The sequence below is a fragment of the Sphingomonas sp. BE123 genome, from assembly GCF_031456015.1.
In the GTDB taxonomy this organism is placed as follows: domain Bacteria; phylum Pseudomonadota; class Alphaproteobacteria; order Sphingomonadales; family Sphingomonadaceae; genus Sphingomonas.
The window spans coordinates 1,115,800-1,343,389 of record NZ_JAVDTW010000001.1; the positions used below are offsets into that span (position 1 = coordinate 1,115,800).

General features: G+C 65.1%; 209 protein-coding genes, 3 tRNA genes and 3 pseudogenes (2 of these 215 running past the window's edge). 103 read left to right on the forward strand and 112 right to left on the reverse strand.

Annotated elements, in window-relative coordinates:
* The 3 genes from J2Y54_RS05650 to J2Y54_RS05660 form a co-directional block, all read right to left on the reverse strand.
* Positions 1–305, reverse strand: partial view of a hypothetical protein gene (locus J2Y54_RS05650; protein WP_310037648.1) — the 5' portion only. The gene continues 232 nt to the left of window position 1, outside the view; 305 of the gene's 537 nt are visible here — the first part of the coding sequence; its start codon is at positions 303–305; the stop codon falls past the left edge of the window.
* 141 nt (positions 306–446) lie between these two features.
* Entirely contained in the window at positions 447–1,187 is a 741-nt protein-coding gene (locus J2Y54_RS05655) for a hypothetical protein (protein WP_310037649.1), read from the reverse strand.
* 229 nt (positions 1,188–1,416) lie between these two features.
* The gene (locus J2Y54_RS05660) at positions 1,417–3,183 is read right to left on the reverse strand and encodes a DUF885 domain-containing protein (RefSeq protein ID WP_310037652.1); all 1,767 of its coding nucleotides are present in this window, start codon (positions 3,181–3,183) and stop codon (positions 1,417–1,419) included.
* A 165-nt stretch (positions 3,184–3,348) separates the two neighbouring features.
* On the opposite strand from J2Y54_RS05660, the gene J2Y54_RS05665 reads away from it, so the two are divergent.
* The 7 genes from J2Y54_RS05665 to J2Y54_RS05695 all read left to right on the forward strand — a co-directional run bounded on the left by J2Y54_RS05665 (position 3,349) and on the right by J2Y54_RS05695 (position 9,310).
* Entirely contained in the window at positions 3,349–4,707 is a 1,359-nt protein-coding gene (locus tag J2Y54_RS05665; RefSeq protein ID WP_310037654.1) for an APC family permease, read from the forward strand.
* A gap of 54 nt (positions 4,708–4,761) precedes the next feature.
* The gene (crcB, locus tag J2Y54_RS05670) at positions 4,762–5,142 is read left to right on the forward strand and encodes a fluoride efflux transporter CrcB (RefSeq protein WP_310037656.1); all 381 of its coding nucleotides are present in this window, start codon (positions 4,762–4,764) and stop codon (positions 5,140–5,142) included.
* Positions 5,139–6,287, forward strand: a complete 1,149-nt coding sequence (locus J2Y54_RS05675) for an RluA family pseudouridine synthase (RefSeq protein WP_310037658.1) — start codon at positions 5,139–5,141, stop codon at positions 6,285–6,287. The genes crcB and J2Y54_RS05675 overlap by 4 nt, the downstream gene beginning before the upstream one ends.
* A complete protein-coding gene (locus J2Y54_RS05680) occupies positions 6,284–6,943 on the forward strand; it encodes an HAD-IA family hydrolase (protein ID WP_310037659.1) in 660 nt (219 codons plus the stop codon). The genes J2Y54_RS05675 and J2Y54_RS05680 overlap by 4 nt, the downstream gene beginning before the upstream one ends.
* On the forward strand, positions 6,940–7,155 hold the full coding sequence (locus tag J2Y54_RS05685; RefSeq protein WP_066660146.1) for a hypothetical protein: 216 nt from the start codon (positions 6,940–6,942) through the stop codon (positions 7,153–7,155). Before J2Y54_RS05680 ends, J2Y54_RS05685 begins: the two co-directional genes overlap by 4 nt.
* 4 nt (positions 7,156–7,159) lie before the next feature.
* A complete protein-coding gene (locus J2Y54_RS05690) occupies positions 7,160–7,849 on the forward strand; it encodes an ATP12 family protein (protein ID WP_310037660.1) in 690 nt (229 codons plus the stop codon).
* 111 nt (positions 7,850–7,960) lie between these two features.
* A complete protein-coding gene (locus J2Y54_RS05695; RefSeq protein ID WP_310038480.1) occupies positions 7,961–9,310 on the forward strand; it encodes a cation:proton antiporter in 1,350 nt (449 codons plus the stop codon).
* Here J2Y54_RS05695 and J2Y54_RS05700 read toward each other — a convergent pair.
* The 7 genes from J2Y54_RS05700 to J2Y54_RS05730 all read right to left on the reverse strand — a co-directional run bounded on the left by J2Y54_RS05700 (position 9,307) and on the right by J2Y54_RS05730 (position 13,448).
* Entirely contained in the window at positions 9,307–9,867 is a 561-nt protein-coding gene (locus J2Y54_RS05700) for a hypothetical protein (protein WP_310037661.1), read from the reverse strand. The two genes, J2Y54_RS05695 and J2Y54_RS05700, sit on opposite strands and share 4 nt — an antisense overlap.
* Before the next feature lie 188 nt (positions 9,868–10,055).
* The gene (gene gmk, locus J2Y54_RS05705) at positions 10,056–10,730 is read right to left on the reverse strand and encodes a guanylate kinase (RefSeq protein WP_405052879.1); all 675 of its coding nucleotides are present in this window, start codon (positions 10,728–10,730) and stop codon (positions 10,056–10,058) included.
* A gap of 48 nt (positions 10,731–10,778) precedes the next feature.
* Positions 10,779–10,970, reverse strand: a complete 192-nt coding sequence (locus tag J2Y54_RS05710) for a hypothetical protein (protein WP_310037664.1) — start codon at positions 10,968–10,970, stop codon at positions 10,779–10,781.
* Complete coding sequence (locus tag J2Y54_RS05715; protein ID WP_310037666.1) at positions 10,967–11,164, reverse strand: hypothetical protein; 198 nt, start codon at positions 11,162–11,164, stop codon at positions 10,967–10,969. Before J2Y54_RS05715 ends, J2Y54_RS05710 begins: the two co-directional genes overlap by 4 nt.
* On the reverse strand, positions 11,161–11,295 hold the full coding sequence (locus tag J2Y54_RS05720; protein ID WP_300498095.1) for a hypothetical protein: 135 nt from the start codon (positions 11,293–11,295) through the stop codon (positions 11,161–11,163). The genes J2Y54_RS05715 and J2Y54_RS05720 overlap by 4 nt, the downstream gene beginning before the upstream one ends.
* A 228-nt stretch (positions 11,296–11,523) precedes the next feature.
* Positions 11,524–12,909 carry a class II fumarate hydratase gene (gene fumC, locus J2Y54_RS05725; protein WP_310037667.1) on the reverse strand — a complete coding sequence of 462 codons (1,386 nt, stop codon included), beginning with the start codon at positions 12,907–12,909 and terminating at the stop codon, positions 11,524–11,526.
* 53 nt (positions 12,910–12,962) lie between these two features.
* A complete protein-coding gene (locus J2Y54_RS05730) occupies positions 12,963–13,448 on the reverse strand; it encodes a ClpXP protease specificity-enhancing factor SspB (protein ID WP_310037669.1) in 486 nt (161 codons plus the stop codon).
* Positions 13,449–13,550: 102 nt separating this feature from the next.
* Here J2Y54_RS05730 and hisB point away from each other — a divergent pair, with 102 nt between their 5' ends.
* From hisB to J2Y54_RS05780, 10 genes are all read left to right on the forward strand, one after another.
* Positions 13,551–14,138, forward strand: coding sequence for an imidazoleglycerol-phosphate dehydratase HisB (gene hisB / locus J2Y54_RS05735; protein ID WP_310037671.1), 588 nt, complete (start codon positions 13,551–13,553; stop codon positions 14,136–14,138).
* Positions 14,135–14,737 (forward strand): imidazole glycerol phosphate synthase subunit HisH, encoded by a 603-nt coding sequence (gene hisH / locus J2Y54_RS05740; protein ID WP_310037672.1) that lies wholly within the window; start codon positions 14,135–14,137, stop codon positions 14,735–14,737. The genes hisB and hisH overlap by 4 nt, the downstream gene beginning before the upstream one ends.
* Positions 14,725–15,450, forward strand: a complete 726-nt coding sequence (gene hisA / locus J2Y54_RS05745; RefSeq protein WP_310037673.1) for a 1-(5-phosphoribosyl)-5-[(5-phosphoribosylamino)methylideneamino]imidazole-4-carboxamide isomerase — start codon at positions 14,725–14,727, stop codon at positions 15,448–15,450. The genes hisH and hisA overlap by 13 nt, the downstream gene beginning before the upstream one ends.
* The gene (hisF, locus tag J2Y54_RS05750; protein WP_310037674.1) at positions 15,447–16,214 is read left to right on the forward strand and encodes an imidazole glycerol phosphate synthase subunit HisF; all 768 of its coding nucleotides are present in this window, start codon (positions 15,447–15,449) and stop codon (positions 16,212–16,214) included. Before hisA ends, hisF begins: the two co-directional genes overlap by 4 nt.
* Before the next feature lie 124 nt (positions 16,215–16,338).
* Entirely contained in the window at positions 16,339–16,590 is a 252-nt protein-coding gene (locus J2Y54_RS05755) for a PEP-CTERM sorting domain-containing protein (RefSeq protein ID WP_310037675.1), read from the forward strand.
* Positions 16,591–16,690: 100 nt separating this feature from the next.
* Positions 16,691–16,888 carry a hypothetical protein gene (locus J2Y54_RS05760; RefSeq protein WP_310037677.1) on the forward strand — a complete coding sequence of 66 codons (198 nt, stop codon included), beginning with the start codon at positions 16,691–16,693 and terminating at the stop codon, positions 16,886–16,888.
* Between the two features lie 31 nt (positions 16,889–16,919).
* Positions 16,920–17,243: a phosphoribosyl-ATP diphosphatase gene (locus J2Y54_RS05765; protein ID WP_310037679.1), complete on the forward strand. Its 324-nt coding sequence runs from the start codon at positions 16,920–16,922 to the stop codon at positions 17,241–17,243.
* Between the two features lies 1 nt (position 17,244).
* Complete coding sequence (locus tag J2Y54_RS05770) at positions 17,245–17,667, forward strand: histidine triad nucleotide-binding protein (RefSeq protein WP_310037680.1); 423 nt, start codon at positions 17,245–17,247, stop codon at positions 17,665–17,667.
* A gap of 113 nt (positions 17,668–17,780) precedes the next feature.
* Positions 17,781–19,361, forward strand: coding sequence for an amino acid permease (locus J2Y54_RS05775; RefSeq protein ID WP_310037681.1), 1,581 nt, complete (start codon positions 17,781–17,783; stop codon positions 19,359–19,361).
* A 127-nt stretch (positions 19,362–19,488) separates the two neighbouring features.
* Positions 19,489–21,024: an amino acid carrier protein gene (locus J2Y54_RS05780; protein WP_310037682.1), complete on the forward strand. Its 1,536-nt coding sequence runs from the start codon at positions 19,489–19,491 to the stop codon at positions 21,022–21,024.
* Positions 21,025–21,091: 67 nt separating this feature from the next.
* Here the strand turns inward: J2Y54_RS05780 and J2Y54_RS05785 are convergent, their stop codons facing one another.
* Positions 21,092–22,087: an adenosine kinase gene (locus J2Y54_RS05785; RefSeq protein WP_310037683.1), complete on the reverse strand. Its 996-nt coding sequence runs from the start codon at positions 22,085–22,087 to the stop codon at positions 21,092–21,094.
* A 97-nt stretch (positions 22,088–22,184) separates the two neighbouring features.
* Here J2Y54_RS05785 and J2Y54_RS05790 point away from each other — a divergent pair, with 97 nt between their 5' ends.
* Entirely contained in the window at positions 22,185–22,862 is a 678-nt protein-coding gene (locus J2Y54_RS05790) for an EI24 domain-containing protein (RefSeq protein ID WP_310037684.1), read from the forward strand.
* 2 nt (positions 22,863–22,864) lie between these two features.
* Positions 22,865–23,242, forward strand: a complete 378-nt coding sequence (locus tag J2Y54_RS05795) for a hypothetical protein (protein ID WP_310037685.1) — start codon at positions 22,865–22,867, stop codon at positions 23,240–23,242.
* On the opposite strand, the gene J2Y54_RS05800 is transcribed toward J2Y54_RS05795, so the two are convergent.
* Both J2Y54_RS05800 and queG read right to left on the reverse strand, forming a co-directional pair.
* Complete coding sequence (locus J2Y54_RS05800) at positions 23,239–23,574, reverse strand: hypothetical protein (RefSeq protein ID WP_310037686.1); 336 nt, start codon at positions 23,572–23,574, stop codon at positions 23,239–23,241. The genes J2Y54_RS05795 and J2Y54_RS05800 overlap by 4 nt on opposite strands.
* 10 nt (positions 23,575–23,584) lie before the next feature.
* Entirely contained in the window at positions 23,585–24,628 is a 1,044-nt protein-coding gene (gene queG, locus J2Y54_RS05805) for a tRNA epoxyqueuosine(34) reductase QueG (protein ID WP_310037687.1), read from the reverse strand.
* A 41-nt stretch (positions 24,629–24,669) separates the two neighbouring features.
* Between queG and J2Y54_RS05810 the strand changes: the two genes are divergently transcribed.
* The 4 genes from J2Y54_RS05810 (at position 24,670) to msrB (ending at position 28,737) form a co-directional block, all read left to right on the forward strand.
* Positions 24,670–25,596: an ATP-binding cassette domain-containing protein gene (locus J2Y54_RS05810; RefSeq protein ID WP_310037689.1), complete on the forward strand. Its 927-nt coding sequence runs from the start codon at positions 24,670–24,672 to the stop codon at positions 25,594–25,596.
* Positions 25,593–26,837 carry an ABC transporter permease gene (locus tag J2Y54_RS05815; protein ID WP_310037691.1) on the forward strand — a complete coding sequence of 415 codons (1,245 nt, stop codon included), beginning with the start codon at positions 25,593–25,595 and terminating at the stop codon, positions 26,835–26,837. Before J2Y54_RS05810 ends, J2Y54_RS05815 begins: the two co-directional genes overlap by 4 nt.
* A gap of 102 nt (positions 26,838–26,939) precedes the next feature.
* The gene (locus J2Y54_RS05820) at positions 26,940–28,169 is read left to right on the forward strand and encodes a cytochrome P450 (protein ID WP_310037693.1); all 1,230 of its coding nucleotides are present in this window, start codon (positions 26,940–26,942) and stop codon (positions 28,167–28,169) included.
* A 79-nt stretch (positions 28,170–28,248) separates the two neighbouring features.
* The gene (gene msrB, locus J2Y54_RS05825) at positions 28,249–28,737 is read left to right on the forward strand and encodes a peptide-methionine (R)-S-oxide reductase MsrB (protein ID WP_310037694.1); all 489 of its coding nucleotides are present in this window, start codon (positions 28,249–28,251) and stop codon (positions 28,735–28,737) included.
* A 13-nt stretch (positions 28,738–28,750) separates the two neighbouring features.
* Here msrB and J2Y54_RS05830 read toward each other — a convergent pair whose 3' ends face one another.
* A complete protein-coding gene (locus J2Y54_RS05830; RefSeq protein ID WP_310037696.1) occupies positions 28,751–29,296 on the reverse strand; it encodes a CHAP domain-containing protein in 546 nt (181 codons plus the stop codon).
* 464 nt (positions 29,297–29,760) lie between these two features.
* Between J2Y54_RS05830 and J2Y54_RS05835 the strand changes: the two genes are divergently transcribed.
* Positions 29,761–30,312, forward strand: coding sequence for a hypothetical protein (locus tag J2Y54_RS05835; RefSeq protein WP_310037698.1), 552 nt, complete (start codon positions 29,761–29,763; stop codon positions 30,310–30,312).
* Positions 30,313–30,463: 151 nt separating this feature from the next.
* Here the strand turns inward: J2Y54_RS05835 and J2Y54_RS05840 are convergent, their stop codons facing one another.
* From J2Y54_RS05840 to J2Y54_RS05875, 8 genes are all read right to left on the reverse strand, one after another.
* Entirely contained in the window at positions 30,464–31,195 is a 732-nt protein-coding gene (locus J2Y54_RS05840) for an extensin family protein (RefSeq protein WP_310037700.1), read from the reverse strand.
* On the reverse strand, positions 31,192–31,935 hold the full coding sequence (locus J2Y54_RS05845; protein ID WP_310037702.1) for an NUDIX domain-containing protein: 744 nt from the start codon (positions 31,933–31,935) through the stop codon (positions 31,192–31,194). Before J2Y54_RS05845 ends, J2Y54_RS05840 begins: the two co-directional genes overlap by 4 nt.
* Positions 31,936–32,736: 801 nt before the next feature.
* On the reverse strand, positions 32,737–33,783 hold the full coding sequence (locus J2Y54_RS05850; RefSeq protein ID WP_310037705.1) for a substrate-binding domain-containing protein: 1,047 nt from the start codon (positions 33,781–33,783) through the stop codon (positions 32,737–32,739).
* The gene (locus J2Y54_RS05855; protein WP_310037707.1) at positions 33,783–35,270 is read right to left on the reverse strand and encodes a tryptophan 7-halogenase; all 1,488 of its coding nucleotides are present in this window, start codon (positions 35,268–35,270) and stop codon (positions 33,783–33,785) included. The genes J2Y54_RS05850 and J2Y54_RS05855 overlap by 1 nt, the downstream gene beginning before the upstream one ends.
* An 8-nt stretch (positions 35,271–35,278) precedes the next feature.
* Positions 35,279–36,310: a cupin-like domain-containing protein gene (locus J2Y54_RS05860; protein WP_310037709.1), complete on the reverse strand. Its 1,032-nt coding sequence runs from the start codon at positions 36,308–36,310 to the stop codon at positions 35,279–35,281.
* On the reverse strand, positions 36,303–37,031 hold the full coding sequence (locus J2Y54_RS05865; protein WP_310037712.1) for a SapC family protein: 729 nt from the start codon (positions 37,029–37,031) through the stop codon (positions 36,303–36,305). Before J2Y54_RS05865 ends, J2Y54_RS05860 begins: the two co-directional genes overlap by 8 nt.
* A complete protein-coding gene (locus J2Y54_RS05870) occupies positions 37,028–38,557 on the reverse strand; it encodes a tryptophan halogenase family protein (protein WP_405052901.1) in 1,530 nt (509 codons plus the stop codon). Before J2Y54_RS05870 ends, J2Y54_RS05865 begins: the two co-directional genes overlap by 4 nt.
* 113 nt (positions 38,558–38,670) lie before the next feature.
* Positions 38,671–41,637 (reverse strand): TonB-dependent receptor, encoded by a 2,967-nt coding sequence (locus J2Y54_RS05875; protein WP_310037716.1) that lies wholly within the window; start codon positions 41,635–41,637, stop codon positions 38,671–38,673.
* A 219-nt stretch (positions 41,638–41,856) separates the two neighbouring features.
* On the opposite strand from J2Y54_RS05875, the gene J2Y54_RS05880 reads away from it, so the two are divergent.
* From J2Y54_RS05880 to J2Y54_RS05895, 4 genes are all read left to right on the forward strand, one after another.
* Positions 41,857–44,118, forward strand: a complete 2,262-nt coding sequence (locus J2Y54_RS05880) for a beta-glucosidase (RefSeq protein WP_310037718.1) — start codon at positions 41,857–41,859, stop codon at positions 44,116–44,118.
* Between the two features lie 38 nt (positions 44,119–44,156).
* Positions 44,157–45,371, forward strand: coding sequence for an MFS transporter (locus J2Y54_RS05885; protein WP_310037720.1), 1,215 nt, complete (start codon positions 44,157–44,159; stop codon positions 45,369–45,371).
* A 96-nt stretch (positions 45,372–45,467) separates the two neighbouring features.
* Positions 45,468–45,554, forward strand: a tRNA-Leu gene (locus J2Y54_RS05890).
* Positions 45,555–45,727: 173 nt separating this feature from the next.
* Positions 45,728–46,960, forward strand: a complete 1,233-nt coding sequence (locus J2Y54_RS05895; RefSeq protein ID WP_310038482.1) for a phage integrase central domain-containing protein — start codon at positions 45,728–45,730, stop codon at positions 46,958–46,960.
* A gap of 1 nt (position 46,961) precedes the next feature.
* Here J2Y54_RS05895 and J2Y54_RS05900 read toward each other — a convergent pair whose 3' ends face one another.
* The 14 genes from J2Y54_RS05900 to J2Y54_RS05965 all read right to left on the reverse strand — a co-directional run bounded on the left by J2Y54_RS05900 (position 46,962) and on the right by J2Y54_RS05965 (position 60,004).
* Positions 46,962–47,174: a helix-turn-helix domain-containing protein gene (locus J2Y54_RS05900; protein ID WP_310037721.1), complete on the reverse strand. Its 213-nt coding sequence runs from the start codon at positions 47,172–47,174 to the stop codon at positions 46,962–46,964.
* Entirely contained in the window at positions 47,171–47,386 is a 216-nt protein-coding gene (locus tag J2Y54_RS05905) for a DUF2274 domain-containing protein (RefSeq protein WP_310037722.1), read from the reverse strand. The genes J2Y54_RS05900 and J2Y54_RS05905 overlap by 4 nt, the downstream gene beginning before the upstream one ends.
* Before the next feature lie 9 nt (positions 47,387–47,395).
* Complete coding sequence (locus J2Y54_RS05910; RefSeq protein ID WP_310037723.1) at positions 47,396–48,613, reverse strand: TrbI/VirB10 family protein; 1,218 nt, start codon at positions 48,611–48,613, stop codon at positions 47,396–47,398.
* Positions 48,610–49,464 carry a P-type conjugative transfer protein TrbG gene (gene trbG, locus J2Y54_RS05915; protein ID WP_310037724.1) on the reverse strand — a complete coding sequence of 285 codons (855 nt, stop codon included), beginning with the start codon at positions 49,462–49,464 and terminating at the stop codon, positions 48,610–48,612. Before trbG ends, J2Y54_RS05910 begins: the two co-directional genes overlap by 4 nt.
* Positions 49,461–50,267: a conjugal transfer protein TrbF gene (trbF, locus tag J2Y54_RS05920; RefSeq protein ID WP_310037725.1), complete on the reverse strand. Its 807-nt coding sequence runs from the start codon at positions 50,265–50,267 to the stop codon at positions 49,461–49,463. Before trbF ends, trbG begins: the two co-directional genes overlap by 4 nt.
* Positions 50,267–51,571, reverse strand: a complete 1,305-nt coding sequence (gene trbL / locus J2Y54_RS05925; protein ID WP_310038485.1) for a P-type conjugative transfer protein TrbL — start codon at positions 51,569–51,571, stop codon at positions 50,267–50,269. Before trbL ends, trbF begins: the two co-directional genes overlap by 1 nt.
* Before the next feature lie 129 nt (positions 51,572–51,700).
* A complete protein-coding gene (gene trbJ, locus J2Y54_RS05930) occupies positions 51,701–52,447 on the reverse strand; it encodes a P-type conjugative transfer protein TrbJ (protein ID WP_310037726.1) in 747 nt (248 codons plus the stop codon).
* The gene (trbE, locus tag J2Y54_RS05935) at positions 52,447–54,897 is read right to left on the reverse strand and encodes a conjugal transfer protein TrbE (RefSeq protein WP_310037727.1); all 2,451 of its coding nucleotides are present in this window, start codon (positions 54,895–54,897) and stop codon (positions 52,447–52,449) included. The genes trbJ and trbE overlap by 1 nt, the downstream gene beginning before the upstream one ends.
* Positions 54,891–55,166 (reverse strand): VirB3 family type IV secretion system protein, encoded by a 276-nt coding sequence (locus J2Y54_RS05940; RefSeq protein WP_310037728.1) that lies wholly within the window; start codon positions 55,164–55,166, stop codon positions 54,891–54,893. The genes trbE and J2Y54_RS05940 overlap by 7 nt, the downstream gene beginning before the upstream one ends.
* Entirely contained in the window at positions 55,163–55,498 is a 336-nt protein-coding gene (locus tag J2Y54_RS05945) for a TrbC/VirB2 family protein (RefSeq protein WP_310037729.1), read from the reverse strand. The genes J2Y54_RS05940 and J2Y54_RS05945 overlap by 4 nt, the downstream gene beginning before the upstream one ends.
* A 1-nt stretch (position 55,499) precedes the next feature.
* The gene (gene trbB / locus J2Y54_RS05950; protein ID WP_310037731.1) at positions 55,500–56,498 is read right to left on the reverse strand and encodes a P-type conjugative transfer ATPase TrbB; all 999 of its coding nucleotides are present in this window, start codon (positions 56,496–56,498) and stop codon (positions 55,500–55,502) included.
* Positions 56,498–56,902 (reverse strand): CopG family transcriptional regulator, encoded by a 405-nt coding sequence (locus J2Y54_RS05955; RefSeq protein WP_310037732.1) that lies wholly within the window; start codon positions 56,900–56,902, stop codon positions 56,498–56,500. The genes trbB and J2Y54_RS05955 overlap by 1 nt, the downstream gene beginning before the upstream one ends.
* A gap of 7 nt (positions 56,903–56,909) precedes the next feature.
* Positions 56,910–58,934, reverse strand: a complete 2,025-nt coding sequence (locus tag J2Y54_RS05960) for a conjugal transfer protein TraG (protein ID WP_310037736.1) — start codon at positions 58,932–58,934, stop codon at positions 56,910–56,912.
* A gap of 161 nt (positions 58,935–59,095) precedes the next feature.
* A complete protein-coding gene (locus J2Y54_RS05965; RefSeq protein WP_310037739.1) occupies positions 59,096–60,004 on the reverse strand; it encodes a HEPN domain-containing protein in 909 nt (302 codons plus the stop codon).
* Between the two features lie 262 nt (positions 60,005–60,266).
* Between J2Y54_RS05965 and J2Y54_RS05970 the strand changes: the two genes are divergently transcribed.
* Genes J2Y54_RS05970 through J2Y54_RS05980 form a run of 3 tightly spaced genes read left to right on the forward strand, consistent with a single transcriptional unit; the run spans position 60,267 to position 64,515 of the window.
* The gene (locus J2Y54_RS05970) at positions 60,267–60,731 is read left to right on the forward strand and encodes a hypothetical protein (RefSeq protein WP_310037742.1); all 465 of its coding nucleotides are present in this window, start codon (positions 60,267–60,269) and stop codon (positions 60,729–60,731) included.
* Positions 60,728–63,868 carry an N-6 DNA methylase gene (locus J2Y54_RS05975; protein WP_310037744.1) on the forward strand — a complete coding sequence of 1,047 codons (3,141 nt, stop codon included), beginning with the start codon at positions 60,728–60,730 and terminating at the stop codon, positions 63,866–63,868. The genes J2Y54_RS05970 and J2Y54_RS05975 overlap by 4 nt, the downstream gene beginning before the upstream one ends.
* Positions 63,868–64,515, forward strand: a complete 648-nt coding sequence (locus J2Y54_RS05980; protein WP_310037746.1) for a hypothetical protein — start codon at positions 63,868–63,870, stop codon at positions 64,513–64,515. The genes J2Y54_RS05975 and J2Y54_RS05980 overlap by 1 nt, the downstream gene beginning before the upstream one ends.
* Positions 64,516–64,664: 149 nt before the next feature.
* Here J2Y54_RS05980 and J2Y54_RS05985 read toward each other — a convergent pair whose 3' ends face one another.
* The 3 genes from J2Y54_RS05985 to J2Y54_RS05995 form a co-directional block, all read right to left on the reverse strand.
* On the reverse strand, positions 64,665–66,323 hold the full coding sequence (locus tag J2Y54_RS05985) for an ATP-dependent helicase (protein ID WP_310037748.1): 1,659 nt from the start codon (positions 66,321–66,323) through the stop codon (positions 64,665–64,667).
* The gene (locus J2Y54_RS05990; RefSeq protein WP_310037750.1) at positions 66,320–68,257 is read right to left on the reverse strand and encodes an AAA family ATPase; all 1,938 of its coding nucleotides are present in this window, start codon (positions 68,255–68,257) and stop codon (positions 66,320–66,322) included. The genes J2Y54_RS05985 and J2Y54_RS05990 overlap by 4 nt, the downstream gene beginning before the upstream one ends.
* Before the next feature lie 211 nt (positions 68,258–68,468).
* Complete coding sequence (locus J2Y54_RS05995) at positions 68,469–68,858, reverse strand: helix-turn-helix domain-containing protein (protein WP_310037752.1); 390 nt, start codon at positions 68,856–68,858, stop codon at positions 68,469–68,471.
* A 65-nt stretch (positions 68,859–68,923) separates the two neighbouring features.
* On the opposite strand from J2Y54_RS05995, the gene J2Y54_RS06000 reads away from it, so the two are divergent.
* From J2Y54_RS06000 to J2Y54_RS06030, 7 genes are all read left to right on the forward strand, one after another.
* Positions 68,924–69,571 (forward strand): cation transporter, encoded by a 648-nt coding sequence (locus tag J2Y54_RS06000; RefSeq protein WP_310037754.1) that lies wholly within the window; start codon positions 68,924–68,926, stop codon positions 69,569–69,571.
* A 199-nt stretch (positions 69,572–69,770) separates the two neighbouring features.
* Complete coding sequence (locus J2Y54_RS06005; RefSeq protein WP_310037757.1) at positions 69,771–70,106, forward strand: hypothetical protein; 336 nt, start codon at positions 69,771–69,773, stop codon at positions 70,104–70,106.
* Positions 70,107–70,166: 60 nt separating this feature from the next.
* The gene (locus J2Y54_RS06010; RefSeq protein WP_310037758.1) at positions 70,167–71,444 is read left to right on the forward strand and encodes a TolC family protein; all 1,278 of its coding nucleotides are present in this window, start codon (positions 70,167–70,169) and stop codon (positions 71,442–71,444) included.
* A 2-nt stretch (positions 71,445–71,446) separates the two neighbouring features.
* Positions 71,447–72,637, forward strand: coding sequence for an efflux RND transporter periplasmic adaptor subunit (locus J2Y54_RS06015; RefSeq protein ID WP_310037761.1), 1,191 nt, complete (start codon positions 71,447–71,449; stop codon positions 72,635–72,637).
* Positions 72,638–72,640: 3 nt separating this feature from the next.
* Positions 72,641–75,865, forward strand: a complete 3,225-nt coding sequence (locus tag J2Y54_RS06020) for a CusA/CzcA family heavy metal efflux RND transporter (RefSeq protein WP_310037764.1) — start codon at positions 72,641–72,643, stop codon at positions 75,863–75,865.
* The gene (locus tag J2Y54_RS06025) at positions 75,862–77,844 is read left to right on the forward strand and encodes a heavy metal translocating P-type ATPase (protein WP_310037767.1); all 1,983 of its coding nucleotides are present in this window, start codon (positions 75,862–75,864) and stop codon (positions 77,842–77,844) included. Before J2Y54_RS06020 ends, J2Y54_RS06025 begins: the two co-directional genes overlap by 4 nt.
* Complete coding sequence (locus J2Y54_RS06030; protein WP_224921311.1) at positions 77,841–78,080, forward strand: hypothetical protein; 240 nt, start codon at positions 77,841–77,843, stop codon at positions 78,078–78,080. The genes J2Y54_RS06025 and J2Y54_RS06030 overlap by 4 nt, the downstream gene beginning before the upstream one ends.
* A 628-nt stretch (positions 78,081–78,708) precedes the next feature.
* Here the strand turns inward: J2Y54_RS06030 and rlxS are convergent.
* From rlxS to J2Y54_RS06060, 6 genes are all read right to left on the reverse strand, one after another.
* Positions 78,709–80,721 (reverse strand): relaxase/mobilization nuclease RlxS, encoded by a 2,013-nt coding sequence (gene rlxS / locus J2Y54_RS06035; protein ID WP_310037769.1) that lies wholly within the window; start codon positions 80,719–80,721, stop codon positions 78,709–78,711.
* Positions 80,722–81,065: 344 nt separating this feature from the next.
* Positions 81,066–81,425, reverse strand: a complete 360-nt coding sequence (locus J2Y54_RS06040; protein ID WP_310037771.1) for a hypothetical protein — start codon at positions 81,423–81,425, stop codon at positions 81,066–81,068.
* Positions 81,426–81,745: 320 nt separating this feature from the next.
* The gene (locus J2Y54_RS06045; RefSeq protein WP_310037772.1) at positions 81,746–82,375 is read right to left on the reverse strand and encodes a lytic transglycosylase domain-containing protein; all 630 of its coding nucleotides are present in this window, start codon (positions 82,373–82,375) and stop codon (positions 81,746–81,748) included.
* Entirely contained in the window at positions 82,363–82,959 is a 597-nt protein-coding gene (locus J2Y54_RS06050; RefSeq protein WP_310037774.1) for a S26 family signal peptidase, read from the reverse strand. The genes J2Y54_RS06045 and J2Y54_RS06050 overlap by 13 nt, the downstream gene beginning before the upstream one ends.
* On the reverse strand, positions 82,952–83,173 hold the full coding sequence (locus J2Y54_RS06055) for an AlpA family transcriptional regulator (protein ID WP_310037777.1): 222 nt from the start codon (positions 83,171–83,173) through the stop codon (positions 82,952–82,954). Before J2Y54_RS06055 ends, J2Y54_RS06050 begins: the two co-directional genes overlap by 8 nt.
* Positions 83,174–83,352: 179 nt before the next feature.
* A complete protein-coding gene (locus tag J2Y54_RS06060; RefSeq protein ID WP_179510978.1) occupies positions 83,353–83,673 on the reverse strand; it encodes a DUF736 domain-containing protein in 321 nt (106 codons plus the stop codon).
* Positions 83,674–84,157: 484 nt separating this feature from the next.
* Here J2Y54_RS06060 and J2Y54_RS06065 point away from each other — a divergent pair, with 484 nt between their 5' ends.
* Positions 84,158–84,568 (forward strand): thermonuclease family protein, encoded by a 411-nt coding sequence (locus J2Y54_RS06065; protein ID WP_310037779.1) that lies wholly within the window; start codon positions 84,158–84,160, stop codon positions 84,566–84,568.
* 57 nt (positions 84,569–84,625) lie between these two features.
* Here J2Y54_RS06065 and J2Y54_RS06070 read toward each other — a convergent pair whose 3' ends face one another.
* From J2Y54_RS06070 to J2Y54_RS16165, 6 genes and pseudogenes are all read right to left on the reverse strand, one after another.
* On the reverse strand, positions 84,626–85,069 hold the full coding sequence (locus tag J2Y54_RS06070) for a hypothetical protein (RefSeq protein ID WP_310037782.1): 444 nt from the start codon (positions 85,067–85,069) through the stop codon (positions 84,626–84,628).
* A 170-nt stretch (positions 85,070–85,239) separates the two neighbouring features.
* A complete protein-coding gene (locus J2Y54_RS06075; protein ID WP_310037784.1) occupies positions 85,240–87,093 on the reverse strand; it encodes a ParB N-terminal domain-containing protein in 1,854 nt (617 codons plus the stop codon).
* A gap of 84 nt (positions 87,094–87,177) precedes the next feature.
* Positions 87,178–87,594: a DUF2958 domain-containing protein gene (locus J2Y54_RS06080; protein WP_310037786.1), complete on the reverse strand. Its 417-nt coding sequence runs from the start codon at positions 87,592–87,594 to the stop codon at positions 87,178–87,180.
* Positions 87,591–88,715, reverse strand: a complete 1,125-nt coding sequence (locus J2Y54_RS06085) for an ArdC family protein (RefSeq protein ID WP_310037789.1) — start codon at positions 88,713–88,715, stop codon at positions 87,591–87,593. Before J2Y54_RS06085 ends, J2Y54_RS06080 begins: the two co-directional genes overlap by 4 nt.
* A gap of 713 nt (positions 88,716–89,428) precedes the next feature.
* Positions 89,429–90,046: a DNA -binding domain-containing protein gene (locus J2Y54_RS06090; protein WP_310037792.1), complete on the reverse strand. Its 618-nt coding sequence runs from the start codon at positions 90,044–90,046 to the stop codon at positions 89,429–89,431.
* 31 nt (positions 90,047–90,077) lie between these two features.
* Positions 90,078–90,125, reverse strand: a pseudogene (locus J2Y54_RS16165) (hypothetical protein); the annotation flags it as partial.
* Positions 90,126–90,475: 350 nt separating this feature from the next.
* Between J2Y54_RS16165 and J2Y54_RS06095 the strand changes: the two are divergent.
* The 7 genes from J2Y54_RS06095 to J2Y54_RS06125 all read left to right on the forward strand — a co-directional run bounded on the left by J2Y54_RS06095 (position 90,476) and on the right by J2Y54_RS06125 (position 96,139).
* A complete protein-coding gene (locus tag J2Y54_RS06095; protein WP_310037794.1) occupies positions 90,476–91,228 on the forward strand; it encodes a LuxR family transcriptional regulator in 753 nt (250 codons plus the stop codon).
* 79 nt (positions 91,229–91,307) lie between these two features.
* Positions 91,308–91,925, forward strand: coding sequence for an acyl-homoserine-lactone synthase (locus J2Y54_RS06100; RefSeq protein WP_310037795.1), 618 nt, complete (start codon positions 91,308–91,310; stop codon positions 91,923–91,925).
* 14 nt (positions 91,926–91,939) lie between these two features.
* The gene (locus J2Y54_RS06105; protein WP_310037796.1) at positions 91,940–92,821 is read left to right on the forward strand and encodes a phytanoyl-CoA dioxygenase family protein; all 882 of its coding nucleotides are present in this window, start codon (positions 91,940–91,942) and stop codon (positions 92,819–92,821) included.
* Complete coding sequence (locus tag J2Y54_RS06110) at positions 92,818–93,429, forward strand: GntR family transcriptional regulator (RefSeq protein ID WP_310037797.1); 612 nt, start codon at positions 92,818–92,820, stop codon at positions 93,427–93,429. Before J2Y54_RS06105 ends, J2Y54_RS06110 begins: the two co-directional genes overlap by 4 nt.
* A 122-nt stretch (positions 93,430–93,551) precedes the next feature.
* Entirely contained in the window at positions 93,552–93,671 is a 120-nt protein-coding gene (locus tag J2Y54_RS06115) for a benenodin family lasso peptide (protein ID WP_257844696.1), read from the forward strand.
* Between the two features lie 48 nt (positions 93,672–93,719).
* Positions 93,720–94,370 carry a lasso peptide biosynthesis B2 protein gene (locus J2Y54_RS06120; RefSeq protein WP_310037798.1) on the forward strand — a complete coding sequence of 217 codons (651 nt, stop codon included), beginning with the start codon at positions 93,720–93,722 and terminating at the stop codon, positions 94,368–94,370.
* Complete coding sequence (locus J2Y54_RS06125; RefSeq protein WP_310037801.1) at positions 94,370–96,139, forward strand: asparagine synthase-related protein; 1,770 nt, start codon at positions 94,370–94,372, stop codon at positions 96,137–96,139. Before J2Y54_RS06120 ends, J2Y54_RS06125 begins: the two co-directional genes overlap by 1 nt.
* On the opposite strand, the gene J2Y54_RS06130 is transcribed toward J2Y54_RS06125, so the two are convergent.
* The 4 genes from J2Y54_RS06130 to J2Y54_RS06145 form a co-directional block, all read right to left on the reverse strand.
* Positions 96,129–98,219 (reverse strand): Atxe2 family lasso peptide isopeptidase, encoded by a 2,091-nt coding sequence (locus J2Y54_RS06130; protein ID WP_310037804.1) that lies wholly within the window; start codon positions 98,217–98,219, stop codon positions 96,129–96,131. The genes J2Y54_RS06125 and J2Y54_RS06130 overlap by 11 nt on opposite strands.
* Before the next feature lie 26 nt (positions 98,220–98,245).
* Complete coding sequence (locus J2Y54_RS06135; RefSeq protein WP_310037806.1) at positions 98,246–100,816, reverse strand: TonB-dependent receptor; 2,571 nt, start codon at positions 100,814–100,816, stop codon at positions 98,246–98,248.
* 87 nt (positions 100,817–100,903) lie between these two features.
* Complete coding sequence (locus J2Y54_RS06140; protein WP_310037807.1) at positions 100,904–101,965, reverse strand: FecR domain-containing protein; 1,062 nt, start codon at positions 101,963–101,965, stop codon at positions 100,904–100,906.
* On the reverse strand, positions 101,911–102,498 hold the full coding sequence (locus J2Y54_RS06145; protein WP_310037809.1) for an RNA polymerase sigma factor: 588 nt from the start codon (positions 102,496–102,498) through the stop codon (positions 101,911–101,913). Before J2Y54_RS06145 ends, J2Y54_RS06140 begins: the two co-directional genes overlap by 55 nt.
* A gap of 504 nt (positions 102,499–103,002) precedes the next feature.
* Here J2Y54_RS06145 and J2Y54_RS06150 point away from each other — a divergent pair.
* Both J2Y54_RS06150 and J2Y54_RS06155 read left to right on the forward strand, forming a co-directional pair.
* Complete coding sequence (locus tag J2Y54_RS06150; protein WP_310037811.1) at positions 103,003–103,356, forward strand: hypothetical protein; 354 nt, start codon at positions 103,003–103,005, stop codon at positions 103,354–103,356.
* Between the two features lie 26 nt (positions 103,357–103,382).
* The gene (locus tag J2Y54_RS06155; RefSeq protein ID WP_310037813.1) at positions 103,383–103,562 is read left to right on the forward strand and encodes a hypothetical protein; all 180 of its coding nucleotides are present in this window, start codon (positions 103,383–103,385) and stop codon (positions 103,560–103,562) included.
* Between the two features lie 38 nt (positions 103,563–103,600).
* On the opposite strand, the gene J2Y54_RS06160 is transcribed toward J2Y54_RS06155, so the two are convergent.
* From J2Y54_RS06160 to J2Y54_RS06195, 8 genes are all read right to left on the reverse strand, one after another.
* A complete protein-coding gene (locus J2Y54_RS06160; RefSeq protein WP_405052902.1) occupies positions 103,601–104,035 on the reverse strand; it encodes a DUF411 domain-containing protein in 435 nt (144 codons plus the stop codon).
* A gap of 12 nt (positions 104,036–104,047) precedes the next feature.
* Positions 104,048–104,485, reverse strand: coding sequence for a DUF305 domain-containing protein (locus J2Y54_RS06165; protein ID WP_310037817.1), 438 nt, complete (start codon positions 104,483–104,485; stop codon positions 104,048–104,050).
* Positions 104,486–104,521: 36 nt separating this feature from the next.
* Positions 104,522–105,637, reverse strand: coding sequence for a copper resistance protein B (locus tag J2Y54_RS06170; protein ID WP_310037819.1), 1,116 nt, complete (start codon positions 105,635–105,637; stop codon positions 104,522–104,524).
* A complete protein-coding gene (locus J2Y54_RS06175; protein WP_310037821.1) occupies positions 105,634–107,445 on the reverse strand; it encodes a copper resistance system multicopper oxidase in 1,812 nt (603 codons plus the stop codon). Before J2Y54_RS06175 ends, J2Y54_RS06170 begins: the two co-directional genes overlap by 4 nt.
* 96 nt (positions 107,446–107,541) lie before the next feature.
* Positions 107,542–108,705, reverse strand: coding sequence for an acyltransferase (locus J2Y54_RS06180; RefSeq protein ID WP_310037823.1), 1,164 nt, complete (start codon positions 108,703–108,705; stop codon positions 107,542–107,544).
* A 64-nt stretch (positions 108,706–108,769) separates the two neighbouring features.
* Positions 108,770–109,330, reverse strand: coding sequence for an RNA polymerase sigma factor (locus tag J2Y54_RS06185; RefSeq protein ID WP_310037826.1), 561 nt, complete (start codon positions 109,328–109,330; stop codon positions 108,770–108,772).
* Complete coding sequence (locus J2Y54_RS06190; protein WP_310037829.1) at positions 109,327–109,764, reverse strand: periplasmic heavy metal sensor; 438 nt, start codon at positions 109,762–109,764, stop codon at positions 109,327–109,329. Before J2Y54_RS06190 ends, J2Y54_RS06185 begins: the two co-directional genes overlap by 4 nt.
* Positions 109,761–110,039, reverse strand: coding sequence for a hypothetical protein (locus tag J2Y54_RS06195; protein WP_310037831.1), 279 nt, complete (start codon positions 110,037–110,039; stop codon positions 109,761–109,763). Before J2Y54_RS06195 ends, J2Y54_RS06190 begins: the two co-directional genes overlap by 4 nt.
* Before the next feature lie 117 nt (positions 110,040–110,156).
* Between J2Y54_RS06195 and copC the strand changes: the two genes are divergently transcribed.
* The 6 genes from copC to J2Y54_RS06225 all read left to right on the forward strand — a co-directional run bounded on the left by copC (position 110,157) and on the right by J2Y54_RS06225 (position 114,945).
* Positions 110,157–110,543, forward strand: a complete 387-nt coding sequence (gene copC, locus J2Y54_RS06200; protein ID WP_310037833.1) for a copper homeostasis periplasmic binding protein CopC — start codon at positions 110,157–110,159, stop codon at positions 110,541–110,543.
* Positions 110,544–110,545: 2 nt separating this feature from the next.
* Entirely contained in the window at positions 110,546–111,433 is an 888-nt protein-coding gene (gene copD / locus J2Y54_RS06205; protein WP_310037834.1) for a copper homeostasis membrane protein CopD, read from the forward strand.
* 50 nt (positions 111,434–111,483) lie between these two features.
* The gene (locus tag J2Y54_RS06210; RefSeq protein WP_310037836.1) at positions 111,484–111,888 is read left to right on the forward strand and encodes a DUF305 domain-containing protein; all 405 of its coding nucleotides are present in this window, start codon (positions 111,484–111,486) and stop codon (positions 111,886–111,888) included.
* Positions 111,889–112,035: 147 nt separating this feature from the next.
* Positions 112,036–114,297 carry a heavy metal translocating P-type ATPase gene (locus J2Y54_RS06215; protein WP_405052903.1) on the forward strand — a complete coding sequence of 754 codons (2,262 nt, stop codon included), beginning with the start codon at positions 112,036–112,038 and terminating at the stop codon, positions 114,295–114,297.
* Positions 114,294–114,686 (forward strand): Cu(I)-responsive transcriptional regulator, encoded by a 393-nt coding sequence (gene cueR, locus J2Y54_RS06220; protein ID WP_257844671.1) that lies wholly within the window; start codon positions 114,294–114,296, stop codon positions 114,684–114,686. Before J2Y54_RS06215 ends, cueR begins: the two co-directional genes overlap by 4 nt.
* A 43-nt stretch (positions 114,687–114,729) precedes the next feature.
* Positions 114,730–114,945, forward strand: coding sequence for a hypothetical protein (locus J2Y54_RS06225; protein ID WP_310037838.1), 216 nt, complete (start codon positions 114,730–114,732; stop codon positions 114,943–114,945).
* 201 nt (positions 114,946–115,146) lie between these two features.
* Here the strand turns inward: J2Y54_RS06225 and J2Y54_RS06230 are convergent, their stop codons facing one another.
* The 11 genes from J2Y54_RS06230 to hsdR all read right to left on the reverse strand — a co-directional run bounded on the left by J2Y54_RS06230 (position 115,147) and on the right by hsdR (position 131,972).
* Positions 115,147–116,349 carry an integrase arm-type DNA-binding domain-containing protein gene (locus tag J2Y54_RS06230; RefSeq protein WP_310037839.1) on the reverse strand — a complete coding sequence of 401 codons (1,203 nt, stop codon included), beginning with the start codon at positions 116,347–116,349 and terminating at the stop codon, positions 115,147–115,149.
* A gap of 11 nt (positions 116,350–116,360) precedes the next feature.
* Positions 116,361–116,531, reverse strand: coding sequence for a helix-turn-helix domain-containing protein (locus J2Y54_RS06235; RefSeq protein ID WP_310037843.1), 171 nt, complete (start codon positions 116,529–116,531; stop codon positions 116,361–116,363).
* An 82-nt stretch (positions 116,532–116,613) separates the two neighbouring features.
* Complete coding sequence (locus tag J2Y54_RS06240) at positions 116,614–117,024, reverse strand: hypothetical protein (protein ID WP_310037845.1); 411 nt, start codon at positions 117,022–117,024, stop codon at positions 116,614–116,616.
* Positions 117,025–117,119: 95 nt separating this feature from the next.
* Entirely contained in the window at positions 117,120–117,416 is a 297-nt protein-coding gene (locus J2Y54_RS06245; RefSeq protein WP_310037847.1) for a hypothetical protein, read from the reverse strand.
* A 656-nt stretch (positions 117,417–118,072) separates the two neighbouring features.
* The gene (locus J2Y54_RS06250) at positions 118,073–120,493 is read right to left on the reverse strand and encodes a phage/plasmid primase, P4 family (RefSeq protein ID WP_310037849.1); all 2,421 of its coding nucleotides are present in this window, start codon (positions 120,491–120,493) and stop codon (positions 118,073–118,075) included.
* A 427-nt stretch (positions 120,494–120,920) separates the two neighbouring features.
* Positions 120,921–122,231, reverse strand: coding sequence for a 5-methylcytosine restriction system specificity protein McrC (locus J2Y54_RS06255; protein ID WP_310037850.1), 1,311 nt, complete (start codon positions 122,229–122,231; stop codon positions 120,921–120,923).
* Positions 122,228–125,107, reverse strand: a complete 2,880-nt coding sequence (locus tag J2Y54_RS06260) for an AAA family ATPase (RefSeq protein ID WP_310037851.1) — start codon at positions 125,105–125,107, stop codon at positions 122,228–122,230. Before J2Y54_RS06260 ends, J2Y54_RS06255 begins: the two co-directional genes overlap by 4 nt.
* A gap of 2 nt (positions 125,108–125,109) precedes the next feature.
* On the reverse strand, positions 125,110–125,799 hold the full coding sequence (locus J2Y54_RS06265; RefSeq protein ID WP_310037854.1) for a hypothetical protein: 690 nt from the start codon (positions 125,797–125,799) through the stop codon (positions 125,110–125,112).
* 2 nt (positions 125,800–125,801) lie between these two features.
* Positions 125,802–127,124: a restriction endonuclease subunit S gene (locus J2Y54_RS06270; RefSeq protein WP_310037856.1), complete on the reverse strand. Its 1,323-nt coding sequence runs from the start codon at positions 127,122–127,124 to the stop codon at positions 125,802–125,804.
* Positions 127,121–128,602 (reverse strand): N-6 DNA methylase, encoded by a 1,482-nt coding sequence (locus J2Y54_RS06275; protein WP_310037858.1) that lies wholly within the window; start codon positions 128,600–128,602, stop codon positions 127,121–127,123. Before J2Y54_RS06275 ends, J2Y54_RS06270 begins: the two co-directional genes overlap by 4 nt.
* 13 nt (positions 128,603–128,615) lie before the next feature.
* Positions 128,616–131,972 (reverse strand): type I restriction-modification system endonuclease, encoded by a 3,357-nt coding sequence (gene hsdR, locus J2Y54_RS06280; protein WP_310037860.1) that lies wholly within the window; start codon positions 131,970–131,972, stop codon positions 128,616–128,618.
* Between the two features lie 256 nt (positions 131,973–132,228).
* Between hsdR and J2Y54_RS06285 the strand changes: the two genes are divergently transcribed.
* The 3 genes and pseudogenes from J2Y54_RS06285 (at position 132,229) to J2Y54_RS06290 (ending at position 135,505) form a co-directional block, all read left to right on the forward strand.
* Complete coding sequence (locus tag J2Y54_RS06285) at positions 132,229–133,329, forward strand: hypothetical protein (RefSeq protein ID WP_310037863.1); 1,101 nt, start codon at positions 132,229–132,231, stop codon at positions 133,327–133,329.
* A gap of 330 nt (positions 133,330–133,659) precedes the next feature.
* Positions 133,660–133,875 (forward strand): annotated as a pseudogene (locus J2Y54_RS16170) (GIY-YIG nuclease family protein); the annotation flags it as partial.
* 388 nt (positions 133,876–134,263) lie between these two features.
* A complete protein-coding gene (locus tag J2Y54_RS06290; protein ID WP_310037866.1) occupies positions 134,264–135,505 on the forward strand; it encodes a DNA cytosine methyltransferase in 1,242 nt (413 codons plus the stop codon).
* Here the strand turns inward: J2Y54_RS06290 and J2Y54_RS06295 are convergent.
* The gene (locus J2Y54_RS06295; protein WP_310037868.1) at positions 135,440–136,372 is read right to left on the reverse strand and encodes a response regulator; all 933 of its coding nucleotides are present in this window, start codon (positions 136,370–136,372) and stop codon (positions 135,440–135,442) included. The genes J2Y54_RS06290 and J2Y54_RS06295 overlap by 66 nt on opposite strands.
* 15 nt (positions 136,373–136,387) lie before the next feature.
* Positions 136,388–138,721, reverse strand: coding sequence for an ATP-binding protein (locus J2Y54_RS06300; protein WP_310037871.1), 2,334 nt, complete (start codon positions 138,719–138,721; stop codon positions 136,388–136,390).
* Positions 138,722–138,772: 51 nt separating this feature from the next.
* On the opposite strand from J2Y54_RS06300, the gene J2Y54_RS16175 reads away from it, so the two are divergent.
* Both J2Y54_RS16175 and J2Y54_RS06305 read left to right on the forward strand, forming a co-directional pair.
* Positions 138,773–139,153, forward strand: a complete 381-nt coding sequence (locus J2Y54_RS16175; RefSeq protein ID WP_405052880.1) for a hypothetical protein — start codon at positions 138,773–138,775, stop codon at positions 139,151–139,153.
* Between the two features lie 70 nt (positions 139,154–139,223).
* Positions 139,224–139,484, forward strand: coding sequence for a hypothetical protein (locus J2Y54_RS06305; protein ID WP_310037873.1), 261 nt, complete (start codon positions 139,224–139,226; stop codon positions 139,482–139,484).
* 36 nt (positions 139,485–139,520) lie between these two features.
* Here J2Y54_RS06305 and J2Y54_RS06310 read toward each other — a convergent pair whose 3' ends face one another.
* From J2Y54_RS06310 to J2Y54_RS06325, 4 genes are all read right to left on the reverse strand, one after another.
* A complete protein-coding gene (locus tag J2Y54_RS06310) occupies positions 139,521–141,158 on the reverse strand; it encodes a hypothetical protein (RefSeq protein ID WP_310037874.1) in 1,638 nt (545 codons plus the stop codon).
* Positions 141,159–142,014: 856 nt separating this feature from the next.
* The gene (locus J2Y54_RS06315) at positions 142,015–143,286 is read right to left on the reverse strand and encodes a DUF3526 domain-containing protein (protein ID WP_310037876.1); all 1,272 of its coding nucleotides are present in this window, start codon (positions 143,284–143,286) and stop codon (positions 142,015–142,017) included.
* Entirely contained in the window at positions 143,286–144,722 is a 1,437-nt protein-coding gene (locus tag J2Y54_RS06320) for a DUF3526 domain-containing protein (RefSeq protein ID WP_310037877.1), read from the reverse strand. Before J2Y54_RS06320 ends, J2Y54_RS06315 begins: the two co-directional genes overlap by 1 nt.
* Entirely contained in the window at positions 144,719–145,456 is a 738-nt protein-coding gene (locus J2Y54_RS06325; protein WP_310037878.1) for an ATP-binding cassette domain-containing protein, read from the reverse strand. Before J2Y54_RS06325 ends, J2Y54_RS06320 begins: the two co-directional genes overlap by 4 nt.
* Positions 145,457–145,628: 172 nt before the next feature.
* Here J2Y54_RS06325 and J2Y54_RS06330 point away from each other — a divergent pair, with 172 nt between their 5' ends.
* Together J2Y54_RS06330 and J2Y54_RS06335 are read left to right on the forward strand one after the other, a co-directional pair.
* Positions 145,629–147,716 carry a TonB-dependent siderophore receptor gene (locus tag J2Y54_RS06330; RefSeq protein WP_310037879.1) on the forward strand — a complete coding sequence of 696 codons (2,088 nt, stop codon included), beginning with the start codon at positions 145,629–145,631 and terminating at the stop codon, positions 147,714–147,716.
* 23 nt (positions 147,717–147,739) lie between these two features.
* Positions 147,740–149,629: a TonB-dependent receptor domain-containing protein gene (locus J2Y54_RS06335; RefSeq protein ID WP_310038488.1), complete on the forward strand. Its 1,890-nt coding sequence runs from the start codon at positions 147,740–147,742 to the stop codon at positions 149,627–149,629.
* A gap of 322 nt (positions 149,630–149,951) precedes the next feature.
* Here the strand turns inward: J2Y54_RS06335 and J2Y54_RS06340 are convergent, their stop codons facing one another.
* A complete protein-coding gene (locus tag J2Y54_RS06340; RefSeq protein ID WP_310037880.1) occupies positions 149,952–151,310 on the reverse strand; it encodes a glycosyltransferase family 1 protein in 1,359 nt (452 codons plus the stop codon).
* Between the two features lie 3 nt (positions 151,311–151,313).
* Entirely contained in the window at positions 151,314–153,101 is a 1,788-nt protein-coding gene (locus tag J2Y54_RS06345; protein WP_310037882.1) for an ABC transporter ATP-binding protein, read from the reverse strand.
* 194 nt (positions 153,102–153,295) lie between these two features.
* Between J2Y54_RS06345 and J2Y54_RS06350 the strand changes: the two genes are divergently transcribed.
* Entirely contained in the window at positions 153,296–155,602 is a 2,307-nt protein-coding gene (locus J2Y54_RS06350) for a sulfatase-like hydrolase/transferase (RefSeq protein ID WP_310037884.1), read from the forward strand.
* A gap of 122 nt (positions 155,603–155,724) precedes the next feature.
* Here J2Y54_RS06350 and J2Y54_RS06355 read toward each other — a convergent pair.
* Positions 155,725–155,794 (reverse strand) — tRNA-Thr (locus tag J2Y54_RS06355).
* A gap of 142 nt (positions 155,795–155,936) precedes the next feature.
* A complete protein-coding gene (locus tag J2Y54_RS06360) occupies positions 155,937–158,354 on the reverse strand; it encodes a membrane-bound PQQ-dependent dehydrogenase, glucose/quinate/shikimate family (RefSeq protein WP_310037886.1) in 2,418 nt (805 codons plus the stop codon).
* 91 nt (positions 158,355–158,445) lie between these two features.
* Here J2Y54_RS06360 and J2Y54_RS06365 point away from each other — a divergent pair, with 91 nt between their 5' ends.
* Complete coding sequence (locus J2Y54_RS06365; RefSeq protein ID WP_310037887.1) at positions 158,446–159,177, forward strand: cytochrome c oxidase assembly protein; 732 nt, start codon at positions 158,446–158,448, stop codon at positions 159,175–159,177.
* Positions 159,174–159,851, forward strand: a complete 678-nt coding sequence (locus J2Y54_RS06370) for a cytochrome b (RefSeq protein WP_310037889.1) — start codon at positions 159,174–159,176, stop codon at positions 159,849–159,851. The genes J2Y54_RS06365 and J2Y54_RS06370 overlap by 4 nt, the downstream gene beginning before the upstream one ends.
* On the opposite strand, the pseudogene J2Y54_RS16180 reads toward J2Y54_RS06370, so the two are convergent.
* Positions 159,820–160,593 (reverse strand): annotated as a pseudogene (locus J2Y54_RS16180) (c-type cytochrome); the annotation flags it as partial. The gene J2Y54_RS06370 and the pseudogene J2Y54_RS16180 sit on opposite strands and share 32 nt — an antisense overlap.
* Between J2Y54_RS16180 and J2Y54_RS06380 the strand changes: the two are divergent.
* Genes J2Y54_RS06380 through J2Y54_RS06405 form a run of 6 tightly spaced genes read left to right on the forward strand, consistent with a single transcriptional unit; the run spans position 160,507 to position 165,577 of the window.
* Positions 160,507–160,893, forward strand: coding sequence for a c-type cytochrome (locus tag J2Y54_RS06380; RefSeq protein ID WP_310037895.1), 387 nt, complete (start codon positions 160,507–160,509; stop codon positions 160,891–160,893). The pseudogene J2Y54_RS16180 and the gene J2Y54_RS06380 sit on opposite strands and share 87 nt — an antisense overlap.
* Positions 160,890–161,819, forward strand: a complete 930-nt coding sequence (coxB, locus tag J2Y54_RS06385) for a cytochrome c oxidase subunit II (RefSeq protein WP_310037897.1) — start codon at positions 160,890–160,892, stop codon at positions 161,817–161,819. The genes J2Y54_RS06380 and coxB overlap by 4 nt, the downstream gene beginning before the upstream one ends.
* Positions 161,816–164,347 (forward strand): cbb3-type cytochrome c oxidase subunit I, encoded by a 2,532-nt coding sequence (locus J2Y54_RS06390; RefSeq protein WP_310037899.1) that lies wholly within the window; start codon positions 161,816–161,818, stop codon positions 164,345–164,347. Before coxB ends, J2Y54_RS06390 begins: the two co-directional genes overlap by 4 nt.
* A 2-nt stretch (positions 164,348–164,349) precedes the next feature.
* Positions 164,350–164,634 carry a hypothetical protein gene (locus J2Y54_RS06395; RefSeq protein ID WP_310037901.1) on the forward strand — a complete coding sequence of 95 codons (285 nt, stop codon included), beginning with the start codon at positions 164,350–164,352 and terminating at the stop codon, positions 164,632–164,634.
* Positions 164,635–164,693: 59 nt separating this feature from the next.
* Positions 164,694–165,209 carry a YetF domain-containing protein gene (locus tag J2Y54_RS06400; protein WP_310037903.1) on the forward strand — a complete coding sequence of 172 codons (516 nt, stop codon included), beginning with the start codon at positions 164,694–164,696 and terminating at the stop codon, positions 165,207–165,209.
* Complete coding sequence (locus tag J2Y54_RS06405) at positions 165,206–165,577, forward strand: DUF202 domain-containing protein (protein ID WP_310037906.1); 372 nt, start codon at positions 165,206–165,208, stop codon at positions 165,575–165,577. The genes J2Y54_RS06400 and J2Y54_RS06405 overlap by 4 nt, the downstream gene beginning before the upstream one ends.
* 3 nt (positions 165,578–165,580) lie before the next feature.
* On the opposite strand, the gene J2Y54_RS06410 is transcribed toward J2Y54_RS06405, so the two are convergent.
* Positions 165,581–165,877 (reverse strand): plasmid stabilization protein, encoded by a 297-nt coding sequence (locus J2Y54_RS06410; RefSeq protein ID WP_310037908.1) that lies wholly within the window; start codon positions 165,875–165,877, stop codon positions 165,581–165,583.
* Between the two features lie 171 nt (positions 165,878–166,048).
* On the opposite strand from J2Y54_RS06410, the gene J2Y54_RS06415 reads away from it, so the two are divergent.
* From J2Y54_RS06415 to J2Y54_RS06435, 5 genes are read left to right on the forward strand one after another with little or no spacing between them, the layout of a single operon-like run.
* Positions 166,049–166,654, forward strand: coding sequence for an SRPBCC family protein (locus J2Y54_RS06415; protein WP_310037911.1), 606 nt, complete (start codon positions 166,049–166,051; stop codon positions 166,652–166,654).
* The gene (locus J2Y54_RS06420; RefSeq protein WP_310037913.1) at positions 166,654–167,850 is read left to right on the forward strand and encodes a zinc-dependent alcohol dehydrogenase; all 1,197 of its coding nucleotides are present in this window, start codon (positions 166,654–166,656) and stop codon (positions 167,848–167,850) included. The genes J2Y54_RS06415 and J2Y54_RS06420 overlap by 1 nt, the downstream gene beginning before the upstream one ends.
* A gap of 5 nt (positions 167,851–167,855) precedes the next feature.
* A complete protein-coding gene (locus J2Y54_RS06425; RefSeq protein ID WP_310037915.1) occupies positions 167,856–168,641 on the forward strand; it encodes an SDR family NAD(P)-dependent oxidoreductase in 786 nt (261 codons plus the stop codon).
* A gap of 11 nt (positions 168,642–168,652) precedes the next feature.
* A complete protein-coding gene (locus tag J2Y54_RS06430) occupies positions 168,653–168,856 on the forward strand; it encodes a hypothetical protein (protein WP_310037917.1) in 204 nt (67 codons plus the stop codon).
* A 30-nt stretch (positions 168,857–168,886) separates the two neighbouring features.
* Positions 168,887–169,369 carry a DUF892 family protein gene (locus J2Y54_RS06435; RefSeq protein ID WP_310037918.1) on the forward strand — a complete coding sequence of 161 codons (483 nt, stop codon included), beginning with the start codon at positions 168,887–168,889 and terminating at the stop codon, positions 169,367–169,369.
* A gap of 12 nt (positions 169,370–169,381) precedes the next feature.
* On the opposite strand, the gene J2Y54_RS06440 is transcribed toward J2Y54_RS06435, so the two are convergent.
* Positions 169,382–169,924, reverse strand: a complete 543-nt coding sequence (locus J2Y54_RS06440) for an isochorismatase family cysteine hydrolase (RefSeq protein ID WP_310037920.1) — start codon at positions 169,922–169,924, stop codon at positions 169,382–169,384.
* Between the two features lie 707 nt (positions 169,925–170,631).
* Between J2Y54_RS06440 and J2Y54_RS06445 the strand changes: the two genes are divergently transcribed.
* Positions 170,632–171,132: a DUF305 domain-containing protein gene (locus tag J2Y54_RS06445; RefSeq protein ID WP_310037921.1), complete on the forward strand. Its 501-nt coding sequence runs from the start codon at positions 170,632–170,634 to the stop codon at positions 171,130–171,132.
* Between the two features lie 37 nt (positions 171,133–171,169).
* Here the strand turns inward: J2Y54_RS06445 and J2Y54_RS06450 are convergent, their stop codons facing one another.
* Positions 171,170–171,334, reverse strand: a complete 165-nt coding sequence (locus tag J2Y54_RS06450) for a hypothetical protein (RefSeq protein ID WP_310037923.1) — start codon at positions 171,332–171,334, stop codon at positions 171,170–171,172.
* A gap of 80 nt (positions 171,335–171,414) precedes the next feature.
* Between J2Y54_RS06450 and J2Y54_RS06455 the strand changes: the two genes are divergently transcribed.
* From J2Y54_RS06455 to J2Y54_RS06480, 6 genes are all read left to right on the forward strand, one after another.
* Entirely contained in the window at positions 171,415–173,046 is a 1,632-nt protein-coding gene (locus J2Y54_RS06455; RefSeq protein ID WP_310037925.1) for a DUF5906 domain-containing protein, read from the forward strand.
* Between the two features lie 315 nt (positions 173,047–173,361).
* Positions 173,362–173,658, forward strand: coding sequence for a hypothetical protein (locus J2Y54_RS06460; RefSeq protein WP_310037928.1), 297 nt, complete (start codon positions 173,362–173,364; stop codon positions 173,656–173,658).
* 95 nt (positions 173,659–173,753) lie between these two features.
* Positions 173,754–174,164 (forward strand): hypothetical protein, encoded by a 411-nt coding sequence (locus J2Y54_RS06465; protein WP_310037930.1) that lies wholly within the window; start codon positions 173,754–173,756, stop codon positions 174,162–174,164.
* Positions 174,165–174,343: 179 nt separating this feature from the next.
* Positions 174,344–174,712: a hypothetical protein gene (locus J2Y54_RS06470; protein WP_310037932.1), complete on the forward strand. Its 369-nt coding sequence runs from the start codon at positions 174,344–174,346 to the stop codon at positions 174,710–174,712.
* A gap of 68 nt (positions 174,713–174,780) precedes the next feature.
* Positions 174,781–175,017 (forward strand): hypothetical protein, encoded by a 237-nt coding sequence (locus J2Y54_RS06475; RefSeq protein ID WP_310037933.1) that lies wholly within the window; start codon positions 174,781–174,783, stop codon positions 175,015–175,017.
* Positions 175,018–175,044: 27 nt separating this feature from the next.
* Positions 175,045–175,845: a hypothetical protein gene (locus tag J2Y54_RS06480; RefSeq protein WP_310037934.1), complete on the forward strand. Its 801-nt coding sequence runs from the start codon at positions 175,045–175,047 to the stop codon at positions 175,843–175,845.
* Between the two features lie 29 nt (positions 175,846–175,874).
* Here the strand turns inward: J2Y54_RS06480 and J2Y54_RS06485 are convergent.
* Positions 175,875–175,950: transfer RNA gene (locus J2Y54_RS06485), tRNA-Thr, on the reverse strand.
* A 181-nt stretch (positions 175,951–176,131) separates the two neighbouring features.
* Between J2Y54_RS06485 and J2Y54_RS06490 the strand changes: the two genes are divergently transcribed.
* The 6 genes from J2Y54_RS06490 (at position 176,132) to J2Y54_RS06515 (ending at position 185,535) form a co-directional block, all read left to right on the forward strand.
* Positions 176,132–177,412 (forward strand): hypothetical protein, encoded by a 1,281-nt coding sequence (locus J2Y54_RS06490; protein ID WP_310037936.1) that lies wholly within the window; start codon positions 176,132–176,134, stop codon positions 177,410–177,412.
* A 177-nt stretch (positions 177,413–177,589) separates the two neighbouring features.
* Positions 177,590–182,221: an NAD-glutamate dehydrogenase domain-containing protein gene (locus J2Y54_RS06495; protein ID WP_310037937.1), complete on the forward strand. Its 4,632-nt coding sequence runs from the start codon at positions 177,590–177,592 to the stop codon at positions 182,219–182,221.
* 230 nt (positions 182,222–182,451) lie between these two features.
* A complete protein-coding gene (locus J2Y54_RS06500) occupies positions 182,452–183,099 on the forward strand; it encodes a PepSY-associated TM helix domain-containing protein (protein ID WP_310037940.1) in 648 nt (215 codons plus the stop codon).
* A gap of 15 nt (positions 183,100–183,114) precedes the next feature.
* Positions 183,115–183,618, forward strand: coding sequence for a DUF2271 domain-containing protein (locus J2Y54_RS06505; protein WP_310037941.1), 504 nt, complete (start codon positions 183,115–183,117; stop codon positions 183,616–183,618).
* 112 nt (positions 183,619–183,730) lie between these two features.
* Positions 183,731–184,561 carry a DUF4198 domain-containing protein gene (locus J2Y54_RS06510; RefSeq protein ID WP_310037942.1) on the forward strand — a complete coding sequence of 277 codons (831 nt, stop codon included), beginning with the start codon at positions 183,731–183,733 and terminating at the stop codon, positions 184,559–184,561.
* A gap of 98 nt (positions 184,562–184,659) precedes the next feature.
* Positions 184,660–185,535, forward strand: a complete 876-nt coding sequence (locus tag J2Y54_RS06515) for an FAD:protein FMN transferase (RefSeq protein WP_310037944.1) — start codon at positions 184,660–184,662, stop codon at positions 185,533–185,535.
* Positions 185,536–185,704: 169 nt separating this feature from the next.
* Here J2Y54_RS06515 and J2Y54_RS06520 read toward each other — a convergent pair whose 3' ends face one another.
* The 4 genes from J2Y54_RS06520 to cobT form a co-directional block, all read right to left on the reverse strand.
* Complete coding sequence (locus J2Y54_RS06520) at positions 185,705–186,388, reverse strand: Fe2+-dependent dioxygenase (protein WP_310037946.1); 684 nt, start codon at positions 186,386–186,388, stop codon at positions 185,705–185,707.
* An 80-nt stretch (positions 186,389–186,468) separates the two neighbouring features.
* On the reverse strand, positions 186,469–188,793 hold the full coding sequence (locus J2Y54_RS06525) for a TonB-dependent siderophore receptor (RefSeq protein ID WP_310037948.1): 2,325 nt from the start codon (positions 188,791–188,793) through the stop codon (positions 186,469–186,471).
* 76 nt (positions 188,794–188,869) lie between these two features.
* On the reverse strand, positions 188,870–189,145 hold the full coding sequence (locus J2Y54_RS06530; RefSeq protein ID WP_310037949.1) for a ribbon-helix-helix domain-containing protein: 276 nt from the start codon (positions 189,143–189,145) through the stop codon (positions 188,870–188,872).
* The gene (gene cobT, locus J2Y54_RS06535) at positions 189,138–190,973 is read right to left on the reverse strand and encodes a cobaltochelatase subunit CobT (protein WP_310037951.1); all 1,836 of its coding nucleotides are present in this window, start codon (positions 190,971–190,973) and stop codon (positions 189,138–189,140) included. The genes J2Y54_RS06530 and cobT overlap by 8 nt, the downstream gene beginning before the upstream one ends.
* Positions 190,974–191,134: 161 nt before the next feature.
* Between cobT and J2Y54_RS06540 the strand changes: the two genes are divergently transcribed.
* Positions 191,135–193,321, forward strand: coding sequence for a methyl-accepting chemotaxis protein (locus tag J2Y54_RS06540; RefSeq protein ID WP_310037954.1), 2,187 nt, complete (start codon positions 191,135–191,137; stop codon positions 193,319–193,321).
* A 116-nt stretch (positions 193,322–193,437) separates the two neighbouring features.
* Here J2Y54_RS06540 and cobS read toward each other — a convergent pair whose 3' ends face one another.
* Positions 193,438–194,442 carry a cobaltochelatase subunit CobS gene (cobS, locus tag J2Y54_RS06545; RefSeq protein WP_310037956.1) on the reverse strand — a complete coding sequence of 335 codons (1,005 nt, stop codon included), beginning with the start codon at positions 194,440–194,442 and terminating at the stop codon, positions 193,438–193,440.
* 139 nt (positions 194,443–194,581) lie between these two features.
* Positions 194,582–195,250 carry a helix-turn-helix domain-containing protein gene (locus tag J2Y54_RS06550; protein ID WP_310037958.1) on the reverse strand — a complete coding sequence of 223 codons (669 nt, stop codon included), beginning with the start codon at positions 195,248–195,250 and terminating at the stop codon, positions 194,582–194,584.
* A 144-nt stretch (positions 195,251–195,394) separates the two neighbouring features.
* On the opposite strand from J2Y54_RS06550, the gene J2Y54_RS06555 reads away from it, so the two are divergent.
* The 3 genes from J2Y54_RS06555 (at position 195,395) to J2Y54_RS06565 (ending at position 197,814) form a co-directional block, all read left to right on the forward strand.
* Positions 195,395–196,120, forward strand: coding sequence for a DUF1428 domain-containing protein (locus J2Y54_RS06555; RefSeq protein WP_310037960.1), 726 nt, complete (start codon positions 195,395–195,397; stop codon positions 196,118–196,120).
* A 115-nt stretch (positions 196,121–196,235) separates the two neighbouring features.
* Positions 196,236–197,027 (forward strand): VOC family protein, encoded by a 792-nt coding sequence (locus tag J2Y54_RS06560; protein ID WP_310037962.1) that lies wholly within the window; start codon positions 196,236–196,238, stop codon positions 197,025–197,027.
* 118 nt (positions 197,028–197,145) lie between these two features.
* The gene (locus tag J2Y54_RS06565) at positions 197,146–197,814 is read left to right on the forward strand and encodes a dihydrofolate reductase family protein (protein WP_310037963.1); all 669 of its coding nucleotides are present in this window, start codon (positions 197,146–197,148) and stop codon (positions 197,812–197,814) included.
* A gap of 1 nt (position 197,815) precedes the next feature.
* On the opposite strand, the gene J2Y54_RS06570 is transcribed toward J2Y54_RS06565, so the two are convergent.
* Complete coding sequence (locus J2Y54_RS06570) at positions 197,816–198,421, reverse strand: J domain-containing protein (RefSeq protein WP_310037965.1); 606 nt, start codon at positions 198,419–198,421, stop codon at positions 197,816–197,818.
* Between the two features lie 35 nt (positions 198,422–198,456).
* Here J2Y54_RS06570 and J2Y54_RS06575 point away from each other — a divergent pair, with 35 nt between their 5' ends.
* Genes J2Y54_RS06575 through J2Y54_RS06590 form a run of 4 tightly spaced genes read left to right on the forward strand, consistent with a single transcriptional unit; the run spans position 198,457 to position 201,031 of the window.
* Positions 198,457–198,744, forward strand: a complete 288-nt coding sequence (locus J2Y54_RS06575; RefSeq protein ID WP_310037966.1) for a BolA family protein — start codon at positions 198,457–198,459, stop codon at positions 198,742–198,744.
* A complete protein-coding gene (locus J2Y54_RS06580) occupies positions 198,741–199,184 on the forward strand; it encodes an NUDIX domain-containing protein (protein ID WP_310037968.1) in 444 nt (147 codons plus the stop codon). The genes J2Y54_RS06575 and J2Y54_RS06580 overlap by 4 nt, the downstream gene beginning before the upstream one ends.
* The gene (locus J2Y54_RS06585) at positions 199,181–200,083 is read left to right on the forward strand and encodes a pirin family protein (protein WP_310037969.1); all 903 of its coding nucleotides are present in this window, start codon (positions 199,181–199,183) and stop codon (positions 200,081–200,083) included. The genes J2Y54_RS06580 and J2Y54_RS06585 overlap by 4 nt, the downstream gene beginning before the upstream one ends.
* Positions 200,084–200,143: 60 nt before the next feature.
* The gene (locus J2Y54_RS06590) at positions 200,144–201,031 is read left to right on the forward strand and encodes an alpha/beta hydrolase (protein ID WP_310037971.1); all 888 of its coding nucleotides are present in this window, start codon (positions 200,144–200,146) and stop codon (positions 201,029–201,031) included.
* Here J2Y54_RS06590 and J2Y54_RS06595 read toward each other — a convergent pair.
* Positions 201,021–201,995: a peptidase M48 family protein gene (locus J2Y54_RS06595; protein ID WP_310037972.1), complete on the reverse strand. Its 975-nt coding sequence runs from the start codon at positions 201,993–201,995 to the stop codon at positions 201,021–201,023. The genes J2Y54_RS06590 and J2Y54_RS06595 overlap by 11 nt on opposite strands.
* A gap of 424 nt (positions 201,996–202,419) precedes the next feature.
* On the opposite strand from J2Y54_RS06595, the gene J2Y54_RS06600 reads away from it, so the two are divergent.
* Entirely contained in the window at positions 202,420–202,659 is a 240-nt protein-coding gene (locus tag J2Y54_RS06600) for a hypothetical protein (protein ID WP_310037974.1), read from the forward strand.
* A 360-nt stretch (positions 202,660–203,019) separates the two neighbouring features.
* On the opposite strand, the gene galU is transcribed toward J2Y54_RS06600, so the two are convergent.
* Entirely contained in the window at positions 203,020–203,889 is an 870-nt protein-coding gene (gene galU, locus J2Y54_RS06605) for a UTP--glucose-1-phosphate uridylyltransferase GalU (RefSeq protein WP_310037976.1), read from the reverse strand.
* Positions 203,890–203,989: 100 nt separating this feature from the next.
* On the opposite strand from galU, the gene J2Y54_RS06610 reads away from it, so the two are divergent.
* Positions 203,990–205,015: an NAD-dependent epimerase/dehydratase family protein gene (locus tag J2Y54_RS06610; RefSeq protein WP_310037978.1), complete on the forward strand. Its 1,026-nt coding sequence runs from the start codon at positions 203,990–203,992 to the stop codon at positions 205,013–205,015.
* A 166-nt stretch (positions 205,016–205,181) separates the two neighbouring features.
* Here the strand turns inward: J2Y54_RS06610 and J2Y54_RS06615 are convergent, their stop codons facing one another.
* The 3 genes from J2Y54_RS06615 to cysD all read right to left on the reverse strand — a co-directional run bounded on the left by J2Y54_RS06615 (position 205,182) and on the right by cysD (position 208,844).
* Positions 205,182–205,907 carry a 3'(2'),5'-bisphosphate nucleotidase CysQ gene (locus tag J2Y54_RS06615; protein ID WP_405052904.1) on the reverse strand — a complete coding sequence of 242 codons (726 nt, stop codon included), beginning with the start codon at positions 205,905–205,907 and terminating at the stop codon, positions 205,182–205,184.
* Between the two features lie 5 nt (positions 205,908–205,912).
* On the reverse strand, positions 205,913–207,826 hold the full coding sequence (cysN, locus tag J2Y54_RS06620; RefSeq protein ID WP_310037980.1) for a sulfate adenylyltransferase subunit CysN: 1,914 nt from the start codon (positions 207,824–207,826) through the stop codon (positions 205,913–205,915).
* 121 nt (positions 207,827–207,947) lie between these two features.
* Positions 207,948–208,844: a sulfate adenylyltransferase subunit CysD gene (cysD, locus tag J2Y54_RS06625; RefSeq protein WP_310037981.1), complete on the reverse strand. Its 897-nt coding sequence runs from the start codon at positions 208,842–208,844 to the stop codon at positions 207,948–207,950.
* Positions 208,845–209,016: 172 nt separating this feature from the next.
* Between cysD and J2Y54_RS06630 the strand changes: the two genes are divergently transcribed.
* Positions 209,017–210,336, forward strand: coding sequence for a UDP-glucose/GDP-mannose dehydrogenase family protein (locus tag J2Y54_RS06630; protein ID WP_310037982.1), 1,320 nt, complete (start codon positions 209,017–209,019; stop codon positions 210,334–210,336).
* A gap of 53 nt (positions 210,337–210,389) precedes the next feature.
* Here the strand turns inward: J2Y54_RS06630 and wecC are convergent, their stop codons facing one another.
* The 6 genes from wecC to J2Y54_RS06660 all read right to left on the reverse strand — a co-directional run bounded on the left by wecC (position 210,390) and on the right by J2Y54_RS06660 (position 218,384).
* Positions 210,390–211,643, reverse strand: coding sequence for a UDP-N-acetyl-D-mannosamine dehydrogenase (gene wecC / locus J2Y54_RS06635; protein WP_310037984.1), 1,254 nt, complete (start codon positions 211,641–211,643; stop codon positions 210,390–210,392).
* Positions 211,633–212,766: a non-hydrolyzing UDP-N-acetylglucosamine 2-epimerase gene (gene wecB, locus J2Y54_RS06640; RefSeq protein ID WP_310037986.1), complete on the reverse strand. Its 1,134-nt coding sequence runs from the start codon at positions 212,764–212,766 to the stop codon at positions 211,633–211,635. Before wecB ends, wecC begins: the two co-directional genes overlap by 11 nt.
* Before the next feature lie 58 nt (positions 212,767–212,824).
* Positions 212,825–214,051: a hypothetical protein gene (locus J2Y54_RS06645; protein ID WP_310037988.1), complete on the reverse strand. Its 1,227-nt coding sequence runs from the start codon at positions 214,049–214,051 to the stop codon at positions 212,825–212,827.
* A gap of 2 nt (positions 214,052–214,053) precedes the next feature.
* Positions 214,054–216,198 carry a polysaccharide biosynthesis tyrosine autokinase gene (locus tag J2Y54_RS06650; RefSeq protein ID WP_310037990.1) on the reverse strand — a complete coding sequence of 715 codons (2,145 nt, stop codon included), beginning with the start codon at positions 216,196–216,198 and terminating at the stop codon, positions 214,054–214,056.
* A 71-nt stretch (positions 216,199–216,269) separates the two neighbouring features.
* The gene (locus J2Y54_RS06655) at positions 216,270–216,971 is read right to left on the reverse strand and encodes a polysaccharide biosynthesis/export family protein (protein ID WP_310037992.1); all 702 of its coding nucleotides are present in this window, start codon (positions 216,969–216,971) and stop codon (positions 216,270–216,272) included.
* Between the two features lie 87 nt (positions 216,972–217,058).
* The gene (locus J2Y54_RS06660; RefSeq protein WP_310037994.1) at positions 217,059–218,384 is read right to left on the reverse strand and encodes an O-antigen ligase family protein; all 1,326 of its coding nucleotides are present in this window, start codon (positions 218,382–218,384) and stop codon (positions 217,059–217,061) included.
* A 184-nt stretch (positions 218,385–218,568) separates the two neighbouring features.
* Between J2Y54_RS06660 and J2Y54_RS06665 the strand changes: the two genes are divergently transcribed.
* The 4 genes from J2Y54_RS06665 (at position 218,569) to J2Y54_RS06680 (ending at position 222,986) form a co-directional block, all read left to right on the forward strand.
* Positions 218,569–219,414 (forward strand): FkbM family methyltransferase, encoded by an 846-nt coding sequence (locus J2Y54_RS06665; RefSeq protein ID WP_310037996.1) that lies wholly within the window; start codon positions 218,569–218,571, stop codon positions 219,412–219,414.
* A gap of 63 nt (positions 219,415–219,477) precedes the next feature.
* Complete coding sequence (locus tag J2Y54_RS06670; protein ID WP_310037997.1) at positions 219,478–220,608, forward strand: glycosyltransferase family 4 protein; 1,131 nt, start codon at positions 219,478–219,480, stop codon at positions 220,606–220,608.
* A gap of 126 nt (positions 220,609–220,734) precedes the next feature.
* The gene (locus J2Y54_RS06675) at positions 220,735–222,204 is read left to right on the forward strand and encodes a hypothetical protein (RefSeq protein WP_310037998.1); all 1,470 of its coding nucleotides are present in this window, start codon (positions 220,735–220,737) and stop codon (positions 222,202–222,204) included.
* On the forward strand, positions 222,201–222,986 hold the full coding sequence (locus J2Y54_RS06680) for a glycosyltransferase family 2 protein (RefSeq protein ID WP_310038001.1): 786 nt from the start codon (positions 222,201–222,203) through the stop codon (positions 222,984–222,986). The genes J2Y54_RS06675 and J2Y54_RS06680 overlap by 4 nt, the downstream gene beginning before the upstream one ends.
* Here J2Y54_RS06680 and J2Y54_RS06685 read toward each other — a convergent pair.
* The 5 genes in view from J2Y54_RS06685 to J2Y54_RS06705 are tightly spaced (each overlapping or abutting the next) and all read right to left on the reverse strand, a layout consistent with a single transcriptional unit that may run on beyond the window.
* The gene (locus J2Y54_RS06685) at positions 222,972–224,024 is read right to left on the reverse strand and encodes a glycosyltransferase (RefSeq protein WP_310038002.1); all 1,053 of its coding nucleotides are present in this window, start codon (positions 224,022–224,024) and stop codon (positions 222,972–222,974) included. The genes J2Y54_RS06680 and J2Y54_RS06685 overlap by 15 nt on opposite strands.
* Positions 224,021–225,238, reverse strand: a complete 1,218-nt coding sequence (locus J2Y54_RS06690; protein WP_310038003.1) for a glycosyltransferase family 4 protein — start codon at positions 225,236–225,238, stop codon at positions 224,021–224,023. Before J2Y54_RS06690 ends, J2Y54_RS06685 begins: the two co-directional genes overlap by 4 nt.
* Positions 225,235–225,882 (reverse strand): methyltransferase domain-containing protein, encoded by a 648-nt coding sequence (locus J2Y54_RS06695; RefSeq protein ID WP_310038004.1) that lies wholly within the window; start codon positions 225,880–225,882, stop codon positions 225,235–225,237. Before J2Y54_RS06695 ends, J2Y54_RS06690 begins: the two co-directional genes overlap by 4 nt.
* Entirely contained in the window at positions 225,879–226,601 is a 723-nt protein-coding gene (locus tag J2Y54_RS06700) for a class I SAM-dependent methyltransferase (protein WP_310038005.1), read from the reverse strand. The genes J2Y54_RS06695 and J2Y54_RS06700 overlap by 4 nt, the downstream gene beginning before the upstream one ends.
* Positions 226,598–227,590: the 3' portion of a glycosyltransferase gene (locus tag J2Y54_RS06705; RefSeq protein ID WP_310038006.1), read on the reverse strand. It continues 165 nt past the right edge of the window; 993 of the gene's 1,158 nt are visible here — the last part of the coding sequence; its start codon lies beyond the right edge, outside the window; it ends in the stop codon at positions 226,598–226,600. The genes J2Y54_RS06700 and J2Y54_RS06705 overlap by 4 nt, the downstream gene beginning before the upstream one ends.

Here is a 227,590-nt window from a genome sequence, read left to right on the forward strand (position 1 = left end):
GGCTCGTTTCCTCCCGCAAGGTTTTTAATGGTCAGCCTGACATGGCCGGAGTGGTCCGGTCCGAAATAAGGTATTGTCGAGATCGCGCCCGCCCGTCGTTCCGTCCATCCGCACCATGGATTGGCGATATTATCGTCCGGATCACCGTTAACTGCAGCAAGCAGAGGCAAGGGACCGCTTGGCACGTGCCAGATCATGCAGCGTCTGTCCCTGAAGGCTTCGATTGTCTCGACCGCCTTCCACTTGCCGGGCCCATCACCAATTATGAAGGCCACCTCCGGATCATCGTTGAGCAGCGACAGCAACGTGCCGGGATCATCGCCGAAAGCGTAAAAGGGTAGCCAAGGCAAATTCGATTCTCCGCTGCGCCTCCAATGCTTTAGGCAGCAGTCAGTACTTCCGCACAGGGGTCATTTCCCTACAGACCGATTTGACTAGACTCCGGTCTAATTCCCCCGGTTCGCGACCAGGTCGATCTCGGTCCCGCCGTCGCTGCGCGCCGACAGGAACACGACATAGGCGGCATCGTCCTTCGCGCGCATGCCGCCCAGAACATGCTGGCCGTCCTTCAGCTGATGCTCGGCCGAATAGCCGCCGCGGACGGCGCGGGTGTAGTACCAGTCGATCATCGTCTGCAGCGGCTGGGGGGTCGAGAAGCTGACGACGCGCAGGTCGCATTGGCCACCCTCGGCACCCGCTGCTTCGGTCACCCGGGCCTGGGGATGCAGCGGCATGTCGGCGGGGAGGCGGGCGGCCCAGCCGGCAGAGTAGTTCAATTTCGCCGCGCAGTCGGCGGTGCGGCGGTCCTTTTGCCCGGCGGCGAGGCCGGCCAGCGTCACCGACTTGTCCTGCGCATCGCAGGCGTCGCATTTGCCCTCGACCGGAGCCGGGGCTTTGAGCAGTTCGCCTTCGGCCGGCATCGCGGCCTTGGCGGCGGCGACGGTGTCCGACGGGATCGGCGCCGAATAGGGCTGACCCGGCGGGCGGATCGCGTCCTTGTTCGATTGCTGGGCGAGCTGCGGATCGACCATGATCTGATCCTGCAGCGCGCCCATCAGCGCCGGATCGGTCGCATTGCCGCCGATCGAATCGTCCAGCGCATCGACATTGTCCGCCGCGCCACCGCCACAGGCGGCGAGCGCCAGCGGCATCAGCAGGACGGCAAAACCAGTGGCCCGACGGCTCATCATCACGCTCCGCACCCCCGCAAAAACTGCGGGATTTGGGGCAAAGGGATGACAGGCCAGGGTTAAGGAAGCGTTTGCCGGACTTCCCCAAATCCTCCCCCGCCAGGGGGAGGTGGCGCCGAAGGCGACGGAGGGGGAGGATGGGAGTGACCTCGACCGTCGTGCTTCCTCCCCCTCCGTCACGCTGCGCGTGCCACCTCCCCCTTGCGGGGGAGGATTGAAGACTACTTCACCCCGCCATGCCGACCCGCGCCTTCTCCGCCGCGATGAACGCGTAAATCTGCGCGTCGAGCACGTCCAGCGGCACCGCGCCCTGTTCCAGCACCGCGTCGTGGAAGCGCTTGACGTCGAACTCGACCCCCAGCGCCTTTTCCGCCCGCGCGCGCAGTTCGCGGATCTTGATCTCACCCAGCTTGTAGCCCAGCGCCTGGCCCGGCCAGCTGATATAGCGGTTCACCTCAGCATCGATGTTCGCCGCCGACAGCGCGGTGTTGTCGAGCATGAACTGGACCGCCTGTTCCTTGCTCCAGCCCTTGGCATGGATGCCGGTATCGACCACCAGACGGCACGCGCGCCACATCTCGTAGGACAGCCGCCCCATTTCCTTTTCGGGGGTGTCGTAAATGCCCATCTCGATCCCGATCCGCTCGGAATACAGCCCCCAACCTTCGGTAAAGGCGGTGAAATTGGCGAGGTAGCGGCGGAACTTCGCCGTCTCCAGCTCCTGCTGCAGCGCGATCTGATGGTGATGCCCCGGCACCGCTTCATGCGCGGTCAGCGCGGGCAGCTCATAGAGCGGGCGCTGGTCGAGCTTCGAGGTGTTGACGTAATAATGGCCGGCCAGCCCCAGCTCGGGATTGCCCGGGCCGTAATAGGCGGTGGTCGTCCCTTCCGCCGTCTCCGCCGGGATGCGCTTGAGGCCATAGGGCAGCCGCGCCATGCGGTTGAAGAAGCCCGGCATCTTGCCGTCGATCTCCTTCGCCTGCACCGCGGCGGCGGCCATCAGCTCCTCGGGCGTCCTGGCGTAATATTTCGGGTTGGTGCGCAGCTCGGCGACGAACGCCTCGCGCGTCGCGAAGCCGGCTTTCTTCGCAACCTCGACCATTTCGGCGCGGATCCGCGCGACCTCGTCCAGCCCGATCTTGTGGATCTGCTCGGCCGACAGGTCGGTCGTGGTCAGCTGACGGATGCGGAAAGCATAGTAGCGCGCGCCGTCGGGCTGCGCCGACACCCCAACCGCCTTGGCGCATTTGGGGGCATAGCTGGTGCGATAGAACGCCGCCGCCTTGGCATAGGCGGGGTTGATCACGTCGGTGACGGTCTTCTTCGCCCGCGCCTGCAGCGCGGCCCATTCGGCGTCGGTCGCATCGACCGGCTTGTTGCGGTTGAACGGGGCATAGAAGCGCGATTTGGTCGCGTCCTGCTGGATCACGCCGGTGATCGTCTGTTCGAACCCGACCAGGCTGACGCAAGGCTGGATATAGCCGCCCTTCACTGCCTGTGCGGTGATCGCGATCAGCGTGTCGTTGGTCTTGGGAAACTGATCGAGCCGGTCGAGATAATGGCCATAATCGGCCTTGCGCCGGAAGGCGGTGCGCTCCCCCTGCCCCGCCGCGCCCTGCCACGGGTTCGAGTAGCTGGTGAACAGGATCGTGCGCTGGCCGAAGCTGTTCGCCTCGATGCTTTCCGCCAACAATCGCCGCAGGATCGCCTTGTCCGTCCGCTGCGCCGGGGTCAGTCCGGAATCGGGAATGACATCGAGCCGCTTGAGGAACGCCGCTTCCGCCGCAGCGCGTCGATCTTCGGCGGCGAGGCTGACATCGCCGACCGCGATCGGATCGATGTCGACCCCGACCGACCGGGCAAACCCCGGATTTTCCTTGAGAACCCAAGCGAAATGTTCGTCGAGCAATGCCCTGAAATCATCCGATGGCGACGCCTGAGCCGGGGCAGCGGCCAGCGCCAATGCACCAGCACCGGCAGACAAAACGGACAAAACTGACAAAATTGCGCGTGTGTAAGGCACCGAGATCGGCGTGCGGCGGGCGAGGCAGGGCTGGATTTTCATGCGGTCAAGCAAGCAAATGAAATCCAACATTGCAAGCGCCACGGCCCCCACCCGCCCTTGTCCCGCCCCGTCACATGCCGCAGGAAGATGGCGATGGGCGATCGACTGCCCCGGTTGAGTGAGGATGCCCGTCGCGTGACCCCTGCCGCAGCCCCGCGCCGCACCCTGCGCGCGAGCGATGTGTTCGCGCTGACCGTTGGCATCGTCATCGGCGCCGGAATTTTCCGCACCCCGGCATTGGTCGCAGGGGTTGCGGGCGATGCGACCACCATGATCCTTGCCTGGATCGCCGGCGGCGTGCTCTCGATCATCGGCGCGCTCTGCTATGCCGAGATGGCGGCGGCGTGGCCGCATATGGGTGGCGACTATCACTTCATCGGGCGCGCCTTTGGCCAGCGGATCGCGTTCCTCTACGCCTGGGCGCGGCTGGCGGTGATCCAGACCGGATCGCTGGCGTTGCTGTCCTTCATCGTCGGCGATTATCTGCAGGTGCTGTTGCCGCTTGGCGCCGCCGGTCCCGCAATCTGGGCCGGAATCGCCGTCGTCGCGGTGAGCGCGGTCAACTGGCTCGGCGTGCGCTGGGGGACGGAGGCGCAGCGCTGGCTGACGCTGGCGGAGGTGATCGGATTGATCGCGATCATCGTCGCGGGCTTCGCGCTCGCCCCTGCCGACGCGGCGCCGGCTGCGCCGGGGGGCGGCGCGCTGGGGCTGGTGATGGTGTTCGTCCTGCTGTCCTATGGCGGGTGGAGCGAGGCGGTCTATGTCTCGGCCGAGATGAAGGACCCACCGCGCCGCATCGCCGCGATCCTGTGCGCGGCGCTGGCGCTGGTCACGGCGCTGTATGTGCTGGTCAATCTGGCGCTGCTCAACGGCCTCGGCATCGCCGGGATGGCCGGCACGGACGCAGTGGCGGCGGAAGTGATGCGCCGCGCGTTCGGCCCGACCGGCGCGGCGGCGATCAGCGCGGTAGTGGCAGTGGCGGCGCTGACCAGTGCCAATGCGACCGCGATCGTCGGCGGGCGCACCGCCTGTGCGCTGGGCCAGCGGGTGCGGCCGCTGCGCTGGCTCGGCCGCTGGGACCATCGCCGCGATACGCCCGGCAACGGGCTGATCGCACAGGGCGCCATCGCGCTGCTGCTGGTCGTGCTGGGCGGGTTTGCGCGCGACGGGTTTCGCGTCGCGGTCGAATATACCGCGCCGGTGTTCTGGCTGTTCCTGCTGCTCGCGGGCCTATCGCTGTTCGTGCTGCGCCGGACCGAGCCCGCGCGGCCGCGCCCGTTCCGGGTGCCGCTTTATCCCGTGCTGCCCGCGATCTTCTGCACCACCACCGCCTATCTGCTGTGGTCGAGCCTTGCCTATACCGGCTGGGGCGCGCTGGCCGGCGTGGCGGTGCTGGGCGTCGGGGCATTGCTGCTGCTGGTGGTCACCCCCGGCGACGCGCAGGCCGACTGAGCCCCGACTGCCTCGGGAATCGACCGCGCGCGCATTCCGCGCTAGGGCGACGAAATGCATCATCTGTTTCTTGTCATGCTGGGCGGCGCGGTCGGCGCCGGCGCGCGGCATCTGGTCGGGCGCGCGGCGCTCGCACTCTGGGGGCCGGGCTTTCCGGTCGGTACCCTTGCAGTCAATGTCTTTGGCGGGCTGGCCATGGGACTGCTCGCCGGCTGGCTGGCGACGCGGGCGAGCGGGGACGAGGCGCTGCGCTACCTGCTCGGCGTCGGCGTGCTTGGCGGCTTCACCACCTTTTCGGCCTTCTCGCTCGAAACCGCGCTGATGATCGAGCGCGGCGAGCTGATGACCGCCCTGTTCTACATCCTCGCCTCGGTCGCCCTCTCGATCGGCGCGCTGTTCGCCGGGCTGCAGGTCAGCCGGATGGTGGCGGCATGAGCGCCGACGCGAATGTCCGCCAGTTCACCGTCGCGCTCGACGATGATGGCATCCGGCTGGACCGCTGGTTCAAGCGGCATCTGCCCGACACCAGCTTCAACATCGTGTCGCGCTGGGCGCGCACCGGGCAGCTGCGCGTCGATGGCGCGCGCGCCACGCCGGGCGACCGCATTCAGGCGGGACAGGTGATTCGCGTACCCCCGGCCGACGCCACTCCGGTCGCGACCGCCAAGCCGAAAAAGGCGCGCCCTGTCCTCTCGCCCGAGCAGATGGAGTTTGCCGAGTCGATGGTGATCCATCGCGACGCGCAGGCGCTGGTGCTCAACAAGCCGCCGGGTCTGGCGACGCAGGGCGGGACCAAGACCCACGACCATGTCGATATGCTGCTCGACGGGCTGTATTTCGACCTCGATACGCGGCCCAAGCTCGTCCATCGGCTCGACAAGGATACGTCGGGCGCGCTGGTGCTGGCGCGCACGGCGCGTGCCGCGGCCTATTTCTCCAAGAGCTTTTCGGGGCGGACGGCGCGCAAGACCTATTGGGCGATCGTCGTCGGCGTACCGAGCATCGAGGACGGGTTCATCGACCTGCCGCTGGGCAAGCAGCCCGGCACCGGCGGCGAGAAGATGCAGGTCGACGAGAAGGAAGGCCAGCCCGCGCGCACCCGCTATCGCGTGATCGACCGCGCCGGCAACCGCGCCGCGTGGGTCGAGCTGCAGCCGCATACCGGGCGCACGCACCAGCTGCGCGTGCACATGGCGGCGATCGGCCACCCGATCGTCGGCGACGGGAAGTACGGCATGGCCGAGGCGTTCCTGTCGGGCAGCATCAGCCGCAAGATGCACCTGCATGCGCGGCGTATCCGCATCGACCATCCCGATGGCGGCAAGCTCGACGTGACCGCGGACCTGCCGACGCATTTTGCGGAGACTCTGGTCCAGCTCGGCTTCACCCTCGAGGATGGCGACAAGCTGCCGCCTGACGAGAAGGTGCCGTTCACCAAGGAGCAGGAAAAGGCCAAGGCCAAGGCGCACGCCAAGACCTATCGCAAGGAGCGGCGCGGCGAGCGGCAGGGACGGCGGGATACGACGGCTGCCAAGAAACCGGCGAAGAAGCCCGCTCGAAAGCCGACCAAGAAGCCATGACGCGCCTTGCCGTGTTCGACTGCGACGGCACTCTGGTCGATTCGCAGGCCAATATCTGTCGCGCGATGGAGGCGTGTTTTGTCGCGCACCGGCTGGAGCCGCCGACGCGCGAGGACATCAGGCGGATCGTGGGGCTGAGCCTGGTCCCGGCAATCGCGCAGCTGCTGCCCGACGGCGACGATGCGCTGCATGTCGAGATGGCGGAGGCGTACAAGCGCGCGTTCCACGCGATGCGGATGGATGCGGCGCTGGATCCCGAGCCGCTGTTCGACGGCGTGGCCGAGGCGATCGCGGCGCTGCGCGACAGCGGCTGGTTGCTGGGCGTTGCGACCGGCAAGTCGGATCGCGGGTTGGCGCTGATCCTGGAGCATCATGGGCTGACCGACCGCTTCGTGACGCTGCAGACCGCCGACCGGCATCCGTCCAAGCCGCATCCGGCGATGCTGCAGGCCGCGATTGCCGAGGCGGGCGGCGATCCGCTGCGCACCGCGATGATCGGCGATACCAGCTATGACATCGCGATGGCGGTGAATGCGGGGACGCACGCGGTCGGGGTTGCGTGGGGCTATCACGCGGCGCATGAACTGCATGCCGCCGGGGCGCATCATGTGACGACGCATGCGCGCGACCTGCCGGCGCTGTTGGAGGCGTTATGACCGAGGATCCGGCCCGCAACCGCTATTTCGCGATGGTGTTCGCGCAGATGATCGCGGTCGCCGGAGCGGTGTTCGGGCTGATCATCATGGGCCGCGCCGAGGATATGGTGATGCGCCTGCTGGGCGCCGCAATCCTGTTGTCGGGCCTCTATTGCATCGCGGTCGTGCCGCGCGCGCTCGCCCGGCGCTGGCGCACCCCACCGACGGAATAGAATCATGCGACGGTTCTGGAAGGAGGTCGCGCTGGTCGCGGCCGATGGCGGGCATGACGTGCAGCTCGACGGCAAGCCGGTGCGGACGCCCGGCCGCGCGTCGCTGACATTGCCCAATCCCGCGCTCGCCGAAGCGGTGGCGGAGGAGTGGCGCGGCGTCGGCGAGACGATCGACCCGCGCGCGATGCCGCTCACGGGACTTGCCAATGCGGCGATCGACCGGATTGCGCCCGCCCCCGCCGCCTTTGCCGCCGGCCTTGCCAAATATGGCGAGAGCGACCTGCTCTGTTATCGCGCCGAGCATCCGCTGGAACTGCAACTGCGGCAGGCGGCGAGCTGGGACCCGCTGCTTGGCTGGGTGCAGGAGCGCTATGGCGCGGGGCTGACTCCGACCACCGGAATCGTCCACGTCGCGCAGCCACCCGAGGCAGTCGCTGCCTTGGCTGCGGCGGTCGCGGCGCGGTCGCCGTTCGAGCTCGCCGGGCTGTCGCCGATCGTCACCGTCACTGGGTCTTTGGTCGCCGCCCTCGCACTGATCGAGCGTGCTGCCGAGCCGGAGGATATCTGGTCCGCCGCCAATCTGGACGAGGATTGGCAGGTCGAACATTGGGGTGAGGACGAGCTGGCCCGCAAGGCGCGCGATGCGCGGCGGGCCGATTATGCGGCGGCGGTGAGGTTTCTGCAGTTGCTCTGATCGAACGGGCTGGTAGCGATACCAGCGCGTCAGGGGCGCCGTCGGTTGCGAAGGGATGGTAAGGTGTTCGAAGCGTTGTTCGCCGATACGTTGCGGGCATTGAGCGACGTCATGGGTGCGCATGGCCCGGCGGTGAATGCCGCCGCGAGCTTTACCCCGAACGATCACAGCATCCATTTCTTCCTGCAGCTTGCGCTGATCATCCTTGCCGCGCGCGTGGTCGGCTGGCTGGGGCAGAAATTCCTCGGCCAGCCGCAGGTGGTGGGGGAGATGATCGCAGGCGTCGTGCTCGGCCCGTCGCTGTTCGGGCTGTTCTTCCCCGAGTTGCAGGCGGCGATCTTCCCCAAGGAAACCAAAAACGTCCTGTATGTCGGCGCGCAGTTCGGCGTCGGCCTGTACATGTTCCTGGTCGGCTGCACGCTGCATCTCGACCATTTCAAGACCAAGGCGAAGAGCGCTGCCACCGTATCGGTCGCCGGCATCGCCACCCCGTTCCTGTGCGCGGTGCTGCTGACGCCCTGGCTGCTGGGCATGCCGGGCTTGTTCGCGGACGGCGTCAGCCAGTGGAGCGCGACGCTGTTCATGGGTGCGTGCATCGCACTCACCGCCTTTCCGATGCTGGCGCGGATCATCAATGAGCGCGGCCTCGCCAAGACCTCGCTCGGCACCCTGTCGCTGACCGCAGGTGCATTCGACGACGCCGTGTCATGGTGCGTTCTGGCGATCGTGCTCGCGACCTTTGGCGGTGGACCGGGCATTGCGGTCATCGCGATTGTCGGCGGCATCGCCTTCACGCTGTTCATGCTGGTGTTCGGCAAGCGCCTGCTCGCCCCGCTGGGTCGCGCGGTCGAAACGCGCGGCGAGATGACCAATCTGGTGCTCGCGATCACGCTGATCCTGTTCTGCCTGTCGGCATTTCTGATGGACGCGATCGGCATCCATGCCGTGTTCGGCGGCTTCCTGCTCGGCGTATGCATGCCGCGCGGGCTGTTCGTCGCGGAGCTGAAGCGCAAGGTCGAGCCGCTCGCGGTCGTCATGCTGCTGCCGATGTTCTTCACCTATTCGGGGCTGAACACGCGGATGGACATGGTCAACAGCCTGTCGCTGCTCGCGATCGCGCTCGGCATTCTCGCGGTGTCGATCCTCGCCAAGCTTGGCGCGTGCTGGGCGGCAGCGCGGCTGTCGGGCGAGGATAACCGCACCGCGCTCGGCATCGGTGCGCTGATGAACTCGCGCGGGCTGATGGAGCTGATCATCATCAATATCGGCCTGCAAAAGGGGATTATCGGGCCGACGCTGTTTTCGATGATGGTGCTGATGGCGATTGTCACGACGATGATGGCCGGACCGCTGTTCGAAGCGGTCTATGGCAAGCGCGCGCGGGCGAGCGGCGAGCTGGATACGCTGCGCGGCGAGGATGGCGACGCACCGGGCGCCGCCATCGCCTCGCGTCCGGTCTAGACCATCGGGGCTGCGGGCTTGGGCAGCAGCCAGGCGATCACTGCTCCGGCGGCGAGCCAGCCGGCGACTTCGCTGATCCACAGATAGATGAAATAACCCCACGGCGCGTGGTTGAATACCGGCTGTCCCAGCTGGCTATAGGCGGTGAAGGCGACGGCAAACAGGCCGACAGCGGTCAGCCGCTGGGCAAAGCCCATGCCGGTCGTGAGCCGCGCCAGCGCGAAGGCAAGCAGCAATGCGCAGAGGATGCCGAGGATCAGCCCGCCGACGAGCGCGGCGGTATCGGGCAGCGCGAACCCGTTGGTGTTGAACAGCACGAGCGCGGTCGGCCCCTCGCCATAGGCCTGGGTGCCGAGCGGCGTGCCCGGCCACGGAATCGGATAAGCGCCGGTTCCATTGGGACCAAGATGCTGCGCGAGCGCGGCCTGGACCGCGACGCTGGCGCTGTCGCCCGCGTTGCTGGTCGCCAGCATCGACAGCGGCGTACCCCAGAAGATGAACCCCACGATCCACATCGCGACCCCGCCCAGCAGGCCGCCCAGCAAAACTCTTGGCATATGCGCTCTCCCCATTGTCTCGGCGCAGGTTAGTGCAGCCGTAACAATCGGGCGATGCGAAAGTTCAGTTGTTGGTCGGCTGCGCCGAGACGGCACCGGCCCGCTCCCCCACCCGGCCACCCAACGACAGTGTATTCTATGGGTGGCCGGGTGGGGGAGCGGGCCGGTGCCGCGTTGCTGCAAGCAACCTAACGGGTAGCGAGGCCCATTTCGATCGCCTCTTCCGCACGCTCACGGATGAAGCCGATCAGGCCGGGTTTGCGCGAGCGCTTCTCGCGCTCCGCCTTCAGGATCGTGTGAACCTTCTCGAAGCACGCATCGAGATCGTCGTTGACGACCACATAGTCATAGCCGTCCCAGTGGCTCAGCTCACGCTCGGCGCGCTTCATGCGATACTGGATCACATCCTCGCTGTCGGTCGCGCGCGCGCGGAGGCGCTTTTCGAGTTCGGTCAGCGAGGGCGGAACGATGAACACGCGGACGACATCGCCGCCCTCCAGCTGGAACAGCTGCTGTGCGCCCTGCCAGTCGACATCGAACAGCACATCCTGCCCGGCGGCGAGCATCCGCTTCACCGGTTCGCGCGGGGTGCCATAGCGATAGGCGAAGACGTGCGCCCATTCGAGGAATTCGTGCCGGGCTGCACGCGCCTTGAACTCGTCGGTCGACAGGAAATGATATTCGCGTCCGTCCTGCTCGCCTTCGCGCATCGGGCGGGTCGTTGCCGACACCGACACACCCATGCCGGGTTCGCGCTCAAGCAGCTTGCGCGCGATGGTCGACTTGCCCGCGCCCGAAGGGGAGGACAGGACGAACAGCACGCCCCTGCGGTCAAATTCGAATTTGGAATCGCGATGCGCCATGCGCGCCATTGGCGCGGGCGGAGCGGCTACGTCAAGGCTGGGAGGCGGTTAATAGCGGCGGCGGCGGCCGGTCATCAGCGACCACAGCAGGATCAGCCCGCCGATTACCCAGCCGAACGGCCCCATCCGCGTCAACGCACGCTGACCGACCGCGCCGATGATCGCACCCTTCATCCCGCCGCGACCGTCGCGGCGATCGATCGCGCGCCCGAGCAGCGCAGCGAAGATGGTGCGGATCATGCCGAGCGCGCCTGCCACCTGCGGCGGAGATAGCGCGCGCCGAGCGCGGCCGCACCGAGCACGATCGCGGCCGGGACGACTGTCTTGCCGACGCGCCATGCCGCAATGCCGGCGATGGTGCCGAGCGTCCCCCCCTCGCCGTCGCTCTCATCGATACGCTTGCCGATATAGCCTGCCACCAGATCGCCGATCATCGTCCAAACTCCTTGTTTCCCGTGGCGAGGTCGAACACCTCACCCATCCCGCGCAAGCCGGTCCAGAAGGCCGCGCCCGCAAACGCGACCGCAACTCCGCCAAGCAGCGCACCGATGATCGATCCGTCCATTAACCACGCCTCCGCTTTCGGGGAGAAAAAGCGCGAAACCGCAACCGGTTCCGCAGCGGCAATGCGAATGGGTCAATCCTCCCCCGCCAGGGGGAGGTGGCGCCGCAGGCGACGGAGGGGGAGGACGGCGATGTCCTCTCGACCGTGGAGCATCCTCCCCCTCCGTCACGCTACGCGTGCCACCTCCCCCTGGCGGGGGAGGATTATGGAAACATCTAAAACGCGTGCTCAGACCATCGTTTCGGGGCGGACCAGCCGGTCGAAGGTTGCGGCATCGACCAGCCCCAGCGCCAGCCCCGCCTCGCGCAGCGTCGTCCCCTGCTCATGCGCGGTCTTGGCGATCCTGGCGGCATTGTCGTAGCCGATTGCGGGCGCGAGCGCGGTGACGAGCATCAGCGAGCGGTCGACGAGTTCCGCGATGCGCCCTTCGTTGGCGACCAGCCCTTCGACGCAGCGTTCGGCGAAACTCTCCATCCCGACGCTGAGCAGATGGATCGAGCGCAGCACCGCCGCGCCGATCAGCGGCTTGTACACGTTGAGTTCGAGATGGCCCTGCATGCCACCGACGGTCACCGCCATGTGGTTGCCGATGACCTGCCCCGCGACCATCGTCAGCATCTCGCACTGGGTCGGGTTGACCTTGCCCGGCATGATCGAACTGCCCGGCTCGTTGGCGGGAAGTTCGAGTTCGCCCAGCCCCGAGCGCGGACCGGAGCCGAGCAGACGGATGTCATTGGCGATTTTCGTCAGCGCGACCGCGAGCGTGTTGAGGGTGCCGGAGAGGTGGACAAGGGGGTCGTTCGAGGCGAGCGCCTCAAACGCATTTTCCGCCGGCATGAAGGGGTGCCCGGTGATTTCGCCGAGCGCCGCGCAGAATTCGCCGGCAAAACCGGCTGGCGCATTGAGCCCAGTGCCGACGGCGGTGCCGCCCTGCGCCAGCCGGTTGGTCCCCGCAATCACCCCCGGCTCGATCCGACGCAGCGCGCGATAGATCTGATTCGCCCAGCCCGAGGCTTCCTGTCCCAGGGTCAGCGGGGTCGCGTCCTGCAGATGCGTGCGGCCGATCTTGACGATCTCCGCCCACGCCGCCGCCTTTGCCTCCAGCGCCCGCTGCAATTGCAGCCCGGCAGGGAGAAGGTGACGGGTCACGGCGATGCTCGCCGCAATGTGCAGCGCGGTCGGAAAGCTGTCGTTCGACGACTGGCTCATATTGACGTGATCATTGGGGTGGACCGGCGATTTGCCGCCGCGCGTGCCGGTCAGCAGTTCGTTGGCGCGGCCAGCGATCACCTCGTTCACGTTCATGTTCGACTGGGTGCCGCTGCCGGTCTGCCAGATCACCAGCGGGAACTGGTCGTCATGCTGCCCCGCAGCGACCTCCGCCGCCGCCGCCTCGATCGCGTCGGCCAGCGGCGCGTCGAGGCCGTGGCGCCGGTTCACCCGCGCCGCCGCCTGCTTCACCAGCGCCAGGGCGTGAATGATCCCGATCGGCATCCGCTCGGTCGGGCCGAACGGGAAATTCGCGATGCTCCGCTGCGTCTGCGCGCCCCAATAGGCGCTGGCGGGGACTTCGATCGCGCCAATCGAGTCGGTTTCGGTGCGGGTATCGGTCATTTGGCCTCCATCGTCCCGATCAAGCTGGGACGTGGTGGCGCAGACGCAACCCCTTATTTCTTGCGCTTGAAATCCACCGCCACGACGTTCGACCCGTCCTCGACCGGGGTCGCAACCGGCGGCTCGTCATTTTCCGCCGAATCGTGCGGCTCGGGACCGTCGGGATCCTCCGCCGCCTGGAAGCGCAGTTCGAAATTCACGGCCGGATCGTGGAAACCGGTGATCGCAGCAAAGGGGATCACCAGTGTCGACGGGATCTGGTTGAAGCTGAGCCCGACCGAGAAGCGCGTTTCATCGACGGTGAGGTCCCAGAAGCGATGCTGCAGCACGATCGTCATTTCGTCCGGGAAGCGTTCCAGCAACCGGGCCGGAATGTCGACGCCGGGCGCGCGCGTCTTGAACGTGATGTAGAAATGGTGCGCGCCGGGCAGCGCGCCGGTGGCGGCGACCTGGTCCAGCACCCGGCCGACGACTGCGCGCAGAGCCTCCTGCACGATTTCGTCATAGGGAATCAGGCTGTCTGGTACGGTACCGCTCATGCCCCTGACCTAGCGGCGCCAGCGGAGTGGTCAAGATTTGTTGCCATTCCCCAAAGTGCAGGAGTGATTGCACCCTACGGCGCAACCGCTATTGGGTCGCGCATGCGTACCGCCACGATCAGCCGCAAGACCAGCGAAACCTCTGTCGACGTGACCGTCAATCTCGACGGCACCGGCAGCTATGCGATCGCCACCGGGATCGGCTTTTTCGACCATATGCTCGAGCAGCTGTCGCGCCACTCGCTGATCGATCTCGACGTGAAGACGGTCGGCGACCTGCATATCGACCAGCACCATACGGTCGAGGATACGGGGCTGGCGATCGGCGCGGCGATTGCCCAGGCGCTGGGCGACAAGCGCGGCATTCGCCGTTACGCCGATGCGCTGAGCCCGATGGACGAGACGCTGACCCGCGTCGCGCTCGACATTTCGGGGCGGCCCTATCTCGTGTGGAAGACCGAGTTCAGCCAGAAGCGGCTCGGCGAGATGGATACCGAGATGTTCGAACACTGGTTCCACAGCTTCGCCCAGACCGCCGGACTGACGCTGCATGTCGAGACGCTGTACGGCAGCAACAACCACCATATCGCCGAAGCCGCGTTCAAGGGGCTGGCGCGCGCGCTGCGCGAGGCGGTCGAGATCGACCCGCGCAAGGCCGATGCGATTCCGAGCACCAAGGGGACGCTGTGACCGCGATCGCGCTGATCGATTATGGCGCCGGCAACCTTCATTCGGTCCATAACGCGCTGAAAGCCGCCGGCGCGCACGCCGTCGCGGTCACTGCCGACCCCGATGTGGTGGCGAGGGCCGATCGCGTCGTCCTGCCCGGCGTCGGCGCATTCGGCGCGTGCGCGGCGGGGTTGCGCGCGATTCCCGGGATGGTCGAGGCAATGGAGCGCCGCGTGCTCGAACAGGGCGCGCCGTTCCTGGGCGTGTGCGTCGGCATGCAGTTGCTGGCAACGCGCGGCGAGGAACATGGCAGCCATGACGGCCTGGGCTGGATGGACGGCGTGGTACGCGAACTCCCCGCATCGCAGGTCCATATCCCCCACATGGGCTGGAACGACGTCACCCCGCTCGCGCCGCATGCGCTGATCGAACCGGGCGAGGCCTATTTCCTGCACAGCTTTGCCTATTCGGGCAGCGGCGTGCTGGCGGTCACCGACCATGGCGGTCCGGTCACCGCGGCGATCGGGCGCGACAATATCCTCGGGGTGCAGTTCCACCCCGAAAAGAGCCAGCATTACGGGCTGGCACTTCTCCAGCGTTTTCTAGGATGGAAGCCGTGATCGTTTTTCCTGCCATCGACCTCAAATCCGGGCAGGTCGTCCGCCTTGCAGAAGGCGATATGGCCCGCGCCACCGTCTATGGCGACGACCCCGCCGCGCAGGCGAGCCTGTTCGCGCAGGCGGGGGCCGAGTGGCTGCATGTCGTCGATCTCGACGGGGCGTTCGCGGGCGAATCCGTCAACGGCGTCGCAGTCGCGGCAATCGTCGATCGCTTCCCGGGCAAGGTCCAGCTGGGCGGCGGCATCCGCAACCGCGCGTCGGTGGAACGCTGGCTCGAACTGGGCGTGACCCGCGTGGTGATCGGCACCGCAGCGCTGGAAGACCCCGATTTCGTGCGCGAGACCGCAGCCGCGCATCCGGGCCGCGTCGTCGTCGCCGTGGACGCGCGCGACGGCTTTGTCGCGACCAAGGGCTGGGCGGACGTGTCGAGCGTGTCGGTCGCCGAACTCGGTCGCCGGTTCGAGGATGCCGGGGTCGCGGCACTGTTGTTCACCGATGTCGGGCGCGACGGGCTGCTCAAGGGCTGCAATGTCGATGCGACGGTGGCGCTCGCCGCCGAAGTGACGATTCCCGTGATCGCCAGCGGCGGCGTGGCGGGGATTGAAGACATCCATGCGCTGGTCGGCAAGCCCGGCATCGAAGGCGTGATTACCGGGCGGGCGCTGTATGACGGACGGCTCGACCTGGCCGAGGCGATCAGGGCCGCGGCATGACCGTCCGCGCGCGCGTCATCCCCTGTCTCGACGTGGCCGGTGGCCGCGTGGTCAAGGGCGTGAATTTCGTCGATCTGGTCGATGCCGGCGATCCGGTCGAACAGGCGCGCGCCTATGACGCCGCCGGCGCTGACGAACTCTGCTTTCTCGACATCACGGCGAGCCATGAGGCGCGCGGCACGATCCTCGATGTGGTGCGCCGCACCGCCGAAGTATGCTTCATGCCGCTGACCGTTGGCGGCGGCGTACGCAGCGTCGCGGACGCGCGCGCACTGCTGCTCGCCGGAGCGGACAAGGTCGCGGTGAACAGCGCGGCGGTCGCACGGCCCGAGCTGGTCGCCGACATTGCCGAGAAGATGGGCAGCCAGTGCGTCGTCGCATCGGTCGATGCGCGGCAGGTGGAACCGGGTCGCTGGGAAGTCTTCACCCATGGCGGGCGCAAGCCCACGGGCATCGATGCGGTCGAACACGCGCTCAACCTTGCGCGGCTAGGCGCGGGCGAGCTGCTCGTTACCTCGATGGACCGCGACGGGACGCGCGACGGATACGACCTGCCGCTCATCCGCACCATCGCCGATCAGGTGCGCGTGCCGGTGGTGGCATCGGGCGGAGTCGGCGGGCTCGCCGATCTGGTCGCCGGCATTGTCGAGGGCCATGCCAGCGCGGTGCTCGCGGCGTCGATCTTTCATTTTGGGCAGGCGAGCATCGCCGATGCCCATGCCGCGCTGGCAGGCGCGGGCATCCCGGTGCGCAGCGTCGGTTAATTTGACAGTTACCGGGTGCGCGCACCGCGCGTTAACCCTTGCAACGCAGCATCCATCGCGATTTGCGCCAGCTGGCAAGAGTCTTGCGTCCCGACGGGCAGACCACCGGGAACGGGAGAAACCCATGATTCGCACCAGCCTTCGCGCCGCGGCCGTCGCCGCCATCATCGCCGCCGCTCCGGCGCTGGCCTATGACAAGCCGCCGAGCGGCTCGACGCCGCCGTCCTCGTCCTCGGGCGGGAGCACCGGATCGTCGGGCGGCGGATCGGGCAGCGGCAGCCCGACCTCGATCCCCGAACCGGCAGCGATCGGCCTGTTCGCGCTCGGCATTGCCGGCGCCGCGATCATGCGCCGCCGCCGCAAGCGCGAGGACTGAGCTTTCGCGCAAGCGGCGCCGGGTGGAGGAGCGGGCCGGTGCCGCCAGAGTGGAGTCGCGCCTCAACCTTTTGGCAGGGGTCGTGGATTAGGGTCGAATCATGTTCCGCGCCCTGCCCTTGCTGCTGCTGACCACCGCCCCGGCGCTCGCCGCGCATAGCGGCGAGATCAGCCGGCGCACCATGCCCGAGCTGTCGGACCTCGCGCTCGCCGCGATGGCCGCAGCCGGGCTGTGGCTTGCCCAGCGCGCGATGCGCCGCCGCGCCCGCGCGCGGCGTGAGGCAAGCGCTCAGGATTGACACCGGCCCCGCGCTGACCGACTGCGCGCCCATGGCCGACGATATTCTCGCCACGCTCGAAACCGTGATCCGTGCCCGCCGTACGGGTGATCCGGGGTCATCCTATGTCGCCAAGCTGACCGCGCGGGGCCGCGCCAAGATCGCACAGAAGCTGGGCGAGGAAGCGGTCGAGGCCGCGATCGCCGCCGTGCAGGACGACCGCGCCGGGGTTACCGGTGAAGCGGCGGACCTGATCTTCCATTTGCTCGTGCTGCTCGCCGACATGGATCTTAGCCTCGACGACGTGCGCGCCGAACTGGCGCGGCGCGAAGGCGTGTCGGGGATCGAGGAAAAGGCGAGCCGCAAGGAGAGTTGAAATGCCCGTCGACGCGACCCAGCCCTATGACGACCAGAATGTCTTCGCCAAGATCCTGCGCGGAGAGATTCCGGCCAAGCGCATTTATGAAGACGATCATGCCATCGCCTTCCCGGACATCGCGCCGGTTGCGCCAACGCATATCCTGGTGATCCCCAAGGGCGCCTATGTCAGCTGGGACGATTTCAGCGCGCGGGCGAGCGACGCGGAGATTGCCGGGTTCGTCCGCGCGGTGGGCAAGGTGGCGCGCGATGCCGGGCTGGTCGCGCCGGGCTATCGCCTGCTCGCCAATGCCGGCGCCGATGCGCACCAGACGGTCGGGCATCTGCACGTACACATCTTTGCCGGGCGCATGCTGGGGCCGATGCTGGTCGATCCCGGCACCGTCGACGCGATGCTCGCCCAAGGCGCGACCATCGGCTGAATACACGACGCTGCGCCTTAGGGATTGCGCGGCGCATATTTGCGACTAGGCTCGCGCCGGTTCGTATCATCGGCGACCAGGCAACAAGCCGCGCCGACCAAGGGGATGATTGCATGATTTTTGGGCGCGTAAAGCCTCTCGACGCCATTTTGGCGACGGCGGAGAGCAAGTCTCTTCACCGGTCGCTGGGGGCGTTCCAGTTGATGCTGTTCGGCATCGGCTGCATCATCGGCACGGGCATCTTCGTGCTGACCGCCGCCGGCGCGCAGAAGGCCGGTCCCGGCCTGATGCTGGCCTTTGCCATTGCCGGACTGATCTGCATCGTCGCGGCGCTCTGCTACGCCGAAATCGCGGCGATGATCCCGGTCGCGGGATCAGCTTACACCTATACCTATTCGGTGATGGGTGAGTTGCTGGCGTGGACCGTGGGCTGGGCATTGGTGCTCGAATATGCCGTTGCGGCGAGCGCGGTGTCGGTCGGCTGGTCAGGCTATCTCAATGGTCTGATTACCGAATTTACCGGGGTCGGGTTGCCCGCCTATCTGTCGGGTGCACCGCTGGCGCTGGGCGGGGTCGAGGGTGGCCTGATCAACCTGCCCGCCGTGTTCATCGCGCTGCTGGTCACCGGCCTGCTGATGATCGGCACGTCGGAAAGCGCCAAGGTCAACGCGGTGCTGGTCGCGATCAAGGTAACCGCGCTCACCGCCTTCATCGTGCTGACGCTGCCCGAAGTGGAGATGGACAAGTTCAACCCGTTCCTGCCGGCAGGCGTGTTCGGCGGCCTGGGCACCGGCCTGGGCGCAGTCGGCGCGGCAGCAACGATCTTCTTTGCCTATGTCGGCTTTGACGCGGTTTCGACTGCGGCTGAGGAAACCAAGAACCCGCAGCGCAACGTGCCGATCGGCCTGATCGGGTCGCTGCTGTTCTGCACCGTGTTCTACATCCTCGTCGCCGCCGGCGCGATCGGCACGATCGGCGGCCAGCCACTGATGGGTCCGAACGGCGTGCCCTTCCCCGCCGGTTCGGAAGAACTGGCGCGCCAGTGCGCGACCTTCTCCGCCAATGCGCTGCCGCTCGTCTGCTCGGACGAGGCGCTGGCGCATGTGCTGCGTCAGATCGGCTTCTCCGGCATCGGCAACATGCTCGGCATCGCCGCGTTCGTGGCGCTGCCGTCGGTGATCCTCGTCCTGCTGTTCGCCCAGACGCGCATCTTCTTCGTGATGTCGCGCGACGGCCTGCTGCCGGAGGGGCTGTCGAAGATCCACCCGAAGTGGAAGACCCCGTACATCGTCACCGCGATCACCGGCGTCGTCGTCGCCTTTGCCGCTGCGCTGCTGCCGGTCGGCAAGCTGGCGGACATCGCCAATGCCGGCACGCTGTTCGCGTTCATGATGGTCGCGATCGCGGTGATGTTGCTGCGCAAGACCGAACCGAACCGCAAGCGGGTGTTCCGCACCCCGGCCCTGTGGTTCGTCGGCCCGGCGACGGTTGCAGGCTGCGTCTTCCTGTTCGTCAACCTGCCGCTCGAAGCGATGCTGGTGCTGCCGATCTGGGGCGCCATCGGCCTGGTGATCTATTTCCTCTATGGCTATCGCAAGAGCCATCTGGGCCGCGGCATCGTCGTGGTGCACGAGAGCGAGGTGCAGGACATCGCGCCCGGCATCCCGGGCGTGGACGACGAAGACCGCCGCTGATCGGCAAGACCGAACGCACTGGGGGGCCGGAAGCACATGCTTCCGGCCCCCTTTTCATGCGCAAAGCGCTTGCACCCGCCCCGCACTGCGCTAGCGTTCGCGCTTTCGGGGATATCAGGGGACTCTGATGAGCGCAGCGACAGGCGAGACGACCGCAACGGTCGGTCTGATCGATCACGTCACCAACGTGTCGGACTTCATCTGGGGCGGGAGCTGGAATGGCGAGGCCATCCTGCCATTGCCGCCGATGGTGGTGATCCTGTTCGGCATCGGCCTGTATCTGATGATCGGGCTGCGTTTCTATCCGATCGTCAAGCTGGGGTCGGCCTTTACCGGCCTGTTCCGCAAGTCGGCCGACAAGAGCGCGGGCGAGATTTCACCCTTTGCCGCGCTGTCGACCGCGCTGTCGGGCCAGGTCGGTACCGGCAACCTGGCCGGCGTCGCGACCGCGATCACCCTGGGCGGCCCGGGCGCGATCTTCTGGATGTGGATCACCGCGCTGATCGGCATGGCGCTTGCCTTTGCCGAGGGTGCGCTGTCGATCCGTTTTCGCGAGCGGACCCCGGAGGGAACCTATCGCGGCGGCCCGATGAGCTACATCACCTATGGCCTCGGCCCGAAATGGAAGTGGCTGGCGATCGTCTTCTGCCTCGGCACGCTGTTCTCGGCGCTGGTGACGGGTAACGGCATTCAGGCGAACAGCTTCGCCGATTCGGTCACCGAACTGACCGGGGCGAGCGAATGGGTCGGCGGCACGATTGCCGCGGTTGCGGTGTTCGTAGTGATCATCGGCGGGATCAAGTCGATCGGCGCCGTCGCGGAAAAGGTCGTGCCGGTCATGGCGCTGGCCTATCTCACGCTCGCCGTCATCGCGCTGATCCTCAATTTCGGCGACCTGCCCGAGACGTTCGGACGTATTTTCGACGGCGCGTTCAACGCACAGGCGGCGTCGGGCGGATTTCTCGGCGCGGCGGTGATCATGGCGGTCCGCGCGGGCGTTGCACGCGGGCTGTTCTCGAACGAGGCAGGGCAGGGATCGACCCCGATCGCCCATGCCGTTGCGCAGACCAGCGACCCCGCGCTGCAGGGCCGCTTCGCGATGATGGGCACGTTCATCGACACGGTCGTGATCTGCACCATGACCGCGCTGGTCCTGCTGACCGTTCAGGGCGACTTCACCCATGCCGGTGCGGCGGTCGAGCATGCCTGGCAGTCCGACCTGACCGGCTTTGCCATGACCTCGGGCGCCTTTGCGGCGGCATTCCCCTATCTGATCGCGGGCATCCCGCTCGGCACACTGATTGCGTCGGTTGCCCTGCTGCTGTTCGTGTTCACCACGTTGCTCACCTGGAGCTATTATGGCGAGCGGGCGATCACCTTCATCTACGACCAGTTCCCCGGCGCGTCGCGCACGGGGGAAAAGGCGCTGCACATCCTGTGGCGGGTGCTGTGGTGCGTGGTGATCTTTGTCGCCAGCACGGTCGACCTCGAGCTGATCTGGCGGATGGGCGACATTTCGAACGCGGCAATGGCGCTTCCCAACCTGCTCGCGCTCGCGCTGTTGTCGGGGGTCGTGTTCAAGCTGGCAAAGGGGCATCGCGCCGCGGGCAAGGATCACGGTCGCGAAACTCCGGCGGAGTTGCTCGACGAACTGCCGGACTGATCGGCGGCTTCAAGCAAAAGGGCCGGGGTTTCCCCCGGCCCTTTTTTTGTGCGCTGCTATCGAACGCTCAGCCGAGCTTCGCGGCAACCGCCTTGAGGTCCGCCTCGGGCCGCGCGCCATAGTGCGAGATGATCTCGGCCGCGCACGCCGCGCCCAGCTTCAGCGACTTCTCGACATCCCAGCCCTGCGCCTGACCGTGCAGGAAGCCGGCGGCGAACAGGTCGCCCGCGCCGGTGGTGTCGACCACCTTTTCGATCGGCTCGGCCGGTACCGCGACGCGCGCGCCGCCCTGGACCGCGATCGCGCCCTTTTCGCTGCGGGTGACGACCAGCGTCGGCACCTGCGCCGCGACCTGCTCCACCGCCGCGTCGAAATCCTCGACCTGCGCCAGCGCGAGCAGTTCATTCTCGTTCGCGAACAGGATGTCGACGAGTCCTTCGGCGATCAGCGCGCGGAAATCGTCGCCGTGGCGGCTGATGCAGAACACGTCGGACAGGGTGAAGGCGACCTTGCGCCCCGCGCCGCGGGCGATGTCGATTGCAGCGCGCATCGCCTGACGCGGCTCTTCCGGATCCCACAGATAGCCTTCGAGATACAGGATCGCGCCGCCCGCGATCAGGTCGCGGTCGAGCGCGGCTTCGGGCAGGAACTGCGACGCGCCGAGAAAGGTGTTCATCGTGCGCTGGCCATCCGGCGTCACGAAGATCAGGCAGCGCGCGGTGGTCGGCTGGCCCGGACGGACGGCGGTTGCGAAATCGACGCCGGTCGCGCGCAGGTCATGACCGAACACCTGACCGAGCTGATCGTCGGCGACCTGGCCGATGAACGCGGTGCGGCTGCCCAGCGCGGCCATGCCGGCCACGGTGTTCGCCGCCGAACCGCCCGAAACCTCTCGTCCCGGGCCCATCTTGGCGTAGAGCGCGTCGGCTTCCTCGGGCGAGAACATGAGCTGCATCGAGCCCTTGGCGACGCCGATTTCCTCGATGAAACTGTCCTCAGCCTGGGCGAGAATGTCGACGATGGCGTTGCCGATCGCGACGACGTCATGGGTGGGTGCGGTCACTTTTGTCTCCGGAGAATAGATGTCGCGCGCCTATAGTGCAGCGCGGCGTGGCGCAACTGCGTTGACTTGGCGGACATCGCCCCGCATCGCTGTCCACATGGTCCAGGCGCTGCTTCTTTCGATCGGCCAGCTCGGCGACAAGCGAATCGTTGCCGTCTTCCTCAAATCGATGCTGCTGACGCTGGCGGTGTTCGCCGCACTGGGCGCCGGGCTGTGGTTCGGGATCGAGCAGCTGCTCACCCGCTATTTCTCGGCCAGCCAAAGCTTGGCGAGCCTTGCCGCCGCGACCGCGATCCTGCTGGCGCTGCTCGGTGCATGGCTGTTGTTCCGCGTCGTCGCCATCGCGGTGATCGGGATCTTCGCCGACGAGGTCGTCCATGCGGTCGAAGCGCGCCATTATCCCGACCGCTTCGCCAGCGCCCGCGACGTCAGCTTCGCGCGATCGGTGGCGATGGGACTGGGGTCGGCCGGCCGGGCGTTGCTGGTCAACCTGATCCTGTCGCCGCTCTATCTGGTGCTGATGGTCACCGGGATCGGTACCGCGGTGGCGTTTTTCGTGGTCAACAGCTGGCTGCTCGGCCGCGATCTGGGCGACATGGTCGCCGCGCGGCACATGGCCGCGCCCGAGCTGACGCGCTGGCGCGGGACCACGCGGCTGTGGCGCTTTGCGACCGGAGCGGCGGGAACCGCGCTGTTCTTCATCCCCTTTGCCAATCTGGTCGCGCCGATCGTCGGCGCGGCAATGGCAACCCATTTGTTTCACCGGAGACGCTGATCGTGCGTAGCTTTGCAGCGCTGGCCGCCCTTGCCCTTCTGACCGCCTGTGGCGCGGGCGGCAACACGCCGCCGCCCGGACGCGCGGCGCCGGTCCCCGTGCCCCAGCCCGGCATGGCCGCGCTGACCAGCGTGATGGGGGCGAGCGCGTCCGCGCTGATCGCCCAATTCGGCCGCCCTCAGCTCGACGTGACCGAGGGCACCGCGCGCAAGCTGCAATTTGGCGGGCCGATCTGTGTGCTCGACGCCTATCTCTACCCGCCCAAATCGGGGCGCGGCGACCCGGTGGTCACCTTTGCCGAGACGCGCCAGCGCGACGGCGCGCCGATCGATCAGGCAAGCTGCGCCGCGGCGATCCGCGCGAGCCGGGCGCGCCGCTAGACCCGCACGCCGAGCAGCACGCCGCGCATGTCGCCCCGCTCGGCCAGCGTCAGCCAGAGCAGATAGGGCAGCAGGAACCCCGCGCCGCCGAAGAATGCGACCAGCGCGAGCGCCAGCCCGCCGGCCGAAAAGCCATTGCGCCACGCGGTCCACAGCGCCGACAGCAGCAGGAAGCACAGGAAGTCGAGATTGAACGGCCCCGGCCAGGCGAGCTTTGCCATATCGCCGAAGAACACCGGCAGCAGGTCGATGCCATGCCGCGCGATCACCACGCCGGTATAGCCCGCCAGCACCAGCCACAATGCAATCAGCAACAGTTGAAATGCGCGCATGGCCCCTCCCTTATCCGCCGAGCTTGTTGAGTGCCCAGCCTGCTGCCTCGCTTACCACCGGATCGGGGTCGGTCACCAGCGCCGCGACCGCGGGGCGTAGCGCCGCATCGCCGCTGTTCCCCGCCGCGATCAGGCAGTTGCGGACCATGCGGTCGCGCCCGATGCGCTTGATCGGCGAGCCGGAAAAGACTTCGCGAAACCCGGCATCGTCGAGCGCGAGCAGGTCGGCGAGCCGTGGCGCGGCCAGTTCCGCGCGCGGGGCGAAGGCGATGTTACGCGCGGCTGCCTGTGCGAACTTGTTCCACGGGCACACCGCGAGGCAATCGTCGCAGCCATAGATGCGGTTGCCGATTCCTTCGCGGAGCTCGTCCGGGATCGGCCCCTTATGCTCGATCGTGAGGTACGAAATGCAGCGTCGCGCATCGAGCGTGTAGGGCGCTGGAAAGGCGTCGGTCGGACAAGCGCGCTGGCACGCATCGCACGATCCGCAGCGGTCGCGGCCCGGCGTGTCGGGGACCAGATCGAGCGTGGTGTAGATCGCGCCGAGGAACAGCCAGCTGCCATGGCTGCGGCTGACCAGATTGGTATGCTTGCCCTGCCAGCCCAGCCCCGCAGCCTCCGACAGCGGCTTTTCCATCACCGGGGCGGTGTCGACGAATACCTTGAGGTCGCACCCGGCCTCCTGCGCCAGCCAGCGGCCGAGCGCCTTCAGCGCCTTTTTGACCACGTCATGATAGTCCGCGCCCTGCGCATAAACCGAGATGCGACCCCGGTCCCCGTCCCCCGCCAGCGCGAGCGGATCCTGCGCAGGGGCGTAGCTCATGCCGAGCGCGATGACGCTGCGCACTTCGGGCCATAGGCCGGCCGGGCTTTCGCGGTGGTGCGCGCGCTCCTCCATCCAGATCATGTCGCCATGGCGGCCCTGGTCCAGCCATTCGCGCAGCCGCTTCCCGGCGAGCGGCGCGGCGTCAGCCGACGCGAAGCCGCAGGCGGCAAAGCCCAGCTCCGCCGCCTTTTCGCGGATTAGAGATTCGAGTGCCTTGCGCTCCTGCATCACCCCCCGCTACCACGGGAATCCAAGCGAGGGGATTCCAGTTGCAGCACGAATTGGCGGTTACCGCCCACGGTCTCGTCAAGCGCTTCGGCGATCGCCGCGTTGTCGACGGGGTCCATATCGCGGTGCCCAAGGGCATGATCTATGGCGTGCTCGGCCCCAATGGCGCGGGCAAGACGACGACGTTGCGCATGCTGCTCGGCATCATCGAGCCGGATGAGGGCGAGCGCACCATGCTGGGCAGCGACCGCCCGCGCGAGATGAGCGACCGCGTCGGGTATCTGCCCGAGGAGCGCGGCCTGTATCCCAGCATGAAGGCGACGCATGCCATCGCCTTCATGGGCGCGCTGCGCGGGCTGGACTGGAAGACCGGGCGCAAGCGCGCGGTGGAGCTGATGGAAGCGGCGGGGCTCGGCCACGCGACCGACCAGAAGATCCGCAAATTGTCCAAGGGCATGGCGCAGCTGGTCCAGCTGTTGGGATCGGTGGTGCATCAGCCCGATCTGCTGGTGCTCGACGAGCCGTTCTCCGGCCTCGACCCGGTCAATCAGGAGCGGCTGGAGAAGTTGATCCTGGCCGAGCGCGATCGCGGCGCGACGATCCTGTTTTCCACCCACGTCATGGCGCATGCCGAACGGCTGTGCGACCGGCTGACGATCATCGCCGGCGGCAAGGTGCGGTTCGAGGGCAGCATGGCCGATGCGCGCGGGACATTGCCGCACAAGGCGCATTATGTGCCGCACAAGTCCGATGCCGGCATCGCCGCGTTGTTGCCCGCCGATGCGGTCGCGGATGGCCAGGGCGGCTGGCGCTTCACCCTGCCGGATGAAGGGATCGAGGCGTTGCTGGTGCGGCTGATCGACGCGGGATACGGCATTTCGGGCCTGTCGATCGAGCGCCCGTCGCTGCACGATGTGTTCGTCAAGATCGTCGGCGCACAGGCACTGGAAGAGGCAGCAGCGGCATGAACGGCTTTTCCCGACTGGTGCGCCAGACGATGACGATCGCGCGCCGCGATTTCGTGGCAACGGTGTTCACACCCACCTTCCTGCTGTTCCTGCTTGCGCCGCTGATGATGCTGGCGTTCGGCACGGTGGGTGGGCTGGGTGCTCAGAAGATGGCGATGAGCGGCGATTCGAAATCGCGGATCGTGTTCATCGCCGGCGGCGAACAGGCGCGCACCGTGATCGCGATGGACAAGCAGTTGCGCCGCATGTTTTCGCTCGCAACCCAGCCCGCCGACCTGATCGTCGAAGCGCCGAGCGCCAATCCGCGCGAACAGGCCAAGGCGCTGATCGATCGCAAGGGCGTCGATACCTATGCGGTGCTGTACGGCCCGCTGGAGCGGCCACAGATCCTGCATGTCGAGAATGGCCCGCGCTCGGCCGAATATCTGGCCGAACTGGCAAACCAGGTTCTGCGCGCCCAGCGTGCCGGGACCGATGCGCCGCTGAGCGAGGCGACCAAGACAGTGGTGTCGCGGACCACCGCATCGGAGAGCGGACAGGGTCAGGCGGCGTTCTTCACCGTGTTCGCGCTGTTCATCGTCTCGCTGATGCTGGCGGGACAGGTGGTCGGCACGATGGCGGAGGAGCGGTCGAACAAGGTGATCGAAATCCTCGCGGCTGCGGTCCCGCTGGAAAGCGTGTTCTTCGGCAAGCTGCTTGGCATGTTCGGGGTCGCGGTGCTGTTCCTTGTCTTTTGGGGCACGGTGGTCATCGGGCTGGGGTCCAATGCCGCCAGCGTGATGCCCGCGCGGCTGGCCAGCGAACTGGCGACGGTCGGGCCGGCCGTCGGCTTCATCCCCTATGCGCTGCTGTTCTTCGCCTATTTCGTGATGGCCTATATGCTGCTGGGCGCGGTGTTCCTGGGTCTGGGCGCGCAGGCGGGGACGCAACGCGAGCTGCAGATGATGTCGCTGCCGATCACCATTTTCCAGGTCGCGATGTTCGGCCTTGCCGCGGTTGCGGCCGGCAGCCCGGACAGCTGGCTCGCCACCGCAGCGGAATTGTTCCCGTTCAGCTCGCCCTTTGCCATGGCGGCGCGCGCGGCCAATTCCCCCGAGCTCTGGCGGCATTTCGCGGCGCTGGCGTGGCAGGCGCTGTGGGTGGTGATCACGGTGAGCATCGCGGCACGGCTGTTCCGGCGCGGGGTGCTGCAATCGGGCAGCCCGAAGCTGTGGCGGCGCAAGGCGGCTGCGGCAGCCTGAGCCGCTCCCGGCCATTGGGGATGCCCCCACAGAACGCGCTATTGACAATCCTGTAAGTTGCGGCACTCTCCGGGAAACAAATCTGTCCGGGAGAGTATCGCCATGGCCACCCTTGCGCTCGAAACCATGCCGGACGTCGATCCGCTCGACGTCACCCGCCCCGAACTCTACCGCGACGACACCTGGCACGAACCGTTCCGCCGTCTGCGGGCCGAAGCCCCGGTGTACAAATGCGAGCAGAGCGAGTTCGGCCCCTATTGGTCGATTTCGAGCTACAAGCCGATCGTCGAGGTCGAATCGCTGCCCGAGCTGTATTCGTCCGAAGCGGGCGGGATCGTCGTCGCCGACCTGCAGGAAGGCGATATCCGCATGCCGATGTTCATCGCGATGGACCGGCCCAAACATACCGGCCAGCGGCGCACCGTCGCCCCCGCCTTCACGCCGAGCGAGATGGTCCGCATGACCGGCGACATCCGCCAGCGCACCGCCGAAATCCTCGATTCGCTGCCGGTCGGCGAGACGTTCGACTGGGTCGATCGCGTGTCGATCGAACTGACCACGCAGATGCTGGCGCTGCTGTTCGACTTTCCGTGGGAGGAGCGGCGCAAGCTGACCTATTGGTCCGACTGGGCCGGCGATATCGAGATCGCCAAGGACCCGGTGAAGAAGGAAGAGCGCCGCGAGATCCTGTTCCAGTGCGCGGCGGAGTTCGGTGCACTGTGGAACAGCAAGGTCGGCAAGGATCCGACGCCGGACCTGATTTCGATGATGATCCATTCCGACGCGATGAAGGAGATGGATCAGTTCGAGTTCCTGGGCAACCTGATCCTGCTGATCGTCGGGGGCAACGACACGACGCGCAATTCGATGAGCGCCTATGCCTGGGCGCTGGAGCAGTTTCCGGAGCAGCGCGCCAAGCTGGAGGCCGACCCGTCGCTGATCGCCAACGCGACGCAGGAGATCATCCGCTGGCAGACGCCGCTGGCGCATATGCGGCGCACCGCGACGGCGGACGCCGAGCTGATGGGGCAGCAGATCAAGGCGGGCGACAAGCTGGTGTTGTGGTACCTGTCGGCCAATCGCGACGAGAGCGTGTTCGAGCGCCCGGACGAGATCATCGTCGACCGCGCCAATGCGCGGCGGCACCTGTCGTTCGGCCATGGCATTCACCGCTGTGTCGGCGCGCGGCTGGCGGAGCTGCAGATCGGCGTGCTGATGGAAGAAATGGCCAAGCGCCGCCTGCGCCCGAACGTGATCGCGGAGCCCGAGCGGGTCTCGGCCTGTTTTGTCCATGGCTACAAGGCGATGCCGGTCGAGCTCAGCCGTTACTGAACGGTCCCAACCCCTTGCGCTGCGCGCGTTCGTCGCCACATGGATATGATCCATTGGCGGTCACAGGGGCGGATGCACGATGCTGATCAGTCGGCGGCAGGCTCTCAGTCTGGCAGGCGCAGGCAGCGCGGCCATCATCATCGGCTGCACCTCGCAGGAAAGCGAAGCGGCCGGCGAGCAGTTCGAGGTCATGCGCAGCGACGCCGAATGGCGCCGGCGCCTGACCCCGGCGCAATATCGCGTGCTGCGCGAAGACGGGACGGAACGGCCCTATTCCAGCCCGCTCAACGGCGAGAAGCGCAGCGGCATCTATAGCTGTGCCGGCTGCGGGCTGCCGCTGTACAGTTCGCGGACCAAATATGAGAGCGGGACCGGCTGGCCGAGCTTCTACGCGCCGCTGCGCAACGCTGTTGCCACGCGGCTCGATCGCAGCCTGGCGATGATCCGGACCGAAGTGATCTGCCGGCGCTGCGGCAGCCATCTGGGCCATGTCTTCAACGACGGGCCCGCACCGACCGGCAAACGCTATTGCATGAACGGGGTGGCGCTGACCTTTACCCCGCGGTGAACCGCGAAGGGGGTTACTTCTGCAGCGAGGTCTCGATGCCGAACATCGAGAGGTCGACCTGTGCGATGGTGACGTTGTCGAACGGGGTCGCGTCCTTGCGCGGTGCGCCCTTGGCGTAGATGAAGCCGTTGACCGGATAGGTCGAGGTGCCAAGACCGTTGTTCGAGGCGAACCACACCTTGACCCGGCTCCAGTCGCCCGCTTCCGACACGTCGACCGCGATCACGTCCTTCTCGACGCCGCCGCGCCGCGACCAGTTGGCGTGGGTGAGCAGCACTTCGCGGTCGCTCAGCACCTTCGACACCATCGCGACATGGCCGAGGCGCATCTTGGCGGTGGGAGCGAACGACATCACCGCGCCCTCGACCGGGGCGTCGCCACGGGCGTAGCGACCTTCGGCCTGCGCCCACCAGGTGTGCGCATTGCCATAGATTTCGACGCCGGAGATCATGCGCGCATAGGGGGCGCACTGCCAGAACTGGGCCTGGGCCGGCGTGGCGATGGTCGCCAGGCAAAGCGCGGCCATCAGCGCGAAACGCGCTTTCAGCGTCTGAAACATGGTGGAAAATCCCTTCCCCGAACTCTTAGGATGGGGATTGGCAGGGCGGTCGCGGGCTGACCACCCCCCGGACCTGTATATCCGATGAATCGTTTCGTCGGGGCGATGACCTGCGGAGAAGGCCGTGTTGCGACGCAGCAGGTGCCTAGGGATGATTACGGAGCCCCCCCCGAAAAGCCCCCCGCCGCCGACCGCCGCGCGCGCCCGGCGCCTATGGTAACCATAGCGGCGCAATGCCGTCAGTTCCGACGCACAGCCAGGCCAGAATGGCCTTATCTTACGTAGAATGCACGGTTTGCGACGGATCCGGAAAGCCTGCATTCCACTCGTCGCAGCGATGTTGCGTTGCAGCGCATGCTGTGGTCGAGTGTGAATGCGGAGCGACCGGAACGTTATCGCGCCGTTAACCATGTGGGGTGCATGGTCGGGGTGCTGGGCCATCAGTTGGGGTGGGAGTGTAGACGATGAGTGCACGGAGCAAGCCGGCGGAAGGGGCGATGACCCTGGCCGAGATGAAGGAATTTGCGGGATTTGCCGCAGCGACGCAGCGGTACATCCGCCGCGCGCTGGACATCGGCCTCGACCGCAACGACGCGCTCGAGCGCTGGTCGCGCGACGTGGTCGAAGCCGCGAGCATCCGGGCACAGGCACATCTCTATGACCGGCTTCCCGAAATCCGCGCGCTGATCCCCGACGATAGCGGGCTCGACGCGATGGAACCGTTCATGGCGCCGCTGATCACCGTGTCGGCGTTCGACCTGTCGCAGGGCCGGCTGACCAGCTTTTCGGCCTATCGCTTCCTGTACGAGCGACTGGTCGGCGCCGAGGTCCGCCCGTGGCTGCCCGCGGCCTTTTGCGCGTCGGCCGCGCTGCCGCATCTGCATCCCGACCTGCGCCGCAAGCTGCTCCAGTCGATCAGCGAAGCCGCCGCGACCGCGTCGGGCTGGTCGAACCGCCAGCCGGCGTTCTTCCCGCAATGGGTGGAAAAGGTCGAAACCGGCGCGCTGCCGAACTGAAATCCGATTGATCCTCCCCCGCAAGGGGGAGGTGTCAGCGCAGCTGACGGAGGGGGAGGACGGCGACGTCCTCCCCCTTCATGCTTCAACCTTTCCTCCCCCTCCGTCGCCTTCGGCGCCACCTCCCCCTGGCGGGGGAGGATTGGAAGCCCTAGCGGCAGGCCCGCCACCCCATCGCGCCGCGTTCGGCCTGGTCGAAGTGAAAATGGTCGCGATGCGCTTCATTGTAATCGGGTGACAGCACGGTCGCGAACAGGTCGCACCCGCCGTCGCGCACCGCGCGCAGGAATTGCGCTTTCGGCCCCTCCCCCGCCCAGTCGCCGATCAGCGTGATGCGCGTGCCATCGGCGAGGCGGAAGGCAGCAATGTCGACCGCGTCGGCGGTGGCGTGCTCGCTCCAGCTGGCGCCTTCGCGATTGTACATGCGGCGGCAATTATAGCTGCCGAAATGCTCGATCTCCGCGACGCGCTGACCGAAGATGCGCTGGGCGGCGGGCTGGACGACTTCCCATTCCCACACCGCCAGCCCCGCCGCGACCGGGCAGGACACGCCGAGATCGGCGGGCGCAAAGCCGATGCGGCGCGGCCCGCCCTTGGTGAAGCGCACCGCGTCGGTATAGCCGCACCCCTCCCATTCGATGCGCGCAGGCAGCGCGGTGTAACGGATGCCGGCCTTGTCGAGCACGGCGCGGCAAGCGGGGAAATCACCGGTCAGGGCAGTGAGCTTGCGTCCGGTGAACATGCCGATGGGCTGGGACAGGTCGAGCTTGGTCCAGGGCAGATCCTGGGGCCGGTTGCGCAGCATCGCATAGACGAGCAGCGCCAGCGTCAGCAGCAGCGCGGCGATGATGACCGCGCCGACGGTGGTGCGCAGCGCCTTCATGCGCGCAGTGCGGCGGTGAGCGGCTGGGACGTGACCGGATAGCCCAGCCCGTCGGGAATGCAGAGATGGTCCACGCCGTCGCGCACCTCGATCCAGGGGGTTATCGTCTCGATCGGATGCGCCCGCGCATCGGCGACCGCATCGTCGAAGCTGTTGAACAATGCCAGCCGCTCAAGGTTGCGGCGCGTGGGGAAAATCATCCGCACCTTGCCCGCATCGGCGGCGGCGAGCGTGTCCCGCGCGCTCGACCAGAAGAGCTGGCTGTTTTCATTGCCGTCCACCGCCGGATCGGGCGCGCCGTCGGGCCAGCGCGCGAGGTAGAAGCGCGTGTCGAAGATGCGATGCGCGACGCCCTGATGCGGCAGCCAGCGCGCGAAGGGGGTGAGCGCGGCGGGGTTGAAGGTGCCGCCCGCGATCACCTCCCCGAACGGGATGCCGTCATAGAGCGCGCGCCGTGCGGCGGGCAGGTCGGGCAGATCGACGCCGATCGCCACCCCGGCCTCCTCGATGGTTTCGCGCACCGCCGCGACCCGCGCGGCAAGGTCGTCGGGGTCGCCGTCGAGCGTCGCGGCAAAGGCGTGGTCGCCCGCATCCACCCGCCCGCCGGGAAACACCACCGCCCCACCCGCGAACCGCATCGCCGCCGAGCGTTCGAGCATCAGCAACTCGGGCGGGCCGTCGCTACGCTCGCGGAAGACGACGAGGGTTGCGGCGGGGATGGGGGTGAGGTCTTCGGGCATTGGGGAGAGGTGTATGGGGTGGGGGGCGGATGGGCAATGTGTGTGGTGACGCGGCGACTAAGCCCGTTTCGTCACCCCCGCGAAGGCGGGGGCCCATCTCCTGCAGGATCGGCACATCGAACCGGTGCGTTTCGAGCATTGTCCGGGAGATGGGCCCCCGCTTTCGCGGGGGTGACGGGTTGGTTGCGTGACTACATTTGTCTGCGAGCCTGAACGCTATGGCAGCGCCCTTGCGGAAAGTCGCCGGATCATCGCATATTGCACAGATGGCTCAACCCCCCGTCTAAAGAAGAGCGAATGGAGCTTCGTCGCGCGACGGGGAACAGAGCGCTGCCTGTGATGACAGGCGTTCCCTACCACCGAGGGCCGATCTGCCTTTGGCCCCACGCCTGCTTCGACTGTCAGAAGTCGTGGAAGTTGCCGGACGAGGCGATTGGCAAGTGCCCCGAATGTGGCGTCACGCTTCATTCAATGGGGCGTGCGTTCAAGGTGCCCAAGAAATCCGACAACGAGCAATGGGCCAAGGTTCGCGCCCTTTGGTTTGCGGGATTTCGCTTTGTGAATCACACGCGCTGGCGAGAGGTAGAGCCGTTCCCAGAGCGCTTGCGGGAGGTTGACGAGTTCGTCCGCCGGAACTCGCAGCACCCATTCCGGGTGACAGCGCCGAACGGCAGCTAACGACCCAAGCCCCCCTAAAACAACACCGCCTGCTCCCCGCCCACCCGCTCCCTCGGCGCAGTCCGAAACACCGCCGCCGCTGCACGCAGCATCTGGGCGGTGAGGACGAGCGGTCTGGGGCCGTCAGGACCGCGGCGGTGCGGTCGATTCGCGGACGGTCAGCGACGGGGTGACGACCACCGGCGTGTCCAGCGCGGCGCGGCAGGCGCGTGCGCCGATGATCAGCTCCACTGCACGCGCGGTCACCGCCGCAATCGGCTGTTCGACCGCGGTGAACGGTGGATGCGCGAAGCGGACCACCGGCGTGTCGTCGAAGCTGACGATCGACAGGTCGTGGGGAACGGACAGACCGCGTGCGCGCGCGACTTCCAGCGTGGCCAGCGCCATCTGGTCGTTGCTGGCGATGATCGCGGTGGCACCGGCGTCGATCAGCTGCGGGGCGCAGAGGCGACCGGATTCGATGCTGAAATCGCCCTGCGCCAGCATCCCTTCGGTGGAGAGGCCCGCTTCGGCCATCGCCGCGCGCCAGCCATCGACGCGCCAGCCGCTGAGTTCATATTCGAGCGACCCGGCGATGAAGCCGATCCGCGTATGGCCCAGCTCGATCAGGTGCCGCGTCGCCATCGCTGCGGCAAGATCGTCGCCCATGGTCAGCCGGAAGCCCGGCCCCGGCGCGAGCGAGCCGATCCGCGCCAGATCGATCCCCGCCGCGTCGAGCAGCGCGATGATCTCAGGGTTCGCCGAGTGCGGCGGGGTCAGCAGCACGCCGTCGGGCTGAAGCGCGGCGATGGCGGCGGACAGCTCACGCTCGATATGGTCGCTGTGCGTGTCGACCAGCTCGACGATCAGGCGATAGCCATGTTCGGCGCAAGTGAGCATGCCGCCGAGCAGCATCTGATCGACCCAGTCGGTGCCCTCGCGCGATTTCCAGCCCTCAATCGTGCGTTCGCGATCGTTGAGCGCCATGATGAGATAGGAGCGCGACCCGCTCATCCGCTGCGCGGCGATCGACGGAACATAGCCGAGCTTGGCGATCGAGGCCTGCACGCGTTCCATCATCTCGGGCCGAACGTTCGGCTCCTTGTTGATTACGCGGCTCACCGTCTGCAGCGAGACCCCGGCGTCCGCTGCAACATGCTTGATCGTGACCGCCTGCTTGCGACGCGCCATCAGGCCGCTGCGGGCTCGGATGCGCCGCAATAGCGGGCGACATAGGCGGCATGGGCGGGAAGCCCGGCGACGGTGCGCGCGACGTCCTGGCGGATCATGCCAAGCAGCCGGTCGAGCTCATCATCGTTGAGCCGGCCCGCGATCGGGTGCCAAGCCTTTGGCTCAATCCCCTGCCCCAGCATCACCTGAACCCAGCTGTTTTCGGCGAACAGCTCTTCATTGCGGCGGAACACGCGCGCGGTTTCGCGGAACAGCTCGATCTTTTGCGCGAGGCTGTCGGGCACGTCCATCGCGGCACACTGGCGCCAGAAGGGGGAGTCGCGGCGGTCGGTGACCTTGTAATGCAGGATCAGGAAGTCACGGATCTGCTCCATGTCCTGAAACTGCTGGTCGTTGAATTCGGCGATGTCGCGCGGGCTGATCGCGCCCTGTGGCATCATCCGGATGAGGCGCAGGATCGCGCGCTGGATCAGGTGGATCGAGGTCGATTCAAGCGGCTCCATGAACCCGCCCGACAGGCCGATGGCGATGCAGTTGCGGTGCCACTGCTTGCGCCGCGCGCCGGTCTGAAACCGGATCCTGTTGGGCGGGGTGAGCGGCTCACCCTCGATATTGCCGAGCAGCCGTTCGAGCGCGGCGTCATGGTCGAGATAGCGGCTGCAATAGACGATGCCGTTGCCGGTGCGGTGCTGGAGCGGGATGCGCCACTGCCAGCCGGCATCATGCGCCATCGCCCGGGTATAGGGAACCGGCGGGCGGACATTGGGCGTCTGCAACGCGATCGCGCTGTCGCACGGGAGCCAATGGGTCCAGTCGTCATACCCGGCGTGCAGCGCGCCCTCGATCAGCAGCGCGCGAAAGCCGGTGCAGTCGAGGAACAGGTCACCCTCGACCCGGCGGCCGCCGTCGAGCTCCAGCGCGGCGATGTCGCCGGTCTCGCCGTTCAGTTCGACGCGGGCGATCTTGCCCTCGATCCGGGTGACGCCGTCGGCCTCCGCCATCTGGCGCAGGAAGCGGGCGTAGAGGCCGGAATCGAGCTGATAGGCGTAGTTGACCTTGTTGTCGGGGAGCTGCGCGAACTTGCTCTGCAGCGCGGCAACGAGTTCGAGGCAGTAATCGTCATAGGACTGAGTGTGCCCGCGCGCGCGGCCCTCCAGCCAGTAATGCTGGAAGCCGGCGGCCCAGTGATCCTTTCCGGTGTAGCCGAAGCTGTGGAAATAGCGGTCGCCGGGCTGTTTCCAATTGTCGAACAGGATGCCGAGCTTGAACGTCGCCTGGGTGGCGCGCATGAACTCGGCCTCGTTGATCCCGAGCAGACGGTTGTAGACGACGAGCGGGGGAATCGTGGACTCGCCGACACCAACGGTGCCGATCGCTTCGGATTCGACCAGGGTCACATCAACGGTGGGGCCCATCGTCCGCGCCAGTGCGGCGGCGGCCATCCATCCGGCGGTGCCGCCACCGGCGACGACGATACGCTTGATCATGGGGTTCCTCATCGGCTGAGCTGCCGCAGCAGATAGGTGCGGATGCGCGACGCGGTGTCGGGAGTCAGCGGGTCGAGAATGCTGCGCCCACCCTCCGGGATATGCGCGGTGACCGCATCGTCATTGTCGAACACATAATGGTCGAACAGGTCGCGCCAATGCGCCTTTTGCGCCGGCGGCAGGTCGCGGATCGCGAGCAGCGCGTGGTTGAGTGCGTCCTGCGGCGTGCCGAGCCAGGCCGGGGTGTCGCGCCACCAATAGTTGAGCAGGATGTTGAACGGCTCCAGCCCCTCGACATGGTGATACCACATCGACGGGATGTGCAGCGCGTCGCCGGGCTCCAGCTCGACGACCTGCGCATGCGCCAGCGCTTCGCGGAACTTGGGATGCGCGGCGAAATCGGGATTGCTGAAATCGACCATGCTGACCGTGCGCCCGGCGGGGGTATTGTCGAGCGGACCGAGATAGAGGTTGCGGAACTGTTCGGGCGGGAACAGCGTGAAGCGGCGGCGTCCGGCGGCAACGCAGGCGAGGTTCGCCGGCATGTCGTTATGCGCCGCGATACGCGTGCGCGTGCCGATCCAGATGCTGGCGAGGCATTGCCGGTCGCCCAGATCGACCTGGTTTTCGGCGTGCAGCCCCTGAAAGAAATCATGCACGTCGATCGAGGCAAGGTAGATTGGCGGCGCGGCGGGATCGCCCTCGGTCGCGTCGATCTTGGCGAAAATCTCGGGCAGCTTGGCGCGCACGACCTGAAAATTCATGCCCATCGCCGCGTCGTAGAACAGCCGCCCGTCGCTGCCCGGCTGTCCCACCGAAACGGTGAAGCGCGTGTCGCGGCGGCGGCGCAGCAGATAGTCGCGCGCGGCGCGGCCCGATTCCAGCCCGGCCTGGACCAGCGGCCAGTCGCGCACCAGCCCGCGCACCACAAAGGGCGCGGTCGCGACGCGCAGCTGCGCGTCGAGCGCGGCAGCGTCCGCCACCGCGACCTCCGGCACCGCGGCCAGGCCGCTGAACAGGCCGGGATCGGCCTCAGCCATCGGCCATCCGCCGGTTCTTGCGCCCGACCAGCGCCGCGATCTTGCCAATCGACGCGACCGCCATGAACAGCGGCATCAGATGCCCGTCGCGATGAAGCTCACCCAGCGCGTCGCCGTCGAGTGCGCGCAGGCGGTCTTCGTTCACGGCATGGAATCCGACCAGCCGATGCGTGGAACCGGTGTCGAGCGTGATCTCGAAGGTGAGCGGTTCTAGCAGGTCGTGCCGGCGGAGCGCCGCAAAGAAATCGGCCGCGCCCTGCCACCCCGCGTCAAGCGCGCCAAGCTGTTCGGCCACGGTTTCGAGATAGGGGGTCGGGCGGCCATGTTCGTCGAACACGCGCACCCCTTCATCGGCGGCGCCAGCGCCGGCGATCCGCGCGCTGGCCATGTCGACATGCACCTGCTTGGCACCGCTCGCACCAGGCGCGCCGCCGATCAGGAACGGCTGGATATCGATCGCCAGCGGGACGTAATCGGCATCCCAGTGCGCACCGTCGAGGAACAGATTCTCGCCCTCCTCAAACCCGAACAGCGCAACCGCGACGATCTCGTCACGCTCGATATTGCGGCGGAACAGGATCGGGTAATGCGCCTGAACCTGGCGAAATTCGTCGGGCACGGTGACGCACGACATCACGGCATCGCCGCGATCCGCGCCGCGATCGCGACGAATGCGCAGCCCGGCATGGGCTTCGGCAGTGAGGACTTGGTGATCGGTCATAGGGTCTCCATCGCCGTGCGTGGCGCGGCGGCGCGCAGGGCGTCAAGATAGGCACGGTTGGTCGGCAGGCTGGCGGCAAGCGCGCGGGCGCGCTGGCTCGCCTGCGCCATGGCACGGATCGCACCATCGGCATCGACGCCGACCGGCCCCGCCGGCGGCGCGGCATGGCCCATGCCGTACAGGACATATTGATAGCTGGCCGCGGGGAAAATCTCGTCGACCGCATCGAAATCCGTCGCTGCCGGCGGCTGGTGCCGCCACAGCGTCAGCAGCTCGGCCAGCCGGTCCGGGATCGAGGCCGGGTCGCGGTGCGCGCGCCAATAAGGGTCATCGCGCTGGCTGAGCACATAATGAAGCTTCAGAAACTCGACGATGCGGTCCCAGCGATAGCGGAACAGCGCGTTGAAGCGACGCGCCTGGATATCCATCACCCCGCGCTGGGCCGGAAAATTGGCGACCAGCGCGTCCAGCGCGAGTTCGATGAGCACGATCGCCGATGCCTCGAGCGGCTCGAGGAACCCGGCCGACAGGCCAATGGCCACGCAGTTGCGCTCCCAGAAGCGCGCGCGGTGCCCCGACCGGAAGGTCAGCCGGCGCGCGCCGAGTTCAGCCGGATCGCGTCCGAGATAGGCGGCGAGCGCTTCCGCCGCCGCATCATCGTCCATGAAGGCCGAGGCATAGACGCACCCGACCCCGCGCCGGGTGGGCAGGCCGATGTCCCAGATCCAGCCGGCGCGATGCGCGGTGGCGTCGGTCTGCGACGCGATCGGCGAACCGGGCGCCACCGGAACCTGCACGGCAAGCGCGCGATCGTTGAACAGGACATCGCTGCGATCGATCAGCGGCACGTCGAACTGCCCGCCGATCAGCAGCGCGGCATGGCCGGTGCAGTCGAGAAACAGGTCGCCGGGGATCGCCCCGTGATCGCGGGTGCGCAGCGCGCGCAGATCGCCATCGGGCGCCGCATCGACCCCGGTGATGTGATCGCGGACATGGCGGACCCCAAGCCGGTCGACCCCATGGCGCGCGAGCAATGCAGCCAGCTTGGCCGCGTCGAGATGATAGGCGTAGTTGAGCGCACCGCCATAGCCCGCCATCGCGCGCTGGCGCGGGGCGAGGTTGAGGTCGCAGATGCGCGGTTGAACCGAGACGGCCGACGCGAATGGCTGATCCGGCAGCGCCTGCTGCCAGCCGCGCACCAGTGCGCGCGCGTCGCTGTCGGCGGGTGGGGTGAAGGGGTGGTAATAGGAATCGCCGGGCAGTCCGGTGGTCCAGCCGACAAAGCGCGACCCCTGTTTGAACGCGGCGTCGCACGCGGTGAGGAACGCCGCTTCGTCGATGCCGATCCGCTGCAGCGTGCGCCGCATGGTCGGCCAGGTCCCCTCCCCCACGCCGATCGTCGGCACATCGGGCGATTCGACCAGGGTAATCGTCGCGCCGGGGACGCGCGCGGCGAGCAGGCAGGCCGCGAGCCATCCGGCGGTGCCCCCGCCGGCGATGACGATCCGTGTCGCGCCCTCACCCACCTGTGCCTGTCCCGTCCGCAATAGTCCTGCCGCTTCAGTCCGGCCGATCCGCGTTATGGCACCCCCGAAAAAAAGGGCCACCCTCGCTGGAGGGTGGCCCGGGGGGGAACGGGTCAGAAGTTGAAGCGAATGCCGCCCATGTAGCGGGCAAAGCCCGGCTGAGCGAAGGTCACCATATTCTCGTTCCGGCGGTGGCCGCGGCGGCCTTCACCGGTCAGGTTGATGCCCTCGGCATAAGCGGTGAGGCCCGGCAGGAACTCGTAGCTGATGCTGGCATCGAACTGGCCATAGGCTTCGACATAGGTCGGGTTCGGATTGCCGCCGGCGTAGAATTTGTCGCGCCAGTTATACGCGACGCGCGCCTGCAGCCCGGCCTTGTCGTAGTAGAGCACCGCGTTCGCACTGTCGCTCAACCCCGCCAGCGCGAACTGGCCGATATTGGGGTTGGCGGCGTTGTCGAACTCGGCGTCGCCACGCACGATCGTGTAGTTGAGCTGCGTACCGAAGCCGGTGTCCCAGAAAGCATGCTGGATCGCGAACTCGAAGCCGTACAGCGTTGCCGTCTGGTCCGAGTTGAACGGCGTGCCGACCCGGAAGTCGACCAGCCCGTCCTCGGGCAGACCGAAGATGCGGCCTTGGTAATAGCCGTTCACGTCGAGGATCGGTTGCCCCATCGCATCGCGTGTGACTTCAACCCCGCTGAAGTTGCGCAGGATATAGTCGCGGATGCGCGAAACGTCGGTGGTGCCGCCCAGCGCCGCCTGTGCCGCGCGGAAGCGCGGACCATCGGCCGGATTGCGCAGATCGAATGCCGACCGCTCCACTTCCTGCGAGTTGATGAAGTTCTTCACCGTCTTGCGGAAATAGCCGGCCGAAACGTAGCTGGCCGGGGCGTAATACCATTCCAGCGACACATCGATGTTGCGCGACAGGAACGGCACCAGGTTCGGGTTGCCCTGAAGCCCGCCGCCGCCGGCGATGCCGAACTGACGGTTGAGCGTCAGACCGCCCTGCAGACTGTTATAGTCGGCGCGGGTGATGGTGTGGCTGTACGACGCACGGAACTTGACGTTCTCGATCGGCTCGATGTCGAAATCGATCGCCGGGAGCCAGTTGTCGTAGCTGCCCTTGGTGGTCAGGAAGTCGCTGGCGGTGCCATAGTTGATGTTGAACTCGCCCGCCGCGTTCCACGAGGTCCCGACCGGGATCGGCGTCAGCGATGCCGACGCGACCGTGGTCTGGTCGTAGCGGACACCGGCGATGATGTGCGCATCACCCGCGCCGACCTGGAACTTCGTGTTGATCTGGACGAACGGCGAGATCGTCTTTTCCTGGATCCGGCGATCGGTTTCATAGGGAGCGAGGCAGTTGCCGTCGCCGCCGCAGACGCCGAAGCGGTTGTTCAGGATTTCGACCATCCGCTCGAAATCGAACCGGTAATAGGCCGGAATGATGCCCGCGTCGGACCCGCTCAGGCCCGGGAACTTGTCGGGCAGCGAGACCAGGGTGAACAGATCGTCGGGAAGATCCGCCGCGGTACCCAGGCCGCCCCAGGTATCGTTCTGGACGAAGCCATAGGCCGAACGCACCTTGTTCTCGACATAGGAGAAGCCGAAGTCGATCGAATCGAGGAAATCGCCGTCATGGTCATAGCGACCATTGAGCTGGACCTGATTGATCTCGTCCTTGAAATAGGCGTTGCGGAACGAGTTGCCGGTCGCGGTGATCAGCGCCGGGTTCAGCGCGTCGATCCCCGGCTGCATCGTGTAGGACAGGACCGGCAGCTGCTGGGTGAAGTCGACCGTCTGCGATGCAACACCGAACACGGCCGAACCGACCGAGGTGCTGGTGCCATACTGGTTGGTCGGCTTCGATTCCGCGGTCGAATGATGCGCGTCGAGCGTGATCGTGACGCCGCCGGGCGCTTCCCACTTCAGGTTGCCGCCGAACGACTTGTTCTCGGACTCGTTTGCGGTCAGCGATCCGCTGTACGACAGGTCCTTACCCGGGCCGAACCGCTCGGTGTAGAAGACCGGACCGGCGGCGGGGCCGTCGGTCCATTCGGACGAAGTGTCGCCGAAGTTGAACCAGATGCCGACGCTACTGTCGCGTGCCTCGACGCGGTTGCGCGAATAGGTGAAGTCGAACGTCGCGGTGAGCGAGTCGATCGGGCGGACCTGCAGCACGACCTGACCGTTGATGCGCTCACGCTCGATATCGGTGAGGTTGTAGGCCGCGCTCTGCGGCACTTCATAGACTTCGGTCGGACCCGGGCGATTGACGACATTCGGCCCCTCCGGCCCGAGCGTACCCCAGTCATTCTCGTTGCCTAGGAAGGAGTTGCCAAAGCCGACCGAGCCAGTGTTCACGCTGGCGTTGCGCTTCTGATAGACGCCCGAGACGAGGATGCCGATCTGGTCCTCGACGCCGAAGGTCGTGCTGAACACGCCCGACACTTCCGGGGTGATCTTGTCGCCTTCGTTGAGCGAGGTGTCGAGCACCCCCTTCACCGACACCGACCCGCGCATGCCCGGACGATCGAGCGGACGCGGCGTCTTGATGTTGATGGTCGAACCGATACCGCCCGAGGCGACAGCGGCGCGGCCGGTCTTGTAGACCTCGACGCCGGCAATGCCTTCCGAAGCGAGGTTGGCGAAATCGAACGAGCGCGACGCGGGCGCGCTGGCGCCATCGCCCAGCGTCGAGGTCGGCATCTGGCGACCGTTCAGCGTGACGAGGTTATATTCGGGGCCGAAGCCGCGCACGGTGACGGTCGAACCTTCGCCGTTCGAGCGGTCGATCGACACGCCGGTGATGCGCTGCAGCGATTCGGCAAGGTTGGTGTCGGGGAACTTGCCGATATCCTCGGCCGAGATCGCATCCACGACGCCCTGTGCGTCGCGCTTGATGTCGACCGCAGCCTGAAGGCTGGCACGAATACCGGTGACGACGATTTCCTCGCCCTCATCCGCCGGCGCTGCCGCGTCCACATCCTGTGCAAATGCCGGCGCGGTCGCGATTGCCAGCGTCGAAACGCCGATCACCAGTCGCGAAAGCGCGCGCGCCTTAAGGTCACGCATCCCCAATCCTCCCCATCCAGCCGCGCGCCATTCGCGCTTGCTTTGAGAACGTTCACTTGAACCTGTTGTACAACGTTGTCAAGCGACGACATTCGTGGCAGGCCAATAGGGAAAGCGCCGAAATCCGCTATTGTGAACGTTCTCAATTCATGCTGTCTGGTGCGCAAGCGGCGCCCGACAGAGCAAAGCGCGGCGCAGCACAGACCGGGAGAGTGATGGATGACGAGGATGATTGCGGCATTGTTGTCGGCGGCCGCGCTGAGTGCGCTGACCTCAACCTCGGTCGCCCAGGAGGCGCGCAGCACCGCCGCCAAGCCGGCGGTACCGGCCAAGCAGGCGCGGGCCCGGGCCGACGCGATCGTCGCGAAGCTGACGCTCGATGAAAAGATCCTGCTGGTCCATGGCCTGTTCCCGCCGATGGCCGGCGGCAAGACGCGCGAAGACCTGATCCCGTCGGCGGGGCATATCGACGGCGTGCCGCGCGTCGGCATTCCGGTGGTGCGCGAAAGCGATGCCTCGCTCGGCGTCGCCAACCAGGTCGAACAGCGCAAGGGCGATGTCGCCACCGCCCTCCCCTCCAGCCTCGCCACCGCCGCGACCTTCGACCCCGAGATCGCGCGCGCGGGCGGCGCGGTGATCGGCGCAGAGGCGCGCGCCAAGCGCTTCAACGTGCTTCTCGCGGGCGGCGTCAACCTGACGCGCGACCCATGGGGCGGGCGCAATTTCGAGTATCTGGGCGAAGACCCGCTGCTCGCCGGCGAGCTGGGCGGCGCGCATATCGCGGGCGTCCAGTCGAATCGCATCGTGTCCACGATCAAGCATTTCGCGCTCAACGCGCAGGAGACGGGCCGCATGGTGCTCGATGCGCAGATCGACGAGGCGGCATTGCGCGAGAGCGACCTGCTCGCGTTCCAGATCGCGATCGAGAAGGGCAAGCCCGGATCGGTGATGGCCGCGTACAACAAGGTCAACGGCCATTGGGCGTCGGAGAATGATTTCCTGCTGAACCGGGTGCTCAAGCGCGACTGGAACTATCCCGGCTGGGTGATGAGCGATTGGGGCGGTGTGCACACCACGGTGAAGGCCGCGATGGCGGGGCTCGACCAGCAATCGGGCCAGGAACTGGACAAGGCGATGTTCTTCGACGCGCCATTGAAGGCCGCGGTCGAAAAGGGCGAGGTGCCGATGGCGCGGCTCGACGACATGGTCGCACGCTATCTGACGGGGCTGATCCAGACCGGCGTGTTCGACACGCCCGCCCCCGCCACCGCCCAGCCGATCGATTATGCCGCCAATGCCGACGTGGCGCAGCGCGCGGCCGAAGCCGGGATCGTCCTGCTCAAGAATGACGGGGGCATCCTGCCGCTGGCGGCGAGCGCGAAGAGGATCCTCGTCATCGGCGGCGGCGCGGATGTCGGCGTGCTGTCGGGCGGTGGCTCCAGCCAAGTGCGATCGGTCGGCGGCGCGCCGATCGAAATCCCGCTCGCTTATGGTGGCTCGGCCTCGTTCGCGCGGATCACCTACCATGCCTCCTCGCCCGTGGCCGCGCTGCGCAAGGCGGCGCCGGGCGCCCAGGTCGAGTTCACCGATGGCCGCAACCTGAACGCGACGCTCGACGCCGCAGCCAAGGCCGACATCGTCATCATGTTCGCCACGCAATGGACCACCGAAGCCGACGACGTCCCCAATCTGCGCCTGCCCGATCATCAGGATGCGCTGATCGGTGCGGTGTCGCGGGCGCAGCCCAAAACCGTCGTCGTGCTCACCACCGGCGGTCCCGTGACGATGCCGTGGATCGAACAGGTCCCGGCCGTGCTGCAGGCCTGGTACCCCGGCCAGCGCGGCGGCGAGGCGATCGCCAATATCTTGACCGGCAAGGTCAACCCGTCGGGCCGCCTGCCGATCACCTTCCCCGCGCGCGAGGCACAGGCGCCGCGTCCCACCCCCGTCGGCCTCGACCTGCTCAGCGGGCTTGAGCGCGCGGCTGCGGCCAATCCGGCGGCGGGCGGCGATTTCAGCCTCAAGACCTTTCCGGTCACATATCAGGAGGGGAGCGACGTGGGCTATCGCTGGTATGAAAAGCAGGGCAACACGCCGCTCTTCGCCTTCGGCCATGGGCTAAGCTACACCAGTTTCGCCTATGCCCAGCCGCAGGTAAGCGGGGGCAAGACGCTGACCGTCAGCTTCACCGTCACCAACACCGGCCAGCGCGCCGGTGCGGACGTACCGCAGCTCTATGTGACCCGCGACGGATCGGGCAAGCCGATGCGGCTCGCCGGGTTCCAGCGCGTGACGCTGAACCCGGGCGAATCGCGTCGCGTAACGCTGACGGCCGAGCCGCGCATCCTTGCCGACTACGACACCAGCCTGCCCGGCTGGCGGATCGCAGGGGGCAGCTATCGCGTCGCCATCGCCCGCGATGCGACGGACCGATCGATGACGCTCACCACCACGCTCGACGCGGCGACGATGAAGCCCTAGCCATCGGAAAACGGGTAGCCTCCGACGCGCCCGATCTGGTGGAGCGGGTGACGGGCGAACAGATGACAGGCAGCGCGACGTGGCGCGGGACGGGTTTCATCCTGCTCGTCGCGCTCGCCAATGCGGGCGGCGTCATCGCGTTCCTGCCGCTGCTCAGCCTGTTGCTGCCGGTCCGGATCGCCGAGATTGCGGGCGAGGCGCGGATTGGCCTGTTCACCGCCACCGTCATCGCCGGCGCGCTGGCGGCGAGCATCGCCAACATCGCCTTTGGCTGGGCCAGCGACCGGTCCCGCGCGCGCGGTGGCGGACGCCGCCGCTGGGCAGCGCTCGGGCTCGTGCTGCTCGCCCTGTCCTTCGTCGCAGTCGCCGTGGCGGCGACGCCGGCCGCGATCATCGTTGCGATTATCCTGTTCCAGGTCGCGGTCAACGCCCTGCTCGCCCCGCTGTTCGCGATCATGGCGGACGAGGTGCCCGGCGCTCAGATGGGCGTGGCCGGGGGGCTGATCGCGCTCGGTTCCCCTCTCGCATCGGCGGTCGGGGCAGCGATGATCGCCCTCGCCCTGCCCGGCGACGGCGCCAAGCTGGCCTTCATTCTCGCAATGGTGCTGATCTGCGTCGTGCCGCTGCTGCGCCTGCCGCCGGTCCCGGCCGCTGTCATCCCTGCCGCCACCGCGCCGCGCCTTGCCGGGCGCGATCTGGCGGTGGCGTGGCTGTCGCGCCTGCTGGTCCAGATCGCGGGGAACGTCCTGTCGCTTTATCTCGTCTATTATTTCGTGAGCATCGATCCCGGCCTGTCCGCCGCCAGACAGGTCGGCCCGATCGGTCAGCTGATGACGATCGCCTATCTCCTCCCGCTGCCGGTCGCGGTGCTGCTCGGCCGCTGGTCGGACCGGGTCGGGCGCCGCAAGCCATTTCTGGTCGCCGCAGCGGCGCTGGCGGCGCTGGGCCTGCTCGGCCTTGCGCTGGCACGCGACTGGGCAATGGCGGCCGCTGCCTTCGCGCTCTATGCGATGGGATCTTCGGTGTTCCTGTCGATCCATTCGGGCTTCGCGATGCAGCTGCTGCCCAGCCCGGCGCATCGCGGCCGCGATCTCGGACTCATCAACCTCACCAACACCCTGCCCGCGCTGATCGGCCCGGCGCTGGCCTGGGCCCTGTCGACTCCCAGCGATTTCGGCCCGGTGATGCTGCTGCTCGCCGGGCTAACGGCAGCTGGCGGGGCGCTGGTCATCGCCATCCGCCACCAGCGCTGACCCCGCCCGCTAAAAAAACGAAGGCGTGTACGAATTTACGGCGCCAGCCGGTTGACAGCCCGAAGACGCCCCCGTAGAGGCGCTCGCCTACCCCGTGCCCAGATGGCGGAATTGGTAGACGCACCAGCTTCAGGTGCTGGCGATCGCAAGGTCGTGGAGGTTCGAGTCCTCTTCTGGGCACCAGAGGCCTTTCCGGCAACGTCCGGGAAGGTCCAGTAAGCAGCTGGTTTTACAGCATATTTTCAGTGAAAATCGCCGAATGGAATCCGGGCTCATCCACCCGAATCCATCGGCAGCACCATCAAAATGATGGTGTTTTTGATGGTGCCGGCGAGCCCTTTGGAGCTAGCACCATCATGGCACTGAACCACATCCAGATCACCAACGCTAAGCCCAGGGACAAAGCCTACAAGGTAGCCGACTCCGAGGGGCTTTACCTTCTCGTACAGCCGAACGGCGCGAAGCTCTGGCGCATGAATTACCGTCACCTCGGTCGGCAGAAGACCCTCTATTTCGGCGCCTGGCCCGAGGTGGGAATTGCAGCGGCACGCCAGCGACGGATCGAAGCGAAAGAGCAGATCGCCGCGGGACTCGATCCGTGCGCGGAAAGGAGACACGCCCGAATCGCGGAGAAGATCGCAGCCGACAATACGTTCAAGTCAGTAGCCGAGGAATGGCTCGACAAGATCGAACGGGAAGGTCGGGCGCCTGTCACGCTGGAGAAGATTCGCTGGCTGCTGGGCATGGCCTATCCCACGATCGGCAACCTGCCGATCTCAAAGGTCGTTGCACAGGACGTTCTATCCGTGTTGCGCAAGGTGGAGGCAACGGGCCGCTACGAGAGCGCCCGCCGGATGCGCAGCGTACTCAGCCGCGTTCTTCGCTATGGCATCGCAACCGCCCGAGCAGATCGCGACGTAGCGGCCGACCTTCGCGGTGCCCTCATCACGCCCAAGGTCACGCACCTTGCAGCCATCACGACACCGAAGGAAGCTGGTGCGCTGATGCGCGCGATCGACGGCTACACTGGCCACGAGATTACCGCGGTCGCACTTCAGCTATCGCCGTACTTGTTTGTCCGGCCAGGAGAGTTGCGCAAGGCCGAATGGGCCGAAATTGACGCGCAGAATGCGATCTGGTCGATCCCGGCGGAGAAAATGAAAATGCGCCGCCCGCATCGGGTGTCGCTGTCCCGACAGGTCATGGCGCATCTCGATCACCTACATACGCTCACCGGGCATGGAAAATACCTGTTTCCGTCCTTCAGGTCAGCGGACAAGCCGATGTCGGAGAACACGATCAATGCAGCGCTTCGCCGGCTTGGCTACAGTCAACAGGAGATGACCGCGCACGGCTTTCGCGCAATGGCAGCAACGCTGCTCAACGAGATGGGCATCTGGAACCCCGATGCGATTGAAAAGCAGCTCGCTCACCTCGACGGCAGCGCGGTGCGCCGCGCTTACACGCGGGGAGAATATTGGGAGGAGCGAGTCCGAATGATGCAGCACTGGTCGGACCATCTTGACCAGCTGCGTGACGGCGCAGCAATTTTTCGTCCGATCTTCGGGAGCGGAGGCGGTCGACGATAGGCTAGCCGCCGACGAGCTCCTTGAGGCTGCGATAGGGTATGAGCGTCGACCGACCGACCTTCACAGTCTCAAGATCGCCGGACTGGATAAGCTCATAAATGCGGGACCGGCTGATCCCCGTGATCTGGACCGCTGTCGCGATCCGCACCGACAATGGCTCGATCGCGACACCGCCATGCTCATGGTTCCGCGTTGGCAGGGAGGGTGAAGTCATGATTTCGCCTTCCCGCGGCTGAAACCGCGATCGCTCTCAAGAAAGGAGCGGAGCATGTAGGGGATCAGGTCAGCCACCTGCTCCGACTGACCATAGGCATCCCGATAGGCTTCCGCGTAGTCCGTCAGCAACTGGTTCAGGTCCGGCGTGATGGTGATGGTGAGCTTGATCGGCGTGCGATCAGGCAGCTTGGTGAGCTTAAGGGTTGGCATCCTTGTCTCCTAACCGCGCCAGGGCGCGAGAATCAGGTCGCGATGGACGACCAGCCGAACAGGGGCGCCGGGTCGGATTGTGATGGTCGGCTGAACTTGCAGGTTGCGCGACGTGATCTGGTCTCCTGCGCGGGAGACATTCTGCTGGGTCGATTCCCGAATTGCTTGGACGAGATCGCTCTCACCGGAGAAGGAGAGGTTGGCACCAACTCCCAACAGCGTTGAAATCGCGACGCCCTTGAGCAGCGTCCAAGTGTGGAAATCGACCTTGTCGGCTAGTCCCGCATAGCCCGACGGGTCGGTCGCGGGGACATTATCGAGCCGGATCGAGCGGCCGTCGGGCAATATGATCCGCTGCCACACGATCAGCGCGCGCTTCTGCCCGTACGCTACGACGCTATCATAGCTGCCGATCAGCCGAGCGCCCTGCGGAATGAGCAGGATGGAGCCGGTTGCGCTGTCATAGACCCGTTCGGTGACCTGGGCGGTGACAAGGCCGGGGAGATCTGACCTAAGCCCGGTGATCAGACCCGCGGCGATCACGCTGCCGGCGGAAAGCATATTTGGTGATGCAGGTGGGATCAGCCGATCACCGTTGACGTCGCCGCTGGAATCGCGCGTGGCCACAAAATCGACCTTGCGCTGCTGGGCGTTGGGATCGCGGTCCGGGTTGACCACAGGCCGCGGCGCATCGGCGCTTTCCACCGGTGCCAGAGGCAATGCTGCCTGAGCCTCAGCGGTCGGGATTGGACGGCTGCCCGACTGCACGAGCAACCCGGATTCTCGCGCAGCCCTCACTTCAGCAACGCGCCGCTCACGTTCGGTTGCTGCCGCCTGATCGGCCCGGGCTGCCTCTTCCGCCACCGGCTCGATTCCCATTGCGCGCCGATGCTCGAGAATGGGTCGGCCGAGATCACCAGGCAGCGGCGGTCCGAGCTTGGGTACGTCGCCATAGCCGCCCGGAAGTGCGCTGAGCGCGTCGGTAGGGGGCTTCGCAATAATTGTCCGATCGTCAGTCTGGCCTACGAGCTGCAGATTGGATGGCCTGAGCGCAACCCAGACGGTTGCGACAAGGCTGACGGAGCCGAGCGCCGCGATCGCCACGATGGCACCGCGCTTGAAACGGATCGCCCGCGCAGGCTGGGCGCGAAGTGCCAGTGTTTCCGGATCAACCTTGCCGGGCGCTGCCGGGACATCAATCGCGGGCCGATCATTCCCGTCGGTCATGATCCCCTCCGTGTCTTGGCGCCAGCCGCCAGCCGGCTGATGCGGACGACTTGCTGATTCTTCGTGCCGAGCCGAAGCTCCGCAGCATCGAAGATCCGATCGACCACGTAGAAACGGCCCTTCACCCGATAGTTGACCAACTGGGCCTCTCCCTTTGCGTCCATCAGAAAGATCGGGGGAGCCTCCCCGACAGCGAGCGACGCGGGAAACTCGATGAATGTCTGCCTGCCATCGTCGAACGCGCGTAGCGGTCGCCAGGAGGGACGATCGCCCGATACGGCGTAGTTGAAATGAAGAGTTTCTACCTCGATGCCGGCGGCCACCGGGGCCATTGCCTCGGCGGCCGTGGCCGCGCGTTTGAGGGCGATCAGCGCATCCTGCGGATAGGTCCATGAGAGCGCAGCCATCGCCGCCTTCGCGACGCTGGTGAGCGCAATATGATAGCTGCGGCGGTCTGTGGTGATCACAAGGTTGGTCGACAGCCCAGCGCTGAATGGTTTGACCAACACATGCGTACGCTTCGCGGTGCCCGATCCGCTGGTCGTATCGCCGATAACCCAGCGAGCCGTGTCGCCGCTGGCTACCGCCACGAGCGTTTCGCCTGGCTGGAGCGCGATGTCGGTTACCCGCCCGGGCGCGGTCATCACGCGATAGATTGCCCCTTCCGCAAAGGGATAGACCTGAACGGCATGCAGGAAACCATTCGCAGCGGGCTCGATGGTTGCAAGGCGATTGGCGGATGCGACCGTCCGTTGCGTCGGGCCACTTTGAGATGGTGAAGCCCCGGCCGCATGCGCTGCTGGCGGAAGGGCAAGCACCAGCAGGGATGGCACTGCAAGGTAGCGGATCATGGCTGTGTCTCCGGATTGGGGGTCGGTTGTGCGGCAAGGTTGGGATCGAGCGGCGAGCCCAGCGGCTGGTTGTCTGAGGACGGAGGCAGCGGCGTGCGCGCCGGGGCGGTGGCCGTTGCCGGCTCGATTTCGCGACTCCAGTCGATCGCATCGACGTAGATGCCGAGCGGATTCTTGCGAAGCGTGTCCGCCGATACGGGTGGCTTGGTCACGATCGTCAGAATTCCCGTCCAGGTCGACGATCCCCCCGCACTCCCGCGCTCGTAGGGCGTTTCGGTCCATTTCACCTGAAACGATCGCTCCGAGGCACGGACGACACTAGTCACCTGCACCGCCACGGTTCGCTCGCCGATCCGGGCGAACGGGTCCGCAGCCCTTGCATAGTCGTCGAGGGATCGCGCGCCGCGCTCGGTCGCGAAGGCATAGGCCGATAGCCAGTCGCGGCGCATCAGCACCGGGTCGAGCGAAACAGCGCGAACGTTCTCGATGAACTTCGCCAGATGCCAGGCGATCTGTGGGTCTGTGGGCTTGTATCCGGCCTCGGCCTCGGTGACCGCCCGTGCGTCGCCAAGACGATCGACCTCGACCACATAGGGCGTGACCCTGCTCTGGAGTGACTGCCAGATGAGTGCGGCAGACATGGCGCAGGTGAGCGTCAACGTCCCGAACGCCATCAGCCGCCAGTTTCGGGCCTGAACCCGGGCCGAGCCAATCCGCTCGTCCCAAAGCTGACTGGCACGTTGGTATGGCGTTTCGGGCTGGGGTGTCCGTCCGTAGCGCTGGACGGCGCGCTTGAAGATCATCAGTCGTCCCTTTCCTTGATGTCGGGGTGAGCGGAGGCACCGCCACGATCGCCCTGCTGAATCGAGTGCAGCGCGATCTGACGGTGATGACGAGCGTTTTGCTGCGCGCGCATCGATTGAGCCCATTTGGGCGCTCCTTCGCCGACAGCCGCTGAGGAGGCAGGCTCACCTGCGCCGGACCGATTGAGCGCGTTCCAGGCAGCCGTGCGGCCGCTCGATGCGGCTTCGCCAAGCCTGAGCGCGCTCGACGCGCGATCGCGGGCGGCGTTGCCTGCCGCGCGGGCGACACCGCCAAGACCGGCGGACATCGTCGGTGCCGGGCCAGCCTCTTTCCCGAGCGTGTAAGCGGTCGATGCAGCCGATCCCATCGACGTCCCGGCGCGGACCGCGCCTAGCACACCGCCCCCGATCGCGCTGGCCGCGCCCATCGTCGCACCGCCGGCAAGCATGGTCACCCCCGCCGCGCCGGCGGCCGTACCGAGCGCAGCGCCTGCACCCAGCTGCGGCGCGCCCGCTACCAAACCGGAAGCGATGCCGGGGCCGAAGATGCCGAGGCCGAAAAGCGAAAGCGCGCCGAGCGCGAGGCTCATCGCGGCACCGAGATCGGGCTCTTGTCCTTGCATCGAGGTGGTAAACTCGGCGAAGAAGTTCGAGCCGATGCCGACGATGACCGCGAGCACCATCACCTTGATGCCCGAGCTGACCACATTGCCAAGCACGCGCTCGGCAAGGAAGCTGGTTCGGTTCCACAGCGCGAACGGCACGAGGATGAAGCCAGCGAGGCTCGTCAGCTTGAACTCGATGATGGTCACGAACATTTGCACGGCAAGGATGAAGAAGGCGAGGATGACGATCGCCCAGGCAAACAGCAGGACCATGATCGTCAGGAAGTTCTCGAAGAAGCTGATAAAGCCCATCATGCTCGAGGCCTGCTCAAGCAGGGGCCAGGCGGCGCTGAAGCCGGTCGATGCAACTTGTCCGGGGCGAAGCAGGTCGTCAGCCGACAGCGTGCCGCCGCCAGCAGTTAGTCCGGCCTGGGCGAACGACTTGAAGATGATGTCGGCAAGCGTCGAGAAGCTGTTCAGGATGAACGCGAACGCACCGATGTAGAGGATTTTCTTGAGGAACCGGCCAAGGACGTTGTCGTCGCCACCCATTGCCCAGAACAGGCCGGCGAGCGTGATGTCGATCCCGATCAGCGTCGCGGTGAGAAATCCGACGTCATTACCGAGCAGCCCGAATCCGCTGTCGATATAGCGGATAAAGGCCTGCATGAAGCGGTCGATGACATTGAGATCTTGCACGGTTCGGCAGCTTTCGACTTGAGTAAGAGGTGTCGCGGAGTCCGCCACCCGGGGGCGAGGCAAACGGACTCCGCGACGAGGCGGCGCGATCAGGGAGCTGGACTGCGCCGCCTCAGCTCGTCGCCGCGCCTATTCGCGCGTGTAGGCCTGACCGGTGCCCAGGAACTTCCGGGTACGTTCCCGCCCTTCGGCCTCGGCCTGCGCGCGGCGCGCGGCTTCGGTCGCTTCGGCGCGGTATTGCGCCGCCATCATCTTCTGGATCTGGAACTGCTGCTTGGCGGTGAGCGCCAGTAGCTGGTTCGTGGCCTGTTGGGCCTGCAAGCCGCCCTCCGCGCCCTGGCTCCTCGCAACGATCTCGCTGAGCGTCCCGGCATCAGCCTGCACGTTGGTGACGATTTGGGATTGCACGCCCATCGCCTGCCGGAAGCCCGACATTGCGGCATCGAGCCGCGCTTTGGCAGCGACCACCTGTTTGTTGGTGGTCAGTGCCTGATTGAAGTCCCTGGGAAACAACCGGCTGAACTGCTGGTCCAGGCCATCGACCCTGAAATCGATCCCTTGCGCCTGTCCCATCAGCCGGTCGATCGCAGCCAAGTTCTGGTTGAGCTGCTGGAGTTGCGGGAAGTCGATCCGGCTGAGGTTCTTCGCTTGATTGATCAACATCGTCGCCTCGTTCTGGAGGGACTGAATCTGATTGTTGATCTGGGTGAGCGTGCGCGCCGCGGTGAGCAGGTTCTGGCTGTAGTTGGTCGGGTCGAATACGCTGATTTGCGCGCGTGCCGGGGTGCTCGCAGTGACGAGCCCCATGGCCAGCGAACCGGCGGTTCCGATGCTGAGCGCGGACGCGATCAGGACTTTGCGGGTGACAATACGCATTACACTTCTCCTTCTTGGGTAGGCGTGAAATTCGGAAAATCGGCGAGGAGATCGCCGGCCCATTCGAGACCGGCTTGCTCAAGGAAGCGGGCCGCGAAATTCTCGGGACCATGCTCCGCCAGCAGCGCGTCGATGCGCGCCTGGGTTACGGGATCGGACGCACCGCACAGCGCGAGCGCGATTGGCCCGAGGCCGAGCTCGAACAACCGATTGCCGCGCGCCGATTGAAGGTAATATTGCCGCTTCGGGGTCGCGCGGCTGACCAGCTCGATTTGCCGGTCATTGAGTCCGAAACGTTCATAGGCGGCCCGCGATTGCGGCTCGATCGCGCGGTCGTTGGGCAGCAAGATGCGCTGCGGGCAGCTCTCGATGATCGCTGGTGCAATGCTGCTGTCGGCGATATCGGCGAGGCTCTGCGTTGCGAACAGCACCGCGACATTTTTCTTGCGCAGGGTCTTCAGCCATTCGCGGATGCGCGCGGCGAAAAGCGGATGATCGAGAAAAATCCAGGCCTCGTCGAGAACGAGCAGCGTTGGCCGACCGTCGAAGCGTTCTTCGAGGCGGTGGAAGAGATAGGTCAGCACCGGGGCGACCACCCCGGCCTGTCCCATCAGCGCCTCGGTCTCGAAGCACTGGATGTCCGCGAAGGCGAGATGCTGTTCAGCCGCGTCGAGAAGACGCCCGTAGGGGCCGTCGAGCGTATAGGCGGTCAGCGCGATGCGCAGCGCATTGGACTGGAGTAGCATGGCCAGTCCGGTCAGCGTGCGCTCCTGAGGTGGTGCCGATGCGAGGCTGCAAAGTGCGGACCACACAGCGTCCTTCACCTCGGGGGTGACAATAACCTTTTCGTGGGCCAGCAGCGCCGCTATCCATTCTGCCGCCCAGCTCCGTTCGTTGGGATCATCAATGCGGCGAAGCGGCTGGAACGCCAAGGTGTCGCCGCTATCCGCGCCGAGACCCAACGCATGATGCGCGCCGCCCATCGCCAGCACCGCCGCGCGTGCCGAATAGCCCTTGTCGAAGATATAGAGTTGCGAGCCGGCATAGCGCCGGAACTGCAATGCAATCAGGGCCAGCAGCACCGACTTGCCAGCACCGGTAGGACCAACGACGAGCATATGACCGACATCGCCGATATGGGTCGACAGGCGAAAAGGAGTTGATCCACTGGTCTGCGCATAGAGCAATGGCGGGCCGTCGAGATGGCGGTTGCCAGCAGGTCCTGCCCACACCGACGACAGTGGCATGAGGTGGGCGAGATTGAGGGTATGGATCAGCGGCTGGCGCACGTTCGCGTAAGCCTGACCGGGCAGCGATGACAGCCACGCTTCGACCGCGTTGACGCCTTCGCGCAGGCATGTGAAGCCGAGGCCGTTGACGATCCGCTCGACCGCGCGAACCTTGTCCTCGGCGCGAGCGCGATCGGTGTCCGACACCGTGATCGTCGTAGTCAGATATCCGAAAGCAACGTGATCGCCGCCGAGCGTCTGGAGCGCAAGGTCGGCATCGACCACCTTGTTATCGGCGTCGCTGTCGAGAAGCTGGGCTGGCTGGTTGTACACTACCTCGCGCAGCAGCGCGGCGATCGACTTGCGCTTGTTGAACCATTGCCGCCGGATCTTCGTCAGCGCCTTAGTCGCGTCGGTCTTGTCGAGCGCAATGAAGCGCGTGACCCAGCGGTATCCGAAATCCTGATGGTTGAGCGCATCGAGAATGCCGGGTCGACTGAGGTTCGGAAAACCGAGAATGGTTAGGGTGCGCAGGTGCAGATCGCCGAGCCTGGGCTCAAGCCCGCCGGTCAGCGGCGTGTCAACGAGCAGCGCATCGAGATAGATCGGCGTCTCCGGTACGATGACGGGGTGACGACGGCTGGAAACGGTGCCGTGGAGATACGTCAGCGTCTCGGCGTCGTTTAAAGGGCGCACCTCCGGCATGAAGCTGGACAGAAGGTCGAGCACGCGATCGCTTTCGGCAATGAAGCCGGAGAGGCTGGCATGCCAGTCTCGCCCTTTGGCGTCGTCGGGTCGCTCGACCAGTGTCCGTCCTGCTGCATCGCTACTGTCGGCATCCGGCAGCCAGACCAGCGTGCCGTGAAAGCGGCTCTCGAAGTGCTGACCCTGGGCCTCGAAACTGGCACGCCGCTCCTGCTCGATCAGCCATGACGCAGGATCGGGAAAGACGCTTTCGGGATAGCCCAGTGCTTCGCGCCGTTCGGCATCGAAGAATAGCGCCCAACCCGAGCCGAGCCGCTTGAGTACATTGTTGGCGCGCGCGCAGGCGGAGACGAGCTCCGCCTCGGTCGCGCTTTCAAGGTCGGGACCGCGAAACGCGAAACTGCGCTGGAGGCTGCCATCCTTGTTGAGGACGATTCCGGGTGCGACCAGCGCGGCCCAGGGCAGGTGATCGGCGAGCCGGTCGGCATGGCTGCGATATTCGGCGAGGTTCAGCACGCCAGATATCCCTTCTGACGCAGGTGGCGGAGCAAAACGGCTGCGAAATCAGGATCGCGGCGCGCGGCAAAGACCGCGATGCTGTGCCCGACTGCCCATAGCGCGATCCCGACCGGCCATTGCTGGAGGCCCAGGCCGACGGCCGCTGCAACCGTACCGTTGACGATGGCGATCCCGCGCGGCGCGCCGCCAAGCAGGATCGCTTGCCCCAGGCTGGCGTGGATCGGCGCCTCGAAGCCCGCAACATGAGCGGTGTCCACGGGGCTCATGCGACGAGCGCCCCGCCGCCAAAGCTGAAGAAGGACAGGAAGAAGGACGAAGCCGCGAACGCAATCGAAAGACCGAACACGATCTGGATCAGCCGGCGAAAGCCGCCCGAGGACTCGCCGAAGGCGAGCGTCAGGCCGGTGGTGATGATGATGATCACCGCGACGATCTTGGCGACCGGTCCCTGGACAGACTCGAGAACCTGCTGGAGCGGCTGCTCCCAAGGCATGCCGGACCCGCCGGCCTGTGCTGCACTCGCCAAGGTGAGCGAAAGACCCAGCGCCAGGCCGGTCAGCAAAATGCGGTCGCGGTTAGGGATATGAAGCATACGCATGTCAGTCTCCTTGAAGGTCAGGGGTCAGGACGGGTGTGAGATCGACGACGGCGTAATCGCCCTGCGGGTCGAGCCCCGCGACGCGCGCGATCGTTTCGATGCGCCACGCGGTGCCGCGGCCGGCAATGAAGACGATCATGTCGATCGCATCGGCGACGAGGCGGCGCGGGACGGTGACGACAGCTTCCTGGATGAGCTGTTCGATCCGGTAGAGCGCGGACGCGGCGCTGTTGGCGTGGACTGTCGCGATTCCGCCGGGGTGACCGGTGTTCCACGCCTTGAGCATGTCCAGCGCTTCGGACCCACGTACCTCGCCGACGATGATGCGGTCGGGTCGAAGGCGCAGCGTCGAGCGCACGAGATCGCCCATGGTGACGGTGCCAGCCCGGGTCCTGAGCGCGATCGTGTCCCGCGCGGGCGATTGCAGCTCGCGGGTGTCCTCGATCAGGATTACCCGTTCGTCCAAATGCGCCATCTCAGCGAGCAGCGCGTTGGCGAGCGTGGTCTTGCCCGAACTGGTTCCGCCAGCGACAAGGATGTTGCTGCGCTCGACGACGGAAAGCGACAAGAGGCGCGCGGCCTCCGCCGACATGATGCCGTCGGTCACATAGTCCATCAGCGTGTAGATGCGGGCCGCAGGTTTCCGGATCGAGAAGCACGGCGCAGTGGAAACTGGCGGCAGAATTCCTTCGAACCGCTCCCCGGCACCTGAGTCAAGCGGCGGCAGCTCAGCCGACACAATAGGCCTGTCGCCATGCACTTCGGACCGGACATGCGACGCCACCAGCCGGATGATCCGCTCGACCTGGGCGGGATCGAGCTTCACGCCGGTATCGACGCGGCCTTCGCCCAGAATGTCGATGCCGAGCGCACCGTCGGGATTGACCATGATCTCGATGACGCGCGGGTCGGCGAGCGCGGCGGCGATCGCCGGCCCCATCGCGGTGCGCAGCATGGCGCGGCGGCGTTCTGCGGAGACGCTTTCAGGCTGGGCGGACATCACGATGATGCTCCGTCGGATTGGAAAGGCGCCAGCGTGCGGGTGCCGCCCGCGATCTGACGGCCGACCTGTGAGACGAACGCCTCGAAGCGGTCGCGACCGGTGGCGCGAGCTGCGGCGTCGGCTTCGGGCAAAGGTGCCGTCACCATCAACTGGTAGCGGACGAACAGCGCCAGGCTTTCCAGCAGCACGTCGATGTCGCGCCGTGCGCCGGCGAGTTCGCGCGATATCCGGTCGAGGCGAACCTTTAGGAGGTCATCGACCTCCTTGGTCCCTTGGCGCGCGAGCCAGTCCTTCAGCGCATCGTTGACGAGATGGCTCTTGTTGCCGCGCGGTCCGGCGGCGAGCGCTTCCAGCGCGTCGCTGAGTTCGCGGTCGATATAGAGGTTCTGACGGATCTTCATCGCAGCCTCAGAAATCGGGTATGAGGTCGCGCTTCGCGCCCTCGTTGATCGCATGGCTCCGGACGACGGCGTTCTGCCCTTGCGCCTGGTCCATGGCGCGCTTGTCGGCGGCGACATCGTCGTCGTCGGGCACGATCTGGGGATCGCGTGTTTCGGCGGCGTCGGCTGCCCTGGAGACTTGTTCCGGAAGTCCGGGATGACGCTGCTGCTGCATACCGCCATCGTCCTCGCCGCCCGCAGCATTCTCTGCCTGGTGCAGTCGCGCATCGATGCCGCGCACCTGATCGGACCAGTCATTGCCGCGCGGCTTAGGGCGATCGGAATATTCACCCGATGCCAGCACCGGCGCGGGTGTCACGCGCGCGACAAAGTTGCGGTCGCGAAAGTAGCGCAGTTTACGCGCCCGGATCGGCGCGAGCCCGGACACGAGCACGAGTTCCTCGTCGGGCGATAGCTGCATGACCTCGCCGGGGGTCAGCAGCTGCCGGGCGGTTTCCTGGCGGCTGACCATGACGTGCGCGAGCCACGGCGCGAGGCGATGGCCTGCATAGTTGCGCATGGCGCGCTGCTCGGTCGCGGTGCCGAGCGCGTCGGAAATGCGTTTGGCGGTGCGTTCGTCGTTAGTCGCGAATGCAACCCGGACATGGCAATTGTCGAGGATGGCGTTGTGATCGCCATATGCCTTTTCGATCTGGTTCAGACTCTGCGCAATGAGGAAAGCGCGGATGCCATAGCCAGCCATGAATGCGAGACTGGTCTCGAAGAAGTCGAGACGACCCAATGCCGGGAACTCGTCCAGCATCATCAGGAGCTGGTGCCGACGTGCGGATGTGCCGGGTTGATCGAGCCGCTCGGTGAGCCGACGCCCGATCTGGTTGAGCACAAGACGGATCAGCGGTTTGGTGCGGCTGATGTCCGACGGCGGAATGACGAGATAAAGCGACAGGGGGCGCTCGGCCTCGATCAGGTCGGCGATCCGCCAGTCGCATCGCGAGGTGACTTCGGCAACAGTCGGATCGCGATAAAGGCCAAGGAAGGACATGGCGGTCGAGAGCACGCCAGAACGCTCGTTCTCGCTCTTGTTGAGCAGTTCGCGTGCGGCGGACGCGATTACGGGATGGACCCTGGGGCTTTTGTCGTCGCCGAGATGATTGGTGGTCATCATCCGGCGCAGCGTGGCGACGAAGCTGCGCTGCGGGTCGGACAGGAATGTCGCGACACGCGCGAGCGTCTTTTCCTCCTCGGCGTAGAGGATATGGAGAATCGCGCCGACGAGCAGCGAATGGCTCGTCTTTTCCCAATGGTTGCGGCGTTCCAGCGCACCCTCGGGATCAACCAGGATATCTGCGATGTTCTGGACGTCGCGCACTTCGTCGATACCGCGCCGCACTTCGAGCAGCGGATTGTAATGCGCTGACGCGACATCGGTGGGGTTGAACAGCAGACAGTGCGAGAAGCGTGCGCGCCAGCCGGCGGTCAGCGTCCAGTTCTCACCCTTAATGTCGTGGACCACGGTCGAACCGGTCCAGGACAGCAAGGTGGGCACGACAAGGCCCACGCCCTTGCCCGATCGGGTTGGCGCGAACGCCATGATATGCTCGGGGCCGTCATGGCGCAGATAGCGGCCACCGAGCGTGCCGAGCATGACCCCCGCGTCGCAATGCAGACCAGCGCGTTCGATCTCGCGGCGGCTGGCCCAGCGCGCCGAGCCATAGGTAGTGACATTGCTCGACTGGCGCGCGCGCCATATCGATCCGAAAATCGCCGCCGCGCAGCCGATAAACCCGCTGGCGCCGGCGAGCATACCCGCCTTGTCAAAGACGATCGGGGCATAGGCATCATAGTGATACCACCAGCCGAACAGCGCCCATGGATGGTAGATTGGCATGGTGCCGAGCCTGAACCACGGCAGCCCCAGTTCGGGCTGATAAGCGAGCATCGCCGCCGCCCACTGCGTTGCGGCCCACACGCCCGCGATGACGATCGCGAAGACGATAAGGATCTGGCCGATGAGCAATTTGGTGGGTGTCACGTCGAGGCTCCCGCCCGCCGGACAGGATCGGCTCGGGCGGATTCAGACTCGTTGACGGACGCCAAAAACGGAACGGCGCTGATGGGCGCAGATGGGCTTGCCTTGGTGCGTTCCGGTCAGGTGCCGGAGCCGGAAGCTCTCCGGCAGCCATCGCTCGGCAGTTAGAGACCGGCGTCTATCCGGAGCGTTTCGATACGTTCGCGCGAAACCATTTCGACGATATCGCGAAGGGTGCGGACCGATCGGGACAGGACATTGAGGTCGTCATTGGTGATCTCGAAGCTCGCCAAGTAGCGAGCCTCGACATAGGCGCGCTTGAGCAATTCGAAGCGACGGCGGTCAATCCGGGTGGCGCGCGGCCATGCGTCGATCAGCCGTGTCTCGCTGTCCTCGGCCAGCGACCGCAGGAATTTGATGTTGTGCGAGCGGGGGAAGTACAGGGTTCGGACAAGCAGGAAGCAGATATAGGCGCGCTCCGTCGCCTGATGCAGCGAGAACACGGCCTCCTTGCGCCATCCGAGATCGTCAGCGCCCTTAAGCGCCTGCTCGTGTGCCGTCGTCAGCGCTCTATCTGTGCTGGGCAGCCATTCGGAAAGGTACTTGCTCGCCATCTCATACGCATCAGCGATCGTTAGCGGTTGCGGTGTGGCAAACGCACTGCCAGGCCGTTCGTATAGGACGATGCCGTCGCGGACGATATCGACCCAGAAATACTCGCCCCGGCTTAGCGCTTGGTTCACCTCATCCAGCGTGTGGACGATGATGTTCACTGGCCGGGCGATTTCGGCGTCGCGCAGTATCTTGTCCTCGGCGACATACCAGTAGTCGGCAATGTCAGTGAGATCAGGATGACTGACGATGATCAGCAGGTCATAGTCGGACTGGTAGCCATTCTGGGGTTCATCGACCCAATCCTCTCGGGCATAACTGCCGAACAACACGACCTTGAGGATGCTCCCGTTTCTCTTCCAGGGCTGAGTTGCGCGCGCCGTCGCTTGGGCGAACTCGCCCATCAGCAATTGCTTCACTCGGTCCAGCTCGCCTTGCTGGACCAAGGGCAGATGATCCACGCCGTGCCTCACGGTCACGATTCTCGCGGCGAACCGCCTTGGCAGCAACATAATTCGTCCATTGCCTCTTCCAAAGCCCAACGGCTTTCGGAGCGGGCCGATCGGAGCATGTAGGAAAGCCACAAGTTATGCACATTTGCCTTTGCATTTTCGCCAATTCGCGCTGCGGCTAGTTCGCCAGGAACACAGAGAGAACATGGTTGACGGCGCCTAGCGCGCCCATTACATGGGGCTGGCCCCACCTCAGGCCGTTGTGAGCCCCATGTATTATACGATTGGCCAATTGCGTGACACCGTCGGCCTCTCGCTAGAAACCTATCGCCACTGGAAACGCGCGTTGCCGTCCTATGCGGGGCGCACTGGACGGGCGCCATGCTTCACAATTGGTGATCTGGTCGCGGCGAGCATCATCCGGCGACTGACCGAAACGGCTGGCATTCGAGTAAGCGCGCTGAAGGACGTTGTCCCGGACATCATCACCATCTGCGATGCGTCCCCTTGGAGCGTCATGGAAGGCGGCGTTTTCGCAATCGACCTGCTGGAACGCAAATGCCGAATCGTCCGGGATCCATCGCCGTGGAAAGCCGGCGAGCTGACGATCTTCTGTCCGCTCGATCCGCTGCTCGCGGAGCTGCGTGGTGCCCTGCTTCGCGAGCAGGGCGAGAGTGATCAAAGTCAATTGCTGTTCCCGCCACTTGCACTGACGCGCACTGTAGCGACCCGATGACCCTCGCGCTTAGCCCGGAATGGAAGGAGCGGCTTGGCCTCGCTAACCGGCAGGCGCCGGAACTCTACGACGCGTCAGCGTCTGTTGTTGATGCGCCACACGCCTCGGCGATCCGGGTGGCACTGGATGACCTTCAGGTGTCGGCGGTGTTCTGCGTCCAGACAGTGCCAACGATCGCCATTCTGGTCACTGACACTTACGACCGCAAAGCGGTCGTCGACCTCCATGGCGCATTGTGGAATCAGGGACTGATCAGTCTGCTTCTGGTCATCAGTGGCGAGGTTATGCGCGCATTCTCGCTCGCGCGCACGCCGCTGAAAGACGCCGACGAGGCGTTCGAGAATCGCTGTTTGGTCGACACATTGACACTGACGGCGGATGCCCTGCGGCTTCGAAATATCGTCGATGGTGCCGAATCGGGCCGACTGTGGTCCGAGCACGCGGAATACTTCAAGCCCAAGGAACGCATCGACCAGGTTTTGCTCGACAACCTTAAGGTCTCGCACACGCTGCTTCGCAAGGAGGGGCTCGATCCAGACCCCGCTCAGGCGCTTCTGATCCAGGCGATGTTCATCGCTTATCTCGAAGACCGTGACATCATTTCCGCCGAATATTTCCGCACGGTATCCTCAGGAACCGCGAACAGCTTCCTTGAAATGCTAGGCCAGCGGGACGTGTCGCTTCTTCAGGCGCTATTCGCGACGCTCAAGGCCGACTTCAACGGCGATATCTTTGTCGCGCCCTGCTCGTTCGAGCCGCAGGTACAAGCGCCGGAGATCAGGGGAAGCCATCTTGATATCCTCGCCTCGTTCCGCTTGGGTCGCGAAGAGATGGCTTACGGGCAGCACCGGTTCTGGGGCTATGATTTCCGATATATCCCCGTCGAACTCGTCAGTGCGGTTTATGATCGCTTTCTAGGAGAAAAAGAGGCGGAGCGTCGGGCGACCGGCGCCTTTTATACCCCCATGTTCCTGGCCGATACCGTAGTATCGCAGGTCTGGGACATGCTGAGCCCCGCAGTGCGCGACGAAGGCCGCTTCCTCGATCCCGCATGCGGGTCGGGAGTTTTTCTGGTCCGGTCCTTCCAGCGGCTCTGCGAACACTGGAGAAGCCGTTCGAACGATGGCGAGATCGCCTGGGACCAGCTCCTCGGGATACTGCGCCGTGTCCATGGCTGGGATATCAATGGCAGCGCGGTGCGCGTGGCGGTGTTCTCCCTCTATGTCGCATTGCTCGAGGAAGTATCGCCCCGTGACATCCGACGGCTGATCAGCCGGGGGAAGGTCTTACCGGAGCTGTGGGGCCACAGCCTAATCTGTCGGGACTTTTTCGCGGTGCCCGAAACCGAACAGGGATTCGATCTCATCATCGGCAATCCGCCGTGGACGAGTCGGCGGGGACCCGACCGGTCGTCGGTTCGGTGGAGTAAAGATGCAGCGCTCCCAATGCCCGGCAAGGAGGACGCCTGGGCCTTCACCTGGAAGGCTGGTCGACATCTCGCCGCAGGCGGCGTCGTTGCTTTTCTTCTTCCGTCGATGGGCTTCCTGCATAACCATTCGGCGAAGACCGTCGCCGCGCGAAACCAATTTATGCGCGCGTGCCACATCCGGCGGATTATTAACTTCGCCGACCTGCGCTTCCAGCTCTTCGAACATGCCCATCGTCCCGCAGCACTTGTCATTTATGGTGCCGGTTCAGTGGAGCATTTTCCCTACACGTTCGATTATTGGGCACCGAAAGCCGATCTGAACCTGCGGATCAAACGGGTGATCACACTCAGCAGCGCCGACAAGATGGCGATGTCCGTGGAGGCCGTTCTCGATAACCCGTTAGCATTCAAGCAACGCCTCTGGATGCGGGAACCGGACGCCAAACTGTTCGGCTATCTCGCGAGGTTGTCAAAAATCGGCGACCTTGTCGCTGACTTTGGGTCGTTCAGCCGGCGGCGGCAGGACCCGACTGGGCACTGGGTCATCGGGCAAGGCTACCAGCCATTCGCAAGCAATGACGATGACGATGCTGAAACTGCTGGCTACGCCGGTGCCGAGGAGGACGAAACGGGGAGCAAACCGGTCAAGCCTCAGGTTAGCCAGTATGTCGGCACATACCCCGACCTCCCGATCGGTGCTTTTCGCAGACTGGCACAAGCCGATGATGGCCTGCACCCTGCTATCAGCAACCTTGTGCGCAGAAGGGGTTTCGAGCCGGGCTTTGCGGGGGTTCGCATCCTTGTCCCGCGCGGGGTCGAAACCTCCCAAACCAGGTTGCGCGCCGCCTATTGTCAAAGTCCGTTGACGTTCCAGGACATTCTACAGGCGATCATTGTTCCGTCCGGCGAGGAGCGGCGGGCAAAATTGCTCACTGCTATCCTGAACAGCCGACTTTCCGTCTGGTACGCATTCCATGGCACGGCATCGTTCGGATCGGACCGGCCGGAAGTGAAGCAGGCCGAGCTGCGACGCCTGCCCTTCCCGAAACTCGCGGAGCTGCCGGATCCCGATCGAGCGGCCCGCGCCTCGGACGCGCTGGTCGCGGTGATCGACGCGGCGATGGATGCCTCGCGCCAACCTTTCACGCTCGGTGGCGGAGACGATGCGTATCTCGGCGCGATCGACCGCTTAACCTATGATTATTTCTGCCTTTCGGACGACGAGATCGTTCTGATCGACGATGCGGTCGATACAATCATTCCCGCGATCCAGCCGCACGAAGGTGCAAGTCCGGGTCTTTGGAAGCCGCCGCTCGAAGATCAGCGGCGGGCATATGCCGAAACCTTGGCCGAGAGTCTGCGGGGATGGCTCCTTGATGGCGGATCGGTAGGCACGAAGTTGGTCGCCAGGAGCGTCGACCTCGCAATATTGCGGATCACGCTCGAGCATGAGAGCAGCTATTCCGAGGATGACAGCGCTTCTCTGAACGATGTGCTGGGTTATCTGGCGGAGCACATCAATCAGCCGCTGGACGGTAATTTCCAGTTGATCCCCGATCTCCGGGTCTTCGTCGGCGACAGTCTCTATCTGATCAAGCCGATGCAAATGCGGTTCTGGCTTCGGGCTGCCGCACTTGCCGACGCGGATTCCATCGCGATGGATCTTCAGGACGCGATCACCATCCAAAGACAGACTGCCGGCGCCTGATGCTGCTGGGCGACTCTGAGAAATGGGCAGCGCGTTTTGCCTCGCTCGATGATCGCATTCTCGACCGTATCGCGGCGGTATGGCCCACGCTCCTCGATCTTCTGCCCGGACAACCGGACGAAGACACAATCACAATCAATCTCGTCTCTTTGCTGGGCAAGGATCCTGTGGTTCGTCGGCTTTGTCACTGGATAGAATTTCAGTTCGAACCGACCGGCACCCATCCGACAGGCGCCCAATACAGCAAAGGTCAGATCGACCTCGCTGTCATTCTCGACTGGGATCGCACGCGCTACCTCGCCTACGAATGCAAACGCCTAAATGTGATCTACAGCGGTGGCAGACAATCACTGGCCGGCCCTTACGTCACCGACGGAATGATGCGCTTCATCACCGAGCAATATGCCGAAGGGTTGGAGGTCGGTTGCATGCTCGGTTATGTGTTGGACGGCGATCTCGGTTTCTCAATGGAGCGATTGGCAAATGCGATCGCGTCTCACGCTGCGCTAAATATTCTAGGTGGTCCGGTTCCTATGGTCCCGGTGCATCGAATCAACCGGTTCAGTACGACCCATAGCCGCGCCGGAACGAAGAACATCGAAGTGCGTCACGCTTTGCTTTCGCACGCGCTTGATCCCTTTGGTTGATCGTACATGCGCGCCAGCACGGCTGCCCGACTGGTTTAAAAACTGGCACAGCGGGGTCTCGTCAGGTACCTGCGAGAACTCCAAGAGCTCACCGAGCTTGACACAATCACGCCGATGTCGAGTTTTGCTGATTGCTGCATAAGTTCGGCTCAATCGCCATCAAGCGCGTAGCCAAGAAATTCGTCGTGCTCCCGACGCTCGACATCCCAGCGCTTAGCGCCATCCGGGCGATGGCGACAGTGACACGTGGTTAGCCAAAGCCTTTGTTTAGCGCGGGAAATCCCGACAAAATAGGCAGCGCGTTCCGCCGATGATTCGCCCCAGAAAGTCTCTTTCTCGACCCCAAGAATGACAACTGTATCAAACTCCAAACCCTTACTCTTATGTACCGACATGATGCGGACCGCGCTGTCGCCAGAAAAGGACGCCAAGGCCGTCGCGGGGTCCGCGTTGCTTTGCAGCAACAGATGCGCGCGTTCGAGTGCCTGTTCTATCAGTTGATCGAGGCGGCCCCCATGCCCGTAGTCAGGCGAAAGCGCGATGAGATTGTCCCGCCCAACTGCGCCTACCAGCGCCGTGGCAACGGCTTGCAGGTCGTTGATATGGCCTAGATTGATCTCTGCCGACGCGATCTGCCGCCTAGTTTCTGTAACGAAGCGATCCCAGCGTGAGCGCAGCTGATATTCGCGTTCCTCGTCATAGCCATGGTTGAACACGACGATGTCCAACAATCGACGATAGGCAGCGGGTTGCCGCGAACCGCTGGCGACTAGAAGAAAGTCGATGAGGAGGCAGGCGACCGGCTCGGAGGCCAGATCCTGTTCCTTGTCTTCCTCACGAAACGGGATTTCGGCGGCCTCGAATGCGGCCGTAAGGCGCTGGCAATAGAGGTTCTGCTGCTTGCTGACGAGAATAGCGATTTCAGAGGGTCGGACGCCATCGTCGATCAGGTCGCGGATTTGCCCCGTCAGGCTGGCAGCTTCTTCTTCATCATCGTCGAAACGAAGAATAGCGATCTCGCCCTCCTCGCCGAGGATATCCGCATCGTCGAGCGCGGCGGGTGGATCCATCACTTTGACCATCGCATTCTGCATGCGGCGTAGCCGCGGTGCGGATCGGAAATTTTGGTAGAGATTGCGCGGCAGCGCATCGAACTCATCGGCAAAGGTCTGGAAGATACCCTCAAGCGCGCCGGCCCAGCCCATGATGCTTTGCTTGGTATCGCCCACCGCTGTCAGAATCGCCGAGGTGCCCCCGAAGCAAGCGAGAATCAGGCGATATTGCTCGGCCGTGCAGTCTTGGAATTCATCGAGAAAGATATGGGTGTAGGTCTGACGCACTGCGTTGCGCGCAATGAGGCTGGCTTCGATGATCGTATGGGCGAGCGGCACCATGTCGGCGAAGGTGATGGACTGGCGCTGCACCCGACGTGTACCGATCGAATAGTCCGGGCCCAGGGCATCCCGTCCGGTGAGCACGGGGCGAAAGCGATCGATGATCCGCTTCGCAAATGCATGAAAGGTGTGGCTGTCGAAGCGCGCCGCCAGTTCGGGTCCACAGCGTTTGCGGACGCGCGCCTTTAAGTTCTGGCTGGCATCGGTCTTGAAGGAGATGGCGAGGATCCGCCGCGGATAGCGGCAAGTGCCGGTCCGAAGCAGGAAGTCCGCACGTTGCGCGAGCATTTCGGTCTTGCCGGCACCCGGACCTGCGGTCAGCGCCAGATTGCGTGCGATCTCCGTAGCGGCAGCCATCGCATTCGGCTCGAGCGTCAAGCCGTCGGCAGGAGACCATCGCTCGGCCGAGATCATTCTGGCAGGCCTTCCAGTGCGGTTTCAACATAGTCGATCAGCGCTGTCATAACTGCTGGCATGTCGGCCGCTAGTTCCGCATCATCGAGCGCCGCCATCGCCCGGATGTGCCAAGCCGGCTTGCTGCCGATCTTGAACCTGCGGTGATAGGCATCGAACAGCTCCAGCTGCTCGTCGGAGTACTGGCCATCAACTGTGTCGTGCTTCTTGCCAAGAACCGCCTTGAGCGTGCTTTCGTCCGGTTCCTCGCGCTCGTCGTCGTCAATCTTGTACACTTCGCCAATCGCTTCGATCATCATGAAGTCGAGATCAAGCGGAGAAGAGAAGAAGATTCCCCGATCTGCGAAATACTCGATCCAGTCATCGTCATCGTCCAGCAATCCCAGATCGCTGTCCCAGGCCGGAATGCCCGCGATATCGTCGTCGTCGATGCCGGCGTTTTCGATATCGCCGTATTTGAGGCGTTGCTTCGCGGCATATTTGATCCGGCCCCAGCCCCCTTGATAGCGAGCAAGGTCAAGGTCGAGCAGTGTCGCGTGCGGAATGCCGAGCGCGTGCAGCAACCGCCAGAAATGATTGACGTGCCGACCGCCCAGGGGAACGATCGAAATCGACGCGTCATCGGTAAGAATCCCGCGCGCGCCGAGCAGCCGCGGCAGAACGACCTCCTCGCTGTCGCCTTCACCCAGGATCACGAACCGCGAGAAATACAGCTCCGGAAAGGCTTGTACGCCTTCGCGCACATATTTGGCGGCGTCCGCATTTTGAGGAAGCACGACACGCGTAACGACCGTGCGGCGGTTGCCGTCGAGCCGCAGATAACGAATGGTCTCGGGCGCAACCCGCCGCAGAAGCGACGGCGCGTGCGTTGCCACGAGCGCTTGGGTATTTTGACCTTTGGCGAATTCGGAAACGGCACGCACGATGCGTCCCAGATAATGTGGCGACAGGCTGTTCTCCGGCTCTTCGACCGCAATCAGAGTGAAGATTGCAGGCCGGAGCTTATCGATATCGAACGCGCTCAGCTCGCCTGCTAGCACCTTGTCGCTGATCTCGCGCATGGCGAGTACCAGCGAGATGTAGAGCAGCGACTGCTGACCGTCGCTCAACCGCGAAAAATCAACGAGAGGTTCACCGTGTCCGGGCGTGAACGTCAGGCTCAAATGGCGAAGCAGCGTATCGATCTCGCTCTGCTCGAAGGAAACCCCGGGGTCGGCGAAGAACTGGCCTTTGTGCAGTTGGCTCCAGATCGTGGTCAGGGATTCGCCAATGCTTTCGATGGCGGCGTTGCCGGTCAGCGCTGCGGTGATCTGCGCGGTGAGATCGCCGATTGCCGCACGTTCACTGCTCCAGTCCGCCGCCCGCAATGCCCGGCCCAACAGCGCATTGGACGAGTAGGAGATATGATCGGAAGGATCGCGCCGAGCGGGCAGATAGTGCACCTGAATGGCATTGCGATCTTGCTTGGATGCGCGGCTTTCCTCGGTCGGCACCCCTGCATCGTCGGTTTTGGTCACATAGGTGAAGGTTTCCTCAATATCGCCATCCTGATCGAGCGTCGCAGCCAGACGGAAACGGACGCGCACGGCCTCATCATCGTCCACCATCAGCATGTGCGCGAAATTGCCCGGCACGGCGGGCATGGCGTCTTCGTCGTCCAGTTCGAGTTCGGGAAAGTCGAAATCGGCTTCGATCCAGAGCCTGCGCTCTTCCGGCGCGGCATCGGGTGCTTCATCGGTTGCAATGTGAAAATCCGAATGCCTGATCTTGCGCAGCGCAGGATCGAGACTGAACATTCTTGCCAGCGCCTGCAGGACCGCAGTTTTGCCGGTGCCGTTAGGTCCGAGGATGAACGTCGTGTCGTCCAACCCGATCTCAGTAGCGACATTTCCAAAGCACCTGAAGTTACAGATGCGCAAATGCGCGAGCTTCATCGGTCCATCCCCCGGAGGTTAGCAGTCTTAGCACTGACTCATACTGCGCTGTGCGATCAATTATTGCCGGCAATAACCTTGCGCGGACGTTCTGGGAACGGTCGCTTTTCGGAGTCAGCTTCTACAAGCTAACGCCCAGGGTCGGGTATCTCCGCGAGCGCTTGGAGCGACCGAATCGGTCGTTCGTCACTTCGCTCAACGAGACGCCAAGTCAGCGTGGCGCCAAAGACTCAATGATCCGGCATGTTGAGACCGTCTCCTGGCTGCATTGATCGAGCATCTCTTGCAGTTCGCGGCGGAGCGCCCGCAAATCGGTGATCTTGCGGTCGATTTCGGACACGTGCTGACGAGCCACGGTATCGACTGCACTGCAAGACTGGTCCCGATCATCTGACAAAGCGAGCAAACCGCGTATCTGATCTAGCGTAAATCCAAGGTCGCGAGCGCGGCGCACGAAGGACAGACGGGCCAGTTGATTTTGATTGTAGGCGCGATAATTCGCTCCAGTCCGAGCGGGCGCGGGAAGCAAGCCGATTTTCTCGTAAAAGCGGATTGTTTCGACCTTGGTGCTGGTCGCTCGCGCAAGTTCACCGATCTTCATGCCATTGACCCTGGAGTTACTACAGGGTCCATATAGCCAGTCATGTCGAGTCGTGCGAGGTGGCAATGGCGTGTAACAGCTGTGCGTCGGACAAGTCCGACGCGAACAATGACCCCAAATGGCGGCGCGCGCTGTGGATCGCGCTGGTGGTCAACGCGACGATGTTCGTGGCCGAGATGGTCGCCGGTGTCGCGGGCGGATCGAAAGCGCTTCAGGCCGATGCACTCGATTTCCTGGGCGACGCGGCCAACTATGCGATCAGCCTCGGCGTTGCCGGCATGGCGCTCGGCTGGCGGGCGCGTGCCGCACTGTTCAAGGGCGTAACGCTCCTTCTGCTTGGTGCCTATGTTCTCGGCGCAACCTTATGGGCAGTGTGGGACGGACAGACGCCCGAGGCCGAGGTGATGGGCGTTATTGGCTTCGTGGCGCTGATCGCAAATGCCGGGGTTGCACTGATGCTCTACCGCTACCGCGCGGGCGACGCGAACATGCGGTCGGTGTGGATCTGCTCGCGCAACGATGCGATCGGCAACATCGCCGTGGTCATGGCTGCTGTCGGGGTGTTCGGCACCGGGACGGCCTGGCCTGATCTGATCGTGGCAGCGATCATGGCCGGCCTGGGGATCACCGGCGGTGTTCAGATTATCCGTCAGGCTAAGCGTGAAATTTCCGCGTCCGGGCAGCACGGCATCTTCCGTCTGCAAGTCAAATGAAAGATGAAGATGAAATACATCGGACATCGATACGGAATGAGTTCAGACTTTTGGCGAGGATCTTTATGGTCTCAAGCGTTAACTCGAAATGACGGTGGCCCAATTCACTTCCGTCGGCGATATGATACGCTATATCAACTTCATTGGCGCACACTTTGCAGATGACAACCCGGCCTCGACAGGATAACGCGGCATCGCGATGATCCGTCTGCTCACCTTGATGCTTTGTGCGTTTGCGCTGCTGTCGATCGGCACTGCGCCGGTCGCGCATGCCGTGGAGCGGTCGATCTGCGTCGAGATGGCTCCCTCGCTGCCGGGCGTGGATCACGCCGATCAGAACGCGCCGGAGACCGGCAAGAGCGACCAGAACATCGCGCATCAGCACGGCGGCTGCCACGGCCACCATTTCGCGTCGCTCGACGATGCCGCTGTGACAGCGACGCTAACCTCACATGAGAATATTCGTGATCGCGGCCCGGCGAGTGTGCTGGTCGCGGCCGCGCCCGACCCCGCGTTGAGACCTCCGCAAGCCTGACGCCCCTCCGCCGCGGGCCGATGCCCGGCGGCTGTTTGTGGCTGTCAGGAGTGTTCCATCATGAAGTCCATCTACGCGGCGCTTCTCGCCGCGGCGTCGTGCGCAGGGATTGCGCAGGCGCAAAGTTCGACATCGTCCGCGCCGGTCTCAGCTGGCGAGACGCTAACGCTTGACGAAGCGTTGGCTCAGGCGGGCGCGATCGCGCCAGCCAACGAAGTGGCGGCGCTCGGCATCGAAGCCGCCGAAGCGGGTCGTGTAGTCGCTGCGTTGCGACCGAACCCGACGCTCAGCGCCGATGTCGAGAATGTAATCGGCACCGGCCCGTACAAGGGCATCAACGAAGCCGAGACAACGATTGCGTTCGCGCTTCCGCTCGAACTCGGCGGTAAGCGACCCGCACGCATCGCAGTAGCCGACGCGCAGACGGCGCGCGCTAGGATTGACGCGGTGATCACGCGAGCCGACCTCAGGCTACTAGTCACACAAGCGTATATTGAGGCGGTCGCCGCCGAACGAAGGCTGACGATCGCGCAGGACCAGCTTGGGGTCACGCGCGAAAATTTGCGTATCGCGCGCGACCGGGTCGAAGCCGGTGCGAATTCGCCCATCGATCAGCAGCGCGCTGCCTTGCTGGCGGCAAACGCGGAAGCCGAGCTGGAGCGTGCGCAGCGCAGCGTCGAGGCGAACCGGCTGGCGCTCGCCCAGTTCGTCGGCGCCAGCCTGCCCGGTGCCCTCGACCAGCCGTGGTTCGATCGTATCGACAACGTTCGGGCGGGCCCTGCGACACCGGCAAATGCGGATGGCACGTTGGCGCTCGCGGCCGCGGGTGCCGACGTCGCCACCGCCGATGCACAACTTCGCCTCGCGCGAAGCCAGCGCATCCCCGACCTGACGGTAAGCGCGGGTACGCGCCGTCTTCAGGCCAGCGGCGACATGGCGATGGTCTTGGGCGTCTCGGTGCCGCTGCCGGTGTTCAACAACGGCCGGGCTGCCGTGGGGCAGGCCACGGCGCTGCGCAACCAGAGTGAAGCCAAGCGGCGAGTGGCTCGCTTCGAGGCTGAACGTGCGATCACTGCGGCGCGCGCCGACCGCGATCGGGCGGCGGCAAGCGTGCGGGCGTCTGGTCCGGCACTCAGTGCCGCACAGGAAGCCGCGCGCATCGCACGCATTGGCTATGGCGAGGGCAAGTTCGACCAGCTGGTCCTGCTCGAAGCCGAACAGGCACTGCTCGATGCCCGCACCGCCGCGGTCGATGCGCTCGAACAATATCATGATGCCGAGGCGCGTCTCGCCCGGCTGACCACACCGGCTCCCACGCCGGTGCAAACGGGGAATTGACGATGAAAAAGCTCGTAAGCGGGGCTGCGGCACCGCTCGTCCTGGCGATGCTGCTTGCAGGTTGCTCAGGTGGCGAGGATGCCGCCAACAACAGCGAGGCCACGGAAGCCGGTGCGGAGGCCGGGGATGATCATGGCGGCAACGAAGCCGCCCATGGAGAAGGCGAAGGCGAGGAAGGCGTCATCACGCTGACCGCACCGCAGATCAAGGCTGCGGGCATCGAGGTTGTCCGGGTCTTGTCCTCCGGCGGCGGCGCGCTGACGCTCCCGGCGACGATCGAGGGCGATCCGCAGGGGACACAAGTGGTCTCCGCAGCGATTGGCGGTCGCGTCGTCGCACTCAACCGCAATCTGGGCGACGCCGTCGCGCGCGGCCAGGTGGTCGCCGTGATCGAAAGCCGTGAAGCCGCGTCGCTCAGGGCCGAGGTCGAAGCGGCGCGGGCACGTTCGGCGCTCGCCCAATCCAATCTGCGGCGCGAAGACCGGCTGTTCAAGCTGCGTGTCTCGCCGGAACGCGATCTTATCGCGGCTCGCACCGCGGCGACTGAGGCCGGTATCGCACTGCGCCTTGCCCAACAGCAGGTCTCTGCGGCTGGCGTCGGCGGTGGCGCACTCAACCGCATCGGTGTCGTCGCGCCGCTTGGCGGGCGCATCACCGCACGACCGGTTGTGCTCGGCCAAACGGTTGCGGCAGATGCCGAACTGTTTCGCGTCTCCAACCTGTCGCGCGTCGCGGTAACGATTTCGCTTTCACCGTCCGATGCCGCGCGCGTGCGGGTTGGCACGCCGGTCGAGATCAGCGCGGGTGGCCGCCGCTCGGCTGCGGTGCTCAGCTTCGTCTCGCCAGTGCTCGACGAAACGACGCGCCTGGTTGCCGCCATCGCGCTGATCGACAACCGTGCCGGCCAGTGGCGTGTCGGCGAACCGGTGTCCGCGATATTGGGTTTGCCCGGCGAAGGGGGCGGCGCGGTCAGCGTGCCGGCTGCCGCAGTCCAGACCGTCGAAAACCGTAACACCGTGTTCGTCCGCACTGCGACCGGATTTCGCGCCCAGGCGGTCACACTCGGCGCTCGCGGCGCCGGTACGGTCACAGTCACGTCCGGCCTAACCGGTCGCGAAGAAGTCGCCGGTAATGGCAGCTTCACGCTCAAGGCCGAGCTCGCCAAGGGCGAAGCCGAGCACGGAGGGCATTGATCCGTGATCGAACGCATTGTCAATTTCGCGGTCGAGCGGCGCTGGTTCGTGCTGCTCCTGACCCTCATCGCCGCGGTTATCGGCGCGGTCTCCTTGTCGAGGCTGCCAATCGATGCCGTTCCCGACATCACCAACAACCAGGTGCAGATTAACGTCCGCGCCTCGGCGCTTTCGCCCGAACTGGTCGAGAAGCAAGTCGCATTCCCGATCGAGACCGCGCTCGCGGGCATTCCCGGTCTCGAATATACCCGATCACTCAGCCGCAACGGCTTCGCGCAGGTCACTGCGGTGTTCACCGACGCCACCGACATCTATTTCGCGCGCCAGCAGGTTGCTGAACGACTGCGCACCGCCGAGGAAAACCTGCCCGAGGGTGTCGCGCCGGAAATGGGACCGATCGCGACCGGCCTTGGCGAGGTCTATATGTGGACCGTCCACATGGCTCATCGCCCCGAGGACAAGCACAAGGCCGGCGAGCCGGGCATCCAGCCCGACGGCAGCTACATCACGCCGGAAGGCGACCGGCTGGTCAGCGACGCTGACAAGGCGACCTATCTGCGCACTGCGCAGGACTGGATCGTCGCGCCGTTGCTCAAGTCGGTTCCCGGCCTGGCAGGCGTGGACTCGATCGGTGGCTATGTGAAGCAGTATCAGGTCGTGCCGGACGTTCAGCGGCTGACCGCGCTCAAACTCAGCCTTAGCGACCTTGCCGAAGCGCTTGAGGCGAACAACAGCGCGGTCGGCGCAGGTGTCGTCGATCGCAACGGTGAAGGTCTCGCGGTTCGTTCCGACGCGCGCATCGCCAATGCCGACCAGCTTGCCCGCACCGTGATCGCGACGCGCGAAGGCGTGCCCATCCTGCTCAATCAGGTCGCAACGGTAAAGCTCGGCCAGGCAACACGGATGGGATCGGCATCCGAAAATGGTCGGGAAGTCGTCGTCGGCACAGCCGTTATGCGGATCGGCGAGAACAGCCGAAATGTTGCATCGGCGGTCGCCGACCGGCTCGACGAGGTCAACGCCTCGTTGCCGACCGATATCATCATCCAGCCGGTGCTCGACCGCACGGGATTGGTCAATTCGACAATCAAGACCGTCGCCAAGAATCTGTCGGAGGGCGCACTGCTCGTCGTGGTCGTGCTGTTTCTGCTGCTCGGCAATTTCCGGGCCGCGCTCATCGCGGCGCTGGTCATACCGATCACCATGCTGATGACCAGCTTTGGTATGCTGCGTGGCGGCGTGTCGGCGAATTTGATGAGCCTCGGAGCACTCGACTTTGGCCTGATCGTCGATGGTGCCGTCATCATCGTCGAGAATGCGCTGCGACGGATCGCCGAACGCCAGCATCACCTTGGCCGCACCCTCGACAAGGGCGAACGACTGCACGCGGTGGCGAGCGCCACGCGCGAAATGATCCGCCCCTCGGTCTATGGCCAGGCGATCATCATCCTCGTCTATGTTCCGCTGCTCACGCTCACCGGGGTCGAGGGCAAGACGTTCACGCCGATGGCGCTGACCGTAATCCTGGCGCTGGTCTGCGCATTCATCCTCTCGCTTACCTTCGTGCCGGCGATGCTGGCGATCTGGCAGTCGAAGCCGGTCGAGGAGAAGGAGGGCCGGATCATGACCTGGCTCAAACGGCGCTACGAGCCGGGTCTCAACAAGGCAATGAAGCGGCCACGCGCGACGATTGCCGCCGCCGTCGGTGCTTTCGTGCTGGCGATCGGTGCGTTCATGACGCTGGGCCAGGAGTTTCTGCCGCAGTTGGATGAAGGGGATGCGACCGCGCAGATGCTCCGCGTGCCGGGCACGTCGGTCGAGCAGAGCCAGACGATGCAGTTTCGCGTTGAAAAGGCCATCTCGGCGATTCCCGAGGTCAAGTTCGTCTTTTCCAAGACAGGCACCGCCGAACTCGCGTCGGATCCGATGCCGCCGAACATCTCCGACACCTTCATCATCATGAAGGACCGCAACGAGTGGGCCGATCCGAAGCTGCCAAAGGCGGAACTGGTTGCGAAGATCGAGAAGGCACTGGAAAGTTTGCCAGGCAACGCATTCGAGATCAGCCAGCCGATCCAGATGCGCTTCAACGAGTTGATCGCGGGCGTGCGCGGCGACATCGCGGTCAAGGTGTTCGGCGACGACACCGACACGATGAACGCAACGGCCAACCAGATCGCGGGCATTTTGCGTAACGTTGAGGGCGCGACCGATGTGCGGGTCGAACAGACCGAAGGTCTGCCCATGCTCGACGTCCGGCCCAACCGCGATGCGATGGCGCGGCTGGGGATCACTGCGCAGGTCATGCAGGACACGCTTGCCGCCGCGATCGGCGGGCGCGACGCCGGGATGATCTTCGAGGGTGATCGGCGTTTCGCGGTGACGATCCGGCTGACCGACGCCGCGCGCGCCGATCTGCAAACGCTCGGGCAGGTTCCCGTCCCCACGCCCGATGGCGCATTCGTTCCGCTCGAAAGCATCGCCGACATCGCGGTGACCGCTGGTCCCAATCAGATCAGCCGCGAAAATGGCAAGCGCCGTGTCGTCGTGCAGGCCAATGTCCGGGGCCGCGACGTCGCTGGGGTGGTCGAAGACGCCCGCGCGGCCATCGCCAGAGAGGTGCGTCTTCCGGCCGGCGAGTATCTCGAATGGGGCGGGCAGTTCGAGAATCTGCAATCGGCCAGCCAGCGACTGATGCTGGTCGTGCCGGCCTGCTTCGCGCTGATTATCCTGCTGCTCTACGGGGCATTGGGCAGCGTGCGCGACGCAGCGATCGTCTTCACCGGCGTGCCGCTCGCGCTGGTCGGCGGGGTGCTCGCGCTGTTCCTGCGCGGGATGCCATTCTCGATCTCGGCAGCGGTCGGGTTCATCGCCTTGTCCGGCATCGCGGTGCTCAACGGGCTCGTCATGGTCACCTCGATCCAGGACTTGATGGCGCGCGGCGTCGCGAGGGCCGATGCGGCCTGGCAGGGCGCGCTCGCCCGGCTGCGGCCGGTTGTGATGACCGCGCTGGTGGCCTCGCTCGGCTTCGTGCCGATGGCGATCGCGACCGGGTCGGGCGCCGAAGTGCAGAAGCCGCTGGCAACAGTCGTCATCGGCGGCCTGATCTCGGCGACGCTTCTGACCCTGTTCGTCCTGCCCACGCTCTACGCCCGTTACGGCCGGCGTGAGACCGACGTGGCCGAGGTTGAACGGGATGACGTCGGTCCAACGGAGGCCATCGCATGACCGATCAAGCCCGACCCGAGCCAAATGGCCGGCACGATCATGCGCACGGTGGGATTTTTGGCGCAAATACCGAACTGATCTTCGCGCTGCTGTGCGGGGCGCTGCTCGCGATCGGCTTTGCGCTCGAGAAGCTGACCAATACGCCAGGCTGGATACCGCTTGCCTGCTACGTCGCCGCGTATCTGTTCGGTGGCTTCTTCACGTTGCGCGAAGCGATCGACAACCTGCGGCACAAGCGGTTCGAGATCGACACGCTGATGCTGGTCGCCGCAGTGGGTGCGGCGGCGCTTGGCGCGTGGGCCGAAGGCGCGCTGCTGCTGTTCCTGTTCAGCCTTGGGCATTCGCTCGAAAACTACGCCATGGGGCGCGCCAAACGGGCGATCGAGGCGTTGGCTGAGTTGGCACCGCAGACAGCTTTGGTGCGCCGTGATGGCGAGCTGGTCGAGTTGCCGGTCGAGCAACTCGTGGTTGGCGACACGGTGGTTGTCAAACCCGACGAGCGGCTGCCAGCAGATGGTTTCATCGTCAAAGGGACGACCAGCATCGATCAGGCGCCGGTGACGGGTGAGAGCATGCCGGTCGACAAGCGGCCCGTGCCCGACGAAACCGCGGCGCGCACCAGATCGGACACGATCGAAGCGCCCTATCGTGTGTTCGCCGGCACGATCAACGGCAGCGGTCTGATCGAGGTCGAGGTCACGCGCAAGTCGAATGAGACGACGCTGGCGCGCGTCGTCGAACTGGTCAGCGAGGCCGAAACGCGCCAGTCGCCGACCCAGCGTTTCACCGATCGGTTTGAGCGCGTGTTCGTGCCGTCGGTACTACTTCTCACGGTCGTGCTGCTGTTCGCCTGGGTCGTGATCGACGAGCCGTTCCGCGACAGCTTCTATCGCGCAATGGCAGTGCTGGTAGCGGCAAGCCCCTGCGCGCTGGCAATCGCCACGCCGAGCGCGGTGCTATCCGGTGTCGCTCGCGCTGCCCGAGGCGGCGTGCTGGTGAAGGGTGGTGGTCCGCTCGAGGATCTGGGATCGCTCAAGGCCATCGCCTTTGACAAGACCGGCACGTTGACCGAAGGGCGTCCGCGCATCACTGACATCCTCCCGGCGGACGGTGTGGATGAGCGCGATCTGCTTGCGGTCGCGGTGGCGGTCGAGCGGCTCAGCGACCATCCGCTCGCGCGTGCGATCGCCAAGGACGGCGAGGAACGGCTCGGCGAGATCAAGCTTCCCGCCGCGACCGATCTCACCAGTCTGACCGGACGCGGGATCACCGCGAAGATCGATGGCGAGCCGGTGCTGATCGGTAAGGCGGAGATGTTCGGCACTGATGGCATTGCGCCGCTTTCGGATGCCATGCGCGATGCCATCGCCCGGCTGCGGGACGGCGGGCGAACGACGATGGTGGTGCGTCACGGCGAACGCGATCTCGGCGCCATCGGGCTGATGGACACGCCGCGCGCGGCTGCGAAAGACACGATCGCGCGTCTTCATGCGCTCGGCATCACGCGGATGATCATGATCTCGGGCGACAACCAGAAGGTTGCCGAGGCAATTGCGCGCGACGTCGGCCTCGACGAGGCATGGGGCGATTTGCTGCCCGAAGACAAGGTCGAGGCGATCCGCAAGCTGCGTGGCGAAGCGAAGGTCGCGATGGTGGGCGATGGCGTAAACGACGCGCCGGCGATGGCCAATGCGACGGTCGGCATCGCGATGGGCGCCGCCGGTTCGGACGTGGCGCTGGAAACCGCCGATGTCGCGCTCATGGCGGATGACCTCGCCCATCTGCCCTTCGCGGTCGGTCTAAGCCGCAAAACGCGCGGCATCATCCGGCAGAATTTGGTGGTTAGCCTTGGCATCGTCGGGTTTCTCGTGCCCGCTACGATCCTGGGCCTGGGCATCGGACCGGCGGTGATGATCCACGAGGGATCGACACTGCTGGTCGTGTTCAATGCCCTTCGTCTGTTGGCGTATCGCCAATGAGCAGCGATCCGACCGACACCTCCGCGCGCCGCAAGCCGCGCCCATGGACCGAGGCCGACGATGCCGCGCTGATACAGATGATCGAGGCGCGACACCCTCCGGGCGAGATCGCGCGAAGGTTACACCGGACGGTTGATGCCATCCGCGGACGGGCGGCGCAGCTACGCCTTGTACTGCCCTCCCCGCTGCGCCCTTGGCGAATGGGCGTCCGCCGCAACAATAATCAGGAGAAGTAGGATGGTTGATTGTCCGCGACCGCATCTGGCGCTTGCAGCGCTGGCGCTGTCGATTGTGCTTTCAGGGTGTGCGACGTTGCAGCCGATCCCGTTGCAGCCTTTGGCGATCAACGTGCCCAACGACCCGATTAGGATTTACTGGCTCCACGCCTATCAGGTCGGAAGCGGCATAAGGGTGGTCGGCACCGTTCGACCGAGCCGCGGAGTGTACAGGGCTGGCCGTGGCCATATCGACGTAACTGCCATGTTTTCCGATCGGCGCGACCCGCAGACGATTGCAACCCGGCCTGGACCATCTTCGCGCCGAGGCCGGGGTAGTCGATCATTCAGTGCCTACATGGCCGAGACCAACTATCAAGATGTGGAACGGATTTCGGTTAGATATCATGAGGACTGGCCGCACGTTCCGGACCGACCGTCGCGCTGACCGAAGGAGTGCTTTCGGAGGTCGCCGCAAGCTGTTTGAGCTACGACAAGGCGAGCGCGTTGCCGAATGTCTGTTTGGGTCGCCCTATCGGCCTGTTTCTCAAGGGCGGACGTCACGATGATCGCCGGGTACGGTTGATTTTGACCGACTGCGGTCGGTTGCAGCCTTCTCCCTAACTTGACCGTCACGAAAGCGGCCTGTTCATGAAATCCCCGGCCCGCTTCGACCACGCCCAATCGACCAGCTAATCCCGTCGCCGCGTATCAACCCTGAAACCGATTTGCCAACCTGCCGCTCAAGCACCGGGCGCCACGGCACCAACGTAAAATCCCGCGACCGTTCGATGAGCGCGAAGCGCCCGCTGACAAGGTCGACCGGGCGGCGATAACGGCCCTCGACACGGTCGCCTTCGGCAGCTTCGCGGAACGGCACTTTGAGTTCGTCGGAGAGCTGGCCCGCGACACGCAGCAGCTCGCGCCGCTGAAGCACCGCAACCATGCTTTTTGGGAACGGCGTGCCGCCGCCCGCCTCTTCTGCGAAACCCTGCGCCACCAGCCACTGCCGACGCCGCGCCTGAGCCTCGCGCACCTCGCGTCCGAACCCGGCATCTCGAACCGCCTCAGGCGCGGCCGAAATCAGCTCGCGATCGATCCAGGTCGCGGCGTCGGCATCGACCAGCCGGTCAAGCGGCTGCGACGACAGCAAGGTAATCGCGACCGGACGGTCCCGTAGCCTCGCTGTTTCATGGGCCGAGACACGTGCCAGATGGTCCGGCGCGATGATCCAGCGGCCCGTGGGTTCGCGCTCGACGATGCCCGACGTCCGCCGCATCGCCTCCAGCCGCCGGACATGGGTTTCGGCAAAGACCTGAGTCGCGGCCGGATCGTAGCGAAGATGGGCATCCACATCATAGCGTCCGCCATTCGCGGCGGCGACCGCGGCGATGGTCCGATCCACCTCCCGCACGGTCGGGCTTACCGGATCGATCCGCACGATCGCACCGCGCGGCAAGCTGGCATCGGTTTCTTTGCCACCATCGACGAAGCTCAGGGCAGGCTTGCCGATCGCTACATAGTGGCTGCGCCCATCGACCCCGTCGACGATCAGATAATGGCGATCGGCATGTTCGTCGGCGAGCCCGCGCGCCAGCACGCGGCCAACCAGCGGGCGGGCACCGGACGCGGCGGGATCGTAGATCGCCCGATCTGCCGGCGCCCGCACGGTCGCGGCACGGGAAAAGTCGCGCTGCATCGTGCGGATGATGTCGCCGCGCTCACCCAACGCACGGAGCGTATCGGCAAGGTCGTGCACAAGCCGGAAGCGTCCCGCGCCGAGCGGCTCGGCCAGGCCCAGGCGCGACAGTTTCGCCAGCCGGGCGGCGCGCAGCGCCTGGTCGGCGGCATCGCGACCGTTGGTCGCTACTATCCGCGCGGCGTCCATCCCCTTGAGCAAGGCCCGGTCGATCGAGGTCAGGCGCTCCTGCTCGACTTCTACGCGCAGCGTCTGCGCGATTTCGCGGTGGGTGCGCGGGCCAAGGTCGAGATCGACCAGCTCGGCGGCACGCTCGCGGATGCCGGTCGTCATATAGTCGCGGGCGATGACGAGATCGGCACCACGATCGTCCTTCCCACGCACCACGATATGGGTGTGCGGGTGACCGGTGTTGAAATGGTCGACCGCGACCCAGTCGAGCTTCGTTCCAAGATCCTCTTCCATGCGCGCCACCAGCCGCCGGGTGAGCGGTTTCAGATCGTCATATTGATCGCCGTCCTCGGGCGAGACGATGAAGCGGAACTGGTGGCGATCGTTAGCTCCCCGTCCGCCGAACGCCTTGCCGTCGACAGCGTCGGCATCGCGCCCGTAGAGCGCACCCCGCTCGCCCTCGCGCGTCGTGCCGTCGCGCTGGAGGTAACGCAGATGCGCGGCAGCGGTCGATGCGCCCTTGCCGGCGAGCTTGACGATGCTCGCCTTGACGATGACGCGGCGGCCGTTCGCGGCGGCATGTTTGCCGCGGCTGGCGAGCAGGCGTCCGACACCCGCACCGCGTCCGATCCGGACGCCTGAGAACGCCCCACGCGCGAGACCGGAAGCCACCGCGCCGCCGCGCGCAAGGTTGGCGGCGGCAAGGACGCGGCCGAGATAGCGCCGGGCGCGTTTGGCACCCTGCTGACGCTGGCGCCCGAGGCGCGGTTCAAAGCTGTCGTCGTCGGCCATTGTGGTGATTCCAAGGGGTGCGGAGCGGCAAGCATGACCCTGTGCGGTTCCCCTGAAAACCGGTGCCGCCGAATGTGGTGCAATACCGCCATGTCCGGGCCGAACGGCACGGGTGCCGAGAGAGCAGTGCCGGTGGCGGTTCCAAAAAACGATGTGCAGACAAAGGCTTATGGAACACCAGTGCCATAGCTTTATCTTGCCTTACGCCACCCTCCCGTCGGAACCGCTCCTGTCGCCAATTTCCGCCGACCTGATGCCTGCCCATCTGGCCTGAGCCGAGGCAAAAATGAGCCGGGACACGATGCCTGTCCGGCACCTGTGTCCCGGCGTTTGCGATGCTGCGATCAATGCGTCGCTGCGAACGCTTCGCGTGCCTGGCGTTCGCTTCTGAAGTTGCGCCGACCCATCAATCCCTGCGCCATCCCATCGCCATCGACGATGCTCACCGCGACGAACCAGCGGCCATCCAACCGTCCCGTGATCGCCACCCGATCGAGCTCGATATCCTCTTCGTCATGTGCCGGATACGCACCGAGCCAGCGTTCTGAGGCCCTCGCTTCCCACAGGAAATCGCTCTCCTCAGCCTCTAGAAACCGTGTCGCTAGCGCCTCGCCTGCGCCCCGCCCAAACTCGATTTCGAGCCCTGCCACCAGCGTCGCCACTACGCGGTCCGACGTTACACCGATGGGTTGAAACATGGTCATGATCGCCTCCTTTGCTTGAAATCCTCCTCATCGAGGACAGACATCCGAAGACGGGTGGCGAGGCGGCTGTCAGGGCCGCTGGAGGCGAAGCCGGAAGCGCCGCGCAGCGGCGGCGGAGGAACCGATTTTGTTGCGCTGCAAACAAACAACGCGGCTGCGCAGCAGCCTCCGGTTCGCGGCAAAATTGGAGGGGCCGCCGGCCTTGCACAGCCGCTTCGCCGCCCGTCATGCTGGGCCTTGCCGAGACGAGCCCCTCCAACATCCAAGGTGGCGCGATGCCCGCGCAGTCCGCACCCTTCGACGCAGCAACACATGCAGGCTCAACGGGGTGCGCGGATCGCAAACAGCGTATCTGGCGGCGCGTCCGGCGTGCGCGATCGCGATGGATCAGCCGACAGATTGCTGGGCCGAAGCACGACAAACAAGGTCGATGGCGGCTGCGACGCGCGCGATGGGGATGGCATCAAAGGCCCGCCCGACACCTGTTTGATATAGGCGCGCGTCTCGGCTGGCAGCGCACGGCCGGTGGCGAGATGGGCGGCGTAGCGACCGGGACCCGCGTTATATGCAGCGAACAACCCAGGATAGCCGAACCGGTCATACATCGCGCGCAGATAAGCCGTCCCTGCGAGAATATTGTCGCGTGGATCATGGGGATCGCGCCCCAGGCCGTGCGCGGCCCGCATCGCCAGCCATGTCCTCGGCATCAACTGCATCAGCCCCATCGCGCCGGCATGGGAGGTGATCGGTCGTCCGCCAAGCATGGTCCGGCCCCCGCTTTCGGCGCGCATCACCCGCTCGATCCAGGCGACCGGCACGCCGAACCGGGCGGACGCCTCGGCGATCTCGGCGCGCCAGCGGGAGACCGGATCGGTTCCCGACGGATTGGCGGCGGCGGGGGTCGCGACGAGCAGCGCGAGGCCGAGCGCGAGCGTCCTCAGCGCAGCCACAACGGGGTCGCCTTGCCAATGACATCCTGCGCCAGCGTCGGTCCGAAATAGCGCCCGTCGAACGAGTCCGGGGTCTCGGTCAGGAGCAGGAAGTGCATGCCACGTCCAAGCCGGATGCACCCCCGCCACGCGGGTAGATTACGGCGCGCTGCGTCGGCGGCACGGCGCGTTGCGACTGGCCTGCCATTGACCGTCACGACGCGATCCACTGCGCAGATTGTGTCTCCCGCAACGCCAGCAACCCGCTTCACCAGTGGCACGTTGCTCGGAAGATAGTGGCGGCGTGCGGCGAGTTGCCGTGCTTGGATTGGCGGCCAGGCAATCGCCATGTCACCGCGTTCGAGCGGCGCGCCGGGCGACACGGCATAGAGGCCGACAGGTGCGCTCGCACTCGCGTTCCACACCAGCCGGGGCAGCGGCGGGACGGCGATCGTGACGCCAAGGCAAGCGACGCCGATACCGAGCAGCGCCGCGCGTCGCCCCAGGCGCAGGCGGCGTGCGCGGATGCGCTGACGTTCCGCGCGGCGAACCTCAAACCAGGCGAGAAGCGGGAGCGGGCGGTCGCGTATCCGGCGCTCAACCACGGTCGCCTCCGCGCGCGCGGGCTGCCGACCAGGTCTCGATATCGTCGATATGATAGCGCCAGGTTCGGCCATGCAGGCGGCATTTCGGCCCCTTGCCGGTGTGGCGCAGGCGCTTCAGCGTCGAGTAGGCGAGGCCGAGATGAAAAGCCGCTTGCTTGGCGGTGAGGAAGGGACAGGTCTCGCGCGCGGCCTGCGCCCGTTCGGCGGTATCCATGATGAAGCTCCATCTGCGCCCACGCACCCGGCGTCGGCTGATGAGCGCGGATTGGATCGATCCGGTCGTCTTCGGCAGGGTCGCAAATCGACCCCTGCGATTCCGACCCCCCGAATTGGCACCGGCGTTTCGGGCCGGTGGCGATGCCCCGCGTCCTTTCGGGACGCGGGGCGCTTCGCTCAGTCGGCGGGATTCCAGATGATCGCGAAGGCGTCATCGTCGTCCTGGCCGGCGGCGCGGCCGAGGTTGGCGTAGAGCCGGCGCGGACCGAATTCGGGGGCGGCGAGCGACAGCGACACATAGTCCTTGCCGCTCATTTCGCCGCGCCGGACCCACCCGGCCCCGACCTCGACGCCGGCTGCCGACACCCGGTAGTCGGGCTGGGTGTCGCCGGACTTACGGGTGTTGGGAATGATCTCGATGTCGGTGCGGATCGAGAGCGTCTTGAGCTGGCCCTTGAAGCCATTTCCGTCGCGGGTGACATAACCGATGGCTGGCATTGTTCGTCTCCTTAGAAAGTCGCCCCGAACCGTTTCCGGGCGATGGGCGGACCGAAGGGACGGTCAAAGCAGGCCCGCGAACCGACAGGCCGGAGCGAAGCGGAGGACCGGAGCCGAAGGCTTATTTGAAGCGCAGCGAGCGGGAGGAGGCCGCAAGCTCGGGGTCCCGCGCGGCGTGCCGCGTGGGGTGGGCGCGGGCGGGGAAATAAGCCGCGCGGCGATGGTTTCGCGGGACTGCGGCCGTCCCAGGTCATGCGCCCGAGGAGCCGAAAACGGTGCGGGAGATGGCAGTGGCGATCCCGATCATGCCGTCGGTTCACCCACGCGATGGATCGGACAGCGGGTTGCGCGGACATTACCGGAGCCTCATCGGATCGATCCTCCGCCGCACGCAGCGCGACGCTGCCGCGACTGCCGTCAGCATGGCCGATGACGACAGATCGGGGGTTCGGGTCCGGCGTGGAAGGCGATTGCGGCCCGCACCATGTCGGGGATCGTCCTCCATACTTCGGCCGTCTGCGCGGCGTTGTTGCTGATCGCCGCCGCGCCGCCTGACCAGGGGCGTGTCGGCCTTGTGATCGACGGCGATACCTTCCGGCTGGAGAGCGGCGAACGCATCCGCATTGCCGGAATCGACGCCCCGGAGACGCAAGCGGGACAGGCCAGATGTAGAGCGGAGATCGTACTTGGCCGGGCCGCGACCGCGCGTGCCCGAACGCTGCTCGATGGCCGGACTGTCACCGTCATGCGGGTCGGGCGCAGCTACAACCGCACGGTCGCCCAAGTGACGCTGGCCGGTCGCGATGTCGGGTCCGAACTGGCGGCGAGCGGCATCGCACGCTGGTGGCCGCGCTGGCAGCGGAAGCCCGACTGGTGCGCGCGCGCGCTGCGATGAAAATAAGGAACCAGCCGCGCCCCGGCCCGCGCCAGCAGGCCGGGGTGCGGCCGATATTCACGGCATCAGCCGCAACGGCGGCACGGCGAAATCGCCCGCCGCGAAGTGGCCGAGGATCGCTGCGTAGCTGCCGAGACGCTCGACGGTGCAGCGACCGATCAGGAGATAGTCGTCCTCGTCGGCGGCATAGCATTGCACCTCACCCGCGCCGGTGAACACGGCGCGCTCGGCACCCCATTGGCCGCAATAACCGCCCGACCAACGCGCGAAGGGCAGATCATGCTCGACGCACCAGCTTTCGAGGCGCTCGAACCGGCCCCAGGCCACTTCATGCGCCATGAGTTCAAGGGACATGCCCTCGCGGACCATCGCGGGGGTGAAGGGTTCGCCGTCCCATTCGGTGGACAGTCCCTGCTCCTGAATGAGCGCGAAAAAATCGGGCAACAAGGATCGCGGCAAGGTGCCGCCGATGGTGATGCTCGCGGATACACGGTCGGTCATGATGATCTCCTTTGCCGCGCGCCCGCGCCCGAGCAACGGGTGAACAGCGCCCCGCGCTGTTCAGGTCATACCGGGGGTATGACCGACCCGATTGCTGGCGCGGGCGCGCGGCCGAATTTTTTCAGAAATGGAAGGATGCGGGCGGCGGGTTTGCCGCCGCCCGCGAGCAATCAGGCGGCGAGGCGGTCGGCCTCGTCGTCGGAGTCCGGCACGGCCATCACCGCGCCCGGTGCGCCCGGATCTGGCTCCTCGTCGCCCGGGCTGCGCCGCTCGACCGCGCGGGCGGCTTGCGCCTTGGCATGGGCCGCGACCGTGCCGACGCCGCCGCGCGCCGTATAGGCGGTGGGCGGGAACGCCATCCAGCGTGGCACCCAGTTTTCGCGCCGGTCGCGCCCATTGGTGCCGTCAAGTTGGTCGCGCACAATCCGTTTCAGGGTCTTGGTCTTCTCCTGCCGGTTGGCGCTGGCGACGGTTTCGCCCGCCACCTCGGCGACGATCCGCGTGAGCACTTCCCGGTCGCGGACGACCGCGAAAAAGGCGTCGTCGGGCTGCCAGTATCGGGCCATATCGACGCCGATCTCGATACCCACCGCCTCGACAGCGGCGCTGCCCGCAGCCAGCGTTTCGCCGATGACGATGGCGAGCACCTCCATGACGACTGCATAGGGAAGGTCGAGCAGCCGGTGGAAGATGCCGACGACGCCATAGTCGTCGCCCTCCGTTTCGATGCTACCCCCGGTCACGGTCGGCTCCTCGGGCGAGAAACCGAGAACCGCCAGCACTGCGCGGCGGCGTTCGTCGAAATCCGCCTCGGCCTTGCTGTTGTCGAGGCTGTCGCGCACCTCGTCGTTGCGGGTGGATTGCGGCTCGACCTTCACCGTCCACAGGTGAGAGCCGCCGATGGCGTGGGCGACCATCAAGCGCAGCGCGATGGCCGGATGGCCGGTCAATGCAGCGCGGACGGCGGCATGACGATGCAGGTCGATATAGGTCTGCATCGTCGACGTGACCTCGGGTCGCGCCGGTTTCTGACCGGTCCCGTTCTGCGATCCCTCGGCCTTGGCGATGCGGCGGGCTTCCTTGCCGGAAACATAGCCTTCGTGGACAATCACTTCGCCACTCGCGCGCACGTCGAAATAGACGCGCCCGCCCTTGCGCTTGCCCGCTTTCTCATATTCCCATGTCGAGAAATGATCGGACGGCGGGACGATGATCGCGTCGGCCCAGCCCGCCTCGATATAGGCGGCGCGGCGTGCCTCGATTGCGGCATTCTGCGCAGTCCAGAAGGCTTGCGGATCGGCGGCATAACGGTCCTCGCCGAACAGGTCGGCGATCGTCGCAAGGCCGCTCGCCTCGACGTCGAACAGCGCATGTTTGACCGGGATCGACTGCCCGCCGAACAGCCAAGCCTTTAACTGGTGGCCGGTCGGCAGATAGGCATTCTCGTCGCCGGCAAGCGCGAGCCATGATTTTTGCTGGCTCTTCGACGCCATCGTCAGGTGGCGCACGGTCGCCGCGTCGATCCGTTGCTTGCGATAGAGATCGCGGATCGCAGGGAGCAGGTTGCCGAGTGCCAGCACGCGCTTGACGGTGAGGTCGGGCAATCCGAAGGTCGCGGCGATGTCCTCGACCGTGCGGCCCTCGCGGACGAGGCGGGTGAAATTCTCCCACTGCGTCACTTCATCGGGGTCGAGCCGCGCCATATTCTCGATCATCGACGCCTCGATGGCGGCGGCATCGTCGCCCTCGTCGAGGATCGCACAGGGGAGTAATGCCGCATCGGGATCGGCATCGCCCGTCGCGCGCCGTTCCTCGGCGACGATCTTGGCGGCGTGGAAGCGACGGCTTCCGGCGACGATCTCATAGCCATCGGGCGCGCAGTTCGGGCGGACGATGACCGGCTGGATGACGCCACGGCTGCGCACGGTCGGCAGGATATCGGACACGTCCGGAGCCTTTTTGCCGTAGCGCATATTGGCCTTGCTCACGACCAGCTTGTCGAGCGGGATAAAATCGAGTTTCATTGTCGTCACTCCTTGTGAGTGCCGGTCCGTCGCTCTTTCCGGGGTTGGCGGACCGGCTTACAAAGCGGCGTTACGCGCCGCACGTCATCCGCCTCTCCCGTGCTCGGGGTCGGTCGAAAGCTCGGGGACCGGCGCGGACTCGATGCGCCAGATGATTGATTGGGCTTGGCTGATCGAACCGGCGCGGCGCGCGATGTCGGCCCAGACCGACAGGCTGGCGGTGGTCGAAAAGTCGATATCGCGCTCGATGCCGAGGCCAAACGACAGACGAATGCCCGCCAGTTCCGACAGGCTGAAATGCCCGAGTTCGGGACAGCCGAACCCAAGGTCGGCCAATCCGAACAGCGTGTCGCCATCGTCGTAAAGTTCGGTTGCCAGCCATGTCGCCGCACCGAGCGGGTTGAAGAATTTGACGACCGGCGCGGGATCATGATCGCACTCGGCGGAGCGTTCGGCGTTCACGCGCAGCACGGCGCGAAGTTCGGGGGTGAGCAGGATCATGCCCCCTCCTCCGTCGTTCCAGCGATGCTGCGCATCGCCGGAACCTTGGGCCTCGTCGCCCTCCGTTCGGCAGAGTCATCATGGGAAGTGTCGCCTTGGACAGCCTCGGCCTGGGCGGCGGCGTGCCGCGCCAGCAGCCAGTCGGCAGCCTTGCTTGCGGCGCTGGCGGCGCGGAAGATCGCGCGGTTATCCTCGCGCAGCACCTCGAGCCACGATGCCAGATAGTCGGCGTGGCGGACGGTCGGCACGATGCCGAGCGCCGCGCAGAGGAAAGCCGAACCCATTTCGGCGACCAGTTCCTCGCGGGCATAGTCCTTTGACCCGAAGCCGGTGGTCAGGTTGCGCGCGAGCCGCGACGGATGACCGGTGGCATGGGTCAGCTCATGCAGGCAGGTCCGATAATAATTGATCTGCTCGAAAAAGGCCGGTTGCGGCGGCACCTGCACATAATCCTGCGCCGGGACGTAAAAGGCGCGATTGCCGCCGACGCGGAAGTCGATGCCGCTCGCCGCGATGACCTGCTCGGCAACCGGCACGATCTGGCGTTCGGGCAAGGGGGCCGGGTCCGGGTCGAGGCCGGGACGCAGCCCGTCGCACTGGGCGACGTTGAACACGGTGAAGCGTTTGAGGAAGGGAATGGCCTTGGCGTCGCCGCCAGTTTCGACGGCGCGCGCCTTTTCGGCCTCGGGTATGAAGCGGTCAGCGTAAACGACCGTGGTGCCGCGCTCGCCCTTGCGCACGCAGCCGCCCGCCTCAAGCGCCTGTTTGAACGTGAGCCAGCCCTGCGAAGGATAGCCATGTTCGATCACCGCGCCCCACAGGATCAGCACATTGACGCCAGAGTAACGCCGGGCCGTAAGCGCGTTGCGCGGGAGACCGGGGCTGGCCGCGCTGCCGTCGCCATCGGGACGTCCAGGGGCACCGGCTGTCGCCCAAGGCTGAACCCACGGGAAACGACCTGCCTCAAGCTCGGCGATGATCCGGGCGGTGACCTCGTCATAGAGGTTGACGCGGGCCGTTTCGGACTCGCTTCCGGGCTTGGCCGGGGTTGGTCTTCCGGCGCGGGACGCGGCGGGTTTCCGGCCCGTGCCGCGCGCGCGATGGCAAGTTGAAGCACGCATCGTTCACCTCCTGCACCGCCCCAAAACCACCAGGGCCTCCCCGGAAGCGGGGGTGGGCGGCAAGATGCGAACCGGAGAGGCCCGCTTGAGCGGCTCCGGCACCCGAAGGGCCGCAACGTAAGTGAAGGAGCCGGGCACAGCCCGGCTTGCCGGGGCCGCGAGCGGGCCTAGCAGGGAGCGCCGCCCACTCCCGCGCCACCGGGAGAGGCCACCAACAGCGCCGCCGCGCGAGCGGCGACCGCAGCCGTTTCCGGCGGCAAAGCCGCCGCCAACGAAGGGATGGCCCCCCGGCCGGCGCGGGCGGATGAGCGGTGCAGGGTCGGGCTTTGCAAGGCCAGGCGGCACCTGTCGCCGGTGTTGCAAAACCGGGCGCACCGCCTGCCCGAGAGGCCGGAGTGCCTGCGGGGCCGCCTCAGGCGTCGCACCCTGCCGGGCTGCTGTGCGGCCCACAAAGCGGGACTTTGTGGGATCACCCGCGCAGCAGTCCGGCAGTGTGCGTCCTCAGCCCCGCTCCGTCAGGGTCAGCATCGCTGACCCGCGCCAGCCGATCGTCACCGTCAGGCCGAGACCCGCAACGGGGCTCGGCGGCGCGAAGCCCGGCTTCGAGCCGTAGAGCGCGGTCGCGCCGCTTCACCGGCGTGAGGCGCCATCGCTTCGCACACCCGATCGGTCCAGCGATAAGGCGCACCGCGTCCACCCGACCCAAGCGTGGGCTAGGGCTTGCGCCGCATCAAATGACGATATCCGCCGCGCGCCATGGCACCAGCCTCGCGTACCAGCCGCCGGACCCGCGAGCGCAGCGAATCCGACACGTCATTCCAGTCGCGCGCCACCCGCTCGCTGCCGAACAGGATCGCACCGATCTCGCGCTGGCTCGCACCTTGGCCGATCGCATCATGGACACGCAGCATATCGATACCCCGATCGATCCGGACATCGCTGGGAAAGAGCGAGCGGGCGAACCGGCGATGGCGACACAGATCGAGAAATCGGCGGAGCGGCAGCAAGCGGGCCTCCGCCGACGCAAGCCCCCGCAACCTGTAATGCAACAGAACCGCTTCCTGGCCCGCCAGACGGCCCTCCTCGATATCGAGCCGAATATGATGCCAGCCATCGGACAGGACGACATGCTCGCGTCCAACCGCGTCGGTCGCAATCGCGAGCCAGGGGGCGATCCGGTCGATGCAGATACTGTCAGGGTCGGACGGGTCCGCCGACTCGGCGTTAACGGCAATTGCCCCGGGATCGAAATCGGCATGCCAGATGATCCGCGCCTCCGGGGCCTGGAGGTCGGGATGCTCGGCGAAAGTGCAGCCCCCAGGGCATGGCATCGCCGGTGCCGCGCGTCGCCGTGCTGGCACGTGCATACCAGCTGATATAGCTGGGATCGCGGCGCAGCCATTCCCACATCAGCCCCGCGCGATCGATGCTACGCAATCGATCATAGCTCGATCCGTTGCGCCAGTCGGTAGAAGCGTCTTTCCTTGCGGAACCGCTCACCGGTCCGATCCCGGCGGCATCCTGACACTGCGGGACGAAGCCTCCACAATGGACCGGAAGCTCAATCCTTTACGGTGCGCATACCCTGTTCCCGAGGCGCTGGCGCTTTGACGGAAGAACCCGCTGTGATACTGCACTTTTATTGCTAGATTCGCCGTGCGCTGGTTTGAGATCCCACCGTTCGGCCCGTACCCGCGTGAAAGGACGATCGCCGGGACTGCGGTGGCTTGAGACGCCGCCCGCGATTGCGCTGATGCCCGATGCACCTGCACGCAATGGCAGTGCGGTTCATGCACGTCGTCGAAGATGTCGCAAGTGCCGACGACCTCGCGGCGGCGATGGCAGCGATCACCGCCGAGCTCGGTTTCCAGTATTTCGCATTGACGCACCATGTCGACATCGTTGCGGCAAGCAACAGCGCGATCCGGCTGCACAACTATCCGGCACAATGGGCCGACTATTATGACGGCAACGCGCTTGGCGTCACCGACCCGGTCCATCGGGCAAGCCATGTGACGAGCATGGGATTTTGCTGGTCGCGCATGCCCGATATGATTCCGCTCACGGCGTGCGACCGCAAGGTGCTGGCGCTTGGTCGCGATCAGGGAATCGGCGACGGTTTCACAATACCGGCGCATGTCCCAGGCGAAGCGCGCGGCTCCTGTTCGTTCGCCAGCGAAGCGGGCCGGCCGGTGCCCGAGACGATATTGCCGGTGGCGCAACTCGCGGGCAATTTCGCCTTCGAGGCCGCGCGACGCTTGTGGAGCATCCGCGGTCATATGCCGGTCGCACGGCAACGGCCGCTGACCGATCGTCAGCGTGATTGTGTGCTTTGGGTTGCGCATGGCAAGGGCGACTGGGAGATCGCCATCATCCTCGGCATCAGCGAAGAGACGGTCGCGCGCCATATCAAGGACGCCTGCGAGCGTTACGGGGTAAGCAAGCGGACATTGCTGGTGATCCGGGCGCTGTTCGACGGAACGCTGACCTTCACCGACCTCGTCCGCCACTGATATACCCCTTTTCCGGGATAGCGGCGCAGCCTGCTCCTCGCCGACCCTTGGCCGATCACTCGGTCAGGGAGCCACCGACATGCTGCAAGTCCTCCAGTCCACCGGCAGCCCGGCATCGGACGTCACGCTCCGCGCGATGTTCGCCGCGCGCAAATCCGTCTTCGTCGATCTGCTCAAATGGGACGTGCCCGTGCTCGACGATGCCTATGAGGTTGACCAGTTCGACAATATCCATGCCACCTACCTTGTCCTCACCGAAGCGGACGGCACTCATCTCGGATCGGCCCGCCTGCTGCCGACATGGCGCCCACATATTCTCGACAGCCTCTATGCCGAGCTGTGCGAAGCGGTCCCGCCCAAGGGACCGGGCATCTTCGAGATCACGCGCTTCTGCCTCGATCGGCGGCTGAACGCAGCCCAGCGGCGCATCGTGCGCGATACGCTGGTAACGGGACTGGTCGAGCATGCGCTCGCAACCGGTATTACCACCTACACCGCGCTGGCCGAAATCGGCTGGTTCCAGCAAATCCTGGCATTCGGCTGGCGCTGCATGCCGCTGGGTCTCCCAGGGATCGTCGGCGGCACGATGCTGGCAGCGCTTCGCATCGACATCACGCCCGAGACGCCAGGGTTGCTTGCCGCGGCAGGCATCGCGGCAAGGCCGATGCCGTTCGACGGCCGGCGCGTCGCAGCCTGATAGGGAGCATTTCGATGACGGATATGTTCGACCTCGCCGGCGAAATTGCGCGACGCACCGCCGAACTCTCTACCCGGGGCTATTGTCACATCCCGGATGCGTTGCCGCCCGCGGCGGTCGGTGCCCTCGACAATGATCTCGCAGCGCATTTCGCCCGGACGCCATTTGGTCAGGGCGGATTCTACGGCACGACGACCAAGCGATTCGGTCGACTTCTCGTCCGCTCGCCAAAGGCTGCGGCGCTGGTCCAGCACCCCCTGATCCTCGGCATCGTCGAGGCGGTCTTGTCGCCGTGGTGCGACCGGATCCAGCTTAACACCACCCAGGCGATCGCGGTGCATCCGGGCGCGCCGGCGCAGTTGCCGCACCGGGATCAGGACATGTGGCGTGGACCGACCGGCGAGATCGAATATCTCGTCAATGTGATGTGGCCGCTGACGTCCTTTACGCGAGAAAATGGTGCCACGCTGGTCTGGCCGTGCAGCCACGGGCCGCAGGCGCTCAACCCGGAACCCGTCGAGACGCCAGTGGCGGCCGAAATGGAGCCTGGCGGCGCGCTGATCTTTCTCGGGTCGGCGCTGCACGGGGCGGGTGCCAACACCAGCATGGCCGTTCGGCGCGGTCTGGTCATCGGCTATTCGCTCGGGTGGCTCAAACCTTACGAGAATCAGTGGCTCGCTTATCCACCAGAGGTGGCGCGGCATTTTCCGCCAGAACTGGCCGCGCTCGTCGGTTACCGTCAGCACCGCCCCAATCTCGGCAATTATGAGGGCCAGTGTCCTTCGGTCCTGCTCGGCGACGACAGCGATCGTCCGCTGGGCGCAATCGATGCGCTGCGCCCCGATCAACAAGCGATGATCGACGCCTATCTCCAAGAGCAGCGAGCTGCGCCATGAATTCGGGCGCGACCGCGGAACGGGTCCATGAGACATTGAAGGCCCGCATCATGGGCCGCGAATTCAGGCCGGGCGACCGGCTCGACCCGGCGGTCCTGGCGGTTCCGCTGGCATCGAGCGTGACGCCGGTCCGCGACGCCCTTCACCTGCTCACCGGCGAAGGCCTGGTCGAGACGCGCACCGGCGACGGATTCCATGTGCCGGCGCTCGACGAACCGGCGTTGAAAGACTTGTACGACTGGTCCGCCGAACTGATCGCGCTCGCGATTAATGCCTGGCCGCGTCCACACGCTGCAATCGTCCTTCCCCCGCGTGCGCAGGACGGGCACCCGATCGCCGATCGCGTCGCAGAGGCGTTCCTCGCAATTGCCCGGCGCTCGCCGAATGGCGAGCACGCGCGTGCAGTCGATCGTCTCAATGCAAGGCTCCATGCCGTCCGCACGGTTGAAGCCCACGTGCTCGACAATGTGGACGCGGAACTGGCTGCCATGACGGCAGCAGCAGAGGCTGGGGAGCGCAACCTGCTCCGCCGTCTCAACACGGCTTACCACCGTCGACGGCGTCGCGCGGCGGCGGCCATTGTCCGCGCCGTGTACCGGGCCGACTAACGGTCACGATTCCGCTGATCGCCAAACAATCTCGATATAGAATCCGTATAAAGTTCGGATAGCCGGGCGCGCTTCATACACTCCCTGGGCTGCAACTCGCAGCCTGAGAGAAGGAGTGTATCATGGAACGCGAAGACGAAGTCATCGACCTGGGTACCGCGAGCGCCGAGACCAAGGGCCCCGGCGGTCCGGTCGACGATCTGGCGCTCGGAATCTTCCAGACCGGTCTTTCCGACGACTGAAGCGACGGCGCGCAGCCTCGGCTGCGCGCCGTTTCGCTGTTCGCGAAAATGACAGGCTATGCTCTGCGCAAGGGACTGACATTCTGCCGTGTCGACGGCCGTTTCGTGTTCCTCGACTTGCCCCGCGATCGATACTTCTGCCTGAGTCCAATAGCGGACCAGGCATTTCTCGATGTGATTGCCGGAGAGTCGCCCGCGTGGGTCGCGGCGGCGTTGCGGGATGGCCTGCTCCGCGAGGCTGCCGACGACACGCGCCCTGTTGCGTGTATCCCGCCAGCCCCGCCGCGCGGGTCGCTGCACGACAACAACCAGATCGTCAGCCGGACGAGCGTGCTCGGGGCACTCACCCGACGCGCGGCAAGCCGGGTCTGGCTTCGCGCACGCCCGCTCAAGGCGGTGCTGGATCGGGTGCAGGAGCGAAAATCGTCGAGAGCGGACGTGGAATTGTCTGTGGCTCAGATCTCGCGGCTCGCTGCGGCCTATCGTCGCGCCGGAATGCTCGTATCCGCGCATGACCAATGCCTCGCGACTTCGCTCGCGGTCGCCTGGCAGCTCGCCAGCCTCGGGGCAACGCCCCACCTCATCCTGGGTGTGAAGCTGCATCCTTTCCAGGCGCATTGCTGGGTTCAGATGGGCGATGTGGTCGTGAACGACCAGCTCGATGCCGTGCGCCTGTTCACACCGGTCCTGGTCGTGTGATGGCGGGGCAATATCTCGCCGTCCTCGGTGCCGACTCGCCCGATGGAGCCGTCGCGGCAAACCGTGTTCGCGCGCTCTGCAACCGTCGCGCCGACCTGCACATTGTCGTCGATCAGCCCGACTTGCTGCTGATCGCGACGAACGATCTGCCGACGCTCCCGGTCGGACGCGACGAGGGGGCGGTTCTCGGTCAGCTTTACTCAAGAAGCACCGGCGCGCTGGTGAAAAGTCTCGATGGCGGTTGGAAGCACGCGATCCCCGTGTCGAATGGCAGCACACTGACCCAAGAGTTCTGGGGAAGCTACGTCGCATTCGTGCGCGGCGCCCGCTCGCGGCAATGGTCGGTGGTGCGCGCGCCGTTCGGTGCGTTGTCTTGTCTGATGACGCGCCTCGGCACCGCCCTGCTGGTCGCCTCCGACTTGGGGTTGCTCGCGGAGGCAGGCTGGACGCCGCAAGGCGTAGCCTGGGATCAGGTCGCGTCGCATCTCGCCATGCGCGACCTGCGCCGCGCTGCGACCTGCCTCATCGGCGTTGAGGAATTACTGGGCGGCGATCGCATGACTCTGGCAGATGGCAAGGTGGCGATCGACCGGATCTGGACGCCCTGGAAGCAGGCCGAGCGCTGCGGATCGGTGGCCAGTCGCGCCCTCGCCGTGGAGGCCGTCCGACAGGCTGTTCTGAATGCCGTCCGCTCGACCGTTTCGCGCGCTACCCGTCCGCTGCTCCTGCTGTCCGGCGGACTCGATTCTTCGATCGTTGCGGCCTCGCTCTCGGCGCTCGAGCGTCCGTTCAGCTGTCTGAACCTGGCAAGCGCGGGTGCGATCGGCGACGAGCGCGACTATGCGAGGCTCGTCGCCGACGCGCTGGGCGTGGAGCTCTTCGTGGCGCAGTGGGACGTGCGCGACGTCGATGTCACACGCTCGGCTGCCGCAGACATGCCCAATCCGTCTGCGCGCAGTTTTATGCAGGCGTCCGATCATTTGACGAATGCCGCCGCTGCCCGAGCGGGTGCCGACCTGGTGGTCGACGGCGGCGGCGGCGACAATGTCTTTTGCGCGCTGCAATCGGTCGCACCCGTCGCCGACGCGATGCTGCACGGCGAGCCCTTCCGCAGGACGCTGGCTGTGGCGGGCACGATGGCAGGGCTGGCGCAGGCAAGCGTGTCCAACGTGCTGCTGCGCGCTGTCCGTCGTGCCTATCTCCGCTCGGCGGCCTATCGCTGGTCCCCGGAATTGCGCTTTCTGAGCCGGGCAGCGCAATTCGGCGGGAGCGTGGCGGTCGCGCACCCTTGGCTCGAGCCCCCGCGCGGCAGCACCCCCGGCACGGCGGCGCATATTGCGATGGTCGTTGCGGCGCAGAGCTGGGCGGAGGTGGGTGAACCCCGAGCGCTGGCCAGCGCTTCCCCGCTCGTTGCCCAGCCGGTGGTCGAGGCTTGCCTTCGCGTGCCCAGCTGGTGGTGGTTCGCCGAAGGCAGGAATCGCGCCATCGCACGCGAGGCATTCGAAGGGATGCTGCCCGACGAAACGCTGAAGCGGTCGTCAAAGGGGTCGCCGGACAGCTTTGTCGCCGAACTGTTCGAACTGAACCGGCCTATGCTTCGCGCGATGCTGCTGGACGGCAGGCTGCGCGCGGAAGGCATTCTCGATGCACAGGCCGTCGAGCAGGTGCTGGCCGATCCGCGCCCGGCTGTCGGTGCGGATTATCGCCGCATCATGCGACTGGCCGATGTGGAGGCCTGGGCGGCGAACTGGACAGCACCTATTGCTTGACGCGCGCCCGATCGCGGCGATCACGCATTGCCTGCCAGCGTGCGAATTCTTCGCGCCTTTCTGGATCGGGGTCGATGCTGCCGGCGAGCCAGAAGCCGAACCAGTCGAGGTTGCGCGCGTAGATGGCAAGACGGTGCGCGGGCTGCCATTTGATATGATGCTCGCCCGGAAAGAGGTACATGTCGACCGGCTTGCCATGCTCGCGCAGCGCGGTGAACGCCTCCAGGCTCGTTAGATATTCATCGTCCGCCAACTGCATGAGCAAAGGCGTATCAATCGCCGCCGCATTCTGGGCGATCGAGGCCGGTGCCCAGAAGGATCGATCCGACGCCGTGGCCGGCGGGTAGCCGAGCGCGCGCATACGATCGGCATAAGCTGGACCGACGACCGTCATCACGGTCCAGGGTTCGATGCAGCATGAGCTCATCGCCGCCGCTGCGAACCGGTCGGTGTTGATGAGCGCGAACGCGACCGTGCTCGCGCCGTCGCTAAGGCCGGTGATGCCGATCCGCGCGGGATCGGCGATCCCCAGATCGATCACACGCTGCACGCCGTTCGTGACGGCCGACAACAGGCTGCGGCGCTCGCTCCAGCCGCGGGCGTTGGCAGCGTTGATATCCTCATAGGTCTTGAGGGCCGGATTGGCTGCCGCGAAGAAGGGGGGGCGCTCGATGCTGAGCACGGCAAAGCCGCGCGCGGCAAAGGCATGGATCGGATATTCGTCACCGGTCGCACCGCGCAGGAACCCGTTGCTGAAATATTGCGTCACGATCAGCGGGAGGCGGGTGCCCGGGCGGTAATCTGGCGGAAGCACGAGGTCGCCGCGCGCTTCGAGGCCAAGGTCGTTCTTCCAGAACAGTCGGACCACGCGGCCGAGGCGAAGTCGCGAGAATTCCGGGTTCGGATCGTAAAGGAGGCGCGATTGCCCGGTGCGGGGATCGAGGATGACGAGGCGCCGGGGCACCGTCGCTGCCTCGCGCGTGCAGATCAGTTGTACGGCGAAGAGCAAGCAGCCGTCGAGGATATCCGTCGTGGCGAAAACGCGCTTTGGCGGTCCGGCACCCGGCGTCCAGCGATAAAGCGCCATCTCGCCGCGTGCCCAGCCTTCGCGCTGAAGGAACAACAGCGGCCCGCCGCCGGGACGCCACCACATCCCGACGATCTTGCCCGAACACGCACTCGGCGGGCAGGTGACGGTCGCACCGGAGGCGGCGGTTGCCCGCAGGACGAGCGGCCCGAGCGGCGAGGACGATTGCCGTTCGGTCCAGGCGCGCCGCCCGTCCGGTGCGTCCGCCCGCGGATCGGGCGGGACGCCCGGCACACCCTCGGCACTGATGCGCTCCCGCTCGCTCGCGCTGGCCGGGGACAGTTCGCGATCCGCCAACCCGATCTTGAAATACGCAAGCGGCGTCGATGCGCTGGGCTGCGGGCTGTTTCCCATGCTCGGTACGAAACGTTGGTCGTAATGGAAGCCGCGACGCGCTTCGCTATCCGCCGCCGAACGCTCGGCAAGCGTTCCAGGGCGGCTTGCGAAGACCAGCCCGGTGCCATCTGAAAGCCAGGCGAACCGCTCGACATCGACCGCCGAGCGGGTGAGCGGATGGCCCGGTCCGCCGGCCAAAGCCACAAGCCAAAGCTGCGTCGTTCCTCGATCTCGCCGCAGATAGGCGATCCAGCGGCCATCGGGCGACCATAAAGGCGTCACGACCTGTGGGAAGCCGGTCCGGGCGAAGAGACCGCGATAGACGCCAACGGACAGGATCGGGTCGCCGCCTTCATCGAGGAGCCTCGGCGCTGCGGCGGGCTTGATGTCGATCACTGCGAGGCCGCGACAGTAGCGGTTGGTGTCAGGATCCGCCCGGCTGATGACAAAAGCGGCGCGCGCTCCATCGGGCGATAGACCGAGTGGGCTTGGCCATCCGAGGATCGATCCGTCGGGCAACCCGATGTCGCGCAGTCGCACGAGATCCTCGGGTGCGACAAGCCGCTGCGGTTGATCGACAGCTTGCTGGCGCGGCAACAGGTCGCATCGCGCCTCGGCTATCAACGGCAGCAGGAGCGCAGCGGCAGTGGTCAGCACACGTCGCCGACGTCGGGGGACGGCCATTACCATTTCTTCGACAGCCCGACGGCGATGAAGCGTCCGACCGGCGAATAGTTGGTCGAGTCGTAGGGCGTATCGTAATAAACCGACGTCGCGATCGTCGTCGGCGTCTCGTCGAAGATGTTCTGGACGGACAGCGACAATTCGATCCCGGCCAGCGGTCCCGCAGCGTTGGCAAAGCGGTACCGCCCCGAGATGTCGACAGTGGACATTCCGCCAATGCGGACTGCGGTCGCCGGGCGCGTGTCGCGGACCTCGCCGATATGGCTGACCGTCGCCGCAATGCTCAGCGGTCCGTTATCCCAGCGGACCATTCCGCGCGCGCGCCAGTGCGGCGGATTGAAAAGCCTGCCGGCCAGGGGTTGAACCGGCTGGGCGGGCGCGAGCTGTTGCTCGCTTTCGAGATAACTCGTGTTGAAGCTCATCTCGATCGAGCCGCGCGCAACCGCCATCCGATAACGCAGCAGCGCATCGACGCCGTGGATCGACTGTCGCCCCGCATTGATGTTCGCGCTGTCGACGATCGCAACGACCCGCGCCGGATCATAGGGTGAGCCCGTGGCGTTGATGAACTGGTCGGCACCGGCGATGAGCGCAGCCTGCTGGCCCGGCGTGGGGTTGAGGGTGATCTGGTCGCGATAAATGGGGTTGGACAAGGCCTGCGAGAGCAGCAGGATCGGATTGACGATGCGATCCACATAACGCGTCGAGAAATAGCTCAGCTCAAGCGTCGCGCCCGCAAGCGAAGGCGGATGGAGTGCGATCGTCGCTGACCAGCTCCTCGCCTTCTCTGGCTTGAGCGCCGGATTGCCCCCCGCCCGTAGCAGCGCGGATGAACCGGACGGATAGCCAATGCCGCCGAAGCTCGTGACCGGATAGAGCAGCGCTTGCCCGACCTGATATTGCTGGATGAAGCTGGGTGCGCGGAACGACCGGCCCCATGTCGCCTTCAGGTCGACGCTGTCCGATGGCGAATAGACGATCCCCAGCTTCGGAGTGACGACCTCGGCCACGCCACGATAGCGCTCATAACGGATCGCACCGCTCAGGTTGAGGTGCCGGATCAGCGGGATCTGCTGATCCGGCGAAATGATTGGCAGGCTCAATTCGCCATAGGCGTAGAAGATGTCCTGCGAGGCATCGATATTCTGGATCGCGCCCGCGCCGCGGAACAGCGCGAAATCGTTGAACCGCACACCCGCCCCAAGCGCGAGTTTTGCCGGTCCGCCCGGAAGCGCGATCAGAGGTCCGTCGGCGGAGAGTTCGCCGGTGGTCGAGCGATTGTCGTAGCGACCGCCAGCGCTACTGGCAAAGGCACCGTTGACAAACGTGTCTCCCCGAAAGGCCGTGCTACTTTCACCAAAGCTGCCGGTGAGGTTCACCCGCCAAGTGTCCAATGCCCAGCGCAGGCTCGCGGCGAGCGCATAGGATTCGGCCTCGAAGCTTTGCGTCGTTCGGCTGGCTGCGAGGTTGCCCGCAAAATTGAGCGGATATGTCGTCGCACTGGTGCGGTGATTATAGAGCGCGTCGGCCTCGATTGAGAGGGCGTCCGTCAGTCGTTGATGACCGCTGGCGGTAACGGCATGGCGCGTGCTCGCGGGGAGCAGCGTGATGCCGGGACGCGAGGCGGCATAATCGCGGTCGGCCGCGCTGATCGCGGTGTTGTCGGCATATTCATAGGTGATGAAGGCGCTGCCGCTGTCCCAGCGACCGCCCGCGATCGCGCCATATTGCTGCTGGAAATTGCCGCCCTCGGTCGAGCCGCCGATGCGCGCGCGTGTCTCGATCCCGTCGAAATCGCGCTTGAGGACGACGTTGACCACCCCGCCAACGGCATCAGAGCCATAGAGCGCCGAAGCGCCGTCGGCGACGATTTCGATGCGGTCGACCGCCGCCAGGGGAATCGCCGAGACATCGACGCCTTGCCGCGCAGAATCATAAGGGAGGCGGCGGCCGTTAAGGATCGTCAGCGTTGCGTCGCTGCCAAGTCCGCGCAGGTTGAACGACGATCCCCCGCCGACATTTCCGCCGGTGCTGGAAGGGACATTGAAGCCCACGCCCGGATTTTGCCCGCCGCCATAACTTTGCGGCACGCTGCGTGCGACCTCGCCAAGGTCCGACTGGCCGGCATCGCGTATTGCTTGCTGGTCCAGCCGGACGACCGGAGACGCCACCGGCGCTCCGCGAATACGGCTGCCGGTCACAACGACTTCAGACTGGTCTGACTGTTGCGCAGTCTCCCGCGAAGCCGAATCCCGCTCGATGATCAGACCCGTAGCGATAACGCGGTAACGCAGGCCCGAGCCGGCAAGCAGGGCGTTCAGCGCCTCTTCGGCAGTGTGATCCCCGTCCAGGGCTGGCGCGTCCTTGCCGCTGACCAGCATGGAAGGCGCGATGATGCTGCGACCGGATGCAATGGCAACTGCGCGCAGCGATTCGGCCAACGACTGTGCCGGAAGGCGGTAGGTCTGTCGCCCGGAGGCTTGCGCTGATGCCGGGGCCGAACCCAGGATCAAGGCGGCCGTGCATGTCGAAATCGAAGTCGCGAACGCTGCGTTGCGCAATATTGCCATCGTCAATTGCCCCTGCGCGACGCCGACGTGGCATCGCTTGGGGGCTTCGACACCAGGGGCGTCGCCTACCCTGGGATTTTCTTTCGGCTATCGACGCCGAGACAGGATGAGGGGGCCGCGATCGGTGAGCGCGACGTCGAGATTGAAGGTTGCCGCCAGCATTTGGGCAAGCTCGCGGGGCTTTGTCGCGGCGAAGGTGCCGGTGAACCGCAACGCGCCCAACTTGGGGTCCGCCAGCCGGATCTGTTGGTCATTGTAGCGGTTCGTGGCTGCCACCACCTGCGCGAGCGGTGCGTCCTCGAAGGACAGCATGCCCGAGGTCCACCGCATGTCCGATTCCCGAAGCGGCACCGGCGATCCAGCCGGGGTTTGCGGCTCGAGGGCAAGCTGCTGGCCAGGACGCAGCAATCGACCCTTGCCGATCGTTTCGCCTGTCCAAGTCACGGCTGTGCGGACCTCGACCGATCCGCGCAGGAGCGACACGGTCATCCGCCGTGCCTGCTGTTCGACATCGAACAAGGTTCCGTGCGCAATGATCAAGCCGCCATCCGACTGGACAACGAATTGCCGCGCCGTGTCATGCGCCACGTCGAATCGAGCACGCCCCCGACGAAGCAACAGTCTTCGTTCGCCAGCCGTATAGGCCACCAGGAGAAGGCTGTCGGTGTCGAGCGTCACGCGCGAGCCATCGGAAAGCGTGGTGGTGCGGATCTCACCGAGCCGGCTGGCGATCTCGGTCGGCTCGACCGGCCCCGGCCAAGGCCCATCGGGCCGCGACATGCCGATGCCTGCAAAGATGACAAGGAGGACGGCCGCCGCCGCTGCGAACGCCATTGCCGACGGGCGCCGATCCGCAGCCCGAGCAGTTTGGCGCCGCGCCGGTTCAGCGGCAGGCGTTTGCGCCGCCAGGGCCATGTTCTCCCAGCTTGCGAGAACCTCGTCATAGATGTCGGCATGTCGCGGATCGGCGGCGTACCAGGCCTCGAAACCCTCATGATGGTCCGCGCTGTCAGGCGCGCGCAAACGCGCCAGCCAGGTGACAGCGGTCGCCCGGATGGTATCGTCCGGGCTGGGTGCCTCCCCGGCCTCGGACGTCAACGCGACCTCAGCACGTGGTCGAGACGCGCGATTGCCTTCGTCATGTGCCATTCGACGCCTTTTACGCTCAATCCCATCCGCTTGGCGATATCGCTATAGCTGACGCCATCGACGCGGTGGGCCAGGAATATCTCGCGGGTCTTCGGACTAAGCCGCATCAGGGCGCCTTGGAGCCGGTTGAGTAGATCACGCGCCTCCAGCGCCGCGATCATGTCTGGCCCGGCGAGCGATTCCTCATCCGCCGGGACGTGCTGGGCGAGCGATCTCTGCAGGGCGGTCCTCGCGCGACTGCGAAGCAGGTTCGTCGCGATACGGTTGAGATAGGCTTCGGGTTGCTCGATCGTCCGGTCCTTCGTCGCCGACGCATCGACGAGGCGGGCGAAGCTCTCCTGCACCAGATCTCCCACATCCTGCCGATCCGTCCGGCGCGCGAAGTAGCGATGCAGCCGCGGCGCCTGAGCCTGGTACAAGTCGTTCAGCGCCAGGACCGATCCGGCCGCAACCCGATCATCGGGCGGCAACGGATCGCCCTCGGCCAGGCGCGGCGAGGTCAATGCGTTCAGAACGTCGGGGATCAGGCGCATCGCGACACTCGATCCCGAGGGTATGGCGGACCACTCGCCCGAAAAAATCTGATCAGTCCAATATCCATCGCCGAATCGCCCGTCTTCGAGGCGACGCCGGCGGAAGCCGGGTGTTGAGAAGCACGCTTGAGTCGTGCGCCGACGCCTTTGGCCGCAAGCGGCTTGGACATGCGCGTCGGCCACCCGGCCGCGTCGATGGCGGGTCATTCTTCCCAAGCGAGGTTCTCAAGCCTCGGCGCCGCCCTCGCGGCACCCGAGCAGACTAACAGCCTGACTCGAAGAAGCAACTCCGGCAGGGTTGGTTGAATGCGCGCCAAATGCCACACTTAGAGGATGTTATCACGTTTCGATCGAGGCACATTCAGACGGGCAGGCTGGGCACGCCTTTCAGATCGGAGCTACACCGTTACGAGCCACGACGGGGCTAGAAGTTGCATGTGTTGAAGTCCCCGTGATCCGCTCATATCTCTGGCGCGCGCACCGGTTCGCAGGTAATGAAAAACGATGGACACGGGCCGCGTGAACCGCCGATCGATCGCCAGCGTGATAGGCCTGCTTGTGCTGGCCTGTCTGCTTGTCCTCAAGTCGCCGCCCGTCTGTGAGATCGTTGCATCGCCGCACGTGACGGACATGGCTGCCTGCCCGGAAATGCCGCGCAAGCCACCGGTGCAAAAATCGGCTTCGCTTGCGTGCGCGGCTCCCTGTTTGCTGGCGAATACCGCGCCCGTCGCTCCGCTGGCGATCAGGCTGGCGCTAAGCACCGTTTACGATCCGTCGAGCGCCGAAACGCTCCGCAGCGTCAACGAAGGCCCCGCACCGCCGCCACCTCGCACCCGTGATCGACCTGCACTCTACTGAATCTGATCAAATCACGGAGACTATCGATGAAGAATCTCAAACTGCTCGGTGCCACCTTGGCGCTCTTGGCCTCGCCTGTTGCCCATGCTGCCGAGGGCATGGATTGCTGCAAGGACATGAAGACCTGTTGCTGCAAGAAAGAGGGCGACAAGCCGGGCTGCTGCGACGACATGAAAAAGGGAACGCCCAGCACGCAGGGCAAGTAACGAATGGGGAGGGAGGCGTCCGCGCCTCTCTCCCTTCCTCAATGACGTGCGAAGACTTTCTGCCCGCCCAATCCAAAGGCAATGACGCTGTAGGGCTGGGCCTTCGCGCCCGGTACTTCCATGCCGGGCGAGCCGATCGGCATTCCGGCCACCGCAAGGCCTTTCACACCCTTCGGTCGCGTCGCGAGCGCGCGCTTCATGTCGGCGATGGGGACATGCCCCTCGAACGCCATGCCGTCGATGATCGCGGTATGACAGGAAGACAACGCCGCAGGCACCCCCGCCTTTTGTGCGAGAGCGGCACGCTGCGGATTGTCGATGATCCGCACTGGTCGCTTGATTTCGCGTTGCGCGATCGCCGCCCATTTTGTGCAACAACCGCAACCCGGATCACGATGCACTACGACGTCGGCGGCGAACGCCGAAGTGGCCACCAACAGCAGAACCGTCGTGGACAGCGGCTTCAAAATCATCATCGTTGCTTCCTAATTTTCCAGCATGCTTTTCATCTGCGCGATCTCCTCGCGCTGTGATTTGATGATCTGTCGGCACAACGATATCAGTTCGCGATCGGTGAGCGATGCCTGCTCACACATCAGGATCGCACCTGAATGGTGCGGAATCATGGATCGGATGAATGCGGTGTCGTCGATCGTAGTCTGAGTTCGGATCAACGCGAAGCTGCCGAAGAACGCGACTGCTGATCCGGCAAGCAGCAACACATTGAGGCGCTTGGACGGAAACATGTCCCGCATCGCCACGATCATCAGCACAACCATCGGTGCGACCATCATCAGCGTCATGTAGAGCATGTTGAGGTTGTTGTAGAAGCTCGACAGCTGGTCGATCATCACGAACATCACCAGATACATGATGACCCCGCTGATGGCGGTTTGCAGTGCGAGGCTGCGATAGGAGGTCATTGCATTCTCCTTTGCCATTTTCGTCGGTCTCCGACCTCAGAACCAGGCCCTGATCCCGACGACGAAGGTGGTTGCCGAAGGGTCTTCGCCGTCAGCGCGGGCGAAGCGCGCGGTGCGGCCGAATTTCGATGAATGCGAGATGCCGATATAGGGCGCGAATTCGCGTACGATCTCATAGCGCAGACGAAGGTCGAACTCGGCATCGGAAAGCCCCGCGCCGATTCCGCTCTCGATTACATCCTGCGCCGCCAGATTGAACTCGACGCGCGGTTGCAGGATAATCCGCTGGGTGATCCGCTGATCGTAGCTGGCGGCGAGGCGTCCCAACACATCGCCCTTGGTCGATACAAACGCATGAGCCTCGACTTCAAACCAATAGGGGGCGAGCCCCTCAACGCCGAACGCTGCATAACTACGCGCCTTGGGCTCGAAATCGTGACGGACGCCGGCCTGCAGGTTAAAATATGGGCCGATGGCGCGGCTGTAGAGCGCCTGCGCCTCGGCGCTTTCAACCGCCTCGCCAAAGCTGCCTTCGCCCTCGGTCTTGACGACTAGCCGATCGATGTCGCCGCCGAACCAGCCTTCCCCTTCCCACCGATAGCCCTCGCGCCCCTTGCGGATTTGCAGCTCGGCAATGTCCAGCATGATTTGGCTGAACGTGCCGCCGCCATGCTCGCTGCGCAGTGCCTTGCGCGCGCCGGTCATCGCCTCGCGCCCCCAGACACGGTCGGCATAGTTCGGCTCGGGCGCGGCGGGTGCCGGAGCGTTTCCGGCGGGCAGCGCGGTCCCGCCGCTGCCGGTGCTCGGTGCATCGGCGGCCATATCAGGCATTGCCGAGCTATCGTCATCGGATTTCTCGGGCGCAGCGGGGGCTGCACCCGCGGGTGTGCAATGCCCCATTGCCGCATGTTCAGGTGGGCAGGCCGGGTCGGTGGCCGGTGCCGCCTGCGCCGGTTTCGCGGGTGCCGCTATTGCAGCTGGCTTTGCTGCCGGTGTCGACGTCGGACGCGGCTTCGCTACCGGCTTTGGCTTGGGCGCGGTTTTCGCCGGCATCTTCATGCCGGGCATTTTCGAGTGATCCATCGTCTGCGCGGCGACGGGGGCGGCCAGTGCGATGGCGGCGGCGGCGGTGGCGAGCGACAACATCTTCATGCCCCCTCTCCTCCGCGCGGTCGGACGGTGACGACCTGCATCATTCCCGCATGCATGTGATAGAGCATGTGGCAGTGAAACGCCCAGTCGCCGACCGCGTCGGTGGTGACGTCAAAGGTCACCGTGCCGCCCGGCTGCACCTGCACCGTATGTTTGCGCGGCGCATATTCGCCATGCCCCGTCACCAGCTCGAAGAAATGGCCGTGGAGATGGATCGGGTGGCCCATCATCGTGTCGTTGACGAGGGTCACGCGCACCCGCTCGTCCTGCAGAAACGGGATCGGATTCTTGACCTCGTTCAGCTTCTCCCCGTCGAACGCCCACATGTAACGTTCCATATTGCCGGTGAGGTGGATGCGCATCGCCCGGTCCGGGGCACGCACATCGGGGTTGCGGTCCACCGCGATCAGATCACGATAGACCAGCACCTTGTGCCCGACATCCGCCAGCCCCTGTCCGGGCTCGCCGGTGCGGTCCATCGGCATCGGTGAGATCGTCTGGACCGTCGGCGTTTTCTTGACGCCGGGCGCGACGGCGAAATCGCGCATCGAATGGTCCATACCGGCCATGCCGCCACCAGCTTCTGCCGCACCGCCTGCTGCGGGCGTGCAATGTCCCATCGCGGCGTGTTCGGGCGGGCAATCCCCGGCACCCGGTGTGGCGGCCGCGCCCGCCATCGCGCCGTGATCCATGCCGCCCATTCCCATATCCTTCATGGTGGCGATCGGCCGTTTGCGCAAAGGCGGCACCGCCGCCGCCATTCCCGCGCGCGGGGCGAGCGTAGCGCGTGCCATGCCGGAGCGATCGACGCTCTCGCCGACCAGCGTATAAGCGCGGTCGTCGGACGGCTCGACGATGACGTCATAGGTTTCCGCGACGGCGATCTGGAACTCGTCCACCTGCACCGGGCGCACATTCAACCCGTCGGCCTGGACGATCGTCAGCTTCAACCCCGGAATGCGGACGTTGAAGGTGGTCATCGCCGATGCGTTGACGACGCGCAGCCGCACCCGCTCTCCGGGCGTGAACAATGCGGTCCAGTTGTCGCGGGGGCCATGACCGTTGACCAGATAGCTATAGGTCGAACCGGTCACGTCGGACACGTCGGTGGGATCCATGCGCATCTTGCCCCAATCGAGGCGATCCTTCGCCGACTGGCCCTCGCCGCGCAATTGATCGGCCAGCGTCTGCTTCTGATAGTTGAAATAGCCGCCCTGCTGTTTGAGCTTCTTGAAGATGATGTGCGGGTGCATCTCGCTATGGTCGGACAGCACGACGACATGTTCGCGGTCGGAAGCTATCGGGTCCGTGCCTGCCGGATCGATCACGATCGGGCCGTAATGGCCAAGCTGCTCCTGCAATCCCGAATGGCTGTGATACCAATAGGTGCCGGCCTGCTTGACCGGAAACTCATAGGTGAAGGTCGAGCGCGGCTTGATGCCGGGAAAGCTGACGCCCGGTACGCCGTCCATATGAAACGGCAGAATCAGGCCGTGCCAGTGGATCGAGCTGTCCTCGTCGAGCGCATTCTCAACGTGCAGCCGGACGTTCTGCCCCTCGCGCAGCCGGATCAGCGGACCCGGGATCGTGCCGTTGATGCCGATCGCGTGGCTTTCGCGCCCGTCGATCGTCATCATCTGGTGCGCGATGCGCAGGCGGATATCCTCGCCGGATACGCTCGGCAGCGCCTGGACGATGCCGGCCGACACCGGCTGTGCCCACGCCGGAAACCACGGGGCGAGGGCAAGCGAGCCGCCGCCAAGGGTGGCTCCGCGCAGCAGATTACGACGGCTTAGCAACAGCGACATGTGATGTAAGGCTCCGATGACGTTACCCGCTTTACGCAGAAGATCGGTTTGACCCTCATCCCGATCGGCAAAAGACCGCCCGGATCAACCCGTGTATCAAATCCGGGCAGGCTGTCCGTCGGAGAAGAACGCGCGGACCCTGGCCGTGTGCCGTTCGGTGTACCGTGCGAACAGCGCCGACAGCAAGATCGCCACCACAAGCACCATGACGACAAGCACGATGCTCGCTCCGGTCGCGGGCAAACGCTTGTCGTCGAGCAACAACGCAGCGGCAAAGGCGATGACCGGGAAATGCAGGACATAGAGCGAGAAGCTCGCCTGCGCGCCATACTCGGCGAATGGCCTCAGCCAGCGCGGCGCGCGCAGTTCGACGCGCAGCAACGTGTAGAGTAGCACTGCGAACGTAATCGCCAGCGGCAGCTCGACATCACCTAGCCCGAAGAGTCGCGAATAGATCAGGGTTCCGAGGAACGGGACACTAGCAACGATCAGCCACAGGCGGCGTAATGGCTGCAAGCTCTGACCCCCGGAACGGCGGGTCGCCCAGAACAATGCCGCCCCGCAAAGCCAGCAGGCAAAGCCAACCAGCATATTCGGCACGACCCAGGCAAGGAGCAGGGTGGCGAGCAGCGGCGACGGGCGTCGCCTGCGCCAGCTGACCCACAATGCCGGAAACCAGATATAGAACCAGAATTCATACGCCAGGCTCCACAACGGACCGTTGGTGCCGAACGGAGCCACGGCAATGCTTTGAAGAAACAGGATGTTGCCGAGGAGGGTCTGCCATCCCAGTCGCTCCGCGAGGTTATTGTTCAGCACATAGGTGTCGGTCGCGCCGGTGTGGGTCGAGGACTCAAGGCCATAGAGGCCAATTGCGTCCAAGATACCGCCGATCGCAAGCGCAGGCAGCACAACGACCAGCAACCGCGCGAGCCGGTCGATCGCATAGCCCGTCCAAGCCCAGCCTGCAGTCATCCGCCGGTCGACGCTCTTTGTGATCCAGTAACCGCTGAGGACGAAGAACAGGATGACGCTGGCATGGGCGAAACCTGCTAGAAAATAACCTGCCGAGGCAATCGTCGTGGCCTGTCCCGGATAATCGGCGATCAGGAGATACCAAGCATGGGCGAACGCCACCGTCACCGCCAGCACGCACCGCAGAGCGTCCATGACGACGAAAGCCCCACCTGCCCGCGTCTCTACACCGCCGTCGCGCGCCGGCGGATCGCCGCCGCCGTCTGTTTGGTCCACCGCCCCCATGCCGGTAATACGACGCCCGGGCGCGCATCCCTTGCGCGATCTGCAAGATTTCTACGGCGACGCTCTATGACAGCGACGCAGTCAGCCGCTGACGTGCGCGATACAGGCGCGTCTCGACCGCCTTTTCGCTGATCCCAAGCGTCTCGGCGGTCTCAGCCTGGCTCAGCCCCTCGATCGTGCGGAGCACCAGTGTCTCGCGCAGATTGCCCGGCAGCTCGGCGATGGCAGCCGTGACCTGCCGCAACTCCTGGCGATCGGCGGTCGCGGTTTCGATCGACGGCGTTGTGTCGGCGGTGTCGGCGGCATGGTCGAGAGGAAGCACGACCGAGATCAGGCGGCGTATCGCCCGGCGGCGGCGCAAGTCGCGCGCCTTGTTGATCGCGATGCGCGACAACCAGGGGCGCATCGACCGCGCCATGTCGTAACGCCGCAGCGCGCGATGCGCGGCGACGAAGGCTTCCTGCACGATGTCGAGCGCTTCGTCGTCGTCACCGACGATGCGCGCGACGAGCCGATGCAGTGGATCCTTGTGACGGCGCACGATTTCGGCGAACGCCAGCTGACTTCCACCAAGGCACAGGGCGACCAGCTCGCCGTCCGTGCGGTCGGCAAGTGCGTCGTTCACCGTGCGTCTTCGGTCAGTGCCTTGGTCACTGCGGCGTCAAACTTCGCCGCCTGATCAGGTTTGAGCAGCGCCCGCATTGCAAAGATATGGGCCAGCGTTTCCTTCTGGAGTTCACCCATCGTGCGGTGCGAAGCATCGACTGCGGCGGCGACGCGCGGGCCATTGCCATGCTCGGCGGTGATGGCTTCCGCAAGCCGCGCATTCTCGGCCTTCATTTCGAGTTCGAGCGCGCGACGGCGCACGGCAAAGGCTTCCTCAAGTACATGCAGCTGCCGTTCCTGCGTCGCGTCCAGACTCAGTTGGTCGTGCAGGACGGCATGGAGTTCCGCTCCGGGCTGGGCTGTAGGTTGGATGACGTATCGCCCGACGACCACCCCGAAAAGCGCGGCCAGGAAAGCCAGAAATACGATAACCCACGTGCGCCTTGTGTTCATCGCGTCGCGCCCAGCAATGTCGATGGCGCGAGCGGACTGGACGCGCCCAAAGGCGACAGCACCGGCGCGGCCTGCGCATCGGTCGATGGAACGACGTTGCTGAGAACGCCGAGCGCCAGTGCGAGGCCCATCGCTCCCAATGTCGCGCCAGCCCCAATACCAGCAACCGGCTGTTGCGCGATCGCATTCAGGACTCGGTCTTCCAGACCCGCCAGACCCCGATGCGGCGTTCCTGTCGCCAGCCGCTGAAGGGCATCGTCGATATTGGTTTGCATGACTGCCTCGTAATCCGCTGCTTCCCATACGTATGAGAATGCACGATCCCTCAACTACGCCGGTTTGAGGGGTAAAAACCGGTACTGCGTATTGGGAACATATCACAGGAGTTCGAGATGAAGTTCAATCCATTCGCCGCCGCCCTCGCCGCCCTCGCCATGGTGCTGATCCCTACCACCGCGTTCGCACATCCCAAGCTGGTCACAGCGACGCCCGCCGCGAACGCAACGGTCGCGCGCACGACGACGATCACGCTGACCTTCAGCGAGCGCCTGACGCCCAAGCTTTCCACTGCCACGCTGATCATGACCGGGATGCCGGGAATGGCGAACCATCCCGACATGAAGATGGCGGGCGTCACCAGCGCCGTTTCCGCCGATGGCAAGTCGATCATCCTCACCTCGGCCAAACCGCTGCCTGCGGGCAGCTACCGCGCTGACTGGGTCGTGATTGGCGCGGACACGCATCGCATCACCGGCCAGCACAGCTTCAGCGTCCGCTGATCATGAGCGACTGGGTGGCGATCGGCCTGCGCTTCGCCGCCTATGCCGATCTCATGCTGTTGGCGGGCCTCGCCATGGGTGGCGGTCTCGGTCGACATGCGCCGGCGATTGGCGGACGTGTAATAGGCTGGCTGGCCATACTAGGCGTAGTCATCACGATCGCCCAGCTTGCTGCGACGTCCCTGGCCATGACTGGCTACGACCTGGCCATACTGGATCGGGAAATGCTCACGTTCATGGCGTTTGAAACGTCGATGGGCATCTCTCATATCGTTCGCGCCGCAGCGCTCGCGTTGCTGGCGGCGCTCCAGCTCGCCGGGCGGGCGAGCAGGTCGGTTGCGGCCGCGCTGGCGATTGTTGCGCTGGGTTCGCTAGCCTGGACCGGTCATGCCGGCGCATCCGAAGCGGCGCTGGGCTGGGCGCACCGCAGCAGCGACATCGTTCACCTGGTTGCAGGCGCGCTGTGGATTGCAGCGCTGGCGATGTTCGTGCGGCTCCTGCTGCTCGACTTTGCGACGCCGGGCGCGGCGAGAACGGCGCTCGCCGCGCTGGCACGCTTCTCCGGCATCGGTGGGATCATCGTCGCGGCGATCGTCGTCAGCGGAGCGATCAACCTTGTCGCGATCGTCGGGATCGAAGGTCTCTCCACGACATTTGGAACATCATACGGACAGCTACTTGTGCTGAAGCTCATCCTGTTTGGCGTCATGCTTGCTCTGGCCGGATTCAACCGCTGGCGGCTCGTGCCGACCCTGGAGATGGCATTGGGCGGCGATAGGCAGGCCATCGCGCAGCACCGATTGCGGCTGGCGATCCTGGTCGAGACGGTGGCGGCGGTGCTCATCCTCGCTGTCGTGGCGATCCTTGGAACTTTGTCACCGGTTGATTGACTGGCACGGATCGTCCGTCCGGGCGTTGTGGTGGATCTTAGGAGAAAGCCATGAAGAATCTTGCAATCCCGCTATTGCTTGTCGGGTCGCTGACGGTGGCAGGTTGTTCTGACAATGCGCAGCAGAATAGCGCGCACGATATGGCCGCCACGTCGGCCGCCAACGGAACGATGCCGATGGACATGTCAGCCGCCAGCCCCGGCGACCCGCCGGCGACCCAGGGGTACAAGAAGTCGATGAACGACATGATGGCCAACATGCCAAAGTACACTGGCGAGGCCGACACGGATTTCATGCGGCAGATGAAGGGGCATCATCAGGCCGCGATAGCCATGGCCGAAACCGAACTGCGCCACGGTGACGATCCAGAGGCGCGGGCGTTGGCGGAGAAGATCATCCGAGATCAGCGCGCGGAGATCGCCGAAATCGACACTTGGCTGGCGGCTCGAAAATAAGCGGCTTGACCCTGACATGATGTCAGACATTATTGCCGGGTCATGGAGGACGACTCGATGACCCATGCCGACTATAACGCTCATGACGAACACAGCTGCTGCGCGACCCAGCCCTCGACGTCGGCGGTCACCGATCCCGTATGCGGCATGACCGTCGATCCCGCGACAACCGCGCATCATGCCGCGCATGACGGCGAAGATTACCATTTTTGCAGTGCTGGCTGTCGGACCAAATTTGTCGCCGACCCTGACAAATATCTGAGCGATGTCCCGCGTCCGGAACCCAAGGCGCTGCCGGGCGCGATCTGGACCTGTCCGATGCACCCCGAAGTCCGTCAGGAGGGACCGGGCACCTGCCCTTTCTGCGGCATGGCGCTCGAACCGGAGGAGCCGTCGCTCGACGATGCGCCCAATCCGGAGCTGGTCAACTTCACCCGCCGCTTCTGGGTATCCGCCGCGCTCGCAGTGCCGCTGCTGATCGTGTCGATGGTCGCCGAGATGCTGGGCATCGAGATCGTCAGCCCCGCCGCGTCGCCCTGGGTTCAACTCGCGCTTTCTGCGCCGATCGTGTTGTGGGCGGGCAAGCCTTTCTTCGAGCGGGGCTGGATGTCGATCCGGACGTGGCACCTCAACATGTTCACGCTTATCGCAATCGGCGTCGGTGCCGCTTTCCTCTACAGTCTGGTCGCGACTTTCGCGCCTGACTTGTTCCCGCCCACCTTCCGTATGCACGGCGGCATGGTGCCGGTCTATTACGAGGCAGCGGGCGTCGTGGTGACGCTGGTATTGCTCGGGCAAGTGCTGGAACTGCGCGCCCGCGCGGCGACCGGGCGCGCGATCCGCGCGCTTATGGATCTTGCGCCCAAGACCGCGCGCCGCATCCGCGATGACGGCTCGGAGGAGGAAGTGTCGCTCGGTGACGTGGCGGCGGGTGACAAGCTGCGCATCCGGCCGGGCGATGCAATCCCGGTTGACGGCATAGTTATCGAAGGGCGCTCGTCGGTCGATGAATCGATGCTCACCGGTGAGTCTTTAGCCGTCGGGAAGTCGGCTGACGACGCGCTGACCGGCGGAACCGTTAACGGCACTGGTAGCCTCGTCATGGAAGCCCGTGCGGTGGGCGCGGACACGATGCTTGCACGGATCGTGCGGATGGTTGCCGAGGCACAGCGCAGCCGCGCCCCGATCCAGGCGGTTGCCGACCGCATTTCGGGCTGGTTCGTGCCACTGGTGGTCGCGATCGCGATCGCGGCTTTCATCGTATGGAATTTCGTAGGGCCGGAGCCGCGCTTCGGCCATGCACTGCTCAATGCCATCGCGGTCCTGATCATCGCCTGTCCGTGTGCGCTCGGCCTCGCCACCCCAATGTCGATCATGGTCGGCACGGGTCGCGGCGCACATGCTGGCGTCCTCGTCAAGAATGCTGAAGCGCTACAGGCGCTGGAAAAGGTCGATACGCTCGTGATCGACAAGACCGGCACGATCACCGAAGGCAAGCCGAGGCTCGTTGCCACCCAAGCCCTGCCGGGGTTCGACCAGGACGATTTGCTTGGTCTGGCCGCTGCGGTCGAGGCACAATCCGAGCATCCGCTCGCACACGCCATCGTCACGGCCGCGACGGAACGCGGCGCCATCGTTGGAAAGGTGGATAACTTCGAATCCCAGACCGGTCTGGGTGTCAGCGGAGTGATCGATGGCCGCATCGTCGCGATCGGCAACGCTACGCAGATGACCCGCGTCGGCGCCGATCCGTCCGCGCTGGAGGCCGCTGCCGACCCGCACCGGAAGACTGGAGCCGGGGTCATGTTCATCGCCATCGACGGGTCGCCGGCAGGACTGCTCGCTGTCGCCGATCCGATCCGCGCCAATGCCCGCGAGGCGATCGCCACGCTGCGCGCCGAGGGTCTGAAAGTCATCATGCTTACGGGCGACAACCGGGCCACTGCCGACGCGGTCGCGCACGCGGTCGGCGGCCTTGACGATGTTCGTGCCGATCTCAGGCCAGAGGACAAGGCGCGTATCGTTGGCGAACTGAAGGCGGCCGGGGCGAAGGTCGCGATGGCCGGCGACGGCATCAACGACGCGCCCGCACTGGCGGCGGCGGACGTAGGGCTGGCGATGGGAACGGGCACCGATGTGGCGATCGAGAGTGCGGGGATGACGCTGACCCGTGGAGATTTGACCGCGATCGTCCGAGCACGCAGACTGGCAGATGCGACGATGCGCAACATCCGCCAGAATCTATTCTTCTCGTTCCTCTTCAACGGGCTCGGCGTACCGATTGCGGCGGGCGTGCTCTATCCCCCGTTCGGCATCCTGATGTCGCCGATGTTCGCTGGCGCGGCGATGGCGCTGTCTTCGTTCACCGTCGTCCTCAATGCCCTGCGATTGAACCGGGTGAAATTATGAAAATCGGACCCGCGTCGGAGGCGAGCGGCGTCTCGCAGCGGATGATCCGGCACTACGAGAAGATCGGCCTCGTCCCGGCACCGCCGCGCCGGGACAGCGGCTACCGCGATTATTCCGACGCCGACATGCATCGGTTGCGCTTCATCGCCAACGCCCGCGACCTTGGCTTCCCTATCGAAGAGATCAGAACGCTGCTTGATTTGTGGGACGACGGCGCGCGGTCGTCGGCCGACGTTAAGTCGCTGGCGACCGCGCGCGCCGAGGAACTACACCGCAAGGCAGAGGCGCTCGAAAAAATGCGGCGAGCGCTGCTTGATCTGGCGGCACGCTGCTGCGGTGACGACCGCCCCGACTGCCCGATCATAGACTCGCTTGAACGACCGGCCTGATGTTCTTCTTTGGTCGCATCCCGTTCGTGAACGATCAGGGCGCATGATCAACTACGCGCGATTTGCTCCAGCGGGACATTCCTTTCCGTCGATCGGGATTGCTGGGCGCGAGCAAGCTATTCTTGATCAAGTGCTGCACCAACCGACACGCCTTCGTTCCGGCGCTACATATGCTTGGTCCGTGGAAATCCAGCCTTTTCCAGAAGATATGATGGTGCTATTGATGGTGCCGGTGATTTCCCACTGCCAATTCGCGTAGGAAATCAGCTACTTGGGTGCCGATGGGAGTGTTCTTCTGGCACCAGACACCCATTCGCAGCATGTCGCGCGAATGGGCTAAAACACCGGAAAACCTAGGAAAATGACCCCGCCCCGATCGCGAGGGTTCGCGACCATGCGCGGCAAATCGGGGCCATTTGGGGGCCTGTTTGGGGGCCTATTTATTGAGGGTCCCGAGGCCTTAAGCGCGCCCGGGCCGTGCTCCGGCCTTGAGAGCATCCAGCTGGTCGCTCCAAGCTTGCATCATCTCGACTCGTGATCGCCAGTAGCTCGTCCGATTGTAAATGGATCGGACCTGATCCTTGCCTTGGTGAGCCAGCGCCGCCTCGATGACGTCGGGTGACCATTTTCCGCTCTCGTTCAGCAGCGAACTCGCAGTCGAGCGAAAACCGTGCGCGGTCATTATCCCGGCATATCCGAGCCGACGCAGTGCCTGGTTCACCGTGTTTTCGGAGATTGGTCGATGCAACGAATGAAAGGCCGGCAGAACCCACTCACTTCGGCCGGAGACAGGGATCATTGCACGGATGATCCCGATCACTTGCGATGATAGCGGAACCTCGTGAGCCTCACGCGATTTCATCCGCTCCGCCGGAATTTTCCAGCGCGCCTGATCGAGATCGAGCTCTTGCCAACGCATCGCGCGAATTTCTCCCGGGCGCTGGAATAGGTGGGGGGTCAGACGGAGCGCCGCGACGGTTGACGGGTAGCCAGAGTATGCTTCGATCGCGTGGAGGAGCCTCGCCAACTCGTCCGGATCGATGATTGCTGGGAGGTGGCGTACCACCGGGGCAGGCAGCACACGATGAAGCGACTTCACCGGATTGTGAGGCGCCCGGCCGGTAATTACCGCACGGTCGATGACACGACTGATGAAGGAGCGTAGTCGACGCGCCGTTTCGCGGCGACCGCTGTTGGCAATCTCTTCGAGGAACGCGAATGCGACCGGTGCCGTGATATCCGCGACCGAAAGCTTGCCAAGGCGGGGTTGGACGAGCGAGAGCAGCCATTCGGCCTTATCCTTGGTCGCCTTCGCCGCACCTTCGGCCGCGTTCTTATCCAGAAGTTCGCGTGCAATGGCGTCGAACGTGTTGGTCGCCTCGACCCGAGCGGCCTCCTTTCGCATCAACCGTTCCCGAGACGGGTTCTTGCCATCAGCGATCTGTGCCCTCGCCTCGTCGCGCTTTGCCCGTGCCGCCTTCAGCGACACGTCCGGGAATGCCCCAAAGCTCAACTTCTGCTCCCTACTGAGGAAGCGGTACTTGAAGTACCAGCGCTTGGAGCCGGACGCCGCGACGAGAAGGTAGAGCCCTTTCTCGTCGTGGAGCTTTCGATCCTTCGGTCCCGGACGCGCTGCTTCAATCTCCTTTACTGAAAGAGCCAAGGCGCAGCTCCTTACGCCGCGACGCGCTGAGTCAGCGCGTCAACGTCAGATGCGGGGATCAACGTGCTCGATCCGATCTTGATTTTTCGAAGATCGCCCTGCGCGATCAGCTTGTAGATCGTCGTGCGGCCGAGGCCAGTCGCCGCGATCACTTCATTAATACGGTACGCCTTCTTTTCCACGTGATAGTCCTTGCTGTTTGGAACCAGCTCAGTTGGCACTCAAAACTTAGTTCGGGGAGGTCCGACGGACACCGTAGCTAGGCTACGGGTTCGATTTTCCCGCCGATCCGTCTGCAGCGCGTGCCGCCTCTTCGCCGAGCTCGAAGAGCCGATCGTCAGCAGCCGGGGGCAGCATCCGGTAATCGAAGCCGTCCCAGACGAACGCTGGGTCGTCTTCGCGGGTGGGGATCAGGATGTGCAGCGTGCTCTGCATCCCGAATTCGGCGTGGCCGGGCTTGCCATGCAGCTCACCCGCCCACAGCATCTTTGCCGGCCATGTCACTGCGTGGCCGAGCGCCACGATCGTGATGTCGAAATCGACGACACCCTCCAATGGTTGGGGGCTTGAGGTTGCCATCTGTGGCGGCGGGACTGCCTGATCTGGGTCCAGCTTGACCGACCGGGCCAGCTTGTAAGCTTGGGCGTCGGTCAGGCGACGCAGGACTTCGTTCATGACGTGATTGGGGACCATCTGGTTACCTTTCGAGGGCACGCGCCGACCAGCCCGCTGACGCGCAGCGGGTGGCCGTGCTTGGAGTGGGGATGCCGTCAGGCGCCGAGCAGCGCGCTCTGGCCCTGGATCAGGTCGGCGAGATCATCGAGGATCAGACGCCGCTCGTCTTCTGCAGAGAGCTGGTCTTCCCAGCGGATCTCGAGCTTGTGCAGGACCGCGGTGAACGTCGGAGCGGGGAGCGCCATGAGGTCGTCCTGCGCATCTGCGCGTGCCCGCTCAAGCGCATCGCGCTCAAACGGCGGGGCCTGATCCAGTTGCTGGGTCAGGTTCAGGTAGTGGGCGTATTGGGTATTCCACGCATCATGCGACGCGCTAAGGGCTTCGATAGCCATGCGACTCGATCCTTCACTGATCGGTTGTTGGTCAGGACCGGCTCGGCGTTGGCGCGCCGGGTCGGTCCGCTCAGGAACGTGGGAGTCCGAGAGTCTGGCGTCAAGGTCTGCCCCGCCGCGTAGCCTGGACTGGTGCGCGATTGTCTGGCTGCGACTGCCCTTTGGTCTCTGGTATCCCGGTCGATTTTTTCTCGTCCGATTGTGGAAGCCCCCGAACGATCGGTTCAAAAGTTACAGTCGACCCAGTTTGCTGCCTTCGTCATTTGAGAGGTCAGCAGCCGACAAGATTGGGTCAAACCCAAACTGCGCCCCTCCTGACCATTGCGGGCGGGTGGGATCGCGCAGTGCAGCCGCGCGCGTCTCACCTACTCGATTACAAAGAACGCCTGGCCAGCTAAGACCGTTTTTGCCGTTAAGCGAGGCCTTACTCCTAGAATGGAAGCCATTCGCGTATACAGAAATTAGGTTACTTTTGGTAAGTACGGTACTTACCAAAAAAACATTTCGTTCTGCACGGTCGTGATGCCCCGGTTGCTCGGGCTATAGGCCTCTTTACCATGCCCGCCCGGTCCGAGACCGTACTGGTGCGGCATCAGGCGAAGCACCTGAGTGGCCGCGGGCCACTCAACTAGCTCGCCTGATCACACGGTCGCTTCTTATCCAGCCGCTGAAAGCCCGCTCACCACATAATCCTGCAGCAGGTCCCGGCTCACCTTGTAGCCCAGGTCCTCGAGCATCTGCATGAAGCGCTCGAACCCGACCGGCGAGCCGCGCCGGTAGTTCTGGATGTGCTGGACATACATGTCGTAGGCCTCCTGCACCTTCATCGACCCTTCGGGTGCAACCACAATCCCAGCATGGTCCTCGAGGAACGCCTGAACCGAGTTGTTGCTGCGGCGGACCTGGGCCAGACGTGTCTCGTGGCACTGAGGGAGGGTGTAACCGCGGTTGTCGAGCAGACGGCGAATGCCCTCGAGTGCCCATGCCGCGATCGCGTCACGCTCTTCGGCCACGATCATCTCGGCCAGACCTTCGACCTTGTCCTCCTCGGCGACGGGCTTGTTGAAGTCGAGGATCAGCCAGCGCCGAGTGAACCCCCGCGTGGTATCGCGCGACAGCGGCAGGTAGTTCGAGGCGAACCAGTTCGCGCAGATCGGCGTGAAGTCGAAGGCGTCCTTGCCCTTGAACTCGGTCCGCTGCGGGGTGCCCTCCACGATCTCCTTGAACTTGTTGCCCGCGATCATCCCGTTCTCAGGAAGCTCGCCGCAGATGTTGGCGGTCTTCCCGATCAGGTCGGTCAGCGAGAAGCGCTCACCCCATTCGGTCGGGCCGAGCGCCGCGACCGCATCGGCCGGGAGCATCGAGCGCAGGATGTTGAGGATCTGCGTCTTCCCGGTGCCGGCGAGGCCGAACAGCAGGAACGCACGCTGGTAGCGCGTCGCCACGCCAAACAGCGTCGCGGCGAACATCTCCTGCAGCGCGAGCATCCGCTGATCGAAGTCGGGTTCATCGCCCCAGCACGAATGCAGGAACTCGAAGAACCGGGTGCAGCGCGTCGCCTTGTCCCGGTCATATTCGAACGGGAGGGTGAAGGTGGCCCCGAACTTCGGGTCGTGGTCACGCACGATCAGATCCTCGCCGACGAAGCCGTTGGCGAAGTTGATGCCGCGCGTATCGACCTCAACAAGCGGGGCGGTGCAGAGCTTTGCCGCGATTTCGATGACCGCCTTGTAGTCGGCTCCTCGACGCACGAGCGGCGATGCCGTCACCATGTTGACGACGTGCTGATAGACGCAATCGTAGCTCAGCGACTTGAAGCAGGACCCGTTCCACTGCCAGAACTGGCCCTGATCGAAGCGCACCTCCCCGTCGCGGCCCAACTGATCCAGCACCTGCTTGGCGACGACCGCCTGACTTTCCGGGGCTGTGACGTCAGCGCTCCTTCGCTCGGTGTCGAACAGGCGCTGGAGGTCCGGACGCTTCAGGCCGAGCATGGACCGCGTTCGATCGATCACGAAATTCATGACCGCCTGGAACTGGAAGTCGACGAAGTGTTCGTCCCGTGCGAGCTCTCGCACCAGATCCTGCACACACGACACCAGCCAGTCGCGGTCATCGGGCTTCTCGAGGATCTTACCGAAGAACCAGTCGCGCGCACGTTCGATGCTCCACCGCTGCACGGTGTTCAGTTCGATGATCTTCGCAATCGTCGGGTGCGCCTTCATGTCGTCGGTGAGGCCCGCGTCCCAGCCGTCTGGCATGGTGCGCCCCTTCTCGAGGTCGCGCGCGAGGAATTCGAGGAGCTTCGAGACCCCCTTCTCAGGGTCCATCGCGTCGCCCGACACCTTCGCGGTAAACTGCTCGACCCAGTGGTGCATGTGGCCGAGGGCCTCGACCAGGCTGAACTTGGTCGACTTGTCGATGCCCAGCACGACGCGCGCCAGATAGCCCGCGTGACGGATCATCTGGTTGTCGCGCTCGCCGGCCGGGACGATGTCGATCGGGGACGAGCGCCCACCTGCACCGAGCTCGAAGCCCTTCGTGCCCAGCAGCGCGCGCAGCTTCTCCTCAATGTCCTCGCCGAGGAAGGGGAGCTTGTCCTTGACCTCCCACAGGTTCGAGTTGGCGGTGTAGGGGAGGCCGGTGTCCGGGTGGATCGAGGGTGGCATCACCATCTGGTTGCCCAGACCCAGGAACTCGAGGATCATCCCCCCATCGGCGCCGCGGAGCTTGAAGTTCTTCTGCCCCTCGAAGCGGTAGGCGAGGCCCATGCCCTTCTTACCGATGCGAACCCACGGGGTCGTCGGCAGAATGTCGAGGATGGCCGCGACCAGATCCTCATCCTCGGTATCGATGTCGATCGCGCACAGGCCGCTCTCCGGCCCGAACGGCAGGCCGATGTTGCCCTTCGGGAACGAGTAGAGCCAGCGCTGCTGCTCGATCTCGCTCGGCATGCGTGAGCCGAACGCCGACCACTGGTTGATGTCGGGCATCTTGTTGCGCTGGCGCAGCGGAATGACCGGCAGCCCGGCAGCCCAATAGAGAGGCGCGGAGGCCTCGAAGATACGATCCGTCAATTTGGTCTCCCTCAAGGAGCGGGGTTGCTCCGGAGGGACGTCCAAATAGTCGGATGCGGGCGAGGTGCAGCAAGTTTCCGCACCGTAGCCTAGCTATAGTGCACAAAATCGAGATGCAGCTTTCGGATCACCGAGCGAGGTCTGAACGGACGCAGCCCTAAACTCGGCTCTTTCTGATCTTCGCGGCGACGGGCGAGTCAGCATCGACAACATCGCCCGGATCAGTGCCGCCCTCCCCGTCAGCGCCGCGGTGCTGATGGTTGAGGAGTGAGGCCGGGCGATCGCTGGGCGTGGCCCTGACCCTGAAGTTTGAAACTACAGCGATCGCCGGATTAAGGGCCGATCTGACCTTCACCAGGAAGCCTACCACCTTTTTAAAAGGGGGTATGGGGGTCTGATACTGATGACTCTGCCGAGTCTATCGCGTTCAAAATTCGAAGATTTTGGCGGTGCCCCGAACGTATCCGCTTGGCACGAGCCTCAAAACCATATCGCGAAGCGCCTGTTGGATCGCCGGCGAAGGAACGTTCAGCGCCATATGCGCCACATCGAGCCGGTCCTGACCCGGAGCCAGCCCGTGGGTCATCACTCCGTCCTTGCCGCCCGCCGAAGCGGGGTACAGCAGGACGAGACGCAGGCAATCGTAGAGCCGGGCGTAGGCCATCATCTGGTAGATGTCAGCGTGCGACACACCCTTGTCTGCCGGTTTCCACTTCGTGTCGAGGATGGCCACGATCCGCCCCCGTCGCTTGACGAGAATGTCGGGCCGCGTCGGGTGGCTGTTGCCGACGACGGCTTCGCCCTCGATCCATGGGCCGACGCAATAGGCACCGCCCCCTTGGGCATCGACTGTCAGATCCGTGTCGCTGAGCGCCTTGCGAAGCTGGACCGCCACATAGCGCTCAAACAGATCGTTCATCGCGAACAGCAGGGTGATGCCGTCCGGCGTGCCAGCCTCTGCATGCGTTTGCTGCCAGCTCGAACCTACAAGCAGGCGCGCGAGTTGAAGCAGAGCACGCCATCGTTGGCTCGATCGGTCGATCCGGACCTGCGTCCAAGGTAGCGATCCGCGCGGGACGTCGCTGATATCCGCCATCAGAAAGCGAAGCTCGGACAGCTTCCTCTGGGTACTGCTCGCCCTCGCGTGGCGCGTCAGCAGCAGGACGCACGCCTTCATGATCCGCATCAACGGTGTATCGCCGTCAAGCGCGTCGAACCGGCAAGCCAACCGGTCCGGCCGCACCGCATGGACCGTGAATTGGCGCACCACATTGAGCTTGCCGCGCAGCGCCCGCAGATCGTCCTCTTCTGCGCGATACTGGCGGGGCAGTCCGCGCCGCACTTCGGCCAGCAGCCGGTCTGCGAACAGCGCGATGAAGAGGTCGAGCAGCGAGTCGGCGCGACGCGCCATCGCCGTCGCCTCACCGGAGGAGAGGTTCAGGCCGTGCGCGACATCGAGCATGTGTACCAGCCGCGCCCGCACCGCCGCTGGATCTGCCAGCTCAAGACCGGCGTCGACCTTGGGCAGGATTTCCAGGCTGCACCCACGCGCAGCAATGACGCCGACCGCCTGTCGTGCGCGCAGGAAGCGGTAGTGGTCGCACAGAATGTCCGTCCCGTCATTCCCGCCCAGCACGTGGCTGCGCGCCGCGGCGAGGAGGGCATCGGCCTGAGGGCGACTGAACCCGCTTTCGCCGACCTCGACACGGCCCCATTCAAGGACCGTGCGATGGGTCATGCCTCGTCCTCGACGCCTTCGAGTATGTCAGCCTCCGCAGGCACCTCTTCGACAGGCTTGCCGATGAGACGGAGATAGGCCTCCACCTTGAACGTCTTGCGGACGCTCCAGCTCTCGCGTTGCTCCCCGCCTTGGCCGGTCGGGTCGTCGATCTTGCGGCAATCTAGGAACCCGCCGCCCTTGCCCTTCGGGTCGCCGAGTACGGCAGCCACGCGACCCCAATCCTCAAAGAAATATTCCTGCAGGAGGGGGATCACCTTATCGCGCATCACAGCATCGACAGCGGCTTTGTCCTCGCAGCCGATAAAGAAGGCGTGGCCGATCCGGTGCTCACGGTCGATGAGGTATTCGATCCGGTCATTGATGGTGTTGAGGATCTTATCGAGTTGCAGACCCGTCGCCCGTATCGCCTCCTGAAAGGCAGGGACTTTGGTGTCCGGCGCCAGCTCCTTGAACTGGAAACGGCGGCGTAGCGCGGTATCCAGCAGCGCAATCGAGCGATCGGCGGTGTTCATTGTGCCGATGATGTGCAGATTTGGGGGAACCGAGAAAGGCTCCTGACTGTAGGGCAGACGCAACGTGACGGCATTGGCCATGCCCTTACGCTTGTCAGGTTCGATCAGCGTGATGAGTTCGCCCAGGACTTTCGAGACATTCGCTCGATTGATCTCGTCGATGATCAGGACATGCTCTTCGTCGCTTGCCGCAGCGTCTCGCGCCAGCTGCACGAATAGGCCGGGTCGCGAAACGAGTTCGAAGCCGGCGCTGCCATTGATCGGTTTGGGCTCACGGCCCTCAATGAAATCCTCATAGGCATAGTTCTGATGGAAGGTAACGAAGGCGATCTGCCCCAAGGCGCGAAGACGCTCGTACTCGTCACGCAGCTCACGGCGGCGCGCCTCGCTGTTTAGCAGCTCGTCATCCGCGTCGAGGCCCAGGCACAATTGGACTGCCTGCGCCATCGTTGACCAGGTCTTGCCGGTGCCCGGTGGGCCGTAAAGTATCAGATTGGTCGGCTTGCGCTTGCGCCGATCGGGTAGTGCCTCGTCCTCGGCCTCGGCGGCAGCCACGTCTTTCCAGCTCGAAAGATTGGCCAGGAACCACGAATAGTCCTGCTCGGCGCCATGAAAGGCAAACGCGATCAGGCGGCGAGCCATCTCCTTGTCGGGATAAACTTCCCAGATCGTCGGCTGGTAGGTGTAGTGATACCATTCGCGCGTCTGATGCTCTGGCTGCCATTCAACCGAGATGTGTGTGCCGTTTCCGGGATTGTGCGTAATCGTGCCGATCGCCTTGATCGCCATGACCGATACCGGTCGCCCGCGATTATCGAAGGGAAGGTTGAGCTTCCGGACATAGGTCGCCTTGATCGCGATACGCTGGCCGGGCTCCATCGACATCACTTGGTTGCGTTGCGTCGCGTTGGGCTCATCGATCTCCCAGATGCCATCGCGAAGGAAGCGGTCGAACTGATCGTCCTTCCGACCGAACGCAGCGCCGACGAACCAGTAGGGGCCGTCACCGAACTCAGGGGAGACGCCGCCCTGCTTTTCCGACGATGGTTCACCAAGGCGATAGGTGAACGTTGTGGTCGAGCTATTATCTGGACCCGTGTAGGTCGGAACGCCGGTGCCAGCCATCTTTTGAAACTTCTGACCGCGTAGCGCCTGACAGACGTTCGCATGCGCGGCGGAGAGCCCTAGCGCGCTGTGGACGTCACCACACCGGATCGAGACACGGTCGTCGCCACGCACGCGCGCAGGCTCGATATAGGTCTTGAGCGCGTAGTCCCGCACACGATCAGCGTCCCGGCCCCCATCCATGTCCAGCTTCTCCTTGCATGTGACCCAGACGAACCCCTGCACGTCCCAGAGGTCGCGCGGAGCCCACCCCCATTCCTCCATCGCGTCGAACAGGCTGTCGGAGAGGTCGAGTACCGCCTCATATTCTGCGGCCGTCAGCGGATTGTTGCCGAAAATCGGCTTGCCCCACAGCGCCAGGCCGAGATGGTAGAAGCGCGTGTGGTTGATCGCGATCGCCTCGGTCGGGCGGGAGAGCGCCTGAAAAAGCGTCGCGAGCACGCGTATGTCGGCATAGGGCAGGCTCTGCTCGCTGCCCTGCTTGATCAGCTCCCATGCCGCGTCGACGAACGCTTCTGCGGCTTCGGGGGGCGGGGCTTTTGACAGAGCCAACGCGCCGACTGTCGTTTCGAGCGCGCCTCCCGATCTTGCCCGGACCGCCTCGATATGACCACGCCGTCGGTAGTCGCCGATCAGGTTTACGTTCTTGTCGAGCACATGGTCGAGGAGCGCAGCACCCAGCGCTGCTTCGTCTTGAGCGAGGTCGCTGATCAGTGGCGTCACTTTCGCCAGCAGGGCGCGCTTGTAGCGGTCCTCATCCTCGAAATACGTGCCGTCCCCGCCGAAGCCGCCTTCACGCTCAAAGTCGGGATAGGCTGCGAGGAACCGGGCCTTCAGCGCCGCGAGCGCTGCAGGATCGATCTCGTCCGTTTCCGGTGCATCGGCCCCGGCGTCATAGTTCGGGTCTTTGCCATCAGCGAAATGGCCATATTGGCGCGCGACGTTGATCAGGTTGGTCAGCTGGCGCGTCGGGTCCGGCGCCTGGGGCGCCATTTTGCGGGCGGCAGCCTCATTCGCGTTCCAGTCCGCCGCGACGCGGCGCACCGCCTCCACCAGCTCTGGCCAGCGACCATTGGCGTGGAGCGTGTCGAGATCGCGCTCGGAAAAGCCAAGTTCGGCCAGCGCGCGTTCGATCCGGGGTGCCTTGCGCGCGCGATTGTTGACGCCCTTCGCAGTAAGCGGTGTTCCCTGATACTCGCGTCGCGCCAGCCACTGGCGGAACTCCCGGTCACGCATCCTCACCGTCCCCCAATTTGATAGCCCTCATCGGCCAGCGGAAACCGCCCTATCAGCTTATCCCACTCCGCCCGATGCCCGATCGCGTGCTTGTCCATGCCGGCGCGAGTCAGATAGCCGCGCGCCTTCCAGCCGTCGCCCTCGCGCCATTTCGCGTAGCTGTAGATCGTCCGCTGCGGCTGTTCGTGCCAGCTGATGTTGAACGCCCAGTTGGTCGGAAAGAATTCCAGTGTCGCATACGGCAAATGGTCGTGGACCCACCAGGCGAGGTGGGTCCAGTCGCCGTCACCGGGGAAGGCGTCGACGAACTCCGGCAGGACGACGCACGCCATCGCGCCCATATGGCCGTCAGCATCGCGGCGATCCCAGATGTGCGCCGCGTAATTCTTTTCATTCTCGGCGCAGTTATAACCACTCCGCCCGGCCTTCTGCATCGCGTTGCCGAGCGCGTTGACGGCGCAGGAGCGATAGGCCGAGCGGATCGCCACGCGCCCGAACACGCGCTGAAGCGGTTCGAGGAGTTGCTCACACAGCTGGCTCCCGGCGGTGATCGCGAGCTCGCGGTCGTCGGGCGCGTTGATCAGTCCGTGGATCGACGCGATGTCCGAGAACAGGAAATCGCGCATGTAGAAATGCTGCGACAGGCGGGTGCGGCCAAAGGCGTTTAGGCTCTCGACTGTCCACCCGCCCATCGTCATGCGTCCGCCTTTGCCCGCCGTCCCCGTTTCGCCTTGGGCGCAGCGGCGCGTTCGGCGCGGATGCGGTCGAGCAGGACGCTGGCGGGCTCGTCATTCGGATCCTGCGGCACCAGCTCGCCGCGGAACGCCTTGGCGAGGATGGCGGACTCGAGCCGGTCGATCAGCGCCCGGGCGCGCGCGGCTTCGGCTTCGAGGCGGTCGGCGCGGGCGAATGTCTGGGCGATCTTGCCAAGCTTGATCGCTCGCACATCTTCTGCAGGGATAGAAAGCCTGATACCCGATAACGAACCTTGGGTAATGTTGTGCATTGAAATACCGCTCGCGGCGGCTTCGATTTGCGACCTGCCAGCGGGAGATCGCAGGAACCAGTATATCCAGCTGGTCAAGTTCTTCGGCACTCTCAGGCGCAGAACCTTATCGCTCAAAAAAAGGTTGTTTGGTGTCTGCTCCACCAAGGCCACCCTGCCAACTAATGACAGCGAGCCGCTGGCGCGCGCTAGAAGCAAATCACCTGTAACAATACGGTCGCGCTCGGGAGGAGTGTAATTTTTTGGTAGAGTTTTGCTCTCCAACGCTAGAAAGTGTTCACTGCTTACGGCGCTGACTTTCACGACGCCATTTTCGTCTGGGTTAGGCGGACGTTCGTCGCATTTTAGATTTTTTCCAGCCTCGATGCTCATCCCGATCTCGCCGAGTGAGATCAAGCTGCTGCCAACACTCTCAAATGTGAGGTCGAGGATGCTGTTCCGGAGCCTCTGCGCAAACACCGGAACCCGGTCCAGTTCCGCCCGCGCGCGGGCGAGGCGGGCGGTCAGCGCGTCCAGCTTCCCGACGATGCGGCGCTGTTCGGGCGCTGGCGGCAGAGGGAAGCGATGGTTCTCAAGATACTCTCGCGGCACCCGTCGCTGACCGACGGCACCGGTCATGCGCCTTTCAGCATCGGTTCGGAACGACCTCTGTCTCACAAAACGCCAAAGATAGTCTGCGGACACTCCGTCCGCCGGCCGCATCACGTAGAACTCGGTCGATCCGCACGCCAACCCCGAGGTCAACGAACGTGCAATCGCCGCCTTCCCGTTTTCCATACAGGGAGTGATCTTCGCGAAGATCACGTCGCCATCCGCGAAATGTGTGTACCCCGTCCAAATGTCGGCCAAAGTGCGTTCAGCGTTCTCGACGATAGCACCGAGATGCTCGTCGACCGATGGCATCGGCACAAACGATACGAGCTTGTTTCTGTCAGTAGCCGGATCATGCTTAGGATTGATAATGGCTGCTTCGCCGACCGTGGTCTCGACCCACCCTTGTGGCAACGTCACTCTGCGGCCTCCGCCAGCTCGACCGGTCCCACATCGCTCTCCAGCTCCGAGACCAGCGCGGCAATCTCCTCCAGCGCCACCTTCAAATGCCCCTCGATCGCCGCCGCGATATCCTCCGGCGTGTCGAGCCCGTCTTCGGCGTCGGTGCTGGTGTCCTTCAGCCAGGCGATGTCGAGATTGTCGCCGCGCGCGGCAATCTCTTCGCGGGTGAAGCGGCGGAAGCGGCCCTCCGGTCCTTGATCGGTGCGGGGTGCGCCGCCAAAGGGGTCGTCGCCGAACGCGGTGACGAAATCGGCCAGATCCTCGGCCTTGAACGGGTTGGTCTTGCCATAGGATGGCGCGCCGGATCGGGCGTCGTAAATCCACACTTCTCGGGTCGCGTCCTGCGTCGGTGCCTCTTCGTCCGCGCGGGTGAAGAACAGGACGTTGGTCTTGACCCCCTGGGCATAGAAAATGCCGGTCGGCAGGCGCAGGATGGTGTGGAGGTTGCACCAGCTCATCAACCGCTGACGCAGCAGCTTGCCGCGCCCGTCATCGAACAGGACATTGTCCGGCACCACGATCGCCGCCCGCCCGCCCATCCGCAGCGCGCGGATGCAATGTTCGACAAAGGGAAGCTGATAGGACGACACCCGATCGGTGATGGTCAGGTCATCGCGCGTCGGCGGCCCGCCCGCCGGGCCAAAAGGCGGGTTGGTCAGGATCAGGTCGGCATTCTTGAACTGCGGGCGCTGGCCCGCCGGGCTCAGCGTATCGGCGAGGTCGAGATTGTCCGGGTCGATCGCATGCAGATGCAGGTTCATCAGCAACAGGCGGAAGGTGTCGGGGACATTCTCAACCCCGCGCAGCGCCTGTTGCAGCTGGAACGTCTGCTGCTTCGGGCTCAGCTCGAAATAACCGTCGCTCGCCGCCTTCATGTAGCTGTTGGCGGCGATCAGAAAGCCGCCGGTTCCTGCTGCCGGGTCCTGAATGACCTCTCCCGGGCGCGGCTGCATCAGCTGGACCATCATTTCGATCAGCGTACGCGGTGTGAAATACTGCCCGGCACCGCGCTTGGTCTCCTCCGCCATCTTCTGGAGCAGGCCTTCATACGCGTCGCCGAACGCATCGCGCTCGGCGCTGTACCAGTGCAGCCCGTCGATCGCGTCGATCAGCTGGCGCAAATTTGCGGGGGTGCGGATGATGGTGGCGGCATTCTGGAAAATCGCGACGACCGAGCGATCGGCCACCTTGGTCCCGTCGCCCAGGTCGATCAGCGCCTGTTTGTAGCGTTGCAGCACCTCGGTCTCGCTCGCCGATTTGAGGGCGCCCCAGCGATACGCCTCGGGGATGCGGCTTTCATCCCTCTGCTCCGAAGCCATCTTCAGGAAGAGCAGGTAGGTGAGTTCGGTGACATACTGCTGGTACGTCACGCCGTCCTTGCGGAGCAGCGCGCACAGACGCCAGAGCTTGTTCACCAGATCGGCGGAGGGGTTCATCTTTTTGCTTTCATTACGCGGCCCGATCGTCGCCCCAGATGGCGGCGTTCAGATCCTTGAGGACATCGCCTAGCCCAGAGTCGAACTCGCGGTCGACCATTTCGAACCCTCCCGCCTGGGCGAAGAGCGGTTCCTGGAGCAATTCGGGGTCGCCGACCGGTTGCGCCTTGAGCGCACGGCCGATGCGGGTGAGCCATTGGCGCTGCTTCGTCGTCCAGTCGCGGCTTGCGAGGATGCGCTGAACGCCATTCTCAACCCGCGTTTCATAGGGGACGAGGGGGTCGCCCAGCGCGGCCTGGCGGATGAAGCCGATGATGTGCGCGGCGATGTCGGCATTGCGCGCGCTGCCATAGGCGCGGCGCAGCGTCGCTTCGGAAAAGCCGTTGCCGTCGAGCAGGATTGCGAGCTCCTTGAGCTCGGCGCGGGTCAGCTCGCGGGGGCGCTGGGTCGCGGCGATCATCGCCGGCACCGCATTCATATTGGTGCGGACGAAGGCTTCGAAGCTCTCGATGTAATCGGCGGGGCTGGCCTTGTCTCCATAGTCGTCGACAACCTCGATCAGCTCATCGTCATGTTCGGAGATCAGCATACCGTCGCCGCGCCGCGCGGGGTTGGCGGCATCGAGCGCGGCGGCCAGCGAGGGGTGGTCGCGGAACAGCGCGATAGTCTCTGCAGGAGGCGCGGCGCGCAAGCGGTCGGCAAGGTCTGGGAGCGGGCCGAGCACTTCCTCAAGCCGCTGGCGCCGTTCCTCGTCGATATATTTGATCCGCTGGCGCAGCTTCACGACGATCTGGTCGCGGACGAAGACGCGGTCCTCCTCACTCGTCGCGCGCTCGAGATCGGTGGTGAGGGTAGCGAAGGAAAGCGCCGGGTCGACGACGACCGGGCGCATGTCGCTCACTTCCTGCAGATTGGCGTAGATGTCGACAGCGTCGAAGATGCGGAAATATTCCTTCCCGATCTCGTCGCAGCGGCGCGTCGCGCGGCCGATCATCTGGTCGTACAGGATGCGGCTGTTGACGCGGCGCACGAACACCAGATTGACGATCGACGGGACGTCGATGCCGGTGCTGAGCAGGTCGACAGTCACCACATATTTGGGGCGCGGGTCGTTCTTGAACGCCTTGATCCGGTCGAGCGGCTTGTCGATCTTGCCGGTGATCTTTTCGACCAGATCATGTGCCTGGGGGCCATATTCCTCGGCCAGCGCGGCGCGCAGCTCCTCGACCAAAATGTCCGCATGGTCGTCGCGCGCGGCGAACAACAGGGTCTTGCCCGGCTGATCGGGTGGGCACTCCAGCGCGATCGCCTGCGCTACCGCGCGATTGAACGCGCGGGTGTAGACCTTCTTGTTGAACTCGGAGACTTCGAAGTCGACCTCGTCATCCAGGTTGAACAGGTCGATCTGCCCGGTGCGCGGATCGACGATGTGGACCTCTTCGTCCTGGTCGAAATGGATGCCGGTCTGGCTGAGCGCGGTAACGATGCGCCGCGGTGGGCGATGGTCAATGAGAAAGCCGTCGACCACTGCCTGGCGATAGCCATAGTGGAAGACAGCGGTGCCGAAGATTTCGCGGGTGTGCAGCGCCGGCGTTGCGGTGAGGGCCACCTTGGTCGCATCGAAATAGTCGAGCACGCGGCGATAGGCCGACAGATAGTCGTCGAGATTTCGGAAGCCGAGATCATCCTCGCGCAGCTCCGCGTCGAGGGTGTAGCCGCGATGGGCCTCGTCCACGATGATCAGGTCGTATGTGCCGGGCGTGGGGCGTTCGGCCGCCGAGTCATCGAAGATGCGGCGGATCATCGCCTGGACCGTCGCAACCTGAACCCGATCGGTCGCCTCCGGGAATTTGGTGGCCATGTCCGCGACAGGGAACACCTGATCGAACTTGAGGAAGCCACTCGTATCGGTGGTGCTCATTGCATCGAGGGTCTGTCGTCCCAGCGCGTTGCGATCGACGAGGAACAGGATGCGTCGGAACCGCTTGCGGCGCAGCAGTTCATACATCAGCGCGATGGCGAGGCGCGTCTTGCCCGTGCCGGTTGCCATGGAGAGGAGGATGTTGCGCTGGCCGCGCTCGACCCCTTCTTCGACGGCTTTGATCGCGTCGCGCTGATAGGGGCGAAGACCGGTGACGCCGAGTTCGCGATCGGCAACCCCTGACACGTCCTCGGTCTGCTGTTCGAGCCGCTCGATCAGGTCGCGGGGAGAGAACCATTCTGGCAACGCGCGCGGCTCGCCGCCACCGGGGCGTGCATCCCAGAACCAGATCCCCGACTTGGTCGCGAGCTGCTTCACATAGGGCCGGCCGTTGGTTGCGAAGAGAAATGGGACGCGGAAGCGATCGTCGCCGTCCTGCCACGGCCCTCCGCCAGGAAGCTCATCCGAGTCGAGAGTGATGTCGCGCGCATAGCGCTTCGCCTGCCCGATCCGGCCCGGAACATCGCTCGCCCCGCGCTTGGCCTCTACCACCCCAACACAGTGTCCATCGACGAACAGGGCATAGTCGACCGGACCGCTTGCGGTAGGCCATTCGGCGATTGCCATCGCCTTCCCATATTGGGGGCGGACTCCGGCTGAGTAGCGCAGGACCGCAGTATCGACCTCCCATCCAGCCGCGCGCAGCTGCTCGTCAATCAGGACCCGGGTGGTTGCTTCGTCCAGCTCGATCGCCTGGGCGTTACGCGCGCCGAGATCGGCAAGGAGATCAAGCTGCTGCGGAGGTGCGGCCTGTGCAGCCGCCTGCGTCGCGGCGAGTTCAGCCTCGACTGCCTTTAGCGAAGCCTCGACCTCGGCGGCATAGTCCTGCCAGAAGGCGCGCTCGCTGTCCTTTTCGGCTGCCTGCTGTTCCAGAAGGCGCGCTTTTGCCTCCTGATCGCTGCTCGCCGCAACTTCCTTTCTCAGGCGTTCGATTTCTGCCCGGAGTTCTGCGGTTGGATCGGTCGGCGGTGCGGGCGGGACGAACGGCCCCGCCTTGAACCCGGGCGCGTTGCCATAGGTCTGGTGGAACCAAACTGCGGTGTTCCGCGCGAGCTTCAGGGCCGTCAGCGCATCGCCGGCGGTCCCGACATTCTCATGGGCAGCGGCATTCCCGATCCTCTTCAGATGATACAGGAATTCAGAGATCTCGCGCGGCAGGATCGCGCGCACCTTGAGCGTGCGGAGGACATCATCGAATGAGGCGCCCCCGGTCGGCAGCAACCCGTGCGAGGCCGCGACTTCCTTGGCGAGAAACTCGCCGAGCTGCCGCAATTTGATCAGTGCGCCGGGCGGATCTTCGGCGAAATAGCGCTCCGCCAGCGCGCCGAGCCCGGCAAGCTGTTGGCTGTGTTCAGCCAGAAACCAGAAATTGCTGGTCGGAGCCCCCATTTTGAGGATGTTAGCCAGAGTTCAGGGCGATGCAAGTTGCGGGCGGACGCGCCTCATTCGCTCTTGCACGATCAGGATTTGCCGCGAACATATCGATCAATGCAGACGCGAAGATCCCCAACCAACTATCGAGAAGTACGCAGATGAAAGCTCGTCAGGCGGCTGTGACGCAGCACACGGGTTCCGCTCATCACTCCAGATCGTTCCAGTGAAACGCCGGACAACATCTCAGGAGCGGAGCGAGCGGCGCCGCAAGGTGGATGCCGCCATTCGGCATGCTGAACAGGTTACACGAGGTGCGGCTGTCGCGCGGGCCATCGTGTTTACCCCAGATCAGCCAACCAAACCTTCCCGCAAATCTCCTGAGACGTCCTCAAAGAAAGAGCCTGTCAAACGGGTTTTGAACACAGCGTTGGGGGACGCCCTCCGCGGCGCACTAAAAATTCCGCACGCTGACCGAGTCGTGTCTGCTCCCGCTTCGGCAGGGCCAACGAAGCAGGCGAAGAAGGTCGCTTCCCCAACCGTGGGGAAAACTGCAGGGCCGGTCGAACCTAAGAAGAAGCAGACTAAGAAGGCGAAAGGTGCCCAGGCGTCAGGACCAAATCCTAAGACCAGCAAAAAGACGAAGCGAAAAAAGGCGAACCAGGCTCGGGCTCAACCGCGTGTGCCAGCCGCGATGCCTCGTAAAGCACCGTCACCCAATGCTCGGAAGGCCACCAGAGCGGGGATCTGCGCCGCGCGTCTTGCATTTAACGCGAAGCAGAAAGAGACGCGACCTCACAGCGATGTGGTGTCACCCTTCACGGCCATGAAGCTGCGATGGGAGCGCGATTTTTCATATATCCAGCGCTTCCAGCACATTGACCCGACTGCCCCTGACATCTTGGCGGCGCAAGCGCGATTATTGGCCATCGAAAGGGAGTGGGAGCATCGCGCGTCTCTAGCTGAAGATGACCCGGACTACTTCCCTTGGCCATCGACGGCTCCTGCGGCAGGAACGGGAAGTCCTGCGAGCCACGACTGGGAAGAGATCGGTATGCTGGCCTATCTCGGGTACCACGTGGGCAGAGGCAGCGATCTCAACGCTGTTCAGCGTGAGGCACTACTGAGCCACATCTTCCTGATGCGGCTTCCTCCGCTCAACAGCGTCGCCTACATGCGCGCTTGGGGATTGCCCAACACAGCAACACGCTTACAGAAGATGGCGGATGGCATCGCGACGTTCGCACGACGCGCGAAGCAACGACGCAATTCAAGCTTGGGTGACGCCATAGCCGATTGGGAGGCGGACCTCTCCTACCTTCGCAGGACCTATTACTCGGGGCGGTTCGACAAGTTTCCGTGGCCTAGGACCTGAGTTGAAGCTTCGACAAGCTTTTCATCGCCGCTGGCACCATCCAGTTCCGGAAAACGCGCCCAGCCGTGGAAGACTGCTGCCGATCAACGCTGTCACCCGACCAATCGCAGATTGAATGCCAACGGTTAACCAAGCAAGCGCATCGCTTGCGTGCGGGTAACGGAGATCGGGCGAAACGATAGAGGCGAGCGCCTCGCGGCGGGACCTGATCCACAAGGTCGGCATCACGGGAGGCTCAGTCGAACGTCGCGGCGCTGGCGCGGTCGATGACCCGACCTTTCTGCTCGCCGAGGTCGATGACATCGCAACCTACAAGCTGCTCGACAACGACCGCCCCCCCCCCAACTCGAACATCTGGTCCACCGTTTGCTCGACAGCGTGCGGTTCGACGCCGAACTCACCGACCGCTTCGGAAAACCCTTCCGGCCGAGGGAGTGGTTCATGGTCCCGCTGCCGGTGGTCGACGAGATTGTGCGAAGGATCGAGGATAGAACACTGGCAGGAATGGTGTTTGATCGGGCGAGCGCATTGCGTATGAGCAAATAGCTCGGATTGGACCGATTTGTTACCCGGCAGCCTTCCGATGGGCTAAGTGAGGCACCCAAGGCCTTGGCTTGGCAGCCGCATGCTCATGGTCGGTTGAATTCCAACGCAAAATTTCCGAGTATTCGTTCCGCTATGCAACCGGAACCTGACAACTGACCCCTGCACTTGCTCTCAGATGCTGGCAGTCGAATTAGCAACGGCAGGTTGCCCTGTTCGCTGCCGATGCAGGGCGCGTGAAGACGGCGTCGCCGCCCTCTGCGTTAGTCGCCGCCCTCTGCGTTAAGCGCAATTTGGTGCACGCCGATCACTTTTTTGCTTGACTTGCACCCCATCGCTCCAGGACACCAGGACGGCGGGGCAATTGGTCTCCGGCGTGGCTGGGGGGCGCATGGGAACGCAGACATTCATAGACCTATTTGCGGGTTGCGGAGGACTGTCGCTCGGCCTCCGGAGAGCGGGGTGGACCTCGTTGTTCGCTGTCGAAGCACACCCCGACGCCTTCGCGACCTATTCGCGCAACTTGATCGGCGACACCGACGCATGGCCGGATTGGCTTCCCCAAAAAGCCGTTCGAATTGAACAGCTGATCAGCGACCACCGCCGGCACCTTAAAGAGCTTAGGGGGCACGTAGACTTGGTGGCTGGTGGCCCGCCCTGCCAAGGCTTCTCGACTGCCGGGCGGCGTCGGGCTGACGATCCACGAAACCGCATGGTCGGGCACTATCTCGACTTCCTGCGTCTCGTCCAACCGCGTCTTGTTCTGCTCGAGAATGTCCGCGGGTTTACGACTATGCAGCTCGACGACACGGGCAGTTATGCTGCGCATGTCACCGGGGAACTCGAGGATATGGGATATCGAGTTTGGAGTGAAATGCTCGTCGCTTCCGAATGGGGCGTCCCACAACGCAGACCAAGGTTCTTTGTGATTGCCTCGCGCGACAAGGGGCTAGACGGTATAGACCCGTTCCTGCGCATGCGGGTAGGCCGTCGCCAGTTTCTCGGATCGCGAGGGCTCCCCACCGATAAGGAAGTTAGCGTAGCGGAGGCAATTGGCGACCTCGAGACGAGGGGCACTACCCTCATTCCGTATCGTGGCGGTGACGGCGCCTTTATGGAGATCAACTACGCCGCACCTGTTGCCCCAACCGGCTATCTCGCACTAATGCGGAGCGGCGCGTCAGGTAGTCCGACGGGGCTTCGCCTCCCACGGCATTCGAACATCGTAACTGAAAGGTTCGACAAGATCTTAAGTACGTGCCGCCCAGGCATTCCGCTTTCGTCGGAAGATCGCATGCGCTTTGGAATGCAGAAGCGCTCGCTTACCCTTCTGGCGGCTGACAAGCCCTCCTGCACGGTCACGACGCTCCCAGACGACATGGTGCACTATCAGGAGCCGCGTATACTGACGCTGCGGGAATGCGCGCGCCTCCAGTCGTTTCCTGACACATTCGAGTTCCTAGGTCCGTATACTACGGGCGGGGATCGGCGCCGCGAAGCGTGCCCCCGCTACACGCAAGTGGGAAATGCGGTCCCCCCTCTGCTTAGCGAGGCGATTGGCGAAGTCCTATTTGCCCTCGGCAGCCTCGCTCAGGACGGCGCATATTGCAGCGAAGTTTTCGAGATGGCGTGAGAGGTCCTTTCGCATCTTTGACAGGCCCTCCTTGTTGAGCCGCTTGCCGCCTGCGTAGTTGATAACCCACCCATCAACGTCTCGCGTCTCTACGATATGGCCAAGCGCGTTCCGCGGCTGAATGACTTCGTCGACATAGGTTTGAAGGACGGCGAGGTGTGGCTCGCATGCGGGATGGGTCGCAACAACCATTTGCACCGATAAAGTTGCTACCTCGTGCAGGATCCCGCTGTTGAGTGCACGGCTTCCCAAGCGACCCTCAAGGTCCTTGAGCTTGCCATACGCCTTAGCGTGGCTGTTAGCAGCACCCGCAACCTTGGCATCGACGGCAGCAACCAGCTCGGACTGAGCCTCAGCGTCCATTTTGCCATGGGCGAGCCGAACCACTTCACGCATCTGACCATCCGCTCGTCCGGCCGACACAACAGCCAACCCTCTCATGGCCTCGAGCCGCGAGAGGCGCTCAACCACATAGTTGACATGTTCGATCAGCTTGTTTCGGAGTCCGTTGCGGGGTGCGCAATAGACGCCATCAATGGCCCGATCCTTGACCATGTCGCGGAGCAGGTCCGTGGCCTTGCCACTGTAGAAGATGATGTCGGTGAACCCGAAACTATTGCGAATGCGCTCGGCGACCTCGTCCCCCTTCGGCTGACCTTCACCCAAATCCCAATCGACGACGACCAAGTCGTATTCGTGGAACTTTTCCTGATGGGCAGACAGTTCATCGAGTCGGGACGCGTCTGCTTGCTGGTCTAGCTCCAGCAACAGACCATGTTTGGCAAGTTCACGTCGCATGCCGGTGACGGCCTGCTGGACGCCGTCCATCTGGTTTTCGAACCAAAGCACCTTGAATTCGAGCCTCATCCCCCTCCCTTCCTATCAATCTTTCTGTCGCGGAAGCCTCACGATGAACCGTGTTCCCCTACCTTGATGTTCGGGATCGAGCGCTATTGAGCCGCCCATCTGCGACAGAACTTGGGCCGCGTGGTACAGCCCCAGACCGGAGCCGGACTCCGCCCCGCTATATCCCTTGTCGAAGATCCGGGCACGATCTACGCGATCGCTAATACCACGGCCATTGTCCTCAATTAGCATCTCGAGCGCCTGCGACTTGTGGGCACGGCGCACCTGAAAGTGGATCTTCGTGGCCTGCGCCTTGCGCGCATTGCTCATTAGGTTGTCAATCACGATGGCGATGTCGATTGGCTTGAACTTAGAGACCATCGTATTACCGCCATCGTCGAATGTGGCAAAGCGCTCCCCCTCGAAGAGAGAAGCAACATTCATGACGTATTCCGACATGTATTGAACAATATCTATACTAGCCTGATCGGCATCAAGCTTGAAGTTCGCTTGGGTCGCAAATCGCGTTACGGCCAAGATCCGGCTATTCTGGAAGCTAATGTGCTCCAGATCGGCGGCTAATTCCACTGGATCTATGAGATCACCATCGGCAATGGCGCGGAGATTATTCGCGACCGCGTCCTGGATCGCTGTGGCATAGATCACGACTTGGTGATGTAGTAGCGTGAGTGTCTCACTATCGCGCGCTTCGAGGCTCGTAAGCAAGAGCGATCGCCGCTGCTCGTCCTTGAACCTTTGTTCTGCGACATCGGCCCGCTTGGCCTCGGCGCGAGCCTGTGCCTCAGCTGCAGCTCGCCGGCGCGCCTCCTCCTTTGCTTTGGCCGCTGCCTCCGCAGCAGATGCATTCAACTCTGCATATCGGCGCCTGGAGCGTTCGATCCGCTCGAGCAGGCGCACGTCGCCGGTGCGCTCCGCTACAACGGAGAGGCCTTCCATCGCTCGCTCGAACTCGCCAGCCCGGTCGCTGATGGTATCGATCAGTTCGGTGTCGTACTCGAGCAGCTCAACGCCCTTTCGACCGACGAGGTTCTTCACGACCTGAATGATGCGCGACCGCGCATCGTCGGTCGTCAATCCGCTTGCGTCCGAACGCTCCTGATCGAGCGAGTCCACCCAGGTTACATCGACGACATATCGTTCAAGCCTAGTAAGCAAGGTGCGCAGTACAAGCTGTCGCAACGCCTCCGTGCGAGGCCCCTCGACCAGCCCGTTGTCGCGACTCGAGGCTTCCATGAAGAAGCGCTGGGGAGCGACAATGTCGATGCGACCGAGCAGGTCGCGCGTTCCGAGGTAGCGGGCATAGCCCTGTTGCTTGCGCCGATCGATGCCGAACTCATCATTGCCTTCCTCGCCGATGGGAAAGACGCGAAAGCCATTGAGGAATAGGAATACCGAACCGAACTTGACCGGTTCGATCCCCATCCGGCGGGTAAAGGTCGCCTTCGCGCTCCGGTTTAGGTAGAGCAGGTCGGCTGAGATCTGCGCGCCCTCCAGTTCAGGGTATGGATTGTCTTCCCTGACCCTGTAGATCAACCGGTCCCGGTCTCGGAGCGTCGAGTGGATGGCGCCACCCTCCAGCTGCACCGAGAGTTGCGTCGTCTTGCCCTCAAGGACGTCGAGGATCGTGTTTGCAACCGGCCCGTTGACGATCGCCTTGGGCTTCCCCTTGGCAGCATTGTCGCCCTCGAGCTCGGCGGGCGCGTGGAGGTACACCTCCATCTCGCCTTTCGGCGCGAAGGGATCGACGAGCTTTGCAAGGTACTCCTTGAGTTTCAGCAGCTTGGGTCGGTCCCACACCTCTCGTAGCGACGATATCTCGAGGATCGTGGCGCCGTCGCGAGGCGGGGGGACGTCCGGAACCGCCGGCAGTGCGCTAGCAGGTTCGACGGCAACGCCGATCGAACCGAACTCGTCTTCCGGCCGGCCCTCGAAGTCCTCCCAGTTCACGGTTAGCCGGTTGCACGCCCGGGTACCTTCCTGTCGGCTGTGCAGGACGAGCGACTTGCCCAGACGGTCGCACGAGAAGCGCCCGATGCCCTTGTTTCCGGCATATCCGCGCCTGACCGCGATCTTATCGCGGAAATCCTGCGAGAGCCCATCATCTTCCCCGCCGGTGGCCTTTGCAGAAAAGGCAACGAACAACCACTTCTCGAGGAGGTCCTCTTCGGACATACCCTTGCCATCGTCGACGATCCACAGCGTACCATCGGCGAGGACGATATCCACGCGGCGCGCATGGGCATCGAAGGAGTTCTTGACCAGTTCGAACACAGCCACGAAGTCATTCGTAATGAGGTCGCGACCAATGATGTCCTTGAGCGACGAACTGATGCGAAAGTACTTGGCCAACTACTACTCCCTCCCGGCAAAACGATAGCAGCTGCGATGGCGGAGTCGAGCATGCAACCCGCAGCGGAGCGTCGCCTGATGGCACGCTTCCGCTCGCGGGATACGAAGCCCGAAATTGCGGTTCGCTGCTTGCTCCATCGGCTTGGGTACCGCTTCCGCATTCAAGTTGGGCGCCTTCCAGGCAAGCCAGATATCATATTGCCCAAGTATCGTACTTCCATCTTCGCCCATGGTTGCTTCTGGCACAGGCATGCTGGATACAAGGTCGCAACCGTTCTCAAAACGAAGCCGAACTTCTGGCAGGCCACGCTATGCAAAGGGCTCACCGCAAAGCCTCCGCACTCGAAGCGATCGGATGACAGATCATCCTCATGTGGGAATGCGGGACCCGATACATCGATCGCATTACCTGGGCGCTGGGATCCGCACTAGGATCACGTAGCTATGCCCGCCAGCTCAAGTCCAGTACCGCGACCGGAGGAAACGGCTAGGAGAGTACAACGTGGGCAGGGAACTCGAACTGATGGCCCGGGAAATCGACCCAATGGCCTGGAAGGCGTGGGAAGCCACGCCCGATATCGAAACGCGAAGGGCCATCTCGATCGAAAAGGCAAGGACGGCATTGCTGCGCATCCGCGAGATAAGCGACGTTGCGCTTTCGCGCGCTTCCGCCATTCTGGGCGCCGAAGAAGCCGGAGCAAGTGCGGTCGCACAACCGACATGGGCCGCCATAGTAGATGCGATCACGGAGCGTAGCGAGTAGGTTCTGCTCAAACCGCGCCGCTACGGTCTTACGATCCTATGTTGCCGTCCGCACCTCGACGGTGATCCCCGGAAGGTTGAAGACCGAAGCGCCTTCGGAATTGCCTTGGCTGGGACCGCAGTGCGGGGGTTGCGACATCGCGGCAACGAAGCCCTCGCAAGCGGGATCACGCACCGCTTCGGTCAAAGCGTGCCAGCTCGTCCACGAAGCGCGACCGTCATATCGCCCCTCGCCGGCAAATCGACTGGAATGCCTGGCCATCACCAGCAAGCGAGGCACAGCGTCGCCGGCCTCGCCCCACCCATAGGCCTTGGCGATCTCCGCCGAGGTACGCCCGTCGATCCAGGCATGGACCTTCGCGACCCATTCATTACCCTTGGTCAGCAGATTGTCTCGGCGGCTGCTACGCTCGGCTAGGCTGAACCCATAGACATCGTACCACTTAAGCTGGACAAACACGACGTCACCTGTGCCGCGGTCGAGCACGACCGCATCGGCATCGGTTAACGTCGAGCCGTCCTTGCGACGCAGTTTGAGGCCGGTGTCGAGCACCATGTATCGCGGTTCTGGTAGGAGCTGCCGGAGCTCCCTTCGAAACATATGCTCGCGGCCGTCAACGATGCTGTCCCAATCGCGCCGATAGTTGCGGCGCAAGTGTTCGAGCAGGCCAGCATGGGGATTAATAAACCCGCCGAACATCGGCAGCAGCACGAAATGCTCGCCAGCATCGATATAGTAGGGCAGCGGGATCTCGTGCCGTGCCTCGCTGTAGGCGGCTCCATCGGCGTCGAGCGTCAGCCCTTCCATCAGCTGGCGCGCGCGTGCCGCGTCGTTGCCCCGCTCCTCGAGCACACTGAGAATGTCGTCTCGTCGCGCGTAGACGGTCATAAGGTTTCGCATATCAAGCTTCGGCTCGCGTCGATGTAGCATCGCGGCCGCATCGATATGGTGGAGGACAGTGCCGAGGGCGGCGGTCGACGCCTCGGTCCATTCGCCAAATGGCCGACCGCCGATAATCCCCGTCGGCGGCAACGCTTCGGCTTCGAGAATTCCGGCTGCTTCTATGCTGGCCTGCGAACGATAGTGGCCCACCAAGAACTCGTCGTTGTCGTAGCCGATGAACCAACCCATCGCTACCTTACCGTATCGCCTCAGCCTCCGGCGAACTTCGGGTAGTTCTCCCGAAAGGTTCGGAAACAGCGCGCGGGCACCCTCCCGCGCACGATCCTTGGCCGCGTGTCCCAAAGCCACCTCTGCCATCTCTTCATCGTTTGCCAAAAACTCGATGGCAATCCTGTCGCTCGCCAGAACCTTCGCAGTCGCAATGCCGTAGCGCTCCATTGCTGCCCAACGGAGCGCCACTGCGAAGCGCCCACAATTTAGGAGATGGTTGTCGAATGCCGCAGAAAGGGCAGGGTTGCTGGGAAACCATGGGATACCACCTGGCATGCCGCGAACGGCTTCGAGCAGTGGACGAAGGGCCGTAGCCGCGCCGCGCAATCTGAGCCAGGCGTTAGTTGTATCCGGGCGCTTTATGTATCGATCAATATAGGCAGCGACATCGAGCGCGCGGACCAACGATATCAGGAGTTCGCGTTCGTAGCCGCGCCAGCTTGCGGATACAGCCGCAACGTATCGGTTGCGCCGCTCGATTATGAGCTTTTCAGCCAACATTCGCCCCCCTGGCCCCAGAATTTGGCAGCAATCTTAAAAAGAAACAAAGTAGGAACCCAGCTCCTATCTGTTCAAGCAGCTCCCGTCCTCAAGCGAAAAATTTCGGAGCGATGAATGTTGTGTAAAACAACAGAGGTTGCCGCCCTGGCATTGAGGAATGTCAGTTTCGGGGGGGACGCTACTCGCCACGCAAGTGAGCGAGATTGAGACGCGATGAGATGAGCCGGTTAACCTATCGGAAGTTAGGAAAGATGCCCTCCGGCGCGGTCTTACCCACGACCTTAGGGTCGCTGATATGGCCGAAGCAAAATTCGAAAAAATGATCACTATTCGGCGTAGACTTAGCTCACAATCTGAGCGGCTCTCGATCGAGCTTTAAGCCTATTGGCCACTCGCTGCTGTGAAAAAGCAACGGAACTGGCGCTATCACGGTGCACCGCCCCGCGTTCGCGACAGAGCGGGGCTCCCCTTGGATCAGAGGAGGGCCGGACAGGTGCGGTGGCGCACGCGGGGGGCCGATCTGGGGGCCAGTTACTAAAGGCACCAATTTTATATCTAACAATTCAATTGCTTAAGCCGAAGGGACGAGTCCTCTTCTGGCACCATTCACCCATTCGCAGCACCGCGCGCGAATGGGCTAAAACCCCGGAAAACCTACCCGTCTCTCCGACAACGCCTCCCGGCGTTTCCGCGCGCAAGCGCGGCTTGTCAGGCGCTGGTTCCGCGGCAGGGACGCAGGGACAGCGGCGCATCGGAATGCGTGTCGCGCAGGTGGCGGCGCGAGGGTTGGGAGCGGCGGTCGCAGCTGCCTTTGCCAAGCCCCTGGCGCTCGCGCCGAGCCCCGGATCGCCGACCTTTACTGCGTGGGAGCGCCCGTCGCCTCATCGAACCGCGGCGCCTTGTCGAAATCGGACTTGGCGAACGGACGATCGGTGAACAGATAGCCGTAATAGAAGCGGCGCAGCGCGCCGTGGAACGCGCGGACGCGGTCCTGATAGGCGAGCTGGGCGCGCAGATCGGTTTCGGCAAGGCGTGACAGCAGCGCCTGCACACCAACCGATGGCAGCACCCAGCCGAGCGACCGCGCGGTGGCGTCGCGGCGTTCGAGGCCGGTGCGGTAGGCGCGCACCTGATCCGCGACGCTCTCGTCGCCGACCTGGTGAAAGGCAAAATACCATTTGTAATGGAATTTGGGCGGCAGCGGCGCCGACGTCGACCATTCGGGGTGGCCGGCATAAAAGCGCGCCATCGTCTCCTCGCGCGGGATGTCCCAGGCGCGGTTGACCGCCTCGCGCTGCGCCAGCGCGATCTCGGCGCCCTGATCGACAGGAATCGCGCGGTTGATCAGGACATTGGCGAGCGTCGGCACCACCAGCACCAGCACCAGCCAGCAGGCCGCGAGCGTTGCGGCATTGGTGACCGAACTCCAGCGCAGCCGACCGACCAGCGCCGCGAGGGCGATCCAGAACAGCAGATAAGCGGCGATCAGCAACAGGACGGTGGCGATGACCAGCACGCCCACGCCCGATGCGACCGCAGCGAACGCGAACGGAATTGCCAACATGCCCCAGAGCAGCGCGAACCGGAGCACGCTGCGCCGCCGCCACAATCGGCGGCCGCCACGCGGAAGCGCGTCGAGCGTGCGCTGACGCCCCGCTTCGCGTTCGCTGGAGACGAGATCGTGGAACAGCGCGATCACGAACAGCGGCGCAAGGAACACCAGCACGAACGCAAAGTCGAACCGGCCCGGCACTGCGAGCTCGGGGTTGAAGGTATCGCCGTCATAGATCTGCGCTTCGAGCCCCAGCGCGCGCACGCGCAGGATGTACGGCGCGACGTCGCGCATGCCGAGCGCAGCAAAGGCGAGCGGCGCGGGCGAATCCCAAGTGGGGTGGAAGCTGTAATAGGCCGCGCTGCCCGCGTCCTTGCTGCGATCGACATAGGCGGCAATCGCGGCGATATCCTCGCTCTGAGCGGCGGGGATCGCCGCAATCGCCGCGCGCTGGCGCGAGACTTCGGCAAGGCCCGCGCCGATCGCGGCGACGGTGAGCAGGGCGAGCAGCGCGAGCGCCACCATGGTCAGGCGCTGGCGAAGCAGCAGCCGCACTTCATGCATCCACAGGGTCATCAACGGGTTCCCAGGCGACGGGTGGCAAGGGCAAGCAGCGTGAGCGCGACGGCGAGCCAGGCGATCAGCATGCCAAGGCCGGGCAAGGCGCCGATGGCGAGCGCCTGTGCCGATGGTGCGCGATAGGCGAAGTCGGGCATCTTCTCCCAATTCGCCGCGTCGACGCGCTTGCGCGTATTGGCGGCGAGGTCGGTTGCCGTATCGTCGGCATAGCTGACATCGCTCGCCTGAAGCGCATTGAGCCTTTGCACCAGCGCGAAGCGATAGGCTTCGGCCTGTTCGAGGAAGCGGCGATGCCCGGCAAAGTCGGTCCCGGCCGCGGCCATCGACAGCGCGCGCAGCGCGATGGCGGGGCTGGCGACGCCAATCGTTTCGACCAGCGTGTTCTGCGCCTCTTGCGCCCCATAGCTTTGCGCGGCGTAGCGGTCGAACAGCGCGGAGGTCAGCTTCTCGCCTTCGAGTGCAAGCAGGCCCTTGTAGTTGACCGGCAGATCCTCGACCCGGGTGACGCCATAGCGGTCGAGCACCGATTGCTTGAACGCGGCGAAGTGCGGATCGTCGGGATTGTGGCTGTCGCCGATCTTGCGCAGGTCGCGCGCGATCGCGACGTCGGTCTGCAACCGGTTCTGCAGCGGCACTACGGCGCTGGCGACATCGGGCGCGACGCGCGGCAGCAGCACCACGGTAACTGCCCAGATCGCGACCAACGCCAGCAGCGCGTCGCGGCTGCGCTTCACACGGGCCGAAACGAGCAGGATGACCACCACCCAAAGCGCCAGATAGGCGGCGTAGCCCGCCGCAATCACCGCCATCGGCAGGAACAGCGCGCCGGGGCTGCCCGCGATCAGCACGAAGCCGATCATCGCCGGCAGGCCGGCGAGCAGCGCGACGAGGCCAAGCGCCATCCCCTTGCCGCGCACCAATTGACCGCGCGAGGCACCCTGAAGCATCAGCAGCCGGAGCGTCCCGCGCTCGGTCTCCCGCGACAGCACGCCAAAGCCCAAGAAGATGAGCAGCAGCGGCGCGACCGCCTGAAGCACGAAGGCGGGGGTCAGCTGACCGAAGCGCACGAGCAGCGAGCTTTGCCGCACATCGCCGAAATTGGCGGTGTTCTGGCGGTGCCCCTCAAGGAACATGCTGCTTCCGGTAAATGCGTCCACGCCCGGATCGAACGCGGCAAGCGGGCCGAGCGGGCGCTGAATGAAGGTGCCGTAATGGACGACGCGGTGCGGGTGCCGGTCGGGCTGATTGTCGAACGCCTGCTCCGCCGCCTGCTGGTGGCGCGCGCGCAGATCGGCAATCCCCTGCTGATGCGACCAGGAGCTGATCGCCGCCACCAGCGTGAGCAGCACGAGCAGCGAAAAAGCGATCACCGCGACCTTGTTGCGCAGCATCAGGCGCAATTCGTCGCGGGCGATGAGGCGCGCGGCGTTCATGCCGCGACCTGCGCGCCGCCGGTTGCGAAACGGGCGTGGAGTGCGCGGATATCGAACCGCTCGATCCCGCTCGCCGCGACCGCTTCGACGATCCGCCCGGCTTCGAGGAAGCCGATCGCGTCGGCGACATCGGCCGCAGAGAGCAGATCGTGCGTCACCATCAGCACTGCGGTGCCGCGATCCCGGACCGTGGCCAGCAGCGCGTTGAAGTCAGCCGTCGCACGCGGATCGAGGCCCGAGGTCGGCTCGTCGAGCAGCAGCACCGGCACCTGGCGCAGCAGCGCGACCGCGATCGCGACCTTTTGCCGCATCCCCTTCGAAAAGCCGCCGAGCCGCTGGTCCCACGCCGCCTGCTGCAACCCGGTCGCCCCGAACGCGTCGACGATCGCTGCGCGCGACTGGCGCTCACCCGACAGCGCGAGCAGATAATCGGCATTCTCGACCGCGCTCAGATGCTCGTAAAGCGCGACATTTTCGGGGAGGTAGGCAATCCGCCGCCGCGCCGCATCGGGGTCCGCCGCCGGGTCGATCCCGCACACCGCGATTCGACCCGATTGCGCGCGCACAAAGCCAAGCAGTGCCGCCAGCGTCGTCGACTTGCCCGCGCCGTTGCCGCCCAGCAACGCGGTGATGCTGCCCGCCGGAACCGACAGGGTCAGCCCGCGCAGAACGGGTTGGGCACCATAGGCGACGGTCAGGTCCTCGATGAGAATGGGGGCGGCGTCGTGCGACATCATTGTCTCCAGCTTCGGTCCGAAACCCGGCCGCAGCGTGGCGCGAAGGCCAGCCCCGCCGGTGCGTTGGCGCGCCTTCTGGCTCACATTGAGAGATGATGCAACATCACATTGACGACTGCAGCAGTGCTCATTAGGGGCGCCGACGATACACTATCTCATGGGGGATGAAATGCGGTTGAACGGGGTGGGTTTGTTGCTGGCGTCGGTGGTGATGCCGGTCACGTCGGCATGGGCGGAGGAAGCGCAGCCGGTCGAAGAGCAACGGCCGGACGAGGTGACGATCACCGGATCGCGCGCAGCGAATGCGAGCATCAACGGGCTCGACGTCGATCCGCTGCTGCTGCCGCAGAATGTGCGGCTGCTGGGTGCGAAGCTGGTCGATCAGGCGGGCTTTACCGATCTGTCGCAGCTGTTCGATCTGGCAGGCGGCATGGCGCGGCAGAACAGCTTTGGCGGGGCGTGGGACGCCTATGCCATCCGCGGCTTTTCCGGCGACATCAACCAGGGGCCGGACCTGCTGGTCAACCGGTTCAGTGCCAATCGCGGGTTCAACGCGCGGCGCGATGTTGCCACGGTCGAGAGCTTCCAGGTGCTGAAGGGCCCTGCTTCCGCGCTGTCGGGCAAGGGTGAGCCGGGGGGCTCGATCAATATCGTGACCAAGGCGCCGCAGGACCGGTTCCATGCGAGCGGCGAGCTGTCCTATGGCAGTTTCGACACCGCGCGCGGCGTGTTCGACATCGGTGGCCCGGCGGCCGGCGGCATCGCGGCGCGGGTGATCGGCGTCTACCAGACGAGCGACGGGTTCCGCGACTTCACGCCAAGCGACCGGCTGCTGATCGCCCCGTCGATCGCGTTCGAGCCGAGCGACAGCGTGCGCTTTCTCTATCAGCTCGAATATAATGTCGTGCACTTCACCCATGATCGCGGGCTGGTCGCGGTCAATGGCGATGCCGAGGCGCTGCCGCGCGAACGCTTCCTGGGCGAGCCGAATGACGGCCAGATCGAACAGCGCACGACCCAGCATCAGGGCAGCGTCTATATCGACCTGGCCAAGGGCATCGCGATCGAGGCCGGGGTCCAGTATCGCGACGGATCGATGGTCGGCCAGTCGACCCATAACAGCGCGCTGATCGGCACGCGGCTGCGGCGCCAGCTGCGCGTCCATGACTACCGGTGGGAGGACCTGTCGGGCCGCGTCGAGCTGAGCGCCAATGGCAGCTTCGCCGGGATCGACCACCAGTTCCGCGTCGGTGCCGACGCCTTTACGTATGACCAGCGCCGCATCTTCTGGCGCTTCAGCCCGAGCGCGGCGACGCCCTATGGCATCGACATCTTCAACCCGGTCTATGGCCAGCCCAAGCCGGTCGCGCCGCTCAACCAGGATCTGCTCGAAAAGCTGCGCGGCGAGAGCATCTATGCGCAGGACCTGCTGACGCTGGGCAAGAGCTTCTCGCTGCTGCTGGGCGTCCGGCACGACTGGATCCGGCAGGAGAATATCAACTATCGCAACGGCCGCACCGATCGCCAGTCGCCGTCGGTCACCTCGCCGCGCGCCGCCTTCACCTTTGCGCCGAGCGAACAATTTTCGGCCTATGTCAGCTGGGGCAAGTCGTTCCGCTTCAACCAGGGCGTCGACGCCGCGTCTGCGCCCTTTGCGCCCGAGCGGGGAGAGGCATGGGAAGGTGGCGTCAAGTTCGCGCTGGCGGACAAGGCGCTCACCGGCACGGTGTCGTTCTACCGAATCAACAAGGACAATATGCTGGTGACCGATCCGGCGAACAGCGGGTTCAGCATCGCGACCGGGCGCGCGCGCAGCGAGGGGGTCGAGGCGGATCTCAACTATGCCGTCGACGACCGGCTCAACCTGACCGCGGTCTATGCCTATACCGATGCCAGGGTGATCGCGGACACGCGCCCGGCGCTGGTCGGCAGCGGCCTGTCGAACGTCCCCAAGCATAGCGGCGCGATCTATGGCCATTGGCAGTCGAACGGGCGCGCGCGTGGATCCTGGGGCGTCGGCGCCGGCGTCACCTACGTCGGCGAGCGGCCCGGCGACGATGTCGCGAGCGGCTTCATGCTCGATGACTATGTCACCGCGCGGGTCAACCTGTCCTACCGCGTGACCAGGGCGTTGAGCCTGCATCTCGACGCCGAGAATCTGTTCGACACGGTCTATTCCGAGAGCAGCTACAGCAATGTGTGGATCACCCCGGGCGCGCCGCGGACGATCCGCGCGCGGATTGCGGTGGCGCTGTGAGGCGGATCGGCGCGGTAGTGTTGGTGGCGGTGGGCGGCTGGACCGCCCCCGCCGAGGCGCAGCGTGCGGACGAAAATGCCGTGCGGGAGGCCGAGGACGGCTTTGGCAAGAGCGTCGGCAATGAATCGATCGGCATCTATGCCAGCGGCGAAGTGCGCGGGTTCAGTGCGACGGCGGCGGGCAACAACCGGATCGAGGGACTGTATTTCGACGAGCAGGGCGGCGTCACCGACGTCATCGTGCGCGGATCGACAGTGCGGCTGGGCCTCACCGCCTTCGGCTATCCGTTGCCCGCGCCGACCGGCATCGTCGACATGGAGCTGCGCCGCGTCGGCACGCGTCCGGTCGTCAGCGTCGAGGCGCGCAGCGGCGAATATCGCGGTCCCGATCTGGTCGTGAACGCGGCGATCCCCGTTTCCGACCGGCTCGGCGTCGACTTCGGCTTCGGCCTGTTCGACGATGAATATGTGAGCGGCGCGAGCGCGTGGTTTCGCAGCTATGGCGGCGTCGCGCGCTGGCGGCCGACTGACGGCGTCGAGCTGACCGGCCTCTATGGCCGCTACGATTATGGCGACGAGGAACAGGCGCCGGTGATCTACACCGCCGGCGCCTATCTGCCCAAGCGGATCGAGCGGCGGCGCTTTTTCGGGCAGGACTGGGCCGACTGGCGGGGGCACGCGCAGAATATCGGCGGCATCGTCAAGGCGAACCTGGGCAGCTGGCAGATCGCGGCCGGCGCGTTCAACAGTCGTTTCACGCGCGACGATTATTACTCGGCCTATTTCGACGGGGTGGATCGCGACGGCAATGGCCGGTCCTTTCTGATCGCCGGGCGCGATCAGGTGAGCGCGTCGACCTCGGGCGAGTTGCGCGTCAGCCGCGTGTTCGCCGACGGGCCGCGGCGCCATCGCCTGCTTGCCTCGTTCCGCGCGCGCGATGTCGAGCAACGATATGGCGGCTATGATCTTGCCGATCTCGGCGCTGGCACGATCGGCGTGGCCAATCCGGTCGCCCCGCTCGATTTCGACTTTGCCGAGCGGACCGATGATCGCGTCCGCCAGACGAGCGTGGCGGTCGGCTACGAACTGCGCTGGCCCAAGCTCGGCGAGCTCAATCTTGGCCTGACCCGTAGCGATTATCGCAAAGAGGTCCGCGCGCCGGGCAGTCCCGCGACGGTCGAGCAGGACCGGCCATGGCTGTGGAATGCGGGACTTGCGCTCACTCCGAACGACCGGCTGACTCTCTATGCCGCCACCACCCGCGGGCTGGAGGAAAATGGCGTCGCGCCCGGCGCCGCGGCCAATCGCGGCGAGGCACTGCCGGCACTACGCACCCGGCAAATCGAGTTCGGGATGCGCTATGCGTTCCCCGGCAGCTGGCGCCTGACCGCTGCGGCGTTCGACATCGCCAAACCCTATTTCGAGATCGACCGCCGCGACGGCGTGTTCCGCCAACTGGGCGAGGTGACGCATCGCGGCGTCGAGGCCTCGCTCTCGGGTCAACCCTTGGCCGGGCTCAGCCTGGTGGCGGGCGCCGTCTGGCTCGATCCGCGCGTGACCGGGCAAGCGGTGGACGATGGCCGCATCGGGAAAAAGCCGATCGGTCGGACCAGCCTGCTTGTCGATACCAGCCTCGACTATCGGCTGCCGTTCCTGCCCGCGCTGTCGCTCGACGCACGCGTGACGTTCGAAGATCGCCGCGTCGCCAACGCGGCGAACACGCTTTACCTGCCTGCGCGCACGATCGTCGACGTCGGTGCACGCTATCGCACCCGGGTCAGCCGCACCCCGGTGGTGGTCCGCGCACAACTGCGCAACGTTGGCGACGTGTTCGGCTGGCGGGTCGGCGGCGGTGGCGGCTTCACCCTGCTGCAGGGACGGCGCGCGAACCTGTCGGTGACGGCGGACATCTAGGCACGCGACCGGCTGCGACGACGGGCGGCCGGGCGCGCGATGCCGGGCCGCGAGCGTTTGCGGCTGCGCAAGCAGGTTCAGGATCCGCGACGCGGCCCAGGCGACTAGAAGCGCTGGCGGCACCGGCGCAGTGAGCCAAGCCTTATCGGTGCGGCGGTCGTCGGTTCGGGGATACCGTGCGCCTGCTTATCGGCCCCAACCATGTCTGGCTTTTTCGCTGACCACGCGCTGCGCCATGCGGTCGTGCATCCCAGAAGGAAGGTCTGCCTCGCGATCGACCGGTCTCAGCCCACCCCTCTTGCCAACTGCAGCCATCTCAGTGTCATTCTGCGCAGTGGCACAGCTGGAGCGGCGAACGGACAGCAACATCACATTCACGATCCAGGCACGCGCGCGCAGCGGGCTGTTTCGTCGTGTCGATGACGATCCGCGCCGCATGGTCCCAGTCATGATGCCTGAAATCGCGGCGCGCGCGCTGTTCCCACGCGCCCCGCCAGCCCGGATCGCGCGCCATCCGCACGATGGCATCCCGCCATGCGCGCGTGTCGTACGGGCTGAGGTGGAGCGCGCACCCACCGCTGGCCTCCGGCAAAGCCCCCGCGTCCGACGCGATGACCGCCTTGCCCAACGCAAGCGCTTCCGAAACGGGCAGCCCCCAGCCCTCATAATGCGATGGATACACACAGAATAGCGCGTCGCGATACAAGCGCGCGAGCATCGCGTCCGACACCTGAGTCAGGAACAGGAATTTTCCGCGCACCTTTTCATTGAGCGCGATGTCTTCGAGCAGGTCGGTGACGCGCCACCCGTGCATCCCGACCAGACAAATGGTGGGCAGACGATCAAACTCCGGATCATCCGCCATTTCCGCATAGACGTCATACAACAGGCGGTGGTTCTTGCGCCGTTCGATGGTCGACACGAACAGGGCATAGTCACCCTCCGGAAACTGGGCGCGTTCATGCGGCATCAGTTCGCCTTCGGCGGGCAGGCTGCATCCCAGGGGCACCACCGCCATCGGAGGCGGATGCAATCCGTGATCCTCTGCAAAGTCGAGCAGGTCGTCCCGCGTGGCCGCCGAGTTGCAGAACAGCAGCGCACTCGCGCGGATCAGTGCGGCGAAATAAGCGGACATTTCCGCCTTCGACCCTCGCCCGCAGAATTCGGGGAACAGGACCGGAATAATGTCATGGCAAAAGCCGACGATCCGCGCACCGTTTCTGTTGGCGACCGTATCGAACAGGGTTGCGTAATCGAGCGTGGCGTCGATCCCGACCGTCAGGAACGTGTCGCCGGGCGCAATCTCGGCCACCGGCAATCGCGGACGACGGATCCGCCGATGTGCCTGCTGGCGTCGGACCGACTGAACCCATTCCAGCGCGCTGTCGACGCGACGGCTTTCGCGGGCGAGCGCGTAGATGGTTGCCTTGAGCCCCTCCCACATTGCGGTCCGCATGATCGCCCACGGTTTCAACGGCTTGGGCGGTTCGGTGGCCACGGGATTGGAGTCGAGCGCCGCGCGATCGACCTCATACAGCTCACCGTGCACGAAGATGCAGTAGCGGAGCTGCGCTTCGCCCAGTCGGTCAAGCGCCGCGAACAGCTCGCGCTCGACACGGATCACCCCGACCGGGGGACGCGACCAGAAATAGGATGCGGTGATGTGGAGCCAGATTGTCACCGGTTACACCGCCTCCACGCACGCGACATCGCGACCCGCCACGGTTCGTCCGACCACCCGCCCCTGCTCCAGGCGGATGACCTGATTGCAGCGCGCGATGGTGGTCAATCGATGCGCGATGATGATGATCGTCTTCTTGCCCGCCAGATCGTTGAGCGCATCCATCACGACTGCTTCTGTGTCGTTGTCGAGCGCGCTGGTGGCTTCATCGAACACCAGCAGATCGGGATCGTGATACAGCGCGCGGGCAATGCCGATGCGCTGACGCTGGCCGCCCGAAAGGGTGATGCCCCGCTCGCCCACTGCGGTGGCATAGCCCTGCGGGAGATGCGCGGTGATAAAGGCGTCGATATGCGCCATCCGCGCGACGTCGACGACGCGGCGATGATCGATCTGGTCCGGATCGACCCCGAATGCGATGTTTTCCGCGACGCTGCTGGCACTGAGGTAAATGTCCTGGGGGACGTAGCCGATCCTGCGTTGCCACGCCCGCCGGTTGGCATCGGTGATCGCAGTGCCGTCGACAAGGATCCGGCCCGTGTCATGCACCAGCAGCCCCAGGATGACGTCGACCAGAGTCGTCTTCCCCGCGCCCGTCGTACCGATGATGCCCAGGCTTTGTGCGGCGAGCAGCGTCAGATCGATATCGCGTATCCCCGCCCGCTGTCCTGCCAGCCCGCCGTGATCGGGATAGGCATAGGATAGCGCCTCCAGCGTCAGATCGTGCTTCAGCAGGGGGGCTGGCACGGCCTCCGCGTCGTGCGCGTCGACACGGCAAAGGCGCATATCGGCGTAGAGTTTGGCGATTACCGCCTCCCCGAAACGCATATTGTTGAAGTTCTGATAGATGGCCTGCACCGCAGGCAGCATCCGGTATCCCGCAAAGGCATAAAGCCCCAGCAGCGGCAGCACAGCGTCATTCGGATCTTGTCGGCGCAACGTTAATGTCAGGGCGAGCAGGATGATGAATCCGAAGGCCGTCGCCTCCACCACGATGCGCGGAATCTGACTCAGCGTGGTGTTGAGGATGATGCTGCGCGCGGCGACAAGCGACGGCAGGCGGAACCGCGTCAGATAGACGGGCTCAAGCCCCATCACCTTGATCGACTTGATCCCGCCAAAGGCCTCGCTCGCAACCTCGAACCGTTTGCCGTTGGCCTCCATCCGGTCAGCGCCGCTGCGGGCAATCCGCGTGCGACTGACCCGGTAGATCGACAAATAGACGATCGATATCACCAATGAGGCGACGATTGCGGTCAGCGGATCGATCGCGACCAGCAGCACCACCAATATGGCAAGGACGAAGGCTGAACTGACGATCTGCGCCATCGGCATCAAGGCATTGTCGACGAATGCGTCGACCTCGCTCAGCACCATCGTCGACATGTCGCCGCTGTGGCGCGCAAGAAAAAATCCGTAGGGCTGTCGCAGATAGGCTTCGAACAGCCGACAGCTGATATCCAGCCGGCAGCCATGAATATAGCTGTTGAGGCCATAGAGCGCGACGAGACGGACGAGCGCAGCGAGCAGGAGCAGAACAAAAGAAGTGATACCAAGCGCCGTCAGCAGGGCGTGATACGAGCCGAAGCCCCCCTGGTGAAACACGGTGGCGACGACCCGGTTGCTTTCGACCAGCGCCGGGCTTTCCAGCACCAGCAGAAACGGCATGATCGAAATGACGCCCGCAACTTCGAGCAGCGATGCGATCACCAGGATCCCCAGCATCAGCCACGCCTGCCGCTGCTTGCGTGGCGAGAGAATGGCATAGGCGTCAAGCCATGAGCGGAGCATCGGAAAGGCCAGTCGAGATTTGATCGCGGTTCGGACAGCCCCGCGTGTGTGCGGCCGTGCCTAGATCAGCGGCGATCAAGGGATTGAATCAAAAGGAGAGCGCTCGTATGGCCGCGCACGATCGCTGTCAACGACAGGGATACCCAATACACGCGGCCTGGCGCGTGCCAGTTCGAGACCCGACGTTCTAGCCGATGCTGACAGACCTGCTCCTCTCGGCCACGGGGGTTGTTACCCTTGCAATGATCGGTCATGTCGCATGGGGTCGTCACTATCGACCCGATGCTGACGCCATCCGCGAAGCGCGCATGCACCTCGCCGGACGGGCAGCACGGCTGTCCTTGTTGGTCGCGTCGGTTGGCCTGTTGGCCCAGATGTTCACCGCACCCCGTGCCATCCTGTTCGCCGCCGGCGCCGGCCTGATCTGGGCCATGGTCGAAATGGCGGTGCTCATGGCGTGGAAATATCTCGGCCTGCCGCTGTTCAAGGTGGTCCGGCACATGTCGTTCATCACGGCGGAGGCCGGCGCAACGCGCAACATCCTGCGCGCTACCCGAAGCTATCTGCCGTTCGATACGCTGATCCTGCTGGTGAGCGGGGCGATGGCGATCATGGCCATCTGCGCCGCGGCGCCCGATGGGTTGCTGTGGCTGGCAGCGGCGCTGGGGATATTGGCGAGCGGTGCGTACGTCGCCGCGCGCCGCGCGCACGGCAGCACCGAGGTCCGCGGCGCCGAGCTTCAGTTCCTGACCGAGCAGAGTTCACTACCGACCGGGGCGCTGGCGTTTGCGGACCGGCACCATGCCGTTGTGCGGCGCCCGGCCGCGCCCGATGCAGCGCGCCACGTCCTGATCATCCTCAACGAATCGGCGGGCGCCGATGTCACCTGTCATGGCGGCGTCGATCTGATCGATGCGATCCGCACGGCCAGCCCGGACGCAGCGGAATGGCTGCGCCCGATCGACCCGGTCACGCCCAGTTCCTGCACCGACATTGCCGTACCGTGCCTGTTCACCGGCTGCGCCCCGGAGGAGAGTACCGCGCGTCTGCACCAGATGCCGTTTATCTTCGATCTCGCAAAGGCACGCGGGATGACGACCCTGTTCTATTCGGCATCGACGCTGCGATGGGCGAATTTCGAGGCGTTTTTCGGGCACGACAATCCTGCCAGTGCAATCGACCATCTGGCGACGCCTGAGACGACCGGCCTGCCCTACGCGCACGAACTCGGATGCGATGACCATCTGATGGCATCGCTGCTGCGCGACCGCATCCTGGAAACGCAGGGGCCGTTGTTCATCGTCCTGTACACCTATGCACTGCACCTGCCGTTCCAGAATGACAGTCCGCTGCCGATACCCGACCATATTACCGACCGCCGGGAGCGGGCCGCCTATCTTGTCGCGGAGGCGCATCGCACCGTGTTCGACGCACTGCGCCAGACCGGGCGCTACGACGACACGCTGATCGTTACCGTGGGCGATCATGGCGAGTCCTCCGGCACTGACGCCGCAGCGATTGGCGCGGCAACATCGCGGCTCACCCGATTGACACGGCCAGTCACGCGCCCCTTGTTCGCGATCAAGCCGCCCGCACGCCTGCACCCCGAACGCCGCGCGCGTCTGGAAGCCAACATGGCGCGGCTGGTATCGACCATCGACATTGCGCCAACCGTCGCATCGCTGCTCGAAGTCGAGCTTGCTCCCGACGCCGGCGGGTCCACCGGCTATCGCGGCTATGACCTCACCAAGCAGGCGGTGCCACAGGATCGGGTCCACTATACGCTGACCGTCAACAGCTGGCGTAGCTGGCCGCTTGGCGCAGCCATGGTGGCGCGACAGGACATGCGACTGTGCATCGACTACCAGACGCGAACCACGCTGTGCTGTGACGAGATGGGACAGCCGGTGCCGCGCGCGCTGTACCCGGTGGCCGATGCGCTGCTGACCGCGGCGATGACCGAGCCGGTGGTGCGTACGACCATCGCGGGCGTATTTCGCGACAAGCTGCGCAACCGCAACGCGCTGTCACTGGAGCGACCCGTTGCCGCGCCCCCCGCTATCGCGCGCGCCGCACCGGCCGCGGGCGGCTATGATCGCTTTTTCGGACACGATATCCTGCCATCGGATCCGCCGGTCGGACGTCTGAACTTTGCCGGCGCCCGACAGGACGCGAGCGGCTTTCGCCTGCGCCGATCGGAGTCGGGCGTGATGCTCTATGGCCCGTATGTCGCGCTGACAGCGGGTCGATATGTCGCGACGCTGGTCTTTGCCCCGGGTGTACGGATGCGCCCGTTCGTGCTCGATGTCTGTGCCTGCGATCACCCGCACATCGCAGCGACAACGATCACGGCGCTCGCGGATCGCCAACGCGCCACGATCACGTTCGACCTGAACGCGCCGGTCGAGGCGCTTGAAGTGCGCATGCACAAGCCAAAGGGGTTCAGCGGCATCTGTCTGGGGCTGTTCATCACCCAGATCGCGGTCGCCGACCTTGCTTGAGATCAGGCGCTGCCGGACGCTGCAAATAGCGCGAGATTTTTCGAGATCTGCGGGCAGCGCAGGCGGTCCGGGACGAGTTTCCGGTTTCGGCCTCGTCCATTGACAACGGCTTTTGCGCTAAATGGTGCCGCTTACAGGACTCGAACCTGTGACCCCCGCATTACGAATGCGCGCTGCCCTGCAGAAAATGGCGGGAAACCGTGAGTTTCGAAGAGGTCTCAGCACTATATCCGGACGTTTTGAACCCATTTGCGATACCAGTGCGATACCGAGACTTTTCCGTCACAAGCGGCAACACGAGGTTCGGAGGTGGCTGACTCCGGACGCCCGGCAATCAGTCGGGCAGTGCGTAGGCGATCATGGCGTCGCCGATAGGCGTCTCCATGAAGTGATGCCCTCCGGCCATGATCACCAGATATTGTTTGCCGTTGACCTCGTAGACCGATGGTGTCGCCTGACCTCCGGCGGGAAGCGTATCCTGCCAAAGCGTCTCGCCAGTCCGGATGTCGATGGCGCGGATCAAATCGTCGGTCGCCGCGGCGATAAATATCAGGCCTCCGGCGGTAACGACGGCGCCCCCATTGTTCGGGGTGCCGATGTCGATTGGGAGCATTGATGGAATGCCCCATGGGCCGTTGCGGCGTGCAGTTCCAAAGGGACGATCCCAGATCGTCTGGCCCGTCCGCATGTCGATCGCGCGTATGCCGCCATAGGGCGGGCGCTTGCAGAGCAGGCCAGTAAGGGGCAAGCGCCATCCGGGATTGACCGCGATGGCATAAGGCGTCCCGGCCTGTGGATCTTTCGAACCATGGCCGCTTTCGCCCGTGTCGCCAGCTTTTGTCGGTTCCTCACCGCGTGGGGGGGGAAAGCCCTGACGTTCGGCGTCCGCGCGGGGGACGAGCCGATTATAGTTCGGCATGTCGTTATAATTGGCGACGATCACGCCGCGCACGGGATCGACCGCGATGCCGCCCCAGTCGGTTCCGCCATTATAGCCGGGATACTGGATGAAGCGCCTGTCGGCCGTGGGTGGAGTGTAGGGGCCGTCATATGCGGCCCGCTTGAACTGGATGCGGCAGACCATCTGATCGATCGGCGACATGCCCCACATGTCGCGTTCCTCAAGCGCTGGAAAAGCAAGCGTGTGGTAGCTTGAGAAGGGCTGGGTCGGGCTGCGCAGCCGCGGCTCGACACCGGTGCGCGGTACCGCGCGCTCCTGTACCGGGAACAGCGGGCGACCGGAACGCCGATCGAGGACATAGATGTCGCCTTGCTTGCTCGGGAGGATCAGCGCGGGAACCGCACCGCGCGAAGTTGGAAAATCGACCAAAGTCGCCTGCGCGCCGAGATCATAGTCCCACACGTCGCGACGCACTGTCTGGAACCGCCAGCGCGGCTTTCCAGTCGAGACATCGAGCGCAACAAGTGAAGTCGAGAAGGAATTCTCCTGCGGACTGCGACTGCCCGACCAGTAATCGACCGCGCTGTTCCCCATCGGCAGATAGACGAGGCCCAGCGCCTCGTCGCCGCTTGCGATCGTCCACATGTTGGGTGTTCCGCGAGCATATTCCTGCCCCTCGGGCGGCAGGCCGTTCCACTCGGGATGCACCATGTCCCACGCCCAGCGCAGTTCCCCGCTGACCGCGTCAAATCCCTGGATGACGCCGGAGGGAGCGCTGCGTTTCTGTCCGTCGAGCACCTGATGCCCGGTCACGATCACGCCCCGCACGATCGTGGGAGGCGATGTGATCGAAACCATACCCGGCTCCACCGCGCCCATGCCCCGCTTGATATCAACCGCGCCCCTCACACCGAAGCCGGAACAAGGCTTGCCAGTGCGCGCATCGACCGCGATTAAGCGACCGTCCAGAGTGCCCTCGATTATCCGGGCAGCACATTCGCTCCCAGCTGCGGCATTGGGCGTCGCATAATAGGCGACCCCGCGACATGCCGCAGTATAGGGTATCCACTCATCCGAAACCTTCGGATCGTAGCGCCAGCGTTGCTTCCCCGTCGCAGGGTCCAGTGCGATCAGAATGTTGGTCGCTGAGCAGAGATAGAGGGTATCGCCGACCTTAATCGGCGTGGTCTCCGCGCCATATTTGCTGTTTTTCGGATCGCCCTCCGGCATGTCGCCGGTATGATAGGTCCAAGCACGCTCGAGCTTGCCCACATTGTCCGGCGTGATCTGGCCAAGCGGAGAATAACGCTGAGCGGCATAGGTGCCGCCATAAGCGGGCCAGTCGGTCCCAACCCGCATCAGCGAGGGATCGGCAACCGTCGATGCGATCACGCCCGGGAACCTGCCCGGATCAGCGCGATTGACCCGGAAGATTGCGAGACCTGCCATCAAGATGGCAAGGATTACGAGCCCGGAGGCGCCGATGGAGATGCGCCATCGATAGCCTGCCAAGAGAGGCAGCGTGAGCAGGACCGGGACGAGCAGGATCGTGGGGCCGACGGCGAAGGGTACAAGACCCCAGCCATCCAGTCCGACTTCAAACAGGCCCCACAGGATCGAAAGCGCCCATGTCGCAACATAGATCCAGGTGCCAAACACACTCCCGCGGATCAGCAGGACACCCGCAGCGAGCAAACCGAAGCCTGCGATCAAGTAATAAGGCGAGCCGCCAAGAAAGCTCAGCCACGCGCCCCCGATCGTGAGAACGAGTCCAGCAATTGCGAGGATGGCACCCACGATGGCGGCATAAACCGATCGAACGCGGGGACGGGCGGCGGCGTGTTCCTGCATGCGGTCCCTCCTGTTGCAAAGGGAACAGACCCCGCCCCAATCAGTTCCGGATGTATCCGGCAAAACAAATTGGGGCAGTTGTCGACCGAGAATGGACGCGCCAGTCGCCTGGATTCCCTATTGCGGGATCGCCCCCGTCCCGGTGGAGCTCGCCGGGCGATGGAATATCGATCCGCTGCTGATCTTGGGCCTGTTCGCCCTGATACTCCTGTGGTGGCGCTGGGGGAGCGAGAACCCATTTCAGCGCCGCATGCTGCTTGCTGCGGTCGCGCTGCTGGCCATTCTCTTCGTATCGCCCTTTTGTGCGCTGACGTCCGCACTGTTTTCCGCCCGTGCAGTTCATCACATTGCGTTGACGACACTTGTCGCACCTCTGCTGGCATTGGCTCTGCCGGTCCGGCCCATCCCCGGCGGATGGGGGATCTGGACGGGCGTGCACGCGGTCACATTCTGGCTCTGGCATGTGCCAGCTGCCTATGAGGCGGCGCTGTCCAATCACGGCATTTACTGGGCGATGCAGTCCACGCTGCTGCTGACCGCGCTTGCTCTGTGGCGCACGGTGCGGGCGGCGCCCGTTACCGGCGGGATCGCGGCACTGCTCGCCACCATGGTGCAGATGGGGCTGCTTGGTGCGCTGCTCACCTTTTCCACCGCACCATTCTATGCGCCGCATTTTCTGGCGCCTCTTTCATGGGGCCTGCCCCCTCTCGAGGATCAGCAGCTCGCAGGCCTCATCATGTGGGCTCCGGGAGCCGGTCTTTATCTCGCCGCTGCGCTCAGTTTGCTCGGTCGCTGGCTTGCGCGCGAACAGGCTGCGGCATGAGCATTGCGGGGGCGCTGCGCAAATGGGCGCGCGGGCATACCGAACGCAGCCGTTACTCGCCCGTCGGGATCGCCTTTCATTGGGTGATGGCACTCCTCGTGCTGTTTCAGCTCGGTTGGGGCTATTATTGCAGTTGGTTGCCGGCGGGTGGCGACAAGCTGCTCGCCTATCAGGTGCATAGCGCGGCCGGGCTCCCGATCCTTCTGCTTGCACTTGCGCGCTTTGGCTGGCGATTGATGATCCCCGGACCCATCAACGATGCCGACAGGCAGGGCTGGCAGACCCAGGCGGCCTATGCGATCCATTATGTCTTCTATGTCGCATTTTTCGGGTTGCCGCTCAGCGGATGGGTGATGTGGTCCTCGATCGCGGAGCCGGGCCCACTCTATCTGGCCGGTGTGGTCCCGTGGCCGCAATTGCCTTTCGATCAGCTCCCGCTCACGACTCGCTGGCGGATCATGGATTTGGCGGAGGACGTGCACCTGGTGCTCGTCATCACCTTGCTGGTGGTGATCCCGCTCCATGTCGGGGCTGCGCTGAAGCACCATTTCTGGGATCGACACGACGTGCTTCGCGGGATGTTGCCGGAGATACCCGATGCGGAAGATTCCCGGGGAGAGACGAAGCATAAGCCGCGAGAGCCGCGGCTTCCCTCTGAGACAGCGCCCGGCTGATGCGCTGCATCGACCCTTCGGGGTCGTTGCGGCGCGCACCCTGCCGCCACTGGTCCAGCTGATGGGTCAGATACGCGGCAGGCTGCCCGGCGAGGGGTGGGTTGGCTGCGCCGACGCCTTCGCCGCGCGCACCATGACAGGACGCGCACGCGGCAAGCCCGCGTGCGCGATCGCCACGGTGATAGAGAGCGCGCGCGGCCATGGTACCGCGGATCGGTTGGGTCGCCGCCCGATAGGGCATGGCGGCATAATAGCCGGAGACGGCGTCCTGCTGCGCAGAGGTCAGCTTGCGCGCGATCCATTCCATCTCGGGATGGCGCCGCCGACCGCTCGAATAGGCTTCGAGCTGGGCCGCCATATAGCCGCGATCGAGTCCGGCGAGCCGCGGCGTGCCAGCACCGTTGCCGCGTCCGTCGATCCCGTGACAGGTGATACAGGCATTGCGTGCACCGGCGTCGCCACCGCTGACCGCCAACAACTCGCCGCTGCTAGTGAACCGGTCCGCCGAACCCCGCTCGACCGTGCCGCACCCGCCAAGGGCGATGGTGACCAATAAGGAAAACACACGCACATCCATCGGGCCACGGAACCGACAGGGTGTGGCGACGGTTCCGGATGTGAAACGCCGTCCGCGGCGTATCGCAAAGGGGGATCGTTGCCGGACGCATATATCCTGTTGCCACTCGCGTTGCCGATATTGGTGCTGGGCGCCTGCAAGCCCCCGCCTGATGCGGAACAGCATATGCCCGAAGCCAGCGCGTCGCGCGGCCTTGTCGCGATCGAGCGCGCGGGATGCGGTGCCTGCCACACCATTCCGGGGCTTGCCTGGCCAAGGGGGCGCACCGGGCCGTCGCTCGAAGGTTTTGCTGGGCAGGGGCTGATTGCAGGGCGCCTCCCAAATCGACCTGACACCCTTGCTGCTTATGTCCGCAACGCACCGGCGACCCTTCCCGGTACAAGCATGCCAGCCATGCCACTCACGCCCGACGAAGCGCGCGACGTCGCCGCCTATCTCTACGCGAGCGGAGAGGCGACGCGATGAATTTCGCCTCGATCATCCCCGTGTTCGATCCAGCAGGACCCTATGCCGGTTCGATCACCACGCTGAGCTGGGCACTGATCGCAATGGCAGTCGCGGTGTTCGCGGTGGTGCTGACAGCATTGTCGATCGCACTGTTTGGTGGGTCGGCACTGAAAGCACGGCTCGGCGGTCCCACGATGGTATGGGCAGGCGGTATCGTGTTCCCGGTCGTGGTGCTGTCCGCGTTGCTGATCTACGGGTTGTCCCTGACCCGGAACTTGACCGCCGCTGTGCCACCCGATGCGATGCGGGTGCGGGTCACCGGCGAGATGTGGTGGTGGCGCGTCGCCTATCTCGATGCGCGGGGGCAGCCGTTCATGCTCGATGCAAACGAGCTGCACATCCCTGCCGGTCGTCCCGTGCTGGTCGAGCTTGAGTCCAACGACGTCATCCACAGCTTCTGGGTGCCACGCCTGTCGGGCAAGCTCGACATGGTCCCCGGCCGACGCAACACCTTGCCGATCCAGGCAGACAGTCCTGGGGTCTATGCCGGCCAATGCGCTGAATATTGCGGTGGGCCGCATGCCTTGATGGGCTTTGTCGTGGTCGCCCATACCCCGGCGGACTTCGACGCATGGCTGGCCTCGCGGCGCATGCCTCGCCCCGCCATCGCGATGGACGGCGCGGCTCTGTTCCGCGCGACGGGCTGCGCGGCCTGTCATCGCATCGCCGGGACCGACGCCAACGGCAGCGCCGGACCGGACCTTACCCATGTCGGGTCGCGTCGTTCGCTTGGCGCTGGCATCCTGCCCAATAATCGCGGGACAATGATGGGTTGGATCGGCGACAGCCAGGCGATCAAACCGGGGAACCGCATGCCGCCGTACAAGATGCTGTCGGCACAGGAACTGACGGCGCTTGCGACATATCTCGAGTCGCAGAAATGAGGTCAGAGACCGGGTTCGACCCGGCACTGCTTGACCGCTTTCCGACCAGCGAGCCGCGTCCCGAAGGCGAGGTCGAAGAGCTCAAGCGGATCTGGGCCGCACCCAAAGGCTGGGGACTGCTGACGGCGGTCAACAATAATTATGTCGGCTTCTTCTACGTCGCGACCGCGTTTCTGTTCTTCCTGCTGGCGGGCATCCTTGCGCTGGTGATGCGTGTCCAACTCGCGCTGCCGTTGCAGGGCGTTTTGCCGCAGGAGACCTACAACCAGTTCTTCACCATGCACGGCACAGTGATGATGTTCCTGTTCGCCGTGCCGATGGTCGAGGCGATCGGGGTGATGCTGCTGCCCCAGATGCTGGCGGCGCGCGATCTGCCATTCCCGCGCCTCTCCGCCTATGCCTTCTGGGCCTATTTCGTCGGCGGGCTGTGCTTCTTCGCTTCGCTGTTCGTGGGCCTCGCCCCGGATGGCGGCTGGTTCATGTATCCACCCTACACAAGTCTCACCTACTCGCCCGGCATCAATGCCGATTTCTGGCTGCTTGGCATCGGCTTCATCGAGATCAGCGCGATTGCGGGCGCGATCGAGATCATCGTTGGGGTACTGCGCACCCGAGCGCCGGGAATGAGCCTCGCCAAGATGCCGGTCTATGCCTGGGCGATGCTGGTGATGGCGGTGATGATCATTATCGCCTTTCCCGCCGTCATCCTCGGTACACTGCTGCTGGAGATCGAGCGCGCGTTCAACTGGCCCTTCTTCGATCCGACGCGCGGGGGCGACGCGCTGCTGTGGCAGCACCTCTTCTGGTTTTTCGGCCATCCCGAGGTCTACATCATCTTCCTGCCCGCCTCGGGCCTGGTATCGATGATGGTGGTGGCGCTGGCACGCGCGCCACTGGTCGGCCATTCGCTCATCGTTCTCGCCTTTCTCGCGACCGGCTTCATCAGTTTCGGGGTGTGGGCGCACCACATGTTTACGACCGGGATGCCCAATATCTCGGTCGGCTATTTCTCGGCAGCGAGCATGGCGGTAAGCGTGCCCGCCGGCATCCAGATCTTCTCCTGGATCGCGACCTTTGCGGTCGGCAAACCCCGTTACAATGTGCCGACCCTGTTTGTGATCGGTGGCCTCGTGACCTTTGTCATCGGCGGGCTCACCGGGGTCATGGTCGCGATGGTGCCGTTCGACTGGCAGGCGCATGATAGCTACTTCATCGTCGCGCACCTCCATTATGTGCTGATCGGCGGGATGGTGTTCCCGCTGTTCGCAGCTTTCTACTACTGGACCGGGATGACGAGCAGCCGGCCGCTCAGTGAACGGCTCGGGCAATGGGCCTTCTGGCTGATGTTCGTGGGCATGCAGGTGACCTTCCTGCCAATGCACCTGACCGGCCTGATGGGTATGCCGCGGCGCGTTTACACCTATCTTCCCGGGCGCGAGTGGGAGGTCACCAACATGATCTCAACCGTCGGAGCATTTGTGCTTGCGGCGGGCGTGCTGGCTTTTCTTGTCGATCTCGCGCGAAACTTCCGCTTCACCGTCGATGACGATGCGGGCAACGTCTATGGCGGGGGCACGCTCGAATGGTTGCCGACCGGGCTCTATTCGACCCGCAGCATTCCCGTGGTGCGTAGCCGCGAGCCGCTGTGGGACGATCCGAAGATCTGCGAGGATGTCGAGCAGGGGCGCTATCTGCTCCCCAACGCGCCGACAGGACTGCGCGAGACGCTCATCACGAGCCCGCTGCGGGCTGAGCCCGAATATCTGCAGATCATGCCCGGTCCGTCGCCCTGGCCACTGCTCGCCGCGATCTTCACCGCGGGCTTCTTCCTGCTGTTGACGGTTCAAGCATACACCCCCGGCTTCGTGTCCGGTGTTCTTGCCATATTGTGCACGTTGCGCTGGCTTTGGGATACCGACCGCGTCGTGAAGGAGGCGGAGGTCGACGTCGGGGCGGGCATCATGCTGCCGACTTACGTCACCGGACCGCGCACCCATGGCTGGTGGGCGATGGTCATCCTGCTGATCGTCATCGGCATGATCTTCGCGATGGCGGTATTCAGCTTCCTCTACCTTTATGGGGTGCAGCCCTCTTTCTGGATCGCGCCTGCGGGATGGCAGGGAGCGGCGGTAACGCTTCCGCTCTATGCGCTGACGGCAGGGCTCGCGCTCGGGTCGCGGGTGATGCTGGCGCGTGAAGCGACGCAGCTCTGGACCCCGGGCGTGTTGTTCCTGTGCGGATCGGTCGCGCTGGCGGCCGCGGTGGGGGCGGATATCGCGTTCTGGCACGCCTCGGGCCTGCGTCCCGACGCGAGCGGCCAAGGTGCGATCGTCTACATGCTCCTGACGCTTACCGGGCTGCTTGCATTCATCGGCTTGCTGATGGCTGGCTATATCGCAGCGCGGAACAGCCGAGGGATGATCGTTCGGCCGCGCAACAACAGTCTCGATCTCTGCGTCCTGTTCGTCAGCTATGCTGCAGGCCAGGGCGCGTTGACCACAGTCCTCACCCGCGCGTTCGGGGCCTGACGATGCGAAGCTGGCTCCTTCTTCTCGGCGGCTTGCTGGTCTGGGCCGTCCATTTCTTCGCGCTCTACGCGGTGGGGAGCATCTTTCTTACCACGAACCTGGCGCGCGGGTTGACGATCCTTCTCACAATCTTCTGCCTCGCGGCTACCGCAGTCATTGCGCGTCGCGCATCGCGAGGCTGCCCATCGGATGCCGAGAGCCGGTGGATACGGGCTGTGGGCCTATGGGGTGTCGGCATCGGTGCCGTCGCGATCCTGTGGCAGGGGCTTGTCGCCCTCCTGATTTGAACCGTCGCGTCGGGGACAGCGTTGCTCACGTTAGTCAGACATTGTGGAGGGAGAGAGCGATGCTTTTTGACAGCGTTTCTGGTCTTGCCCGCGTCGTGGTGCTGGGCGCATCGGCCTATCTCGCACTGATCACGATCCTGCGGATCAGTGGCAAGCGCACACTCGCCAAGATGAATGCGTTCGATCTGGTGGTGACCATCGCGCTGGGATCGACCCTCGCAACCATCCTGCTGACCAAGGACGTGGCTCTGGCCGAAGGCGTTATCGGTTTTGCGGTGCTCGTCCTTCTCCAGTTCATCATTGCGTTTCTGGCTGTTCGCTACAGATGGTTGGAACGGCTTGTGAAATCCCAAGCGCGCATATTGCTCACTGATGGTGCCATTGATCAGCGAGCACTTCGTAAGGAGCGCGTGACCGAGTCTGAAATCCATTGCGCGATACGCGCTTCGGGCTTGGGCGACCTGAGCAAGGTAGCGGCAGTCGTGCTCGAGACCGACGGCAGCTTCAGCGTAGTCGCGGTGGCGGACGCGGGTGATCGATCGGCCCTTCGTTCAATTGCAGGGGGTGCCGCGTGAGCGCGCAGGAGCGCAGCGACCTGGCCGAGGACAGGACGGATCTCGCCGAGGACCGGACGGTACTTGCCCATGAGCGCAGTTTCGCCGGCTGGGTGCGCACGGGGATGGGAGCGGTCGGTCTTGGCCTTGGGTTCAACGCGCTTTTTCGAACGCTTGAACCAGTCTGGATCGCCAAGGGAATTGCGACGGCGTTCCTGCTGATCGCCATCTTCGTGTTCCTGTCCGCCGAGCGGCGGGCGTGCCGGATCATCAGCAAGCTGGAGGCGCACAAGGTTTCGAGCCTCTCGCCGATGCGCATTCGGCTACTGGCATGGATGCTCTCGATCGCGACTACCGCGCTCGCCGCAGCAATCTGGATCTTGGTGTAAACGTTACCCGTTGCCGCGCTTGCGTCGCGTCTCCCAGCCCTTCTTCGCAGCGGCGGAGCGCTCGGCCGAACTCTGGTTCGATCCACCTTTGTGACCGCCCTTGCGCGCGCTTTCGTGGCTGTCCCGCTTGCCGCGTCCCGAGCCGGACTTGTTGCCGCCGCCCGACTCCTTGTTCACCGTTGCCCAGGCACGGCGTTCGGCCTCTTTGTGGCTGACACCGCGATCCTCATAGCCTTCCTCGATATGCTCGGCCTTGCGCTTCTGCTTGTCGGTATATTTATCCTTGTCGCCTTGGGGCATCATGCCTCTCCCGTCGATGCTAGACGACCGTTCAAGCGCATCTTGATCATGCTTGGTTCCCAACCATTTCGGACCTCAAACATATATTAGAACAAGCATTTTCTAGTGCGTCCGGGGAACGCTCCTGCCGACTGCCTCGTTGACGCAGTACCCTTTCAGCAAGGATCAGCCATGGCAGATACGATCGATCCCGCCCGAGCGGGCGATGCCCCGCTCGCGTCCTCGAAACACCCGTCCACCGCAGTGGATGCCGCGACCGACAATCTGGTCGTTGCGCCGAATGAAGGTGCCGACACTCTGATTGGCCGCACCGTCACCATCAATCGCCCACGCGCTGAACTCTATGCCTATTGGCGCGACCTCACCAAGCTTCCGACGTTCATGGAGAATGTCGAGCAGGTGGAGATGCTCGACGACAAGCGCTCACGCTGGGTGGTCAAGGCACCCGCCGGCAAGACCGTCGAATGGACTTCGACCATTACCGAGGAAAAGGACGGCGAGGTAATCGCCTGGAAATCGGAGGAAGGCGCGGACATCCCGAATAGCGGCCGGATCGACTTTCGCGACGCGCAGGGCGACAGGGGCACCATCGTCACCGCAACCATTCTTTACGATCCGCCTGCGGGAATTATCGGCAAGGTGATCGCCAAGATGTTCCAGCGCGAACCTGCGATCCAGGCACGCCGCGACCTGCGTCGCTTCAAGCAGCTCATGGAAACCGGCGAGATTGCGACCGGCGCTCGTAGCCACGCACAGCTCGAAGAAGGGAAAAACTGATGCGCGCACTGGCATGGCACGGCAAGCATGACGTCCGCGTCGATACGGTCGACGACCCCGAAATTCTCAACCCGCGCGATGCGATCATCAAGGTCACTGCGACTGCGATCTGCGGGTCCGACCTGCATCTCTACGATGGCTATATTCCGACGATGATGAAGGGCGACATTCTGGGCCATGAGTTCATGGGCGAGGTGGTCGAGGTCGGGCCAAAATCGACGCTTCAGAAGGGGCAGCGCGTGGTGGTGCCGTTCACCATCTCGTGCGGCGCCTGTTATCATTGCTCCAAGCACCAATATTCGGCGTGCGACAACGGTCTGCCCGCCGACAATCAGGATATCGCGCAGGAGCTGTACGGCCAGCCGATGGCGGGCCTGTTCGGCTATAGTCACATGACCGGCGGCTATTCGGGCGGGCAGGCGGAATATGTCCGCATTCCGTTCAGCGACGTCGGTCCGATCGTCATTCCCGAAGGGGTCGAGGACGAGAAGGTCCTGTTTCTCTCCGACATTCTCCCCACGGGCTGGATGGCGGCGGAGAATGCGCAGATCGAACCTGCCGACACCGTCGCGGTCTGGGGCTGCGGGCCAGTCGGACTGTTCGCGGTCCAGTCTGCGTTCCTGATGGGGGCAGAGCGCGTCATTGCGATCGACCATTTCCCGCGCCGCCTCGAACTCGCCAAGCGCTTCGGGGCCGAGACGATCAACTTCGAGGACAGCAAGACCTATGAAGCGCTGATGGAGATGACCGGCGGTATCGGGCCGGATGCCTGCATCGACGCGGTCGGCCTTGAGGCGCATGGTTTCTTCGTCGACAATGTGATCGACCAGATCAAGGCGTCGACCTTCCTCGGCACCGATCGCGCACATGCGATCCGCCAGGCGATTATCGCGTGTCGTAAGGGTGGCCGGGTCTCGATGCCTGCGGTCTATGGCGGCTTTGTCGACAAGTTTCCGCTCGGCGCGCTGATGGAGAAGGGGCTGACGCTCAAGACGGGTCAGACCCATGTCCAGCACTATATGCCCGGCCTGCTTCAGGCGATCCTCGAGGGGAAGATCGATACGACCTTCCTGATCAGCCACACCCTCCCGCTCGAGCAGGCGCCCGAAGGCTACAAGATGTTTCACGACAACCAGAATGAGGTGACCAAGGTCGTGCTGAAGCCCGGCATGGAAACCCAGATGGCAGCGGAGTAAGAGCCATGTCCAACAAGCTTGCAGTCGTCACCGGCGCGTCGACCGGGATTGGCCTCGAACTTGCGCGGCTCGCGGCGCAGGAGGGCTATGACCTGATCGTCGTCGCTGACGAACCCCAGATCCGGGGAGTTTCGGAGGAATTCGGCAAATACGACGTTAAAGTCGAGTCGGTCGAGGCAGATCTGTCCGGTATCGACGGTGTCGATCAATTGCTCTCCGCCACTGCAGGCCGTCCGATCGACGTCCTGATCGCCAACGCGGGCGTGGGAACAGGCGGACCGTTCCTTGAGCAGGATATCTCCAAGTGGCGGCACTCGATCGATACCAATGTCACTGGCACCGTCTATCTGCTGCAGAAGGTGCTTCGAGATATGGTGGCCCGGGGCGAGGGCCGGGTTCTCGTGACCGGCTCGATCGCCGGATATATTCCTGGCGCATTCAACGCGATCTACAATGCGACCAAGTCTTTCATCAATTATTTCACCGAAGCGCTGCGGAACGAACTCAAGGACGTCGATGGGGTCACGCTCACCACCCTGATGCCCGGAGCGACCGATACCGCATTCTTCGCCCGCGCCGGCATGCTCGACACCGAAGTCGGTCAGGATGACGATAAGGCGGACCCGGCCAAGGTCGCGCGGGATGGCTGGTCTGCAATGATGGCGGGCAAGGGCCATATCGTATCGGGGGTCAGCAACAAGTTGCAGGTCGCCGCCTCAGGGGTCGTGCCCCAGTCGGTACTGGCAGAGATGCATCGCGGAATGGCCGAGCCGGGGTCGGCCAAGGATTGAGGAGAGATATGATGACTGAAGAACGTAGCGAAACCCAGCCGCGTCCCAACCTGTCGACCGAACATCAACGCGAGGGCGACGCGCGCAGACCAAGCGATACGCTCGATCGCGAACAGGATACACCCGGCGGCCAGCGCCCCGAGGCGGTCGAGGACCGGCCAGTCGTCGGGACGGTAAAGCCCGAGGACTATCCGAAGGATCGCGCGGACGGTTAAAGCATAATCTGTTGGCTGGGCTTCTGAAACATGACTCAGACATCCACCACTGCGGAATTGTTCATCGTGGCGATCCAGGATTTGCTGGACGCGAAGCAGGCCTGGATCGAACGATCCGACACATTGGGCGAGCACGCAGGTAATGGGATAAAGACGTTTCTCGCTGACCAGCATTCGCGAGCAGAAACGCAGGCGCAGCGGCTCACAGAGGTGCTGCGCGAACGCGGGGCAGCGCTGAAAGGGCCGCCCAATATCTGGCTTCGCGCCATTCTGGACGACGCTACCCGCGATGCGAAGACGATAATGGCTGGCGAACTACGCGATATCGCGCTGTGCGGTGCCTTTCGGAAGGGCAAGCAAAGCGAGCGTGTCAGTTACGAAACCGCCATCCATCTGGCGGGCCGCCTTGCCGACGCGCAGGCTCGCGCCACGCTGAACGCCTGCCGGGACGACGAGATCGAGGCCGACGCGCGGCTGGAGCAGTTACTTGTGGCACTGATCGAGGAAGTGTGAGGCAGATGCGCCTCAGCCTTCAGAGGCCGGCTCAAACCAGCACGAGACATTTTGATCGGTCGAAGGCACGATCTGCGCGCCCATTGAGTGCTGCATGATCTCCAGCGCGGCACGGCCGTGCGAAGGGCATACTGATACCACCGCGTCCCCTGGCACCCAGAGTCGATAGTCCCGCATATGGGCGTCAGCAGCGGTAACGAACACGCACATCTCGGTTGCGATCCCCGACAGGATCAGCCGGTTGACCCCCAATTTCGGCAGAAGCACGGGGAGATTGGTCGCATAGAAGCCGGAGAATTGAGGCTTGATAACGAAATAGTCGGAAGGCCGCGGGAGGATCGGCGCGATCTCCTCATGGTCCTCCACACGGGCGATCAAGCGCGACCGCTCGGAATGCCACTCCCCGAAATTATCGTTGATGTAGACAACCGGTGACTGGGCGCGGTCCGCAGCATCCCTTAACGCCCTGATCCGGGGGACGACATCGATGAGCTGCTGGCGTGCGGACGCAGCATCGTCGAAATCGAACTGATTGATCATGTCGATGATCAACAATGCAGACCGGTCCCTTGGCTGGTCTCGCGTAGGTGCGCCTGGCGCGTCAGATGAGTTGGTCATGATCCGCGACAACGCAGTAACTGCAGTTGCGGGCTCAAACGACATGATCGCTTCGGCGGGCAACCTCCGCCGCCGAGATGCGTTGAAGAACTAACCCCAGATGCAACGCATAACGCCGGCCGGGTCCAGCCCAAGGGACCACTTTGAGGCAATGGAGGTAGAAATGCAGGATGCTGACTATTACCGTGAGCGCGCTATGCAGGAGCGACGAGCGGCAGAGCGTAGCGCCAACCCATCTGCACAGGAAGCTCATAGAATGATGGCGGCAAGATATGAGCGCTTGGCGGCAGGAGAGAGACTGAAAATGGGGATCGTGGAACGACATTAACTGTTTCAATCAACAGTTATCCCAACCTTGCATTGCCGATTGTGCAAATTGTCATTCCATACGATGCATGTTTCACCTAGGCGAAGATAGACACGCCCATCCTCCCTTGCCGGAGTTACTCAAGTATTTTTTGAGCGTGCAATTTTTTGCCATGCGCATTTCAGGCTTCAGTTCACGGTAGGCGGCTCCGCCGCGCACTGACAGTTACTGCAGGAACGGCGAACCGAAACATTGATGAGAACGCACCATGACGTGCGGTCAGCTGGTCACGTGCGTGCAAGCGAATAGCCGCGAATGATCGAGGAAGAGACCAGCGATGAACTATCGACGCTTCTTGGCAATGATTACGACCTCGACGGTTGTGATGTTTGGGCTGATGTACCTCAACACCTATGCCCTCGACCATGTGACGTTTAGCCAAACCCGCGTCTGGATGGCTGTACTCATGGGAGCTGCGATGGCTGTCGTCATGCTGTGCTTCATGTGGTCGATGTACGACGGCGGTCGGGCAAAGATGGCAATCGTCGTCACCAGTATGATCGTCGGAATTGGAATGCTCTGGCTCGTGCGGAGTCAGCAAACGGTTGATGATATTTCCTATATGGAGGCGATGATCCCGCACCACTCCATTGCCATCATGACCAGTGAGCGCGCGAAGATCAGCGATCCGCGGGTACGCAAGCTTGCCGATGAGATTATCGTGGCGCAGGTCCGCGAAATTGCTGAAATGAAAGCCCTCATCGCTGCGCTGGAGAACGAGCGCTCGGGAGATGAGGAGCGATCATCCCTCTCTCGCCCCGCCAGTAACCAGCGTTGATGTCAGCGCACCCGCGCGCAATGCGTACTCAGAAGTATCAAATGCTGTCCACGATAGTCGCCTTTTCGGCACGGGCGGCGATGACATCGCCCTGATCCACAAGTGCTCGCAAAAGCGTAGGAAAGCGAAAGGGTTTCTGCAGAATTTTCGCTTCTGAGCCCATCACATCCACAATTACCTGAGTGTCGGCGAACCCGGTCATGAAGATGATCGGCAGATCGACGTGTCGTTCACGAACATTGGCGGCAGGACCATCCCGATGCCAGCGGCAACGATCCGAATATGTCGCAGATGTATGTCGTCGCACCGGGGTCGGTGCATGAAAACGGCGTTCCGTACGAGTGGATGATCGCCCCCGGCGAAGTCCCCTTTGCCGAGTTTCCGCTTGCCCTTCAGCAAATGGGGCCCGCGAAGGGGCGCGCCAAGCGTAAGCTGGAGACGCCCTCTTCCGGGGGAGTTCCGGTAACGAATGAGGGGCCGCTCCGGTACATCGCCACCGCGGCGAAGAACGCGGCCAAGGAGATCACAGAGGCCGAGGACGGCAAGCGCAACAACACCCTGTTCCGCGTGGCGGTCGCCTTCGCTCGCGACTGCGCGGGCGCGGGTGCTGATTGGGGCGACTATTCGCGGCCCCTCGCAGAAGCGGCGCTTGCGATCGGCTTGGCCCCGAGCGAAGTGCAAGCCACGCTGGAAAGTGCTCGGGTTGCTGGTTCGGGCGAACCAACGCCATGGCTGCGGACAGCCTCTGAGTACGTCTATCTTGGCGCTCAGGATCAGTTCTATCACGTCGAGAGCGGCTCCTACCTGAAGCGTTCAGGCTTCGACGGGTCGTTCAGTCACCAGCATCACGGCGACGGATTGTTCACGTCCTACCTCCTGAGCGCGGGCTATACCCGCAAGTTCCAGGACATCATGTTCGATCCCTTTGACCCGAGCGAGCGCATCGAGCGGCAGGGGGCCACATTTCTCAACACCTACAAGCCGTCATCCGTTGTTGCGGTCGATGGTGACGCCGCGCCGTTCGTCGACTTCCTCACGCATCTCGCTCCCCAAGACGATGAGCGCGAGCACCTGGTAAAGATGATCGCCTGGACGGTTCGCTATCCGGGGCAGAAGCTCAGCCACGCTTTGCTGCTTCGCACGCAGGAGCAGGGGACCGGAAAATCGACCCTTATGTCGATCTGGGGCGAGCTGATCGGCGAGTCCAATGTTCGCAAGACCACCTCGAAGGAGCTCAACAGCGATTACCAGGGCTATCTGCCCGGTCGGTTGCTGATCCTGTGCGAGGAGCTGAACCTGGGCCAGGGGCATCGCGTCTACAACGATCTGAAGGACCTGATCACCGGCGACAAGGCGATCGTCAACGAGAAGTATCTGCGTCCGCGGGTCTGGCCCAACTACGCGACCTTCGTGTTTCTTACCAACATCGCCAGCCCTATGCTCATCGAAGACAAGGATCGTCGCTTCTTCTTCATCGACTCACCCGCGACTCGCCGCGAAGCGGACTACCACGTGCGGTTCAACGAGTGGTGGCGCGCCAATCTGGGCGTGATCCGGCACCATCTCGATCAGGTCGATCTGACCGAGTTCAAGCCGTTTGCGCCCCCGCCAATGACGACTGCAAAGCAGCGGCTGATCGAGCACAGCCGTTCCGAGCTTGCCCAGGATCTGGCGCTGATGATCCAGGACCGCGCTTACCCCTTCCAGCGCGACGTCGTGACGCTCGACCAAGTGAAAATCGGCCTCGGGCACCTCGCCCGAGACCTCAGTTCGAAGCGCCTCATCAAGGCGCTTGAAGAGGTGGGCGCCGTGAAGCTCGGTCAGCAGCGAGGATGGGATGGCGACTTCAGGGGCCTCATGGGCGCCATGTTGCTCGGAAACCCCAACGGCAAGGAGGGAGCGACTAACGTCTAACGTCTAGGCAAGGTTTCAGCCCCCTGCAGTGCTCCTGCAGGGGGGGCACCTTCTGTCTTCTCTTCCATCCTTCCAAAGGAAAATGGAAGGTAGACATAAGACACGAGACAGAGCGAGGACTGCAAAAGAGGCTTAAAAGGCGACATTTCTGCGTGAGTATTGACTACAAGTTTTGTCAACACCAATCGCGCCAAGAAATGAATGCCATTCGCGGTTGACGCGGGATTCCCGCCTTCTTACTTCACGGAGCGGACCGGCCGAGGCGGCAACCTCGACCGGCCCTGACCAACAACTGATCGTAGAAGGATCGAGTCGATGGCTGTCGAAGCCCTTAGCGCGTCGCATGACGCATGGAATACCCAATACGCCCACTACCTGAGCCTGACCCAGCAGCTGGAGCAGGCCCCGCCACATGAGCGCGATGCGCTCGAGCGGGCACGCGCAGATGCGCAGGACGACCTCATGGCGCTGCCCGCGCCTTCACTCACCGCGGTCCTACACAAGCTCGAGATCCGCTGGGAAGACCAACTGTCTGCGGAAGACGAGCGGCGTCTGATCCTCGATGATCTCGCCGACCTGATCCAGGCCCAGACCGCGCTGCCCGGCGCCTAACCGCATCCCCACTCCAAGCACGGCCACCCGCTGCGCGTCAGCGGGCTGGTCGGCGCGTGCCCTCGAAAGTAACATAGATGGTCCCCAATCACGTCATGAACGAAGTCCTGCGTCGCCTGACCGACGCCCAAGCTCGCAAGCTGGCCCGGTCGGTGAAGCTGGACCCGGATCAGACGGTCACACCGCCTCAGATGCAGACGACCAGCCCTCAACCACTGGAGGGTGTCGTCGATTTCGACATCACGATCGTGGCGCTCGGCCACGCGGTCACATGGCCAGCAAAGATGCTGTGGGCAGGAGCGCTGCATGGCGAGCCAGGCCACGCCGAATTCGGGATGCAGAGCGCGCTGCACATCCTGATCCCGACACGCGAAGACGGCCCCGCGTTCGTCTGGGACGGCATCGATCACCGGATGCTGCCAGCAGCTGCGGACGACGTTCTTTTCGAGCGTGCCGAACAGGCAGCACGGTCCGCTGAGGCATCTGCCGGAAAATCGAACCCATAACCTAGCTTCGGTGTTCGGAAGGGGTTCTCTGCGATGAAATGCTCCAATAGCTGGACTGCTCCCGAAATTCTGGAGCCGACCGTGACCCACCGCATCTCCCCCAATCGACCCACCGGAGCCTCGCCTTCGGCCGAAGCTCCCCGCGCGCTCACAGCCGTCACCGGAGGTCAGGCGTGCAGGTGATCCACGAACTGGCCGACAAGCTGAGGAAGGCGGCGCGCAACGGGAGCCGCCTTCACCTCGAGCAGCCGCACGTCAGGGCGCTGCTGTCGCCCCGCATTTACGAAGTCATCGCCTCCCTCGAAGCTGAAGAACTCAACGCCCTATGCCTACAAGACAACGAACCGGCCGAACGAAAGACACCCCCCAAGCTGCGCGTTATCAGCTCGGAGACTTCTGGCTCTGGTATCGGCGGGACCGCGATGACTGGAGCATTTGCTGGTACGACGCCGGGCGAGACGGCGAGCGAGGTCGGACACGCCGCAAGTCGCTCGGCATCAGCGGCGGTGATGCGGATCACCCGCCAAAAGCAGCCCAAGACGCCCTAGCCGAGCATTACCTGGCAATGCAGCGGCCGGTTCAGGCACCTGTGGCCTCGATCTACGTCGAAAAGCTCATGGCCGACTGGCTGCTCGAGCACGCTCAACCGAAGCTCAGGGACCCGGTCCGCTACGCGAACGGCGTAGCGCACTGGCAGGCCTTCTTCGCTGAAGAGCAGCGAGCGGGACGATTGCTCGGGCCGCCAACGGTTGCCGACATCTCGGCTGCATTGGTGGAACGTTTCCACGTCTGGCGCGCCGCACAGGGCGTCAGTGGCCACACGATTGCGCGCGATACAGCAGCTCTGAAGTAGCCGCTGAACTGGGCCTGGAAGCGCAACATGATTGCGTCGGCTCCGCGCATCCCCAACGTCCAGTCGAAGGGCGAGCCACGCGACCTTGTCTATACGGTGGACCAGATTGCGGCCTTGCTCGAAGCGGCGTGGGCGCGCGAGGACCGTCGCCACATCCACATGTTCGCCATGATCATGCTCAGCACGAATGCGCGCGTGGAGGCCGTGCTCGAACTGGATAAGCGTACACAGGTCCGTGATGGGATCATCTATTTCAATGCCCCGGGTCGTAGCCAGACCAAGAAGCGACGCTCGACCGTACCCATCTGCCCTACTCTCGCGCCATGGCTGGAAGTTTATCCCGGCCGCGCGATCCAGTGGCAACGACGCTTCGTCGATGCCGCAACAGGTGAAAGCTGCGCAGAACTGCGTCCGGTTGTCAGCATCAAGAAAGCATTCGAGAAGACCTTAATCGAGGCGGGCATCTGCGAACACGCCCGCGACGCTGCCGGCGACGACATCTGGCTACCGCCACGAGCCAAGCTGGGCGAAACCGTGCCGCGCCCCAAGCTGGTCGGCCTTGGCTCCCCAAACACGCTACGGCACACCATTACCACCGAGATGCATCGCCGTGGGGTCCCGCAAGCGCAGATTGAAACGGCTGCGGGGCATCGCGGCCAAGGGACCAATGCCTATCACTACCGCCACCTGAGGCCTGAGTATCTTCGCGAGTTCGTGGACGGCGTGGAGTCGCTGTGGGACGACGTTGGCAAGCTGACCAAGGTCCATCTGCGATACCAGTGCGATACCAAAATCGTCGACATGGCGCCGCGCATCAGGCGACCCTGAGAAAAATCATTGCTTTTCAGATGGTTAGGTGGTGCCGCTTACAGGACTCGAACCTGTGACCCCCGCATTACGAATGCGATGCTCTACCAACTGAGCTAAAGCGGCACGCACCGGCGCGATGTGCCGGTGAAGGTGGCGGCGCTTACCAGCGTTGTGCGGGGCTGACAAGCGCTAGTCGGCGAAACCGGGTCCGCGATTTGCCGACCGTTCGGCTTTACGCGGTGTTTACCACAAGCGGGGCAGAGTCGTCGCGCAATGGGGCTGCGGCCCTGAGTGGAGCATGCGCATGGACACCGCCCGCGGAATCGACGGCCGCCCCGACATCGACCATGACGATCATGGCGTCAGCGACTCGGGTCCCGCCGAACACCGGCTATCGATCGGCAGCGACGAGCGGCGGATGCATGTCCGCGCTTATAATCACTGGGTTTCGCTGCTGCACGGTCGCGCCTATCCCGCGATCGAGGATCTCGACCCGGAGAATATCGCCGATTTCGGGCCGCACAGCGTGCTACTCGATTTCAGCAAGGGGGTCGACGATCCGGCGATTCGCTATCTTGGCCGCTCGCTGCGCGACGAATGCGGCGTCACCGCCGATATCACCCATGTCGGCGCGGTGCCGAGCCGGTCGCTGCTCTCGCGCCTGACCGACCATTATTTGCAGATCATCGCCAATCGCGCGCCCATCGGGTTCGAGGCGGAATTTGTCGGCCAGCGCGGGCACAACACGCTGTATCGCGGCATCCTGATGCCGTTTTCGTCGGATGGCGATGCGATCGACTTCATCTATGGCGTGATCAACTGGAAGGAACTGGTCGACGCCGAGACCCAGGCGCGGCTGGAACGCGAGGTCGAAGAGGCCCGCCGCACCGCGCCCGCACCGCTCGTCAGCGCCCCGGTCTGGGCCGACGGCCCGAGCGGCGGGTTCAACCTGGCGCCCGAGCCTGCAGTCCCGTCCGACGATGTCGCGGGACCAGCGCCCGAATCGCTCGCCGACCGGCTGCTGATCGCCCGCGAAACCGCCGCCGCCGCGCGCGCCGCCGACACGCGCAGCCGGTCGTCGCTCTATCGCGCCTTGTCGCGTGCCTATGATTTCGCGCGCGCGTCGGAACTCCATGCCGCCGATTATGCCGAACTGCTCGCCGATGCCGGAATCAAGGCGCAACCGCGTGCGCCGATGACGGCCGCGGCCAAGCTCGTGTTCGGCGCCGACTATGACAAGACGCGGCTGACCGAATTCGCCGCAGTGATGCGCCATGCCCGCCGCCACGACGTGGCCGAAGGCGGGCTCGACGCCTTCATCGGCGCGGCCGATGGCGGCATCAAGGGGATCGTCAAGGCCGAGCGTGCGCTGCGCAAGGCGGCGCCCCCGACCGACCTGTTCGATCAGGTCCGTGCCGAACTGCGCGCGCGCCCGGCGCTGGCACAGGTCCGAATGGACGCCGGCACGGAAGAATTCGTCCTGCTGCTCGCCCGCGCCGGAAGCGACGGACAGCTCGACATCGTCGCGCGGATCGAGGACGACGCCGCCCTGTCCAACCGCGCGCTGCGCAAGGCCGCGGCATGATCGGCTGACCCGCCCCATCCCTTTCTCCCGAGCTGCGCGCGAACCGGCACGAAAACCCCGGTTCGCGCGCATTTTTTTGTCCCGCGATACCGCTATCGCTGCAATTTAGTCTCAAATGTTACTGTGCGCTGCAGCAAGCCTTGAGCCGCGCCGCGCGCGGGCGCATAGCGTGCAGCCATGAGCAAGACGCCGATCAAGTCGCTCGCCGAGGCGCTGCACGCGCGCCTCACCGATGGGGCCCTGCCGGGGGAGCTGGAGGGGTTCGACGAAACCGCCCGCGCCGCGGCCGCAAGGTTCGTGGCGGAGGCCGCGGCGACGCGCGCGCCCGGCACGCCGGGCATCGCGCTCGAAACCGGGCTTGGCGAAGACAGCCGCGCAATGCGGCTGGCGGTGGTCAATGACGACATGCCGTTCCTGGTCGATTCGATCGCCGCGACGATCGCCGCGCATGACATTGCAATCCGGCGCATCATTCATCCCGTCGTCGCGGTCGAACGCGCGGGCGACGGTACGCTTGCCGGAATCGGCAGCGGCGGATCGCGCGAATCGATGGTCTATATTGAGATGGAGCGCGCCGACGCGCGCGACCGGTCGGGGCTGGTCCGCGATCTGGAGCGCAATCTGGGCCATGTCCGCGCCGCGGTGACCGACTGGACCGAGTTGCGCCGCGCGATGAGCGACGACGCCAACAAGATCGCCGACGCCGAGGGCGCGGCGCTGCTGCGCTGGTTCCAGGGCGGCAGCATGACGCTGGTCGGGCACGAGATCTGGCACCGCGACGGCAGCGTCACCGACGCAGCCGGGATCTGTCGCATGGAGCTGGACACGCCGCTGCTCGCCGATGCGTCGCGCGCGCTCGCGATCGAGTGGTTCGAACAGGGCGGCCAGCCGCCGCTGCTGCTCAAGTCCAATTTCATCTCCACCGTGCATCGTCGCGCGCCGCTCGACCTCGTGCTGGTGCCGTTGCGAACCAAGGGCGACGATGGCGTGTCCCGCGTCACCGGCCTGTCGATCCATGCCGGCCTGTGGACCAGCGCCGCGCTGCATTCCACGCCCGACGAGGTGCCGATGCTGCGCGCCCGCATTGCCGGGCTGGAGGGCAAGTTCGGTTTCGACCCGCGCGGCCATACCGGCAAGGCGCTGGCGCATGCGCTGACCGGCCTGCCGCACGACCTGACCACCGCCTTCCCGGCCGAGGCGCTGGAGCAGATTGCGCTCACCGCGATGTCGGTGACCGATCGCCCGCGGCCCAAGCTGGTGCTGATCCGCAGCGCGCTGGGCCGCCATCTCTTCGCCTTTGTCTGGCTGCCGCGCGACGAGGTGTCGACCGGCCGCCGCGTGGCGATTGGCGAGATGCTGACGCGCGCGGCGCATGCCTCGCTGCTCAGCTGGTCGATCGCGCTGGAGGACGGGCCGGTCGCGCTGCTGCGCTACACGCTCGACCTGCGCGGCGAGGGGCGGATGCCCGACGCCGCAGCGCTGGATGACGAGCTGGAGCGGATGGTGCGCGGCTGGCTGCCGGCGGTCGAGGTCGCCTTGCGCGACGCGGGCGCAACCCCGTCGCGCGCCGCGCGGCTGGCGCTGCGCTATGCCCCCTGCTTCCCGTTCGGCTATCGCAACGGCAATTTGCCGGAGGAGGCTGCGCGCGACATCGTCCGCATCGCCGGACTGGCCGATATCAATGCCCGTTCGGTCCGCATTTATGACCAGGACGGCAAGCTGCGGATCAAGCTTTATCGCCTCGGTGGCCCGCTGCCGCTGTCCGACGCAGTGCCGGTGTTCGAGAATTTCGGATTCCGCGTGATCGAGGAGGTGCCGACCGCGCTGGCGGGCGATGCCGATGGCTATATCCATGATTTCGAGGTCGAGCTGCCCGGCGGCGGGACGCTCAAGGGCGACACCGCGACGGTCGAGGGCGCGATTGCCGCAGTGCTCGAACTGCGCGCCGAGAATGACGCGTTCAACCGCCTGATCGTCGAGGCGGGGCTGGCCCCGGCATCGGTCGTGCTGCTGCGCGCCTGGTTCCGCTATCTGCGCCAGACTGGCCTGTCCTATGGCCTGGTCACGGTGGTCGAGGCGCTGCGCCGCGCGCCCGCCGTCGCCACCGCTCTGGTCGACCGCTTCGCCGCCGCGCATGATCCGGCACGCGCCAAGGACAGCGCTGCCGCCATCGCCGCCGCCGATGCCGCGATCGCCGCCGGGCTCGATGCGGTCAGCGCGATCGACGACGACCGAATCCTGCGCGCCATTTCCGGCGTGATCCGCGCGACGCTGCGCACCAATGCCTACGCCCCCGCCGCCGCCGAGGCGCTGGCGTTCAAGCTCGACAGCAGCCGCGTGCCCAACCTGCCCGCGCCGCTGCCGTGGCGCGAAATCTGGGTCTATTCGCCGCGGGTCGAGGGCATCCATCTGCGCGCCGGTCCGGTCGCGCGCGGCGGGCTGCGCTGGTCCGACCGGCGCGACGACTTCCGCACCGAGATCCTCGGCCTGATGAAGGCGCAGCGCGTGAAGAACGCCGTGATCGTGCCGACCGGCGCGAAGGGCGGCTTCTATCCCAAGCAGCTCCCCTCTCCCGTCATCGACCGCGATGCGTGGTTCGAGGAAGGCAAGGAAAGCTATCGCATCTTCATCCGTTCGCTGCTGTCGATCACCGACAATATCGTCAGCGGCGCGGTGGTGCATCCCGACAGCGTCGTGATCCATGACGGCGAAGACCCCTATTTCGTGGTCGCCGCCGACAAGGGTACCGCGACCTTCAGCGACGTTGCCAACGCGATCGCGATCGAGCGCGGCTTCTGGCTGGGCGATGCCTTCGCCAGCGGCGGGTCGGTCGGGTACGACCACAAGGCGATGGGCATCACCGCCAAGGGCGCATGGGTCAGCGTCCAGCGCCACTTCCTGGAGCTGGGCACCGATGTGCAGACGCAGAGCATCCGCGTCGCGGGCTGTGGCGACATGTCGGGCGACGTGTTCGGCAACGGCATGCTGCTGTCCAGGGCGATCAAGCTCGTCGCCGCGTTCGACCATCGCCACATCTTTCTCGACCCCGATCCCGATCCGGCGGCCAGCTGGGCCGAGCGGCAGCGCATGTTCAACCTCCCCCGGTCGAGCTGGGCGGACTATGATCCGGCGCTGATTTCCGCCGGCGGCGGCGTGTTCGCGCGGTCGGAAAAGTCGATCAGGCTGACGCCGCAGGTCCGCGCGGCGCTGGGCATCGAGGCGGAGGAGATGGAGCCGAACGCGCTCATTTCCGCGATCCTCAAGGCACCGGTCGACCTGATCTGGTTCGGCGGCATCGGCACCTATGTGAAGGCCGCGGCCGAAGCGCATATCGAGGTCGGCGATCCCGCCAACGACCGCCTGCGCGTCAATGCCGAGGATCTGCGCGCGCGTGCGATCGGCGAGGGCGCCAATCTGGGCGTGACGCAGGCGGCGCGCATCGCCTTTTCCGCGCGCGGCGGGCGGATCAACACCGACTTCATCGACAATTCGGCGGGCGTCGATTGTTCGGACAATGAGGTCAACATCAAGATCGCGCTCAACCGCGAGGTGATCGAAGGGCGCCTGGAGATGGGCGACCGCAACACGCTGTTGGCGTCGATGACCGACGATGTCGCGCATCTGGTGCTGGAGGATAACCGCCTCCAGACGCTGGCGCTGTCGTTCCTCGAGAATGACGGTCCGGTCGCGGTGCCGAGCTTCGTGCGGCTGACCGAGATCCTCGAGGCCGGCGGCCGGCTCGACCGCACGGTCGAGGGGCTGGCGACCAATGAGGAATATCTGCGCCGCGCGCAGGATGGCGCGGGGCTGACCCGTCCCGAACTCGCCGTGCTGCTCGCCACCAGCAAGCTGGCGCTGCAGGACGCGATCGAGACCGGCGGGCTAGGGCTCGACCCGGCGCTGGAGAGCGACCTGATCGCCGCCTTCCCGCCCGCGATGCAGGAGCGGTTCAAGACCGCGATCCTCGACCATCGCCTGCGCGGCGAGATTGTCGCGACCAAGCTCGCCAACCGCATCGTCAATCGCCTTGGCGTACTGCACCCGTTCGAGCTGGCCGAGGAAGAGGGCGCATCGCTGCGCGACATCGCGATGATGTTCGTGGTGACCGAGCGCCTGTTCGGCCTGCCCGCCATCTGGGCGGCGATCGAGACTGCGCAGATCAGCGAGCGTGCGCGCATCGCGCTGATCGACGAAGTGGCGGTCGCCACGCGGTCGCAGATCGCCGACCTGTTGCGCGTATGCCGTCCGGGCGAAGACATCACCGGCATGCTCGCGCGGTTGAACCCGGGGATCGACAGCCTCGACCGGCAGGCCAAGGCGCTGCTCAAGGAAGAGGCGCTGGCGCAATCGGGTCGCATCGCGGCGCAGCTGGAGGCGGCGGGCGCGCCGGCCGAGCTGGTCGCGAAGATCGTGCGCATCTTCGAACTCGACGGCGCGGTGGGCCTGGCCGATCTGGGCCAGCGGCGCGGCATCGGCGAGACCGAGCTGACCCATGCCTTCACCCATCTCGGGCAGGCGCTGGGGCTGGACTGGGCACAGGCCAATGCCGCGCGGATCGTCGCGGGCGATCCATGGGAACGGCTGCTGATCGCGGGCCTGGCGCGCGACTTCCAGCAATTGCGGCTCGAATTCCTGGCGCGTGGCACGGGCACCGATCCGCTCGCCGAAGTCGAGCGCTGGCTGGCGGAACAGGCGGCACGCGTCGCGCAGTTTGTGACGCTGGTCGAGCGCGCGAAAAAGGCCCCGGCGCCGAACGCGGCAATGCTGGCGCAGATTGCCGGGCAGGCACGGGTGCTGCTGGGGCGGTGACCGATTGAATGGCTATCCTCCCCCGCCAGGGGGAGGTGGCGCCGAAGGCGACGGAGGGGGAGGACGGCTGTGTCCTCGCCGACGTCGTGCGTCCTCCCCCTCCGTCACGCTGCGCGTGCCACCTCCCCCTGGCGGGGGAGGATTAGATTGTCACATGTGCGCACCCGATTGTAATTGCGAATCACTCTCGCTAATGCTGCGAACGAATCGCAATTAGGCCCTTTCATTCGATGCACGGAACCACCACCACCGCGCGTGCCAAGCGCAGCCGCAAGGCTTTCTGGCTGAAGCAGCTGCACACCTGGCACTGGATCAGCTCGGCGATCAGTCTGGTCGGGCTGCTGCTGTTCGCGATCACCGGCTTCACCCTCAACCACGCCGCCGAGATCGAAGGATCGCCGCAGACGGTGGAGCGCGCTGCACAGCTGCCCGCGCCGCTGCTGCCCGCGATCAAGCCCGACGACGCGGCCGATACGAAGAAGCCCCTGCCCGCGCCGGTCGCCGAATGGGTCGAGGGCAATCTGGACATCAAGCATGCGCGCGGCGCAGCCGAATGGTCGGCGGATGAAATCTACCTCGCCTTGCCCCGCCCCGGCGGCGATGGCTGGGTCGCGATCGACCGCGCGAGCGGGGCGGTAACGACCGAGCAAACCGACCGTGGCTGGATCGCGTGGCTCAACGACCTGCACAAGGGCCGCAATTCCGGGACTGTCTGGAAGTGGTTCATCGACATCTTCGTGCTCGCCTGCATCGTGTTTTCGCTGACCGGCCTGGTGCTGTTGCAGATGCACTCCAAGAACCGCCCGAGCACCTGGCCGCTGGTCGGTGCGGGCCTCGTCATCCCCGCGATCCTCGCGATCTTCTTCATCCATATCTAAAGGGAGCCGCACTCCATGCAGTTTCGCACGACCGGACTGACCGCCACGGCGATCGGCGCGGGCCTGTTCGCGCCGGGAATGGCCATGGCCCAGACGCTCGACGTCTCGGTCACCATTCCGCGCCTGACCGTCGCCGAATATCATCGCCCCTATGTCGCGATCTGGATCGAGCAGGAGGGCGGCCCGGCGCAAACGCTGTCGGTATGGTATGATGTCGACCTGAAGAACAATGAGGGCACCAAGTGGCTGCGCGACGTGCGCCAATGGTGGCGCGCATCGGGCCGCACGATGCGCTTTCCCGCCGCCGGCGTGACCGGCGCGACCAAGGCACCGGGCACGCACAAGGTGAGTTTCAAGCCCAAGCTGGGTCCGGGCAATTACACGCTGGTGGTCGAGGCCGCGCGCGAAGTGGGCGGGCGCGAGCTGGTCCGCATCCCCTTCTCGCTGCCCAAGGGCGGCACCGCCCGCGCCAGCGGCACGTCCGAGCTGGGCGCAGTTACTTTGACGGTAAGGCGCTGACGCGCCCGGCACCGGCCCGCCCCCCCACCCGGCCACCCATAGAATACACTGTCGTTGGGTGGCCGGGTGGAGGAGCGGGCCGGTGCCGCAACCAAGCAAAAGGGATAATCACATGAAGTTCCGCAATCTCCTGATCGCCACCGCCGTCGCCGCGGTCGCCATTCCCGCCAGCGTTCAGGCGCACCGCCAGTGGATGCTGCCGTCGATGACCGTCGTGTCGGGCGAAGGCGCCGATGTGTGGGTCACGGTCGATGCCGCCGTGTCGAACGACCTGTTCTATTTCGAGCATCAGCCGCTGCGCGCCGATATCGCGGTGATGCTGCCCGATGGCACGGCGGGTGAGGTCAAGAACAAGGCCACCGGCCGCTATCGCACCACGCTCGACGTGCAGATCCAGCAGCGCGGCACCTACAAGATCTTTTACGCCAGCGAGGGCGTGATGGGGTCATACAAGCTGAATGGCGAGGAGGTGCGGATCCCGCGCGGCACCACCGCCGATAAGCTGGCCAGCGTGATTCCCGCAGGCGCGACCGATGTGCGCACGTCGATCAACAGCAACCGCAACGAGATTTTCGTGACCGCGGGCGAGCCGACCACGACCGTGTTCAAGCCGGTCGGCAAGGGGATCGAGCTGGTTCCGGTGACCCATCCCAACGACCTGGTGATGGGTGAGGACGCGACCTTCCAGTTCCTGCTCGACGGGAAGCCGGCCGCTGGGCTGGCGGTCACGGTGATCCCCGGCGGCATCCGCTATCGCGACCAGCTGAAGCAGCAGGATCTGAAGACCGGCGCGGATGGCAAGGTCACGATCACGTGGAGCGATCCCGGCATGACCTGGATCAACGTCACCACCCCGCGCGCCGGCGGCGAAGAAGGCGCCCCGCCTGCTCCCGGCGCACGCCGCGCGAGCTATGTCACGACGGTCGAGGTGATGGCGCCCTGACGCCCGCCCCCCGCATCGCCATTCCAGCAACGCTGTCGCCCGCTGCCTTTCACCGGCGGCGGGCGCATGCGGTTGTGGAGCGCTTCGGCGGGGAATCGATGGGGACGCGCTGGTCGGCAGCGATCGTCGCGCCCCCGCCCGGGGTCGCAGCGGCGATTGCGGGCGTGCTGACGCAGGTCATCGCGCAGATGAGCCATTGGGAACCGACCTCGCAGCTCAGCCGGATCAACGCCGCCGCCCCCGGCCGCTGGCACGGCATCGCGCCGGAGTTCGTGCAGGTGATGACCGTCGCGCTCGACATTGCGGCGCGGTCGGACGGGGCGTTCGATCCGGCGCTGGGGGCTTTGGTCGATCTGTGGGGGTTTGGCCCGCCGGGGCCGCGCGACGATGTTCCTGAGGACGGTGCGATCGACGCTGCCCGAGCCGCAATCGGCCCCGGGGCGATCGCGCTCGACCCGCTGCTGCTTCGCCTGCGCCGCACGCGCCCGGCGCGGCTCGACCTGTCGGGGATCGCCAAGGGCCATGCCGTCGATGCGGTGGCGGCGCGGCTGCGCGCGTTCGGGTGCAGCGACTTTCTGGTCGAGATTGGCGGCGAGCTGGTCGGCGCGGGTATCCAGCCCGATGGCCAGCCCTGGTGGGTCGATGTCGAGCCGCCGCCGGGCATGGCGCTCGCGCCGCTGCGGATCGCGCTGCACGGGATCGCAGTGGCGACCTCGGGCGATTATCGCCGCACCTCGACTGCGGGGAGCCACAGTATCGACCCGCGCACCGGCCGCCCGATCGCGCATGGCACGGCGAGCGTCACCGTGCTCCACGCCGATTGCTGCCACGCCGATGCCTGGGCGAGCGCGCTGACCGTGCTGGAGCCCGAGGCGGCGATGGCGCTGGCCGAGCGTGAGGGGCTGGCGGTGCAGCTGGCGGTGCGGGGAAGCGGCGAGTGGCTGTCGTCGGCAATGCGGGCAATGCTCGACTAATCCTCCCCCGCCAGGGGGAGGTGGCGCCGAAGGCGACGGAGGGGGAGGACGGCTGCGTCCTCTCAACCGTCGTGCTTCCTCCCCCTCCGTCACGCTGCGCGTGCCACCTCCCCCTTGCGGGGGAGGATTGACTAGCCCGGCCCGGGTCGAGCCCGGGCCGACGATAAACCTACGCGTCGGCCCAACGCCTCAGCAGATTGTGGTACACCCCGGTCAGTTCGATCACGCTGCGGTCGGTGCCGCCGAGCTGTCCGGTCAGCCGCTGGACGCTCTGATCGAGGTCGAACAGGATGCGGCGCGCGCCATCGTCGCGGATCATCGACTGGATCCAGAAGAAGGACGCAACGCGGGCGCCGCGCGTGACCGGTTCGACCTTGTGCAGGCTGGATGAGGGATAGAGCACGGCATGGCCGGCGGGGAGCTTGACCCGCTGCACCCCGAACTGATCCTCGATCACCAGTTCGCCCCCGTCATAGGCCGCCGGGTCTTCGAGGAAGACCGTCATCGACAGGTCGCTGCGGATGCGGAAATCGGTGCCGCGCTGGATGCGGATGGCGTTGTCGACATGGATGTCGAAGGTCTGGCCGACGCCATAGCGGTTGAACAGCGGCGGATAGACCTTGAGCGGCAGCGCCGCGGCGAAGAACAAGGGCGACTTGCCCAGCGCGTCGAGCACAATGCGGCCCGCCTGATGCGCGGCCTCGCTCGCTTCGGGCAGTTGCTCGTTCCGCTTGGCCAGCGCGGACTGATGGCCCGAAGTGGCGTTCCCGTCCTGCCACGGCCCATCGTCGATGATCCGGCGGAGCGCGGCCACGCCAAGGGGATCGAGCAGGTCGGGAATCGCGATCAGCATCGTGTATCTCTAAGAGGGGGTCGGAGCGGATGGAAGCCGGGGGACAGGGATGGCCCCCACCCGCTCCTCCCCCTTTAGCCTTAGAAGCGGTAGCCGAGCGTCAGTACCGCCGAGCGCGCTTCGCCCGCCGTCGCCCAACCGACCGTGGTGCCGGCATTGGCGCGCACGCGGGTGAAATAATCCGCGTCGGTGACATTCTTGACGTTGAGCTGCGCGGTGAAATTCTCGCCAATGTCATAGGCGAGATAGGCGTTGTGGACCCAGTAATCCGCCACGCGGAAAATGTCCTTCACCGTGTCGGTCGGCACATTCAGCGCGAACTCGCCCTGATAGGTGACCCCATAGCCCACGCGCAGCCCGAACGGCAGCGTGTAGGTGGTGAACAGGCTGCCCGAATGGGTCGGCGTGTTCTGAAGCTCGGCCCCGACCGCCGGGTCCGTCGCCGCACCATCCGCTGCGTTCTGCAGGATCTTGCTGTCGAGCCAGGTATAGTTGGCGGTGATCGACCAGGCGTCGCTGATCTGGCCGGTCGCGCCCAGCGCGATGCCGTTGACGCGGGAGCGGCCGTCGAGCTGCTGTTCGGGGATCAGCGGGTCGACCGACGCGACCTTGTATTGATCGCGCTCGTTGCGGAACGCGGCGAAGGTCAGCAACAGGTCGCCGCCCATCAGTTCGGCCTTGGCACCGATCTCATAGTTCAGCGCGCTTTCGGGCTTCACGTTGCAGGTCGCGGCGGTGCAGGAACCGTTGACCGAGGTCTTGGACGGGGTCTTCGAATTGCCATAGGCGGCATAGAGGCTGACCGCCGGCACCGGCTTGAACACAAGGCCGACGCGGTAGCTGAACAGATTGTCGCTGTTCTCGAACCGCGTGCCCGGCGCCACCTGGCCCAGATTGGCGCCCGACGACGCAACCGTGTCGGCGCGATACCAGCCGCTGTTATGCTCGTAGCGCACGCCACCGTTCAGCTCGAGCTGATCGGAAAAGGCGATGGTGTCGAACAGATAGACGGCGAAATTCTCCAGCTCGCCATTCTGGTGCTGGGTCGGGATGAAGTTGACCGGCCCGGTATAGACGTTGCTGCCATAGCTGAAGCCGGCCGGGCCCGCGACGACGTCATTCGGGTTGGCAATGTTGATCAGCGGCCAGCCGGCGGCATTCGGGTTGCTGCCGTCGGCATTGCGCAGCGAATTGCCGCTGCGCAGGAAATATTTCTCCCACGCCGCCGAGAAGCCGAGCACGAGCGTATGGGTCATCCCGCCGGTGCCGAATTCGGCGCGCAGATCGGTCTGGGTATAGCCGAGCTGGTTGCGCGACTCGCGGGTGTTGCCGCGCGGACCGCCGGGGACATAATAGCCTGGGGTGGCACAGGTCGCGCCGAGCGGGGTCAGGCCGGTCGCGAGGCAGAAGGTGCCCTGGGGCGGCGCGACGCGGATGAACTGGCGCACATCCTGCCAGCGGGTCAGGTTGCGGATGCTGAGCGACTTGCTGAACTCATGTTCGAAGATCGCGGTCGCCTGATCGACATTGGTCTTCTGGATATCGACATTGCGATAGCCGAAATAGTCGCTGGCATCGACGCCGGCGATCAGCCCGCCCGACCCGACATAATAGGGCACGCCATATTGCGGAATGTTGGTATCTTCCTGATGCACATATTTGAGCGTCAGGCTGGTCGGCCCGCCGATGCCGAGCGTGACCGAGGGGGCGACGCCCCAGCGTTCGTAATTCTCGACATCGCGGCCGGGAATGTCGTTCTGGTGTACCATCGCGTTGAGGCGGACGGCGACGAACTCGCTCGCACGGACATTGGCGTCGACCGTGCCGCGATAATAGTCGTCGGTGCCGACGCCGCCATTGACGACGACCTGGGTCCGCTCCTGCGGGCGCTTGGTCACGATGTTGATCGAACCGCCGACCGATCCGGCGCCGCCATAGACCGAGTTGGCGCCGTTCACGACCTCGATCTGCTCCAGGTCGAAATTGTCGGTACGGGTATATTGCGCGCTGTCACGCACGCCATCGACGGTGATGTCGGTGTTGGCCGAATAGCCGCGCAGCGTGATCGAATCGCCATAGCCGGCGCCGCCTTCGCCCGCGCCGAAGGTGATCCCCGGCACGGTCGAGAGCACGTCGCGCAGGGTGAGCAGATTCTGCTCCTCGATCGTCTTGGCGGTCAGGATCGTCACCGTCTGCGGCGTGTCGCGCACGGGGCGCGTCGCCTTGGGGCTTTCCTGCTCCGACTTCACTTCCTTGCCGGTCACGACGACATCGGCGCGATCCTGTTCGGCGACCGGGTCGGCCGGTTCGGCGGCATAGGCCGGCGCGCTGGCGACAAAGCCGATGGCGGCGAGGGCGAGAAAGGCAGGACCGGCATTGCGGCCGTCCGACGACGGATTGGACATGAACACCCCTTTAGTATTGCTTGGGGCGCTCGCTATTGAGAGTCGTTCGCACAGTCAAGACTAATGCGAGTCACTTTCAACTTTGTCGCAAATATGTCGCGTCGTGCAGCAGCCAGCTGCGCAGCGCGCTGGCCAGATTGGGGGGATCGTCGGCCTGGATGCGCAGATGATCGATCTGTGCGACGAGCGCGCTGAGCGGCAGGCCGCGCGCCGCCGCGGCCGCCTCGAGCGCGTCCCAGAACAGCGGTTCAAGGCTGATCGAGGTCGGGTGCGCGGCGATGGTCATCGACCGCTTGACCGGCGGGTAGAAGCCGCCCGGCGGCGGCGCGATGCCGCCGGGGGCGTCAGGCATCGAGGTCGAACAGCGACGCCAGCTGCTCGATCATCGTACCCGCCAGCTGGTCGACATCCATGATTGTCACCGCGCGCTCGTAATAGCGCGTCACGTCATGCCCGATGCCGATCGCGACGAGGCCGACCGGCGAGCGGCTTTCGATCCACCCGATCACCTGGCGCAGATGCCGCTCGAGATACGCGCCGCTGTTCACGCTCAGCGTCGAATCGTCGACCGGGGCGCCGTCGCTGATCACCATCAGAATCTTGCGATCCTCCGGCCGCGCGATCAGCCGGCCATGCGCCCACAGCAGTGCCTCGCCGTCGATATTCTCCTTGAGCAGCCCTTCGCGCATCATCAGGCCGAGCGATTTCTTGGCGCGGCGCCACGGTTCGTCCGCCTGTTTGTACACGATATGGCGCAGGTCGTTGAGGCGGCCGGGCTGGGCCGGGCGCCCCTCGGCAAGCCATTTCTCACGGCTCTGCCCGCCCTTCCACGCGCGCGTGGTGAAGCCGAGAATCTCGACCTTGACCCCGACCCGCTCGAGCGTGCGCGCCAGAATGTCGGCGCTGATCGCGGCGATGCTGATCGGCCGCCCGCGCATCGAGCCGGAATTGTCGATCAGCAGCGTGACGACGGTATCCTTGAACTCGGCCTCTTTCTCGACCTTGTAGGACAGCGACTGCATCGGGTTGACCACGACGCGCGCCAGCCGCGCCGCATCGAGCAGCCCTTCTTCCTGGTCGAAGTCCCATGACCGCGCCTGCTGCGCCATCAAGCGCCGCTGCAGCCGGTTGGCGAGTTTGGTGACCACGCCCTGCAAATTCGACAATTGCGTGTCGAGATAGGCGCGCAGCCGCGTCAGCTCCTCCTCGCCGCACAGGTCGGTGGCGGCGATCACTTCGTCATACTGGGTGGTGAAGGCGCCGTAATCGAATTGCAGCGGCATGTCCGACCACGGGCGGTTGGGGCGGACGGGCATCATGCCCTCGTCCCCCGCCTCGCCCGGCTCGCCTTCGCCGTCCTCGAACTCGCCCTGTTCCTGCTCGCTCTCCGGGCCTTCCTCGCCCTCGCCCTCGCGCTGTTCGCCGCGCGCGTCGATCTCGCTCTCGCCGGTATCGCCCGACTCGTCGCCGGCATCGGCCTCGCTCTCGTCGGCCTCGTCGGTCCCTTCGTCCTCGTCGCCGCCGCTCTGGTCGGTTTCATCGGGCACCAGATCGCCCTCGGTCAGGTCGAGATCGGCGAGCAGCGTGCCGACCAGCCGCGCGAACGCCGCCTGATCGTCGATCGCCAGCGCGAGCGCGTCGAGATCGGCGCCGCCCTTGTCCTCGATCCAGTCGCGCACCAGCGCCAGTCCCGGTGCGGCCGCAGCCGGCGCCTCGCGTCCGGTCAGCCGTTCCCGCACCAGCAGCTGGACGGCGGTGGACAGCGGCACCTCGTCCCGCGTCCGCGCGCGGCCGATCGGGTCGGAGCGCATCTTCATCTCGAGCGCGCGGTCGAGATTGTCGGCGATCCCGGCATAGCCGCGCGACCCCAGCGCCTCGATCCGCGCCGTTTCCACCGCATCGAACACCGCGCGCGCGACCGGCTCCTTCGGTGCCGCCTTCAGATGCGTCGCCGCGTCATGCAGCCGCAGGCGCAGCGCAAACCCGTCGGCAAAGCCACGCGCTTCGGCAACCTGGTCGGGCGGCAGCGTCCGGCCCGGCATCGGCACCTTGAGATGGCGTCCCGACTGGGCCGGGGCATCGGCGGTAAAGGCCAGCTCCACTTCGGGCTGGTCGGCGAGCGCGCGGGCAGTGCCCGACAGCACGGACTTGAACTGATCGAGGGGAGAGTCGCTGGCCATCGCCCGTCCATGCGCGGACGCGCGCCGCGACACAAGCGCCGAGCCGGGTCCGCGACCGCACAGATTCGCGTCTGCGGGCGCCCGGCCCGCCGCCAACGCCCTATAACAGGGACAAGGGCGCCATTTACCAACCCGGTGCCGATCGTTTCAGGAGACCCGGTTTGTCCTTTGCTAATACCAAAGGCGGCCCGTCGGCCGCCAGCTTACGCGCGCGATTCGATCGCCTTCCCGTTGCCGGCAAGCTGGTTGCGCTGTGCGCAGCGGCGATCAGCGTGCTGCTCGCCATCGGCTTTACCATCGTCACGCTACAGGCCTCGGCCGTGGTCGGGCGCGGATCGAGCGATACGGCGGAGGCAACCGCCGAGCGCTATGCCAGCGACATCGCGACCGATGTGAACGGGATCGTCGGCGCGTCGCACGCGATGGCGCGCTCGCTCTCGGCCGATCTGACCGCCAACAGCTTTTCCGCCGAGCGGACGATGGTGCAGCTGCGCGGCTTTCTCGACGCCGCGCCGACCGTGCTTGGCGCCTGGTCGATCCTCGAGCCGGAATATAACCGGCCCGATCTGGCCGGGAACACGATGTACAATGTCGGAGGCGGCTTTGCCCCCTATCTGACCCGCGACAAGAGCGGCGCGGTGACTGCGCAGAACGCCAGCCCGCCCGAGGATTGGCAGAAAGACTATTATGCCGAAGGGCTGAAGCGCGCCGCCGGCCGGCTCAGCATCCCTTATAGCTATCCCGTCGATGGCAAGGATGTGCTGATGTTCAGCATCACCTTCCCGCTGCGGCGCGGCGATCAGGTGGTCGGGGTGTCGGGCTTTGACATCAGCCTCGACGATTTGTCAGCCGACCTGATGAAGCAAAAGCCGCTTGGGTCGGGCCGCGTCCGGCTGATCGCGCAAGATGGCAAGTGGATCGCGCACGAAAATCCTGAGATGCGCATGAAGCCGTATGACGAGGATCAGAAGGAACTGATCGACACCGTCATCAAGGCCGGAACGCCGCAGCGCTTCACCCATGTTGCCGCCGACGGCACGGGCTGGGCGCGGTTCGTGGTGCCGGTAGCAGTCGACGGGATCGCCGACCGCTGGGCAGTCGTGGTCGACATCCCGCAGGCAGCGATCACCGCGCCGGCCAATGCATTGACCTGGCTGCTCGTCGTCATCGCGATCGTGCTGGTCGCCGGGGCCCTTGGCGCCTTGTGGCTGGCGTCGAAGCGCGTGGTCGGCCTGCCGCTGGGCCGGCTGTCCGACACGGTCGACCGGCTTGCGGCGGGCGAGGACCTGCCCGTCGGCGAAACCGACCGCGCCGACGAGATCGGGACGCTGGCGCGCGCCGCCGATGTCTTCCGCCTTGCCGCCGCCGAGCGCGAGCGCGAACAGGCGCGCAACGCCGCCGAACAGGCCGAGGTCACCGCCGCGATCGGCACCGGCCTGGCTGCACTGCGCGACGGGCGGCTTGCCACGCGCATCGATGCCGCCTTCCCGCCCGCCTATGAACAGCTCAAGGCCGATTTCAACGCCACCGCCGCGACGTTGCGCGACCTGATCGCCGCCGTGGTCGAACGCGCGCAGCGGATCGACACCGGATCGAACGAGATCGCCCGCGCCGCCGAAGACCTGGCCAGCCGCAGCGAAAGCAGCGCCGCCAGCCTTGAGCAGACATCGGCCGCGCTTGCCCAGATCACCGACCGGCTGCGCACCAGCGCCGCATCGGCGGACGAGACGCTGCACTGCGCCCAGCGCGCCAATGCCAGCGTCACCGGCGGCCGCGACGTGGCATCGGGCGCGGTCGAAGCCATGCACCGCGTGTCCGAATGCGCGCGCGGCATCGACGACGTGATCGAAGGGCTCGACAAGATCGCGTTCCAGACCCGCGTCCTTGCCATGAACGCGGCGGTCGAAGCCGGCCGTGCGGGCGAGGCAGGGCGCGGCTTCGCGGTCGTCGCCGACCTCGTCTCCGCACTCGCCGCCCGCGCCGAGGAAGAGGCAAAGCGCGCGCGCGACCAGCTGACCGTGACCCAGACCGAAGTCGCCAGCGCCGTCGGCGCGGTGGGCCAGGTCGACAATGCCCTGGTCGGGATCAGCGACATCTTCACCCAGGTCGACCGCCTCGTCGCGGCGATGGTGGAGGACAACAAGGTCCAGGCGACCTCCATCTCCGAGATCGCGGTCGCGGTGAACGGGATGGACCGCACGACGCAGCAGAATGCGGCAATGGTCGAACAGACCTCGGCCGCTGCCCAGCAGCTGCGCACCGAAGCCACCGATCTTGCCGGCCGCGCGAGCGCGTTCGACATCGGCGGCGGGTCCGCGCGGCGCCCGGCATTCGCCGCCGCGGCCTGACCGGCCGACCATCGACACGCGCCCGGTGCGGCCCTGCGCCGCACCGGGCGTCGTCGTTCAACCGGCCCGGGCGGCGATTGCGCCGGGCAGCACGCGCTGCGCCGAGCGAGGCCCGATCAGGCCTTGCCGACCACGCTTTCGGGCAGATCCTTGCCGAACACGCGCTGATAATATTCCGCGACCAGCGCGCGCTCTGCCTCGTCGCACTTGTTGAGGAAGCTCAGGCGGAAGGCGAAGCCGACATCCTTGAAGATGTCCGCATTCTGTGCCCAGGTGATCACCGTGCGCGGGCTCATCACGGTCGAGATGTCGCCGTTGATGAAGCCGCGGCGGGTCAGCTCGGCGACGCGCACCATATTCTCGACCAGTTCCTTGCCGCCCGGCTTGTCATAGTCGCCGCTCTTGGCGAGCACGATCTGCGCCTCGGTCGCGGCGGGGAGGTAGTTGAGCGTGACGACGATGTTCCAGCGGTCCATCTGGCCCTGGTTGATCTGCTGCGTCCCGTGATACAGCCCGCTGGTGTCACCAAGGCCGACGGTGTTGGCGGTGGCGAACAGGCGGAACCACGGGTTCGGGCGGATCACGCGGTTCTGATCGAGCAGGGTCAGCTTGCCCTCGGTCTCCAGCACGCGCTGGATCACGAACATCACGTCGGGGCGCCCCGCATCATATTCGTCGAACACCAGCGCGGTCGGCGTCTGCAGCGCCCAAGGCAGCAGGCCTTCGCGGAATTCGGTGACCTGCACCCCGTCCTTCAGCACGATCGCGTCGCGGCCGATCAGGTCGATGCGGCTGATATGCGCGTCGAGGTTGATGCGGATGCACGGCCAGTTGAGGCGCGCGGCGACCTGTTCGATGTGCGACGACTTGCCGGTGCCGTGATAGCCCTGGACCATCACGCGGCGGTTATGGGCAAAACCGGCGAGGATCGCGAGCGTCGTGTCGGGGTCGAACACATAGGCGGGGTCGAGATCGGGGACGCGTTCGTCGGCGACGCTGAACGCCGGAACCTCCATGTCGATATCGATACCGAACAGCTCGCGGACGCTGACGGTCTTGTCGGGTGCGTCCAGGATCGTCGTCTCGCGGCTGTCGGGCTGAGTGTTCGGGATGCTGGTCATTGGGTTTCCGGACTCGGGGACAGGTATTGCGCGGTGCGGTATCGGCTCGCGCCCCGCTCCGCAAGCGCGGGAGCAGGCCGGTGCCACAATCCGCCCGCGCCAGCCACCCGGCCCAAAGGTCAGCACCGGCGCCGGACGGCTAGGCCGCGCTCCATTTGGGCGGCAGCGGGAAGCGGGTGACAAACGCCTGTGCCAGCGCGCGGTCGCCCTCGATCCGCAGCACCCCGGCTGCCTCCAGCTCGGCCAGCGCGCCGCCATAGACGGCCCCGGCGATCGCGGTCGGCGGGCCGTTGAAGATCACGTCCGCACCCGTCGGATCGCCGCGCTTCAGATCGATCCCGTCGCGATTGTAGCGCCCGACAAAGGCATCGTCGCCCATGCGGAACCCGACGACGCAATCGAGATCGCCGGCAAGGCCGGGATTGTGCATCGTCCGCAGCGACAACATCGCCGACGCCGCCGACAGGGGCAGCGTCGGATCATGGTCGGGCGACCGCACCGCCCAGGCGCCGAGCAGCTGGATCGGCTTTTCCGCCTCATAGCCCCAGGGGGTCAGCGCATAGACCTGCGCATTTGCGGGCGGGGGCAGTTTTTCGCGCGTGAGGATGCCGGACGCCTCAAGCCCTTCGAGCCGCTGGGTCAGGATGTTGGCCGACAGGCCGGGCAGCGCCGCCCTGATCTCGCTGAACCGGCGCGGGCCGAACATCAGTTCGCGCACGATCATCAGCGACCAGCGCTCTCCGACCAGCTCCAGCGCCATCGCCGTACCGCACGCGTCGTCATACCAGCGCCGCCGTTCCGTTTTCACGCTGTCGCCCGCCGCCAAGGCATCTTAGTCACTTTTTCTAACTTCATGGTTGCTTTTAATAACCTGTATCGACATGCTTCTCAAGACCGCGACTCGGCACCCGGGCTTCACCCGGCGCCGCGCGCCGATCGAGGGAGAGCTGCCATGACCTATGTCGAAGGATTCCTGACCCCCGTGCCCACCGCCAACAAGGCGGAGTATATCAAGCACGCGCATGGCGCGATCGACCTGTTCAAGAGCCTCGGCGCGACCCGCTTTGTCGAGGCATGGGGCGACGATGTGCCCGATGGCAAGGTCAACGACCTGAAGCAGGCGGTGGCGCTCAAGGACGACGAGACGCTGTTGTTCAGCTGGCTCGAATATCCCGACAAGGCGACGCGCGATGCCGCCAATGAAACGATGATGAGCGACCCCGGCGCGGCCGAGGCGATGAAGGACATGCCGTTCGATGGCAGTCGCATGATCTTTGCCGGGTTCGACGCGCTGGTCGACACCGGACCGGCCACCGCCGCGCCGGGCTATCTCGACGGCTATGTCCTGCCCGTGCCGACGACCAAGCGGGACGCCTATCATGACCTGGCGGCGCGGATGGCCCCGGTGTTCGAGGCGCATGGCGCGCTGCGCGTGGTCGAGGCGTGGGCCGACGACACCCCCGATGGCGCGGTCACGGACTATAACCGCGCGACGCACAAACAGGCCGACGAAAGCGTGGTCTATGCCTGGATCGAATGGCCCGACAAGGCGACGCGCGACGCCGCCTGGGCCGCGATCATGGCCGACGACAGCAACCGCGAACCCGAACCGCCATTCGACGGACAACGCATGATGTGGGGCGGATTCGCGCCGATCCTGGATACGGTGAAGGGGTGAGGCACGCCGTCCTTACCGTCACCCCGGCGAAAGCCGGGGTCTCGGGAGGTGTGCCCAAACCACGTGAGACCCCGGCTTTCGCCGGGGTGACGATCATCCGAAGTGGAGGATTCCCATGACCAACCCGCATGGCAGCTGGATCTGGTACGAGTTGATGACCCCCGACGCGCAGGCATCGCGGTCCTTTTACGAGGGCGTGATCGGCTGGCGCATCGACGCACAGTCGATGGCTCCGGGCGGGGCGGAATATCGCATCCTTCACGCGCCCGATGGCGATATCGGCGGCATGCTGAAGCTCGACGCCGCAATGCTGGCGGGCGGCGCGAAGGCCGGCTGGCTCGGCTATATCGGGGTCGAGGACGTCGATGCCAGCGTGGCGCAGCTCATGGCGGCGGGCGGGTCGGTGCATGTGCCGCCGACCGACATTCCCGGGGTCGGCCGCTTCGCGATGGTCGCCGACCCGCAGGGCGTCGTCTTTTACGTGATGCGCGGGTTCAGCGCCGAACGCAGCACCGCCTATGCCCGGTTTGGCGAGGGCCATGTCAGCTGGAACGAGCTGCAGACCAGTGACGCCGATGCTGGGTTCGTCTTTTACAGCAATGTGTTCGGCTGGGAGCGCGCAGGCGGCATGCCGATGCCGTGGGGCGAATACAGCTTCCTGCGCTGCAAGGATGCCGGCGACGCGATGGACAGCGTCTGGGGCGCGATGATGCCGCGCGAGAAACTCGAGCACCCGGTCGGCTGGACCTATTATTTCCGCGTCCCCGACATCGAAGCGGCGCATGCCACGGTGAAGGAGCTGGGCGGCACCCCGCAGAGCGACCCGATGGAGGTCCCCGGCGGCGACCGCGTGTTCCACGCGACGGATCCACAGGGCGCGCTGTTCGGACTGGTAGCGCCGAAATGAGCGCCCTCCCCGACCTCTACGCCCACCCGTCGGTCGCGCGCCCAGTCGATGCCGCGCGCCCCTTTCACCACCTCTCCCCGCTCGGCGCGCCCGAGCGCAGATAATCAGGAGCATCTCCATGCCACGACGCATTATCGGCGCTGCCTTTGTCAGCCTGGACGGCGTGATGCAGGCACCCGGCGGACCGGACGAAGACTGGACCGGCGGGTTCGATCAGGGTGGCTGGCTCGCGGCCTTGTTCGACGAGGGGATCGGCAATCAGGTCGATTCGGTGTTCAAGCCGCCGTTCGACCTGCTGCTCGGTCGCCGCACCTACGAGATTTTTGCGGCGCACTGGCCGTTCGCGCCGGAGGGCGACGAGATTGGCGACCTGTTCCGGTCGATCCGCAAATATGTGCTCACCAGCCGCGCTACCCCGCTGGCGTGGGCGGGCAGCGAACGGCTGGCGGACATCGATGCGCTCGCGGCGCTGCGCGATAGCGACGGGCCGAACCTTGTTATCCAGGGCAGTTCGACCCTTTATCCGCAATTGCTGGAACGCGGCCTGCTCGACCGGATCGTGACGATGACCGCGCCGATTGTGCTGGGAACGGGCAAGCGGATGTTCGGCGACGGCACACCGCCCCGGTCGCTCGAACTGGTCGAGCATCGTCTGACCCGCAACGGCATCGCGATGGCGACCTATGACGTGAACGGCGCGGTCGGGATCGCCGATTTCCAGTTTCCCGAGCCGAGCGAAGCGGAGATTGCGCGGCGCGCGCGGATCGCGGCAGGCGAAGGCTGGTAGGCTAGGCGAACGCAGGCGAGCCCTTGAGCTGCTGGTACGCCGCGATCACCTTTTGCAACGCGCCCTCGTGACTGCGGTCGCCGCCATTGCGGTCGGGGTGGTAGCGCCGCACCAGCTCCGAATAGCGGCGGCGCAGCGCGGTGCGATCGGCGTCCGGGTCGAGATCGAGCGCCTTCAATGCCTCGCGGTCCTTGCCCGACAGCGGCTTGCCGTCCTTGCGCTCGACCGGGCGGGCGGCGCGAAACCGCGCCCCGATCGCGTCGAGCGGGTCGGCAAAATCGGCCCAGCGCGGCGGGCGGTCGGCGCCGCCGGTGGCGTTGAACGCGCGCGATTCGGCTTCCCACCCGGCATAGGGCCGCTGCGCCGCGTGGATTTCCTCCGGGCTCATCCCGGCGAAGAAGTTGTAGCCCGAGTTGAACGCGCGGACATGGTCGAGGCACAGCCAGCGATAAGCGCCGGGCCCGTCCCCGCTGCGCTGCGCGGGGCCGGCGGGCGCGCGAAACTCGCCCGGTTCGGCGCAGCCCGGCTCCGCGCACAGTCGCCCCGGCGCCTCGACTCGGCCATGGAAACGGGCCTTGGGACGATCTTTGGGGGCTTCGCGAGACACTCTGACTCCGGGGAAAAACGCCCTATATAGGCGCGATGACCGACATCGCTACCGGCCCCGTCGCCGCCGAAATCACCGCCCGTCTCACCGCCGCGCTCAGCCCGTCGCGGCTCGACGTGATCAACGACAGCGCCAGGCATCGCGGCCATAGCGGCGACGATGGCAGCGGCGAATCGCACTTCACCGTGGTGATCGAGAGCGCGGCGTTTGCCGGCAAGTCGCGGCTCGACCGCCAGCGGCTGGTCAACCGCGCGCTCGGCGACCTGATGACCGAGCGGGTGCACGCCATGGCGATCAAGGCTAGCGCGCCGGGGGAGGCGTGAGCGCGCGGCGGCCGCGCCCGGCCGCCCGCATCCTGCTGACCGATCGCGCGGGCCGCGTGCTGCTGTTCCGCTTTACCCCCGACGACCGCCCACCCTTCTGGTGCACCCCCGGCGGCGCGCTCGACCCCGGTGAAAGCTATGCGCAGGCGGCCCGCCGCGAATTGCGCGAGGAAACCGGCCTCGACCTCGACTGCGGCCCCGAAGTGGCGCGCCGCGAGGTCGAGTTCATCACGATCGAGGGCGATCCGGTCAGCGCCGACGAACGCTATTTCGCCGTCGTCACCGAGGTTACCGAGATCGATTGCGGCGCGCACACCGCGCTCGAACGACGCGTGATGCGCGAATGGCGCTGGTTCACGCGCGACGAGCTTGCCGCGCATGACGAACCCTATTTCCCCGAAGACCTCGGCGCGATGCTGGCGCTGATGGAGGCACGATGACCCCCGACGACCTGTTCATCCACACCATTCATCCGACCAGCCACGATCTGGGCGGGTTCAAGGTGCACCGCACCCTGCCCTCGCGCCCGCGCACCATGGTCGGGCCGTTCATCTTTTTCGACCAGATGGGCCCGGCGCATCTGGAGGTCGGCACCGGCATCGATGTGCGCCCGCACCCGCATATCAACCTTGCCACCGTCACGTACCTCTTCGCCGGGGCGATCGATCATCGCGACAGCCTTGGCACCTTCGCCACGATCGAACCGGGGGCGGTCAACCTGATGACCGCGGGCAACGGCATCGTCCATTCGGAGCGCTCCCCCGCCACCGAACGCGCGGCCGGGCCGGAGCTGTCGGGCATCCAGACCTGGCTCGCCCTTCCTGAGCGGTTCGAGGAGATGGACCCGGCGTTCGAGCATGTCGCCAAGGCCGACCTGCCGGTGATCGACGGCGGCGGGGCGAAGGCGCGGATCATCATGGGGTCGCTGTGGGGCGCTACGGCGCCGACCACCACCTATGCCGGGACGATCTATGCCGACATCCTGCTCGATCCCCGCGCAAGCGTGCCGATCGATGCCGAAGCCGACGAGCGCGCCGTCTATCTCGCATTGGGGCAGGCCAGCCTCGACGGGGTCGAGCTTGAGCCGCAGACGCTGTACGTCCTGCGCCCCGGCGTCGCGGCGCGGCTCACGTCGCGCGATGGCGGGCGGGTCATGCTGTGCGGCGGCGAGGCGTTCGGCACGCCGCGCCATGTGTGGTGGAACTTCGTCTCGTCCGACCGCGACCGGATCAACCAGGCCAAGGCCGACTGGAAGGCCGGACTGTTCCCGACCGTGCCGGGCGATGACAAGGAATTCATCCCGATCCCGGAAGTGCCCAAGACGGTCAGCTACCCCTGAGGTCTTGCCAGCCCGGCCATGCCGCCATACCCTAGGTTCGAAAAATCGAGGGAGAGGGCAATGGCCGGGTTTGAACTTCAGCGGATCGCGCTGCCCACCGGGGTGGAGCTGGACGTCGCCATTGCCGGCGACCCCGCCGCGCCGGCGATCATCCTGCTCCACGGCTTTCCCGAATCGCACCGCACCTGGCGGCACCAGATCCCGGAACTGGCCAGGACCCATTTCGTGATCGCCCCCGACCAGCGCGGCTTTGCGCGCTCGTCCAAGCCGGAAGGGGTGGAGAATTACACGCCCGACAAGCCGGTCGCCGACCTGCTCGCGCTCGCCAGCCATTTCGGCAAGGACCGCTACGTGCTGGTCGGCCATGACTGGGGCGGCGCGATTGCGTGGATGGCGGCGCTCAACCACCCGGATCGCGTCGAAAAGCTGATCATCGTCAACGCGCCGCACCCGTTTCTTTTCCAGAAGTCGATGTTCGACGACATGGGGCAGCGCGCGGCGAGCCAGTATATCCGCGCGTTCCGCAACCCCGCGCTCGACGCTCAGATTGCCGCGATGGGGGTCGACCGCTTCTTCGACACGACCTTTGCCAAGCATACCGACCCGGACTTGGTCGCCCCCGAGCGCGCCGCCTATATCGACGAATGGAGCCAGCCGGGCGCGATGACCGCGATGCTCAACTGGTACCGCGCAAGTGCGATCATCGTCCCGGCGATGGACGAAACGCCGGAGCGCCCGGCCTTTCTCGACGCCCCCTTCCCGCCGCTGCGCATGCCGGTGCTGGTGATCTGGGGAACCCGCGACGTGGCGCTGCTGCCGGTCCAGCTCGACGGGCTCGACGCGCTGATCCCGGATCTCACGATCGTGAAGGTCGATGCCGGGCATTTCGTGCCATGGGAACAGCCGCAGCCGGTGACCGACGCGATTCGGAACTGGCTCAGGGCTTAGGCACCAGCGGGCGCCAGTCGCCCGTCAGGGGCGCGTCGCGTTCCGCCACGAACGGCGCGCCCGGCCCGTTCGCCGCGATCCGCGCCTCTTCGGCCAATGCCACGCGCAGCCGATCGCGCCACTGCGGGTGCGATGGCGACTGGAACATGCCCGACCGCGCCCTCGCCACCGGATGCTGACGAAACCGGCTGGCGAGATCCGCAGGATAGCCCGCGCGCGCCAACAGGTGCACCGCGAGCGTATCGGCCTGCAGCTCGGCCTGCCGGAAAAACCCCATGTTGCGGCCAAAGCCTGAGAGCATCCCGAACTCGGCGCCCACCGCCTTCAGCCGGTCGCGATGGCGCAGGATGTTGTGCGCCAGCTCGTGCGCCAGCACCGCGAGCACCAGTTCGTCGCCGAAGCGGTCGGTATAGCCGGTGCTGATCTGGACCATCTCGCCATTGGCGCTGGCCTCGAGCGCGGGGGTGAACAACAGCTCATACCGGGTGCGACAGGCCGGGATCGGGGTCACCGTGACGGTCAGCGGTGCACCATCGCGCAGCAGGTCGATCCGGATCGGCGCGGTGGGTGGGAGCGCCGCGACGCCTTGCCACAGCGCGACCAGCCCCACCGTCGACGGCGGACCGTCACTGGCCGGTGGCACCGCGACCGGCCCGAACGCCAGGACCGTGTCGTCGGCGCGGACCCCCGCCTGCTCGGCGGGACTTCCCGGCACCACGCCGGCCACCGCGGTCGCTCCGGCGAATCGGAAATGCGCACGTACCGCCGCGCGTGCCGCCAGCGGATATTGGTCGATCCGGTGCAGCTGGATGCCATGGCCGGGTTCGAGCCGGTCGCACAGCGCCGCATTGGCGGTGCTCAGGCGAAACCCCGCGCTGGCCAGCGCCAGGCCGGCGGCACGCACCGATTCGAGCTGCGCTGCGACGGCACTGTCGGACTCTGGCCGATTCGCCGCGAGTGACACCGCGCCGGCGCGGACGGATGATGGCAGCGCCGTCAGAATCAGTAGGAAAAGACAAAAGCGCCGGAACATGCGCCGTTTATGCGCAACCGGGCCGCGTGCGGGAAGCCGGAGCGGCGATTCGGGCGCTGCAGCGTTGCTGCAATGCCACAAATTGACCGAATATCACCGGATCGGCAGGCAACGAGTTGACGCAACTGCCATAAAAACTTAACCCTTCCACTGCAAAGGCCGTCATGAGCGGTGATCGGGACAGGGCTGATCGGAATGAAATTCATTTCGAAAGTCGGGAACCGGAAACCAATCTTGGCGTTCTAACCTCGACCGGGGTTGTGCTGAATGGGTGGTTTGCCTGTTGAGCTCCTTTCCCGGCTGTGGCATAGGGCAGCGCAACAACACTGCGTGAAGAGATAAGAGGGAGCAATTTATGCGGTTGGCGAAGTTGATGATGGCCGTTGCGGCCTGCTCGCTTGCAACGACCCCGGCGCTGGCCGCGCCTCAGGCGTCGGTTTCGAATGCAGCTGTGGCACCGGTTTCGACCCCGGCGGGTGAAGCGAACCTGCAGGACGGCGGTTTCCCGTTCCTGATCGTGTTCGTGGTCGTCGCAGTCGGTCTCGGCATCTACGCCGCGACGGCGAACTCGGACGACGAACCCACCAGCCCGTAAGCTGGTCGGCAAGACGAGTTTTGAAATGGCGGCCTTCGGGTCGCCATTTTTTTTGCCTGCAGCGCTTGCCCGATTCGCTCGGTCGCGAGGGCCGTTCGCGACAGCGTGGGAGCCAGCGCTTTCCTACAGGGACCGGCTGAGCGCATAGGCTGGTCGATGCGCCTGCGAATCGCCCCAATCCACACAGCGCGCATGCGCCGCGATCTCACGCCGTCGCATAGCGCAGCGATTCGTCGGCGCCCCCGTGACGCGACGACTCCGGCATTTTTGTCAGTTTCGTCCGGACGCAGCGCCAACAAGGCCGCAGCATCTGCCGCGAACCCCGTCAGCATCAGCCCGGCTCAGTGCCGAGCGGAACGTTCAGCGAATCAGGCCGCGCGCAAATTCCAGCACCGCCGGGCCGATATCCTCACGCTCCAGCGCCAGCGCCAGATTGGCCTGGGCATAGCCCGCTTTGTCGCCGCAATCGTAGCGGGTCCCCTGGAACGTCACGCCGTGGAACGGCTGGTCGCCGATCATCCGCGCCATCGCGTCGGTCAGCTGGATTTCGCCACCCGCGCCGGCTTCCTGAGTCTCCAGCACGCGCATCACTTCGGGCTGAAGGATGTAGCGGCCGATGACCGCCAGGTTCGACGGCGCCGTCCCGGGCTTGGGCTTTTCGACCAGGCCGTGCACCTGCGTCAGCGTGCCGTCGCGGGTGCCGGGGGTGATCACGCCATATTTGTCGGTCTGCGATTCGGGCACTTCCTGCGCGCAGATCAGGTTGCCGCCGACCTTGTTATACGCTTCGACCATCTGCTTGAGGCAGCCGGGCTGGCCGACCATGAAATCGTCGGCGAGCAGCACCGCAAACGGTTCGTCCCCGACAATGTCGCGCGCGCACCACACCGCATGGCCAAGGCCCATCGGCTCCTGCTGGCGGACATAGGCGATCGAACCGGGCTTGAGCCGGGTCGGCTCCAGGATTTCCAGCGACTTGCCGCGCGACGCCATCGTCGCTTCCAGCTCGTACGCGATGTCGAAATGGTCCTCGATCGCGCTCTTGCCGCGACCGGTGACGAAGATCATCTGCTCGATCCCCGCCTCGATCGCCTCATCCACCGCATATTGGATCAGCGGGCGGTCAACCACCGGCAGCATTTCCTTAGGCATCGCCTTGGTCGCGGGAAGGAAGCGCGTGCCCAGCCCGCCAACGGGGAACACGGCCTTGCGCAGCGTTTTGAAGCTCATGTTTCAAATCTCCTTCCGAGGCGAATAGCCGAAGTGGGCCATAGAACAAGGCCGGGCTTTGGGTTACGCGCAGCCCAGATTGCCAAGGGGACGGACTGCGATGCTTGATCTTGCCGAACGCCGCGTGCTGGTCACCGGATCCGCCGGCTTTATCGGCTTTCACACCTCCAGCCTGCTGCTCCAGTCCGGCACGAAGGTGCTGGGGGTCGATAATTTCACACCCTATTACGATCCCTCGCTCAAGGAACGCCGCAACGCGATCCTGTCCAACCACGCCAATTTCGAACTGGCGCGCATCTCGATCGAGGATTCGCGCGCGCTGGGCGAGGCATGGCGGGACTTCGCCCCCGACGCGGTCATCCACCTCGCCGCGCAGGCCGGGGTGCGCTACAGCATCGATCATCCCGCCGATTATGTCGGCACCAATATCGTCGGCACCTTCAACCTGATGGAGCTGGCGCGACACAATCCGGTGCGCCACTTCCTCGCTGCCTCGACCAGTTCGGTCTATGGCGCGAACACGGCGATGCCGTTCGATGAGTTGCAGCGGACGCAGACGCCGATGAGCCTCTATGCCGCGACCAAGGGCGCGACCGAGTTGATGGGGCACAGCTATGCCCATCTGTTCGGCATCCCGACGACGTTCTTCCGCTTCTTCACCGTCTATGGCCCCTGGGGCCGGCCCGACATGGCGCTGTTCAAATTCGCCGACGCGATGCTGCGCGATCAGCCGATCGACGTCTACAACAACGGCGAGATGGCGCGCGACTTTACCTATGTCGACGACCTCGTCCGCTCGATCGTCGATCTGGTGTCGGCGGTTCCGGGCAGCGCGCCGGTCGGGCCGCACGACAGCCTTTCGCCGGCCGCCCCGTTCCGCGTGGTCAATATCGGCGGTGGGACCCCGACGCCGCTAATGGCGTACATCGCCGCGCTGGAACAGGCGCTGGGGATGACCGCGAAAAAGAGCTTCCTGCCGATGCAGGCCGGCGACGTCCCCGCCACCGAAGCCTCCCCGGAATTGCTGCGCGCGCTGACCGGCCGCGTGCCGACCACGTCGGTGGAGACGGGCGTGGCCGAATTCGTCCGCTGGTACCGCGAGCATGTCGCGGCGGCGGAGCGCTGACCGAAAATCTATCCTCCCCCGCCAGGGGGAGGTGGCACGCGCAGCGTGACGGAGGGGGCGGAAGCACGCCGGCTAGAGGTAGGGAGCAAGAGGTTTGAGGACACAGCCGCCCTCCCCCTCCGTCGCCTCCGGCGACACCTCCCCCTGGCGGGGGAGGATTAGTGGGTTACCCGCACACCCCGCTCTTCGCGACCAGCTCCAGCACCGGCGCCGCCCATTCGCGGCGGCAGATGAGCAGGTCGGGCAGCGACAGCTCGGCTTGGTTGTAGCGGATCGGCGACCCGTCGATCCGCGAGACGTGCAGCCCGGCGGCGGCCGCGACTGCGGCGGGCGCGCAATTGTCCCATTGATATTGCCCGCCGGAATGGAGGTAGATTTCCGCCTCCCCCAGCACCACCGCCATCGCCTTGGCCCCGGCCGATCCCATCCCGATCAGCTCGGCCCCGATCGCTTCGGCCACCCCGGCGCATAGCGCCGTGGCCCGGGTCCGGCTGACCAGCATCCGGGGCCTGGCAGCGCTCGGCGGCAGTTCCGTCGGGTGCGCAGTGCAGAGCGTGATACCGCGCCGGGGCAACGCGACCGCACCGACCGCCGCAACGCCGTCGATCGACAGGCCGATATGCACCGCCCAGTCATCGCGACCCTCACCGAATTCGCGCGTCCCGTCGAGCGGATCGACGATCCACACCCGCCGCGATTGCAGCCGCGCCAGATCGTCCGCGGATTCCTCCGACAGGATCGGATCCTCGGGCCGCGCGGCGCGCAGCAGGTCGAGGATCAGCGCATTTGCCTCACGGTCCCCACGCGCACCGTCCGCGCCATCGTCCTGGATCGCGCGCAGCAGACCGGCGGCCGCATCCGCGACCTGACGGGCCAGCACCGCATCATCCACGTTCGTCACAGCACTGGTGACCAGATGCCAAGGATATGCTCGACCACCAGATCGGCGGCCGCCTCGGGCGTCATGCTTTGCGTATCGATGCGAATCTCCGGATTCATCGGCGCCTCATAGGGGCTGGTGATCCCGGTGAAATTGGCAATCTCGCCCGCGCGCGCCTTTTTGTAGAGACCCTTCACGTCGCGCCGCTCGGCTTCTTCCAACGGCGTATCGACGAAGATTTCGAAAAACTCGCCCTCGGGCAGCATCCGCCGCACCAGCTCCCGCTCCGCGCGGAAGGGCGAGATGAAGGCGGTGAGCACGATCAGCCCCGCGTCGCACATCAGTTTCGCGACCTCGCCCACGCGGCGGATATTCTCGATCCGGTCGGCGTCGCTGAACCCCAGATCCTTGTTGAGCCCGTGGCGGACATTGTCGCCGTCGAGCAGGAAGCTGTGCTTGCCCAGTGCGTGCAGCTTTTTCTCAACCAGATTGGCAATGGTCGACTTGCCCGATCCCGACAGGCCGGTGAACCACAACAGGCGCGGCTGCTGCCCCTTTTGCGCGGCATGCGCCTCACGCGTGATTTCCAGCGCCTGCCAATGGACGTTCTGCGCGCGGCGCAGTGAAAAGTTGAGCATGCCTGCCGCGACGGTCGCGTTGGTCAGCTTGTCGATCAGGATGAAGCCGCCCAGATCGTGGCTGTCGGCATAGGATTCGAACACGATCCCGCGGTCGGTATAGACCTCCGCCACCCCGATATCGTTGAGGCTCAGCGTCTTGGCGCTCAGTTCGGCCATGGTGTTGACGCAGATCACGTGGCGGGGCGGCTGGACCGTTGCGCTCACCGTCTGCGTGCCAAGCTTGAGCCAATAGGCGCGACCGGGAAGCAGATCCTCCTGATCCATCCACACGATTGTCGCCTGAAACTGGTCGGCGACCTCGGGCGGAGCATCGGCGGCAACGATCACATCGCCGCGCGAGCAATCGACCTCGTCCGCGAGCGTCAGCGTGACGGACTGGTCCTGCCCCGCCTCGGCCAGGTCGCCGTCATAGGTCACGATCCGCGCAATGGTGCTGGTGCGGCCCGAGGACAGGATGCGCACCGCGTCGCCCGGCTTGACCGACCCGCTGGCGATGGTCCCGGCAAAGCCCCGGAAATCGAGATTGGGGCGATTGACCCATTGCACCGGCATGCGGAACGGGCGCGCATCGCCCTCCCCGCCGACCGGCACGGTTTCGAGATGCTCGATCAGTGCCGGGCCGCTGTACCAGGGGGTATTGCCGCTGGGGCCGGTGATGTTGTCGCCCTTGAACCCCGAAATCGGGATCGCGGTGAACTCGGCGATGCCGATGCTGTCGGCGAACGCGCGATAGTCGGCGACGATGGCGTCGAACGTCGCGCGGTCATAGCCGACCAGATCCATCTTGTTCACCGCCAGCACGATGTGGCGGATGCCGATCAGGTGCGCGAGGAAGCTGTGCCGCCGCGTTTGCGTCAGCACGCCCTTGCGCGCGTCGATCAGGATGACGGCAAGGTCGGCAGTCGAGGCGCCGGTGACCATGTTGCGGGTATATTGCTCATGCCCCGGCGTGTCGGCGACGATGAACTTGCGCTTTTCGGTCGCGAAAAAGCGATAGGCGACGTCGATCGTGATCCCCTGCTCGCGCTCGGCGGCGAGGCCGTCGACGAGCAGCGCGAAGTCGATCTCCTGCCCCTGCGTCCCCACCCGCTTCGAATCGGCTTCGAGCGCGGCGAGCTGATCCTCGAAGATCATCTTCGAATCATAGAGCAGCCGCCCGATCAGCGTCGACTTGCCGTCGTCCACCGAGCCACAGGTGATGAAGCGCAGCAGCGATTTCGACTGATGCTGTTCGAGATAGGCGGAAATGTCGGACGCGATGAGGGCGTCGGGGCGGTAGCTACTGCTCATCGTACAAACCTCGTCATCCCCGCGAAAGCGGGGACCCATCTCCTCACCGTGCGGCAAGGAGGACAGTGCGGGAGATGGGCCCCCGCTTTCGCGGGGGTGACGAAAAAAGGGCCAAGGGTCATTAGAAATACCCCTCCTGCTTCTTCTTTTCCATCGACGCAGCCTGATCGTGATCGATCGCGCGCCCCTGACGTTCGGACGTCGTCGTCAGCAACATTTCCTGAATGACATCGTCCAGTGTCGCAGCGTCGCTCTCGACCGCACCGGTCAGCGGGTAGCAGCCCAATGTGCGGAAGCGGATCGAGCGCATCACCGGCTCCTCGCCATCCAGCGGGAAGCGGTCGTCATCGACCATCAGCGTGAGACCACCGCGCACCACGGTCGGGCGCGGTGCGGCGAAATAGAGGGGGACGATCTCGATCCCCTCGGCGCGGATGTACTGCCAAATGTCGAGCTCGGTCCAGTTGGACAGCGGGAAGGCGCGGATGCTTTCTCCCTTGGCCTTGCGGGCATTGTACAGCCGCCACAGCTCGGGCCGCTGACCCTTGGGATCCCAGCGATGGCTGGCGGAGCGGAAGCTGAACACGCGCTCCTTCGCGCGGCTCTTTTCCTCGTCGCGCCGCGCGCCGCCGAACGCCGCGTCGAAGCCATATTTGTCGAGCGCCTGCTTCAGCCCTTCGGTCTTCCACATGTCGGTGTGGACGCCGCCATGGTCGAACGGGTTGATCCCGCGCGCCTTGGCCTCAGGGTTCTGGTGGACCAGCAGCTCCATCCCCGCCTCGCGCGCCGCGCGGTCGCGCAGCTCGTACATCGCCTGGAACTTCCATGTCGTGTCGACATGCAGCAGCGGAAAGGGCGGCGGCGCCGGGAAGAACGCTTTCTTGGCGAGGTGCAGCATCACCGCGCTGTCCTTGCCCACCGAATAGAGCATCACCGGTCGCTCGGTCTCGGCAACCACTTCGCGCAGGATGTGGATGCTCTCGGCCTCAAGCCGGGCAAGATGTGTCAGGGAGTTCATAGGCGGTCATCTATGGATCACGTCCGCCCGCTGCGATCTAGTATTTGTTTAGCCCGCCTCAAGCATGACGCGTCCCCTTGCGCGCTGCCATGGCAACGCCATTTTTGGGTCGCATGGCGCGCCTTGGCTGTGCATAGGGCGGCGGACTGCCGCGACGAAAGGGACTTCCAGCGTGCGTATTGCGATGATCGGCACGGGCTATGTCGGCCTGGTTTCCGGGGCGTGCTTCTCCGATTTCGGCCATGATGTGGTGTGCGTCGACAAGGACGCGCGCAAGATCGAGCTGCTGCATCAGAATGTGATGCCGATCTATGAGCCGGGGCTGGCCGAGCTGGTCGCGTCGAACGTGAAGGCCGGGCGCCTGTCCTTCACCACTGACCTCGCCGAAGGGGTCAAGGGTGCGGACGCGGTGTTCATCGCGGTCGGCACTCCCAGCCGGCGCGGCGATGGCCATGCCGACCTGTCCTATGTCTTCGCCGCCGCCGAAGAGATTGCGACCGCGGTCGACGGGCCGACGGTGATCGTCACCAAGTCGACCGTCCCGGTCGGCACCGGCGACGAGGTCGAACGGATCGTCGCGCGGGTGGCGCCGGACAAGGGCATCGCGGTGGTTTCCAACCCCGAATTCCTGCGCGAGGGCGCAGCGATCAGCGACTTCAAGCGTCCCGACCGCGTCGTGGTGGGCAGCGAGGACGAAGGCGCGAGCCAGGTGATGCGCGACATCTATCGCCCGCTCTCGCTCAACCAGTCGGCGCCGGTGATGTTCACCGGCCGCCGAACCGCCGAGCTGATCAAATATGCCGCCAACGCCTTCCTTGCGGTCAAGATCACCTTCATCAACGAAATCGCGGACCTGTGCGAACAGGTCGGTGCGGACGTGCAGGAAGTGTCGCGCGGCATCGGCATGGACAACCGCATCGGGCGCAAGTTCCTCAACGCCGGCCCCGGCTATGGCGGGTCGTGCTTCCCCAAGGATACGCTGGCGCTGCTCAAGACCGCCGACGACAATGAGACGCCGTTGCGGATCGTCGAGGCGACGGTGCAGGTCAACGACCAGCGCAAGCGCGCGATGGGGCGCAAGGTGATCAAGGCGATGGGCGGCGATGTGCGCGGCAAGACCGTCGCGATCCTTGGCCTCACCTTCAAGCCGAACACCGACGACATGCGCGACGCGCCCAGCCTGGCGGTGATCCAGACGCTGCAGGACGCGGGCGCGGCGGTGCGCGCCTATGACCCCGAAGGCGTCGAACAGGCCCGCCCGCTGGTCAAGGATGTCGAGTTCTGCGCCAGCCCCTATGCCGCGGCAGAGGGCGCCGATGCGCTGGTGATCGTGACCGAATGGGACGAGTTCCGCGCGCTCGACCTCAACCGGATGAAGAAGCTGCTCAACCAGCCGCTGCTGGTCGATCTGCGCAACATCTATCCCGAAACGGAAGCGGCCAATGCCGGGTTCACGCTGGTCGGGGTCGGGCGGACGCCGCGCGGCGGCTGAGGCGGCAACACGTTACCTCCCCTCCCGGCCTGGGAGGGGAGGTTGAACCAGGATCAGTTGCGCCAGATTCCGCGCGAATCGTGCACCGCGAGCGATGCCACGCGGCTGCGATCGACCGCCTTGAATGCATCGTGATCGACCAGCAGGATCGCGCTGCCGCAACTGTCCAGCGCCGTATCGAGCGACACGAGCGTCGCGCCGCTATCGGCAAACGCGGCAGGCAGCGATTCGATATAGGGTTCGACGATGCGGATGCGCTCTCCGTAACGCGCGGCGAGCTTCAGCGCGACTTCGACCGCCGGCGAGCTGCGCAGGTCGTCGATATTGGGCTTGAACGCCAGGCCGAGCACCGCGATCGGCGCGTCGCCACCAAGTTCGATCTGCTCGACCGCGCGGGCCACGGTGAAGTCGATCTTGTCGTCATTGACCTCACGCGCGGTGCGGATCAGGCGCGCATTCTGCGGATCGCTGTGCACGATGAACCACGGATCGACCGCGATGCAATGCCCGCCGACGCCGGGGCCCGGCTGCAGGATGTTGACGCGCGGATGCCGGTTGGCGAGCCGGATCACCTCCCACACGTCGAGGTCGAGCCCGTGCGAAATGACTGACAATTCGTTGGCAAAGGCGATGTTGACGTCACGGAACGCATTTTCCACCAGCTTGACCATTTCCGCGGTGCGCGCGGTGGTCAGCAGGCAATCGCCCTGCACGAAGCGCTGATAAAAGCCGAGCGCGCGTGCGGCGCAGGCGTCGGAAATACCGCCGATGCACCGATCGTTGCTGACCAGTTCTTCCAGAATCCGGCCGGGCAGCACCCGCTCCGGGCAATAGGCAACCGCGATGTCGGCGACGTCGGCCGGGCAGTGCGGAAAGCTGAGATCCGGGCGCAGCTGGGCGAGGATGTCGCGGATCACCTCGGTCGTACCGACCGGAGAGGTCGATTCAAGGATGACGGTGTTGCCGACTTCGAGCATCGGCGCGACCGCGCGCGCCGCTGCTTCGACATAGGCGATATCGGGCGCGAACCCCTCCTTGAACGGGGTCGGGACGGCGATCACGAAGTAATCGGCGTGCGGCATGTCCAGCGACGCGGTGAGCGCGCCGGCCGACACCACCTGTTGCACCAGTGCGTCGAGGTCGTTCTCCTCGATATGCACCTTTCCAGCGGCCACGGTGTCAACGACATGCGCGCTGACATCGACACCGCGTACGCGCGCGCCGGATCGTGCAACCACCGCCGCCGTGGGCAGGCCGATATAGCCAAGGCCGATCACGGCAACCGTCGGGGCAGTGTCAGAAAGCATCGAGGATCACCTTTACAATGCGGCCGCTGGCCTTGCCGTCGCCGAATGGATTGTGCGCGCGCGCCATTGCCCCGTAGGCGGCCGCGTCGTCCAGCAGAGTTTCGACCGCAGCGACGATGGCGTCTTCCTGCGTCCCGATCAGCCGCGCGGTGCCGGCGACCACACCCTCGGGCCGTTCGGTCGTGTCGCGCATCACCAGCACCGGCTTGCCGAACCCGGGCGCCTCTTCCTGCACGCCGCCGCTGTCGGTGAGGACGATGTGGCTGTGCGCGAGCAGCCGGACGAAATTGGGATAGTCGAGCGGGTCGATGATCGCGACATTGTCGCGTCCGCTGAGCAGCGCGTGCATCGGCGCGCGCACATTGGGATTGGGGTGGATCGGGAAGGCGACAAAGGTATCGCCGCGCGCGGCGATCCGCGCGATGGCCCGGCCGATCGCCTCCATCCCGCCGCCGAAATTCTCACGGCGATGGGTCGTCACCACGATGATGCGGCGGTCGCCGGCGCGGGCGAGCAGGTCATCCATGCCGGCGGCCAGCGCCGGATCGGCGGCGATGCGCGCGCGCATGGCATGCAACGCGTCGATCACCGTGTTGCCGGTGACATGGATCGTTGCCGGATCCACATTCTCCGCGCGCAACGCTGCCGCCGAGGTTTCGGTCGGCGCGAAATGCTGGTCGGCGATCGCGCCGATCATCTTGCGGTTCGCCTCTTCGGGCCAGGGGTGGTAGAGATTGCCGGAGCGCAGCCCCGCCTCGACATGCGAGACCGGGATGCGGCGGTAATAGGCCGCCAGTGCGCCGACCATCGCCGTCGCGGTATCGCCCTGAACGATCACGCGGCTCGGCCGGTGCTGGTCCATCACTTCACCCAGCGACAGCAGCAGGCGCGCGGTGAGCGCGTCGAGCGACTGGCCCGGCTGCATCAGGCCAAGGTCGATGTCGGGCACGATTCCCGCCATGTCGAGCACCTGGTGCAACAGTTCGCGATGCTGCCCGGTGACGCAGCACAGCAGCTCGATCTGCGGGCATGCGCGCAAGGCATCGATCACCGGAAACAGCTTGATCGCTTCCGGCCGCGTCCCGAAGATGACGAGCACCCGTGGTTTTTCAGCCTGCGTCATTCGCGATCATCCCCCAAAGATGCTGAACCGGCCTGCACCCCTGCCGGTCGAAATCGAGTCAGAGTTTGCGCAGCGCCAGCGAATCCACCAGGATCGAAGCGAGCGCCGCAGGATCGCTCGGCCCGGCGACCAGCCATAGCTGCTGTTCGCGACAGCTTTCCGGCACGGTCAGCGTCGCTGCAAAGCGCGTCCAGCGGTCGAGCGTCGGGTTGAGCGGGATCGACTGAACCGCCGTGCCGTCGCGGCCGCAGCGCAGGCTCCAGCGGAACTGGCCGGGCATCACGCGATCCTGACCCATCACCGTGCCGGTCAGCTGATAGCGCCCGGGCGCCAGCAACAGCTGCTGTCCGGCAAACTCGACATCGCGTGTCCCCTCGAACGAGGCAAACAGCGCGTGACTGGAATCGGAGCGTCGCGCGATTTCCGCATAGACTTCCTGATTGGGATAGAGCGTCCAGGTGAAGGGCGGCGGAATATCGGGATATTCGAAACCGCCATCGATCAGCAGACCCGACCGCGCACCGGCCGGAAGCGTCACCAGCCGGTCCCAATGCCCGCGCAGCATCCGCGGATCGGCCTTGTCCCACGCCCGGCGAAACAGCGGGGCGATTTCCCGGTTGGTCGCGGGGCTGCCGAGCTGGCGGATCGCGCCGAGCAGCGCGAGCTTGTTCTCAAGATTCTGCGCGTCCCAGCCCATCGCATCGAGGAAGGACGAGCGCCACACCGGGTCCTTGTCGAGCGCGCGCGCGAGCGGTGCGACGGTGTCCCGGTTGGCAAGCAGCCCGACCATGATCGGCATGACATGCGCATAGTTGGACGTCCGCTGGCGCATCATCAGGTCGGCCTGGAACACCGCATCGGCCATGCGGCCTTCACGCTTGCGTTCTTCCAGCAGCCACGCATGGGCAAGAAAGTCGCGGCGCGAGATCTTACCGGCGATATCGACCAGCGCGACCGCCTCGTCTTTGCGCCCGGCGGCCTGGATAGCAAAGCCGAGGTTGCGGACGGCGAGCGGCGCCAGCGGGGCGCCGGCCACGGCTTCGCGCGCAACCTGCTCCACCTGCTTGACGGCGGCGGCGCTGGTCGAGGTCATCACCAGGAAATTGGCCTTGGCCGCGGCGACTTCCGGATTGCCCGGGTCGATGCGGTAAGCCAGCGCGGGCGTGGTCCGGGCAAGGGTGAACCCAAGCCCGGTCTGCACGCTCAGCGCCAGCAGGATCAGCGCCAGCACCACGACGCCAACCCGGCTCAGGCGGCTCCGGCTCGGGAGAACCACGTCAGCCATCGTCAGGCGTCGGACTTGCCGCTCCCCGACGACCAGCGATCGCGGTCACCATAGTTGTAGCTATAGGTATAGCCGTAACCGTAGGCCGAATCCTTCTGGTCGAACTTGGTCAGGATGCCGCCGAGCAGATGGCCGCGTGCCCGCGCCAGGCGCTGCAGCGCGATCTGCATCGCCTTGACCGGCGTGTTGCGCGCGGCAACCACGAACACCGTTCCTTCGACGCAGCTCGAGATCAGCGGCGCGTCGGCGAGGCCGAGCACCGGCGGACCGTCGACCACGATATGGTCGAAATGGCCGCGCAGTTCGGCCAGCACCTTGGCCATCTGGTCACCCGCGAGCAATTCGGCCGGGTTGGGCGGCAACGGACCGGCGGTCAGGACGCTGAGATTGTCGTCGAGCGGACGGATGCCATCGAGCGGACTGCCGCCCGACAGCGCGTCGCTCAGCCCCTGGCTGTTGGCGATGCCGAGGCCGCGATGGACCGCGGGATTGCGCATGTCGCCATCGATCAGCAACGTCCGCGCACCGAGCTTTGCAAAGTTGCGCGCGATCGCGAAACTGGTCGTCGTCTTGCCTTCGGCGGCGCGCGAACTGGTCACCAGAATACTGCGTGGTGCACCCGAGCGGGTGGTGAAGCGCAAACTCGTCTGAATCGAGTTGTACGCTTCGACCAGTGTCGATTGACGATCGTTCAGCTCGCCAAGCACATCGGTGTTGCGCGCCAGCTTTGGCACGCTGCCGAGCAACGGCAGACCGACGCGCGATCCCAGATCGTGCGGGAAGCGGATGGTCTGGTCGAGCTGTGCGAGCAGGAAGGCAATGCCGACGCCGACGATCAGGCCGAGCAGCGCGCCGATCATCACGTTGAGCGTGCGACGCGGCGTGTAGGGCCCGCCCGGCGGCAACGCGGTATCGACGATCGAGACATTGTTGACCCCGACGCCGCCGGCAACCGTGACTTCCTTGTAGCGCTGCAGCAGCGCCTGATATTGTTCGCGATTGGTGTCGGCTTCGCGCTGCAGGATCCCGTAGCGGATCGAGCGATCGCGCACGTTGAGCACGTCCTGCTTCAGCGCGTTCACGCGGGCCTGCAGCTGTTCCTCACGCTGCACGGCAGCGCGATAATCGGCCTGGACCGAGTCACTCACCGCGCGGCGCATGCCACCCATCTGGCGGTCGATCTCGTCGATCTGGCGCTGCAGCGCGACTGCCGGCGGATAGTCCGGCTGGAACTGGGTCATCAGCTTGGCCAGCTCCGCAGACAGCGATGCGCGCGACTGGCGCAGCGCAGCGAGCGCGGCATCGTCCAGCTGGCGCTGCATCGTGGCGCTGCCGCCACGCGCCTTGGCCTCGGCGGCAATGCGATCGGCGCGCGCAACCGCGAGCGCCTCGTTCAGCGCGGCAAGATCGACCGACGCCAGCGACTGCGACGAGGTTGCCCCGGTCTCGCTGGTGCGATCGAGCGTGATCAGGCGCTGCGAATTGGCATATTCGACCAGGTTGCGCTCGGACGCCTCAAGCCGGCGCCGCGCGGCGGCGAGTTCGGTTTCGAGAAAGCGGCGGGCATAGGCGGTGGCGTCATAGCGCCGCGCCAGATTGGAGGCGATGAAGTTCTCGGCAACCGAGTTTGCGACCTGCGCGGCCAGCTTGGGGTCGGAGCTCGAGAAGCTGACATCGACCAGGCCCGAGCCACGAACCGGCGAGACCACCAGACCGCCGCGGACGGCGCCGATCGCGATCGCTTCACGCGCGCGGCGGTCGGCCATCAGCGCGGTATATTTATCGTCCTCGGGGCGACCGCGCGCACCGAACAACAGCGCCTCATTCTCGCTCAGACGGAGGCGACGCACCACGGTTTCGGCCAGCGCCCTGCTCTTCAACAGGCCATATTGCGTCTGGTAAAATTCCTGCAGACCGATCGATGCAGGCGGCTCCACGCCGCGCTGCTCGACGATCCGGGCAGCCTCACGATCGATCTGGATCGTCGCGGTCGCACGATATAGCTGGGGCATGCCCAGCGTGATCAGCACCGCAGCCACGATGCCCAACAGCACCATCGACAGGATCAGCCATTTGCGGCCGAGCATGATGTTGACATATTCGGTCAACGGTCGCTCTTCCTGGATGCGCGCGTCCCACTGGGACATCACATCCGGGTCACGGCCCGCACCCTGCCGGTCAACTGCGCCTTCTTGCACGCTCATCATCAATCCCGGCTTTATCTGAACAGGTAAAACATGCCGACAATCGGCGCCGCTTGCGCAATATCCTGAAGCAGGAGACGCGAGCGGTCATCGGCGACGACGATCACGTCGTTGCCGAACACGGCGGGATCGGCGGCGCGACCTCCGCGGATATCGCGCAGACTGAACCGGGCGGCGTAACGCTGCCCGTCGATCGTGCGAAAAACGATGACTTCGCTGGTTCGCGCATTGTCGGCAGTCCCCTGCCCCATCGCCAGCGCCTCGGTCAGCGTCGTCGGCCCGACCAGCGCATAGCGGCCCGGATTGCGCACCGCGCCGTCCAGCGTCACGCGCCGGCTGGTCGCCTCAAGCAACGTGACCGTCACGTTGGGATTGCGCACGTAGCGCGCACCAAGCCGGGTGGCGATATCCGCCGCCAGCTCGCGCGTGGTCTTGCCGGTGGCCGGCACGTCGCCGATCAGCGGCACGGTAACCGCGCCGGTCGGATCGACCGCGGTATCGACATTGAAGTCCGGCGCGCCAAACACGCGCACTGCGACCTTGTCCGAGACACCGAGCGGAAATTCGGCCGAGCGCAGCTGCGTATCCGCCAGCGTCGGCGCGGGCAGCGCATCGCCACCGACCGGGCGCACCGCCACCGCATCCTCAGGGCGAAAATTGTCGCCCGCACATCCAGCCAGACCCAATGCCAGCGCGGCACCCACGAAACGTCGCACTGCGATCCCCTTAAACCTCGGCACAAACCACCGTCCGGCGGGCAGACCCTTAACCGACCTCCCGCCCCTTCGCAACGCAATAACCGGTCAACGGCGCGAGCGATCCTGCCGCAAAGACCGCGTGTTAGCCGGCAGCATCAGCGCGCACAGCACCGCAAACACCACTGCCGCCGACGGCGTTCGCAGCGGATAATCGACAAAGGAATGGATCAGAAACAGCGACGCCGACAGCATTGCCGCCCGGCGCAGCGTGACCTCCAGATCGGCGGGCTGCGCGCGCCATGCCTCCCACGCGCGCCGCCCCCACCACAGGGCAAAGCCCAGCATCAGCGCCGCTCCGAACAGCCCGGCCTCGATCAGCAGCTGCGCCGGTTCGTTATGCGCCTGGTTGAGGTAGCGCGGATTGACCATGTCCAGCGTTTCATAGGTGCGGAATACCGGGTCGAAGCTGCCCAGACCCGAACCGAACGGAATGAAATCCAGCGCGATGCGCAGAAACACCGGAATATTGTCGAGGCGCGCCCCGCCCTGCTCGCGCACGGCATCCTCGACCGCGTCGCTGCCGAGCGTGACCATGCCGAGCGTCACCAGACCGCAAATGGCCAGCGCCCCGACCACCAGCAACCGGCGCTGGGTCACCAGCCGGCGGCGCCCGTCCGGGAGCAGGTCGGGCAGCAGCAGGATGCTGCCCACCGTCACGATCGCCAGAAACACCAGCCCGGCGCGCGACCAGGTGAGCAGCATGCCGACCGCAAGAAACACGATCACCGCCGCCAGCGCCGCGATCATCGGCGGCGGCACAAGGCCGCGGCTTGGCAATCGCTCGACAAAGGCGACGACCGCCAGCGGCACCGCCGCCATCAGCAGCGTTGCCTGATGATTGGGGTTGGCAAAAAAGCCGACGCCCGCGTCGTTCGCGGTGACGCGGAAGAAGCGCAACGCGCTGTCCTCACCACCCGCGATCTGGAGCAGGCCGAGCAGCGCGCTGGCGAGCGCGAGGGCGACGATGGCCACGATCACCCGCTGGCGCCCGCGCTGGTCCAGCTGGGCCGTGATCAGAAAGGCGCAGAAGGGCGCGATCAGGCCCAGCGCCGCGAGCAGCGTTCGCCCCGGCGTGGTGCTGATCGGAAGCCATCCGTCCAGACCCGCAGCCTTGAATGCCGCCACCTCGAGCGCGCGGCCGGGCAGGTTGGACCAGATCGCAAAGGGCAGCGGGACGAGCTGTACCAGCGGCACCGCGACGCAGGCCGCGGCAAACCACAGCGCGCCGCGATCGACGGCAAGTGCGCCGGGCGGCGTCACCCAGACCAGCCACACCACCGCACCCAGCGCGACGATGGTCACGGCGAGCCAGCCGGGCACTTCCGCCCGCGAAGCACCGCCAGCCAGGATCGCGACGACGATCAACAGCAACGCGGACGCCGTTGCCGCCGATCGAACAGAAGAAAGAAACGCCATCGGGCCGAAAAACGCCTAGCATCGAAGGGGGGAGGCCGCGTGATACTGACCGTATTTGACGATTGCAAGGCAAGCGCGGCGGTGCGCGCGGCACAGCGATAGCGCTTGAATTCTGGCCCTTGGCGTCTATTCCGGCGCCATGAAGACCAGCCTTCTGCTTCGACTCCTTGGCCGCAAGACCAGCTGGCGGCTTGGACGGTCCCTTTACATGGCGTCGCGTCAGGAGATCGGCAACGAGATTGCCGAAAATGGCGAGGCATTGCTGATCCGCCAGGTGATCGACGCGCATCGGCGCAGCGCCCCCGGAACGCCGTTCCGCGCGTTCGACATCGGCGCCAATCTGGGCGAGTGGAGTGCTGAGGTCGCGACGGTCGCCGGCCCTGCACTGGACTGGTCGGTCGACCTGTTCGAACCGATCGAGGGCAGCTTTGCGCATGTGTCGCGCCGCTTTGCGGACGAGCCGCGGATCCGGTGCCATCAGATGGCGGTATCAAACCGGGTCGGCACGGCCGAGATGGTCGTGGTCGGCGAAACCAGCGGCACCAACCATCTGGGCAGCGCCGGCAGCGAGACCGGCGCGCGCACCGTCACGGTACCGCTGACCACGATCGAGACCCAGCTGGACGCGCAGGGCATCGACCGGGTCGACCTGGTCAAGGTCGATACCGAAGGGCATGACATCGAAATCCTGCGCGCGATCCGGCCACTGCTGGAGCGCGGCGCGATCGGCGCGCTGCAGTTCGAATATAACTGGCGCTGGCTGCCCAATCGCGGCAGCCTGTACGAGGTGTTCCGCTTGATCGACGGGACCGATTACCAGCTCGCCCGCATCTATCCCGACGGGCCCGCCATCTTCCCGGCATGGAATGCCGAGCTCGATCGGTATTTCGAGGCGAATTACGCGCTGATCCGCAGCGATGTTGCGACGGCGTTGGGCGCGGTACGCCTTAGCTGGGAAGCCAGCAACGTGGCCCTGCCCGCCTGATCCGGTCGCACCCGGCGTGCCGGGCGACCCCGGCGCCCATCCGTTGACAGGGAATTATCGAACATGTCCGACACCAAGGCGCATGGCGCGCGCGGATCCGCCGGCCTGACCATCCTGCACCTCGCGACCGATGCCTATGGCGGCTATGGCGGCGTGGCGCTGTACAATCGCGACGTGATCGAGGCGATGTGCGCCGATCCGGCGGTGCGCAAAGTGGTGTCGGTCGCGCGCGTCCAGTCCGCCCCGCTCCAGCCGCTGCCCGACAAGCTGACCTATGACACGTCCGGCCTGGGCAGCGTTGCGGCCTATCTGAAGGCGGTGTGGCGCCAGCTGCGCGCCAATCCCGACATCGATCTGGTCTATTGCGCGCACATCAACCTGGCGCCGGTGGCATGGGCGATCGCGCGGTTGCGCCGCGTGCCGTGGATGCTGTGCATCTATGGCATCGACGCCTGGCCACAATATGCCACGCCGCGCGGCAAATTCTTTGCCAGCCGCGCCGATCTGGTCTGCGCGGTCAGCGCCGTCACCCGCGACCGCTTCCGCAGCTGGTGCCCGGTCCCGCTCGAAAAGACCGAAGTGACGCCCAACGCGATTCACCTCGACGAATTCGGCATCGGTCCCAAGCGGCCCGACCTGCTCGCGCGCTATGGGCTCGAGGGGGCAAAGGTCATCATGACCTTTGGCCGGCTCGATCCGGCCGAAAAGTACAAGGGCTTTGACGAGATCATCGAACTCATGCCCGAAATGCTCAAGGAGCGCCCCGAGCTGCGCTACCTGATCGTCGGCAAGGGCGATGACCGTCCCCGGCTGGAGGCCAAGGCGGCGGCGCTGGGCGTCGGCGACAAGGTGATCTTCACCGGCCCGATCGAGGAAGAGGAAAAGGCCGACATCTACCGGCTGGTCGACGTCTATGCGATGCCGAGCAAGGGCGAAGGCTTTGGCTTTGTCGTGCTGGAAGCGCTGGCGTGCGGTGTGCCCGCGATCGGCAGCAACCAGGACGGAACGCAGGAAGCGGTGCGGCACGGCATGATCGGCCAGGTCGTCGATCCCGACGATCCCGCGCAGATCAAGGCGGCGATCTTCAAGGTGATCGACGCCCCGCGCGAGATCCCCGAGGGGCTCGCCTATTTCGCCCTGCCCGCCTTTACCGCGCGGTTGCAGGGGCTGATCCACCGGCTGGTGGGGCGCTGAGCCCTTTGCAACGTCCCGCGCCACGCCTATGAGCGCGGTGACGCGGCGGCGGGGAGCTCTCCCCGTCGTTCGGTTCCACCATGACCAGAGGGCGCGACCGCACCGATGCGCAGGATAGTGCTGGACATGGCGAGCCAGGTCATGCCGCTGGCCAGCAACCTGATCGACCGTGTCATCCTGACTGCGGTAATGGTCCGCATCTGGGGCATCACCGGGTTCGAATATTGGTCGATCCTGATGGCGGCGGTGACGATCTTCTCGATCATCGACATGGGATCGCAGATCAGTTTCAGCAACAAGATGGCGGAAGCCGCGCATGCCGGCGCGAAGGATCAGGCAGTGCGCATCTACGCCGAATCCAACATGATCTTCCTCGGCCTTGCCGCGAGCGTCATGGGCCTGACCCTGCTGGTCGCGCTGGTGCCCCCGGTACAGCAGTTGATGGGCCTGCCCGCCCCGCTCGGCGCGCGCGACCAGATTGCGGTGCTCGCGCTGGGCTTTGCAGTAGCCGGGCGAATGGCCATGTCGAACCAGGCCGGGGTGTACCGCGCCAATTCCGCCTTTGCGCGCGGCACGACGCTGATCGCGGGGATCGACCTGCTGCGCGTGGCGCTGACGCTTGGCACGCTCGCATTCGGGCTCGATCTGATGGCGGCGGCGCTGGCGACTGCGGCGTCGGTGGTCATCGGCAACATGCTGATGATGTCGCTCGATATCGCCCGCCGCTTTCCGCTGTTCCGCTATCGCGTCGCGCGTCCGACACCGTTTTCGACCAAGGGGCAGCTGCGACTTGGCCTGCTCTACAGCGTCGGCTTCATCCCGTCGGTCGTGATGGTGCAGCTTCCGGTCCTGCTGATCGGATCGAATGCCGGCGCCACCACCGGCATTCTGGCCAGCTATGTGCTGCTGCGGACGCTCAGCAATTTCCTGCGCACGGCGATTTCCAAATTCACCTTCGTGCTGGCGATGGAGCTGGCGCGATTGAAGACGCAGAAGCGCGACGATCTGTTCGATTCGACATATCGACTGGTCACTCGCGCCGTTGCCTGTCTGTTCGGGCTGATGGCCGGTATGCTGCTCGGCTTCGGGCCTGACCTGATGCAACTATGGGTGGGTAAGGCCGAGCTGTTCGATCCGCTGATCCTGCTGCTGATGCTGTCGCCGCTGGTGGTGACACCAACGGTCCAGATTGCCTCCCCCTATCTGACCTTTGCCAGCCGCCCCGGTCCGGTGGCAAAAGCGGTCCTGCTGCAGAGCGCTGCCGCCGCGCTGCTGGCGGTGGCGCTACCGATCGACAATATCGCGATCCGGCTGACCGTCGCGGTCTATTGCACCGAATTGTTCCCGCTTGCGCTGGTCATCCTGCGTGCCGTGCATACGCGCTGGTCGCTGCAGACGCTGTGGGACGAGGCGAGTGCGACGGCGCTTGCGATCGGCCTGCTCGTGGCAAGCTATGGCGCCAGCGTGGCGATCCGCCCGCTGCTTGACGGACAGGTCATGACTCTTGCGGGGGGCGCCCTGATCGGCGCCGCATTCGGGCTGGCGGTGCTGGCCGGATTCTACCGCCCGTTTACGCAATGGAAGGCGAACCGATGACGAGCGATACGGACCTGCCCCTGATTTCGGTGGTGTTCGTCACCTATAATCGCGCCCATACGCTGGTCGCGACCTATGAGACGTTTCTTGCGTTCACCGATTATCCGCGCGACCGGCTGGAGCTGATCCTCGCCGACGATGCGAGCGACGGCTATACCCAGCGTATCCTGGCGCAGATTCCGTTCGACAAGCGCGCGGTGGCGGCGCGCAATTCCGGGCTTGGCGCCAACCAGAATCGCGGCATCCGTGCGGCGAGCGGCGACTATATCCTGATGATGCAGGACGACTGGCTGATGGTCGGGCGTCGCGACTATCTGCGCGTGGCGGTGCAGGCGCTGCAGGAGAATCCCGATCTTGGCCTGATCCTGTTCCGCGACCGTGCCGAGCTGGACGTGGCGGAGGAGCGCCAGGTCGCCGGCCACCGGCTGGTCCTGCCCGCGCTGGGCACCGACGATGTCGCGACCATGGGGGTGCATCAGGGCACCTATTCGGACAATCCGCACCTCAAGCGGCGCGAATTCCATGAAGTCATCGGCCTGTATCAGGAAGGCGTGCCGATGACGCGGATGGAGCTGGCCATGTCGCGCGCGGTGGCGGCGCAGAGCCGCTTCAAGGTCGCGTCGATCGACGGGTTCGAGGTGTTTCGCCATATCGGCGACCGCTTCACCTTCAACCCGGCCGAACGGCGCTGGCAGCTCGAGCAGCGGATCGCGCGCTGGCCGGGCGGGACGCTGGCGCTGACCATCGCCAAGCGTATTCGCCGGCTGCTACGCGGCGGCTGAGCCGCGTTCGATCAGCGCGACGATCTCTGCCGCACGCGCATCCATGCTGTGATCGCGCCAGGCGCGTGCATGACCGGCGCGCGCCATCGCCATGCGCTCTGCCGGATGCGCCAGATAATGGACGACGCGTTCGACCAGTTGCTCGGGGGTGGCGAAGCTGTCGAACTCGGTCCCGTGATCGAACAGGCCACGCACCTCGGCATTGTCGATATGCAGCATGAAGCCGCCCGCAGCCGGAATTTCGAAGGTCCGGGTCGACACCAGATCCTGCCAGCCGCTCGCGGTCGCCGGTCCCATGTGCAGCGCGATGTTGATCTTGCTGACCCCGATCTCGCGCGAATAGAAATCGCCGGCCATCGCGCGGCCAAGGATGTGCGGTTCGATCGCGGTGCCCGCCGCGACGTCGCTCCAGCGATGGCCGATCACGAACTTGCGCGCGTGCGCAAGCGCTGGGGCTTCGAACAGCGGCAGCAGCCAGTCGCGCTTATAGGGCGAGGCATTGCCGATATAGACGATGTCGCGCTCGAACCCGGCATCGCTGTCGGGCACCGCCACGGCGCGGTGCGCCAGCGGCGAGAAGCCGTGATGGACCAGCGCCACGCGATCCGCGCCGATCATCGTGCGCAACGTGTCGAGGTGAAAGCTCTTGGTGGTCGCGACCAGATCGTAACCGCGCAGGCGCTCGCGATCGAACCCGGCATATTCGAATTCGAAATCGGGATAATAGTTGACCGTGCGCACGCCGCGCGCGCGCAACGCGTCAAGTGTCGCGACGTCGATCTCGCCACCCTTGACGGTGAGCATCACCGACGCGTCGTGATCGATCGCCGATTGCAGGATGGCGCGGTTATATTCGCGCCGCTGCATCGGCCCCAGCAGCCGCCCCGCCGCGCGCGCCGCCAGCGAACGGCCGCGCGGGGAATAATGATGGACATCGACCTCATCGACCGCCCAGCCCTGTTCGCGAAAGCCCTGGGCGAGGGAGCGTCCATTGGCGCCGAACCAGAATTCGGTCGCAAAGACCGCGCGCCGGTTCATCCGCGCCGCCCGCGCAGGCCCGCGATCATGGCGCGGCGAATGCCGTCGATGCTGCGCTGGACGTCAAGCTCGTCAAAGATCGCCAGCGAGCGCGCGGACATGTGTGCGCGCTTGGCCGGATCGCCCGCCAGTTCGCCGATTTGCGCCGACAGCGCATCGATATCGGCCACCGGGAAGATCAGCGCATTGTCACCGGCGCGCGCAATGTCGGTCGGGCCTTCCGCACCGATCCGGTCGCTGAGCAGCATCGGCAGGCCAAGGCAGGCGGCCTCGGAACAGATCAGCGGGTGCGGATCGGCCTCGGACGGGTGGACCAGCATGTCGCACCCCGCATAGATCGACGGTAGCCGGTCGACATTGACGAAGCCGAGGAAATGCGCGGGCGCGCCGCCGCGTGTCGCCGCCGCCTGCATCGCTGCCATCTCTTCGCCATTGCCGGCGAACACGGCGTGGACCAACGGGCCGCCGGCATCGCGCAGGCGCGTGACGGCGGCAAGCAGGTCGGCGGGGCGCTTGCGCGGCGACAATTTGCCGACGAACAGCGCCAGGATCGCGTCATCGGCCAGTCCCAGCTCGCCCCGCAACGCCGCGCGCGCCGCGTCCTTCTGGGTCAGCTGCGCGCGATACCGTTCTTCGTCGATGGTAAAGGGCGAGCGGAAGATACGGTCCGCCGGCACGCCATAATGGCGGTAATAGGCTTCGTTGCAGTCGCCAACCGACAGGAAATTGTCGATCCGCGCATAGATTTGCGGGATCATCGCCGCCTTGATCCGCCCCAGCAGGCCGGTGCGCGGGCGGCGCAGCTCGCTGTCGCTGATCATCATCGCGTTGCGGCGGTTGCGCCGCGCCCAATGGATCGCGCGCAGCGCATTGGCCTGCGCATAGCCATAGATCATCACCGCATCGGGGCCGAACGCATCAAGCGCGGCGGCAAGACCGGGGGAGTTGATCGAGCGAAAATCGACCGTCGTGATCGCGTCGGCGCCGGGCAGGAATACGTGGTCATAGCCCGACAGCATGTCCATCGACCAGGCGATCTGCGTCTTCATCTCCGGGTCGTAATAGCTTTGCAGGCCGATCCGGCTGGCAAAGAACACGCGCAGTTCGATATCCGCGGTCGCGGCGAGCGCGCGGTACAGCGGCACAAAATGCTGGATCGGGTGCGAAACCACGATCGCGAGGCGCCGGCGCCCCGCGCTGGAAACCTGGCTCACGGCCGCGTCGCCTCCACGAACACGCTCTCGGGCGCACGCTCGGCGAGGTCGAGCGCGCCCGGATCGGGGATGCGGCTTTCGCCGGCGGGCATCACCGCGACATCGGCAAAGCCGGCCTCGGCCAGCGTCTTCGCCAGCGACGGACCGTTATACATCCACAGATGATGCCGCTCACCGACGATCAGGTAGCGCAGCTTCTGGAGCAGCCCCTGCGGCGGCTCGCTCGCCATCATCAGGCCCGCGATCAGTCCGTCGGCGTCGCCCGTCTCGCGATAGATGCCGACATGATAATCGACGTCCGGCACCGCGATGCGCAGGATACCGCCCGGCCGCAGCGCGCGCTTTGCCTCGTCGAGGAAGCGGGCAACCTCGGCGCGGGTCATGTGCTCGACCATATGGCTGGTATAGATCACCTCGGCCGTGCCATCGGCCAGCGGCAGGCGCCCGGCGGCGTTGGCGTGGCGAATGTCGTGATCGCGGATCGCCTGGACATAGGTCTCCTTGCCGCGGAACATCCCCGCCGCACGCATCACCGCGCCCAGCAGCGGGTTGCGCACCCCACGAATGGTCCAGCTATTGTCGAGGTTCAGCCAGCCGGGGGTCGGCGTCGCGCCGCATCCGATATTGACCCGTTGCCCGTTCATCGCGCTTCTCCCCTCAACTCCGCATCGCGGGTCATCACCTGAGTCACCACCGGCGCCAGTTCGACATCGGTCGCATAGACGAACCGGATGAACCGCGCATGCAGCCCCCGCAGCATGTAGCGCAGTGCACGCACCGCGTCGCGCGCAACGCTGCCCGACGACACCCGCGCGGTCGCGCCATAGCGGATCGTCCGCAGGCCGGTGCCCGCCGCATATTGATCGATCTTTGCGCGCGACAGGGCGACGATATGCGTCGCGTCGGCGTGCAGCGGGTCCAGCCCGAACGGGCTTTGCCCATTGGGATAGCGCAGCACGAGCACGCCGCCGGGCCGCAATGCGCGGGCAATCGCCGCGAGCTTGGCCGGGATCGTGGCCGGGTCGAGATGCTCGAACACATCGAACGCGACGACGGCATCGAGGCTGTTAGCGGCCAACGCGCCCTGCGCCTCGAAATCGGGAGCGACCAGCGGAATTTGCGCCGCCTGTGCCGCGGCGACCGATGCCGGCGTGATTTCCGCCCCCATCACCCGCGCGCCCTTGTCGCGCGCCCAGCCGAGAAAGGCGCCGCTGCCAAACCCGATCTCGAGAATGTCGAGCCCGGCCGGGTTGCGGCCCAGCTCCGCCGCGTAATAGCGCCCCTCCTCCGCATTCCAGCGGAACGGTTCGCCCCAGCCCTTCCAGGCGTCATAATCGGCGTACAGCGCGCTCGTCTCGCTCATCGTCCCCCCGCAAGCTCATGATATAGCGCGCGCATCTGCGCCAGCGCCGGGCTGGCCGCGACAAACCCCTCCGCGACCGCGCGCGCGCCGTCACGCCATTGCTGCGCGGTGGCCGCGTCCATCGCCGCAAGCCGATCGATCGCAGCGGCAAGCGCAGCGACGTCGGCGAGCGGCAGGTCGAATCCCGCCCGGCGCGCGGCAAGATCACGCCACGGCGTCTTGTCACCGATCACCACCGGGGTGCCGGCGGCGAGCGATTCGAAGATGCCATGCCCGAAATTCTCGCTGAGCGACGGCATCAGCATCAGGTCCTGCCGGGCCATCGTCGCGGCGACCGCGCTGTTGGCGATCTCCCCCATCGCGACGGCTTCGACATGCGATGGCAGCGCCGCGATCAGCGCGGTGCAGCTGCGCCAATAGTCCGCATCCTGCACCGGCCCGTAAATCTCGAACCGCACCGGCGCCCTGACCTGTGCCAGCGCGCGCAGCGCGATATCGACGCCTTTCACCGGCGAGATGCGACCGACAAAGGCAATGCGGAAGCGTTCGTCCGTGCGGCGCGCCACCGCGGGGGGCAGCGGGAAAATCGCGCGCGCGTTCGGGATCAGTTCGATGCGGTGGCGCGGAAAGGCGCGGCGCAGATCGGCGAGCTCGGCGTCGCTGGTGGCATGAAGCACCACATTGCTGAGCAGTCCCGCCCCGTTCGCGACGGCACGGTAAATCTGCTTCTTGAGCGCACCCAACCCCAGCGCCTCGTCCGAAAACTCGCCGCGCGGCGACAGCAATACACCCTGGGGCGGGCGCCGCAGGCGGCGACGGACCAGCGCGGGAATGGTGAACTCCCGGTCGTGATAGCCATTGAGGTGCAGCACGTCGTGCGGTGTCGTATCGAGTAACGCGCCCAGCCCCTGCGCACCGCGCCGCCCGATCGGCAGGTACCGCGCCCGGGCAAAGCCGATGTCATGCCACCGATCGTGCGATGGCGGCGT

What these genes read in the sequence shown, in the direction of transcription:
- J2Y54_RS06025 (WP_310037767.1), top strand. Translation starts at nt 75,862, where the DNA reads ATGACCGATCAAGCCCGACCCGAGCCAAATGGCCGGCACGATCATGCG.
- wecC (WP_310037984.1), bottom strand. Translation starts at nt 211,643, where the DNA reads ATGCTTTCTGACACTGCCCCGACGGTTGCCGTGATCGGCCTTGGCTAT.
- cobT (WP_310037951.1), bottom strand. Translation starts at nt 190,973, where the DNA reads ATGGCCAGCGACTCTCCCCTCGATCAGTTCAAGTCCGTGCTGTCGGGC.
- J2Y54_RS06075 (WP_310037784.1), bottom strand. Translation starts at nt 87,093, where the DNA reads ATGAAACTCGATTTTATCCCGCTCGACAAGCTGGTCGTGAGCAAGGCC.
- J2Y54_RS06510 (WP_310037942.1), top strand. Translation starts at nt 183,731, where the DNA reads ATGAAGTTCCGCAATCTCCTGATCGCCACCGCCGTCGCCGCGGTCGCC.
- J2Y54_RS06265 (WP_310037854.1), bottom strand. Translation starts at nt 125,799, where the DNA reads ATGGGCGGGTGGACAGTCGAGAGCCTAAACGCCTTTGGCCGCACCCGC.
- J2Y54_RS05715 (WP_310037666.1), bottom strand. Translation starts at nt 11,164, where the DNA reads ATGATCGGCGATCTGGTGGCAGGCTATATCGGCAAGCGTATCGATGAG.
- J2Y54_RS06500 (WP_310037940.1), top strand. Translation starts at nt 182,452, where the DNA reads ATGCACGGAACCACCACCACCGCGCGTGCCAAGCGCAGCCGCAAGGCT.
- J2Y54_RS06505 (WP_310037941.1), top strand. Translation starts at nt 183,115, where the DNA reads ATGCAGTTTCGCACGACCGGACTGACCGCCACGGCGATCGGCGCGGGC.
- J2Y54_RS05840 (WP_310037700.1), bottom strand. Translation starts at nt 31,195, where the DNA reads ATGAAGGCGCTGCGCACCACCGTCGGCGCGGTCATCATCGCCGCGCTG.
- J2Y54_RS05895 (WP_310038482.1), top strand. Translation starts at nt 45,728, where the DNA reads ATGGCACTGAACCACATCCAGATCACCAACGCTAAGCCCAGGGACAAA.
- J2Y54_RS06325 (WP_310037878.1), bottom strand. Translation starts at nt 145,456, where the DNA reads ATGTCGCACGACGCCGCCCCCATTCTCATCGAGGACCTGACCGTCGCC.
- J2Y54_RS06295 (WP_310037868.1), bottom strand. Translation starts at nt 136,372, where the DNA reads ATGAGGCTCGAATTCAAGGTGCTTTGGTTCGAAAACCAGATGGACGGC.
- J2Y54_RS06055 (WP_310037777.1), bottom strand. Translation starts at nt 83,173, where the DNA reads ATGGATACCGCCGAACGGGCGCAGGCCGCGCGCGAGACCTGTCCCTTC.
- J2Y54_RS05900 (WP_310037721.1), bottom strand. Translation starts at nt 47,174, where the DNA reads ATGACTTCACCCTCCCTGCCAACGCGGAACCATGAGCATGGCGGTGTC.
- J2Y54_RS05685 (WP_066660146.1), top strand. Translation starts at nt 6,940, where the DNA reads ATGACCGAGGATCCGGCCCGCAACCGCTATTTCGCGATGGTGTTCGCG.
- J2Y54_RS05775 (WP_310037681.1), top strand. Translation starts at nt 17,781, where the DNA reads ATGATTTTTGGGCGCGTAAAGCCTCTCGACGCCATTTTGGCGACGGCG.
- J2Y54_RS06070 (WP_310037782.1), bottom strand. Translation starts at nt 85,069, where the DNA reads ATGACCGACCGTGTATCCGCGAGCATCACCATCGGCGGCACCTTGCCG.
- J2Y54_RS06670 (WP_310037997.1), top strand. Translation starts at nt 219,478, where the DNA reads ATGTCCGACACCAAGGCGCATGGCGCGCGCGGATCCGCCGGCCTGACC.
- J2Y54_RS06140 (WP_310037807.1), bottom strand. Translation starts at nt 101,965, where the DNA reads ATGGCACATGACGAAGGCAATCGCGCGTCTCGACCACGTGCTGAGGTC.
- J2Y54_RS06315 (WP_310037876.1), bottom strand. Translation starts at nt 143,286, where the DNA reads ATGACCCTGTGGATGCATGAAGTGCGGCTGCTGCTTCGCCAGCGCCTG.
- trbF (WP_310037725.1), bottom strand. Translation starts at nt 50,267, where the DNA reads ATGATCTTCAAGCGCGCCGTCCAGCGCTACGGACGGACACCCCAGCCC.
- J2Y54_RS06120 (WP_310037798.1), top strand. Translation starts at nt 93,720, where the DNA reads ATGACAGGCTATGCTCTGCGCAAGGGACTGACATTCTGCCGTGTCGAC.
- coxB (WP_310037897.1), top strand. Translation starts at nt 160,890, where the DNA reads ATGAATTTCGCCTCGATCATCCCCGTGTTCGATCCAGCAGGACCCTAT.
- J2Y54_RS05815 (WP_310037691.1), top strand. Translation starts at nt 25,593, where the DNA reads ATGAACGGCTTTTCCCGACTGGTGCGCCAGACGATGACGATCGCGCGC.
- J2Y54_RS05655 (WP_310037649.1), bottom strand. Translation starts at nt 1,187, where the DNA reads ATGAGCCGTCGGGCCACTGGTTTTGCCGTCCTGCTGATGCCGCTGGCG.
- J2Y54_RS06430 (WP_310037917.1), top strand. Translation starts at nt 168,653, where the DNA reads ATGACTGAAGAACGTAGCGAAACCCAGCCGCGTCCCAACCTGTCGACC.
- cueR (WP_257844671.1), top strand. Translation starts at nt 114,294, where the DNA reads ATGAAAATCGGACCCGCGTCGGAGGCGAGCGGCGTCTCGCAGCGGATG.
- J2Y54_RS05700 (WP_310037661.1), bottom strand. Translation starts at nt 9,867, where the DNA reads ATGCCAAGAGTTTTGCTGGGCGGCCTGCTGGGCGGGGTCGCGATGTGG.
- J2Y54_RS05860 (WP_310037709.1), bottom strand. Translation starts at nt 36,310, where the DNA reads ATGGCTGAGGCCGATCCCGGCCTGTTCAGCGGCCTGGCCGCGGTGCCG.
- J2Y54_RS05905 (WP_310037722.1), bottom strand. Translation starts at nt 47,386, where the DNA reads ATGCCAACCCTTAAGCTCACCAAGCTGCCTGATCGCACGCCGATCAAG.
- J2Y54_RS06000 (WP_310037754.1), top strand. Translation starts at nt 68,924, where the DNA reads ATGGCGTGTAACAGCTGTGCGTCGGACAAGTCCGACGCGAACAATGAC.
- J2Y54_RS06475 (WP_310037933.1), top strand. Translation starts at nt 174,781, where the DNA reads ATGGCCGACTGGCTGCTCGAGCACGCTCAACCGAAGCTCAGGGACCCG.
- J2Y54_RS06585 (WP_310037969.1), top strand. Translation starts at nt 199,181, where the DNA reads ATGACCCCCGACGACCTGTTCATCCACACCATTCATCCGACCAGCCAC.
- J2Y54_RS05970 (WP_310037742.1), top strand. Translation starts at nt 60,267, where the DNA reads ATGTATTATACGATTGGCCAATTGCGTGACACCGTCGGCCTCTCGCTA.
- J2Y54_RS06095 (WP_310037794.1), top strand. Translation starts at nt 90,476, where the DNA reads ATGCACCTGCACGCAATGGCAGTGCGGTTCATGCACGTCGTCGAAGAT.
- J2Y54_RS06480 (WP_310037934.1), top strand. Translation starts at nt 175,045, where the DNA reads ATGATTGCGTCGGCTCCGCGCATCCCCAACGTCCAGTCGAAGGGCGAG.
- J2Y54_RS05955 (WP_310037732.1), bottom strand. Translation starts at nt 56,902, where the DNA reads ATGAAGATCCGTCAGAACCTCTATATCGACCGCGAACTCAGCGACGCG.
- J2Y54_RS05765 (WP_310037679.1), top strand. Translation starts at nt 16,920, where the DNA reads ATGGCCGACGATATTCTCGCCACGCTCGAAACCGTGATCCGTGCCCGC.
- J2Y54_RS06290 (WP_310037866.1), top strand. Translation starts at nt 134,264, where the DNA reads ATGGGAACGCAGACATTCATAGACCTATTTGCGGGTTGCGGAGGACTG.
- J2Y54_RS06015 (WP_310037761.1), top strand. Translation starts at nt 71,447, where the DNA reads ATGAAAAAGCTCGTAAGCGGGGCTGCGGCACCGCTCGTCCTGGCGATG.
- J2Y54_RS06650 (WP_310037990.1), bottom strand. Translation starts at nt 216,198, where the DNA reads ATGTCCCAGTGGGACGCGCGCATCCAGGAAGAGCGACCGTTGACCGAA.
- J2Y54_RS06225 (WP_310037838.1), top strand. Translation starts at nt 114,730, where the DNA reads ATGATCAACTACGCGCGATTTGCTCCAGCGGGACATTCCTTTCCGTCG.
- J2Y54_RS06350 (WP_310037884.1), top strand. Translation starts at nt 153,296, where the DNA reads ATGCTGACAGACCTGCTCCTCTCGGCCACGGGGGTTGTTACCCTTGCA.
- J2Y54_RS06450 (WP_310037923.1), bottom strand. Translation starts at nt 171,334, where the DNA reads ATGACCGGGTTCGCCGACACTCAGGTAATTGTGGATGTGATGGGCTCA.
- J2Y54_RS06195 (WP_310037831.1), bottom strand. Translation starts at nt 110,039, where the DNA reads ATGCAAACCAATATCGACGATGCCCTTCAGCGGCTGGCGACAGGAACG.
- J2Y54_RS06685 (WP_310038002.1), bottom strand. Translation starts at nt 224,024, where the DNA reads ATGAACCGGCGCGCGGTCTTTGCGACCGAATTCTGGTTCGGCGCCAAT.
- J2Y54_RS06080 (WP_310037786.1), bottom strand. Translation starts at nt 87,594, where the DNA reads ATGATCCTGCTCACCCCCGAACTTCGCGCCGTGCTGCGCGTGAACGCC.
- J2Y54_RS06170 (WP_310037819.1), bottom strand. Translation starts at nt 105,637, where the DNA reads ATGAAGATGTTGTCGCTCGCCACCGCCGCCGCCGCCATCGCACTGGCC.
- J2Y54_RS06555 (WP_310037960.1), top strand. Translation starts at nt 195,395, where the DNA reads ATGACCTATGTCGAAGGATTCCTGACCCCCGTGCCCACCGCCAACAAG.
- J2Y54_RS06465 (WP_310037930.1), top strand. Translation starts at nt 173,754, where the DNA reads ATGAACGAAGTCCTGCGTCGCCTGACCGACGCCCAAGCTCGCAAGCTG.
- J2Y54_RS06215 (WP_405052903.1), top strand. Translation starts at nt 112,036, where the DNA reads ATGACCGTCGATCCCGCGACAACCGCGCATCATGCCGCGCATGACGGC.
- J2Y54_RS06245 (WP_310037847.1), bottom strand. Translation starts at nt 117,416, where the DNA reads ATGGCTATCGAAGCCCTTAGCGCGTCGCATGATGCGTGGAATACCCAA.
- J2Y54_RS06005 (WP_310037757.1), top strand. Translation starts at nt 69,771, where the DNA reads ATGATCCGTCTGCTCACCTTGATGCTTTGTGCGTTTGCGCTGCTGTCG.
- J2Y54_RS06240 (WP_310037845.1), bottom strand. Translation starts at nt 117,024, where the DNA reads ATGAACGAAGTCCTGCGTCGCCTGACCGACGCCCAAGCTTACAAGCTG.
- J2Y54_RS06060 (WP_179510978.1), bottom strand. Translation starts at nt 83,673, where the DNA reads ATGCCAGCCATCGGTTATGTCACCCGCGACGGAAATGGCTTCAAGGGC.
- J2Y54_RS06105 (WP_310037796.1), top strand. Translation starts at nt 91,940, where the DNA reads ATGACGGATATGTTCGACCTCGCCGGCGAAATTGCGCGACGCACCGCC.
- J2Y54_RS06010 (WP_310037758.1), top strand. Translation starts at nt 70,167, where the DNA reads ATGAAGTCCATCTACGCGGCGCTTCTCGCCGCGGCGTCGTGCGCAGGG.
- J2Y54_RS06590 (WP_310037971.1), top strand. Translation starts at nt 200,144, where the DNA reads ATGGCCGGGTTTGAACTTCAGCGGATCGCGCTGCCCACCGGGGTGGAG.
- J2Y54_RS06180 (WP_310037823.1), bottom strand. Translation starts at nt 108,705, where the DNA reads ATGGGGGCGGTGGACCAAACAGACGGCGGCGGCGATCCGCCGGCGCGC.
- J2Y54_RS06255 (WP_310037850.1), bottom strand. Translation starts at nt 122,231, where the DNA reads ATGACCCATCGCACGGTCCTTGAATGGGGCCGTGTCGAGGTCGGCGAA.
- J2Y54_RS06150 (WP_310037811.1), top strand. Translation starts at nt 103,003, where the DNA reads ATGGACACGGGCCGCGTGAACCGCCGATCGATCGCCAGCGTGATAGGC.
- J2Y54_RS05850 (WP_310037705.1), bottom strand. Translation starts at nt 33,783, where the DNA reads ATGGCGCGTCGCAAGCAGGCGGTCACGATCAAGCATGTTGCAGCGGAC.
- J2Y54_RS05910 (WP_310037723.1), bottom strand. Translation starts at nt 48,613, where the DNA reads ATGACCGACGGGAATGATCGGCCCGCGATTGATGTCCCGGCAGCGCCC.
- gmk (WP_405052879.1), bottom strand. Translation starts at nt 10,730, where the DNA reads ATGGCGCATCGCGATTCCAAATTCGAATTTGACCGCAGGGGCGTGCTG.
- J2Y54_RS05985 (WP_310037748.1), bottom strand. Translation starts at nt 66,323, where the DNA reads ATGATCTCGGCCGAGCGATGGTCTCCTGCCGACGGCTTGACGCTCGAG.
- J2Y54_RS06610 (WP_310037978.1), top strand. Translation starts at nt 203,990, where the DNA reads ATGCTTGATCTTGCCGAACGCCGCGTGCTGGTCACCGGATCCGCCGGC.
- J2Y54_RS06100 (WP_310037795.1), top strand. Translation starts at nt 91,308, where the DNA reads ATGCTGCAAGTCCTCCAGTCCACCGGCAGCCCGGCATCGGACGTCACG.
- J2Y54_RS05980 (WP_310037746.1), top strand. Translation starts at nt 63,868, where the DNA reads ATGCTGCTGGGCGACTCTGAGAAATGGGCAGCGCGTTTTGCCTCGCTC.
- J2Y54_RS06090 (WP_310037792.1), bottom strand. Translation starts at nt 90,046, where the DNA reads ATGCCATGCCCTGGGGGCTGCACTTTCGCCGAGCATCCCGACCTCCAG.
- crcB (WP_310037656.1), top strand. Translation starts at nt 4,762, where the DNA reads ATGCATCATCTGTTTCTTGTCATGCTGGGCGGCGCGGTCGGCGCCGGC.
- J2Y54_RS05720 (WP_300498095.1), bottom strand. Translation starts at nt 11,295, where the DNA reads ATGGACGGATCGATCATCGGTGCGCTGCTTGGCGGAGTTGCGGTCGCG.
- J2Y54_RS05780 (WP_310037682.1), top strand. Translation starts at nt 19,489, where the DNA reads ATGAGCGCAGCGACAGGCGAGACGACCGCAACGGTCGGTCTGATCGAT.
- J2Y54_RS06310 (WP_310037874.1), bottom strand. Translation starts at nt 141,158, where the DNA reads ATGTTGGCTGAAAAGCTCATAATCGAGCGGCGCAACCGATACGTTGCG.
- J2Y54_RS06445 (WP_310037921.1), top strand. Translation starts at nt 170,632, where the DNA reads ATGAACTATCGACGCTTCTTGGCAATGATTACGACCTCGACGGTTGTG.
- wecB (WP_310037986.1), bottom strand. Translation starts at nt 212,766, where the DNA reads ATGACGCAGGCTGAAAAACCACGGGTGCTCGTCATCTTCGGGACGCGG.
- J2Y54_RS05680 (WP_310037659.1), top strand. Translation starts at nt 6,284, where the DNA reads ATGACGCGCCTTGCCGTGTTCGACTGCGACGGCACTCTGGTCGATTCG.
- J2Y54_RS06135 (WP_310037806.1), bottom strand. Translation starts at nt 100,816, where the DNA reads ATGGCAATATTGCGCAACGCAGCGTTCGCGACTTCGATTTCGACATGC.
- J2Y54_RS06680 (WP_310038001.1), top strand. Translation starts at nt 222,201, where the DNA reads ATGACGAGCGATACGGACCTGCCCCTGATTTCGGTGGTGTTCGTCACC.
- trbG (WP_310037724.1), bottom strand. Translation starts at nt 49,464, where the DNA reads ATGATCCGCTACCTTGCAGTGCCATCCCTGCTGGTGCTTGCCCTTCCG.
- J2Y54_RS05835 (WP_310037698.1), top strand. Translation starts at nt 29,761, where the DNA reads ATGAGTGCACGGAGCAAGCCGGCGGAAGGGGCGATGACCCTGGCCGAG.
- J2Y54_RS06065 (WP_310037779.1), top strand. Translation starts at nt 84,158, where the DNA reads ATGTCGGGGATCGTCCTCCATACTTCGGCCGTCTGCGCGGCGTTGTTG.
- J2Y54_RS05755 (WP_310037675.1), top strand. Translation starts at nt 16,339, where the DNA reads ATGATTCGCACCAGCCTTCGCGCCGCGGCCGTCGCCGCCATCATCGCC.
- J2Y54_RS06260 (WP_310037851.1), bottom strand. Translation starts at nt 125,107, where the DNA reads ATGCGTGACCGGGAGTTCCGCCAGTGGCTGGCGCGACGCGAGTATCAG.
- J2Y54_RS06490 (WP_310037936.1), top strand. Translation starts at nt 176,132, where the DNA reads ATGGACACCGCCCGCGGAATCGACGGCCGCCCCGACATCGACCATGAC.
- rlxS (WP_310037769.1), bottom strand. Translation starts at nt 80,721, where the DNA reads ATGGCCGACGACGACAGCTTTGAACCGCGCCTCGGGCGCCAGCGTCAG.
- J2Y54_RS05880 (WP_310037718.1), top strand. Translation starts at nt 41,857, where the DNA reads ATGACGAGGATGATTGCGGCATTGTTGTCGGCGGCCGCGCTGAGTGCG.
- msrB (WP_310037694.1), top strand. Translation starts at nt 28,249, where the DNA reads ATGCTGATCAGTCGGCGGCAGGCTCTCAGTCTGGCAGGCGCAGGCAGC.
- hsdR (WP_310037860.1), bottom strand. Translation starts at nt 131,972, where the DNA reads ATGGGGGCTCCGACCAGCAATTTCTGGTTTCTGGCTGAACACAGCCAA.
- J2Y54_RS05820 (WP_310037693.1), top strand. Translation starts at nt 26,940, where the DNA reads ATGGCCACCCTTGCGCTCGAAACCATGCCGGACGTCGATCCGCTCGAC.
- J2Y54_RS06665 (WP_310037996.1), top strand. Translation starts at nt 218,569, where the DNA reads ATGAAGACCAGCCTTCTGCTTCGACTCCTTGGCCGCAAGACCAGCTGG.
- J2Y54_RS06390 (WP_310037899.1), top strand. Translation starts at nt 161,816, where the DNA reads ATGAGGTCAGAGACCGGGTTCGACCCGGCACTGCTTGACCGCTTTCCG.
- J2Y54_RS06330 (WP_310037879.1), top strand. Translation starts at nt 145,629, where the DNA reads ATGCGGTTGAACGGGGTGGGTTTGTTGCTGGCGTCGGTGGTGATGCCG.
- J2Y54_RS06645 (WP_310037988.1), bottom strand. Translation starts at nt 214,051, where the DNA reads ATGGCTGACGTGGTTCTCCCGAGCCGGAGCCGCCTGAGCCGGGTTGGC.
- J2Y54_RS06275 (WP_310037858.1), bottom strand. Translation starts at nt 128,602, where the DNA reads ATGAACCCCTCCGCCGATCTGGTGAACAAGCTCTGGCGTCTGTGCGCG.
- J2Y54_RS06525 (WP_310037948.1), bottom strand. Translation starts at nt 188,793, where the DNA reads ATGTCCAATCCGTCGTCGGACGGCCGCAATGCCGGTCCTGCCTTTCTC.
- J2Y54_RS05710 (WP_310037664.1), bottom strand. Translation starts at nt 10,970, where the DNA reads ATGATCCGCACCATCTTCGCTGCGCTGCTCGGGCGCGCGATCGATCGC.
- J2Y54_RS05845 (WP_310037702.1), bottom strand. Translation starts at nt 31,935, where the DNA reads ATGCCCGAAGACCTCACCCCCATCCCCGCCGCAACCCTCGTCGTCTTC.
- galU (WP_310037976.1), bottom strand. Translation starts at nt 203,889, where the DNA reads ATGAGCTTCAAAACGCTGCGCAAGGCCGTGTTCCCCGTTGGCGGGCTG.
- J2Y54_RS05770 (WP_310037680.1), top strand. Translation starts at nt 17,245, where the DNA reads ATGCCCGTCGACGCGACCCAGCCCTATGACGACCAGAATGTCTTCGCC.
- J2Y54_RS06175 (WP_310037821.1), bottom strand. Translation starts at nt 107,445, where the DNA reads ATGTCGCTGTTGCTAAGCCGTCGTAATCTGCTGCGCGGAGCCACCCTT.
- J2Y54_RS05690 (WP_310037660.1), top strand. Translation starts at nt 7,160, where the DNA reads ATGCGACGGTTCTGGAAGGAGGTCGCGCTGGTCGCGGCCGATGGCGGG.
- hisF (WP_310037674.1), top strand. Translation starts at nt 15,447, where the DNA reads ATGACCGTCCGCGCGCGCGTCATCCCCTGTCTCGACGTGGCCGGTGGC.
- J2Y54_RS06530 (WP_310037949.1), bottom strand. Translation starts at nt 189,145, where the DNA reads ATGCCTGACGCCCCCGGCGGCATCGCGCCGCCGCCGGGCGGCTTCTAC.
- J2Y54_RS05665 (WP_310037654.1), top strand. Translation starts at nt 3,349, where the DNA reads ATGGGCGATCGACTGCCCCGGTTGAGTGAGGATGCCCGTCGCGTGACC.
- J2Y54_RS05730 (WP_310037669.1), bottom strand. Translation starts at nt 13,448, where the DNA reads ATGAGCGGTACCGTACCAGACAGCCTGATTCCCTATGACGAAATCGTG.
- trbJ (WP_310037726.1), bottom strand. Translation starts at nt 52,447, where the DNA reads ATGCGTATTGTCACCCGCAAAGTCCTGATCGCGTCCGCGCTCAGCATC.
- J2Y54_RS05800 (WP_310037686.1), bottom strand. Translation starts at nt 23,574, where the DNA reads ATGCGCGCATTTCAACTGTTGCTGATTGCATTGTGGCTGGTGCTGGCG.
- J2Y54_RS06675 (WP_310037998.1), top strand. Translation starts at nt 220,735, where the DNA reads ATGGCGAGCCAGGTCATGCCGCTGGCCAGCAACCTGATCGACCGTGTC.
- trbB (WP_310037731.1), bottom strand. Translation starts at nt 56,498, where the DNA reads ATGTCCGCCCAGCCTGAAAGCGTCTCCGCAGAACGCCGCCGCGCCATG.
- J2Y54_RS05675 (WP_310037658.1), top strand. Translation starts at nt 5,139, where the DNA reads ATGAGCGCCGACGCGAATGTCCGCCAGTTCACCGTCGCGCTCGACGAT.
- J2Y54_RS05975 (WP_310037744.1), top strand. Translation starts at nt 60,728, where the DNA reads ATGACCCTCGCGCTTAGCCCGGAATGGAAGGAGCGGCTTGGCCTCGCT.
- J2Y54_RS06320 (WP_310037877.1), bottom strand. Translation starts at nt 144,722, where the DNA reads ATGAACGCCGCGCGCCTCATCGCCCGCGACGAATTGCGCCTGATGCTG.
- J2Y54_RS05945 (WP_310037729.1), bottom strand. Translation starts at nt 55,498, where the DNA reads ATGCGTATGCTTCATATCCCTAACCGCGACCGCATTTTGCTGACCGGC.
- cysD (WP_310037981.1), bottom strand. Translation starts at nt 208,844, where the DNA reads ATGAACTCCCTGACACATCTTGCCCGGCTTGAGGCCGAGAGCATCCAC.
- J2Y54_RS05760 (WP_310037677.1), top strand. Translation starts at nt 16,691, where the DNA reads ATGTTCCGCGCCCTGCCCTTGCTGCTGCTGACCACCGCCCCGGCGCTC.
- J2Y54_RS06695 (WP_310038004.1), bottom strand. Translation starts at nt 225,882, where the DNA reads ATGAACGGGCAACGGGTCAATATCGGATGCGGCGCGACGCCGACCCCC.
- J2Y54_RS06460 (WP_310037928.1), top strand. Translation starts at nt 173,362, where the DNA reads ATGGCTGTCGAAGCCCTTAGCGCGTCGCATGACGCATGGAATACCCAA.
- J2Y54_RS06600 (WP_310037974.1), top strand. Translation starts at nt 202,420, where the DNA reads ATGCGGTTGGCGAAGTTGATGATGGCCGTTGCGGCCTGCTCGCTTGCA.
- J2Y54_RS05990 (WP_310037750.1), bottom strand. Translation starts at nt 68,257, where the DNA reads ATGAAGCTCGCGCATTTGCGCATCTGTAACTTCAGGTGCTTTGGAAAT.
- J2Y54_RS06515 (WP_310037944.1), top strand. Translation starts at nt 184,660, where the DNA reads ATGGGGACGCGCTGGTCGGCAGCGATCGTCGCGCCCCCGCCCGGGGTC.
- J2Y54_RS06040 (WP_310037771.1), bottom strand. Translation starts at nt 81,425, where the DNA reads ATGACCATGTTTCAACCCATCGGTGTAACGTCGGACCGCGTAGTGGCG.
- J2Y54_RS05875 (WP_310037716.1), bottom strand. Translation starts at nt 41,637, where the DNA reads ATGCGTGACCTTAAGGCGCGCGCGCTTTCGCGACTGGTGATCGGCGTT.
- J2Y54_RS06360 (WP_310037886.1), bottom strand. Translation starts at nt 158,354, where the DNA reads ATGCAGGAACACGCCGCCGCCCGTCCCCGCGTTCGATCGGTTTATGCC.
- J2Y54_RS06145 (WP_310037809.1), bottom strand. Translation starts at nt 102,498, where the DNA reads ATGCGCCTGATCCCCGACGTTCTGAACGCATTGACCTCGCCGCGCCTG.
- J2Y54_RS05830 (WP_310037696.1), bottom strand. Translation starts at nt 29,296, where the DNA reads ATGTTTCAGACGCTGAAAGCGCGTTTCGCGCTGATGGCCGCGCTTTGC.
- J2Y54_RS06575 (WP_310037966.1), top strand. Translation starts at nt 198,457, where the DNA reads ATGACCGACATCGCTACCGGCCCCGTCGCCGCCGAAATCACCGCCCGT.
- J2Y54_RS06415 (WP_310037911.1), top strand. Translation starts at nt 166,049, where the DNA reads ATGGCAGATACGATCGATCCCGCCCGAGCGGGCGATGCCCCGCTCGCG.
- J2Y54_RS06560 (WP_310037962.1), top strand. Translation starts at nt 196,236, where the DNA reads ATGACCAACCCGCATGGCAGCTGGATCTGGTACGAGTTGATGACCCCC.
- queG (WP_310037687.1), bottom strand. Translation starts at nt 24,628, where the DNA reads ATGCAGGAGCGCAAGGCACTCGAATCTCTAATCCGCGAAAAGGCGGCG.
- J2Y54_RS06400 (WP_310037903.1), top strand. Translation starts at nt 164,694, where the DNA reads ATGCTTTTTGACAGCGTTTCTGGTCTTGCCCGCGTCGTGGTGCTGGGC.
- J2Y54_RS05940 (WP_310037728.1), bottom strand. Translation starts at nt 55,166, where the DNA reads ATGAGCCCCGTGGACACCGCTCATGTTGCGGGCTTCGAGGCGCCGATC.
- J2Y54_RS06345 (WP_310037882.1), bottom strand. Translation starts at nt 153,101, where the DNA reads ATGCTCCGCTCATGGCTTGACGCCTATGCCATTCTCTCGCCACGCAAG.
- hisB (WP_310037671.1), top strand. Translation starts at nt 13,551, where the DNA reads ATGCGTACCGCCACGATCAGCCGCAAGACCAGCGAAACCTCTGTCGAC.
- J2Y54_RS06700 (WP_310038005.1), bottom strand. Translation starts at nt 226,601, where the DNA reads ATGAGCGAGACGAGCGCGCTGTACGCCGATTATGACGCCTGGAAGGGC.
- J2Y54_RS06565 (WP_310037963.1), top strand. Translation starts at nt 197,146, where the DNA reads ATGCCACGACGCATTATCGGCGCTGCCTTTGTCAGCCTGGACGGCGTG.
- J2Y54_RS06365 (WP_310037887.1), top strand. Translation starts at nt 158,446, where the DNA reads ATGGACGCGCCAGTCGCCTGGATTCCCTATTGCGGGATCGCCCCCGTC.
- J2Y54_RS05855 (WP_310037707.1), bottom strand. Translation starts at nt 35,270, where the DNA reads ATGATCAAGCGTATCGTCGTCGCCGGTGGCGGCACCGCCGGATGGATG.
- J2Y54_RS05865 (WP_310037712.1), bottom strand. Translation starts at nt 37,031, where the DNA reads ATGACCGATCACCAAGTCCTCACTGCCGAAGCCCATGCCGGGCTGCGC.
- copC (WP_310037833.1), top strand. Translation starts at nt 110,157, where the DNA reads ATGAAGTTCAATCCATTCGCCGCCGCCCTCGCCGCCCTCGCCATGGTG.
- J2Y54_RS06495 (WP_310037937.1), top strand. Translation starts at nt 177,590, where the DNA reads ATGAGCAAGACGCCGATCAAGTCGCTCGCCGAGGCGCTGCACGCGCGC.
- J2Y54_RS06085 (WP_310037789.1), bottom strand. Translation starts at nt 88,715, where the DNA reads ATGCGTGCTTCAACTTGCCATCGCGCGCGCGGCACGGGCCGGAAACCC.
- J2Y54_RS06435 (WP_310037918.1), top strand. Translation starts at nt 168,887, where the DNA reads ATGACTCAGACATCCACCACTGCGGAATTGTTCATCGTGGCGATCCAG.
- J2Y54_RS06420 (WP_310037913.1), top strand. Translation starts at nt 166,654, where the DNA reads ATGCGCGCACTGGCATGGCACGGCAAGCATGACGTCCGCGTCGATACG.
- J2Y54_RS06520 (WP_310037946.1), bottom strand. Translation starts at nt 186,388, where the DNA reads ATGCTGATCGCGATTCCCGACCTGCTCGATCCCCTTGGCGTGGCCGCG.
- J2Y54_RS05695 (WP_310038480.1), top strand. Translation starts at nt 7,961, where the DNA reads ATGGGTGCGCATGGCCCGGCGGTGAATGCCGCCGCGAGCTTTACCCCG.
- J2Y54_RS06030 (WP_224921311.1), top strand. Translation starts at nt 77,841, where the DNA reads ATGAGCAGCGATCCGACCGACACCTCCGCGCGCCGCAAGCCGCGCCCA.
- cobS (WP_310037956.1), bottom strand. Translation starts at nt 194,442, where the DNA reads ATGACCAGCATCCCGAACACTCAGCCCGACAGCCGCGAGACGACGATC.
- hisA (WP_310037673.1), top strand. Translation starts at nt 14,725, where the DNA reads ATGGAAGCCGTGATCGTTTTTCCTGCCATCGACCTCAAATCCGGGCAG.
- copD (WP_310037834.1), top strand. Translation starts at nt 110,546, where the DNA reads ATGAGCGACTGGGTGGCGATCGGCCTGCGCTTCGCCGCCTATGCCGAT.
- J2Y54_RS06210 (WP_310037836.1), top strand. Translation starts at nt 111,484, where the DNA reads ATGAAGAATCTTGCAATCCCGCTATTGCTTGTCGGGTCGCTGACGGTG.
- J2Y54_RS06110 (WP_310037797.1), top strand. Translation starts at nt 92,818, where the DNA reads ATGAATTCGGGCGCGACCGCGGAACGGGTCCATGAGACATTGAAGGCC.
- J2Y54_RS06410 (WP_310037908.1), bottom strand. Translation starts at nt 165,877, where the DNA reads ATGCCCCAAGGCGACAAGGATAAATATACCGACAAGCAGAAGCGCAAG.
- J2Y54_RS06395 (WP_310037901.1), top strand. Translation starts at nt 164,350, where the DNA reads ATGCGAAGCTGGCTCCTTCTTCTCGGCGGCTTGCTGGTCTGGGCCGTC.
- cysN (WP_310037980.1), bottom strand. Translation starts at nt 207,826, where the DNA reads ATGAGCAGTAGCTACCGCCCCGACGCCCTCATCGCGTCCGACATTTCC.
- J2Y54_RS06125 (WP_310037801.1), top strand. Translation starts at nt 94,370, where the DNA reads ATGGCGGGGCAATATCTCGCCGTCCTCGGTGCCGACTCGCCCGATGGA.
- J2Y54_RS16175 (WP_405052880.1), top strand. Translation starts at nt 138,773, where the DNA reads ATGCAACCCGCAGCGGAGCGTCGCCTGATGGCACGCTTCCGCTCGCGG.
- fumC (WP_310037667.1), bottom strand. Translation starts at nt 12,909, where the DNA reads ATGACCGATACCCGCACCGAAACCGACTCGATTGGCGCGATCGAAGTC.
- J2Y54_RS06115 (WP_257844696.1), top strand. Translation starts at nt 93,552, where the DNA reads ATGGAACGCGAAGACGAAGTCATCGACCTGGGTACCGCGAGCGCCGAG.
- J2Y54_RS05790 (WP_310037684.1), top strand. Translation starts at nt 22,185, where the DNA reads ATGGTCCAGGCGCTGCTTCTTTCGATCGGCCAGCTCGGCGACAAGCGA.
- J2Y54_RS06370 (WP_310037889.1), top strand. Translation starts at nt 159,174, where the DNA reads ATGAGCATTGCGGGGGCGCTGCGCAAATGGGCGCGCGGGCATACCGAA.
- J2Y54_RS06455 (WP_310037925.1), top strand. Translation starts at nt 171,415, where the DNA reads ATGTCGCAGATGTATGTCGTCGCACCGGGGTCGGTGCATGAAAACGGC.
- J2Y54_RS05995 (WP_310037752.1), bottom strand. Translation starts at nt 68,858, where the DNA reads ATGAAGATCGGTGAACTTGCGCGAGCGACCAGCACCAAGGTCGAAACA.
- J2Y54_RS06190 (WP_310037829.1), bottom strand. Translation starts at nt 109,764, where the DNA reads ATGAACACAAGGCGCACGTGGGTTATCGTATTTCTGGCTTTCCTGGCC.
- J2Y54_RS06155 (WP_310037813.1), top strand. Translation starts at nt 103,383, where the DNA reads ATGAAGAATCTCAAACTGCTCGGTGCCACCTTGGCGCTCTTGGCCTCG.
- J2Y54_RS06425 (WP_310037915.1), top strand. Translation starts at nt 167,856, where the DNA reads ATGTCCAACAAGCTTGCAGTCGTCACCGGCGCGTCGACCGGGATTGGC.
- J2Y54_RS06165 (WP_310037817.1), bottom strand. Translation starts at nt 104,485, where the DNA reads ATGACCTCCTATCGCAGCCTCGCACTGCAAACCGCCATCAGCGGGGTC.
- J2Y54_RS06160 (WP_405052902.1), bottom strand. Translation starts at nt 104,035, where the DNA reads ATGATTTTGAAGCCGCTGTCCACGACGGTTCTGCTGTTGGTGGCCACT.